This is a genomic window from Mucilaginibacter gotjawali (assembly GCF_002355435.1).
Taxonomy (GTDB): domain Bacteria; phylum Bacteroidota; class Bacteroidia; order Sphingobacteriales; family Sphingobacteriaceae; genus Mucilaginibacter; species Mucilaginibacter gotjawali.
Genome location: NZ_AP017313.1, coordinates 2,646,851 through 2,877,536 on the forward strand (window position 1 = coordinate 2,646,851; position 230,686 = coordinate 2,877,536).

188 protein-coding genes, 2 tRNA genes, 1 other RNA gene and 1 pseudogene (2 of these 192 cut by a window edge) are annotated in these 230,686 nt (G+C 41.7%); 105 read left to right on the forward strand and 87 right to left on the reverse strand.

Features of this window, described 5'->3' with window-relative positions; genetic code table 11:
- From MgSA37_RS11870 to MgSA37_RS11890, 5 genes are all read right to left on the reverse strand, one after another.
- On the reverse strand, window positions 1-259 hold the 5' end (the start) of the coding sequence (locus MgSA37_RS11870; RefSeq protein ID WP_096352162.1) for a hypothetical protein. 656 nt of this gene lie to the left of the window's left edge; 259 of the gene's 915 nt are visible here — the first part of the coding sequence; it begins with the start codon at window positions 257-259; the stop codon falls past the left edge of the window.
- An 8-nt stretch (window positions 260-267) separates the two neighbouring features.
- Window positions 268-1,446: an acetyl-CoA C-acyltransferase gene (locus MgSA37_RS11875; RefSeq protein WP_096352163.1), complete on the reverse strand. Its 1,179-nt coding sequence runs from the start codon at window positions 1,444-1,446 to the stop codon at window positions 268-270.
- Between the two features lie 116 nt (window positions 1,447-1,562).
- Window positions 1,563-1,730, reverse strand: a complete 168-nt coding sequence (locus tag MgSA37_RS11880) for an Arc family DNA binding domain-containing protein (RefSeq protein ID WP_096352165.1) — start codon at window positions 1,728-1,730, stop codon at window positions 1,563-1,565.
- Window positions 1,731-1,732: 2 nt separating this feature from the next.
- Window positions 1,733-2,242 (reverse strand): hypothetical protein, encoded by a 510-nt coding sequence (locus MgSA37_RS11885; protein ID WP_096352166.1) that lies wholly within the window; start codon window positions 2,240-2,242, stop codon window positions 1,733-1,735.
- A gap of 3 nt (window positions 2,243-2,245) precedes the next feature.
- Complete coding sequence (locus MgSA37_RS11890; protein ID WP_096352168.1) at window positions 2,246-3,103, reverse strand: SPFH domain-containing protein; 858 nt, start codon at window positions 3,101-3,103, stop codon at window positions 2,246-2,248.
- 109 nt (window positions 3,104-3,212) lie between these two features.
- Between MgSA37_RS11890 and MgSA37_RS11895 the strand changes: the two genes are divergently transcribed.
- Window positions 3,213-5,279 (forward strand): HD family phosphohydrolase, encoded by a 2,067-nt coding sequence (locus MgSA37_RS11895; protein ID WP_096352169.1) that lies wholly within the window; start codon window positions 3,213-3,215, stop codon window positions 5,277-5,279.
- Between the two features lie 21 nt (window positions 5,280-5,300).
- Here the strand turns inward: MgSA37_RS11895 and MgSA37_RS11900 are convergent, their stop codons facing one another.
- A complete protein-coding gene (locus MgSA37_RS11900) occupies window positions 5,301-6,311 on the reverse strand; it encodes a metal-dependent hydrolase (protein ID WP_096352171.1) in 1,011 nt (336 codons plus the stop codon).
- Window positions 6,312-6,603: 292 nt separating this feature from the next.
- Between MgSA37_RS11900 and MgSA37_RS11905 the strand changes: the two genes are divergently transcribed.
- Window positions 6,604-7,428, forward strand: coding sequence for a phosphatidate cytidylyltransferase (locus MgSA37_RS11905; RefSeq protein ID WP_096352172.1), 825 nt, complete (start codon window positions 6,604-6,606; stop codon window positions 7,426-7,428).
- Window positions 7,421-7,999: a CDP-alcohol phosphatidyltransferase family protein gene (locus tag MgSA37_RS11910; protein ID WP_096352174.1), complete on the forward strand. Its 579-nt coding sequence runs from the start codon at window positions 7,421-7,423 to the stop codon at window positions 7,997-7,999. The genes MgSA37_RS11905 and MgSA37_RS11910 overlap by 8 nt, the downstream gene beginning before the upstream one ends.
- Before the next feature lie 79 nt (window positions 8,000-8,078).
- Here the strand turns inward: MgSA37_RS11910 and glgP are convergent, their stop codons facing one another.
- The gene (glgP, locus tag MgSA37_RS11915; protein WP_096352175.1) at window positions 8,079-9,761 is read right to left on the reverse strand and encodes an alpha-glucan family phosphorylase; all 1,683 of its coding nucleotides are present in this window, start codon (window positions 9,759-9,761) and stop codon (window positions 8,079-8,081) included.
- Between the two features lie 236 nt (window positions 9,762-9,997).
- Between glgP and MgSA37_RS11920 the strand changes: the two genes are divergently transcribed.
- On the forward strand, window positions 9,998-10,480 hold the full coding sequence (locus tag MgSA37_RS11920) for a hypothetical protein (RefSeq protein ID WP_096352177.1): 483 nt from the start codon (window positions 9,998-10,000) through the stop codon (window positions 10,478-10,480).
- Window positions 10,481-10,768: 288 nt separating this feature from the next.
- On the opposite strand, the gene MgSA37_RS11925 is transcribed toward MgSA37_RS11920, so the two are convergent.
- Window positions 10,769-14,437: an ABC transporter permease gene (locus MgSA37_RS11925; protein ID WP_157750545.1), complete on the reverse strand. Its 3,669-nt coding sequence runs from the start codon at window positions 14,435-14,437 to the stop codon at window positions 10,769-10,771.
- 304 nt (window positions 14,438-14,741) lie between these two features.
- Between MgSA37_RS11925 and MgSA37_RS11930 the strand changes: the two genes are divergently transcribed.
- A complete protein-coding gene (locus tag MgSA37_RS11930) occupies window positions 14,742-15,032 on the forward strand; it encodes a hypothetical protein (RefSeq protein ID WP_096352180.1) in 291 nt (96 codons plus the stop codon).
- Window positions 15,033-15,185: 153 nt separating this feature from the next.
- Here the strand turns inward: MgSA37_RS11930 and MgSA37_RS11935 are convergent, their stop codons facing one another.
- Complete coding sequence (locus MgSA37_RS11935; protein WP_096352181.1) at window positions 15,186-15,668, reverse strand: hypothetical protein; 483 nt, start codon at window positions 15,666-15,668, stop codon at window positions 15,186-15,188.
- Window positions 15,669-15,826: 158 nt separating this feature from the next.
- Here MgSA37_RS11935 and MgSA37_RS11940 point away from each other — a divergent pair, with 158 nt between their 5' ends.
- From MgSA37_RS11940 to MgSA37_RS11970, 7 genes are all read left to right on the forward strand, one after another.
- Window positions 15,827-16,348, forward strand: coding sequence for an REP-associated tyrosine transposase (locus MgSA37_RS11940; RefSeq protein ID WP_096352183.1), 522 nt, complete (start codon window positions 15,827-15,829; stop codon window positions 16,346-16,348).
- A gap of 307 nt (window positions 16,349-16,655) precedes the next feature.
- A complete protein-coding gene (locus tag MgSA37_RS11945) occupies window positions 16,656-17,258 on the forward strand; it encodes a peroxiredoxin (protein ID WP_096357429.1) in 603 nt (200 codons plus the stop codon).
- Window positions 17,259-17,663: 405 nt separating this feature from the next.
- Entirely contained in the window at window positions 17,664-18,506 is an 843-nt protein-coding gene (locus MgSA37_RS11950; RefSeq protein ID WP_262497473.1) for an STAS domain-containing protein, read from the forward strand.
- An 11-nt stretch (window positions 18,507-18,517) separates the two neighbouring features.
- On the forward strand, window positions 18,518-18,925 hold the full coding sequence (locus MgSA37_RS11955; protein WP_096352186.1) for an STAS domain-containing protein: 408 nt from the start codon (window positions 18,518-18,520) through the stop codon (window positions 18,923-18,925).
- Window positions 18,879-19,319 (forward strand): anti-sigma regulatory factor, encoded by a 441-nt coding sequence (locus tag MgSA37_RS11960; RefSeq protein ID WP_232010846.1) that lies wholly within the window; start codon window positions 18,879-18,881, stop codon window positions 19,317-19,319. The genes MgSA37_RS11955 and MgSA37_RS11960 overlap by 47 nt, the downstream gene beginning before the upstream one ends.
- Window positions 19,312-20,322, forward strand: coding sequence for an ATP-binding protein (locus MgSA37_RS11965; protein WP_096352188.1), 1,011 nt, complete (start codon window positions 19,312-19,314; stop codon window positions 20,320-20,322). Before MgSA37_RS11960 ends, MgSA37_RS11965 begins: the two co-directional genes overlap by 8 nt.
- The gene (locus tag MgSA37_RS11970) at window positions 20,319-21,521 is read left to right on the forward strand and encodes a sensor histidine kinase (RefSeq protein WP_096352189.1); all 1,203 of its coding nucleotides are present in this window, start codon (window positions 20,319-20,321) and stop codon (window positions 21,519-21,521) included. The genes MgSA37_RS11965 and MgSA37_RS11970 overlap by 4 nt, the downstream gene beginning before the upstream one ends.
- Window positions 21,522-21,781: 260 nt before the next feature.
- On the opposite strand, the gene MgSA37_RS11975 is transcribed toward MgSA37_RS11970, so the two are convergent.
- Complete coding sequence (locus MgSA37_RS11975) at window positions 21,782-24,466, reverse strand: DUF5686 family protein (protein WP_157750546.1); 2,685 nt, start codon at window positions 24,464-24,466, stop codon at window positions 21,782-21,784.
- A 285-nt stretch (window positions 24,467-24,751) separates the two neighbouring features.
- Window positions 24,752-26,161, reverse strand: a complete 1,410-nt coding sequence (locus MgSA37_RS11980) for a DUF3943 domain-containing protein (protein WP_096352192.1) — start codon at window positions 26,159-26,161, stop codon at window positions 24,752-24,754.
- A gap of 172 nt (window positions 26,162-26,333) precedes the next feature.
- Here MgSA37_RS11980 and MgSA37_RS11985 point away from each other — a divergent pair, with 172 nt between their 5' ends.
- Window positions 26,334-27,425 (forward strand): MBL fold metallo-hydrolase, encoded by a 1,092-nt coding sequence (locus tag MgSA37_RS11985; protein WP_157750547.1) that lies wholly within the window; start codon window positions 26,334-26,336, stop codon window positions 27,423-27,425.
- A 339-nt stretch (window positions 27,426-27,764) separates the two neighbouring features.
- Here MgSA37_RS11985 and MgSA37_RS11990 read toward each other — a convergent pair whose 3' ends face one another.
- Both MgSA37_RS11990 and MgSA37_RS11995 read right to left on the reverse strand, forming a co-directional pair.
- A complete protein-coding gene (locus MgSA37_RS11990) occupies window positions 27,765-28,322 on the reverse strand; it encodes a hypothetical protein (protein WP_096352195.1) in 558 nt (185 codons plus the stop codon).
- A gap of 467 nt (window positions 28,323-28,789) precedes the next feature.
- Window positions 28,790-29,710, reverse strand: a complete 921-nt coding sequence (locus MgSA37_RS11995) for an alpha/beta hydrolase (protein WP_096352197.1) — start codon at window positions 29,708-29,710, stop codon at window positions 28,790-28,792.
- Window positions 29,711-29,850: 140 nt separating this feature from the next.
- Here MgSA37_RS11995 and acpS point away from each other — a divergent pair, with 140 nt between their 5' ends.
- From acpS to MgSA37_RS12045, 10 genes are all read left to right on the forward strand, one after another.
- Complete coding sequence (gene acpS, locus MgSA37_RS12000) at window positions 29,851-30,225, forward strand: holo-ACP synthase (protein WP_096352198.1); 375 nt, start codon at window positions 29,851-29,853, stop codon at window positions 30,223-30,225.
- On the forward strand, window positions 30,222-31,520 hold the full coding sequence (locus MgSA37_RS12005) for a phenylacetate--CoA ligase family protein (protein WP_232010847.1): 1,299 nt from the start codon (window positions 30,222-30,224) through the stop codon (window positions 31,518-31,520). The genes acpS and MgSA37_RS12005 overlap by 4 nt, the downstream gene beginning before the upstream one ends.
- A gap of 75 nt (window positions 31,521-31,595) precedes the next feature.
- Window positions 31,596-33,146 (forward strand): HAL/PAL/TAL family ammonia-lyase, encoded by a 1,551-nt coding sequence (locus tag MgSA37_RS12010; protein WP_096352200.1) that lies wholly within the window; start codon window positions 31,596-31,598, stop codon window positions 33,144-33,146.
- On the forward strand, window positions 33,143-33,871 hold the full coding sequence (fabG, locus tag MgSA37_RS12015) for a 3-oxoacyl-ACP reductase FabG (RefSeq protein WP_096352201.1): 729 nt from the start codon (window positions 33,143-33,145) through the stop codon (window positions 33,869-33,871). Before MgSA37_RS12010 ends, fabG begins: the two co-directional genes overlap by 4 nt.
- A gap of 4 nt (window positions 33,872-33,875) precedes the next feature.
- The gene (locus MgSA37_RS12020) at window positions 33,876-34,310 is read left to right on the forward strand and encodes a 3-hydroxyacyl-ACP dehydratase (RefSeq protein ID WP_096357435.1); all 435 of its coding nucleotides are present in this window, start codon (window positions 33,876-33,878) and stop codon (window positions 34,308-34,310) included.
- Between the two features lie 2 nt (window positions 34,311-34,312).
- Window positions 34,313-35,470, forward strand: a complete 1,158-nt coding sequence (locus MgSA37_RS12025) for a beta-ketoacyl-[acyl-carrier-protein] synthase family protein (protein WP_096352203.1) — start codon at window positions 34,313-34,315, stop codon at window positions 35,468-35,470.
- A 186-nt stretch (window positions 35,471-35,656) separates the two neighbouring features.
- Window positions 35,657-36,118 carry a hypothetical protein gene (locus MgSA37_RS12030; protein ID WP_157750548.1) on the forward strand — a complete coding sequence of 154 codons (462 nt, stop codon included), beginning with the start codon at window positions 35,657-35,659 and terminating at the stop codon, window positions 36,116-36,118.
- Window positions 36,119-36,137: 19 nt separating this feature from the next.
- Window positions 36,138-37,337, forward strand: coding sequence for a beta-ketoacyl-[acyl-carrier-protein] synthase family protein (locus MgSA37_RS12035; protein WP_096352206.1), 1,200 nt, complete (start codon window positions 36,138-36,140; stop codon window positions 37,335-37,337).
- 1 nt (window position 37,338) lies between these two features.
- Entirely contained in the window at window positions 37,339-38,403 is a 1,065-nt protein-coding gene (locus MgSA37_RS12040; RefSeq protein ID WP_096352207.1) for a beta-ketoacyl synthase chain length factor, read from the forward strand.
- A gap of 10 nt (window positions 38,404-38,413) precedes the next feature.
- Window positions 38,414-38,788 (forward strand): hotdog family protein, encoded by a 375-nt coding sequence (locus MgSA37_RS12045; protein ID WP_096352209.1) that lies wholly within the window; start codon window positions 38,414-38,416, stop codon window positions 38,786-38,788.
- Between the two features lies 1 nt (window position 38,789).
- Here the strand turns inward: MgSA37_RS12045 and MgSA37_RS12050 are convergent, their stop codons facing one another.
- The 11 genes and pseudogenes from MgSA37_RS12050 to MgSA37_RS12085 all read right to left on the reverse strand — a co-directional run bounded on the left by MgSA37_RS12050 (window position 38,790) and on the right by MgSA37_RS12085 (window position 45,094).
- Entirely contained in the window at window positions 38,790-39,056 is a 267-nt protein-coding gene (locus MgSA37_RS12050; protein ID WP_096352210.1) for a phosphopantetheine-binding protein, read from the reverse strand.
- Window positions 39,057-39,063: 7 nt separating this feature from the next.
- Window positions 39,064-40,341, reverse strand: coding sequence for an ABC transporter permease (locus MgSA37_RS12055; protein ID WP_096352212.1), 1,278 nt, complete (start codon window positions 40,339-40,341; stop codon window positions 39,064-39,066).
- Complete coding sequence (locus tag MgSA37_RS29740; protein WP_394365402.1) at window positions 40,334-40,660, reverse strand: ATP-binding cassette domain-containing protein; 327 nt, start codon at window positions 40,658-40,660, stop codon at window positions 40,334-40,336. Before MgSA37_RS29740 ends, MgSA37_RS12055 begins: the two co-directional genes overlap by 8 nt.
- Window positions 40,649-41,094: pseudogene (locus MgSA37_RS29745) on the reverse strand (ATP-binding cassette domain-containing protein); the annotation flags it as partial. The pseudogene MgSA37_RS29745 and the gene MgSA37_RS29740, both read right to left, overlap by 12 nt.
- Window positions 41,085-41,495 (reverse strand): DUF4872 domain-containing protein, encoded by a 411-nt coding sequence (locus tag MgSA37_RS28800; protein ID WP_197706125.1) that lies wholly within the window; start codon window positions 41,493-41,495, stop codon window positions 41,085-41,087. The gene MgSA37_RS28800 and the pseudogene MgSA37_RS29745, both read right to left, overlap by 10 nt.
- The gene (locus MgSA37_RS28805) at window positions 41,462-42,097 is read right to left on the reverse strand and encodes a BtrH N-terminal domain-containing protein (protein ID WP_197706126.1); all 636 of its coding nucleotides are present in this window, start codon (window positions 42,095-42,097) and stop codon (window positions 41,462-41,464) included. Before MgSA37_RS28805 ends, MgSA37_RS28800 begins: the two co-directional genes overlap by 34 nt.
- Window positions 42,087-42,494, reverse strand: coding sequence for a hypothetical protein (locus tag MgSA37_RS12070; RefSeq protein WP_096352213.1), 408 nt, complete (start codon window positions 42,492-42,494; stop codon window positions 42,087-42,089). Before MgSA37_RS12070 ends, MgSA37_RS28805 begins: the two co-directional genes overlap by 11 nt.
- 22 nt (window positions 42,495-42,516) lie before the next feature.
- Window positions 42,517-43,365: a 3-oxoacyl-[acyl-carrier-protein] synthase III C-terminal domain-containing protein gene (locus MgSA37_RS12075; RefSeq protein WP_232010848.1), complete on the reverse strand. Its 849-nt coding sequence runs from the start codon at window positions 43,363-43,365 to the stop codon at window positions 42,517-42,519.
- Between the two features lie 44 nt (window positions 43,366-43,409).
- Window positions 43,410-43,664, reverse strand: a complete 255-nt coding sequence (locus MgSA37_RS28810) for a hypothetical protein (protein ID WP_197706127.1) — start codon at window positions 43,662-43,664, stop codon at window positions 43,410-43,412.
- A gap of 3 nt (window positions 43,665-43,667) precedes the next feature.
- A complete protein-coding gene (locus MgSA37_RS12080) occupies window positions 43,668-44,573 on the reverse strand; it encodes a hypothetical protein (protein ID WP_096352215.1) in 906 nt (301 codons plus the stop codon).
- Window positions 44,574-44,584: 11 nt separating this feature from the next.
- Window positions 44,585-45,094: a hypothetical protein gene (locus MgSA37_RS12085; RefSeq protein WP_096352216.1), complete on the reverse strand. Its 510-nt coding sequence runs from the start codon at window positions 45,092-45,094 to the stop codon at window positions 44,585-44,587.
- Window positions 45,095-45,324: 230 nt separating this feature from the next.
- Between MgSA37_RS12085 and MgSA37_RS12090 the strand changes: the two genes are divergently transcribed.
- Genes MgSA37_RS12090 through MgSA37_RS12110 form a run of 5 tightly spaced genes read left to right on the forward strand, consistent with a single transcriptional unit; the run spans window position 45,325 to window position 48,835 of the window.
- Window positions 45,325-46,167, forward strand: coding sequence for an SDR family oxidoreductase (locus MgSA37_RS12090; protein ID WP_096352218.1), 843 nt, complete (start codon window positions 45,325-45,327; stop codon window positions 46,165-46,167).
- Between the two features lie 21 nt (window positions 46,168-46,188).
- Window positions 46,189-46,653, forward strand: coding sequence for a 3-hydroxyacyl-ACP dehydratase FabZ family protein (locus tag MgSA37_RS12095; protein ID WP_096352219.1), 465 nt, complete (start codon window positions 46,189-46,191; stop codon window positions 46,651-46,653).
- Window positions 46,646-47,914: a beta-ketoacyl-[acyl-carrier-protein] synthase family protein gene (locus MgSA37_RS12100; protein ID WP_096352221.1), complete on the forward strand. Its 1,269-nt coding sequence runs from the start codon at window positions 46,646-46,648 to the stop codon at window positions 47,912-47,914. The genes MgSA37_RS12095 and MgSA37_RS12100 overlap by 8 nt, the downstream gene beginning before the upstream one ends.
- A gap of 2 nt (window positions 47,915-47,916) precedes the next feature.
- Window positions 47,917-48,186: an acyl carrier protein gene (locus MgSA37_RS12105; protein ID WP_096352222.1), complete on the forward strand. Its 270-nt coding sequence runs from the start codon at window positions 47,917-47,919 to the stop codon at window positions 48,184-48,186.
- Window positions 48,170-48,835: a 4'-phosphopantetheinyl transferase family protein gene (locus tag MgSA37_RS12110; RefSeq protein WP_096352224.1), complete on the forward strand. Its 666-nt coding sequence runs from the start codon at window positions 48,170-48,172 to the stop codon at window positions 48,833-48,835. Before MgSA37_RS12105 ends, MgSA37_RS12110 begins: the two co-directional genes overlap by 17 nt.
- Window positions 48,836-49,075: 240 nt before the next feature.
- On the opposite strand, the gene MgSA37_RS12115 is transcribed toward MgSA37_RS12110, so the two are convergent.
- Window positions 49,076-49,162 (reverse strand) — tRNA-Ser (locus tag MgSA37_RS12115).
- A gap of 365 nt (window positions 49,163-49,527) precedes the next feature.
- Between MgSA37_RS12115 and MgSA37_RS12120 the strand changes: the two genes are divergently transcribed.
- The 6 genes from MgSA37_RS12120 to MgSA37_RS12145 are packed head-to-tail and all read left to right on the forward strand — an operon-like array spanning window position 49,528 to window position 56,828.
- On the forward strand, window positions 49,528-50,373 hold the full coding sequence (locus MgSA37_RS12120; protein ID WP_096352225.1) for an ABC transporter ATP-binding protein: 846 nt from the start codon (window positions 49,528-49,530) through the stop codon (window positions 50,371-50,373).
- Window positions 50,366-51,133, forward strand: a complete 768-nt coding sequence (locus tag MgSA37_RS12125; RefSeq protein WP_096352227.1) for a hypothetical protein — start codon at window positions 50,366-50,368, stop codon at window positions 51,131-51,133. Before MgSA37_RS12120 ends, MgSA37_RS12125 begins: the two co-directional genes overlap by 8 nt.
- Before the next feature lie 15 nt (window positions 51,134-51,148).
- Window positions 51,149-51,547 (forward strand): GntR family transcriptional regulator, encoded by a 399-nt coding sequence (locus MgSA37_RS12130; protein ID WP_096352228.1) that lies wholly within the window; start codon window positions 51,149-51,151, stop codon window positions 51,545-51,547.
- Window positions 51,531-52,283, forward strand: coding sequence for a hypothetical protein (locus MgSA37_RS12135; protein WP_096352230.1), 753 nt, complete (start codon window positions 51,531-51,533; stop codon window positions 52,281-52,283). Before MgSA37_RS12130 ends, MgSA37_RS12135 begins: the two co-directional genes overlap by 17 nt.
- The gene (locus MgSA37_RS12140) at window positions 52,280-53,167 is read left to right on the forward strand and encodes an ABC transporter ATP-binding protein (protein WP_096352231.1); all 888 of its coding nucleotides are present in this window, start codon (window positions 52,280-52,282) and stop codon (window positions 53,165-53,167) included. The genes MgSA37_RS12135 and MgSA37_RS12140 overlap by 4 nt, the downstream gene beginning before the upstream one ends.
- A gap of 22 nt (window positions 53,168-53,189) precedes the next feature.
- Window positions 53,190-56,828: an ABC transporter permease/M1 family aminopeptidase gene (locus tag MgSA37_RS12145; RefSeq protein WP_096352233.1), complete on the forward strand. Its 3,639-nt coding sequence runs from the start codon at window positions 53,190-53,192 to the stop codon at window positions 56,826-56,828.
- Window positions 56,829-57,571: 743 nt separating this feature from the next.
- Here the strand turns inward: MgSA37_RS12145 and MgSA37_RS28225 are convergent.
- On the reverse strand, window positions 57,572-57,862 hold the full coding sequence (locus tag MgSA37_RS28225) for a hypothetical protein (protein ID WP_157750549.1): 291 nt from the start codon (window positions 57,860-57,862) through the stop codon (window positions 57,572-57,574).
- Between the two features lie 376 nt (window positions 57,863-58,238).
- Entirely contained in the window at window positions 58,239-59,486 is a 1,248-nt protein-coding gene (locus MgSA37_RS12160) for a GAF domain-containing sensor histidine kinase (protein WP_096352237.1), read from the reverse strand.
- A 529-nt stretch (window positions 59,487-60,015) separates the two neighbouring features.
- Between MgSA37_RS12160 and MgSA37_RS12165 the strand changes: the two genes are divergently transcribed.
- The 5 genes from MgSA37_RS12165 (at window position 60,016) to MgSA37_RS12185 (ending at window position 69,420) form a co-directional block, all read left to right on the forward strand.
- Window positions 60,016-65,928, forward strand: coding sequence for a PAS domain S-box protein (locus tag MgSA37_RS12165; protein ID WP_096352239.1), 5,913 nt, complete (start codon window positions 60,016-60,018; stop codon window positions 65,926-65,928).
- Complete coding sequence (locus MgSA37_RS12170; RefSeq protein WP_096352240.1) at window positions 65,925-66,347, forward strand: response regulator; 423 nt, start codon at window positions 65,925-65,927, stop codon at window positions 66,345-66,347. The genes MgSA37_RS12165 and MgSA37_RS12170 overlap by 4 nt, the downstream gene beginning before the upstream one ends.
- A gap of 12 nt (window positions 66,348-66,359) precedes the next feature.
- On the forward strand, window positions 66,360-67,442 hold the full coding sequence (locus MgSA37_RS12175; RefSeq protein ID WP_096352242.1) for a hybrid sensor histidine kinase/response regulator: 1,083 nt from the start codon (window positions 66,360-66,362) through the stop codon (window positions 67,440-67,442).
- Entirely contained in the window at window positions 67,417-68,049 is a 633-nt protein-coding gene (locus tag MgSA37_RS12180) for a response regulator transcription factor (RefSeq protein WP_096352243.1), read from the forward strand. The genes MgSA37_RS12175 and MgSA37_RS12180 overlap by 26 nt, the downstream gene beginning before the upstream one ends.
- A gap of 330 nt (window positions 68,050-68,379) precedes the next feature.
- Complete coding sequence (locus MgSA37_RS12185; RefSeq protein ID WP_096352245.1) at window positions 68,380-69,420, forward strand: PAS domain S-box protein; 1,041 nt, start codon at window positions 68,380-68,382, stop codon at window positions 69,418-69,420.
- A 108-nt stretch (window positions 69,421-69,528) separates the two neighbouring features.
- Here MgSA37_RS12185 and MgSA37_RS12190 read toward each other — a convergent pair whose 3' ends face one another.
- The 23 genes from MgSA37_RS12190 to MgSA37_RS12300 all read right to left on the reverse strand — a co-directional run bounded on the left by MgSA37_RS12190 (window position 69,529) and on the right by MgSA37_RS12300 (window position 96,359).
- On the reverse strand, window positions 69,529-70,941 hold the full coding sequence (locus MgSA37_RS12190; protein WP_096352247.1) for an MATE family efflux transporter: 1,413 nt from the start codon (window positions 70,939-70,941) through the stop codon (window positions 69,529-69,531).
- 6 nt (window positions 70,942-70,947) lie between these two features.
- Window positions 70,948-71,337, reverse strand: a complete 390-nt coding sequence (locus MgSA37_RS12195; protein ID WP_096352249.1) for a DoxX family protein — start codon at window positions 71,335-71,337, stop codon at window positions 70,948-70,950.
- A gap of 74 nt (window positions 71,338-71,411) precedes the next feature.
- Window positions 71,412-71,912: a dihydrofolate reductase family protein gene (locus tag MgSA37_RS12200; RefSeq protein ID WP_197706128.1), complete on the reverse strand. Its 501-nt coding sequence runs from the start codon at window positions 71,910-71,912 to the stop codon at window positions 71,412-71,414.
- Between the two features lie 8 nt (window positions 71,913-71,920).
- A complete protein-coding gene (locus MgSA37_RS12205; protein WP_096352250.1) occupies window positions 71,921-73,246 on the reverse strand; it encodes a hypothetical protein in 1,326 nt (441 codons plus the stop codon).
- Between the two features lie 101 nt (window positions 73,247-73,347).
- Window positions 73,348-73,731 (reverse strand): DoxX family protein, encoded by a 384-nt coding sequence (locus tag MgSA37_RS12210; RefSeq protein WP_096352252.1) that lies wholly within the window; start codon window positions 73,729-73,731, stop codon window positions 73,348-73,350.
- 21 nt (window positions 73,732-73,752) lie between these two features.
- The gene (locus tag MgSA37_RS12215) at window positions 73,753-74,178 is read right to left on the reverse strand and encodes a VOC family protein (protein ID WP_096352253.1); all 426 of its coding nucleotides are present in this window, start codon (window positions 74,176-74,178) and stop codon (window positions 73,753-73,755) included.
- Between the two features lie 188 nt (window positions 74,179-74,366).
- On the reverse strand, window positions 74,367-76,004 hold the full coding sequence (locus tag MgSA37_RS12220; RefSeq protein ID WP_232010849.1) for a gliding motility protein RemB: 1,638 nt from the start codon (window positions 76,002-76,004) through the stop codon (window positions 74,367-74,369).
- A 32-nt stretch (window positions 76,005-76,036) separates the two neighbouring features.
- Entirely contained in the window at window positions 76,037-77,587 is a 1,551-nt protein-coding gene (locus MgSA37_RS12225) for a gliding motility protein RemB (RefSeq protein ID WP_157750550.1), read from the reverse strand.
- A gap of 90 nt (window positions 77,588-77,677) precedes the next feature.
- Window positions 77,678-79,474, reverse strand: coding sequence for a polysaccharide biosynthesis protein (locus MgSA37_RS12230; RefSeq protein ID WP_232010850.1), 1,797 nt, complete (start codon window positions 79,472-79,474; stop codon window positions 77,678-77,680).
- 534 nt (window positions 79,475-80,008) lie between these two features.
- On the reverse strand, window positions 80,009-81,157 hold the full coding sequence (locus tag MgSA37_RS12235; protein WP_096352259.1) for a DegT/DnrJ/EryC1/StrS family aminotransferase: 1,149 nt from the start codon (window positions 81,155-81,157) through the stop codon (window positions 80,009-80,011).
- A gap of 12 nt (window positions 81,158-81,169) precedes the next feature.
- A complete protein-coding gene (locus MgSA37_RS12240) occupies window positions 81,170-81,775 on the reverse strand; it encodes an acetyltransferase (protein WP_197706129.1) in 606 nt (201 codons plus the stop codon).
- Window positions 81,772-82,380, reverse strand: a complete 609-nt coding sequence (locus tag MgSA37_RS12245) for a sugar transferase (protein WP_096352260.1) — start codon at window positions 82,378-82,380, stop codon at window positions 81,772-81,774. The genes MgSA37_RS12240 and MgSA37_RS12245 overlap by 4 nt, the downstream gene beginning before the upstream one ends.
- Window positions 82,381-83,523: a glycosyltransferase family 4 protein gene (locus MgSA37_RS12250; protein ID WP_172885318.1), complete on the reverse strand. Its 1,143-nt coding sequence runs from the start codon at window positions 83,521-83,523 to the stop codon at window positions 82,381-82,383.
- 114 nt (window positions 83,524-83,637) lie between these two features.
- Window positions 83,638-84,612 (reverse strand): glycosyltransferase family 2 protein, encoded by a 975-nt coding sequence (locus MgSA37_RS12255; protein WP_096352263.1) that lies wholly within the window; start codon window positions 84,610-84,612, stop codon window positions 83,638-83,640.
- Between the two features lie 65 nt (window positions 84,613-84,677).
- The gene (locus tag MgSA37_RS12260; RefSeq protein WP_096352265.1) at window positions 84,678-85,925 is read right to left on the reverse strand and encodes a right-handed parallel beta-helix repeat-containing protein; all 1,248 of its coding nucleotides are present in this window, start codon (window positions 85,923-85,925) and stop codon (window positions 84,678-84,680) included.
- A gap of 32 nt (window positions 85,926-85,957) precedes the next feature.
- The gene (locus tag MgSA37_RS12265; protein ID WP_096352266.1) at window positions 85,958-87,112 is read right to left on the reverse strand and encodes a glycosyltransferase family 4 protein; all 1,155 of its coding nucleotides are present in this window, start codon (window positions 87,110-87,112) and stop codon (window positions 85,958-85,960) included.
- Complete coding sequence (locus MgSA37_RS12270) at window positions 87,109-88,548, reverse strand: O-antigen polymerase (protein WP_157750551.1); 1,440 nt, start codon at window positions 88,546-88,548, stop codon at window positions 87,109-87,111. Before MgSA37_RS12270 ends, MgSA37_RS12265 begins: the two co-directional genes overlap by 4 nt.
- 78 nt (window positions 88,549-88,626) lie before the next feature.
- Window positions 88,627-90,105 (reverse strand): lipopolysaccharide biosynthesis protein, encoded by a 1,479-nt coding sequence (locus tag MgSA37_RS12275; RefSeq protein ID WP_096352270.1) that lies wholly within the window; start codon window positions 90,103-90,105, stop codon window positions 88,627-88,629.
- 96 nt (window positions 90,106-90,201) lie between these two features.
- Entirely contained in the window at window positions 90,202-91,197 is a 996-nt protein-coding gene (locus MgSA37_RS12280) for an SDR family oxidoreductase (protein ID WP_096357441.1), read from the reverse strand.
- 30 nt (window positions 91,198-91,227) lie between these two features.
- Window positions 91,228-92,532, reverse strand: coding sequence for a nucleotide sugar dehydrogenase (locus MgSA37_RS12285; protein WP_096352271.1), 1,305 nt, complete (start codon window positions 92,530-92,532; stop codon window positions 91,228-91,230).
- A gap of 46 nt (window positions 92,533-92,578) precedes the next feature.
- Window positions 92,579-94,954 (reverse strand): GumC family protein, encoded by a 2,376-nt coding sequence (locus MgSA37_RS12290; protein ID WP_096352273.1) that lies wholly within the window; start codon window positions 94,952-94,954, stop codon window positions 92,579-92,581.
- Window positions 94,955-94,977: 23 nt separating this feature from the next.
- Window positions 94,978-95,823 (reverse strand): polysaccharide biosynthesis/export family protein, encoded by an 846-nt coding sequence (locus MgSA37_RS12295; protein ID WP_096352274.1) that lies wholly within the window; start codon window positions 95,821-95,823, stop codon window positions 94,978-94,980.
- A gap of 462 nt (window positions 95,824-96,285) precedes the next feature.
- Window positions 96,286-96,359, reverse strand: a tRNA-Pro gene (locus tag MgSA37_RS12300).
- Window positions 96,360-97,020: 661 nt separating this feature from the next.
- Between MgSA37_RS12300 and kduI the strand changes: the two genes are divergently transcribed.
- The 4 genes from kduI to MgSA37_RS12320 all read left to right on the forward strand — a co-directional run bounded on the left by kduI (window position 97,021) and on the right by MgSA37_RS12320 (window position 101,538).
- Entirely contained in the window at window positions 97,021-97,851 is an 831-nt protein-coding gene (kduI, locus tag MgSA37_RS12305) for a 5-dehydro-4-deoxy-D-glucuronate isomerase (RefSeq protein ID WP_096352276.1), read from the forward strand.
- 4 nt (window positions 97,852-97,855) lie between these two features.
- Window positions 97,856-98,671: an SDR family oxidoreductase gene (locus MgSA37_RS12310; RefSeq protein WP_096352277.1), complete on the forward strand. Its 816-nt coding sequence runs from the start codon at window positions 97,856-97,858 to the stop codon at window positions 98,669-98,671.
- A gap of 81 nt (window positions 98,672-98,752) precedes the next feature.
- Window positions 98,753-100,081: a Gfo/Idh/MocA family protein gene (locus MgSA37_RS12315; protein ID WP_096352279.1), complete on the forward strand. Its 1,329-nt coding sequence runs from the start codon at window positions 98,753-98,755 to the stop codon at window positions 100,079-100,081.
- 89 nt (window positions 100,082-100,170) lie between these two features.
- Window positions 100,171-101,538 carry a 3-keto-disaccharide hydrolase gene (locus MgSA37_RS12320; RefSeq protein ID WP_096352280.1) on the forward strand — a complete coding sequence of 456 codons (1,368 nt, stop codon included), beginning with the start codon at window positions 100,171-100,173 and terminating at the stop codon, window positions 101,536-101,538.
- A gap of 96 nt (window positions 101,539-101,634) precedes the next feature.
- Here the strand turns inward: MgSA37_RS12320 and MgSA37_RS12325 are convergent, their stop codons facing one another.
- Window positions 101,635-102,648 (reverse strand): cytochrome d ubiquinol oxidase subunit II, encoded by a 1,014-nt coding sequence (locus MgSA37_RS12325; RefSeq protein WP_096352282.1) that lies wholly within the window; start codon window positions 102,646-102,648, stop codon window positions 101,635-101,637.
- Window positions 102,649-102,658: 10 nt separating this feature from the next.
- On the reverse strand, window positions 102,659-103,966 hold the full coding sequence (locus MgSA37_RS12330; RefSeq protein WP_096352283.1) for a cytochrome ubiquinol oxidase subunit I: 1,308 nt from the start codon (window positions 103,964-103,966) through the stop codon (window positions 102,659-102,661).
- 200 nt (window positions 103,967-104,166) lie between these two features.
- Here MgSA37_RS12330 and MgSA37_RS12335 point away from each other — a divergent pair, with 200 nt between their 5' ends.
- From MgSA37_RS12335 to MgSA37_RS12385, 11 genes are all read left to right on the forward strand, one after another.
- Complete coding sequence (locus MgSA37_RS12335) at window positions 104,167-104,715, forward strand: hypothetical protein (RefSeq protein ID WP_157750552.1); 549 nt, start codon at window positions 104,167-104,169, stop codon at window positions 104,713-104,715.
- Between the two features lie 318 nt (window positions 104,716-105,033).
- Window positions 105,034-105,930, forward strand: a complete 897-nt coding sequence (locus MgSA37_RS12340; protein ID WP_096352286.1) for a transporter family protein — start codon at window positions 105,034-105,036, stop codon at window positions 105,928-105,930.
- Window positions 105,931-105,938: 8 nt separating this feature from the next.
- Window positions 105,939-107,498, forward strand: a complete 1,560-nt coding sequence (locus MgSA37_RS12345) for a phosphatase PAP2 family protein (protein ID WP_096352288.1) — start codon at window positions 105,939-105,941, stop codon at window positions 107,496-107,498.
- A 114-nt stretch (window positions 107,499-107,612) separates the two neighbouring features.
- Complete coding sequence (locus MgSA37_RS12350; protein WP_172885319.1) at window positions 107,613-108,713, forward strand: hypothetical protein; 1,101 nt, start codon at window positions 107,613-107,615, stop codon at window positions 108,711-108,713.
- A 150-nt stretch (window positions 108,714-108,863) separates the two neighbouring features.
- Window positions 108,864-109,931, forward strand: a complete 1,068-nt coding sequence (locus MgSA37_RS12355) for a cobalamin-independent methionine synthase II family protein (protein ID WP_096352289.1) — start codon at window positions 108,864-108,866, stop codon at window positions 109,929-109,931.
- Between the two features lie 46 nt (window positions 109,932-109,977).
- Window positions 109,978-110,763, forward strand: a complete 786-nt coding sequence (locus MgSA37_RS12360) for a hypothetical protein (RefSeq protein WP_096352291.1) — start codon at window positions 109,978-109,980, stop codon at window positions 110,761-110,763.
- Between the two features lie 135 nt (window positions 110,764-110,898).
- Window positions 110,899-111,363 carry a RidA family protein gene (locus tag MgSA37_RS12365; RefSeq protein ID WP_096352292.1) on the forward strand — a complete coding sequence of 155 codons (465 nt, stop codon included), beginning with the start codon at window positions 110,899-110,901 and terminating at the stop codon, window positions 111,361-111,363.
- Between the two features lie 84 nt (window positions 111,364-111,447).
- Window positions 111,448-112,563, forward strand: a complete 1,116-nt coding sequence (locus MgSA37_RS12370) for a D-TA family PLP-dependent enzyme (RefSeq protein ID WP_096352294.1) — start codon at window positions 111,448-111,450, stop codon at window positions 112,561-112,563.
- Between the two features lie 77 nt (window positions 112,564-112,640).
- A complete protein-coding gene (locus MgSA37_RS12375; protein WP_096352295.1) occupies window positions 112,641-113,711 on the forward strand; it encodes a dipeptidase in 1,071 nt (356 codons plus the stop codon).
- A 289-nt stretch (window positions 113,712-114,000) separates the two neighbouring features.
- The gene (locus MgSA37_RS12380; RefSeq protein ID WP_157750554.1) at window positions 114,001-114,870 is read left to right on the forward strand and encodes a hypothetical protein; all 870 of its coding nucleotides are present in this window, start codon (window positions 114,001-114,003) and stop codon (window positions 114,868-114,870) included.
- Window positions 114,871-115,009: 139 nt separating this feature from the next.
- Window positions 115,010-117,607 carry an MGH1-like glycoside hydrolase domain-containing protein gene (locus MgSA37_RS12385; protein ID WP_096352298.1) on the forward strand — a complete coding sequence of 866 codons (2,598 nt, stop codon included), beginning with the start codon at window positions 115,010-115,012 and terminating at the stop codon, window positions 117,605-117,607.
- Window positions 117,608-117,780: 173 nt separating this feature from the next.
- Here MgSA37_RS12385 and MgSA37_RS12390 read toward each other — a convergent pair whose 3' ends face one another.
- Together MgSA37_RS12390 and MgSA37_RS12395 are read right to left on the reverse strand one after the other, a co-directional pair.
- Window positions 117,781-118,212, reverse strand: a complete 432-nt coding sequence (locus MgSA37_RS12390) for a c-type cytochrome (RefSeq protein ID WP_096352300.1) — start codon at window positions 118,210-118,212, stop codon at window positions 117,781-117,783.
- Entirely contained in the window at window positions 118,212-119,471 is a 1,260-nt protein-coding gene (locus MgSA37_RS12395) for a PQQ-dependent sugar dehydrogenase (protein WP_096352302.1), read from the reverse strand. Before MgSA37_RS12395 ends, MgSA37_RS12390 begins: the two co-directional genes overlap by 1 nt.
- A gap of 121 nt (window positions 119,472-119,592) precedes the next feature.
- On the opposite strand from MgSA37_RS12395, the gene MgSA37_RS12400 reads away from it, so the two are divergent.
- The 3 genes from MgSA37_RS12400 to MgSA37_RS12410 all read left to right on the forward strand — a co-directional run bounded on the left by MgSA37_RS12400 (window position 119,593) and on the right by MgSA37_RS12410 (window position 121,963).
- On the forward strand, window positions 119,593-120,138 hold the full coding sequence (locus MgSA37_RS12400; protein ID WP_197706130.1) for a Crp/Fnr family transcriptional regulator: 546 nt from the start codon (window positions 119,593-119,595) through the stop codon (window positions 120,136-120,138).
- An 87-nt stretch (window positions 120,139-120,225) separates the two neighbouring features.
- Window positions 120,226-120,819, forward strand: a complete 594-nt coding sequence (locus MgSA37_RS12405) for an NAD(P)H-dependent oxidoreductase (protein WP_096352306.1) — start codon at window positions 120,226-120,228, stop codon at window positions 120,817-120,819.
- A 307-nt stretch (window positions 120,820-121,126) separates the two neighbouring features.
- Entirely contained in the window at window positions 121,127-121,963 is an 837-nt protein-coding gene (locus tag MgSA37_RS12410; RefSeq protein WP_157750555.1) for a hypothetical protein, read from the forward strand.
- Between the two features lie 155 nt (window positions 121,964-122,118).
- Here the strand turns inward: MgSA37_RS12410 and MgSA37_RS12415 are convergent, their stop codons facing one another.
- Together MgSA37_RS12415 and MgSA37_RS12420 are read right to left on the reverse strand one after the other, a co-directional pair.
- On the reverse strand, window positions 122,119-123,072 hold the full coding sequence (locus MgSA37_RS12415; protein ID WP_311732841.1) for an aldo/keto reductase: 954 nt from the start codon (window positions 123,070-123,072) through the stop codon (window positions 122,119-122,121).
- An 11-nt stretch (window positions 123,073-123,083) separates the two neighbouring features.
- Complete coding sequence (locus MgSA37_RS12420; RefSeq protein WP_096352309.1) at window positions 123,084-123,308, reverse strand: hypothetical protein; 225 nt, start codon at window positions 123,306-123,308, stop codon at window positions 123,084-123,086.
- Between the two features lie 84 nt (window positions 123,309-123,392).
- Between MgSA37_RS12420 and MgSA37_RS12425 the strand changes: the two genes are divergently transcribed.
- The 21 genes from MgSA37_RS12425 (at window position 123,393) to MgSA37_RS12525 (ending at window position 163,047) form a co-directional block, all read left to right on the forward strand.
- Window positions 123,393-123,626 (forward strand): DUF3820 family protein, encoded by a 234-nt coding sequence (locus tag MgSA37_RS12425; protein ID WP_096352311.1) that lies wholly within the window; start codon window positions 123,393-123,395, stop codon window positions 123,624-123,626.
- 209 nt (window positions 123,627-123,835) lie between these two features.
- The gene (gene msrA / locus MgSA37_RS12430) at window positions 123,836-124,486 is read left to right on the forward strand and encodes a peptide-methionine (S)-S-oxide reductase MsrA (protein ID WP_096352312.1); all 651 of its coding nucleotides are present in this window, start codon (window positions 123,836-123,838) and stop codon (window positions 124,484-124,486) included.
- Window positions 124,487-124,631: 145 nt separating this feature from the next.
- A complete protein-coding gene (locus MgSA37_RS12435) occupies window positions 124,632-125,672 on the forward strand; it encodes a DUF4097 family beta strand repeat-containing protein (RefSeq protein WP_096352314.1) in 1,041 nt (346 codons plus the stop codon).
- Window positions 125,673-126,272: 600 nt separating this feature from the next.
- Window positions 126,273-128,696: an ABC transporter permease gene (locus tag MgSA37_RS12440; RefSeq protein WP_096357447.1), complete on the forward strand. Its 2,424-nt coding sequence runs from the start codon at window positions 126,273-126,275 to the stop codon at window positions 128,694-128,696.
- A gap of 114 nt (window positions 128,697-128,810) precedes the next feature.
- On the forward strand, window positions 128,811-131,231 hold the full coding sequence (locus MgSA37_RS12445; RefSeq protein ID WP_096352315.1) for an ABC transporter permease: 2,421 nt from the start codon (window positions 128,811-128,813) through the stop codon (window positions 131,229-131,231).
- Between the two features lie 92 nt (window positions 131,232-131,323).
- On the forward strand, window positions 131,324-133,795 hold the full coding sequence (locus MgSA37_RS12450; RefSeq protein WP_096352317.1) for an FtsX-like permease family protein: 2,472 nt from the start codon (window positions 131,324-131,326) through the stop codon (window positions 133,793-133,795).
- 79 nt (window positions 133,796-133,874) lie between these two features.
- Window positions 133,875-136,349, forward strand: a complete 2,475-nt coding sequence (locus tag MgSA37_RS12455) for an ABC transporter permease (protein ID WP_096352318.1) — start codon at window positions 133,875-133,877, stop codon at window positions 136,347-136,349.
- 104 nt (window positions 136,350-136,453) lie between these two features.
- Window positions 136,454-138,850 carry an ABC transporter permease gene (locus MgSA37_RS12460; RefSeq protein WP_096352320.1) on the forward strand — a complete coding sequence of 799 codons (2,397 nt, stop codon included), beginning with the start codon at window positions 136,454-136,456 and terminating at the stop codon, window positions 138,848-138,850.
- A gap of 134 nt (window positions 138,851-138,984) precedes the next feature.
- On the forward strand, window positions 138,985-140,970 hold the full coding sequence (locus MgSA37_RS12465; protein ID WP_096352321.1) for an ABC transporter permease: 1,986 nt from the start codon (window positions 138,985-138,987) through the stop codon (window positions 140,968-140,970).
- Window positions 140,967-141,491 (forward strand): ABC transporter permease, encoded by a 525-nt coding sequence (locus tag MgSA37_RS12470; protein WP_096352323.1) that lies wholly within the window; start codon window positions 140,967-140,969, stop codon window positions 141,489-141,491. The genes MgSA37_RS12465 and MgSA37_RS12470 overlap by 4 nt, the downstream gene beginning before the upstream one ends.
- Window positions 141,492-141,707: 216 nt before the next feature.
- Window positions 141,708-144,134 carry an ABC transporter permease gene (locus MgSA37_RS12475; RefSeq protein WP_096352325.1) on the forward strand — a complete coding sequence of 809 codons (2,427 nt, stop codon included), beginning with the start codon at window positions 141,708-141,710 and terminating at the stop codon, window positions 144,132-144,134.
- 103 nt (window positions 144,135-144,237) lie between these two features.
- Entirely contained in the window at window positions 144,238-146,604 is a 2,367-nt protein-coding gene (locus MgSA37_RS12480) for an ABC transporter permease (RefSeq protein ID WP_096352326.1), read from the forward strand.
- Between the two features lie 125 nt (window positions 146,605-146,729).
- Window positions 146,730-149,177, forward strand: a complete 2,448-nt coding sequence (locus MgSA37_RS12485) for an ABC transporter permease (protein WP_096352327.1) — start codon at window positions 146,730-146,732, stop codon at window positions 149,175-149,177.
- 116 nt (window positions 149,178-149,293) lie between these two features.
- Window positions 149,294-151,678 (forward strand): ABC transporter permease, encoded by a 2,385-nt coding sequence (locus MgSA37_RS12490; protein WP_096352329.1) that lies wholly within the window; start codon window positions 149,294-149,296, stop codon window positions 151,676-151,678.
- A 120-nt stretch (window positions 151,679-151,798) separates the two neighbouring features.
- Window positions 151,799-154,198 carry an ABC transporter permease gene (locus tag MgSA37_RS12495; protein WP_096352330.1) on the forward strand — a complete coding sequence of 800 codons (2,400 nt, stop codon included), beginning with the start codon at window positions 151,799-151,801 and terminating at the stop codon, window positions 154,196-154,198.
- A gap of 411 nt (window positions 154,199-154,609) precedes the next feature.
- Window positions 154,610-155,287, forward strand: coding sequence for an ABC transporter ATP-binding protein (locus MgSA37_RS12500; RefSeq protein ID WP_096352332.1), 678 nt, complete (start codon window positions 154,610-154,612; stop codon window positions 155,285-155,287).
- A gap of 26 nt (window positions 155,288-155,313) precedes the next feature.
- A complete protein-coding gene (locus MgSA37_RS12505) occupies window positions 155,314-156,636 on the forward strand; it encodes a TolC family protein (protein ID WP_096352333.1) in 1,323 nt (440 codons plus the stop codon).
- Window positions 156,637-156,911: 275 nt separating this feature from the next.
- Window positions 156,912-157,445 (forward strand): porin family protein, encoded by a 534-nt coding sequence (locus MgSA37_RS12510; protein ID WP_232010851.1) that lies wholly within the window; start codon window positions 156,912-156,914, stop codon window positions 157,443-157,445.
- Between the two features lie 189 nt (window positions 157,446-157,634).
- Window positions 157,635-159,425, forward strand: a complete 1,791-nt coding sequence (locus tag MgSA37_RS12515) for a glycoside hydrolase family 9 protein (RefSeq protein ID WP_096352336.1) — start codon at window positions 157,635-157,637, stop codon at window positions 159,423-159,425.
- A 60-nt stretch (window positions 159,426-159,485) separates the two neighbouring features.
- Window positions 159,486-161,756, forward strand: a complete 2,271-nt coding sequence (locus MgSA37_RS12520) for a glycoside hydrolase family 3 N-terminal domain-containing protein (protein ID WP_096352338.1) — start codon at window positions 159,486-159,488, stop codon at window positions 161,754-161,756.
- A gap of 244 nt (window positions 161,757-162,000) precedes the next feature.
- Window positions 162,001-163,047 carry a glycoside hydrolase family 53 protein gene (locus MgSA37_RS12525; RefSeq protein ID WP_096352339.1) on the forward strand — a complete coding sequence of 349 codons (1,047 nt, stop codon included), beginning with the start codon at window positions 162,001-162,003 and terminating at the stop codon, window positions 163,045-163,047.
- Between the two features lie 40 nt (window positions 163,048-163,087).
- Here MgSA37_RS12525 and MgSA37_RS12530 read toward each other — a convergent pair whose 3' ends face one another.
- The 7 genes from MgSA37_RS12530 to MgSA37_RS12550 form a co-directional block, all read right to left on the reverse strand.
- A complete protein-coding gene (locus MgSA37_RS12530) occupies window positions 163,088-164,173 on the reverse strand; it encodes a DUF3667 domain-containing protein (protein ID WP_096352341.1) in 1,086 nt (361 codons plus the stop codon).
- Window positions 164,174-164,221: 48 nt separating this feature from the next.
- Window positions 164,222-164,938, reverse strand: coding sequence for an MFS transporter (locus MgSA37_RS29525; RefSeq protein WP_317046639.1), 717 nt, complete (start codon window positions 164,936-164,938; stop codon window positions 164,222-164,224).
- On the reverse strand, window positions 164,881-165,174 hold the full coding sequence (locus MgSA37_RS29530; protein ID WP_394365398.1) for an MFS transporter: 294 nt from the start codon (window positions 165,172-165,174) through the stop codon (window positions 164,881-164,883). Before MgSA37_RS29530 ends, MgSA37_RS29525 begins: the two co-directional genes overlap by 58 nt.
- A complete protein-coding gene (locus MgSA37_RS29535) occupies window positions 165,171-165,479 on the reverse strand; it encodes an MFS transporter (protein WP_317046641.1) in 309 nt (102 codons plus the stop codon). The genes MgSA37_RS29530 and MgSA37_RS29535 overlap by 4 nt, the downstream gene beginning before the upstream one ends.
- Before the next feature lie 153 nt (window positions 165,480-165,632).
- Window positions 165,633-166,232 (reverse strand): bifunctional nuclease family protein, encoded by a 600-nt coding sequence (locus MgSA37_RS12540; protein ID WP_096357449.1) that lies wholly within the window; start codon window positions 166,230-166,232, stop codon window positions 165,633-165,635.
- 28 nt (window positions 166,233-166,260) lie between these two features.
- Entirely contained in the window at window positions 166,261-167,238 is a 978-nt protein-coding gene (locus MgSA37_RS12545; protein WP_096352342.1) for an electron transfer flavoprotein subunit alpha/FixB family protein, read from the reverse strand.
- Between the two features lie 33 nt (window positions 167,239-167,271).
- Entirely contained in the window at window positions 167,272-168,009 is a 738-nt protein-coding gene (locus tag MgSA37_RS12550; RefSeq protein ID WP_096352344.1) for an electron transfer flavoprotein subunit beta/FixA family protein, read from the reverse strand.
- 109 nt (window positions 168,010-168,118) lie between these two features.
- Between MgSA37_RS12550 and MgSA37_RS12555 the strand changes: the two genes are divergently transcribed.
- Complete coding sequence (locus MgSA37_RS12555) at window positions 168,119-168,445, forward strand: tetratricopeptide repeat protein (protein WP_096352345.1); 327 nt, start codon at window positions 168,119-168,121, stop codon at window positions 168,443-168,445.
- Window positions 168,446-168,533: 88 nt separating this feature from the next.
- On the forward strand, window positions 168,534-169,733 hold the full coding sequence (gene chrA, locus MgSA37_RS12560) for a chromate efflux transporter (RefSeq protein WP_096352347.1): 1,200 nt from the start codon (window positions 168,534-168,536) through the stop codon (window positions 169,731-169,733).
- A gap of 49 nt (window positions 169,734-169,782) precedes the next feature.
- Here chrA and MgSA37_RS12565 read toward each other — a convergent pair whose 3' ends face one another.
- Window positions 169,783-171,894, reverse strand: a complete 2,112-nt coding sequence (locus tag MgSA37_RS12565) for a hypothetical protein (protein WP_096352349.1) — start codon at window positions 171,892-171,894, stop codon at window positions 169,783-169,785.
- 150 nt (window positions 171,895-172,044) lie between these two features.
- On the opposite strand from MgSA37_RS12565, the gene MgSA37_RS12570 reads away from it, so the two are divergent.
- Window positions 172,045-173,043 carry a Gfo/Idh/MocA family protein gene (locus MgSA37_RS12570; protein WP_096352350.1) on the forward strand — a complete coding sequence of 333 codons (999 nt, stop codon included), beginning with the start codon at window positions 172,045-172,047 and terminating at the stop codon, window positions 173,041-173,043.
- A 31-nt stretch (window positions 173,044-173,074) separates the two neighbouring features.
- Here the strand turns inward: MgSA37_RS12570 and MgSA37_RS12575 are convergent, their stop codons facing one another.
- The 3 genes from MgSA37_RS12575 to MgSA37_RS12585 form a co-directional block, all read right to left on the reverse strand.
- Window positions 173,075-173,728, reverse strand: coding sequence for a hypothetical protein (locus MgSA37_RS12575; RefSeq protein ID WP_096352352.1), 654 nt, complete (start codon window positions 173,726-173,728; stop codon window positions 173,075-173,077).
- Window positions 173,729-173,771: 43 nt separating this feature from the next.
- The gene (locus tag MgSA37_RS12580) at window positions 173,772-174,554 is read right to left on the reverse strand and encodes a hypothetical protein (RefSeq protein ID WP_096352353.1); all 783 of its coding nucleotides are present in this window, start codon (window positions 174,552-174,554) and stop codon (window positions 173,772-173,774) included.
- Window positions 174,555-174,699: 145 nt separating this feature from the next.
- A complete protein-coding gene (locus MgSA37_RS12585; RefSeq protein ID WP_096352355.1) occupies window positions 174,700-176,268 on the reverse strand; it encodes a carboxylesterase/lipase family protein in 1,569 nt (522 codons plus the stop codon).
- 152 nt (window positions 176,269-176,420) lie between these two features.
- Here MgSA37_RS12585 and MgSA37_RS12590 point away from each other — a divergent pair, with 152 nt between their 5' ends.
- The 8 genes from MgSA37_RS12590 to MgSA37_RS12635 all read left to right on the forward strand — a co-directional run bounded on the left by MgSA37_RS12590 (window position 176,421) and on the right by MgSA37_RS12635 (window position 185,834).
- A complete protein-coding gene (locus MgSA37_RS12590; protein WP_096352356.1) occupies window positions 176,421-177,149 on the forward strand; it encodes an NUDIX hydrolase in 729 nt (242 codons plus the stop codon).
- A gap of 163 nt (window positions 177,150-177,312) precedes the next feature.
- The gene (locus MgSA37_RS12595; protein WP_096352358.1) at window positions 177,313-179,589 is read left to right on the forward strand and encodes a PAS domain S-box protein; all 2,277 of its coding nucleotides are present in this window, start codon (window positions 177,313-177,315) and stop codon (window positions 179,587-179,589) included.
- 46 nt (window positions 179,590-179,635) lie between these two features.
- Window positions 179,636-180,007 carry a response regulator gene (locus tag MgSA37_RS12600; protein ID WP_096352359.1) on the forward strand — a complete coding sequence of 124 codons (372 nt, stop codon included), beginning with the start codon at window positions 179,636-179,638 and terminating at the stop codon, window positions 180,005-180,007.
- Between the two features lie 129 nt (window positions 180,008-180,136).
- Window positions 180,137-180,700 carry a GNAT family N-acetyltransferase gene (locus MgSA37_RS12605; RefSeq protein ID WP_096352361.1) on the forward strand — a complete coding sequence of 188 codons (564 nt, stop codon included), beginning with the start codon at window positions 180,137-180,139 and terminating at the stop codon, window positions 180,698-180,700.
- A gap of 387 nt (window positions 180,701-181,087) precedes the next feature.
- Complete coding sequence (locus MgSA37_RS12610; protein ID WP_096352362.1) at window positions 181,088-181,816, forward strand: (Fe-S)-binding protein; 729 nt, start codon at window positions 181,088-181,090, stop codon at window positions 181,814-181,816.
- A gap of 375 nt (window positions 181,817-182,191) precedes the next feature.
- Window positions 182,192-184,648, forward strand: a complete 2,457-nt coding sequence (locus MgSA37_RS28580) for an ATP-binding protein (RefSeq protein ID WP_172885320.1) — start codon at window positions 182,192-182,194, stop codon at window positions 184,646-184,648.
- A 12-nt stretch (window positions 184,649-184,660) separates the two neighbouring features.
- Window positions 184,661-185,101 (forward strand): response regulator, encoded by a 441-nt coding sequence (locus tag MgSA37_RS12630; RefSeq protein ID WP_096352364.1) that lies wholly within the window; start codon window positions 184,661-184,663, stop codon window positions 185,099-185,101.
- 82 nt (window positions 185,102-185,183) lie between these two features.
- Window positions 185,184-185,834 carry a response regulator gene (locus tag MgSA37_RS12635; protein ID WP_096352365.1) on the forward strand — a complete coding sequence of 217 codons (651 nt, stop codon included), beginning with the start codon at window positions 185,184-185,186 and terminating at the stop codon, window positions 185,832-185,834.
- Window positions 185,835-185,999: 165 nt separating this feature from the next.
- Here MgSA37_RS12635 and MgSA37_RS12640 read toward each other — a convergent pair whose 3' ends face one another.
- Window positions 186,000-186,437, reverse strand: a complete 438-nt coding sequence (locus tag MgSA37_RS12640; RefSeq protein ID WP_096352367.1) for a hypothetical protein — start codon at window positions 186,435-186,437, stop codon at window positions 186,000-186,002.
- 539 nt (window positions 186,438-186,976) lie between these two features.
- Here MgSA37_RS12640 and MgSA37_RS12645 point away from each other — a divergent pair.
- The 3 genes from MgSA37_RS12645 to MgSA37_RS12655 all read left to right on the forward strand — a co-directional run bounded on the left by MgSA37_RS12645 (window position 186,977) and on the right by MgSA37_RS12655 (window position 189,265).
- A complete protein-coding gene (locus MgSA37_RS12645) occupies window positions 186,977-188,278 on the forward strand; it encodes a DEAD/DEAH box helicase (protein ID WP_096357453.1) in 1,302 nt (433 codons plus the stop codon).
- A gap of 180 nt (window positions 188,279-188,458) precedes the next feature.
- Window positions 188,459-188,887, forward strand: a complete 429-nt coding sequence (locus MgSA37_RS29095) for a GIY-YIG nuclease family protein (RefSeq protein ID WP_232010852.1) — start codon at window positions 188,459-188,461, stop codon at window positions 188,885-188,887.
- A 156-nt stretch (window positions 188,888-189,043) separates the two neighbouring features.
- Window positions 189,044-189,265: a DUF1456 family protein gene (locus MgSA37_RS12655; RefSeq protein WP_096352368.1), complete on the forward strand. Its 222-nt coding sequence runs from the start codon at window positions 189,044-189,046 to the stop codon at window positions 189,263-189,265.
- A gap of 97 nt (window positions 189,266-189,362) precedes the next feature.
- On the opposite strand, the gene MgSA37_RS12660 is transcribed toward MgSA37_RS12655, so the two are convergent.
- The 11 genes from MgSA37_RS12660 to spt all read right to left on the reverse strand — a co-directional run bounded on the left by MgSA37_RS12660 (window position 189,363) and on the right by spt (window position 204,251).
- On the reverse strand, window positions 189,363-190,865 hold the full coding sequence (locus MgSA37_RS12660; RefSeq protein ID WP_096352370.1) for a hypothetical protein: 1,503 nt from the start codon (window positions 190,863-190,865) through the stop codon (window positions 189,363-189,365).
- Window positions 190,866-191,205: 340 nt separating this feature from the next.
- Window positions 191,206-191,766, reverse strand: a complete 561-nt coding sequence (locus MgSA37_RS12665; RefSeq protein ID WP_096352371.1) for a CAP domain-containing protein — start codon at window positions 191,764-191,766, stop codon at window positions 191,206-191,208.
- Window positions 191,767-192,039: 273 nt separating this feature from the next.
- Window positions 192,040-193,365 (reverse strand): hypothetical protein, encoded by a 1,326-nt coding sequence (locus tag MgSA37_RS12670; RefSeq protein ID WP_096352373.1) that lies wholly within the window; start codon window positions 193,363-193,365, stop codon window positions 192,040-192,042.
- A gap of 243 nt (window positions 193,366-193,608) precedes the next feature.
- Complete coding sequence (locus tag MgSA37_RS12675) at window positions 193,609-194,547, reverse strand: phosphatase PAP2 family protein (protein ID WP_096352374.1); 939 nt, start codon at window positions 194,545-194,547, stop codon at window positions 193,609-193,611.
- Window position 194,548: 1 nt separating this feature from the next.
- The gene (locus MgSA37_RS12680; protein WP_096352376.1) at window positions 194,549-195,169 is read right to left on the reverse strand and encodes a sterol desaturase family protein; all 621 of its coding nucleotides are present in this window, start codon (window positions 195,167-195,169) and stop codon (window positions 194,549-194,551) included.
- Window positions 195,170-195,371: 202 nt separating this feature from the next.
- On the reverse strand, window positions 195,372-196,094 hold the full coding sequence (locus MgSA37_RS12685; RefSeq protein ID WP_096352379.1) for a CDP-alcohol phosphatidyltransferase family protein: 723 nt from the start codon (window positions 196,092-196,094) through the stop codon (window positions 195,372-195,374).
- 19 nt (window positions 196,095-196,113) lie between these two features.
- Window positions 196,114-198,672: a DUF5686 and carboxypeptidase-like regulatory domain-containing protein gene (locus tag MgSA37_RS12690; RefSeq protein ID WP_096352380.1), complete on the reverse strand. Its 2,559-nt coding sequence runs from the start codon at window positions 198,670-198,672 to the stop codon at window positions 196,114-196,116.
- A gap of 740 nt (window positions 198,673-199,412) precedes the next feature.
- Window positions 199,413-200,735 carry an inositol-3-phosphate synthase gene (locus tag MgSA37_RS12695; RefSeq protein ID WP_096352382.1) on the reverse strand — a complete coding sequence of 441 codons (1,323 nt, stop codon included), beginning with the start codon at window positions 200,733-200,735 and terminating at the stop codon, window positions 199,413-199,415.
- 29 nt (window positions 200,736-200,764) lie between these two features.
- A complete protein-coding gene (locus MgSA37_RS12700) occupies window positions 200,765-201,751 on the reverse strand; it encodes an NAD-dependent epimerase/dehydratase family protein (RefSeq protein WP_096352383.1) in 987 nt (328 codons plus the stop codon).
- Window positions 201,748-202,866, reverse strand: coding sequence for a GNAT family N-acetyltransferase (locus MgSA37_RS12705; protein WP_096352385.1), 1,119 nt, complete (start codon window positions 202,864-202,866; stop codon window positions 201,748-201,750). Before MgSA37_RS12705 ends, MgSA37_RS12700 begins: the two co-directional genes overlap by 4 nt.
- Before the next feature lie 179 nt (window positions 202,867-203,045).
- Complete coding sequence (gene spt, locus MgSA37_RS12710; protein ID WP_096352386.1) at window positions 203,046-204,251, reverse strand: serine palmitoyltransferase; 1,206 nt, start codon at window positions 204,249-204,251, stop codon at window positions 203,046-203,048.
- Between the two features lie 743 nt (window positions 204,252-204,994).
- Between spt and MgSA37_RS12715 the strand changes: the two genes are divergently transcribed.
- Window positions 204,995-205,540: a hypothetical protein gene (locus tag MgSA37_RS12715; protein WP_096352388.1), complete on the forward strand. Its 546-nt coding sequence runs from the start codon at window positions 204,995-204,997 to the stop codon at window positions 205,538-205,540.
- A gap of 100 nt (window positions 205,541-205,640) precedes the next feature.
- Here the strand turns inward: MgSA37_RS12715 and MgSA37_RS12720 are convergent, their stop codons facing one another.
- The gene (locus tag MgSA37_RS12720) at window positions 205,641-206,834 is read right to left on the reverse strand and encodes a pyridoxal phosphate-dependent aminotransferase (protein ID WP_172885321.1); all 1,194 of its coding nucleotides are present in this window, start codon (window positions 206,832-206,834) and stop codon (window positions 205,641-205,643) included.
- Between the two features lie 401 nt (window positions 206,835-207,235).
- On the opposite strand from MgSA37_RS12720, the gene MgSA37_RS12725 reads away from it, so the two are divergent.
- From MgSA37_RS12725 to MgSA37_RS12740, 4 genes are all read left to right on the forward strand, one after another.
- Complete coding sequence (locus tag MgSA37_RS12725) at window positions 207,236-208,207, forward strand: cation diffusion facilitator family transporter (protein WP_096352389.1); 972 nt, start codon at window positions 207,236-207,238, stop codon at window positions 208,205-208,207.
- On the forward strand, window positions 208,207-208,653 hold the full coding sequence (locus MgSA37_RS12730) for an NUDIX domain-containing protein (RefSeq protein WP_096352391.1): 447 nt from the start codon (window positions 208,207-208,209) through the stop codon (window positions 208,651-208,653). The genes MgSA37_RS12725 and MgSA37_RS12730 overlap by 1 nt, the downstream gene beginning before the upstream one ends.
- Window positions 208,644-209,909, forward strand: coding sequence for an adenosylmethionine--8-amino-7-oxononanoate transaminase (gene bioA, locus MgSA37_RS12735; protein WP_096352392.1), 1,266 nt, complete (start codon window positions 208,644-208,646; stop codon window positions 209,907-209,909). Before MgSA37_RS12730 ends, bioA begins: the two co-directional genes overlap by 10 nt.
- A gap of 128 nt (window positions 209,910-210,037) precedes the next feature.
- A complete protein-coding gene (locus tag MgSA37_RS12740) occupies window positions 210,038-210,667 on the forward strand; it encodes a hypothetical protein (protein WP_096352394.1) in 630 nt (209 codons plus the stop codon).
- A gap of 40 nt (window positions 210,668-210,707) precedes the next feature.
- On the opposite strand, the gene MgSA37_RS12745 is transcribed toward MgSA37_RS12740, so the two are convergent.
- The 3 genes from MgSA37_RS12745 to MgSA37_RS12755 form a co-directional block, all read right to left on the reverse strand.
- Entirely contained in the window at window positions 210,708-211,352 is a 645-nt protein-coding gene (locus MgSA37_RS12745; RefSeq protein ID WP_096352395.1) for a DUF4412 domain-containing protein, read from the reverse strand.
- 71 nt (window positions 211,353-211,423) lie between these two features.
- Window positions 211,424-213,565: a ComEC/Rec2 family competence protein gene (locus MgSA37_RS12750; RefSeq protein WP_157750556.1), complete on the reverse strand. Its 2,142-nt coding sequence runs from the start codon at window positions 213,563-213,565 to the stop codon at window positions 211,424-211,426.
- A gap of 7 nt (window positions 213,566-213,572) precedes the next feature.
- Window positions 213,573-213,908 (reverse strand): MerR family transcriptional regulator, encoded by a 336-nt coding sequence (locus MgSA37_RS12755; RefSeq protein ID WP_096352399.1) that lies wholly within the window; start codon window positions 213,906-213,908, stop codon window positions 213,573-213,575.
- A 165-nt stretch (window positions 213,909-214,073) separates the two neighbouring features.
- Here MgSA37_RS12755 and MgSA37_RS12760 point away from each other — a divergent pair, with 165 nt between their 5' ends.
- From MgSA37_RS12760 to MgSA37_RS12785, 6 genes are all read left to right on the forward strand, one after another.
- Window positions 214,074-215,951 carry a transglutaminase-like domain-containing protein gene (locus MgSA37_RS12760; protein ID WP_096352400.1) on the forward strand — a complete coding sequence of 626 codons (1,878 nt, stop codon included), beginning with the start codon at window positions 214,074-214,076 and terminating at the stop codon, window positions 215,949-215,951.
- Complete coding sequence (locus tag MgSA37_RS12765) at window positions 215,948-218,176, forward strand: DUF3857 domain-containing protein (protein WP_096352402.1); 2,229 nt, start codon at window positions 215,948-215,950, stop codon at window positions 218,174-218,176. The genes MgSA37_RS12760 and MgSA37_RS12765 overlap by 4 nt, the downstream gene beginning before the upstream one ends.
- 161 nt (window positions 218,177-218,337) lie before the next feature.
- Window positions 218,338-221,082, forward strand: coding sequence for an alanine--tRNA ligase (gene alaS, locus MgSA37_RS12770; protein WP_096352403.1), 2,745 nt, complete (start codon window positions 218,338-218,340; stop codon window positions 221,080-221,082).
- A gap of 227 nt (window positions 221,083-221,309) precedes the next feature.
- The gene (gene gatB / locus MgSA37_RS12775; RefSeq protein WP_096352405.1) at window positions 221,310-222,779 is read left to right on the forward strand and encodes an Asp-tRNA(Asn)/Glu-tRNA(Gln) amidotransferase subunit GatB; all 1,470 of its coding nucleotides are present in this window, start codon (window positions 221,310-221,312) and stop codon (window positions 222,777-222,779) included.
- 108 nt (window positions 222,780-222,887) lie between these two features.
- Window positions 222,888-224,042, forward strand: a complete 1,155-nt coding sequence (locus MgSA37_RS29540) for a redoxin domain-containing protein (RefSeq protein ID WP_096352406.1) — start codon at window positions 222,888-222,890, stop codon at window positions 224,040-224,042.
- Between the two features lie 95 nt (window positions 224,043-224,137).
- Window positions 224,138-224,827, forward strand: coding sequence for a response regulator transcription factor (locus MgSA37_RS12785; protein WP_096352407.1), 690 nt, complete (start codon window positions 224,138-224,140; stop codon window positions 224,825-224,827).
- 79 nt (window positions 224,828-224,906) lie between these two features.
- Here the strand turns inward: MgSA37_RS12785 and MgSA37_RS12790 are convergent, their stop codons facing one another.
- Window positions 224,907-225,374, reverse strand: coding sequence for a YtxH domain-containing protein (locus MgSA37_RS12790; RefSeq protein ID WP_096352409.1), 468 nt, complete (start codon window positions 225,372-225,374; stop codon window positions 224,907-224,909).
- 217 nt (window positions 225,375-225,591) lie between these two features.
- Here MgSA37_RS12790 and MgSA37_RS12795 point away from each other — a divergent pair, with 217 nt between their 5' ends.
- A complete protein-coding gene (locus MgSA37_RS12795; protein ID WP_096357459.1) occupies window positions 225,592-226,311 on the forward strand; it encodes an RluA family pseudouridine synthase in 720 nt (239 codons plus the stop codon).
- Window positions 226,292-226,993: a DUF4279 domain-containing protein gene (locus tag MgSA37_RS12800; RefSeq protein ID WP_096352411.1), complete on the forward strand. Its 702-nt coding sequence runs from the start codon at window positions 226,292-226,294 to the stop codon at window positions 226,991-226,993. The genes MgSA37_RS12795 and MgSA37_RS12800 overlap by 20 nt, the downstream gene beginning before the upstream one ends.
- A gap of 16 nt (window positions 226,994-227,009) precedes the next feature.
- Here MgSA37_RS12800 and ffs read toward each other — a convergent pair.
- The 3 genes from ffs to MgSA37_RS12815 all read right to left on the reverse strand — a co-directional run.
- Window positions 227,010-227,108: signal recognition particle sRNA small type (gene ffs, locus MgSA37_RS12805), an RNA gene on the reverse strand.
- A 272-nt stretch (window positions 227,109-227,380) separates the two neighbouring features.
- Window positions 227,381-230,431, reverse strand: a complete 3,051-nt coding sequence (locus MgSA37_RS12810; RefSeq protein ID WP_096352412.1) for a GH92 family glycosyl hydrolase — start codon at window positions 230,429-230,431, stop codon at window positions 227,381-227,383.
- Between the two features lie 132 nt (window positions 230,432-230,563).
- A protein-coding gene (locus tag MgSA37_RS12815; protein WP_096352414.1) for an amidohydrolase crosses the window boundary here: on the reverse strand, window positions 230,564-230,686 show its 3' end. It continues 657 nt past the right edge of the window; only the last 123 of its 780 coding nucleotides appear in the window; the start codon falls outside the window, past its right edge; the stop codon is at window positions 230,564-230,566.

Sequence of the window (230,686 nt, forward strand, 5' to 3'; positions counted from 1 at the left end):
TCACCGTTTTTACAGAATCAAAAGGATAAAGAAAGGAATTAGGTACTTTTAAGGCGCTTACCATCGTTTTAATGAACGTATAGTTGGCATTCCGGCGGTCCATTTCCTCTGTATCATTTACAAAATGTTTGCCCAGTGTGATCAGCGTATCTTCATAGGCCCTTAAATGTTTCAAGTTAATGGTCTCGTCAGAATGCTGCGCAAAAATCAAACTGGGTATTGCCGCTAATAATAAAAGGGGTATAAATATTTTTTTCATTGCACTAATTAACGCAAATTTTCAATAACCATTGCACTGGCGCCGCCGCCGCCGTTACAAATTCCTGCCGCGCCGAATTTTCCTTTATTTTGTTGCAGCACGTTCAGTAAAGTTACGATAATCCTGGCGCCGGAGGCACCCAGCGGGTGCCCCAATGCAACCGCGCCTCCATTCACATTTACTTTTGCCGGATCTAGTTCCAGGAGCCGGTTGTTAGCGATAGAAACAACCGAAAATGCCTCGTTGATCTCGAAATAGTCGATTTGGCCCGATGATAAACCCGCCCGGTGCAATGCTAATGGAATAGCTTTTGACGGGGCGGTGGTAAACCACTCAGGCGCCTGCTGGGCGTCGGCATAAGAAACAATTTTAGCCATTGGTTTTATGCCCATTTCTGCAGCTTTCTCCGCACTCATTAATACCAGCGCCACGGCACCATCATTCAGGGTCGAGGCATTGGCAGCGGTTACCGTTCCATCCTTTTTAAAAACTGGTTTTAATGACGGGATCTTATCAAACTTTACGGCCGCAGGCTCTTCATCATCGGCAAATAAAGTTACCCCGCCTTTTTTATCTTTTAGTTCGACAGGAGTGATCTCCTCCTTGAATTTACCCTCTTTTTGCGAAGCCTGCGCTCTTTGGTACGATTCAATAGCGAAGGCATCCTGGTCTTCGCGGCTAATATTGCAATCGGCAGCGCAAAGTTCTGCTGCCGAACCCATATGGTAATCATTATAAACGTCCCACAGCCCGTCTTTTATCAGCCCATCGGTAAGCTGGCCGTTACCCAGCCGGTAGCCGTTGCGGGCTTTATCCAGGTAGTAGGGTACATTGCTCATGCTTTCCATTCCCCCTGCAATTACAATATCATTTTGCCCAAGCGAAATACTTTGCGCAGCCAGCATAATTGCTTTCATGCCCGAAGCGCAAACTTTATTGATAGTTGTTGCGGGTAAATAGCTAAGGCCGGCAAATATAGCCGCCTGGGTTGCCGGCGCCTGGCCAAGGTTGGCAGACAGTACATTACCCATGTAAACCTCTTGTATTTGTTCGGGTTTTAAGCCTGCTTTTTCTACTGCCGATTTTATAACAATAGCGCCTAATTGCGGCGCAGATAAACCGGCCAAACTGCCGCCAAAACTACCAATAGGGGTACGGGTGGCAGCAACGATAACTACGTCTCTCATATATGATGTTAAATTGGTAAGGCAAAGTTAGTTTTTTTATGGTGTACTTGTAGAGGCGCAATATTTTGCGTCTCTGGATTTTTCGAGTGACCAGTGAGACGCAAAGTGTTGCGTCTCTACGAATCTTTTTTCTTGCTTTTGTATTTCTTCCGCGCAAGCAAAGCCTGTTGCAGCAAGTATTCTATCTGGCCGTTAGTGCTCCTGAATTCATCTCCGGCCCAGGTTTCAATCTCCTTTAAAACGTCCGGATTGATACGTAATATAAATGCTTTCTTTTCGGCCATATTTAATGTCGCGACTTTCTTCGCCTTCTCAAAATAATCAAATGTTTACCTAAAAATATCAATAACGGAACCAGATTGGCGGGCGTTGTGCCCGGAGTGATCCGGACGCCGTCTCTCGTACTAAAAAGAGAACTTGTTATTTCAATTATTTTGCCGTTAGTTGACGATTCCCAAATATTTTCGCGTGAAAATATCGGGTGGGCGTAAAAATCAGCCTGAAAACCGCTATTAAGGCTCAAGGTTGATTTACGACTAAACCGTTCCCGCGTTACCTTGCCAATAGCGCGGCCATCTACATCCGTGATCACTAAACTGCGGGTAAAGATGTTTTCCCGTTGAAAAACCCACGTGTCCGTCGCCGATTGAACCACCGTTCCGATTGGGGAAAACCAGTGATAACTCATTTTGCAAAAAATATTAAAACCATCTGTTAATTCATACTCGGGATTGAACCAGCCGTGCCTCATCAGGGATAAATCATTTACAGCTTTTGTATCCAGCACACTGTACATATATTAATGATATAAAGTTCCTGTATTAACAACCGGGTTTACGCTTCTGTCGCCGCATAAAACAACCAGCAGGTTGCTCACCATGGCAGCTTTGCGTTCTTCATCAAGGTTAACAATATTCTTTTCAGACAGGCGTGCCAAAGCCATTTCAACCATACCAACTGCGCCTTCAACAATCAATCTGCGGGCTGATATAATGGCTGAAGCCTGCTGCCTTTGCAACATGGTATGCGCTATTTCGGGCGCGTAGGCAAGGTGCGAGATCCTGGCCTCCAATACTTCTATCCCGGCGCGGTCAAGGCGTTCGTTTAACTCTTTTTCCAGTAAAACACTTACCTGTTCAGCTCCGCCGCGCAGGGTTATGGTCGCATTTTCATCCTCTATATTATCATAAGGGAAGGAGTTGGCCAGGTGCCGAACGGCTGCTTCGCTTTGTATGTTCACATACTGCAAATAATTCTCTACCGCGAAAACCGCGTTGGCTGTATCCTTTATTTGCCATACAATTACGGCGGCTATTTCAATCGGGTTACCAACCTTGTCATTTACCTTTAGCTGCTGGCCATTTAAGTTAAATGCACGCAATGATATTTTCTTTTTTACAGTGAAGGGATTTACCCAGAAAAAGCCATCCTGCTTAACCGTACCCACATATTTTCCAAAAAGTGTCAGCACTTTTGATTCATTTGGGTTTACGATAACCAGGCCGGGCAGTACCAGCACAAAGTCAATAGTGCCGCAAATAACGCCAACCGCAATTTGTTCAAAAGCAAGTGCAGCTATGGTAACCGCCAGTAAAATTAAGAATAACGTAAACGCGGCATAGCCGGATGGTGGGTTGATTGTTTTTTCAGCGTCCATGATAATTGATTTTAAAATGATATCATAAAGATATCTAAATTTTATTTACAAAAGCAATAAAAAAATACTTTAGGTAAAATATCTTATTTTTGACGGGTTAAATACATCGATGGCAAAACTATCTTCATCACGCCAAAAGGCAGTGCTTCGCAAATACTCCCGTAATGTTAAGTTTTTAATGATGCTGGTTAGTATTGGTGTGATTGTTATAACGCTTCCCAAGCAGGCGAAATTTAGTTATGATATTGAAAAAGGAAGGATCTGGAACCAAAAGGAACTCATCTCGCCCTATAATTTTGCCATATTAAAAACGCCCCAGGAAATTCAGAATGATGAAAAGGCTGCACTTTCCAGTGTGACCCCCGTTTATCAGCTGGATGATGAAATGGGCGACCGTGAACTGGAAGGGTTTAACGCCGACCTCTCTGTTAAATGGCATGCCTCCGGTATGAAAGCAAGGCAAAAAGATGAATATCAGTCGGCTGGAGATGAATTGCTGAAGTTTATTTATGAAAAAGGGATATTTAACGCCGAACCGAAATATCAGCAAAATTCGGAGAATTATCCCGTAACCATTCTTGATAAAAATATTGCGGGCGACAAAAACACGGGCGATTTGTTTACCAAAGAATCGGCATTGGCCTATTGTGATAAAGTTCTTGTTCAGAAAAAATACCTGGATAAAGCTTTTTTGATCGATTTACTGAGTAACAGGATACAACCGAATTTAACTTTTGATAATAAGTTAACATCCCGGCTGGAAAAAGAAGCTGTTAACGGCCTTTCAACCACCCGTGGCATGGTTCAAAAGGGGGATGTGATTATTGCCAAAGGCTCGGTGGTAAATGATGAGGCCTACCAGAAATTACAGTCATACAAAAAAGCATTCGAGGACAATGCCAGGATAGACGGCGACCCACGGTTGGTTTTACTTGGGCAGGTGTTGTTGGTCGCCATTGCCATTACCTTGTTAATGGTGTTTTTATACCTTTTCCGAAAAGATATTTATGAGGATAACCGCCTGGTGAGTTTAATATTGCTGGTGGTTACCGCTATGCTGGTCACTTTATCAGCGGCTATAAAATTCGAATTGCCCAATTTGTACTATATCCCATATTGTATAGTGCCAATTATCATCCGCATCCTGTTTGATACCCGCCTTGCGTTGAATATACATTTGCTGGTGGTATTGATAGCCGGCTTTTTTGTACCAAACAGCTTTGAATTTGCCTATTTTGAATTGACAGCCGGCATGGTTTCCATCTACAGTATCAAAAACCTGATCAGGCGCGAACAATTCCTTATTTCAGCACTGATCATCACTTTTACTTACTTTTTGGCATTTATCGGCATTTCCCTTATCCGCGAAGGTAGTTTAAGGAGTATAGAATGGATAAATTTCCTGCCATTTGTGTTTAGCGTACTGCTTACCCTGCTGGCTTACCCGCTTATTTATATTTTCGAAAAGGTTTTCGCGATAACATCAGATATTACCCTGATCGAACTAACCAATACCAATGCGCCATTATTGCGCGAAATGGCATTTTCTGCGCCTGGCACCTTTCAGCATTCGCTGCAGGTGGCCAACCTGGCCGAAAACGCCATTTATACCATCGGCGGCAATGCTTTGCTGGTTAGGGCAGGAGCCCTGTATCATGACATCGGGAAAATGGAAAACCCGCTTTATTTTATTGAGAATCAAAGCTCGGGCTTTAACCCCCATGATAAACTGCAATACCAGGAAAGCGCGCAGATCATTATAGGCCACGTTAGGAAAGGCATTGAGATGGCGCGCAGGGCTAACCTCCCTGAAATTGTGATCGACTTTATACGAACACACCATGGCGATACCCGGGTTGATTATTTTTACCAGTCGTTCCTGAAGAATTTTCCTGAAAAGTTCATCGATGAAAACACGTTCCGTTACCCGGGCCCTATCCCGTTTTCGAAAGAAGGCGGCGTTTTAATGCTCGCCGACTCGGTGGAAGCGGCTTCGCGCTCATTAAAGGAACCTGATGAGAAATCCATCAGCGACCTGGTCGACCGTATTGTAAAATACAAACTCGATCAAAGCCAGTTGAAAGACAGTAATATCACGCTGAAGGATATTGAAACGATCAAAACCATATTTAAACGGATGCTGATGAGCATTTACCATGTGCGGATAGATTATTAGGGCTTTTTATGGTGGCTGATTTTAATTTCCTCTAATCCTTTTCCAGAAAGATTGGACGCTTCGCCAATTCCATCCTTCAAGCCTGCCCCGCTGAACGACCATTTTGTTTGATTGAGGGGATTGTAAAAAATAATGAAATACGAATTTGCCTTTTGGGTTTTCCCATCCCATTACCTGGCCGAAACGCAGGTCGTTAAATACCAAACTATCGCGCCATTTTTCTACCGTATAAAACTGTTTGGAAAAACGGATCAGCTGCTGAACATCACGGTGACTACGTACAGTATTTAGCAAGGAGTCATTTCGGGGGAAGTATTGAAAAGCAATTATTTTTTTACTGTCTAACAGTGAATGAAAGCCAACATAATACCCCTTGTTATTGCCGGCAACTACAAACCAAAGCAAATTTTGCATTGGCGCAGGTGTGGTAAAGTACCTGGTGTAACTGATATGCTGTTTTTGCAGTATGCTTTTTAGGTCTGTATCAGCCTGGTTTTTATTAAATAAGCAATATACCAGGTATAATCCACTCAGGCCAAGCCCCATTTGCCACCATTTTTTCCGTGGCGGCGTACCAGCGCTTATAAATATCAGCGCAATACAGGCAATACCCGGCCAGATAGAGAACAATGGATCGGCCACATAAATAGCGTTGAACGTAATGCGGCAGTGGCTGAAAGGTTCAAACCAACCCACGCCATAATTATTAAAAGCATCAATAAATACATGCAAAAAAATCACCGTTCCGAAAAACAGGGCCCATTTCCAAAACGGGATATTAGTTTGCCGGTGCCAACGCCAGGCGAGCAATGCAAATAATGTTCCTGCTATTGCGCAAAACACAAATGAATGGGTAAAGCCCCTGTGTGCGAGCAAAGCCGACGGGGTAGTCATCCAAAATGACGACACAAAATCAATGTCAGGGATGCTATGCGCTATTGCTCCCCAAAGCATTGCCTTTTTACCCAGCTTCTTCCCGGCAAATGCTTCGCCCATGCAGGCTCCAATGGCAAGGTGAGTAATGGAATCCATGTTTATCCTGGTATGAGGTGTAAGGATTTGTGTTTACTAAAATCTATTGCTCCATTTTGCGGAACGCAATAATTAAATCCAACATTCAACAATTTTAAAAATGTCTCAAATCTCGCTAATTGCCATGAAGCAAAATATAAGTAAAGTCACAAATAGAATTGTTCATCATCATATAAGTACCCAGAAAATATAGACATTTTGCAATAATCCAACAAAACGGTCATTCTTTTTAGTTAAGAATGATTTTGCAGACTTATTTAATTTAAGGCTTGTGTTTTTTTAGTTAATCGAAATGAACAATTTGACTAAGCGGGCATTAACAGGTAGCATATTGGTAATAGTAATTGCCGGGGCAATTATTGGAGGTTGTTATAGTTTTTTTTTACTGATTTTAACTATTAATCTCCTCACTTTGCATGAGTTTTACCATTTATTTAACAATCAGGATATATCGCCGGTTAAACAGGCGGGCGCTGTTTTGTCTGCAGTTATGTTGAGTACCGTTGCCTTAGTAATCAACGGCAACAGCGACTGGAAAATTTTGCTAATTAATATTCCACTGCTCTTTGGTATTTTTTTTATAAAATTATTTATGCGTTCGGGCCATCCTTTTCACGATATTGGCTTTACACTTTTGGGGATAATTTATATAAGCATCCCGTTGTGCTTTTTTATATGCATTGCGTTTTTACCACTTTCAGGTCATACCTATAGCTGGCAAATTCCATTGGGATATTTTTTTATTTTATGGGCAAATGATACGGGTGCCTACCTTACCGGAAAAACATTTGGCAGGCATACGCTGTATTACCGGGTATCGCCCTTTAAGACATGGGAGGGCAGTATAGGCGGGGCAATTTTTGCAGTACTTATTGCCTGCCTGGTTTCATTAACTTTAACTTCATTTGCTACAAGTGAATGGATTATGTTATCACTGTTGATTATTATTACCGGAACATTAGGCGACCTGGTGAAATCAATGATGAAAAGAAGCCTTAACCTGAAAGATTCGGGATCTATTTTACCGGGGCACGGAGGGATGCTTGATCGTTTTGACTCGCTGTTAGGTTCGGCCCCGTTTGCTTTCTGCTATTTAATTTTATTAGGTTATGCATAAGCCAGGTTATTATATTGTAAATGCGATAACGCTTTATCGGTTGTTAGCGGCGTTTGTAATGATTTTATTGGTTATCAACCATGATTTCGACCTTTTTAAATGGATGCTTGTGTTCAGTTTTTTTACTGACGCAATTGACGGTTACCTGGCCCGGGCTTACAAAGTGATCAGTAAATTCGGGGCCTCACTTGATTCGATAGCAGACGATCTGACCGTAGGCGTAGCCATTATTGGCATTGTTATATTCAACCAGGGCTTTCTGATCCACGAAATTATGCTTGTTGTGATATTGATCATGCTTTATGTTTTTCAGGTCATATTTGCATTGGCCAGGTACGGAAAAATAACAGGTTTTCACACCTGGCTCGCAAAAATTGCTGCCGTATTGCAGGGGCTTTTCTTTATTTCCTTTTTCTTTCTGCCCGTACCTCTATATTTCCTATTTTATCTGACTGCTATCGCCACGATATTAGATCTTGTAGAAGAGATTATCCTGGTGTGGATGCTGCCCCGGTGGAGGGCCAACGTTAAAGGGTTGTATTGGGTGCTAAAATCAAAAAGTAGCCGCTAAAAACAGCTGTGTTTATCGCCATTTTGATACAACCCGAAAATCTGATGGCAGTTACAGGTTTAACCGGATAAGGCAACACTTAACTGCCCGTGTTTGGCGTACTATTGCTTCCGGAAATGTCATATAATTGGTCGTAATATTCTTTGGACATCCTGTTGCTGTCGAAATTTGGTAAAATATCTTGCATGCTGTTTTTGATTACGGATAACCATATTTCGGGGTGCAAATAATATAATGGGATAACGGTATCTTCTAATAAGTGATACAGATTGTGTGCATCTGTTTCGTCCTGCTGGAATTTATGCTCCGTAACTTCGGTATTAGGAATAATAAAGCTATTGATACCATCCCTGGCAAATTCCGGAACCCATCCATCCGGGATGGATACGTTAACACAGCCATTCATGGCAGCCGACATCCCGCTTGTTCCCGACGCCTCGCGGGTAACGCGCGGAGTATTCAACCATGCGTCGGCCCCCTGTTTAAGCAGTCTTGATAATTTTAATTCATATCCCACCAGGATTGCACAATTGGGATAAGATTTACACAAGTTCACGATCTTGTCGAAACTGGAGATGGCTTCATAATCCAATGGATAAGGCTTGCCCGCCCAAATCACCTGTACGGGCGTTTCCGTATTGCTCAGCAGCCTGTGCAAACGGTCCATATCATGTAACAATAGTTCCGCTCTTTTATACCCGGCAAATCGCTTTGCAAAAACAATTGTCAGCACACCAGGATCTAAAAGCACGCCGCATTGATCGGCCACTTCTTCAAAAAGCAGGGCTTTGCATACTTTTTTTCTTTCGATAAGTGCGTTATCGTCATTGCTTCTCAGTGCAGCGTACATTTCCTTATCGGCCCAGTAAGCGTAATTTTGGGCATTGGTTACAGAAATGAGGGGGCAAACTCCGGCATAACCCTTCCACATCTCCTGGAGTGTGGCCAGGTGAATTTTTGAAACAGCATTGGCTTTTCCCGCAAACCGCAAAGCCGTTAATGTATGGTCTAAATTATCTCCGTAACATTGCGTTATTTGCCTGAACTCGTCTATCGGTATATCACCCCAAAAACCCATCCTTTGCAAAAGATAAATATCTGACTTTTGGTTTCCGCCGGCTTCCGGCGTGTGGTTGGTGAAAACAAACCTTTTTTTAATTTCGTTTACTGACCGATATTTCCTGTAAAGATAAAAAGCGAGTGGTAACGCATGCGATTCATTCAGATGATAGACATCGGGTTGATAGTTGATCTGCTCCAGTAACCGGGCCCCGCCTTCACCCAGTAAAATAGCGGCGGCAGCCCTGGTTTCGGGGTTACTGTCATATAGTTTATGGGATATGGTTTTTGACAGATAATCATTTTCAGGAAGATCTGTTGTCAGGAAAAATAGGGGGGCAGTTTTAAAAAGATCAGGCTGCAAATAAAAAGCGGTAACCCAAACATCATGCCCGGATATTTTTACGGTAAACTTAATTCCGGTTTCTTCCAGGAAATGGTATACTTTTTCCTGGAACAGTACCTCCATGGTATCGTCGCCTTTACGGCCCTGGTTGTAATAACCATATTTCCATAAAATGCCAATTCCCACAATATTCTGGCGGAGTTCGTACGCACTTCGCATAAAAGAACCCGCCAGGTAACCAAGGCCACCTGAATAGGTTTTAAGTGGCTGGTGAATAGCGTATTCCATACAAAAATAAGCAACGGCTTTTTTGTATTCAGGGTTAATAGGATAGGGTTGCTGAAAAGAAAAGCTCATATAATTAATTAAAAAAATGACGCTTCACTACGTAATCAAATATTGGTGTTTGCCAACCGGTTTCCTATGATCCCCGTCATTTAAATACATGATGTGGGTCATCGCTTTATGATGCTTTACCACCCTGGTTAACCTCCCAGGCTAATTATTTAATAGTGACGTTAATCAAAATATCAATTGATCGCGGTCATTTAAATCTTCAGGACTTTAAGCAACCTTTAATAAATTGAAAAATCATGAGCGAGACACATATACACCTATTGATAACCCATTTGCCCATTTTCGGATCTATATTGGGTGCCTTTGTTTTAATCCATGGAATTTGGAATAAAAGCAATGCAACTTTAGTTGCTGCGTACAATGTTTTGATAGTTTCGGCGATTGGCGCCGGAATAGCCTATGCGACAGGCGAAGGCGCAGAGGAAGCGGTTGAGCATATACAGGGCGTATCTAAAAATGTTGTGGAAGAACATGCAGAGTCAGCGTTAATTTCATTAATAGCCTTGATAGTTGTAGGCTGCATTTCATTAATAGGTTTATTTGTTACGCTTAAACAGTCATCATTGATCAGACCGTTTTCGATAGCCATCTTATTTGCCTCTTTGATAGCGTTCGGGCTGGTTGCCCGTACAGGCTATTTAGGGGGCCAGATCAGGCATACCGAAATCATTACAAATGCCGCTGCACCAAATGAGAAGGGTGGAGGGGATGGTGATTAAGTAATGAAGCATGGGCATTAATTGCTGTAATCTTTATTGTCATAACGTTTTAAGCACATTATCCTGTTTTGTATAAAAAATGCGTTCCGTATCTCAACCCGAAACGCACCACATAATGTGTCAACTAAACCTCAGATCACACGTTTACGACCTAAGTTCTTTTTTAATTATTGAATTAATCATTGGGTCATTGGGACGTTGTTATTTGTTATCGGAAATAATTTTTAGCTTTCCGCTTTGGGCTTTTTGCTTTCAACTCTAACTGCAAACTGCTACTGCTAACTTCTTTTACTCATTCCTCAAACTCTTCACCGGGTTTGCTATTGCTGCTTTTATTGCCTGGAAACTTATGGTTGCCAATGCGATAACTATTGCGGCAAGTCCGCCTGCAGCAAGCAGCCACCAACTGATATTGATGCGGTAAGCATAAGCCTGCAACCATTGGTGCATGTAATACCAGGCAAGGGGCGTAGCAATGACAAAGGCAATTACCACGAGTATGATAAACTCTTTTGAAAACAGGTATACAATATTGCCGGTGGTAGCACCAAGTACTTTACGGATACCTACTTCTTTTATCCGTTGCACTGCCATAAATGAGGCTAAACCATACAAACCCAAGCAACTGAGGAATATGGCTATGGCTGCAAAAATTTTATACAAAGCTGCTAACTGACTTTCCTGTTTGTAAAAATTCCCGATTTTTTCATCCAGAAACTTGTATTCAAAAACAAAATCGGGAAGGGTTTGGTCGAATATTTTTTTAACAGCAGGTAACGTAGCAGCAATGTTTGTCGCTGCCATTTTTATTGTTGCCTGGTTGTACATGGCCACGTCTGTAGTAATAAGCAATGGCGCCAGGTTGTTACGAAATGATCTGTCATTAAAATCTTTCAGCACACCAACAACCGGGCATTTTATCTGCCCGTTCCATATGCTTATTTCTTTGTTCAAAATATCTTCCGGGTTTTTAATTCCGAGACTTTTCAGGAGGGATTCATTCACTAAAAATTCTCCTGTCATATTTGAGGGCTGCAAATTTCTTCCGGCTATTAAGGGCAACTTATATGCAGGCACATAGTTATTGTCGGCAAATTTGGTGATCGCTTTAAAATCTGTTTCTTTTATGGCATGGTTAAATCTGAGTGTGCTCCAGATGTCGTTACCATCTTCAACCGGGGTGTTTGAACTGAAGCTTACTGCCTGCACACCGTTTACCGTTAATAGCTGGTTCTTTAAATACCCCATTTTGCTGATGCGAATACTATCCACGCGGTAAGGAACATTTATAATGGCGTCTTTATCAAAGCCCAGCGGCCGATCCATAAAATAATTCATTTGCTTTACGATGATGAGCGTGCCGATGATGAGCGTCTGGGCAATAATGAATTGAAACACGACCAATCCCCGTCGTAATGAAATTCCGTTTGTGGTATTTGAGGTGAGTTTATTTTTTAACGCGTTAACAGGGTTAAAACGTGATAAAACAATAGCCGGATAAAAACCAGCAAGTGCGGTGACAACAATTGTTACCGTTAAAAGAAATAAAATAATTGCAGGATCGCTGAGCAGGTTGAATGAAAGCGAAAGCTCTAAAAGTTTACTTATATAAGGCAATGCCAGCATGGTAATGCCTGCAGCAAGTATTACAGCGCTTATCACTATCAAAAATGTTTCAACAATGAATTGGATCTGTAACTGGGATTTACTGCTCCCCAAAACTTTCCGTACGCCAACCTCCTTTGCACGGTTAACAGCCTGCGCCGTAGAGAGGTTGATAAAGTTTACGCAGGCAATTAACAGGATAAATGCGGCAATAAGCCACAATACATTGAGCAGCTGATGACTGGTTGTTCTGTTGCTGTAATTGCCCGCCTCTGCATCATAATGCACCGCGCTTAATGGTTGCACAATATGACTGTCCTTATCGGATGGAGATTCCACCTTCCGTGAGTACGCTCGTAATTGCTGATTAAAATTATCAACCGGGATATTGGGCGGCAACAAAATATAGCAGCCAAAATCAGGTACAGTTACATCCCCATCAGTAGATTTTGAAAGATAATCTCCCGTAAAACCTGTTCCAAAGGCCACCACAAGTTTTAGCTGAAAATCGGTATTTGCCGGGATGGGAGCAAGAATTCCCGAAACTTTCAAAACATCGGTACCATGCTCAAATATAAAACCGCCTGCCCGCAGTTTAATGGTTTTGCCTATGGCAGTTTTCCAGTCGCCAAAATATTTTTCAGCAATCTCTTTGGTAAGCAATACATTGTTCGGGTCTTTCAATGAGGCATACGAACCCGATAGCAATGGGAAATCAAATATTTTAAAGAATGAAGGCCCTGCAAAAAATACACCCCGCTGCTCTTTAAATTCCTTCACCGGCCCGCCATTATCGGGTATCAGCAGCTGGTCATCGTGGCTTGCAAAGATAGGGGACACCTGTTCTATTTGGGGGAAAGCCGTTTTCAATCCTAAGGGCATCGGGAAAGAGAGGTCTTTCCCATAAGAAACATCTGCAGCATCAGCATGATGATATTCGGTTAATACCCGATAAATGCGATCTTTCTTCGCGTGAAAATTATCGAAGCTGGTTTGATATTGTATAATGATGAAAATCATCACACAAACGGCAATACCAACCGCCAGGCCGGCAACATTAATAACGGTATAGCTTTTATTGCGCGCCAGGTTGCGCCGTGCTATTTTGAAATAATTTTTAAACATGGAATTGCGATTTAATTTGTACTGAGACCACCGTGGAGTGGTTTCAGGAGACGAAATTACCGTCGCAAACCGGGGATCGCGCCCCAAATTATAAGATGGTCGCTCTTTGTTAAGCTCATTTTTATATTCAGCAGGGCTTTTCCCGGTTATTTGTTTAAAAGTACGGTTAAAAGTAGTTTTGGAATTGAACCCCGATTCATAGGCAATACCCAGCAGGGTGATATGGTCAAAAGAAGGGTCCTGCATTTTCTGAACCACGTCCGCAACGCGATATTCGTTAATGAAATCGTTGAAGCTTTTTTTAAGTGCCGTATTGATAATCCTGGATAATTCATGAGTACCCAGCCCGAGCTTATCAGCCAGTGAGTTTAAACTGAGTTCAGGGTCCTGGTAATACCCTCCGGCTTTCATGGCCCTCTTCAGCCAGGTACCCTTTTGCTTTATTTCCGAAGGAAGCGGCGGCTTTAAAAATGACGGGGCTTCCACCGGCACGCCGGCCTCCTGCCTTAAAAAAGCCACGGCACCCATCCAGATGGTTGTTGCCGCTAAAAGCAGGTATAAAGGATAATAAGCCTGAATGCTTAATTGGTAATGGTAATAAAAATAGTCGGCGGCGGTAAAGGGGATCCACAATAGCCATAACAAGGCAAAAACTTTCAGCAAGTTATGCAGCCAGCGTAGCCCGTACCGGTGCCGGTCGCCCCCGTTAAATTTTTGTCGCCTGTAAAAACGTTCGATCTGCCGGTGCGCCAGGTAAAGGTAAATAACCACCGAAACAAAGGCCATCATTTGCAATACCGGGTCCAGTTGCCGGAATGCCGGTGTTTCATAAGTAGCTGCACCGGTTTTTATACTCTCTCTAACCTCAATTATCCAAACGCCCAATTGCAGCAGCAAGGGACAAAAATGCAGCAGATCCCGATGCCGGAATTTATATTCCGGCCGGGTTATTTTCAGTACATAAAAATAGATGAGGGGGCCGAGCGCCAGCGAAAATCGCAGCGGCAGCCGGCTCCAATCAGCAATGTACGCTGATAGCCCGATGTCGATGCCCAATAGCCGGGCTATCCACAAAACAATGGTAAGCAGGGCCAGGGCCAAAAACCGGTTTGCGGGCTGATTGGCCTTTTTGGTGAATCCTAAAAGCAGGGCAAAAGTGAGCACGATGAACAGCATTGCGAAGAATGCTGCATCATAAAGGCTGATATGGAAAGTATACGATCTCAAGTCAATTTATGCTATCAACTGCTGCACCAAACTTATAAAATGCTAATGGATAAAATGTTAACGCTCAACAAAAATAAATGGTGTATCAAAACCGGACAAAGTAATGCCCGGTGTTGAATTTCGTTTTCGAAACGGCCCGCATTTTGTTGTTGCGTAACACATGCAATAGCCTGCAATCAAGCGAAAAATAGCTTGTAATCAATTAATTAGGTACTGATAAGATGCTGTCAGTGACAAATTCTTGTCAGTACTTTTTGCGTAAACCAGGATGGTTTTTTGTATTTTAGCATAATTGCAACATCCAATGAAAACGTTAGCAGAATTTAAAGAATCGTTGAAATTAGCAGAACCTGTTACCGGGATCTCTGTACAGTTAAAAAGCCTTTGGTACGATGGCAAAGGCGATTGGCATCAAGCGCATGCCCAGGTAGATCAGCTAACAGACCAGGCATCGACATGGGTACATGCCTACCTGCACCGTAAAGAAGGCGACATTTGGAATGCCGACTACTGGTATAAAAAAGCACAAAAAACCCGCCCGGACATTTCTTTGGACGAGGAGTGGGAGGAGTTGGTGGTGGAGTTTCTGGGGTGAGGGTGGTAAGAGAAAATTAGGCAAATAAGTGTAGGCGTCCTGCTTACATTAACTGCTTTACGCAGTTGGAAAAACGGCATGTAATCGTTTGGTAATGTCAACGGGACGCTGACACTGGTTGGGGTTCAAGCGGGACGCTTGAACCAGCGGGTGTTAAAAGTTGTATTTTTTTAACAGTCCCTTCAAAAATGCCCGGAATGCTTTAGTTGGTCCGCCTGCTAAATAACCATCGTTGGCTATTGGATATTTATCTTGTTTTTGAGGATCGAGGGGAATGCTGGAAACTACCACGTTGCAGCTGAGACAGACGGTAATGTATGCAACAATTTTACCTTTCAAATAATAAACGAAACCAAGATGAGGTTCAAAGCAAGCGCCCGTTGTATCGTTGAATGATTCTCTTTCTCCCAACTTCTTAGTGAGGCTAAGCGCACTCTCTTTATTAAGAACGACCTGCTTCGTCATAGACTTGGCTATATGTCCCCTGGCGTCGACTATGCTTTCATCCGAGCCTATCCCACCGTCAAAATCATACATCATTACCTTGTCATACCTTAACTGCAGAGGTGAATTTTTTATAATTTTATGTGTCGTGGGCAGGAAAAAAATCAACGCAACAATTGCAAAAATTTTCATAATGAGCGGACTTTGCCAGCTAAAGTATAAAAGAATTCACAGAATTAAAAATAGCCCCTCCGCCGGTTCAAGCGTCCCGCTTGAACCCCAATAAATGTAAGCGTCCCGCTTACAATACCTCATTGCGATATAAAAAAATATACTGCATATTTATTACCATGCAACGCAACGCCTCAACCGACGAACTTTATTTCGTTACCTTAACCGTAGTAGATTGGATAGACGTGTTTACCCGCCGCTATTACAACGATTTTATCATCGAAAACCTGGCCTGGTGCCAGCAAAAGGCAAACCTTAATATCTATGCCTATGTCATCATGACTAATCACATCCATATGGTAGCCAATGTTACCGATGGTTCATTAGGTGATGTTTTGGGGCGCTTTAAAAGCTACACTTCAAAAGAGCTTTATAAAATGATAGCCAACAACACGCAGGAAAGCCGGCGGGATTGGATGCTAAAAGCTTTTGACCGGGCTGGTAAATTCAACCCTTTAAATGAAAAACATCAGCTTTGGCAGAATGGCAATTACCCCATTGTGCTTTATACCCCCGCGGTTATCGAACAAAAAATCGATTACACGCATGAAAACCCGGTAAGGGCAGGCTTTGTGGGGTCGGCGCACGAGTATTGGTATAGCAGCGCAAACCCTGAAAGCCCATTGAAGATCATTTGGTAATGTCAGCGGGACGCTGACACTGGTTTGGGTTCAAGCGGGACGCTTGAACCGGCGGGGTATAAAAAAGCCCGAAAAACCCGCCCGGATATCTCTTTGGAAAAGGAATGGGAGCAGCTGGTGGTGGCGTTTCTGGGTTGAGGGTAATGGGAGAAAATTACCTAAATAAGTGTGGCCGTCCCGCTTATATTAACCATTTTACGCATCCGGAAAACCACAGTAAAATTTTGATGACATATTGCTTGATTCTCAGCAGACTATTGTAGCTTTGATGGAATCATCATTCATTAACAAGTCAAAACAATCTGCCATGTTCAAAAAATATTATTGCTTATCTATTTTAATTTTCAGCTTGTCACTCCTGGTAACCCGGTCTGGCTTTGCCCAACCGGCAGCGTTGTCAAAAGGGGATGCTGCGCCTGCATTTACAACCCAGGCCAGCCTGGCCGGCACGGCATTTAATTTTTCGCTAAAAGATGCCCTTGCCAAAGGGCCCGTTGTGGTATATTTCTATCCTTCTGCCTATACCGGCGGCTGTGATGCCGAAGCGCATGCTTTTGCCGAACTAAAAGATAAATTTACTGCTGCGGGAGCTACCATTATCGGTGTATCTGCCGACGATATTCAAAGGCTGAATAAATTTTCTTCCGACCCAAATTACTGTGCAGGCAAATTCCCCGTTGCTTCCGACGCTGACGGCAAAATTGCGGCAAGCTACGGCCTCACCATGTCGCCCGGCAAGCTCGGTTTTAAAGATGTGCTCGGCCAGGACCTTAATCATGGCTTTATCCCACGGACCACTTTCGTCATCGGTAAAGACGGTAAAATTGTCGCCGTGTTTTCGTCAAACACCGACCACATTTCACCTACCGACCATGTCGACAAGTCATTGGCTATTGTAAAAGGGCTGTGAAACGCCAAGCGGGGTTCAGTTCCGGCAATCAGCCCTACCGGTTCAAGCGCGACGCCTGAAGCCAAACCATCATGAGCGTCCCGCTTACAATACCTCATTGCATGGTAATAAATATGCTCCATATTTATTACCATGCAGCACTACGCCTCAATTCAACCGGATATTTCAAAAAAAGAGGCCTCTTTTTTATTGTTGAACAAAAAATGTTTTCGGTTTAATTAAAATTTAAGTTTCTATACTTTACTTTAATCAGGCAAATTTTTGAAGTAAATAAGTTAATAATTAAATTAAAAATACCGATCTTATTGTATACCTTTCCATTTTTATTAAATCTTGCCAAGTTTGGATTTTATGGCTTAAAAGTTTAACCTGTATCCTTCATCCCTGTCGCTTAAAACGCATAAAGTGCTACAAAACAAGAAAAAAAACATCCTTGAATTCTGGATGAAGAATCAACTGGCTGATGAAGGTTTACGTGAAGACCTGATTAGTAACGACGAACTACGGAGCCAGTCAGAAGAGTTAATTACTGCTTTAGTAAGTAATTTATCCGGTGATAACTTCACTAACCTGGATGCTGATGAATGGAGCCCGGTCATTGAAATTTTAGGGGGTATCGCCATAACCCGTGCACGCCAGGGTTTTAGCCCGCGCGAAACAGGAAATTTCGTTTTCTCTTTAAAGGAGGCCATATTGGACGTACTTCAACAGGAAATCACCAATGATCCGATGGCGCTTTTTAAAGAAAGTCAAAAAGTTAATCGCCTGATGGACAATCTGAGTGTTGTCACCTTCGAAACTTTTATCAAAGGGCGTGAGGAAGTTATTTTACGTCAAACGGATGAGATTACGGAAATTTCAACCCCGGTTATCCGCGTATGGGATGGTATTTTGGCCCTGCCGATCATTGGAACTTTAGATAGCGCACGTACACAGATAGTTATGGAGAACCTGCTGCAGGAGATCGTAGAAACTGGTTCGAGTATCGCTATCCTTGACATTTCGGGTGTTCCGGCGGTGGATTCACTGGTCGCTCAACACCTGATCAAAACAGTAAGCGCTACCCGTTTGATGGGTGCCGAATGTATCATCAGCGGTATCCGTCCAGAAATTGCGCAAACTGTGGTACACCTGGGTATCGACCTGTCTAATATCATCACAAAGGCAACGTTGGCCAGTGCGCTGGCTTATTCCTTTAAAGTGATGCGACTGGAGGTGAGAAAAATTAATACCGTCACAAAATTTTAAAACGATAAATCATGGATAAAATACCTATTCTAAGGATGGGTGCTTTCCTGCTGGTGACGATACAGGTCGATCTTTATGACCGTTTAGCGCTTAATCTGGAGGCTGATCTTGTGCAAATGGTTAATAAGACAGGCGCAAAAGGAGTTTTAATTGATATCTCTGCAGTCTCAATAGTAGATTCTTTCATGGGAAGGATCATCGGTAACATTGCCAGTATGTCAAAAATATTGGATGCCGAAACTGTGGTAGTAGGTATGCAGCCTGCGGTAGCTATTACTTTAATTGAGCTGGGTTTACCGTTGAAAGGCGTGCATACTGCCCTAGATATGGAAAGGGGCATGAACTTGCTTAAATCCATAATCGAGGTTACTGATGACGAAGATCGCTATCCCGAAACAGATGATCTTATCGCTGAGTAAAGATACTATTCAGATACTCAAAGAGCAGGATGTTGTTTTTTTTAAGAACCGCGTTAAGGAGGTTGCCGTCAAAATTAAGATGGGTTTGGTAAATCAAACCCGTTTATTAACAGCCGCAAGCGAACTTGTTCGTAACATGATGCGCTATGCAAATGGTGGTACTTGTATCATTGAAGTCGTTTCGAGCGGGCGGATAAACGGGGTACGACTGACATTTTCCGACCGCGGCCCCGGTATTCCCGATATCGCTGCTGCCATGCGCGACGGGTTTTCGACCGGAAAAAGTTTAGGATTGGGTCTTCCGGGCACAAAAAGATTAGTCAACGAATTTGATATAAAAAGTAAAGTGGGAGAAGGTACAGTAGTGACTATATTAAAATGGGCCAATGGTTGACGCAACACATATCAGCTTTCCGGCCAGTGACCGCAGTTATTTTTCGCTGATTAAAAAAGAGATTCACCGAATGGCAACTGAAGGTGGCATTAATCCTGCAAGGATCAATGAACTCGACCTGATCGTTGCAGAAATGACCTCGAACCTGTTTAAATACAGTGATGATGGCGAATTGCTGATCGGCATATTCCCTAATGGCGGTAACCCTTATGTCGAACTGATCAGTATTGATAACGGCCCGGGTATGGTCAATCCGGCAAAAATGATGCAGGACGGCATTTCAACCAGTAATACACTCGGGCACGGCCTGGGTAGTATGAAAAGGATGTCAGATAATTTTGAACTTTATTCGCAGATTGGCTGGGGTACTATAGTTTTAAGCCGTGTGTACAGCGTACCCGAAAAAGTTAAGATAACGAATGAATTGATCATGCGCCCGATTGTAGTGTACAAACCGGGTGAAAAAACCAGTGGTGATGGGTTTACTTATAAAATAACCGGAAAATACATAAAAATGATGCTGGCCGATGGCCTTGGTCATGGCCCGGAAGCTAATAAAGCCATAAATGAAGCGGCTAACGCTTTTAAAATTTTTCCCGAATACAGCCCAACCGAAACTATCCGTTTTATTCATAACGCTATAAAAAAAACAAGGGGGGCGGTAGTCAATATTGTAGGTTACGATCTTACGCGCAAAGTATGGACATCGGCAGGCGTAGGTAATATTGCTGCCCGTATGTCCGGCCCCGTTAATTTTAAAAACCATATGTCTTATAACGGCATAGTGGGGTACAATATTCCAAATACGATGAGCGATCAGGATTATCCGGCGGAGGAATTTAACCAGGTTATGTTATGTTCGGACGGCATCAAAACACGGATTGATATGTCCCGTTATCCGATGATGTATAAATATGATTTAACTGTTCTGGCAGCAGCTATATATAAAGACCACGCCCGGCGTAATGATGATATGTCTGTTGTAATTGCAAAAGTAAAATGATTAAAATAGTATCGATTTCATTAGAAAATGAAATGGACCTGGTACTGGCACATAAACGGTCCATGAAGGTTGCCGAACGGCTGGGCCTGACTATTGCCACACAAACCACGTTTGCTACCGCCGTATCAGAAATTGCACGAACCGTGATAGAACATACGGACGACGGATTGCTGGATATCGGGCTGGAACAAAACAAAACGCGCTATAACCTGGTAGCTAAGGTTACCTTTAACAAAGATATCCTGTTTACCAACGCAGATGCCGGATTTTATTATGCGCAGAAACTGGTACCAGAGTTTGAATTGAAAGAAACTGAGACGGGAAACCTTATCACCATGAAGATGAGTTTGCCCCGTTCTCTGAAGCTTGAACCTGTAAAAATAAATCTGCTAAAAAGTGATTTTGCGGAAGAACTGCCCATAAATGCTTATGAGGATATTAAACAACGCCATGCAACGCTAAACAAGATAGCGACTGAACAGGAAGAGGAGCTTCGCCAATCAAAATTGGTTGACGAGAAGAAGACGGAATTTATTTCTATTGCAAGCCACGAACTCAAAACCCCAATGACCATTTTGAAAGCTTATACACAAATGGCAAAAGCAACAGCAGAACCGATGAGTGAACATTTGCTGGGCCTGTTAAATAAAATAGATCTTCAGTCCAATAAATTAATGACGCTTGTGCAGCAACTATTGGATATCTCAAAGATTGAGAACGGCAATCTGCAGTACAATATGAGTGCTGTAAGCGTAAATACCTTTCTTCACGATCAGGTGGCTGTAATGCGGCACATTTTGCCATATCATAAATTTGTTACCAATTTTGGTGAGGATGCTGATGTTTTAATAGATGAATTACGATTAGAGCAGGTACTTGCCAATTTATTAGGTAATGCGGGCAAATACTCGGATAAGTATACCGATATATTAATAAGTACCTCGTTGTTAATTGACAAGGGGGTGATTATGGTAAGTATCACCGATCAGGGTCGCGGTATGACGGCCGAAACCACCGCATCAATTTTTAATAAGTTCTACAGGGCTAAAGATGTGCTAAAAAGCCATACAGGGCTTGGTGTGGGTTTATTTATCACATCAAAAATAATCACCGATCATCAGGGTGAGATATGGGTTGAAAGCGCAGACGGAAATGGATCTACATTTTATTTCACCATACCCTTAGCTACTAAAATATAAACCCGCTGTCCGCAGATACTGACTACGGTTAGCTATACTCCGCAATATCCCCGGGAAGACGCAGGGCCCTCTGCAACCCTGCTGAAACGTGTGAATTTTGCATATGATGAAATTTGCTGATTATCAATTAGTTAAATTTGTTATCTTAAACATCTGATTATTAGTTATTTACACAAATCTAACTACTGTTGATAAATTAAAAATGCTGATAATGAGTGTGTTTCACTCTGTTCCACCTGTTCCGCGTGATAAATGGAACGCTAAAACTCCGGTTGGAAACTAAACTTGATCCCATATACTGCGGCGCCGGGGTGGCTGAGGTAATTGAACCTCCGGATGAGATCGACCCGGAAAAATTTAAAGATGTTGCCTACGCCCGCCCCGGCTTCAATGTAAGGCGTGCTGCCAAGCGCGTAGGTTCCATAGGCGCCATTGGTAGCGGGCGGAAGGCGAAAAAGGCCCTGCGTTAATGCCGGGTTATTTTCGGCACGCAGGCCGCCATATAGTATTTTGGCCGATAGGTATTCGCGCCATTTGAGGTGTTGTATCAGCGGGATCTTGTTCAGCAAAAAACCGTTGAACGTGTGGGTGATGTTGATGCCTGCGTAATGGTCGCTCACAAATTCCAGGTAGTTCATCTCGTTATAGGCATCCCGGTTATAGGCAAAGGTTTGATTGGCCGGGCTGATATTAAGCAGCGGGAAAGGTACCTTGCCCTGTACGTAGCCGCCAATAACAGTAACATCCGAATAGCCCAGCTGCGAAAAATAGAACCGCTTATACATATTGAGGCCGATATCGGTATAGGCGTATGCGCCATGCATAAACCCCCTGAACCCGCGGTTCAGCTGAAGATCGAAAATAGGGTATTTGTTGTGGATGCTGTGCCGTTCCTGTGTGCCCTGTATAATTTGCTCGTTTGGTGCATAGCGCAGGTGCAGGTCGAGTTCGCTGGTAGTTAGTTTGTGCACAAGGGTGCCGGCATCATCGTTCATTTGATAAACCAATTGCGCCGCCGGCGACTGGTTCCAGTTTTTAAAGGTGAAGTTATACGAAAAATGGTTCTCAAAATCCTTTGCATATTGCAGTTCGAAAATGCCGCTGTAAAGCCAGTAGTTTGTTTTTCCGCGTTGGAAGGATGAAAACGCTCCCTGTTTGTTGGTGATGGAAAAGGTATGCCCCGGCACATCAACATCATACAAATAACTCACCCTGAAATAATCATTCGGGAAACGGTAGGGTGCAGTTTTATTCAGCGCGATATAAGCGATTGCGTCAACCTTAATTTTTTTATCCTTTGTGCCGATGGCGCCATAGCCCTGCAGGTAGAGCGTGCTGTCGAATTTTGGCGTAGTGCGTCCCCCGCCCTCAAAACGAATCCCCTCCTGGCTGTTGAATGAAAAAAAGCGTCCTACCGGCCCTATTTGTACCGGCCCCGTATCGGCATAGCCACCGGTAAGTGTTGACAGCCACCACATGGTGCGTTTGTAAGGCGCCATTTGCTCCAGCCTATGCAGGTTGCTGTAAACCTGTGCCTGCTGTTTGCTTAATGTATCGGTACGGTGGGCGGCCCACCAGGTGCTATCCGTGTTGAAGGTACGGGGCGCTACCTGCTCCGGTTTGCCGTTGTAGAATGCCTCCGGCTGTGCCACGGCGGGCTTATAGTTGCTGTATGAGACTGTCCGCTCGCCGATAACGCCCCAGCCTTTAGTCCTGTAAATCCCAAAATCGGCGTTTACATCGCTCTTGCTTAAATAATACCTGCCGTCAGGCTGCCGGACAAAATTGAGTTTGATCTTCATGCTGCGCAAAAAACTCACGTTGATCTGCCCGTTAATGTTCATCTCGCACGCGGTAATGGCGTAGTGCCCATCCAGTGTCACAGTTAATTTTCCGTCAAAAAGCACATCACCTTTAATGCGCGGTGTAAAGGCCACCTCAATTTGTTTACCTGCGGGTGTGCTGATGGTATCGGCGATGAAAAACTTATAAAAGTTTGGCGAATGGTCGGCTATGGGGCTTAAAAACTGGCTGGAAATAATAAAAATGTTGTTTTGGTAAATGTCAAGGTTATTGCCATACAATTGGTTTAAATACACCTGTACCCCGGCGGTATCGATAAACTGAACAATGTTTACCCCTTTTTCAGCATTAAGCACCTGGATGTTTTTTTCGGGCTGCCTGCGGTAATACACGTCATACAACTTTTCGCTTTGCAGCACCGGCAGCAAGGTTTGTTTTTGCCCGTTAACATTGGCCGTTGTGTCCAGCATAAACTTATACTTGCCGAAAAACTTGCTGTTAATAAACTTTTGCGGGAGATTAAAAAACGAAAGGCCAATGCGTTCGTACTGGCTGTATTGCAGGTAAGCAGCGCTTTCCATCCGGTTTTCGTTTTTATGATCAATTATTTGCCGGATGAGCGACACCGCCGGGTTGTCCTTGTTACGGTACCGCTGCTTCCTGGGGGAGGTAATAAACACGCCCTTTAGCTGAGTTTGGCTTCCGGGCATACTGATACGCAACTTATTTACCTGGCCGGGCTTTATCGTCTTTACAACAGCCTGAAAGCCCACATGCGAAAACGTAACTTTTGCAAAAGCGCCAGGCCTGGTCAAACTAAATTTCCCCAGCGAATCGGTGCTGGTAGCATAAGTGCTGCCATTTAAGCTTACGGTAACATACATTAGCGGCTTTCCGGCAGCATCCGTTACCTGCCCGGTAACTGTAGTAAATTGGTTGAGGGTATCTTTTTGTCCTGCAACACCATTCGGGATAGTTTTGGTGGTGTCGGTTTGCTGGCCTGAAGCATTAAGGGTAAGTAATAAGGGGCAAATGCAGCAAACCACTTTTAAAAGAATGTTAGTAAACCCTTTTAAATAATAATGGATGCTGCTGTTGTAAAAAGACGGCGCAACCAGCCAAATGCGGCGAATAAATGACAAAATATTAAGATTATTATCGACAAACAAATATCAAAAAAACACGCATATGTGCAGCAATAAGTATGTATAGCCTGTATTTAATTACCGCGATAATAGGCATTAATCCTGTAGCGATGTTGAAGAAGGTTAAGCATATGTTAAGCCTGCCAAATAGCAGTGGTATAGCTAATAAACATGTATGGAAGAAATATGTTTGTATTAAACTGCGGTAACTTTACAAACTTATAATTTATTTGCAGCGAATGGGGATACTTACAATTCAGAGTATATTAGCGGATTTTACTGTTATAAATTTACCGAATATTTAACGGACCCTTTAAAATAAGGATAGTTTCTAAAAACATCCGGATAATCCCGGTACCTGCCGCTTAATGCGTAATAGCCCGGCTCGGCACACAGTGAAAACCCTTTGATCACCATATAGCTAAATTCGCCTGATACGGTATGCAGAAAATAATGGGCCGGATTGCCATTTATCGTAGCCTGCCAGCCGCCCCTGTAATTTATATTGAAAAATAGTTTGCCCGCAACATTCAGGGCCGCGCTGCCGTTAACCCCCACACCCATGGTATAGTCATAATTTCGGCCGTTTGGGGTAATGTATTTATCGGGTGCGGCCCCGAGTATTATTGGCCCTACGCCGAGGGTGGTGTTGATGACGAATTTTTTTGACAGGTCAAATTCCGATAAAAGGTTGATCCGTATGCTTTGCCCGCTATAAAAAAATGCTACGTTACGGATATAATCGTAATTGGCAGATAATACGGCAAGGTGCTCAACCGATTCTGTAGATTTGATCTCCCAGCCTGCCAATGACCCATAAACGCTTACAACATTGATCCTGGTAGTGTCATCCTGCCCAACTTCGGCATTGATCAGGATATTGCTGAACGGGGTTTGATAATGTTCATAGGGATCGCCATAATAAAGCCTGACATGGCCGTACAGGCCGCTATGCCCCCGGTTATTCAATACAATAGTCCTTATCCCTGCATTGAATTCCGCTATTATTTTTGAGGAATCCCTGAGCGTAGTGTTTTTTGAAACCTTGCCCCATTTGCCATCCAATATCCGCGAAAGCCCGTTCATTGGGTCAACTATAAACCCCAGTACCTCATTTACCTGCCTTTTAAAACCATAACTTTCGTTGTTCACAATCCGGTTAGACAGGCGATAGGTCATCTCCCCTAAAATAGTACCCCCAAAACCGGTGTTGATGAAATCGTTAGGCGCCGGTGCCTGGTTTTCTGCGTATGTTTCCCAAATATAACTACCCGTAAAAGCTGCTGCAGATGATGCCCAGAAATTATAACCGTTTGTCCGGAACGAATTAAAAAAATAGCTGCCATGGTAAGGGTGGCCAAATTGGTTGGTTTGAAGCGGATCATTATCAAACTGCCAGCTGCCAGGGTTTAAATTGTGGCCGATGGTTTTTAAAGAGATCTGGGCATAATCTTTTTTAGTAACAAACTGGTCAAATGATTGCACTAATATCTCTGCCATACCAAACTGGAGCGCGGCATGGCCAAATCTTTTTTTAACCAGCAAAGTATCCGGAACGGGAGGCCTGGTGCTATCTTTTAAGCTCCTGTTAATTATGCTGAATTGGGATAGAGCGATATATGGCCGGGCCAGCAGGCCCACGCAGCTCAGCAGCGTTACAAATAAAGTTCTTTTCAGGTTATATAAGTTCATCTGGTGGATATATCATGATCCGGCCTGCGATTGTAAGTATTTGTTGTAACATTTGCTAATCAATTTGGTTTTCTTTACAGACGAATTGTTGCAGCCCCCAAATATGAGGCTTCTTCCCCGTGGCAGAGAAAATAATCATCGGCTTTTTCCGTTATTACATGCTAAGGATCATATGATTAAAAATTTTTTGTGGGCTGGGATGACTGCGCTGTCGTTGATGGTTATGGCTGGTTGTGGTTTGGTAAAATCAATGGGTGAAGATCCTAAGGGTGATGAACTTGCCCGTTTGGATACACTGCCCAATTACAAAAACGGCAGTTTTGAAAATCTGGCAGAAAAAGCTAATTCATCCGCCAAACATAACCGGTGGCTTTTTCTGCGTCGCCGTCCAGCAAGTATCAGACCGGCTTCCCCGTTGCCATGGATCAAAACTGATCTGCGGACACTGGCGGAGCCTGCACCAACTGTTGTTTGGTTCGGGCATTCGTCGTTACTGATCAAAACCGGGCAGGGTAATATACTGATCGATCCTGTTTTTAGCAACCATGCCGGACCGGTACCCGGATTGGTAACCGCATTTCCGGGCACCGGGCATTATCATGCGAAGGATATGCCGACAATAGACGTGCTGATCATCTCCCATGACCACTATGACCACCTGGATTACCGGACATTAATAAAATTAAAAGACAAAATTAAAATGGCGGTTGTGCCGATGGGGGTCGGCGAAGACCTTATATACTGGGGCTTTGATCCTAAAAGGATCATTGAACTCAACTGGAATCAATCCACTACGTTAAATAGCGGCCTCCGTATTACCGCTACGCCGGCGCAGCACAGAAGCAACCGTACTTATGGGCAGGACAATAAAACACTCTGGGCATCATACGTGATACAGGCAGGCAATTACCGGCTTTTTTACGGTGGCGATGGCGGCTATGGCGCTTATTTTAAAAAGATCGGGCTGCAATATGGCCCCTTCGACCTGGCGCTGCTGGAATGCGGCCAATATAGCCCGAACTGGCCGTGGACACACTTGTGGTTTGGGCAGGCCGCCCAGGCTGCTGTTGACTTGCACGCCAGTTTGCTGCAACCCATTCATTGGGGTAAGTTTGTGGAAGCCGACCAACCCTGGAACGAGCCTATAAAAACATTGCTGCCCGCTGCTGAAAAACTAGGGATCCAGGTAAATGTCCCGCGTATCGGCGAGCCCTATACATTGGGGAATCCTCCTGACAAGGTGGACTGGTGGGATTCAGAGTAAACTATTTTAGCGGGTAACGCTGGCCGCAGTCAAAGCGTTTGAACCGATGGGGGGGAGCCTCAATGGCCGCAGTTGATTTTTTTCTGAGATTGTAATAAGGTCATCGGCAATTTGTTTCTGCGGTTTTGGATGGCCTTTTAAGGTGCAGCACATTTCAATTTATGGTTTAAGTGTTAATATCTCCTGATTGCATGCAGTGAAATGATAGGATAAATTTCTGTTTCTATTTCTATTGAATTTAATATTATATCGTAAGTGAGGAGAACAATGGTTCGTCTCTTGATTATTTGTGCGTACCTGGGGTTAATCAACCAGCATAGCCCCGTGTTTTTTGTCCGGTTAAAAAAAAATCTTCAGGCAGAATGTTTTTTTGTTGAATAAAATAAAACCCCGGCCCTGGATAACAGGAACCTGGGGATTAATCATGATGATGAAAAGCCACGCTTTGTGGACCACTTTCGCACTTACAAAAGTGCCGGCCGAGTTGAAAATGATAATGTAGTTGGTGCTATTGGCCGAAATAAATACGCTATACCCAATGATTGAACCCTTGTCGCTTTCTGAAAAAGCATTCTGGAATACGTAACCTGGGTAAGTAGTTGTTAAGTAAGTGGTAATGCTGGCCGGTAAACTTGCCTGTGCAAACCTGCCGCTTCCGTGCGGCGCTACTTTCATCCGGCTGATAAGCGTGCCGGTAGCGGTAATATTAGTAGCGTAAAGTACAGTATCTTTGCTAATGAGTACATAAGTAGTATCGGGCGTAACAAAAGCACGCAGCAGGGTGTCTGTTGGGTATGTGGTTGTAAAATAGGTTGTTACCGCTGTTTGTAAAGCGGATAGTGCAACGCTGTCGCGTTGTTTGCCATCCCATACCACCATGACCCATATTGGCGCCATCCCGTTGCTCCAACACGTTCACAAAAGTTCCGGTTGTGCCTCTGGGATAGCTCAACCGGTAATTGATGCCCATGTGGTCATTAGCACCAATTTATGGTAACAAACGGTCAGATCAGCACCACGGAGACCAGGTCAGCGCAGGTGGACATTGTTAAAGGTTAAGTCAAAGCTTAATTATTTGAGAAGCGTTATGAGAAAGTCATAACAGACGAATAATATTACAATGGGCGGGGAAAGGCCGAATACTTTAATGCGTATTCATGTTTATTGCCGGGGCAAATCATTGATTCAACCGCTATATTCAAAGAAATCGTAGTGTTAACTTGAAAAAAGTGATTTATTTGCAGATAAAAAAAAGGGGGAGCTACCTATGTGAGGTTACAGGGAACTATTTGTTTAACAAACCGGAAATAAACCCGGAATGTTAAAATAATTTCGCCGGGTCTGATAGATTTTAAATGATTTGATCATTTAAAAAGTGACCGGTATAAAAAATCAGCAGCAAATTGACCAGCCTCCAGCCACCGTTTTTGGGTGTTTTTACCGCCCGGAAACAGGGGATTAAAATGCCTTTGCAATTCGTGCGAGTAGCCATCAAAAACTTTTAAGGCATTTGGAATACCAAGCGCATTTGCCTTTTCATTAATATCAACGCCTCCATAGATGGCCGAATTTTTATGGGTTGGGGATACAATCTTATCCTTGCTCCCAAGTACGCTTACTATAGGAACCCTGGCATTCTTTAACCAGTTCAAATCAAGTATTCCACCCCAAAAATTTATCACGCCTGCAACGCTTGCTATACCCTGGCGTTTTGTGTCAATAGCCGTCATACCTGCTGTTTTTGCCAATTCCGGGTCTGTACTATAAGCAGCTTGCAGTGCAAGTAAACCACCTGCTGAGTTTCCGGCAAGTATAATTTTACCCGGATCGATATGGTATTCCAAATGATGCTGCCTGAAATATTCGACGGCCGTTTTTGCATCCTGAACAGCATAGTAACAGTTCTTTTGTAATTCGCCAAGGTGAAAAATTTGATTCTTTTTGGCTAGTCTATAATTGATCGCCGCGCATACATATCCGCGTTGCGCGAAGGTTTTACTCCATATCCTGATCCCTTTTGCATCTTTTGAACCGAATATAAAGCCTCCACCGTGCATCCAGATGATGAGCGGGCGGGCAGCTGATTGATCATCTTTCGGCTGATAAAGATCGAATAAACTGGATTTCTCTTCTCCCTGAGTAACTACTGATGCATAGCATAAATTTTTGTTGATCGTAACATCCGGAAATATAAGGTCCTTATATCTGAGCGGGTTAGTGGTTTGCGCATTGGAGAATAATGTAATACAGAGTATACCGGATAAAAGCAATGGAGTTTTAAACATAAATATTTATATGAGCTACAATTAATTAAGGCGGATGTTTGGAACGCCAAACATATTTAACATTTATTCGTTGCAGCAGTATAGCTTGTGGTTTTTTATCAGGCGGGAATCCGTTTTAAATAAATAATTGGTTTTATAGAATGATTGCTGGACTTGGTATTGATATGATTGAAGTTGAACGGGTAGCAGCTAAAATAGGTAAGGAAAGCGGGTTCAGGGAATTGGTATTCTCGAAAAATGAGATCCTTTATTGCGAGGCCAAAAAAAACAAGTTTCAGCATTATGCAGCCCGGTTTGCCGCTAAAGAGGCTTTTTTTAAAGCAATAGGTACCGGATGGCTTGAAGGGACTTTGTTTAATGAAATTGAAATAATAAATAACGATGCCGGAAAACCCGAACTGGTATTACTGGGTTCAACCATAAAAACAATCGGCGCACTCGGAATCGTTAAAATTTTAGTGTCGTTGTCGCATATAAAAACAATGGCAACAGCAATAGTAATCATAGAGAAATGATAACAATTTTTCAGGAAACAGATCGCCGGAAAACAGATCAGGCAACGCTGATGCAGGAACAAAAATTACAGAAACTTTTGTTGTATCTCTCCCGGTATTCACCATTCTACAAGGAACTGTTCAAAAAAAACGGAATAGATATTAATGCTATACAAACGCTTGCTGATCTTCAGTTTATACCAACGACAAGTAAGGATGACCTTCAGCAGCGAAACGATGATTTTTTATGTGTACCCCTTGAAAAGGTGGCGGAATATACCTCTACTTCCGGAACGCTGGGCAGCCCGGTAACCATTGCGCTTACCGCAAATGATCTTGATCGTTTAGCATGTAACGAATATAATTCTTTTTTGTGCGCCGATGGGACGGCAAATGATACTTACCAGTTAATGCTCACGCTCGACAGGCAGTTTATGGCCGGAATAGCGTATTATTCCGGTATTCGCCAACTTGGCGCTGGTATAATACGTTTAGGGCCCGGCGTACCTTCCCTTCAATGGGAAACTATTAAGCGGCTAAAGCCAACGGCTATTGTGGCTGTTCCATCCTTTATTCTCAAATTAATTCAGTTCGCTAAGGAAACCGGTATTGATATCCATAGTACTTCGGTAAAAAAAGCAATTTGCATCGGCGAAAATATTCGCAACACCGATTTCTCCCTGAATATTTTAGGAAAAAAAATAACGGAATCATGGGATATTCATTTATACTCAACTTATGCTTCTACCGAGATGCAAACTGCTTTTACGGAATGCTCAGAGGGCCGTGGCGGACATTATCAGCCTGAATTGCTGATTGTTGAATTGCTTGACGAAAATAACAAGCAGGTAGCACCCTATACGCCGGGCGAAGTAACTATTACAACCCTGGGAGTTGAAGGCATGCCTTTGCTGCGTTACAAAACAGGCGATATTTGTATGTATGATGACGAACCTTGTGCCTGCGGGCGCACCAGTTTGCGCTTGTCGCCGGTGATGGGCCGGAAAAAACAAATGATCAAATTTAAAGGGACCACACTTTATCCACCGGCTTTATTTGACCTGCTGAACGAACGGGAAGAGATTCTCGATTTTGTAATCGAGGTTTACTCAAATGAGATCGGGCTCGACCAGGTATTGCTTTACCTGCTTCCTGTTGAAGAGAGCGAGGCCTGTGACCACCGGATAAGGGCCTATTTGCAGGCAAGGTTAAGGGTAAGCCCCCATATTAAATATGTAAACGCCGAAGAAATTCAAAAAAAACAATTTCAGGATACCAGCAGAAAGGCTGTTAAATTCATCGACCTCAGATCGTAAAAACTATTCCTGTCTTTTAGTGTTTAATTATTTTATTACTACTACAATTTACAACCTTATATAATAATTTAGCCCATGATATTTGTTGGACATGGCATGCTCTCTTTGGATGATTTTTCTGAACTCATATACAAACAAAAAGAAATTGCATTAGATAAAACCGCTTTAAACAACGTAGAAGTCAATTTCAAATTCCTCAAAAAATTTTCTTCCAACAAATTGATTTATGGTATAAACACTGGTTTTGGGCCTATGGCTCAATACAAGGTGAGCGAAGAAAACATGTTACAGCTTCAGTACAACCTGATCAGGAGCCACGCTTCCGGAAGCGGTAAACTAATACCTGCGTTTTTGGCAAAGGCATTAATGATAGCGCGTTTGAATTCACTGATGCTGGCACATTCGGGGGTGCACACAGAAGTTGTTGAGCTTTTGAAGGAGCTAATCAATAAAAACATCAATCCCTGTATTTACGAACATGGCGGAGTTGGCGCCAGCGGCGACCTGGTACAATTGGCCCATTTGGGGTTAATGCTAATCGGTGAAGGTGAAGTGCTGTTTGAAGGGGAAGTTCACCCGGCAATTGAAATCTTCAACAGGTTCGGTATAAAACCGCTTTCTATTCATATCCGCGAAGGCCTGGCACTTTTAAACGGTACTTCCGCGATGACCGGTATCGGGATGATCAATATCATACTGGCGAAGAAATTACTGAGCTGGTCTGTTTTGTTTTCAGCAATGGTCAACGAGATCGTGGAGGCCTATGACGATCATTATTCGCTCGAATTGAACAGGGTTAAGCTGCATAAGGGCCAAAATGAAATTGGCGCAATGATGCGCGACATTTTAATAGATAGTAAAATGATCCGGGATCGTTCGGAACATTTGTATGATCCTGCTAACCAGGATCAGGAGTTTTTTGAAGATAAAGTGCAGGAATATTATTCGCTGCGATGTGTTACACAGGTACTTGGCCCCATTTATGACACCATTGAGCAGGCTGAAAATGTGTTGGTAAATGAATTAAACTCAGTAAATGATAACCCGGTGATCGATCATGAAAATCAAAATATCTATCATGGCGGTAATTTTCATGGTGATTATGTTTCATTGGAAATGGATAAGCTTAAGATAGCCATCACCAAATTGTCAATGCTTTCAGAACGGCAGCTGAATTATTTGCTGAATAATAAGCTGAATCAAAAATTGCCTCCATTTGTAAACCTTGGCATACTTGGCCTTAATTTTGGAATGCAGGGGATGCAGTTTACAGCAACTTCAACGGTTGCCGAAAACCAAAGCCTTTCGTTTCCGATGTATGTACATAGCATCCCGAATAATAACGACAACCAGGATATCGTCAGCATGGGCTGTAACGCGGCACTTATGACAAAAAGAGTAATCGACAACTCATTTGAAGTACTTGCCATACAATTAATGACGATTTTGCAATCAATTGATTACCTGGAGTGCCGCGACAGGCTTTCGTCTGTTTCCCGCGCATTGTATGATGAAGCAAGGGAAATATTCCCCAAATTTATTGAAGACCTGCCCAAGTATAAGGATTTGCGCAGCGTTAAAGAGTTCCTTGTCGGTTCAGCTCAAATTGTCGCCGCAACTCAATGAAATGTGCACTAATTACCGGCGGCTCAAGGGGCATAGGCAGGGCTATTTGCATCAGGATGGCCGCTATGGGCTATTATGTGCTGATAAACTATAAAAGCAATACAGAAGAAGCTGATAAAACGCTTTCGTATATAAAACAAGCTAAAGGTGACGGCGAACTCCTCCGGTTTGATGTGGTCGATAAAAACCAGATCCAGCACATATTGGGTAATTGGATAGCCGCTAATGACGAAAAATATATTGAAGTGCTGGTTAACAATGCGGGCATAACCGACGACAGCCTGATGGCCTGGATGGCCGATGAGCAATGGGACAATGTGTTAAAAACCAATCTCGATAGCTTTTTTTATGTTACCAGGCTGGTATTAAACAGCATGCTGGCCAGAAAGTATGGCCGCATCATTAATGTTGTGTCGCTGTCGGGTTTGAAGGGTTTAGCCGGGCAAACCAATTATTCGGCAGCGAAGGCGGGGGTAATTGGCGCCACAAAAGCCCTGGCCCAGGAAGTTGGCCGGCAGGGAATTACCGTTAATGCTTTGGCTCCGGGCTTTATAAAAACTGACATGACTGCAGCTTTGAATGAAAAAGAACTGAAAGCCCTTATACCGGTAAAACGGTTTGGTTTGCCCGGGGAAGTTGCCTACGCGGCAGCTTTCCTGGCATCGCCGGAGGCTGCTTATATCACAGGTCAGGTGCTTTCTATTAATGGAGGTTTATATTCCTGAATTTATGATATTTCCGGTGGACGATATTCTCTCACTTATTCCTCAACAACCACCGTTTGTGATGGTAAGCAAGTTGCTTCAGGCTGATGAGTTAAACGCGCGAAGTAGTTTCCTTATTTGCATGGACAATGTTTTGGTAAAAAATAATACCTTTCAGGAGGCGGGCTTATTGGAAAATATGGCTCAAACGGCGGCGCTATGGGCGGGGTATATGGCAAAAGAGGAAAACAGGCCAGTGTCTGTTGCGTATATCGGGGCCATTAAGAACCTTGAAATATATAAATTGCCAATAATTAATGACGAGCTGATCACCGAGATCACTATCGAAAATCAGATTTTTGGAATGACGGTTTTTTCAGGAAGGGTCTGGCATGATAAAAATTTACTGGCGCAGTGCGAAATGAAAGTGTTTATAAGCAATAAACAGGACACGATGTAACCATGAGCAGTTTAAAGGAAAATAAGGGGCCGGACGTTTTTATCGTCGCTGATAACATATCATCTCCGCTCGGTAAAACAACCGCTCAAAACTTTTCAAAGTTAAAACAAGGGGTATCAGCCTTAAAACAGTACCATGATCCGGATATTTCCGCACAGCCTTTTTATGCTTCATTATTCCGGAAAGATGAAAGTTTTTTAAAGAACGATCCGCACTATTATACAAAATTTGAGCAGTTGCTAATTGCTTCCATTGCCGGCGCTTTGCACGGTAGCGGGATAACTATCTCCGATAAAAAAACGGTACTGATCATCTCCTCTACCAAGGGCAGTATTAGTTTGCTGGAAAACGAAATCATGAGCGAAACGCTAAAAAGAAGGATCGCCTTGCCAACCTCTGCCAGGTTGATTTCGAAGTATTTCGGATTTATTAATCAGCCCATTGTTGTATCAAACGCGTGCATTTCAGGTGTTTTGGCCATTTTAACCGGGATGCGGCTTCTTCGGGCCGGGCAATTTGAAAACGCGGTAATAGCGGGTGCCGATGTAATCTCGAAATTTATCTTCTCGGGTTTTGAGTCGTTTCAGGCGCTTAGCCCGCAAATATGTAAACCTTTTGACCGGCTGAGGGATGGATTGAACTTAGGTGAAGGCGCAGCAACCGTCATCTTATCAACAAATAAAAATTACAGCCAGAATATAAAAATTAAGGGTGGCGCGGTAAGTAATGACGCTAACCATATTTCCGGGCCGTCACGTACTGGCAAAGAACTCGCCGGTGCTATAAAACAAGCAATGCAAGACGCAGCGGTTAGATCTGCCGATATTGATTTTATTTCAGCTCACGGAACGGCCACTGTTTATAATGACGAAATGGAAGCAAACGCCTTTTTTTTGACAGACCTGCAATCTACTCCTGTGAACAGTTTAAAAGCTTACTATGGGCATACCTTAGGTGCAGCAGGGTTGATCGAGTCTATTATATCAATTCAGTCGATGAAAGAAAATTTGGTTTTGCCAACTTTAGGATTTGAGCACAATGGGGTAACCCAGCCTTTAAATGTTTGCAACAGTCTGCTACGGGGAGATTTTAAGATTTGCCTCAAAACAGCATCGGGCTTTGGCGGTTGTAATGGGGCAGTGGTTTTTGGTATGGATTAGATAGCCTGTTATTTAAAAATAAAGATTTTGCCTGAAGAAAATTATATAACAGCCAGTTGCACCATAACGGACGGTATGGTATGCAAAAATAATGTTAAGATACTCGAAAATAACGGCGCCGAACCTGCTGTTTTTTTACTTTCCGTTTACCGGTATTTTCAACTAAATTATCCTAAATATTATAAGATGGATAATTTAAGCAAGCTGGGTTGGCTTGCTTCCGAAATCCTACTTATGGATAATTTTAGTAAAGAAAGCTATAAGCCAGAAGAAATTGGAGTGGTTTTGATGAATTCCAACAGCAGCCTGGATAACGATCTGAAATATTTTGAAACAACAAAGGTAATGGCCAGCCCCTCGCTATTTGTATATACCTTGCCAAATATTGTGATAGGAGAAATATGCATTCGCAATAATTTTAAAGGGGAACAGGCTTTTTTTCTGACTGAACATTTTGATGCTGGTTTTGTTGAACATTATGTGAGTAATTTGTTGAATGGTAATTTAGTCCGGGCCTGCGTTTGTGGCTGGGCGGATGTTTTGGAACAGGAATATAAGACGGTGTTGTATTTGGTGGAAAAGAAAAAAGAAAAACAATCGGTTTTGTTTTCAGCGGAAAGTATGGCTCATATTTTCGGGGAAAGTTAATATATCTAAGCTATTGAATATGGGCTCATCAGTATACGTGGCAGGCGTTGGCGTTATCTCGGCAATTGGTAACAATGTGCAGGAGCACCTATTGGCATTTGAGCAGGAAGATGCCGGTATGAGTGATATCACGATACTTGACACCATATATCGTAAAAAGTTGCCTGTAGCTGAAGTAAAGCTGGACAACCGGCAACTTGCTGCAATAACGGGCCTGCCTGATGATATGAGCCGGACGGCGTTATTGAGCCTGGCCGCAGCACGGGAGGCGTTAAAAGATGCGGCTATACCTCATTTTGATACGCTTCGCACTGGCTTTGTTTCGGCAAATACAGTAGGTGGAATGGACAGGAGTGAGCACTTTTTTATTGATTTTGTGGATAACAACAGTAAGGGTAAATTAAAAAATGTTTATGACCATGAATGCGGCAGTATGACGGAGATTGTGGGGGATCGACTGGGTATTACAGATTTTATAACGACGATAAGCACCGCCTGTTCATCCTCTGCAAACGCTATTTTTTACGCAGCCCGGCTTATAAAAAATGATGTGCTTGATATTGTGATAGCCGGCGGCACCGATGCTTTAACCAAATTTACGCTTAACGGTTTTAACACCCTGATGATATTGGATGCATCGTTTTGCAAGCCATTTGATGAACACCGCGGAGGTTTGAATTTGGGTGAAGGCGCAGGATACCTGGTATTGGTTTCGGAAACGGTTGCAAAAAAATTAAAGAAAAAATTATATGGTAAACTCAGCGGGTATAACAACAGTAACGATGCTTACCATCAAACGGCTTCCTCGCCGGATGGCACGGGTTCCTACCTTGCTATGAAAGGCGCCCTTGAAAAAAGCGGTTTAAAGCCTGCCGACATTGATTATATCAACCTGCACGGTACAGGTACGCCCAATAATGACAGTGCCGAAGGTGCCGCTATCAAACGCCTGTTTGGCCCTGATTATCCACCGATGAGTTCAACCAAGTCATTTACAGGCCATACGCTGGGTGCAAGCGGTGGTATCGAAGCCGTATTCTCTGTTTTGGCTATTGAGCATGGTCTGATTTATCCAAACCTTCGATTTGAAACGCCAATGAGTGGATTACAGCTGGTGCCTGAAAAAAGATTTTTGAAAGATCAAAACATTAATCATGTAATGTCTAACTCGTTCGGTTTCGGAGGTAATTGCACATCACTCATATTTTCAAAAATTTAAAATGAAGGTTTATATCCGGTCAACTGCTTGTATATCGCCGCAAAACACCTTTGGCAGCGAAAGTTTTGTAGGCGAGGTTGTGGAATATCACGGGGGCCGGTTGAAAGCAATTGAGCCAGACTATAAAGCATTTGTTGATCCTAAATCGCTCAGGCGGATGAGCCATGTCATTAAAATGGGCGTTGCCGCAGCGATGGATTGCCTTGTAAAAGGTGACGTAGACATACCGGGCGCTATAATTACAGGGACAGCTTACGGGTGCCTGGAAGACACCGTAACATTTTTAACCCGGATAATTGAACAGGCTGAAGAGATGCTTCCGCCAACGGCGTTTATCCAGTCCACCCATAATACAGTTGGTGCACAGATTGCTTTAGTGCTTAAATGCCATGCTTATAATAATACTTTTGTGCATAAAGGCATTTCATTTGAGAGTGCGCTGCTGGATGCAATAATGCTTTTAAAGGAAAACGAAGCGGATAATATATTGGTTGGGGGAACAGATGAAATGACCGATACCAGCTTTACCATATTAAGCCGCCTCGGCCTTTATAAGCGGATGCCATGTTCTAACTTCAACCTGTACGCAAGCGAAACAAGGGGGACAGTGGGGGGAGAGGGTGCAGCGTTTTTTTTATTGAGCGATAAAACTTCCGAAAAAAATCTTGCAGAACTTATCGCCATCCGAACTATTTATAAACCCGCCAGCATGGAAGATATCGAGAAAAAAGTACTATTATTCCTTGACGAAAATGCTTTAAAAATTAACGATATTGACCTGGTAATAACAGGTAGAAACGGTGATACAGCACATGATAATATCTATAAGCAATTAAACCTGTCGCTTTTTAATCATGTAAATTTAGCTAATTACAAGCATTTATGCGGAGAATATCCAACATCCTCGGCATTTGCATTGTGGCTGGGTGCAAATATAATCAAAGAAGGAATTGTCCCGGAAGCTGTTGTCGAACGGAGCACTAAAAAAGTACGACCCCAAAAAATATTGGTCTATAATCACTATCAAAAGATATACCATTCTTTAATGTTGCTTTCAGCGATATAAATTTATCGGGATGCTAAAAACTAACGATGCGTTATTCGGAATCAGTAAAATTGAACAGCACTACAATGCAATTAGTGCAACTATAGATATAAATAAGGATTGCGACATATTTAACGGGCATTTCCCAGGCCAGCCTGTAATACCTGGCGCCTGTATGTTACAAATAGTGAAAGAAGTATTGGAACAGGCTTTGGGTACCCCTTTGCGCTTAAAAAAAGCAGAACATTTAAAATTTTTAACGATGATTGATCCGGAAACTACGCCTTCAGCGAATTTGGATGTAGCATACAAATCTGTTTCAGAAGGCCATATTTGTATAACAGCCAAATTAGTTAAAGGAGCGGTTGTTTGTTTTAAATTTCAGGGGACATTTATTGCCGGGTGAGTCATAGTTTCACCTGATGCTCCTCGATGTAATCCACCATCGTATTCACATCCACTAATATCTTTCGTCCTTCCCGGGGATCTTTAATGGTGATGCCATACTCTTTTTTTAATAAAACGATCAATTCAAGTGAATCAATGGAATCCAATCCGAGGCCGTCGCCAAATAAAGGCTCGTCATCTTTGATGTCAACAGTAGTAAGGTCTGTAAGGTTAAGGAATTGTATGATCTGGCTTTTTAACTGTTCTTTTAATGCTGCTTTATCCATTAGGTAGTTATATTAAATTCTTTCTCTTGAGCCCCAAAAACGTTGCGGCCTGCAGTAATATAGTAATAATAAACAAAGGTGCAATATTGTTTATTATATCTTTTAGTTTTCCCCCTTCCAGAAATAAGGTATAATATGCTTCGAGGCACCAGTGCATGGGCGAGAAGTTGGCGGAGTTCCTGAAAAAGCCCTGCATAGCAAAGCTTGGTACCATAAGCCCTCCGATAGCGGCCAATATGACGATGGAGATGGCTCCAAAGCCATTCACCTGCTCCTGTGTATCTGAAAATACGCCCACACAAATGGCATAACTTACCGCACACCAGCCGCAAATTATGGTTACCGCAAAAAGGGCCACCAGATCTGATGGTAAATTAAGTGCCGGTAATCCCATAACCGGGAACAGCCATAGGCCTATCGAGAATATCACGGCCGCCTGAAGCATGGTTACGCAGAGATAGGTAATCTGTTTCGACACGATGGCAACCAAATAGCTGGTGGGTAGGGTTTTTAGCCGGATAAAACTGCCACTTACTTTTTCCCTTACTACACTGCCGCCTAATGACATGATGACGAAAAACATGGCAAATATTGTCCATGCGGGCACATTATGCTGGGTTGCATTTGGCGCTATATGCGTACCGCTTTTTGTGACCGGAATTTCATTAATCGCCGTTTTATTATTCAGCATTTCATTTTCGAGATTTTCGGGCATCGGTTTTTCATTGATCGAAAAATAGAGGCTTCTTAATGTCTCCCTGCTCTCCACCAATTGCAAGGCGCTTCTTACGGCCCCTTCAACAGAAAGCCTTAAGGATTCCTGCAACACCGGGATATAATAAAGAGTAAGCGGGTCAACATTGCCCGCCGGTTTAAGCGTACCGCCCTCTAATCCAAAACTTTTTAGTGCCTTACCGGCTACATTATTTGCTTTGGCCGCTACTTTTGACGAGAAGTTTGCCGGGATGATCACCCCAAGCATCGCATCTTTCGCGTGCATGGCATCCGACATTGATTTTTCGTTTTGGTGGCCGGAAATCTGCAATACCTTGAACATGCCTATTTTATTAATGGAGGTTATCAGCCGGCTGCTAATCTGGCCGGTATCCTGGTTGGAGATGAGTATGGGCAATTTATTTTTACTAACCAGTTGGAAAGTGCTGTTTTGTATATTGGTTACCACAATAACCAGCATAACAGGCATAGCAAACATCAAACTAAGGCCAACTTTATCCCTCCAAAGGATTCTTATATCTTTTAATATGGTAGCCCTGAGTTTAAACATCGTTCCGGTAATCCTTTCCTGTTAAGTTTAAAAATAAATGTTCAAGGCTGTCCTCTTTATAATCTTTAAGCAATTCATTAAGGCTGTTATGGGCTATTATTTTGCCATCATCAATCAAGGCAACCTGCTGGCATAAGCCTTCGGCTTCGCTTAATTGGTGCGAGGTATAAATAAGGGTAGTACCGTTTTTATTTAATTCTAAAAGATAGTTGATAATGGCATGCCTGGTTTGAACATCTACGCCAACGGTCGGTTCATCTAAAAACAATATTTCCGGCTCATGGATGACGCCAATGGCCAGGTTAACCCTGCGTTTCATACCGCCAGAGAATTTTGCACTTGTTTATTCCTTACTTCTTCCAGCCCCAATATCTGCAATAATTCATCTGTTCTATTCCTGATCGTCTTCTTGTCCAGGCCCGACCATGCGCCGAAAAATTCCATATTTTCAACCGGGCTGAGTTCCTGGTAAAAAGAAAAATCCTGAGGTACAAAACCAAAGAGGTTATTTACCAAATTACGCTCTCTACCAATCCTGTGACCGAAAAGTTCGATTTGACCTTTGTCCGGAGCGAGTAATCCTGTCATTAAACTTATCAATGTAGTTTTACCTGCTCCGTTAGGACCGAATAAGCCAAACCGTTCGCCTTTAGCCACTTTTAGGTTCAGATCTGAGAAAATAACACCGGAGCCTCCGGGATACCGGAAGCCCATATGCAGGATGTTGATTGCCGGGGAATTATTTATTGCCATTTTATTTTCTTTAAAACAAGGAAAGCCTCTTTCTCCAACTCCGCTATCTCGATCAGGTAGTTGCCCATTAAGTCGAAATCCTGCTGGCTGCTAATCCTCCCTTTGTAAATCCCGGCTGCCTGTACCGCTGCGGTACGCCACAAATCGCCTGCTTGTGTAAACATAACCGATACTGCTGCCAATCCGTTGCCGGGCAACCAGGCATCAGCTTCCTGCAAAAAAGCGGCGTAAATATAACGGAAGCCGCCGCCGCCGGTGCCTATCTCTTCCTGCATCCGCACCATTTGTGCCAGGTATGAACCCGCTTTTTGCAGGCCGAGTTTATCCCGCCATTTTTTTATTTTATTTCCCGTGCTTTTTATCCCTTTTACACCTGCAAAGCCAAAGGGTATGCCCAGCATGTTGCTCGCATTTTTTTGATCCCGCATTTAATGGCTTGTTTTATCTGTTCATCGCTAATATCAGCCCCGCGGTAAGGATAATAGATATGGCCTTTAGGTGCAAGAGCCCCCTTGGCAAAGCGAACCCTTTCCAGCTGATAACGGTCTAAAATATTGGTGCCTTCCATAATGGGGTCGCTCACCAGGTAATTTTCTTCCTCACGGCCATAAACAATTAAGTTATGGGCATTAAAATGGAAGCGATATTCTTTTGGGAAATAAGGGAGATAATATACACCCACCTGGCAACCCACCGCGTGACCATTATCAAGCGATGTGCGTAAAAATGCTTCTGCCTTTTCTGTCGAACGGAATTTTTTCCGGGTCACCGGTATGCCCAATGATTTGCATGTGCGGTTGAAAATATGCCCCGGCAATGTCCGGAAAGCGATAGCCGGACCATTGTTGATCTTCATGAAAGGGATATGGGCAAAAAATAACCCTGCGCCTATGCCAAAGGCAAGCGGTTCGGTGATTTTGCCCTGCGAACTGATTCTTAATAAATTACTGGTAACACCCGATTCACAATGTGCAGCCTGGCGGTGTTCGAACTCAATCTTCATGTATAGTCATATTTTTGAGTTCTTCCACCTTAACATCAAACGCGGTGGCATATTTTTGCAGTTTTTTAGACGATAGCCGGTTAAATACTTTTGGTTTTAAATGGCGCTTGATCTGCCATTTCCAAAAGCCTGTATAATCGGCTAAAATGCCGATGTCCATTAACCTGTATTCCATAAAGAACAACAGAGGGCTGGCATGATTGGTCAGCACTTGTTCCCTGGCTGTTTCAATCCGCTTTTCAATATCGTTCCAGGCCACATCCAGCGCTTTGATCTTTACCTCCCAGCCGCTGCTCAATGCGGTAACATATTTACCGGTATTATCCGTGGCATAACAAACCTCTTTAGTGATCTTGCCGAGCGAACTTAAATCCTGCGGCACTTTATCCTTTTTCATAGCGTTATCAGACTGGTGCTTTTTAGCAAACCGTTAGCATGGCATACATATACGAAAAACGCCCGCTTTCAGGCACGAGCAATAGTATCTTCTCGCCTTTTTTTAATTTCCCGCTTTTAAAAAGCTCGTCAATCATCAGATATACGGATGCAGCGCCCACGTTTCCAACTGTAAATAAATTCATAAACCATTTTTCATAAGGAATGCCGCCGCCATATTCCTCAATCATATCATAGATCTTGCTTTTGAAAAAATTACTGGATATATGTGGTAAAAAATGGTCAATGTCCTTAGCTGTAAGTTCCCGCCTTTCAAAGATCTCCTTGATCTTTATACCACCCAATTTAATAATGTTGTCGCTCAGCAATGTAATATCCTGTTTGATGCTGAAGACCGATTGGGTCATGATTTCTTCCGGCGTATAGTCCATAAAGCCTTTTAACGAGCCATCTTCCAGCTTTTCGGCGCCCATATACATACAGGCATCCATCTGGTTGGCATAGGAAACACCTTCTATCCAGTCAATCCGGAGACTCAGTCCTTCTTCATTCGGTTGGTCTGTCATCAAAAAGGCCGATGCGCCGTCAGATAACATCCATCTTAAAAAGTCTTTTTGAAATGCAATGTAAGGGTTTTCTTCCATCTCTTTCAGTTTCTGTGCCTCTTCCTCAAAAACCTCCGCCACCAGCAGCCCCGAAAATCGTTCAGAACCGGTTGCGACAGCTTTTTTAACATCTCCTGCTTTGATGGCAAGGTAGGCGTATTTGAGGGCATGCATACCGGCACAGCAGACGCCCGATGGAGATACCACTTCGATACTCCCGCTCTCCGGCAACCAGCCATGTGTCATCACGCCGTGGCTCGGCAGCATCTGGTCAGGAGATGATGTACCACATGACAGCAGTTCGATCTCCTTTATTTTTCGGGATCACGGTCAAATAAAGATTTAACAGCCAATGCGGTCATCTGGGCATTGGTATGGGTTGACTTCCGGTCTTTGGTAAGTGCATAATACCTGTTGACAATGCCGTTATTGCGCAACACGATGCTGCGTGATTTGGATGGCCTGTTATCAATATAACCCAGGTACGATTCCATCTCATCATTTGAAACCGGTTCATTCGGAAAAAAAGCAGCAGTTTGATTTATATAAACATTGGAGCCAGGCATATTTTATCTGTTGATTACTTGTAAATAGCTTAATTTTTTTGTTTTTATTTTTTTAGATGAAAATGGTTTTAAAAAGACTGCATCCATCGCAAGAAGAATAGGCGCTCCTAAAAACAAGGCAATAAAAAGATAATATTTAAACACAATCAGCCACGGCATTCTGTTTTTGCGTTTGGCAATAAAACTTGCCCATATTTTAAATATCGGTTTTGCCCTTGCTTCAATAAACATCAATTTGTAGTTAATCTCAACGGCTTTTTGACTCAATAACTCCTCCTGCAGGCCCTCCCATGAAGAATAGTCCAGGTGTTTGGCAATTGTTTTTCCAAATTCGCCGGTATTTGCTATATCCTCGTCCGAAATGCCCGGCTTAGGGAAAATATCAAGGTAACGCTCTTTTTTACCCGATAGCATCCAGTAAAAAATGGTAATAAAGCTTACTGCATTCGGGTGTTTATCAACCAGCGCAACATTGCCGACTAATATTGCCCCGGCATCCTTCAACATATTTCGTACCCTGACAAACGCATTGATCCACATGTTCCTGGCAGCGCTGATAGTGATAACGGGTGTGTTCTTTAATAAAGCCTTAAACCCGGCATCCTGCAATAGGGAACTACTTGGAATACTGGGCGATAAAAACCATGGCTGGTAACCTAAAATGATCAGGTCGTAAGTTTTTTCCTTTATGCCCAATGGTGCCAATGGTTCGGGAATACCCAGCACACAAGCAGGCATTACTGAAAAAAAACGTTTGCCTGTCCACGGGAAACTATAGCCCGTAACCGGCGTAATCACGGTTTTTTCAACGGTTGCGCCTGCTTCAACCAGCGGGGCGGTGAATGCCTCCATGATCTCACCCATCTGACCAGACTGTGTGTAATAGATCGCCAGTATTTTTTTATGCATTGGGGTGAGGGTTAAAAATTAGCTGCATGAAGTACTTTTGAGTTTTTGCAGTAATCAAGAATAGCATGCTGAACAACAGGTGATAAGCCTTTAAAATTCTTTTGAATAATTAATTTATCGCTTTCAATGTCGGCATGATATTTCACTATTTTGGGGGCATGTTCTTCGATGGCCAGGCGGAGAAAATGAAATTCTGTATTCTCATTGTCAGCCAGCAATGCTGTTTCCAGCTTGATCCGCCCTTCTTTAAAAAATTTTAATCTTAGTTTGGGCTTTGCAAGCAAACCAGCCTTTTTCATTAATAAAGCTCCTTCGTATCCTTCTTTATGGCTTGTTTGCTCATCCTGAACAATATTGATTTCGTTATTTACAGCATCAAGATCACCCGACGCCATCACATTATAAAACACTGATTTCTCAAATTTCTGCTGAGCCTCGCATGTTTTTAAAAAGCCGGGACCCATAAGGAGGGTAGCAGCGAGTATAGTTTTCCATTTTATCACAATTTTTATAGCTGTCATCCTAAACATAAAATCTATTTTGGCCTTTATATACCCCGAATTGGCATATGGATTAAAAATGTACTATTTATTATTTATTCTGTAACATATTACTCCGGGAATTGTTACGGCATACAGCAATCATAAGTAAAAATAGATATGAACAGGCACTATGATTTTTTTTGTGCGATTGTAGTGTTAAGGTATCACATCAAATACTGGTCGGACTGCCAGCTTTAAAGGCAATTTAAATGGATAAAAAATTACAATTTTCGGGTTTGTGGGCGGTTATTTTGGGTGGTTCAAGCGGATTTGGCTTCGCCACTGTTGAAAAACTGGCGTTGCATGGGATGAACATAGCTGTTTTGTACCGCGAAACTTCGGCTGCCGAAAAACTGCTGAAAGAAAAGTTTATAAAAATTGCCGCATCAAACGCCACAACCATATTGCCTTATAACATCAATGCGCTAGACGATCCCGGGCGGGCATCATTTATAAAAGATTTTGCCGCGTGCGCCGGTAAACATAGTGTGAAATTGCTGCTCCATAGCATTGCAAGAGGAAATTTAAAGCCACTGGTTGTCAGCCAAACAACAATTTCGGCTGTCGGCGATTTAGTGGAGGCCGATGATGTTTATAATGTGTTGTCTATTGAGGATCTACAATTGACCGCTTATGCGATGAGCACCAGTCTGCTCGATTGGACAAGACTGTTGTTAAATGCTGAGCTTTTTCACGGCGACGGGCGAATCATTGGCCTTACCAGTGAAGGTGCACATAAATATTGGGAGGGGTATGCCGCTGTCTCCATGGCTAAAGCTTCTTTAGAAAGCCTTGCGCAATATATGGCAGTTGAATTTAGCACTTACGGGCTAAAAACAAATATCATACAAGCAGGTGTTACCGAAACTTCATCGTTAAAAAGGATTCCCGGAAGCGAGAAATTAATTGAAATGTGTACTAAAAGGAATCCATTTGGAAGAATGACCAAACCAAACGACGTTGCCGGTGTTATCTACCTGTTATGTACAGAGGAGTCGTTTTGGATAAACGGCTCCATAATTCATGTAGATGGCGGTGAGCATTGCAAATAGAACTATTTTTTAACAGGACACATGAATAATCATATACTTAGCCATTTACCCTATAAATCGTCATTCCGTTTTGTTGACAATATTTCATTACTTAATGAAGATGAGGTTATGGGAGAATATACGCTACGAAATGACGCCTTTTTTTATGAGGACCATTTTGTAGGAAACCCGGTTACACCAGGGGTAATTATAACCGAAATTATGGCGCAGATAGGTCTGGTGGTTTTGGGAATGTTTTTAGTACTTAAGGAGCCCCGTTTGAATTTTATGGAGAACGATTCATTGTTTCCCTTGCTTACTTCAACAGATGTTTCCTTTTATAAGATTGTTTTACCCGGGCAAAAAGTTACGGTTATCTCAAAAAAACAATATTTCCGATTCGGAAAGTTAAAATGTTATGTCGAACTGCTGGATAGTTCGAAAGAACTGGTTGCAAAAGGAATGTTTTCGGGCGTTATAAAAAAAATAAATATTAAAAATGACTAAGCGTGTAGTGGTTACGGGCTTAGGGGTGGTGTCGCCTAATGGAATAGGAGTTCCTTCTTTTTTGCATGCCATAAAAAATGGAATATCAGGCATAAAATTTATGCCGCGGTACGAAGAGCTTAATTTTAGCTGTCGGCTAGCCGGGATGCCTGATTTTGAATGGGTTAAATTGATTAACTATATTTCCGAAGTTACGCTTCATGGTCTAAAAGGTACAAATATTGCTTATGGACTGGCAGCTGCGTTGGATGCCTGGGCCGATTCGGGAATGGATTATGAAACCGACGAACCCCGCTGGGAAACCGGTTGCGTTTTTGGAAATAGCATTGCCGATACGGAAGCTATGAAAAATGTGATCATCCGGGTAGACAATAAAGAAGCAAAAAAATTAGGCTCACGCGTTGTGGAGCAAGCCATGAACAGTGGTGTAACATCGTATATAGCCGGCCGGCTGGGTTTGGGTAATAAGGTAATCACCAACTCAGCAGCCTGTGCTACGGGCTCGCAGGCCATTTTAATGGGCTACGAATACATCAAACACGGCTATGCAAAGCGCATGCTTACCGGTAGTGCCGAACATGTAGACACTTATGTTTATGGCGCCTTTGATTCCATGCGGGTATTGTCTTGGAAGTTTAATGATCATCCTGAACAGGCGTCAAGGCCGATGAGTTCATCGGCCGGTGGATTTGTACCCGGATCGGGTGCTGGAGCATTGGTTTTAGAGGAGCTGGATTTTGCTTTAGCGCGCAATGCCAAAATTTATGCAGAGGTTTTGGGCGGCTCAAGCAATTCGGGCGGACAAAGACAGGGCGGCACCATGACGGCCGCTAATTCAACGGGTGTTATCAGGTGTATTCAGCAGGCGCTCGCCAGTTCACGCGTAGACTCACAACAGATAGACCTGATCAGCGGGCACTTAACGGCGACTAATGCTGATAGCAAGGAGATCCAGAATTGGAGCGACGCACTAAAAAGAGCGGGAGATGATTTTCCACTGATCAACTCTTTAAAATCAATGATAGGCCATTGCCTGAGCGCTGCCGGCTCCATAGAATCTGTAGCAGCGGTGTTGCAAATAGCGCACCAGTTTGTTCATCCTAACATTAACCTGGAAGATCCCAACCCCGAAATTACTAACAAAATAGGTATAGATTGCCTGCCTGTTGATATGATAAAAAAAGAAATTAATATTGTGGCTAAAGCAAATTTTGGTTTTGGCGATGTTAATTCATGTTTAATATTTTCAAAATATAATTAAAAATGACCAGAGCTGAAATTTTAAATGAGCTAAAAAAGGTTTTTGCACCTTATACTACCAACAAAGAATTGCTGAATAGCATTAACGACGATACGGATCTGATAAGGGATTTGAAAATTAACTCTGCTAACCTGGTGGACATTATTATTGACGCGGAAACCAAATATAATATTGAGATCGATTTCGATGCCGCCGATAAAATGATTAATGTGGGTTCCTGCATTGATGTCATAAGCGAAAAAATCAATCAAAAAAATGTTGAGTACAGGTAATGATATTGTATCCTTAACTGCAATCAATAAAACCCGCACAAATCAGCCCGGATTTTATTCAAGAATACTTTCTGATACCGAAAAAACACTTTACGTGGAGTTGGAAGCAGCGGCGATTCCTTTCGAAAACTTTGTTTGGTTATTATGGTCAATAAAAGAATCGGCCTACAAATACCTGTATAGAATTAATCCCGGCCTGGTTTTTTCGCCAACCAAATTTGCTGTACAACAAATTGAACTACCGTTTGGATATACTGAAACCAACTTTGAGGGTACTGAAACCGAAGGTGTCAACTTTGATCATAAGGCTGTTTTGAAAAGCGTAATAACCTTCGGTTGCGATACGCTTTATTCAAGATCGTTAATGTACCGCGAGCTGGTTGTTTCAGTAGTAAATGGCGATAAAGATTTTGAAAACACCAATTGGGGGATCAAATTAATCAATAGCTCCGATCCTGAATACCAATCAAACGCTGTTAGGGCGTTTTTAGTGAATAGACTGAATAAGCTTTTCCATCTGGACGACCTTATTGTAGGCAAAAGTACGCATGGAGTCCCTATCGTATTAAAAGGTGATGTAAAGCTCGGGCTTTCCGTTTCTCTGTCCCATCATGATCAAATGGTTGCTTATTCATTTCAACTTGAGTGAATCTCATTTATATAATTTAAATCACCTGCCTTTTATTTTCTGCGCAAGATGTTCAATTACCAAAAAAAGATAATCAAATAAACAGGCTGATTTGGTGAATAAGGATTTTGAAGTTTCAACTCGTCGATTTATGAACCTTCTTATTGCGTTTTAGTGCATAAAACTGCGAATTAGTCTAAAAACAAAAGCCTGCAATTATTTAATTTGCAGGCTTTTGTCTGTTTTTGATATTGAAATCAGCGGTGAGGGAGGGATTCGAACCCTCGGTACAGTTTCCCGTACGTCAGTTTAGCAAACTGATCCTTTCGGCCTCTCAGGCACCTCACCATTTTGGTCTTTATGACCCTTATTCTTTAAACCCCTTTTTTCGGGACTGCAAATATAGCAATTCGCTTAAGCCATCAAAAAAAAAATTGTTTTATTGGAAAAAAGAGCGATATCCGGCTGTTAATTCAATTTTCCTGATCTGTATCCCATAGATAATCAGGTGGATGCCGGTTATTTGTAAAAAGGAAGTTTTTAACCCCGATACTCCCTAAAAATAAATATTTTGGAAAATAGCTTATGAAAAAGCCTTTCAGGTGTGTGGTTACTGCGCGAATACCCCAAAAAATTATTTTTCCAAATATTTGCTAATTTAAAAAACAACTCTAAATTTGTAGTGTACTATTATACTAATACACTATATAGGTATGATACAAATAGAAAATTTAAGCTTTGGATATAGGAAGAAAACCCTGCTTTTTGAGGGGCTCAACCTGTCATTAAACAAAGGACATATTTATGGGCTGCTTGGTAAAAATGGTGCAGGTAAATCAACGTTGTTAAAGAATATGACCGGGCTTGCGTTTCCTCAAAAGGGAAGTTGTTTATATAATGGTATAAATGTTTCGAATCGGACCGTTTCCGTATTGGAGGATATTTATTTTATTGCGGAGGAGTTATACGTTCCCTCGCTAACGCCGGTGCAGTTTGTTGCCAATACCGCCGGGTTTTATCCAAAATTCAGCCAGAGCGATTTTTACCATTACCTTAAACTGCTGGACGTTGATATGGACGGCAAAATGGATAAACAATCCTTTGGGCAACAAAAAAAGGCAATGATTGCTTTTGGGCTTGCAACCAACACTAACCTTTTAATAATGGACGAACCAACCAACGGCCTGGATATCCCTTCAAAAGTGCAGTTCCGGAAATTGATCGCGTCGGTACTTACTGATGATCGCTGTATGGTGATCTCTACCCACCAGGTAAGGGATCTGGACAGCCTGATCGATACTTTACTTGTTTTGAATGACCGTGAAATTGTAGTTAACCTGCCCATGGATGAAGTGGTGGATAAGTTGATTTTTGGTCTCTATCCTGATACCGGAGGGTTGCCTGTTGTCTACGAAGAAGAAAGCATCCGCGGCAAAAATGCCATCCTTCGCAATATGACAGGCAACTTCAGCAAGGTGGATCTTGAATTGCTTTTCAACGGCATTATCACGGGCAACAAAACCTTATTGGAAATTTTAAAAGCATCGCCAAATGAATAACCTATTTAACTTAAACAGGTTCGGAAGGCTGTTTGTTAAGCATACGGTCGAAAATTATAAGAGCTACCTGATGTCGTTAACCGTATTGATGGGGGTAATGATACTGGGCGGCAGTTTTTTGATTTACATGATTGAGGCGCCAATGGACAAGGGTTTGCAAACTGCTCTTTTTTCCATTATTCTTTTATTGGCCGGCACGATATTTACCAGCACCATTTTTTCCGGGTATGGCGATAAGAAAAAAGCTGTCGCACTGCTTACTTTGCCGGCTTCACATTTTGAGAAATTCCTGGTGGCCTGGATCTATTCTTTTTTACTCTTCATTATACTTTATACTACTGGCTTTTCCCTCGTTGTATCATTCGCGATAAATGTTAAACATTTTCCGGGGCACCAGGATGAGGTGATCAACTTTTTTAAAACACCTGTATGTGAAATGTACGTGTTATATGCACTAATGCATGCGGTTGCTTTTTACGGGGCTATTTTTTTCGATAAGCTACACTTTATAAAAACCGCTTTTTTGTTTTTTATTTCCGTTGGGTTATTAATCAGCGTTAATAAAATTCTGCTGAGTGGGTTTATTCCAAAGCCCGTTGATATCACTGTACCGTTTGGGGATTTAAGGATTCAAAGCAATCAGCGAACTTTCGAGATCAATATTAGTCACCAGGATTATTGGATGATCACTATCATTGCAGTTTTGGCAGTAATATTTTGGATAGCGGCGTATTACCGGTTAAAAGAAAAGCAGGTTTAATTAACAAGTAGAAAAATGGAGTTTAGAGACAACGAAGCTATCTACCTGCAAATTGCCGCTTTTGTAAGCGAAAATATTTTAATGGGGAAATGGCCGGGAGAACAAAAGATACCATCAGTACGGGACCTGGCCGTAGAGCTGGAAGTTAACCCCAACACAGTGATGCGTTCTTACGAATTTTTGCAAAACCAGGGAGTGATCTATAACAAAAGGGGTTTGGGTTTATTTGTTGCGCCCGATGGTTACGATAAAATAAAAGCATACCGAAGAGACCGCTTTATTGAACAGGATCTGCAGGGCATTTTTAGAAATATGTATTTGCTGGATATCAGTTTTGAAGAAATGCAGCAATGGTTTGAGCAGTTTAAAAGGGATAATTACAAATCGGACAATAACAATGAAAACAAGTTATAAATTGGTGGTTGCGGGAATCATCCTTGTGTTAATATCACTGGTATGGTACGATTATTTACTTAAAAGAGCTTATTTTTCAGGGAAATACAAAGATCCATATAACTCTTTTGTTGATTTAAAATTTAAGGACTTTGACACTGTTGACCTGGTTTCTTCAACTGCGGTAAATGTAAAATTTGTGCAAGGTCCGTTTAAGGTGAGGATAGATTCGAATTTTTCACAATATACCCGCATCAAACAAATTGGTAAAAAATTGCGCATCAACGCAGTATTTGAGGACAGCTACCTCTCTGACCCGAGTACGTATACGCTTGTAATTTCATGTCCTCATCTTTCAGCTATAAATACCGATGCCACCTACAAGGCAAACGGCAAACAGGTAACCGATACGATAGTAAGGGATGATTGGCGGATGCGCCAGGTTTTGATAGACGGGTTTAAACAGGATAGCCTAACCATTAACCAGGATTATGGATGTACGGTTATCCTGGCGAACGATCATCTTCAAACGGTTAATGCCAATATTGGTAAAAAAGATAAGAGCGGGTCGAAGCTGGTAATTCTGGAAAATAATCAAATACAAAAAGCGAACCTGGCTATTTTAAATGCCAGCAAATTGATGTTGAATAACGCTCAAATCGGCGAACTGAATTACCACCTGGCCGACAGCGCCAAATTGATATTGACCGGTAAAGCACAAAACTTATTAAAAAAATCTAAATCTGAACAAAAATGAAATTAACGATCAACAACCTATCCAAAACCTATCCAAATGGAGTAAAGGCGATAAAAGACGTTTCATTAACCCTTAACAATGGCATGTTCGGGTTATTGGGCCCTAACGGCGCAGGTAAATCCTCGCTGATGCGTACCATTGCAACCCTGCAGGAGGCTGATTCGGGCAGCGTTTTTCTGGACGGCCTGGATGTGTTAAAAAACAAGACGGAGGTTAGGCAATTACTGGGCTATTTGCCCCAGGAGTTTGGTGTTTATCCAAAAATATCAGCCGAACGGATGCTTGATCATATAGCGCAATTAAAAGGTATCGGCAATAAATCGGAAAGAAAAGACCTCGTAAATTCCCTGCTGGAGAATGTCAACCTATCGAAGGATAAAAAGAAGCATTTAGGCACTTATTCTGGCGGGATGAAACAACGATTTGGCATAGCCCAGGCACTGATTGGTAATCCAAAACTGATTATTGTAGACGAACCAACCGCCGGCCTCGACCCTGCAGAAAGAAACCGCTTTTATAACTTATTAAGCCAGTTAGGCGAGAACACCATCGTGATCCTTTCAACACATATTGTTGAGGACGTGAGCACCCTCTGTTCCAATTTTGCCATCATTTGCATGGGAGAGGTTTTGTATGCCGGCGAACCCGAGAACGCAGTAAACGAAATGGAAGGTAAAATATACAGCAAGGCGATCAATAAAGCGGAGCTTGGCCATTACCAGGATGATTTTAAAGTGATTTCCACGCAGTTAAAAACGGGCAAACTTCATATCCGGATTTTACAGGAAACAGAACCCGGAAACGGCTTTGTTCCGGCCATCCCTAATCTTGAGGATGTGTACTTCAGCAATATTGCCACCCGTGTTGATGTAAATACTATTTAACCACCCATTAAACTTATTGGTTATGTTTTGGAAAATATTTCTGTTCGAAATTCAGAACAGGCTCCGCCGTCCTGCCATCTATTTATATTTTTTAGCAGCTTTGATTTTCACAATCGGCTCATTTGCAACCGGTTCACTTCCGGTTGGCGAAAAAGAAAATATCAATTCACCCTACCTTATTGCTATGTGGTGTTCGGGAATTACCATGATGATGATGCTTGTAAGCTCGTTCATCATGGGTACACCCTTGTACCGCGATATTGAATATAATACCAAGGATTATTATCTCACTTATCCAATAACTAAACCGGGGTATTTCTGGGGAAGGTATCTTGGCTCGTTCATGTGCATGCTTTTTATCGCTACTTCTATTCTGATAGGCATCTTTATTGGTTCAAAGTTAGGCCCCGCAATGGGGTGGAAGGACGCCAGGCAATATGGCCCCAATAACCTTTTTTATTACCTGTATCCGTTCTTCACCATCGCGCTGCCCAACCTGTTTTTTACCTCATCATTGTTTTTCGGCCTGGTTGCCATCATGCGGAATGTAAAGGTGATCTATGCCGGTGGTATTTTGTTGTTTTTGGGGTATTTCGTATCGATATTCTTTTTTCAGCATACCAATAATGCCACGGTGATCAACCTCGCTGACCCGTTTATGCTGAATGGGGTACGGTTGGCGACTAATGACTCATCATCCATCCAGCAAAATACTACTGTAATAGCAATGACCGGGACTATTTTACTCAATCGCATTATCTGGTCGGGTGTTGGCCTGGTGATCCTTTTATACACCTATTTTACCTTCAGCTTCGAAAGATTTTTTAGCGGTAAAAGGGATAAAGCCGCTATTGATAATGAACCTGCTACACCAAAGAAAACATTTGTGCCCAGCGGAGACACCAGCTTTAAAGGATCATACAACCGTAAAACGCTCGTCAACCTCACAAAAATTGAATTGCTCAATATTATTCGCGATAATTATTTCTGGATCATTCTATCGGCAGGTGTTTTTTTCCTTGGTTTTGTATTCTGGATGGGCAACAACGATAATGGCGTGCCCGAATTTCCGCGAACGGTTATGCTGATGGGTATTTTTAACAGTGTTTTTCCGTTCTTTATCTTTTTTATCATCATCTTTTATACCGGCGAAACGCTTCACCGCGACCGGATAACGCGTTACGCTTATATCAACGATTCATTGCCGCCGCCAAACTGGGTGTTAAACGGATCAAAGCTGATAACTTTGTTGATTCTCGGTTTTGGTTTAACGTTAATTCCATTAGTAACCGGTTTTGTTGTACAAACAGCCAAGGGGTTCCATAACTACAACTTCCCGGTTTATTTGATCTATATGTTCATCGTTACCTTGCCATCACTGTTAGAAATGGTAGTGTTTTCATATGCGGTACATGTACTCATTAATAATAAATTCGTGGCCCATGGCATTGGCGTTTTCTTTTGGGTAGGTGTTTTCTTTTTGCGCTCATCCGGTATTTTTAACTATAATTTACTGCTTTACTCTTATACGCCATGGTTCGGCGTTTCAGATATGGACGGAATGGGCCACATGATGGCGGCTGTCAATTGGTTTAACCTGTACTGGCTGCTTTTTGGAGGGCTATTGATCATCCTTTCGACCCTGTTTTATTACAGGGGGGTAATATCTTCTTTTAAGGAAAGGCTGCAATTGGTTTCGGAGCGTTTTGATAAAAAAACAAAACTTTTTACAACCGTTTTGCTGCTTTGTTTCCTGCCTGTTGCCGCTTATATCTATTATAATGTGAGTTACCTGAATAACTACACAATGAAGACAGAGGACGATGACCGTGCAATCATTTATGAAAAAAAACTAAAACATTTTGCCAGCCTGCCTTTGCCAAAGATTACCAGCGTAAAAATGTATGCGGATATTTATCCCGATAAACAGGCGCAGTATGTAAAAGCTCTTTTGACAGTCGTTAATAAAAATAACAAGCCGATTTCGCAAATGCTGCTGGACGGCGATCAACTGACAGATTACGATATCAAACTTAACGGCCAGGCAATGCCGTTCACAAGCCCCTTAGTTTATCACAGGGCATTTTTCAGTTGGTTCCGTTCAAAAAACGACACGGCAGCGTATCGCCTGTACCAGTTTAAAAAGCCACTGGCACCCGGTGATTCGGTTGAACTGGAGATCAATTCGCGGGTAACTTACAAAGGCTTTGCCAATGGATTATATGGCGAAAGATTGCTGTATAACGGGACCATCTTTACTGGTGGCTTGCCCGAACTGGGTTACGATGATGACGATGAGATCAACAGCCCCTACGTGCGCAAGAAAGCAGGCCTGCCTCCCAAAGAGGAGGAAGAGATTGCGCAAAACGATCCGGAGGGGGTAAATAACCTTAAATCCGGCAAAGCATCAGATCTTTTCAGTTTCGATCTTACCATCAGCACCTCCGGCGATCAAACCATGATCTCATCTGGTGAATTGGTGAAGCAATGGAAACAAAATGGACGCAACTATTTTCATTTTGTGCAAAATCAGCCAGGCATGTATGCCCCGCTTGCAGCTGTTGGCGCAAAGTATGTTATTGCAAAAGACACCGTACAGTTAGCGCACCCTGTAAACATCAGTATTTACTATGATCCGCAACATAGCTGGAATGTAAGCCGGTTTATGTCAGCGTATCAGGATGGTCTGCATTATTTCAATACAGCCTACGGCCCGTATCCTTTTAAAGATATCCGGTTGGCCGAAACATCGCCGTATGGGCCGCGTACCGGATCATTTTCAAGTCTTGATACTTATGCAGAGTATTACGCATGGTGTGCCCATTTTGATGACCCTAATGAAACAGACTATTGTTATTATAATACAACCCAGCAACTGGCGCAGCAATGGTGGCGTTACCAGGTAGCGCCCAATAATACTGTTGGGTCATTAAATATTGCAGAAGGATTAGCCCAATATAGCGCGCTTGTAATGATGGAAAAGAAATACGGCAAGGACAATATGAAATGGATCACCATGGATCAGCTATGGTTTTACCTTTTCGTGAGGCGCAGGCTTGAAGAACCCGAGCATCCTTTAATCCGCTCAAATACCTGGTTTGAGTGGGGCGGCAAAGCTGCGGTAGCGTTATATGGACTGAGGGATATGATAGGGGAGGACAGCATCAACGCAGCACTCCGCGAATTTAAAAATGCCTATGCGTTTAAAAGCAAACCGCCATTTGCGGGAAGCAATAACCTGTATGCTTACCTGCAAAAGCATACACCCGATTCATTGAAGTATTTTTTAGAAGACACCTGGCAGAAAATAACGCTATATGATAACAAGTTATTGGATGTTAAGGCAGTGCCAACCGGTAAAAACAATGAGTATAAAGTAACTTTAAATACTGAAGTAGCCAAAGTTTATATTGACAGCAAAGGAAACGATGTCCCGGCCCTGAAAATGAATGACTACATTACCATCGGTATATTTGCCGCTGATAGCAAAAATAAGGAGGGACGGACGCAGGTACACCCATTGTGTTTAAAAAGATACAAGCTTGCACATGGAAGGCACGCTTTTACCTTAATTGTTAAGGGTAAGCCTGTACGGGCGGGTATCGATCCATACAGCAAACTAATTGACCGTAACCCTAACGACAATATGAAAGACTTTTAATCTCAGCTTCAATAAGCGTATGCTCAATTAAAACGTCCATGTACGATGCAAGTGGCTGATGGCAATTGCAGCAAATATGAGATGCGGTAATATTTTCCAGATTAAATACCTTTATAACCTTGATGTTTTTATGAAAAACAGAGTTAACACAAGGCTGATTTAAGCAGTATAAACTGTAATCATTTGTAGGTTGGTTCATGTTTCTATGTAATAATAAGGCTAAGTTGTAAAATCTGCCGGATACGGTTTATAGAATTAAATATGAATTATTTGTAGTTGTTTCGTTGATATAGCAGCAGGGTAATTGCCTTTTGAAATAAAATATTTCACTGGAGTTTCAAAATTAACTGATAGTCTCATTCCGCATGCGTTGCGGTGATACGCTTTTTGCCATCAAAAAATAATCCCCGGGCAAATCTTTTTTATTTTGATTTAAACCGGGGATTTTTTTTTGCAAAAAATCACAACAAACATGCTATACCGGCAGATGCCCCGCCGTTGATGGGTGGCTATACAAGTATTGTATCAGGCAATCACATAATACTTATGCATGCAACGGGAACAAAGGTATCTTTTTAAAGTATTGGGAAACAGTGCCTTTATCAATACTCCCCGGCGAACACGGAGATTAAGCTCAACTTTACATTTCGGACAGGTATGTTTTTTCTTTATTGAATTTTGTTCAATATCTATTGACGGTGACGTGAAGGTTTTTGATGTCATGATTTTATATTTTAAAATGGTTAATTTCCCTGTAAAACCAGCAGTATAATTACCAGGCCGAATGAACTGTAAACGATATAATTATTAAACTTTATTAATAAAAGTGTTTTGGTTGATATGGCTGCCGCTTCAAAACCGCTTGGTAATAGGCACATATGTCTTATGTCAGTCAGGCTAACTTTACCACCAACAGATAATGAATTGTACATTTTTCGGTCAATCTGTCGCGAGAGGGTTTGAATACTGCTTAACGTTAAGATATAGGCGATGAAAAGAGTTAATAGTAAAAAGAGATCTAAAGTTGAATTCATAATTGCAGATAAGTGGAGTTAATAATATTTATGCTGACTTTTTGCATGCTTACACCACAGCTAATGGAGCTATGGCGCGCTAACTGCATGCGCAGGAGCAATGTTGTCAAATGTTCAGTATTGAAAATGTTAACTGTTCAAGTCTTTTCCCGGCGAAAGAGTGTTTAAACTGACAGGTAGAACGAAGAATAGAATTGTGGGTTTTTTGCGTGTTCATATAGCTACATATTTACAGAGGCTAAATTGTAAAACCTCGCGATTAGGCTATATAGAAGGAATTATTAATTATATGTAGTGGTTTGGTCTATATAAGCCACTCATTTTTTCGTTTCGTAAAAATAAAATACATGAATAGATTACACCGGTAAAACGGAATTTATTGGATTGGGATGGTAAAAAAAAATTCGCTGCCCATTCCGGGTATTGATCTTACACTAATTTTTCCACCCAAATTGTTTACTATTTTTTTTGAAATTGCCAGGCCCAGTCCCTCTCCGGCGTACTCGTCTGGCAGGTGCAAGCGCTGGAAAATGAAAAATATTTTTTCAAAATCAGCTGAGTTTATACCTATGCCATTATCTTTAACAGAAAATATCCAACATCTTTTTGTTTTTCTGAAGCTTATTATTATTTCCGGGCTTGCTCCCGGCGGGTGGAATTTAATAGCGTTGCTGATCAGGTTTTGAAGCACTTGGGTCAACGGTTCTTTCTCAATATTTATTACAGGTAAATCTTCAACTAACACCTTAGCCCGGGCTACTTGAATTTTTACACGGTTTTGCTGTATGATTTTTTGTAAGAGAACTTTCAGGTCAACGTCAGCCCTGGAATGATCGTTTTTGCCAACCGTTGAGAACTCCAGCAGGTAAAGAATTAGCTGCCGCATTCTTTTTGCGCCCCCTAACGCAAATTCAATGTATTTTTTGCCCCTCTCATCCATAATATCCGCGTATTTTTTTTCGATCTGGGTCATAAAACTGATTACCATTCTCAACGGTTCCTGCAGGTCGTGGGAAGCAGCAAAAGCAAATTCCTCTAACTCTGCGTTGGAAGTGGCAAGGTCCTTATTGCTTTTTTTTAGTCTCGTGTTTAATAAATTTTGTTTTTCAGCCAATAAGGTAATTTCAATTTTGCTCTTTTTTAATTCCAACAAATGCATAACCTGTCGCGAGAGTACTGTTAAAGCATAAATTTGATCGTTACTGAGTGTTTTTGGGGCATTATCTATCACACAGATGGTGCCCAGTGGGTAACCGTCGGCGCTTTTTAACAAAACGCCGGCATAAAATACAATATAAGGATCGTCAATAACCAGTGGATTTTTTGCAAAGCGTTCGTCTTCCCTTGCGTCAGGTACAACAAATAAATCATTATCCTGCAAAATAGCATGCGCACAAAATGAAAATTCTCTGGGTGTCTCAACCGGATTCATTCCAACGCGGGCTTTAAACCATTGTCGCTTTTCGTCAATCAGCGAGATCAGCGCAATTGGAGTGCCGCAAAGTACACTCGCCAGGTGTGCAAGGTCATCTAAATCCGAACTCGGCATAGTATCTAAAATGCCATAGGAATTTAAAGCTGCCAGTCTCGATGCCTCTTCTTTGTGATTAGCTGGGTTTAGCATTTAAAAAAGGTTTATGAATTAAATGATTAAAAAGCGTATGGATAATTCACCGGATGACTTGGTAAAGTCATAATACTATTATGAATAAGTAAATAATATGAAAATGCGGGGCCAAACAATCATCGTTCCGTCGTCATATCAGATATAATGCTAAATTCCATTCGAATCGATATTGCCCATATAGTACAATTTATGAATCTATTGTAGTGATTTGTACTACAAATTATAAATATAATACCAATTACTGAAGAAAGATAATTATTTGATAAATATTATTTCGTTTTAAATAATTACAATCAAAATATAGTCGTTGTATTTGCGTAAAAGGAAAGATTTTAAATTCGAACGGCAACAATTGAATAGGTAAAAGAAACCATCAGGTTGTTTATTCGGTTTTTTTTTTCAAACTTTACTTACCCGCTGTTAATTTATAACTTATACCTATCCGCCATAAATTGGTCTTTAGTTAAAGGTATTTGAATTGATGCCGGAATATTAATTATTTGCCGGTTACATAAACCCCATCGATATGATACCTTATTCTGACCCTGATCAAAATATTGATACCGGGAACGATACCAACAAAAGCGTTAAATCATACATGCGCTTTAGAAAGTTAATTGAAAACAGCTACGAGGGCATTTCTCTTTTGGATGAGGATCTTAATATTATTTACCGGAGCCCTGCGGCCGCCCGCATTGGCGGATGGGAAAATGATACCCGGGAGAAAGTACCTGTTTTTGAAACTGTACACCCCGAAGAAAAGGAGTACTTTACCGCACTGCTGGCTAAAGTATTGTTAAGTGACAGTGTCCCCATCTCCTCTAAACATCGCACCAAACATATTCAGGGGCATTATATCTGGATAAACATTGTGTTTACAAATTATCTTAATGATCCTGATATAAGGGCTATTGTGGTAAACTGGCGGGATATTACAAAGGAAAAGGAGGCCGAAGACAAACTGCTGGCAAGCCAAAAACGGTTTAAAGCATTGCTTGAAAATAGTATAGAGGGAATTATTTTATTTGATGCCGACCGTAAACCCGTTTACATATCACCTGCCTTTAAAAATATAATGGGCTATGACGAAACTGAGTCGTACCAGTTAAATACCAATAAAACGGTACACCCGGATGACGTTGAATATGTAATGGCGAAATTTAAAGATAGTTTAAATGCCCCGGGATTACCCATTAAGGATATTATTTACCGGATACTTCACAAAGACGGGCACTGGATTTACGTAAATGTTACCGTCACTAATTTTTTAAATGATCCCGATATCAATGGTATTGTTTATAATTATACCGATGTCTCTGAAGGGAAAAAGCTTCAAAATGAACAAATAATAGTATTGAAGAAGCTGAAGGAAAGAAACCAGTTTATTGAAAAAATCCTCCAAAATCTACCGGTGGGTATAGTGGTAAACAGGATGGACAAGCAAGAAGTTACCTTTATAAACCAAAGATTCGGCGAAATTTTCGATTACGATGTCAGCAATGTTGAAGATTATTCGGGTGTATTTAAAAACCTTTACCCTGATGATAACTATCGTAAAGAGGCCGGCGCCAAAATATTTGCTGCTTTGGAAAGTGGCGACCCGTCACAAATGGAGTTTAAGAATATTGAGATCGTAACGGCAAAAAAAAATAAAAAGATCATTGATTTTAAAATGATTCCCCTTTACGAGCAGCATCTGTTCATCACCACGATAGTTGATGTAACCACCCAGGCTATGCAGGAAGCGGAGTTGTTAAGAACAAAAGCTAACCAGGACGCCATAATCAATGGTACGAATGATTTGGTTTGGTCGGTCGACAGTGACTTTAAAATAATTATCGCAAATAACCGATACCGGGAATTTGTTAAAGCCAACCTGGGTATCGATTTGAAAGAAGGCGATGATGCGTTGATGGAGGGCTATGGCGGCGAAATTACGCAACGCTGGAGGGTAGTTTGCCAACGGGCGTTAAAAGGTGAACGGATTTCGTTTACCGATCAGATGTTTGATAAAAGAGTAAACAAACTGCAATATGGTTTAGTATCTGTAAACCCCATGTATAATGAGAGCGGAATTTTATTCGGTGTTTCCTGCAATATTAAAAACGTCACTGATGAAACTATAAACCTTATTGATTTACAGCGTACAAAAGACAATCTTCAAAAGATTTTGGAGTCTTCGTTGGATATGATCTGTACCGTTAGCAGCGATGGCTATTTCCTTAGTGTAAGCCCCGCTTCAAAACAAATCCTTGGTTATACGCCGGAGGAAATGATTGGTAAGCCGGTGTTGGGGTTTATTGCGCATGAAGACCGTGCGATGACCGAAAAAAGGATAATCCTGCTTAAAGAAGGTAAAGACCTGGTAAATTTTGAAAATCATTACGTCCGCAAAGATGGTTCGGTTGTCAACCTTGCCTGGACATCCAAATGGGACCCTATTGAGAAAATAAGATTTGGTTCGGCGAGGGATGTTACTGAGAAGAAAAAAATTGAAGATGAACTGATAGAGTCTGAGAAAAAATACAAGTCGCTGTTTGAAAACAATCCGTTGCCTTTGTTTTTCTGGGACGTAGACTCCCGACAGATACTTGAGTGTAATAATGCCGCCATAGAAAAATACGGATACACGCGAGAGGAATTTTATCATTTAAAAACAAGTGACCTTAGGGCAAAAGGAGATGCACCGGCCAACGGTTTGCAAGACAATGCTATGTCTGCAGGAGCGCTTAAATTTAAAAGGCTGCGGAACCATCAAACAAAAAATGGCACAGTAATTTATGCTGAGATTACTGGGCAGGTTTTGGATTACGGTGGCCAGAAAGCAGTACTGTCAATGATCAATGACGTTACAGAAACCTATTATTATAACGAACTTGATAAGCTGGAAAAAACTGTGCTTGAAATGAATGCAAGGAGCGGCAGGAGTTTAACCAATTTGCTTACCATTTATTTAAAGGGGATTGAACAATTACATCCCGGGTTATATTGCTCTATCCTGGAAAAACGGGGCAATCAACTTTTTAACAAGGTTTCGCCGGGTTTACCTGAAGAATATACGGATTTTGTGAACGGAATTGAGGTTGGGGAGCATATGGGTGTTTGCGGCAGGGCTGCATTTTTAAAACAAATAGTTGTGGCGCCCGATTTAAGTGCGGAACAGTTTTCGGCACGTTATAAAGCAATTACTAAAAAACACGGATTAAAAGCGTGCTGGTCATGCCCCGTTTTAAATAGCGAAGGAGAAGTGGCAGCCACGTTCGCGTGTTATTATAAACAAATAAAATATCCTTCGGAGTTAGAACAAAAAACTATTCAACGGGCGGTAAATATTTTACAGATTATTTTAGAAAGTTACCAGCACGAACAGGCGCTTAAAATTAGTAATGAAAGATATGAACTGGCAACCGAGGCTACTTCGGACGTGATATGGGATTGGGACCTGGAGACCGGCGGCGTTATTTTTTCAGGTAACCTGGATAAATTATTCGGACATAAAAAAATAAATGACGCCAATGATCTCATTCAATTGGGCGCACATGTTCACCCGGACGACAGGGAAAGGGTGGTGATTGATTTGAAGCGGGTGAAATATGGAAACATAACGAACTGGGAAGAGGAGTATCGTTTCAGGCGTGCGAACGGCGAATATGCCTACGTGCTCGAAAAAGCCGTGGTAATGAGAGACGCAAATGGCGTAGGCAAACGGATGGTTGGCGCTATACAGGATATTACTAGGCAAAAGTTGGAAGAACGCCAGTTAAAATTATTGGAGTCTGTAGTTACCAATACAACAGATTCCGTGATAATTACTGAAGCTGAACCGGTTGATTTAAATGGCCCGCGCATTTTATATGTAAATGAGGCTTTTACAAAAATGACCGGTTTTACAGCAGCCGAAGTTATTGGTAGGCAAACATCTTTGCTGCACGGGGCCAAAACCAATAAGCAGCAATTGATGCGGATGGAGCAAACCTTAAAATTCCGCGAAATTTGCGAGTTTACAGTCATTAACTATAAAAAGAACGGTGAAAAGTTTTGGATAAATTTTTCCGTCATTCCGGTATACGATGAAACCGGCAAATTAACGCATCGCGTTGAAATTGGCCGCGATATCAGCGAAAAGAAAAATGCGGAATTACAGGACGGTTTGCTGGCAGAGATCAGGCACATTTTTATTCATAACCAGGGCTTGAAAGACTCCATGCTAAAAACCCTTGAAATGCTTGTTTTTTATGGCAATATAAGCCTGGCGGAAGTTTGGCTGATAGACGAGTATAAAAACAAAATATTTTTAGAGGCGCAGTTTTTTCAAAATAAAAAATATAAAGATTTCGCTCAGCAAACCGTTAAAATTTCAGGACTTGCCCGGGGCGAGGGGTTACCTGGTATAACCTGGGATACCCAAACTTTGCAATCCTGGCATCATAAAAAAATAAGCACAAATGTAAGGCGATACAAAGAAACCGCTGATGTCGGTTTTAAACGAGTTTATTCATTGCCATTATTCTACAACGAAAAGGTAATAGGCACGCTTGCGCTATTAATGGACAAGGATGAATTGCCGGCATTTGGCCTCACCGCCAATTTTGAAAACTTCAGTAAGGGTTTCGGTGCAGAAATAAAAAGAAAACAGCTGGAAGATGAGTTAAATCAAATTTTTCAATTTACGCCCGATGTGCTATGCATTGCCAATACCGACGGCTATTTCCTTAAGGTAAACCCTGCAATGTGCGCCATGCTTGAATATACCGAACATGATTTGCTAAGCTGGCCTTTAATGGAAACCGTGCATCCCCTTGATAGAGAAAAAGTGCAAACCGGCATTTGTGAAGTGGTTGAAACCAGAGTCTCCAGTTTTGTTGAGTGCAGGCATGTAACCCGGACGGGGAAATTAAAATGGCTGGCATGGACAGCCTCGCAGGCCGATGAAAAGGGAATTATCTTTTGTTCAGCAAAAGACATTACCGGAAAGAAGGAAGTTGAAGAACTGCTTGAAAAGGCGAATAATCTGGCCAGGATAGGGGCATGGGAAGTTGATCTGATAAATAATATCATTCACTGGTCTGATATTACTAGGGAAATTCACGAAACTGATGCGCTGTTTGAACCGGACCTGGAGTCAGCTGCATTGTTTTATGTTGAAGGATATGACAGGCGAAAAATTAATGAAATAATGAAGGCTGCTGTTATACAAGGTAAATCAGCAGATGAGGAATTGAAAATTACTACCGCCAAAGGAAAACGTAAATGGGTACGCGTAATTATTGAAGCAGAGTTTTCCGGCGGGGTTTGTACGAGGCTTTATGGAAGTTTTCAGGACATAGACGACAGAAAGAAAGCTGAAATAGCAGCGAAATTAGCCCTGGAAGAAAGAAACACTATCCTTGAAAGTATAGGGGACGCTTTTTTTGCAGTTAATAAAAACTGGATGGTAACTTACTGGAATAATACCGCTGAAAAAGTTTTGGGGAAATCAAAAAAGGAAACGTTAAATATGGACCTGTGGGAGGTTTTCGCCGATTCAATCGATTCAATATCCTATAAAATGTATCATGAGGCCATTGAAACAAACAGACCTGTACATTTTGAAGATTATTACTCCCCTTTATTAAAATGGTATGAGATTAGTGCCTATCCATCCATCGCCGGTTTATCGGTTTATTTTAAAGATATTACTGAAAGGAAACTGGCTGAACAGTCTATTTTGGAGCTGAATGAAAATCTTAAAACGCAGGCCAGGGAACTTTCTGTTTCAAATGCCGAACTTGAACAGTTTGCTTATGTTGCTTCGCATGATCTGCAGGAACCGCTAAGGATGGTAACGAGTTTTTTAACTCAATTGGAAAAAAAATACGGAGATGTAATAGACGATAAGGGCAAACGATATATCAATTTCGCGGTTGACGGCGCCAAAAGGATGCGCCAGATCATTCTTGATTTGCTTGAGTTTTCGAGGGTTGGCAATACGGAAGATGACCTTGAAGAAATTGACCTGGATAAGTTTATTACAGACATGAAAATTTTGTTTAAGCGACAGATACAGGAAGAAAAGGCAACGATTGTTTTCAATAATCTTCCGGCTATTGAATTCTTTAAGACCCCGCTACGGCAGGTTTTGCAAAATCTAATAGGAAACAGCCTAAAATACCACAAAAAAGATGTGTCCCCTATTATTCATATCTCCTGCGAGGAATTCCCTACGCTTTGGAAATTCTCGGTAAAAGACAATGGAATTGGCATAAGCCAGGACTATTTTGAAAAAATATTTATCATCTTTCAGCGGTTACATAATAGAGAAGAGTATTCAGGTACCGGCATGGGGCTGGCAATTGCAAAAAAAATAGTGGAAAGCGCTGGAGGGAAAATTTGGCTTACTTCAGTTTTAGACCAGGGCTCAACGTTTAATTTTACCATTTTAAAACGAAGTAAAATATGAAACCAATAAAAATACTTTTGGTAGAAGATAACGAAGGTGATATTGTACTCACATGCGATGCATTGGAAGATTGCAGGATAGTAAATGAGGTAACTGTTATCAGGGACGGGGAATCGGCAATTAATTTTTTTAAAAATCTGAAAGACAAAGATAGCAGGCCTGACCTCGTGTTGCTCGATATCAATCTCCCCAAAAAAAACGGGATAGAAGTATTGATTTTTTTAAAAAATAATGAAACTTACAAACAGATGCCGGTAATAATGCTAACCACATCTTCATCCGAAAAAGATATTACACTTTCGTATAAAAATTACGCGAATTGTTATATAACCAAGCCGATCGAAGTCGCTGAGTTTATGGAGGCGATAACCAAGATAGAAGAATTTTGGTTTAACATTGTTACCATACCGCAGAGATAGCAAGTTATCATAATGGAAAAAAAGCAATTCAACATATTGGTTATTGAAGACAACGAGGGTGATTTTTTACTCGTAGAAGAGTTCTTATACGAGAAATTTGAAGAAGTAAATCTAAATCATGCAAAAAATTCAAGGCAGGCAATTGATGTTTTATCCGCTAAATCTGTACCTTTCGATGTAATTCTGCTTGATCTTTCCTTGCCCGACAGAACCGGGATCTCCCTTATTTACCAGGTTATTTCCGTTTGTGCTGATGTGCCGGTGATTGTTTTAACAGGTTATGACGATTTTGATTTTGGCATAAAATCTTTATCACTCGGCGTTTCAGACTATCTGTTAAAAGATGAATTAACGTCCTTAACCCTTTATAAAAGCATAGTTTACAGCTCGGAACGGAAAAAAATTACCTCTGCGCTTGAAGCATCCGAAAAAAGGGCCCGCAATTACGCCAAACAGCTAAATGACGCCCTGGAGGATGAACGTTTAAGAATTGCAAGAGAAATACATGATGACCTTGGGCAGCAGTTTTCTGGTTTGAAAATGTCACTCTCAGCTTTGAAAAGATTAAATGGCTCAAAAAGCGAAATGGAGGAGATTATTGACAGTATGATTGGCGATGTTAATACAAGCATTCATTCTTTGCGGCAGATTGCTAATGAGCTGCGCCCCGTTATACTTGATAAACTGGGGTTATTTGCAGCAATTGAATGGCTGGTAAGCGGGTTTGAAAAAAAAAATGCGATAGAATGCCATATTCAAATAACCGACTTAATGATTACGCTTGACAAGGTGCAGGAAATAAATGTTTTTAGAATTTGCCAGGAAGCATTTACAAATATTTCAAAACACTCCGGTGCATCAGAAGTAGAGGTTTTGATAGAAAAACGTTACGGTGAACTAGTACTGCGAATAGCCGACAACGGCAAGGGAATTGATGAAACTAACGTTCAAAAGTCTTTATCAATGGGATTGATCAATATGCAGGAAAGGGCAAACTTCATTGGTGCAACTTTGAATATTGATTCTACGCCGGGTACCGGATCCAACATTATACTTACTATACCATTAAATGATAACAAAAATATTAATAGCTGATGATCATACAGCGATCAGGATAGGGGTAAAACATATTTGTTCCGCTGAATTTCCGTTTTTACATTTTGGGGAAGCGATTAGCTACGCAGAAGTATTTCAAAAGTTAAAAGAAGCCGACTGGGATATTTTAATACTTGATATTGATATGCCGGGAAGAAACGGACTAGACATATTGCAGCAAATAAAGGCCGAAAAAATTAAAGTCCCGGTGCTGATGTTTAGTTTTCACATAGAAGACCAGATTGCCTTAAGAGCCTTAAAATTGGGCGCTGCCGGTTATCTTTCAAAGGACGCAGCTGATAAGGAACTCATTAAAGCCATAAATCAAATCATTAACGGCAGGAAATATGTTTCGGAGCTTCTTTCTGAAAAGTTGCTTTCTTTATATGAAAAAGATTCCGAAAAAGAATCTCATGAACTTTTATCAACCCGGGAATATCAAACCATGTTATTAATCGCTTCAGGAAAAACCGTCAGCGAAATTGCTGAGATTCTTTCGCTAAGCACCCCAACCATCAGCACGTACCGCGCGCGTATTCTTGAAAAAATGAAAATGAAAAATAACGCGGAGCTTACCACTTATGTGATCAGCCGTAAATTACTTTAAATGTCGAACTAATTACTACAAAACATTCATAGTTGCTTCTATTATTTTTTAGCTGTTTAATGGTCAATTTTAAGCATTAAATAAACAGCACATGAACTGTTCAAACTCAACATTGCATTTGTACTGCGTAAACATCGAATGTTTTGCGTCAGTTTTTAAAAACACGATGCATATAAGGATTCCCTTAACTGAAGAAAATCTTTTAGCGCCGCATATTTGCTTTTGTTGTGGTCACAATTTGGTTTCTTCAATTGACCTTGAAATTGAACAGGTAACGGCTGGATATATACTCAATTGATACATAACTGACCAGGGGTAATTCAAAATAAAATGAAAATAGATAAAAGGCCATATACTATTTTAGTTATCGAAGATAATCCTGGCGATGTTACGTTGGTTGAAGATTTCTTATTGGAACATATTGAATACTTAAAGCTCAACAATGCGCGTAATTTTAAAACCGCAAAGGAAATTCTATCATTTCAAAATGGACTGATCGATGCGGTTTTGTTGGACCTATCACTCCCGGATAAGTCAGGTGTCGAGCTAATTTTAGATATTGTAGCACTTTGCCGGAAAACTCCGGTAATTGTATTAACGGGGAATTCCGATTTCTGCTTCGGTGCGAAATCCCTTTCGCTGGGCGTTTCCGATTATTTGTTAAAGGATGAGTTAACCTCATTGACTCTTTATAAAAGCATTGTTTACGGCATAGAAAGAAAAAAAGCAACCAGTGCCCTGGAAGAATCAGAAAAGAAATACAGTGAATTGTTTCATTTAAGCCCGATGCCCATGTATGTGGTTGATTTGGAAACCCTGGAGTTCCTGAATGTTAACAGGGCGGCCATACGGCATTATGGATATAGCCGCGATGAATTTTTAAGAATGACCATACGGGATATCCGGCCTGCTGAAGATATTCCCGTTTTGGAGGAAGGTTTGTTGAGCACGCAATACGAGGATCAATTAAACCTGAAAGGATCTTTCCGCCATAAATTAAAAAATGGCAATATCATCTACGTTGAAGTACAGGGCAGCACTATCATGCATAAAGGCAGAAAAGCCAAACTCGTTTTAGTGATAGATGTTACTGAAAAGCTGAGGTATACTAAAGCCATTGAAGAGCAAAATGAAAAACTACGGGAGATATCATGGATACAATCACATATGGTTAGGGCTCCGGTAGCCCGGATACTGGGGTTGATAGCCGTTTTAAAAGTGATAAAAGATAACAATAATGAAATGGAAAGGGTATTGAATTACCTGGAAATATCGGCTGATGAACTCGACCTGATCATAAGGGAAATTACCGATAAAGTAGCACTTCCTGATGATTTTGAATTTGCGAAAATAGAGGCTTTGGCTTTTTAGGGCAGGGATATGTGGTTTGGGTTAGAACAGGAGATGTGTGGTTTAGGTTGAAAGTGGAGATGTGTGGTTTGGGTTGAAAGGGTCGCTAAAGTCGCGACCTTTTTTTATTTACACCTTTATCGTTTTCCATTTGCCTTTTTTGAAAAGGTAAAAACTTAATAGTGCAGTTACAAATTGTGCAATTACAATTGCGATAAAAATAGCTTTTGGTTCTTTGATGTAGTACTGGCTTAAGAACCAGGCTAAGGGGATTTGAAAAAGCCACGAGCCCACAAAATAGACCAGGGTTGGGGTACGGGTATCGCCGGCGCCGTTATAGGCATTTAACATAACCATCTCGACGCCGAAGAAGATATAGCTTAAGCTGACGATTCGTAGCGTCTGTATCGCAAAATGCCGCGCCTGCGGGTCGGTATTTATAAAGTTTACTACAGGCGTGCCAAAAAGAAAGAAAAACAAACTGACGAGCACCATGTAAACTGTAACATAGCCGGTAGTTATCCATACGCTTTTTTCGGCTCTTTCCGGGTGGCCTGCCCCCAAATTTTGACCGGTTAAAGTTGCTGCGGCATTGCTCATGCCCCATGCCGGCAGCAGGAAAAATATCAGCAAACGGATGGCGATCTGGTAACCGGCCACTGCCGCCACTTGAAAACTTGCCATCAAACGCGTCAGAAATATCCACCCGCCCGAACTTACCAAAAACTGTACGGCGGCGCTACTGCCAATATTTATAATTTGCAGCATGAGGTGCTTTTGAGGCTTTAGCTGATGCAGGTAAAAAGTCAGCAAACCCTGTTTGATAAATAACCGGTACAATTGATACAAAACGCCCATGCCACGCCCTATGGTAGTGGCAATAGCCGCGCCTTGCAGGCCCATGCCCGGGATTGGCCCCAATCCGTAAATCAGCAATGGGCACAATATAATGTTGCAGCCATTACTGATCCACAGACTTCGCATAGCGATACTTGCATCCCCGGCGCCACGAAATATGCCGTTAATTAAAAATAATAACATAATAACCAGGTTGCCGCCATACATGATCTGGGTATAGCGGATATTTTCAGTTATCATTTTATCTTTGGCGCCCATCAGGTGCAAAATGTCTCTGGCGAACGCCACGCCAACAAACGACATGATCACTGATAATACGACTGCAAATACGATCACTTGCATACCGGCATGAGCCGCTTCTTCGTATTTTTTCTCGCCAACGCGCCGTGCCACCAGGGCCGTAGCCGCCATGCTTAAACCCATGGCTATGGAATACACAATACTGAGTACCGATTCGGTCAGACCTACGGTTGCTACCGCCGCATCTCCCAGTTTGCCGACAAAAAAGATATCAACGACCGCAAAAATCGATTCCAGTGACATCTCCAGGATCATAGGAATGGCCAGCAGCAATACCGCCCTGCGGATGCTGCCCGTCGTGTAATCCTGTTCGCTCCCTGCTAGGGCCTCGCCGAATAACTTAAAAAAGCGTTTTAATTTTGCCGTAGCCGTAAGTTCCGTCATTTGTTTTTATACCGTAGCATCTTTAACTCCGGCAGCTACTAATTTTTTATGATAGAAGATATAGGAAACCGCCAATAGCGCCAGGAATATGAACATCATCGCCCATTGACTTACCGGAAAACCTGTGGCATACATGGAATAGGTAGCGCCAAGCAGATCAAAAGTAAAGCCTGCATACGCCCATTCCTTTAACCTTGGAAAGCCAGGAGTAAGTATGGCGATTATTCCCAGGATTTTAGCAATAGCCAGAAAATGCATCACATAGGGAAGGTAATGCAATTGGTTCATCATTGCTGCGCCCTGTGGATTTTCCATGAAGCTACCGATCGCCGACCATAGCATTAAAAGTAGGATCAGCGTTGTTGAAATCCAATAAATGATGTTGATTTTTTTCATTTTTTTAATTGTTTATGCTTGTTGAATTAATTGATAGTAAAGTATAACGACGCCCGACTTAAGAATCTTAATATTTACCAGGTCCAGCTTTTTTTGTCTTCCAGCCCCGTAAATTGAGGTTTTCCTGCCCCTAATATAACAGGATTTATAATTATAGCGTATTCATTAATCAATCCCTGTTGAGTAAAAGCTGAAACAATGCTGCCACTACCCAGAATCAATATATCTTTTCCGGTTTGTTCTTTTAATTTCTTTATCGTCGTCACAATATCATCCTTTACTATGCCCGTATTGTTCCAGCAAACTTTATCAAGCGATCTTGAAAAAACGATTTTAGGCAGGCTATTCATTTTTCTGGCAATTATCGGGTCTGTTGCTATTGCTGCTTCCGAAGGCCAGTAGGAGGCCATCATCTGGTAGGTTTTTCGCCCTAATAAAATAACGTCTGCCGCGTTTAACATTTCTTCTGCGTACTGATGGAATTCGTCGTCTACAACATGCCAGCTCAGGTCGCCGTTTGCGCCTTCAAAGTATCCGTCTAAAGAAACCATGTTTGACACGATTAATTTTCTCATAAAAATATTTACAGCGCGAACCTTAGTTTATATTCTGAAAAATAATAGCTTGAATCTTTAAATTGATCTTTTAAAAATAATCGTGCTTCCCTGCCTAATTTAACACACGTATTTTTATTTGATATGTCTTCAGCAGATTGGGTCGGCTGCAATGAAGGGTACCAGATGATGTGCCCGGGCTTGTTCAATAATAGTTTCGGGATCGACCATTGCTGCGAATTATTGCCCTGGCCGGGATCCTGATTCTTATTAAAAGAAATATAAACGCTACTCCCTTTCCACGAGGGACCCTCGGCTTTTGCCATCAGCATTACCCAGCAACGGAGATAGGTGTTCCAACTTACCGATGGCCCCCAGTAAAATTTGGAAGCGGGATGTGAGGCCGGGCCGCCGCCCATCGCGGGAGATATCTGTAGCTTTGCAATCGGGTTTCCTATGCCATCATAGGGAATGTCAAATTTTTTTCCGCCCCAGCGCTTGGCTTTGCCTGCCGGCTGATCCAGATCGGTTAGTTTAATACGCGCCACACTGATGCATTGCCCTTTTCTTTCTGTTTCATTGTCGTACGTACTGGCAGCGTAAGTGCCGGCGTAGCCATATTCCCCGTAAAATAAATAAAGGTAGCCTTTTGATGCTACGGCTGATGGGTCACCAACGCCACCGGCAAAAGTTACAGACGTATTGTTCGGACGGAGGATCATCCTTGGCTGTTTGTCTTCAATAAAAATGCCCTTGTCCACCCAGCTTCGCCCGCCGTTTGTTGATTTCATGATACCTATCCTGCAAACGGCTGCAGGGGTAGCCGCGCCTGTTAATCCCTGTGGCCAGTCTTTGTCAATATAGCCATTACCCGAAGCGGGGTCGTATGGTAAAGTGGCAGGATAGTTTTCGTTGTGGTAAACAGCGTACAATGTTTTTCCACTTCGGTCCCCGCTATCCTGGTAAACGGTCTCAAACCACACTGCGCCATGAAGGCCGGTGCTTCCGGGTTTGGTATTTGGAGGCAATGCAGGCTCCTTAAATCCCGCAGGCAGGGTTTTAAAAACCTCATCCGGGCTGCGCCCGTCGGCGAATTTAAGATTGCGTGAATCGCCCCATAGCGGATCTTCACCGTATTTGCCCGGGAAAATACGTAATGTATCGCCAATCCAGGCTTCGGCCATATTACAGTCAACAAAGGAGTTTACAAAAAACTTGTCTGAAGGTATTAATGTTACGCCCGGCCCTGAACCGTTACTGCTTTTGATAGACGCGGGCTGGGTAAAAGCTAATGCTAATACAAGCAGGCATATGGTACCGGTGAGTTTTAAAAACAATTTAAGGTTATGTTCCATCTGGTTTAAAATAGGAAATTGGTTTAAACATAAACAAAAATTATCTTTAGTAACCCAGCTTTTTTAACGCTTTTTTTGTTGCCGCTATTATTAAATAGCAATCAGCTACTGGTTTTTAACCGGGTGAATTTCTTCCACACAAAGTAGTAAACAAACAATATTACCAACATAACAACAGGAGGGAGCAACAAGCCGATGCCATCGCCTGTATAGGCCCTTGACCAAAATGCACCGACAAATGATATAGTAAAACCCGAGAAGGCCCACTCCTTTAGGGTGTTGAACCTGGTTTGAAGTATAGCCAATACGCCAAGTAGTTTTGCCGAACCAATTATTGTCATCACATATAATGGATACCCGAGGTGTTGCATGCCCTCCACACCTCTTTTTTCGTGGTTTATTCCGCCTATGCCGTCCATTAGCATGGCTAATGAAAATAAACTTGTTAATATCCAGTAGGAAGTCTTTATTGTTTTAGATGTCATTTCAAAATTATTAATAGCCGGTTATTGTTGATTTGCAGTACCTTTATCGTAATTCAGCATCCACATAATGCCAAATTTGTCGGTAAAACAGCCGAATAATGATCCCCAAAAGGAATCTTTTAGCGGCTCAAGTATTTTTCCGCCTGCTGAGAGTTTTGAATAGAAAGTATTGATCTCATCTTCACTGCTACAATTAAGGGAAAGGGCAATATTATTGCCTTTTATAAAGCCATCAGGGCCAGTCATGTCTGTCGCCATTAAAAGCAGGGCGTCTTTTGTTAATGAAGAATGCAAAATACTGTCCTTCATGGAAGGGGCGCATTGATTTGCAATGGGAGATTCAGCAACGGTTTGGAAAGTTAACTCCCCGCCGATGCAATCCCGGTAAAATTCCATGGCCCTGCGGCAATCGCCGTTAAAGCCAACATAGGCATTAATTTGTGTCATGACTTGTTGATTTAGCTGGTTAATAATTATGCGAAGAGATTTGCCTGATCGCTTCACAAAACTACAATCATTCAAAAGATCACAAAGGTGCCTGGCATGACATAAAAAGGGGGGAATGGTGACAAATAAATATTGACGATATCCAGACGAACTACCGGTAAGATTAAAAAGACTTCAGGTTAGGCAAATCAATGCATTTTATAGCTGGCCAGGTCGGTGTACAATTCACGGAATGAACTTCGCAATCCAATTATGATCATAGATGCCTTGTTATTAAACTGACTGTTTTTTTCAACCCTCAATGTCCCCCCAAGTTCAAATCTTAAATTATACCGCGGATTGAGTACATAGGCAACCTTTCCTTCTACGTAAATCATGTTGGTTGTGAGTCCCTGCACGGTATAATTTCCGTATTGACGGGCTGCATTGGTATATATCTCAAAAATATTTTTTCCATAATCCAGCGTGTTCAAATCAAAGCCATACCTGCCAAAGTCGGTTTCCCCGCTAAAATCAAACCTTTTATAACTATAATTTAATAGCCCCAGGATTTCCCTGAAATTAGCTCCCCATGGATGCGCGAGAGGTTCGCCGTTTTCCGAATAATTCTCAATAGCCGACCTCGCCGAATAGGTATATGGCTTCGCATTATTGGTTTCGAGCAATAGGTTAAGATGATCAACCTCAAACAGATTGGTTGCCCTGAACCCTAATTGCCAGCCGTATTTATTAACTGATGAACCGTTGCTGGAAAAGAAATCGGCGGAATGAAATTCATTAAGGGCGAATTGACCGTAAACAGTTAAACCATTGCTAACCTTATATTTTCCTGTAAAACCCAGTAATGATTTATCCGGATCATCACTTGAATTGTTAACGGGTTTTGTAAATATAATTGGGTTTATATAATTGAAATCAAAAGGACGCTTTACGCCGTTGTCATCTGTGAAGAACCCTATAACATTATCAAAAAAACCGAAGGATAGCCGTTTACTGATGTTCCAGTCTAGATAATGAAAGACACCAAATTTTTTCCGGTTGATACCATATGGTGAGGTTGTAGCCGGATCGTTCATATATGCCCACATCACCATGTATCTCAAACTGCCTAGTGTTCCGGTAAGTTTAAAAAATGGATTCGGCGAAGCAAAGTCTGATAATAGCATGGACCGGTACCCATCCCCAATAAATGTTTTATCCCGTCCGGCGGCGATATTCAAAAATTTACTAGGCGTATACGAAGCGATGGCCGTAAAATAATACCACGCAGGGTTTTGTGGTAAAGTACGGTCATAAGCTTGCCCTGTAACAATGCCGGTTTGCCTGGTGTAAATGGCCATATATTCGGGTTGGATGGCTGTTGCTGCATAGCCGCTAATGTTGTAATAAAATTTATTGCCATGTGAACCGCCCATCTGAAAGCCTAACGAGGTAATGCTGATTGTTTTATGCCCTGAGAAATCCCTGCCAACAGTAAAGTCCGGTAACAGGTCGGCATAAAAAGATGATTTGCCGGATTTTATGTCAACCAGGTGTTCAGTATAGAGCTTTTTGTATCCCCAATCATTTTTTTGTCCCTTAGTGTTATAACGAATCATTGATTGCAGCGGAATTTTTAGCAGTGAATCACCGGCAAAGAATGGTTTCATCGAAGTATGTTCGCGTGTGCCTGTTGAATATAAGTCAACATTGGCTTTCTGGTAAAATTGGTAGGAGTAAGGCATATAATCGCTTTGCGCAAAAATCGGCGTACAAAAAACCGTATTAAACGCTATCAGCGTACAGCAAAAGCTATATTTTTTTAAAGTGTAGTTTTTTTTCATCATTGCTGTAAATTATAAACTTCAAAAAAACAGGGTTAAAAATCATGATAGAGATCCCGGAATGAACTTCTTAACCCGACTGTAAATAATATTGTTTTTGTGTTGCTTAGCGCATTGCTTTCCTGGCGGACGAGTACCCCAATTTCCATTCGTAAGTTGTATTTGGGGTTTAGAATATAAGCTACAGTACCCTCAGCATATTTCAAGGTGGTTGCCAGGCCCTGCCCTGTAACACTGTACCCTGGCGCAATATTTACATCGTTTGCAAGGGTAATATCTTTCCCATAATTGATGTCGCCCATATTTAAACCGTATTTTGCCCATAACAATTCTCCCTGGAAGTCAAATTTTCCGAGGCTGTAATTCAAGATACCAATACACTCTTTAAAGTTTGCACCAAGTGGATCGGCCAGTGGCTCATTCAACTCAGCATAATTTACAATAGGGTATTTATTCGAATAGGTAAATGGAGAGGCCGTGTTGTACTCAAACAAATAGTTTAAATTGCTAACCTTAAACAAATCCCAGCCTTTTAATCCGGCTTGCCAGGCGTTATTGTTCCCTTTTACCGCAGATGACAGGGACTGGTCAAAAAGCAGTTGACCATAAATTATGGTTTTAGTCAATATTTTATATTTGCCGTTAAACCCGATCAGTGTATGATCGGCTGCCTGGCTTGCGGGCCCCAAAGCCGGCGAAAAATATACCGGGTTAATGTAATTCATGTCAAAGCCACGTAATTTCCCCTCGTCGTTGGCCTCTTCACTGATAACCGCATTAAAAAAGCCAAGGGAAGCCCGGTTTGTAATGCTCCAGTCAATGTAGTGAAATACCCCCCATTTTCTCCTGTTGTTTGAAAATGAGTTAAACTGAACCGCATTCTGATCTTCCATATACGTCCACATGGCCATATATCGAAACTTTTTACCGAGGTTAACAGTCAGCCGTAATAAGGGGCAGGCCGATGCGTAATCCGATAACAACATTGAACGGTAGCCTTCGCCGATGAACGTTTTGTCTTCACCTAAAGCGATGGATATATTTTTACCGGCCTGGTAGCCAATCAATGCAGTCACATAAGCCCAATCTTTAGATCCTGCCGGTAAACTTCTGTTGTAGCCTTGGCCCGGCACCATATGCGTTTTGTTGATGTAATCTGTTTCGTAATTAGCAAACTTCCCCTGGTTTTCGTAACCACTGGTATAAAAAAAGAAATTTGATCCAACCGTGCCTGACACCTGGTACCCGCGTGTGTTTAGCCATATGGTCCGTCCGCCTTCAAGCTGTTTCCCTAATACCAGGTCTGGTAAATAGTCGGCATTTAAAGTATATCCACCGTTTTTAACATCCACAGCGTGCCCGCTGAAAACAATCCGGTGCAGCCAGCTTTTGTGGGAGTTATCTGCGCCTGCCATTACTATCGAGTCATAAAGTCTCCTTACAGCGCTGGAATCAGAAATGAAGTATGGCTTTACAGCGGTATGTGCGTTCGTATTTATAGTGTACTCCGCCTTATTCAATTTTTGATAAAATTGATATGAGTAAGGCTGATAGATCAATTGGGCATTGGTTTCCTTGGTTGTCAAAAAAAGAACAAAAAACGATATGAATACGAAAGAAGCTTTTTTAAAATAGTAACCGGGTTCCATCAGCACATATTTTGGGTTAGCAATTAACTAAGCAGAGCGAACTGTTTTACGTTTGGGTGGATCCAAAGACGCCTGTAAACCGCTCAGGATATTATCACAGGGCGCTCCATCCAACTCACCAAATGTTGAATTGTTACTTATATATTCAGGCACAATTGATTTCATTTTTTTTACCACGCCCAATATATCATTTCGGTTATTTAAAGCAATTAGTTCCTTTATATCAATGAGCACATCATTATAATTATTTGTAATCACTTTTGAAATCCTGATCTTTTCATGATAAGTTGGTAAAGTGCTTTCACCATCGTTTAGCAATTCTTCATACAGTTTTTCGCCGGGGCGTAAGCCGGTATAAACAATTTTTATATCCTTGTCAGGTTGCAGGCCGGCAAGTTTTATCATATTCCTCGCCAGGTCTGCAATTTTAACCGGTTCGCCCATATCAAAAATGAATATCTCTCCGCCTTTTCCTATGGTAGCAGCTTCCAAAACCAGCTGAACCGCCTCGGGTATGGTCATGAAATACCGGGTAATTTCAGGATGAGTAACGGTTAAAGGGCCACCTTTTTCAATTTGTTCCGCAAAACGTGGTACAACGGACCCATTAGATCCCAAAACATTACCAAACCGGGTTGTAATAAACCTGGTCTTCACCTGGTTGTTCCCCGGTATTCTTTTTATCGACTGAATATAGATTTCAGCTATGCGTTTGCTTGCGCCCATTATGTTGGTTGGGTTAACGGCCTTATCGGTAGAGATCATGACAAATTTTTCGCAATCAAAAGAAACAGCGAGGTCGGCGACGTTTTTTGTTCCCAATACATTGTTATGTACGGCTTCAGTGGGATTTTCCTCCATCATCGGGACATGTTTATATGCAGCTGCATGAAAGATTATTTCAGGACGATAATCAAGAAAAAGTTTACTCATGCGGTCGTAGTTGGTAACGTCAGCTATAAAAATATTTGCCACTACATTTGGAAAGGTTTCTGCCACTTGTAGGCTTAAATAATGTAAAGGGGTTTCCGCCTGATCGCAGAGGATGACCATTGATGGTTTGTACCTGATTACCTGGTTGACAATTTCCGAACCGATTGAGCCGGCTGCCCCGGTGATCAATATGCGTTTTCCAAGCAGATCCCTTGAAATATGGTCCAATTCCACTTGAATAGGCTTGCGTTGTAGCAGATCCTCAATTTTGAGATTTTTTATTTGGTTAAAGTTTAATTTTCCAAATAACCATTGATCCGTGGGGGGGATAGTAAGGACTTGAATGCCAAACGCAAGACATTTTTCTATAGCTATTTTTTTACTTTTTTCGTCCAGGTCCTGATTCAGGATGATCAATTTTTCAACGTTATATTTTCGCTTAAGCTTTTCAAGCGATTTTAAGTCGTAAACCTTTGTTCCCTGCAGTTCCAGGTTTTTTTTGCCATAATCATCATCTATAAAACCAATAATTGTAAATTTAGCTTGTACACTTCGTTGAAGTCCATGCTTTATAAACAGCGCTTCTGCGTCTGATCCGTATATCAAAACCCTGGTTTTTTTAGCGCCAGAGTCGTTTTTGATAAAGACAAATAACCCTTTAACAGCAAACCTGAAAATGAACAATGTCATGCTTGATATGGAAACATTTACCATTACAATAAAATTGATGGTAGTTTCATTACCGGGCATTAACCATAGGTTTACACATATTAAATAAATCACTGAACTTAGTAATACCGATCCGAATACACGCACCAGGTCAGTCATGTTTGAATAACGGAGAAAGCCGGTATGTATATGCATGATAAACATCACGATAAAAGCTATCATACAATATAAGCCTGTGTAAATAAAGAAATAACCTCTTAGTATATCTACGAATTCAAAACGGTAAACAATAAAATAAGAAAATGTAAACGACCAGATAACAATTAATAAATCTGATATCAAAATTATCCATTTTGGTATTACTCTTTTAAGTGCTGAAGTAAGGTTCATCTTTCTCAATATTTAGGTTATTGAAGCAACTACACCTTAAAATTATACCTTATTATACTTATTAATAATGATGATGATCACAAGTGATAACGATCATAATCTAAAAGATAATTACGTATTATTTTAATTAATAAGCAATAATGTATAAGTAATTAAGCCTTTTTTTAGACACTTTAGATTTGATCAGCCAGCGATGAGTCGTCTGAGGGTAGGGTAAAAGATAAAAAAGAATTTTTGCAACCATGCAAACAGCAGCTTTTTAAGATTGAAGAGAAGATATTATGTTCCCTGTTTCACAGGGTTAGCAGAACTCTAACCGATCCCACTATAAACGATGCCTTGAGGGACCGTAGCCTTTTTGAAAATTTAAGCAAAGGCGGACTTTTTTTTATAAGCGGATGTTATGATTCTTATTACCCTCTCAAGAGATTCCTGAGTGAGGTTTGAACCTGATGGCAGGCATAATCCATTGTTAAAGAGTTTTTCGCTTATCCCATTTATATACGAAGGGTGATTTTTAAAAACCGGTTGCAAATGCATGGGTTTCCACAAGGGCCTTGATTCAATGTTCTCTTCTTCTAATAAAAGGCGCAGGGTTTCCCTTGTAATATTATCTGCTTTGTCTGGGTCAATAGTTATGGCCGTTAACCAACGGTTACTAAAATGGCCCTCTGGCTCCCGCAGAAAATCAATACCAGGTAAGCCTGCAAGATTTTTCAGATAAAATTCGAAGATGCTTCTCCGCTGCTTTATCCGATCGGTTAAAACCTGCATTTGCCCCCTGCCGATACCAGCTGAAACGTTGCTTAAACGATAATTATAGCCTATTTGCGAATGCTGGTAATGGGGGGCCTTATCACGGGCCTGTGTTGCTAAATACCGAGCCTGTAAGATGAATTTTTCTTGATCTGATATTAATGCACCACCACCGCTTGTTGTGATAATTTTGTTCCCATTGAACGACAAAACACCCATAGCTCCAAAAGTTCCCGCTTTTTTACCATTAATGGTCGACCCTAAAGCCTCTGCGGCGTCTTCCAAAACGGGTATGTTATATCTTTGGGCTATTTTTATTATTTGTTCCATTTTAGCAGGCATTCCATAAAGGTGAACCGGCATAATCGCTTTTGGCTTTTTGCCTTTGGCTATCCTGTCTTTTATAGCCAATTCCAACAATTCAGGGCACATATTCCATGTTTGAGACTCGCTGTCAACAAACACGGGCGTAGCCCCTAAATAAACAATTGGATTGGCAGTAGCTGAAAAAGTAAAACTTTGGCAAATAACTTCGTCGCCCGGGCCAACACCTAACAAAATTAAACCAAGGTGTAATGCAGCGGTTCCTGAGCTTAATGCTGCTGCATATTTTGATCCTGTAAAGGCTTCCAGGTCGTGTTCAAATCCATTTACGTGAGGGCCCAATGGCGCTATCCAGTTTGTATCAAAAGCCTCTTTCACAAAACTAAATTCCTCACCACCCATGTGCGGACTTGAGAGCCATATTTTTGGTTTCATGTTAATTTGTTTTTAATAATTGTATTTAATGATTTTACCCGGATTACCGACTACAACTGCGTAATCGGGTACATCATCAATGATTACAGCACCGGCGCCTATAGTTGCCCATTTACCGATTTTGATATCTTGTATTACACATGCTCCTATACCAACATGGGCACCTTCGCCAACCATCGTTTTTCCAGCCAAAGCGGCATTTGGCGATATATGTGCATAATCTTCAATAATACAATCATGATCAATAGTGCAGTTGGTGTTTAAAATTACATGCCTGCCAACGACTGCGTTGCAATTAACAGTAACAGCGGCCATTATTACCGTTCCTTCTCCAATTGAAGCCCGTGGTGATAAATTGGCTGACGGATGTATAGCCTGGCCGTAATTTACTTTGATTTCGCCAGCACGTTTTTTGCGGATTTCGTTTTTGCCGATGCATATAATCATCTTAAAATCTGTAGCTGATTCATTGGCGGGAATAAACTGAGAAACAGGATAGCCAAGCAAACTTTTTATTTCGGTGTTTACATCCAACAGCCCGGCAATTTCTTTTTTCTGTCGTTCCAGTATTTCAATAACCACTTTTGCATGTCCGCCTGCGCCGTATAGGTAAATCATATATTATCTCCTTTAAATTTATGCATCGTTACGTGGCCCTTATGGCTGATTCCTTCGCGTTTAAATACCTTCGCAAAGGTCATCCAAACGATTTTTACGTCAAGCCAAAAAGTTAAATGGCTTGTATACCAAACATCATATTCAAATTTCTGGCCCCAATTTATCAAATTGCGCCCGTTTACCTGGGCCCAACCCGTAATTCCGGGACGCACATCGTGCCTCTTTTTTTGATTTGCATTGTATAGTGGCATGTACTCTGTTAAAAGCGGGCGCGGTCCAACCAGGCTCATATCTCCTTTAATAACATTCAGTAACTGCGGTATTTCATCTAAGGAAGTATTCCGTATAATACGGCCCAGATGTGTTATTCTGCCTGCATCTGGTAAGAGATTCCCCTCCTTATCTTTTGTATCATTCATGGTTTTGAATTTTATCAATTTAAAGGGTTTACCACCTTTTCCCGGGCGCAGCTGGAAAAAAAACGGGGTGCCGGCATTTGTTAAGAATAAGATAACAATTAATATAAGTATAAAAGGAAACAGGATCAATACAGCAAATATTGAAAGCCAGACGTCAATTAATCGCTTAAAAAAATTCTTATACATTCAATTTCTAAAAAGTCCTTTATAAAATTCTAACCATTCCCCGGAAATATTAGCCGCCGAAAAATTACCGGTGACGAATCTCGCCCCATTTTCGCCTAAATATTTCCGCAGTTCGGGTGATTGAATTAGTTTTCTCATTTGATCGGATAAAGAGCGGATATTTCCCGCCTCGTGCCTTAACCCCGTCTCATTTTCAATAATAGTATCCATTAATCCATAAGTGTCACTGCAAATAACAGGAAGCCCCAGCAATGACGCCTCTAGCACACTTGTACCAAAACCTTCCCTGTAACTTGGCATGCAAAATATGTCAACCGCTTGCAAAATAATTTCGGGCTTGGGCGTTGGGCCATAAAAAATTACCGAATTGCTGTCGTTTATTATTTGTTGTACCTGTGGAATGAGATTTTCTTCATCGTTCCCGATAAGTAAAAGTTTAGGATCGGGATAATCATCCTTTAAAGCCTTAAAGGCACTCGCCAAATCCAAAATCCCTTTGTCCTTGTTTAGCCTTCCTAAAAAACCAAATACGATATCTGTGTCTTTTAACGATAACTCGTTTCTTATGTTTTTCCTGGTTGAAGCTCTCGGGTTAAATCGATTTGTATCTACGCCACTAATTGACCCTTTACCCAAAACTTGCGAGTTTGAATCCATGATAATATGCTTACTGATCAGAAAAGATCTCTGGGCCTCACCGTCTACCAGAATATGGGTTGACCATCTGACAATTAGCTTGTCCAGATAAATTAAAAGCTTTTTCATGGTGCCTTTTTTATTATACCAAACCTGCCCGGTAAAAATATGCACACGGTTTTTAACTCCAGCCATATACGCGGCTGTCATGGCAAGTAACCCTGCTTTTGGGGTTACAGCGTGTACGGCATCAAATTTGTTCGCTCTAAAATACTTTTGTAAAGAGATCAGCGCTTTCAAATCGCTCACAGGATTAATGGCTCTTAATATTTTTATATTGCAAACAGTAAAATCGGCTAATTGGGATAAAATTAAAGTGTCATGTTGATGGTCAAAATTGGCAACAACGTATATATCAAATTCCGCTTTTAGTACTTTAAAATGGTTTAATAAAAAAGCTTGTATAGTTAGGGGAGAAGAAACCACAAAACAAATTTTCTTTCTCACAATCATAAGTATTAATTATATGATTACCACCCATTCAATTATAGCCGATAAGGGCCTCTAAGCGGTATCTAATAAAGGTCTGCAAAGTTGTGCGCAAAAAAATGATCAACCTCATTATATATACCGGCATATTCTAAATAAATAAAAGTGTTTTAAAAAAAGGTTTCTGAACAGTTCTTTTTTTAAGTCATATATCCGATGATTAATAAAAAAAATATCATTTTTTATCAATTCACTTTTTAAATTTTCAAATGCAATATAGCGTGCCCGACTTTTAAATAACTGAAAAAACAAAGTAGCAGTCAAATAGCTTAACCGTTGTTCGAAATATTCCGATACCTGTTTGGTTTCTTTATTGGGTTGTTTTTTAAAAAAATCGAGCACCAGCTTCATCACCTTTGCAATGTCGTCCCTCATCTTTGCACTTCTGCGATTATCAACATTCCTGGTAATGGAATCCGGTGATTGGTAAAACTGTGCTGCAATTAATTTAATACCAAATACCTTTTGAGCGACATAAAATACCCGGGTATTAAATTCATAATCCTCTATATACAATCGTTCAACAAAAAGAAGTCCATTTTGCAATAAAAAACTTCTGTTATATAATTTGTTGCAGGCTGAATCCATATAGCGATATTTTTTGTAATAGTCGATCCCATTATAAATTTTATCGGACGACAAAGATTCGGTGTACACAATTTTATTTTTTTCGCCAATGCCCTGGGCGCCAAATTCCAAAACATCTACCGCATATTTTTCTGCTACATCAAATAACTGTGCCAGCATGCCGGGTAAAAACCAATCATCGGCATCCCAAAAAACCAGGTACTTGCCTGAAGCGTTCAAAATACCAGTATTCCTGGCGCCGCCTAAGCCTTTGTTTACCGGATGGCTTATAATTCTTGCATTCGAATGGTTTTGAATAAGATTTGCGGCGATAGTTTTGCTGTCGTCGGGCGATTGATCATCTACCAAAATAACTTCGAATGAATCTTCCTCCAGGTTTTGCTGATAAACAGATGCTATGCACTTATTTAAAAATTGCGCTACGTTGTACATCGGTATGATGACGCTGATCTGAATCATGATTTAATTAATAATAATGCAGTAAGGGAATTTTGATTATTCGACATATTAATTACTCCTTCAAATTACTCCACGAAGATCCTCCTATCGTAATTTAGTTGGGTTTTCATATCAGATATCCCGTCATTATCTATGTTATTGTTTTTAAAGATAGATGTGTTTTTAAACTTAACATCTATCATGCTCACATTATTTGGCACTTTGTAAACTTGAAATCCTTTCTTTTTACTGTTTTTCCAAATGGGGTTTAACACGTTGATTTGACCGGTTATAGGAGGTCCGGTATTCTTATCTGCCAAATTAATTGCCAAGCCAAAGCCAATAGCGGAGCCTTCATCAAGGTGATTGTTTATACTGATGCTAACCTGTTGGGGTGCATCACCTCTAAGTCCATGTAAAGAGACTACGATACCATGCATAGCACTATTAAAAGTAAACGCGTTATCAATTCTTATATTTTTTATCACATCGGCATTCGTATTCGGCTCAATGTCAATACCGCTCATTGGCATCTGACCAGCGGTATTAGATATAATTGGTCTTATTAAGTGTACTCCATCGGCGCATGTTATTGAAAGGCCGTTGCGCCTGTTATTATCTAACTCGGCGTAAAATATGGTTATATTTCTATCCACTGCATTATTCTGTCTTCCAAGATAGATGCCATCACCCCAACATTTTGATACTTTAGGATTAACTACCAATATTTTTGTTGAACCGGAAATTGAAATCCCCATTCCCCACTGTCCGTTGCCTGAATGTAAATCCCTGTCACCCTGCACTACCGGAAAATACAAGTTAACATTGGTGGCATTATAAATACGTAGTATCTGGTATGCAGGTAAGCCATTTGCCTGTAAAACCAGTTTAGAGTATTTTCTGAATATAACTGTGCTATTGCTTATTAGTGATAATCCTAAATGATTTACAAGAACTGGAAAATTTGGAAACATAACAATACTGTTGGCATTGATACCCTTTTGTAATTGTTCAGTATAATCAACTGATCCATCTTTTACATAGTTTGGAGGTAAACTACTTGTCAGATCGTAAGCGCGACTTGATAGAAAGTCCGCTTTTTTGCGATAGGGTAATAAGGCATTGGATTCTTTAATTTCATCTTTAGGGACGTTTTTATATATCCAATTTGCTTCCTGACCTTTGCAATTGGATGTGACAATAAGCAGGGAGAACAAAATTTGCATAATTGATATGCACAGTTTGTAAGAATTTTTCATAGGACTCATTTTTTGAGGAAAAAGATTTTTGCTTTTTTTCCACGTCGTTAAAAAATTAAGCGGCTCGATTTGCATTTAGCTGATAAAGTGCAAGATGTTTATCCTCATTATTTTGTTTTGAAAATATTATTAAAACTATCCTTCTGTATATCTTCATTAAAAGAGCTTTTAATTAATTTAAAAGCATTATCCGTCAAAAAATTGTACAGTTCTTTATCTTTTGCTAATAATTCAATATAGTTTACATATTCATCTACGCTATTAAAATTTGTGATTAAACCAGTGAATTTATGTAATATATAATCGGTAACGCCTCCTACTGCGTTTGCAATAACCGGTTTCTTAAGCGCCATACTTTCCATAATCACCCGCGGTAGCCCTTCGGTAGACGATGGATGAATCAGGATATCACAGGCTCTGAAATAGGGTATCACGTTGGGGTTGTTTTCAATAATCAGCACCTGGTCGTCTAATGCATATTCTTTAATTAAATTTAAAATATGTTTGTAATAATTTGACGAGGCTGCACCTTTATAGATTAAACCGGTGATAATCAGCTTAAATCTAAACCCCTTTAATTTTAAAACTTTTGCTACTTCAATTGAAATGTGAATCCCTTTATCAGGTAAAAACCCTCCCGAATGTAATATTTTTAGGGAGCCGTCTGCATTGTCTATTTCTTCGACAGCGTGAGGAAGCTCGTCCGGGTTTATTGCATTGTGCACCACATAAATATTTTCCAGCGCAGCTAATTTTCCGGCAAAAATGGCCTGTCGCGTAGCTTCAGCAACGCAAACGTATTTATCAACTAGCAGTTTATATAAAAAACGATCTTTGAAATTAATCTGATCAGGAAGAAACCAGCCCCGGGCAAATAAGATAGTCTTAAATTTTTTATTTCTGAACAGGAATAGAAGTGATAGTACTTTAGAGTTATTTATGATAACCTGGTCTGCATCAAACTCACTAATGATTTTTTGAACTTTTGAGCGTAATTTAATCCAGTGAGGGAAGAATTTTACCAGGTTTAAAAGGTTATTTAATTTGTTTGCAGATCCGTTAATTATAAACGGCGCCTGTCTCGGCATAGCAATGTTCAAATTTATTTTTTTGTCATTTACAGTATTAACAAATGGTTTACAGGAGCCATAAGTATCTAAGATCAAAACTTCGTGATCGGAGGAAAGACGTTCGGCTAATTCGACGGTACTGATTCGGGCCCCACCAAAATCTTGCACCATTTCTAAAAAAATAATTTTCATCTTATTGATCTTTTTTTATATCCCTTTAAAATAAATGGTAAATAGGTAAATAACCATACATAAGTATATTTACTTAATGAATATAAAATGGTACTGCGGGATATGTAAATACTGAATGAAAACACAAGGAAAACAAGGATCACCAAGTAAATTGGAGGAAATACTTTTGAAAAAGCCACGAGTTCAAGTTTTCTTGATAGGTATCCAAAAGTAAAAAACACAATAATTATCCCTGTATATCCAAAATCGAGGAAAGTATCAGCTATACAACTTGAACCAACACCCCAGGTTGGAAACCGGCCCAAATCAGCCCATGTTAAAAATTGTGGGGAATCAGTAAATTGCTTTGGAATATTAAAAAGAGATATAAATGCTCCTTTTAGCATAGGTACTAGCAACATTGCATCTTGTATGAAAAAAAGACCATAAAAATGAGGCAAAGTAGCTGGCACTTTTTCAACAGCTAAATGAACAGTCCTTACTGAACCAGCGAGTTCTTTAGTACCGACGGAAAAAGAGCTGGGATAATAACTGTCAAGGCTATTACTTGAAACGTTGGTAATTTTATCAAATAGCTCAATATTATTGTCCTGTTGCCTTATTAACCCCAAAACAGTAATGAAAAACATCCCGGAAAACAAAAGAACTAGCAAACTAGGTATTGCAATTTTGTATTTGGTTACATAAATATAACCAAATACAAATGCTAACGAGCAATACATGATAGGCCCTCTATCACCACTAAATATTACTGCTGTTAAATAAATAATCAGAAGAAATGCCGTATGTCTTAGATGTATAAAATATTGCAAAAATGATATATTAGTCTGTTTTGTCAGAATAAGGTTCCTGCAATTAATTATTATTATAGCATAGATATTGGCTTCAAAAATAAACGCAAAAAGTTGCGCGCTGCTTCCGATATCTGCAGCACCATAATTGCCGGTTAAATATTCTTTATTGACAGTTGCGAAAAAGAGTATTAATAAAATAAAAGCCAAAATATTTAACCCCATTGTTTTTAAATAGACAGGTTTAATATCTTTCATGACATTTACAGCTTTCAAATTCACACTATAGCCCAAGAGGTAACAAACAAAGCCTGTAGAGGATACTACTAAAGCTTTGCAAACTGTTGTTGGGTCGATCCAGAGGAAAATGTTGTTTGGGGTTAGGTTGCCAAGCAATAAATCAATGTAAGCCTGAAAATGTACAATGATGAAGCCGATTAAAAATAAATAAGATATCCGTATATATTGTTTTTTGATTATGCGGTTGTTTTCCTTTCTTAAAAAGAAAAAAGAAAGTAATGAAACCAGATCAATGATTAATACTTCCATCATAAAAGATTCATCCATATTTTTAGGGATGAGATCAAACAAATAAACTATCACCATGACAAAAATGCATATTGATAGAATGATCTTATTTTTCATAAATCGGGTTCAACCATAAGGATAATTATCAAATTGGTAATCATAGATAAATTCTTAGAAACTGATCATTCACAATAATTAATTTGTATTATAATTCTTGCTAAACTGTTTAAAGTTTACCCCTTTGATAATATGCCGGATTTCATTTAAAACGGATAATCGTAATAAAAAGCTAATGCCAGTATAAAAGAAAAGATAGATTATTGAAGTCAATAAAATGGTAAGACTATCAGAGCTGATGTAATAATGAATAACGAGTAAAAATAAGCCTTTACATGCTGCTGCTGCGAAACCACCAACTAAAATAATCGGCATAATATTTAACAACTGATCTTTTAAAGGATAACTAATAAGTTTACCGGCATAAAAACCATTTACCAACCCGTGAAAAATCATACTAAAAACTGATGCACTTATTATTCCCCATAAACCGAAGTAAATTAAAGGGATAAGCACCAGGGTAGAAACGCCTTTCTTAATTAACTCCGCTTTAAAATGAATATCACTCCTGCCTTTTGCCGGAATAATAGTAATGTTAAACATGCTATAAGGGTAAATTATGGCACTAATACAAAGCACCTGGAAGTAAGGGGTCGCCGGCGACCATTTATTTGTGAGGAGAATACGAAATAAAGGATCGGCAGCAAGGGCCAGTATTATCATTATAGGGGTAACGCCAAAAAATACAAGTAAAGTCAGCCTTTTATAAACAAGCTTAAGTTTTTCATTATTGTTTTGCAAGGCCGAAAACATTGGATAAGTAACCTTTAATAACGCGGTTGACAAATTTGCCGTAGGAAACATACTTAATGTATTTGCCTGGTTATAAAATCCTAATTGTGTAACTGAAAATAACTTACCTATTACCACTGTATATAAATTATAATATAAACTTGTAACTAATCCGGATAAAGTAAGTTTATAGCCAAAGGAAAAATGATATTTTAACTTTTCCTTATTAAGCCGTGGGGAAGGAAACCAATTTGAACGAAACCAATGCTGGATCATAAAAAGAAAAGAACGCACTAAATTCATCCAAACGAGGCTCCAAACACCATACCCCTGCATTGCAAGTGCGATCCCAACAATCCCACCTACTAAAACAGATGGTATTTGCATATACATTTGCAATTTAAAATTCATTTCCTTCGTAAGCTTTGTAGTTTGCACAGCTACTAAGGCCTGAATAATAAAACTTAGTGTATATATGCGAACAATGGGGCTTAGAATTGGCTGGCTATAAAAATGACCAATACCAGGAGCCAATAAAAATACTAGGCCATAAATACCTATACTACAAAACAGGTTTATGAAAAACACGGTAGAATAGTCATCTTGGTCGGGGTTTTCAGTACGAATAAGCGATGAGGCCATTCCGCCGTCTAATAAAGTATTGCCGACAGATAAAAAAATTTGAAGCATAGCAATAAGGCCGAACATTTGAGGAAGCAAAATTCTTGCTAAAAGAATTTGTACTCCCAAATTAATCGCCTGAACGCTTAACTGCTGGCTAAAAGTCCAAAATACACCTAAAAAAGCTTGCCTTTTAAGACTCATTTATTATTATAAGTAATTATTGATATTTACATTTTTGCACAATCAAAAAATTTGGTTAAGTATAAAGGGCGAGGCATGGTTTATTGTTTACCATAATCAGCCAGAAATATTGATCTTATCATTATACCATTTTATTGCTGAATTAAGTCCCTCTAAAACACAAACTTGAGGCTTATAGCCAATTAAAAGTAGCGCTTTGCTTATATCGGCAAGGCTATGTTTAACATCACCTTTTCGCTCTTCTCTATATTTTGGCTTGATATCGTTTCCGGTAATGCTGGCTATCCTGTCCCACAATTGGTTTAAGGTTGTACGTTCACCAAATGCAATATTCATCACTTCATGCTTGTCAATACGTCCAAGCAGCATTGCCTTTATATTTGCCTGTACTACATTTTCAACAAAAGTAAAATCGCGGCTGGTTTCCCCGTCACCGTTAATAAAGGGAGACTCGCCCTTTAAAGCCGTTTCAATAAAAAGAGGTATTACAGCAGCATACGGGCCGTTAGGGTTTTGGCGGGGGCCAAATACATTAAAGTATCTTAAACCTATGGTATGAAAATTATAGTTTTTTGAAAATACTGATGCATACAACTCATTAACATACTTGGTTACAGCATAAGGAGAGAGCGGGCTGCCAATTTTATCTTCAACTTTAGGCAAGCCGGGATGATCACCGTAAGTGCTTGAACTGGCAGCGTACACAAAGCGTTTAACTTCAGCATCGCGTGCAGCGACTAACATATTTAAGAAACCTGATATATTAACCTCATTTGTGGTGATCGGATCATTTATAGACCGGGGCACCGATCCTAACGCGGCCTGCTGCGAAACAAAATCAATTCCCTTAACTGCTTTTTTACAGGTTTCAAGGTCACGTATATCTCCTTCCAGCAATTCAAAGGACGGGTTTGATTTAAATTCTTCAATATTAGCGTGTGAACCGGTAGAGAAGTTGTCAAGTATTCTAACCTTTGCGGCGCCGTATTTTAATAAATACTCCACCAGGTTCGAACCGATAAACCCTGCTCCACCAGTAACCAAAAAGCTGTATTGGCTCAAATCTTCACTATGATAACGTGTTTCGTACATTTTAATTTGCATTTATTGCGTTAAATAAAATTACAAACGGCCATCTATTATATTTTTGGGCAATATGCCTTTTACGTCATAAATCACCCTTTTTTCTTTGCATAATTTTCGCACATCTAAATTTTTAAATTCTTTGTGTGCAACAGCTAATATGACCGCATCAAAATCAGCAGCATATCCAAGCTCCCTAACTGAGTCGCATCCATATTCATGTTTTACTTCGGCCGGGTCCGCCCAGGGATCAAAAACAGTAATATTGACTTCGTATTGCTTCAATGTTCGCAAAATATCAACCACTTTGGTGTTACGCACATCAGGACAGTTCTCTTTAAAAGTGATGCCTAAAATAAGAATCTTTGCCCCCCTTATCGGCATGTCCTTCTTAACCATGAGCTTAATTACTTCCTGTGCAATATATTCGCCTATTCCATCATTTAAACGGCGGCCGGCTAAAATAATCTCAGGATGATACCCAGCTTCCTGCGCTTTTTGTGCTAAGTAATAGGGGTCTACACCAATGCAATGCCCGCCCACCAATCCTGGCCTGAAATTCATGAAATTCCATTTTGTCCCGGCGGCCTGTAAAACGTCCTCGGTATCAATCCCCAGGCGGTTAAATATCTTTGCCAGTTCATTTACAAATGCGATATTGATATCCCGCTGCGAGTTTTCTATCACTTTAGCTGCTTCAGCTACTTTTATTGATGTTGCCTTAAAAGTTCCGGCGGTAATAACAGACTTATAAATTTGATCAATTATTTCGGCCGCTTCCGGTGTTGAACCGGATGTCACCTTTAAAATCTTTGAAACCGTATGTTCTTTATCACCAGGGTTAATACGTTCGGGCGAATAACCTGCAAAAAAATCAATATTGAATTTTAAGCCTGAAGATTTTTCAAGGATAGGAACACATTCATCTTCAGTAACGCCGGGGTAAACAGTTGATTCGTATACAACAATACTTCCTTTTTTTAATACTTTTCCTACGGTCTCACTGGCTTTATACAAAGGTGTCAGGTCAGGACGGTTATTCTTATCTACAGGCGTTGGCACGGTTACTATATATATATCGCAATCTCTAATGTCATCTAAAACATTACTGCAGTATAGTCCAATTTTTGGGGAATTTTCTGTTTTTATTACTTCTTTTAACAGTTCATCGCTAACTTCTAAAGTCCGGTCAAACCCATTGTTAAGTTCTGTTATTCTTAATAGCTTCAGGTCAAATCCAATAACCCGGTATTTTTTTGCAAACTCAGCGGCCAGCGGTAAGCCGACATATCCAAGTCCAATAACACCAATTTTAAACTGCTGGTAATTAATTTTATCTTCCATTTTGCTATATAATTAAAAAATGTTCGTTTAAGGCAGTGCGATAAGCTCAATCATGTGATTTTTTCTTTATTAACTTCTTAAAAAAAGATTGCTTTTTAGGATCGTCCTGGTAATAACCACCGCCACCATAACCATAACCATAGCCATATCCGTAACCATAGCCATAACTATAGCCATAAGCGCTTTGCATGTCAATAGCGTTCAGAATAATATTCATGTTATTGAACTTCCTGGTGCGGTAGAGCTTATCAATTGTATTTATCTGGCTTTTAGCGGTGTAGTTATGGCGCACAATAAATAGTGTGAGATCAGCATAGGCACCCAATATCTGTGCATCTGTAACCAAACCAACAGGTGGGGTATCCAAAATGATATAGTCAAAATCCCGTTTAAGCTCCTCAATGAGCTTTGAAACCCGGCCATTAACCAGCAGTTCGGCCGGGTTGGGGGGGATGGCACCGCTGGTTATGATATAATAATTTTCCTGTAAAGCTATTGGTTTCAGTATATCCTTGTAATTTACTTTACCAATTAAGTAGTTTGATAAGCCCTGGATATTATCAATACCCAAGCCACTGTGTAATTTAGGCTTACGTAAGTCCATTTCCAAAATCACCACTTTTTTACCTGACATGGCTAAACTGGCGCCAAGGTTTAGTGAAACAAATGATTTTCCTTCACCGCTGATGCTGGATGTGACCAAAATTATTTTTTGATTTTCCAGAGGAATAACAAATTGCAGGTTAGTACGTAACGCTCTGATCTGTTCGGCAACAATAGAACGAGACTTGTTAACTATCAATAAAGCATCCTTGCCGTCTGAACGCGAGATTTCAGCGATTACCGGGATATTTGTAGCCTGCTCAATATCAAGCTTACGGTTGACCCTGAAATTTAATAATGCCTTAAAGTAAATAATACCTCCGGGCAAAATAATTCCCGCGATTAAAAAGGCAATATAAATCAGATTTTTTATTGGTTTTACAGGGTACTTACTGCTCGTTGCCGGATCAATAGTTCTGCTATCTGCCACGCCCGAAGCAAGTTGCATGGCAGTTTCTTCGCGCTTTTGTAATAAATAAGTGAATAAGGCATTTTTAATATCCTGCTGACGCATTACATCCAGTAATCCCCGCTCAATGGTTGGAACCTTTCTAATAACAGATTCGAATTGGTTATTTTTACCCTGCAGTTGCTGCCTGGTTATTTCCAATCCTTTTTTTAAGTTTTGAACCGATACCTGTATGGCGCTTTTTAATGAATTAATCTGGTCGGTAAATGTAGTAACCAATGGGTTTGTTTCGGGCACCGTTTGCAGTAAACTGAGTTTTTTGAGTTGAGTTTCTCCAAGCTGAGAAACCAATCCTAATAAGGTAGGGTCCGCAATCCCCAAAAGGGAGGGTAATGCTGACGGCTGGTCATCATTTTTTCGTAAATAGTTTTCAAGGTTTTTCAGCACGCTGAGCTGGATCAAAACCTTGTTTAGCTCTGTATCGTTATCCTGCACCCCTTGCAGGAATATTTTCGATTCTGCGCTAATATCAGTTATACGATTTGTTGATTTATACTGCTCGACGCTTTTTTCGACTGTACTGAGCTCTGCTGCTATTCCATCAAGCCGGTCGGTAATAAAGGTTAGGGTTTTTGAAGTTTCCTTATTCTTATCTTCCAAAGCGGCCATATTATATTCTTCAACCAGCCTGTTCAAAAAATCCTGTCCCCTTTGTGGAATGGCGTCCTCCATGGTAATAATTAAGGAAGTGGCCTCCTTGCTAACCGGATTTATTTTTAGATTATTGGCATATTGTTCAATGATATCAGCCATATCATTAAATTTAACACTAAGCGTTTGGGAAAATAAACCTTTCCCGGTTGGCTCAATCAAAATCATTCCGGCCTCCGTTTTGACCGGTATATTTACAGCATATTTTTTACCACTAACCTTAACTTCCGCTGCATTTAATAATTGTATTGTTAAAATAGTTTTGTAAGCGTTGCCACTCGGTTGCAATAATTCGACATCGAATGGCTTATCTTCATAAACTTCCCTTTCCGGTATACTTTCTGTGTTGATATACGAAGTTTGTAATTTTAGTGCGCTTACCACTTTTTTCAAAATGGTTTTGGATTTTAAGATCTGTATTTCATTATCGATAATCTTACCGGACGAAAAAATGTCAAGGTCTTTAAGCAGATCGCTTTGCCCGCTCATTTTATTCTTATTGTCTTTAATCAGCAGATCAGTTTCGATTTTATATAATGGCGTTGAAAGCTTTGCATAAATATATCCCAGTATTAGAAAAAGGATGACAGAGGTAACAAACCATTTCCAGTGCCTTAGGTATTTGAAAAGTGTTTCCCGTAAATCAGGCCCATTATTATCCTGTTCTATATTTCCATCAGTATCATCAATAGTATCCATTTGTAACAATACAAGTAATTGGTTTAAAGCTTTATGTGACTATAACTAAAAATAATAGCAATGAATGATAGTGCGCTCAATATTATAGGTAAAATCTGGTAGGTTTTATCCGTTTGGGCAATTCTGCCTTTTCCGGGTTCAACATAAATAACATCATTTGAGTGCAGATAATAATAAGGCGAACTGTAAAGCTCCCTGCTATTTAAGTTAACGTGGCCGAACTCTTTTTTGCCGTCATGCTCGCGGATAACGAGCACATTATCTCTTTTTCCGAAAATAGTAAGGTCGCCGGCCATGCTCAGGGCTTCCGGTAGAGTGATTTGTTCATTCGGTATCACATAGACGGAGGGACGGGCAACCTCGCCCATAATTGATATTTTATAATTCAGGAACCTTACATTTACCGTAGGCTCTTTTAAATATGTCACCAGGCGTTTTTTTAATATTACCCTTAATTGTGACGTACTAAGGCCCGACACTTTTATTGAACCGATAAGCGGGATTTCAATGATGCCCGCTGAGTCTACCAGGAACCCGGGCGCTGCGGGTTGTGAGATGGCAGCAGGAGCTCCTCCGCCTCCGGTATTTCCTCCAGTCGGATTGTCTGAAGCTACAGGCATCGTAGAATATGGATTGAAAAAGCTGCTCGCCATTGGGTTCAATGACCCCACTGAAATGGATAGTATGTCGCCTGTTTGAATCTTGGGTACAAAGGCCTGTGCAACAGTAATGGTATCATGATCCTGGCTTCCCTTTTGGAAATAAGCAATTTGCTTTTGATCCACACAGGACGACATCATAAAAGCGATAGCGGTAAAAATTAAAATGGCAGGGTAAATTGCTTTTAAGTGCTTAGTGCTGTAAAACATTATCATTGTGGTTAAGTATCGCTAGATCAAAAGTAAACCCATTAAACTGCCTTAAAAATGATAGGAGTGGTGTATTAAAGATGACTTCCGTCATATTTGATAAGCGGAAGGTTTAATTAATGAAGGGATATTATGATGGGGATGCGGGGCGTAAAATTAGGAATAAGGCAGGGGGGTAGTAGTTGTTGTCGCCTGATTAGGGGCTACTATTTGAGTGAGGACCTATGCTAGGGGGTATACAGAAAAATGTTTTTTTCATGTCAGCCGGTTACAGATTTTAGTGCTCCGGGCCGGGGAGCAGGGTTTTCAGGTTAATTCTTTCTTCCTCTTTAGACTAGCAAATATATATGCTTAATTTTTTATTCCCCCAACTTTTCGTCATGACCCATCCTTATTCTGCTTGATCCAGTACTTCTGGAAAACAAGAAAGGCCCTTATAATTAAATAAGAGCCTTTTTGCAGTCGGGGTGGCAGGATTCGAACCTGCGGCCTCCACATCCCAAATGTGGCGCGATACCGGGCTACGCTACACCCCGTCGGGGCTGCAAAAGTAAGATTTTAATCTTTCTCCGCAAATCTTTTTTTAATAAAGTTTTAATTGGACGTTTTTTCAGGCAGAAATGTGAATAAACAGCCAATTGTTAAAAAAAGCAAGGCATTTTTTAGCATGATTAAGGTTAGGTGTGTTAGATAATTTTAAATACGCGTTGTTACACTCCATTTAATTATCATCATTGCAACGGCAACGGTAATAACCAACCCGAGAAAAACAAGTATCCAATATAAAAATGTTCTCATTAGCATACAGGAAATTTATCAAATCTCACCAAAGTTAATAAAATATTAACGGATAATATTGACCACGATCACTTTGATGAAAAATATTAAAACGCTTTTTGGGGTAAAATCAGCACATGTCAAAATATTTACCAATACTATTTATCTGCAGCGCCTTATAAAGTAACAATATAATTATTTATTAATTCTTTCGTCAAGATCCTGTTTATCCATTTTTTTTGATTTGTAAGTGTTTTAATACGTTAATATCAACAAAAAATTAACCTATTGTAAAAACTATTTTACCGGATTTTGTAATGGTAAATGATACCTTTGATTTATGGTTAAGGAATTTGATTTATTAACTATCTTATTAAATCAACCGCAACCTTTACAAAAACTATAACCAATACATAAAAATTGAAAGTTCTGCATAGCGTTCATGCCGCTGATTTTAAAAGTTACGATACTGCCTTGATCAGGGAGCGGTTTTTGATCGATCAAATCGTCTCAAAAGATACCGTCAATTGCGTTTATACCCACTACGACCGGATGATAGTGGGTGCAGCCAACCCCGTAACCGAACAACTTGAGCTCGGTAATTATTTTAACCTTAAAGCTGAATATTTTTTAGAGCGGAGGGAGATCGGGATTATTAATGTGGCTGGTGATGGGTTAGTTACTGCCGATGACAAGTCTTTCAACCTGAAAAAATTTGATTGTATTTACATCGGTAAAGGTGTAAAACGGGTTGCATTTACCAGTAAAAAAAGCGAAACACCAGCGGTGTTTTATTTCCTTTCTGCCCCGGCGCATACCAGTTATCCGGTAAGGCTCATGACAATGGAAGAGGCCGCGAAAGTAGATGCAGGAAGCCTAGCTACCGCAAATTTACGTACAATTAACAAATATATCCATGAAGATGGTATTAAAAGCTGCCAGTTGGTGATGGGACTTACCACTTTGCAACCTGGTAGTGTATGGAATACTATGCCGGCGCATACCCACGACAGGAGGATGGAGGCCTATTTTTATTTCGACCTGCCGGCCGGGCAAAAAATAATGCATTTTATGGGCGAAGGGCATGAAACAAGGCTCATCACCCTAAATAATTACGAGGCGGTGGTTTCGCCGCCATGGAGTATTCATTCGGGTTGTGGTACGCACAATTATAACTTTATTTGGGGCATGGCTGGAGAGAACATGGATTATACGGATATGGACCCGATTTCAATAACAGATTTAAGATAAAAATATGTCCAACCAATTTTCATTAGAAGGAAAAGTAATTGTAGTTACCGGCGGTACCGGTATTTTAGGTAATGCCTTTGTAAACGGCATTGTTGCAGCAGGTGGCACTGTTGGGATATTAGGCAGAAAAAAAGAAGTTGCCGAAGAACGGGCAGATCACATCAATGCAAATGGCGGTAAAGCAATTGCTTTGGTAGCCGATGTTTTAAATGCAAATGAACTTATCGCCGCAAAAAATAAAATCCTGGATGCTTTTGGCAGGTTGGATGGTTTGGTTAATGGCGCCGGTGGTAATATGCCTCAAGGAGTTTTACAGCCTGATGAAGACATTTTCAGCATGAACCTGGAAGGAATGAAACAAGTGCTTGAGCTGAATTTATGGGGCACACTTTATCCAACTCAAGTATTTGGTGAGGCCATTGCCAAAACAGGTAAGGGGAGTATCGTAAATATTTCCTCGATGAACTCAAAAAGGGCCATCACCAAAGTACTTGGCTATAATATGGGCAAAGCGGCAGTTGACTGTTATAACCAATGGTTTGCCGTTGAACTGGCTAACCGTTATGGTGATGCTATCCGGATGAACGCACTGGCCCCGGGCTTTTTCCTCACCGAGCAAAACAGGAATTTATTAACCACACCTGAAGGCGGTTATACCGAAAGAGGCGAAAAGGTGATCCGCAATACTCCGTTTAAACGCTTTGGCCACCCTGATGAGTTAATAGGTGCATTGGTTTGGCTGTTAAGCGATGCCTCGGCATTTGTAACCGGGTCAATGATTTGTGTGGATGGCGGGTTTTCAGCGTTCGCCGGGGTCTAATTGGTTCACTTGTTCATTAGTTTATTGGTTGAACCTTTCTAACCTTTACAACGAGTACAACTATTCTAACTAAACATAAACATGGATCGTCGTAAATTTATTCAAAGCACATCGGTAGCCGGAACAAGTTTCCTGCTTGCGCCGCAATTTGGTAAGGCCGCAGGGTTTTTCAAAGGGTCTCCTAATGAAAAAGTGGTGATCGGTATGATGGGTACCCATAGCAGGGGAGCCTACCTTGCTCAAAACTTCGCCAAAATTCCCAATGTGGAGATAGGCTATATCTGCGACGTGGATTCGAATGTGGTGGATAAAACCACAAATGATCTTTATAAGCAAACCGGCAAAAAACCGCAGGGTATAACGGATATTCGCCGTCTCCTTGAGAAAAAAGACGTAGATGCTATTGTGATAGCGGCGCCCGACCACTGGCATGCCCCGGCAACCATAATGGCTTGCCAGGCAGGTAAGCATGTTTATGTAGAGAAGCCCTGCAGCCATAACCCGCATGAAGGGGAAATGGCCGTAGCAGCTGCTAAAAAGTATAATAAACTGGTGCAGATGGGCAGCCAGCGCCGTTCGTTCTCTAACGTACAGGGCATGATAAAGGAATTGCACGATGGCATTATCGGTCGCGCTTATTATGCGAAAGGATGGTATACCAATCACCGGGCAAGCATTGGTATTGGTAAAGTGGTACCTGTGCCGGCAAATCTGGATTATGAGCTTTGGCAGGGTCCGGCGCCACGCAAGCCTTATCAAGATAATCTGATCCACTATAACTGGCACTGGTTCTGGAACTGGGGCACAGGCGAAGCTTTAAATAACGGCACCCACGAGCTGGACGTGATCCGCTGGGGCCTGGGTGTTGATTTTCCGAATAAAGTGGTTTCAACCGGCGGCCGTTTTCATTTTAAAGATGACTGGCAAACGCCTGATACACAAAATATCCTTTATAATTTCCCAAATGACACTGCAGCCGAATGGGAGGGAAGAAGCTGCAATGGCTTTAATATAGAAGGCCTTGGCCGCGGGGTGATTTTTTACGGCGATAAAGGAACCATATTTTACCAGGGCGGCAACGGCTACACGGTTTATGATGGCGATAATAAACTGGTAAAAGAAGTTAAAGACGACGTAGTGGTTGATGCCACCAATAAGGTGAGCCCTACAGAAGCGCTCGACGGCATGCACATGAAAAACTTTGTGGATTCGGTTCGTGGCGTTGCACAATTAAATTGCCCGATTGAAACAGGCTTTAAATCTACCTTGCTGCCTCAACTGGGTAATATTTCTTACCGGGTTGACAGGGTGTTGCATATCGACCCTACTAACGGCCATATTTTGAACGACCCTGAAGCGATGAAACTTTGGCACAGGGAATATGAAAAAGGGTGGGAAGTGAAAGTGTAGATAAAAAGTTGCGAGGCACGAAGCAATCGCGAACTATGCATAAAAGTGATTTTATATAAGACAATAATATCAATGCTGAATAGAACATTATGAGAAGATCAGGATCAATTGCTTTAATTATACTGTTTATTGCTGCCACCACATCGATCTGCCTGGCGCAAAGCACCCCATCCTTGTTTGACGGGAAAACCCTAAAGGGCTGGAAACGCCTCGCAGGTACAGCGGACTATAAAGTAGAGGATGGCAACATCGTAGGTACAACAGTTCTTAACTCCGGCAATACTTTTTTGGTGACTGAAAAGGAATATGGCGATTTTATCCTTGAGCTGGATACAAAAATTGAAAGCCCGTTAAGCAATTCGGGCGTACAGGTGCGTAGCCATTTTGACCCTGCGGGAAATAACGGGAAAGGCAAAGTTTATGGCAGGCAGTTTGAGATTGACCCTTCGGACAGGAAATGGTCGGGGGGCATATATGATGAGGGCCGCAGGGACTGGATTTACCCGCTCGATCTTAATGCTAAAGCAAAAGATGCTTTTAAGGTGGGTATTTATAACCATATCCGCATTGAATGTATTGGCAATGAGATGCGCACCTGGGTAAATGGCACTGCCGTTGCTGATGTGATTGATACAGTTGACAATAAGGGCATTATCGGTTTGCAGGTTCACGCGGTAACCACGCCGGATCAGGCGGGCAAAAAAGTGTATTTTAAAAATCTGCGCATTCAAACTAAAAATTTAAAGTTTAAAGCGTTCCCTAAAGATATTTATACTGTAAATTATCAAACAAATACCCTTTCGCCGCATGAGCAGCAAAGCGGATGGAGATTGTTGTACGATGGCCATACATCCAATGGCTGGCGCGGAGCAACGCTAAAAACTTTCCCGCCAAAGGGCTGGCTTTATGCGGACGGTACCTTGCATGTGTTGCCCTCCGAAGGAAAAGAAGAATCAGGCGGCGGCGACATTGTTACGGATAGCCTCTATGGCGCTTTTGATCTTTCTTTTGAATTTAAAATTACACCGGGCGCCAACAGCGGGGTAAAATACTTTGTGACTTTATCCGAAGTAACCAAAGGCTCAGCAATCGGCCTGGAATACCAGGTATTGGATGATGCGCTGCACCCCGATGCTAAGCTGGGCCGCAATGGTGACCGTACACTGGCGTCACTATATGATTTGATCCCCGCAAACAAACCTGCCCGTTTTGTAAGGCCTGTAGGCGCATGGAATACAGGGAGAATCGTTGTTTATCCCAACAATCATGTAGAACATTACCTTAATGGCATCAAAGTATTGGAATATGAACGCGGCTCAAAAGAGTTTGAGGACCTGGTTAAAATAAGCAAGTATGTGATCTGGAAAAACTTCGGCGAAGCTAAAGAAGGACATTTATTATTGCAGGATCATGGTAACGAGGCCTGGTTCAGAAGTATAAAAGTGAAGCGGCTATAGTCTGAACTCGAATTTTTGGAATTGCCGGAATTTTTAGAATTGCTAACCCGTATATTTTGAAAATTCCGGTAATTCTTTAATTCGAAAAATTCGAGTTCAGACAACGTCATTCTTCTTCTGAAAACTATAGTACAGGTAAAACAGGGAGGGTAATATCAAAAAGCTGCCGATAAAAAGCGCCCAGCCCAGGTCGTCAATAGTTTTATTGGGGGCATGGAGTGACATCAGCGATAGGTTTTGCCCGCCTTTTATCATGATAAAATAGGGATAGTGCATATAGCCAACAGCTAAAAGTATCATAGTGACCTGAAAACCGGCGAATATCCGGATGATCTTTTTTTTGCCGCGACTGATCAAAACCCACAGTAAAATAAGGGAAATAGTGGCGGCAATTACGGCAGTAAGGCTTACGGAGTTGCCGAAAATCCAGTGTGCCAGCCGTACATTTTCAAATCCGGCAGCAATGAATACCATACCGCCAAAAATCACCGCGATGATATTCATGTATTTTGCTTTTTTGATAAAACGTTTGGCGTCTTTATCATCGTCAGCTTCACCAATCAGGTAAATGGCGGCAAGGTATCCGCTTAATGCTACGGTAAACAGGCCTACCGCAACAGAAAAATAGTTGAGCCAGCTGAATATATACCCGGCAACAAAACTTGCAGGATGCAGGTCGATTTGCCTTGAAATGGCGCTGCCGGCAATTATCCCTAAAAACAATGGCGTAATGAAACTGGAGTAAACGAAGATATGGTTATAAAGATTTTGAGTTCGTTCGCCCTTTACCGCATCATAACTCCTGAAAGCGAATGCTGTGCCCCGCGCGGTAATCTCCATCAGCATCACCAGTAAAGGAATATGCAGGTAAGTGCACATCTGGCTGTATATTACAGGGAAGCCCACAAAAAGGATCACAACAGCAATAATGAGCCACATATGGTTGGCTTCCCATATAGGGCCGATGGCCTGGTACATGGTTTTACGGGTTTGCTGCCGGTTTTTTTCTGACGTGAACAGTTCAATTATCCCCGCCCCAAAATCAGCCCCGCCAAGCAGAAAATAAAGCACGATGGCTAAAAACAGGAAGGCAATTACAACATACAGCATAAATATCAAATTAACGGTCGTACAATTCGGGTACCATTTTTATCTGGCGGCTTAATAAAACGATCACCGCGATACTTAAAGTAAAATAGACCGCGGTAAAAAGGTAAAATGAATAATGAATGCCCGGCATAGGAGTAACGGCCTGGCTGGTACGCATAATGCCCTGGATAATCCACGGCTGGCGGCCAACTTCAGTAACTGTCCAGCCGGCTTCAACAGCAATAAAACCAAATGGCGTGGCCCATATAAAAAGATTAAGAAACCATTTTTTGGACAACCAGCTTCTTTTCTTCCATAATGCCGTAAAATAAATCAAGCCCAAAAGCATCATTGCAGAGCCTATGGCGATCATTAATTCAAAAGCAAGATGGGTAATGGTAACAGGGGGCTGGTTTTGAACCGGGATTTTATCCAGCCCATTAACAGGTTCTTTAAAATTATCATGTACTAAAAAGCTTAACAAACCAGGAATCTCGATACCATAATTAACCTTTTTAGCGGCCGTATCCGGAATTCCGCCAATAACCAGCGGAGAATAGGGTACGGTGTGATAGTAAGCTTCCATTGCACCCAGCTTGGCTGGTTGGGTTTTATAGGCATTCTTCGCAGACAAATCGCCGCTAAATGGTTGCAAAATAGCGGCAACCGCACCAAATATGATAGCAATTTTAAATGCTTTTGTATGGAAGAGAATGTTCTTTTTCATGGCAATCATTAGCGCGTGGATACCTGCAACCGCAAAGCCGGTAGCCGAAAATGCAGCCAGGCTCATGTGCAGCGCTTCGGTAAACCACGAACCATTGAACATAGCTTTAATAGGATCGATATTTAAGTATTGGCCGTTTACAAAATCAAAACCCGTTGGATTGTTCATCCAGGAGTTGGCAGAAACTACCAGTATACCCGAAATGATCCCGCTTATGCCAACAATCAGGCCCGTAAATAAATGGAACCATTTATTGAACCGGTTCCATCCGTAAAGGAAAAATCCAAGCGCTATCGCTTCAATAAAAAAGGCTACACCTTCAAGGGAAAATGGCATGCCAAAAATAGGCCCGGCGTGTTCCATGAATTTTGGCCACAAAAGGCCAAGCTCAAACGAAAGGATAGTCCCGGATACCGCGCCGGTAGCAAAAAAAATAGCTACGCCTTTGCTCCATGCCTGTGTAATGTTTTTATATACGGGGTCTCCCGTCTTTATCCATTTATAATGAGATACTGCCATAAAAAGTGGCATAACCATGCCTACACATGAATAAATAATGTGAAATCCCAGCGAAATAGCCATTTGCGAACGCGCCGCTAAAAAATCATTCATATTTAATTTGTAATGAGCCGCTAAATAACATGTTGCAAATATAACCCCCACTAAATTAAACGGTTGCTAAAAACAACAACTATTGCTATATAGAATAGTTCTAAAATATTATATGGAATTATTCTAAAATATTTTACAATTCAGAAAATTATTATTTAATTTACAGCAAACTATTATAAACTCAGGATAATCAGGTTTACTTGAAACGATTATTTGCCATCATATTATTGAGTGTTCACCTGTTTAACTTAGGTGGGTACGCTTTGTTTTACCAATATTTTATCCACCAGGCGGATGCCCAGATGGTTAAAGAGGTATACAATGATAAAATAAATGATTCAAGGTTTATAGAGCTAAAGGTCCCCGTTCATATGCCAACAATAACCGATTGGACAGAATACGAAGTTGTAGCAGGCCAGGTTCAATTGAAGAATGCCTATTACAACTATGTAAAGCTGAAAATGACAAGAGACACCATGTATTTTATTTGCTTGCCAAATACTGCCAAAACACGGTTAGTGGCTGCAAATATTATTACTGCCAAAGAAATAAGTGATGTCCCTATGAGCAAGAAAGGCGAACAGGGAATGAAGAAGTTAAGCACTTCCGACGAATACAGCCTGCCTGTTTTCAAATATCATTATGCAGCGTTTGAAACGCTGGTTAAACCTTGTTGCAAAAGTGTTGCCGTTGGTTTACACAATCCTTATATCGAATCTCCGGGCAAACCGCCCAATTTCATCAGCTAATATTGCTGTTTTTTTGACCCTTTGTACCTGCCTGAATATTGACTATCGCGGCTGGTAAATGCAATTTATTTTTAGCAAAAAGCTTGTTTGAGGCCATTTGATATGCGCTTAATACTGGTTTTACCTGTCCGCCTGCGGATCAGAGGGTTTTTTTTAACAGCTGATCTCTGGCTTGTGATCATCAATTAAATCACCGAGGCTGCGAACTACTATTTCGCTGGCATCGAAACAACATGCATTAACCCTTTTATTTTAACCTTTTATAATTATCAAATGATGAAACCTTTACGTCTATATTTTTATAGATCCTGTTTAACGGTGTTTTTATTAACGTCGCTGGGCCAAATTACCCAAGCTCAAACTGATGCGGATGCATTGATGATCCCCAAAAATATGTTTTGCGCAGTGGCTAGTTTCGACCACAGCAGCTGGACCAATTATTGGGAAGGTACCTTTAAGCGTAACAACTTAAATATCGGCACCTTGTCTGCCAATTCGTATATGGCGATGGGCAATTATGGCATCACCAACAAGCTGGACCTTTTATTTACTGTTCCTTATGTTACCACTAATGCTACTTCCGGAACGCTTAAGGGCCAAAGCGGTTTCCAGGATCTTACACTTACGCTAAAATACCTGGCTTTTCAAACAGAAATAGGAAAAGGGATTTTTAGTGTACACGCAATTCTTTCGGGTACACTACCTCTTAGTAATTATGAACCTAATTTTTTACCGGTATCTATCGGTCTTCATTCACAAACAGCGTCTCTCCGCGGATTGGTTAATTACCAAACAGGCAGGTTTTTTGTTGCCGGAGCGGCTCAATATGTTCAACGCAGTGACATTACTATAGACCAGAATGCATACTACACCACTCAAATGATTTACAGCAACAGGGTGTACATGCCAAATGTTAATAACCTTTTGTTTAGTGCAGGCTACCGAAGCCTTAAATTAAATATCGAGGGTATTGTTTCACAAACCACCACTTTAGGCGGATTTGACATCCGTAAAAACGATATGCCTTTTCCAAGCAACAGGATGAATTTTACCACAGCAGGTGGCCTGGTAAAATATAGCTTCGATGGCGTTACCGGCCTGGAACTGACTGCCGGTGGAAACTACGTTTTAAAAGGCCGCAATGTTGGCCAAAGCACCGATTTTTTCGGCGCGGTGCAATATGTATTTGACTTTAACAAAAAACACGCTAAATAAATTTAACCATGAAAAGACGATTACTTAATTTTTTACCGCTGATAATAATTGCAGCCGTAGTTTTTTTAGGGTCATGCAGTAAAGAGATTATTGACCGTACAAGTACCTTCCAGGCCCTTAAACCATCAAATGAGGACGTGAACGCGGATACCTGGAAAACTGTTTTAATAGCAAATCCAGGTGCATTTACTGTAGCGGCGCCAGATGCTATTAATTCGGCGGCCTATACTGCCGATGTTAATGAGGTAAAATCCTATCAGAATAATTTAAGCGATGATCAAAAGGCCATCATCGCCTATTGGAGCGCCGGCGCCGTTTTGCGCTGGAATGAAATTTTACGCGAACTGGTGGCGAAATACAATTTACCGCCATACCAGAACCCGGACGGTACCTATCCATTCCCGAGTTCAGCAAACCCTTTTGCTTATCCGGAATTTCCATTTTCAAACCCGCCCTATGCCGCCCGCGCTTATGCTTACGTAAGCGCAGCACAATATGATGCCTTGGTAACCGCATACCATTTTAAAAACCTTTATAAACGGGCTGCGGTATATAAAAATGTTCCGTCAATTGTTCCGGTTACCCCTAAATCATCCTTGTATTCTTATCCGAGTGAAGATGCTGTTATAGCAGGCGCAACAGTAGAAATGTTAAAGTTTTTATTCCCGACAGAGGTTAATTATATACAGCAAAAGGCAAATGAAGAAATGCAGTACCGGATTATGGCCGGTGCGAACGTTCGCGGAGAACTTACTGCCGGACAAACTTTAGGTTCGCAGGTGGCTGATGTGTTTGTTGCCCGCGGCAAAACCGACCGTGCAGGCAAGGCCATTGGTTCGGCACCCGAATGGCTATCGTTACAAACCAATGCAACTTCAAGGGGTGACCAATATTGGACGAGCCTTGAAACACCAGCAAGGCCGCCTATGCTGCCCCTATTTGGTAAAGTGCTTCCGTTTTTGTTTGATACTTTAACTGTTGTATCGTTGCGCCCGGCTCCGCCGTTTCTGGCAGGTTCTGATGCCTTTAAGGCAGAAGCAGCAGAAGTGCTTTCCTATAGCAAGAACCCCACCCGGGAACACCAGGCCCAGGTGGAATTTTGGGCAGATGGTGCCGGTACCTATACGCCGCCCGGCCATTGGAACGCCATCGCTGAAACTGAATTCGTTCAGCAACATTATAGTGAAGTACGTTGGGCGCGCAATTACGCTTTATTAAATATAGCCGAAATGGATGCAGCTATATGTTGCTGGGATACCAAATACTTTTACTTTAATATGAGGCCAAGCCAGGCTAACCCGCAAATTAAAACATTAACAGGGATACCAAACTTCCCGTCGTACACCTCGGGGCACTCCAATTTCAGTGGTGCTGCTGCTGCGGTTTTAACTTATCTGCTGCCTGACAGGGGAAGCAAGTTTACCGACCTGGCACAGCAGGCCTCAATGTCGAGACTGTATGGTGCAATACATTACCGCAGCGATTGCCAGGTTGGCCTGGTAACCGGTGCAAAAGTTGGCCAATACGCTGTTCAATGGGCGCAGTCGGATGGTGCAGGTGTAAAATAATAAGATATAGTTGATTAATAAACCCTTTTGAAGGTGGGTTAAGGCTCCGGTAAAACGGAGCCTTTTAAAAACTTTAACATTTAAGCTTAAAAAAAATAATATCAGAAAAACCAAATGAAAATAACTATAAAAATACTTTTCGGAATTTGCTTATACTTTTTATTTACGCAAAACAACATTTTTGCACAGGGTTGCGTGGCCATCAGGAGTACGGGTGGGCTTTGTACAATGGCTGAACACCCGGATAGCCTTGCCCCGCAAGGCAGTTGGTTGTTTAATGCAAATACACGCTATTTCAGGTCATTCAGGCATTTTGTTGGTAAACAAGAGCAATTCCAGCGTATTGCACAGGGCACAAACGTAATCAATCATGCTTTTACTGAGGATTTTTCATTAACACGCAATTTTAATAATCGCTGGTCTATGGCGTTTGATATTCCGATTATTTCAAATAGCAGATCATCACTTTATGAGCATGGCGGATCACAGCGCCACAATACCTATGCCTCGGGTGTCGGCGACATTACCCTTGTAGGTTTCGGATGGTTGTTGAACCCTGCCAAAGCACATAAAGGCAATATCCAATTAGGCCTGGGTATTAAATTACCAACCGGAAATGATAACGCGCAAAGTTATTTTTATAACGTTGGGCCAAATGGGTCAAAACGTTTAGGCCCTGTCGATCAGTCTATCCAGCCGGGTGATGGCGGAACAGGATTAATAACTGAGGTGAACGCATTTTACAATTTTACCCACAGCTTTGGTTTTTACGGAACATTTTTCTACCTGATGAATCCGCAGGATGTCAATGGCGTATCTACCGCGCGCGGCGGTACACCAAGTGCCAATTCAATGCTTGTAACGAGTGATGTAATGAGTATTCCGGACCAAATAATGGCTAGAACGGGATTTAGCCTGGGTGTAAACCATTTTGATTTTTCAGCAGGTGCACGTTATGAATGCCTGCCTTCTCATGACCTGATTGGTGGCAGCGACGGTTTCAGAAGGCCGGGATGGATTTTGTCAGCTGAACCAGGCGTTAATTACCGGATGAAAAACGTATCGGTATATGCCTATTTGCCTATTGCTATTTTAAGGGATCGCACACAAAGCGTAGCTGATATCAGAACAACAGAGTTAACAGGAAATTATACGCATGGCGATGCTGCTTTTGCCGATTACGTTGTTAACGTAGGGATTAGTGTGAAATTTTAATTGAATCTTTTTAATAAAGCCCCATAAAACGGGGCTTTATTAAATATAATGAAGCCAGGTACTATAAGAAACGAATAATTTTAAATATCGGATCCCGAACAAGATTAAGGAGTTTACATTAATTAACACCATATCAAATTTAAAGATCTTATGAAAATACCTACCGAACCCATTGGAAGCATCCCCCGGCCTGCCGGGTTAATAGCTGCAATTACAGCCCCGGCTGACGGCGCGGACTTAACAGCACTGTATGCCAATGCTATTAGTGATACATTAACAGAGTTAGAAAAAACAGGATCGCCTGTAATAACTGATGGAGAGCAAACAAAATCGAGTTTCGCAACTTACCCGCTTGAGGGGCTCACAAATTTAGCTGCGGAGGGCATGGTGATCAATTTTGAGGATGGTCATTCCCGGCAGTTGCCGTTATTAACAAGCGGGCCGTTCAAATACGGAAAGTATGCTGTGGAGTATCTTAAAGCTGCGCAAAAACAAACAAATTTACCTGTTAAACAGGCTGTTATCTCGGCATCGGCGCTCAGCCTGATTTATCCTCAAAATGGTATAGCTGGTTATACCCAGGCCGAATTTATGGCCGACCTGTTGAACGAATGTGAAAAAGATATCAGGCAGTGCCTGGAACAAGGCGCTTATAAAGTTCAGATGGACTTTACCGAGGGCAGGCTATCCCTTAAACTTGATCCGTCGGGCGGCGTGTTAAAGCATTTTATAGATGTTAATAACCAGGTATTCGACCGGTTTACCAAAGAAGAACAGCAAAAGTTGGGCGTGCATGTTTGCCCCGGTGGCGATCATGACTCTACCCATAGCGCTGATATAGATTATGCGGATTTTTTGCCGGATCTTTTTGAATTGCATGTTGGCAGCTTTTATTTACAGCTGGCAAGCGAACCGGATAGAGTGAAAGTTTTAAAAATAATTAAGCAGTATCTCAAGCCTGGGCAGACAGCGTTTATTGGTGTGATAGATGTGCTTAATCCCACAATTGAAACAAGTGAAACAGTGAAAGAAAGGGTACTGGAAGCGGCAGAATATATCCCCTTAAACCAATTGGGGACTACCGACGATTGCGGCTTTTCGCCATTTTGCGATGATGTATCCACGACGCGTGAAATAGCTTTTGCTAAAATAAAAGCCCGTGTTGAAGGAACGAAGCTTGCAGAAGAAAAATTGTTTGCGGAGATAGTGAAGGTTTAATTAGCACATTTAATTTAGAAAGCGACCAACAAAATATTTTAACAGCATGTTGACGAACGAGAAGAATATATATTATACCCTCCGTATTGCGGCGGCTATGTGTTTTATTGGGCATGGCGCGTTTGGGATAATTACCAAGGAGATTTGGTGCAATTATTTCGGGGTATTTGGCATAGGCCATGCTATGGCATACAAATTAATGCCCTGGTTGGGCTCTTTCGATATTTTGTGTGGGTTATCTTTATTAATATATCCTACATGGGCGATTGTCGGCTGGCTGGTTATATGGGGAGCTATAACCGCTTTTTTAAGGCCCATGTCAGGCGAACCATTCGCTGAATTTATCGAACGGGCGGGCAATTTTGGCGCGCCATTGATTCTTTTAATTTTATACAACCGCAGCGGTGATAACGTAAGCTGGTTTGCTAAAATTGATCCTGTTAAAGAATACAACAGCGATAACCTCGGTATGTCTGTTAAATGCTTAAAGGTTATTGTCTTCCTTTTAATCATAGGGCATGGCTGGCTCAATTTGATAGAAAAGAAAGGTCTTATCGGGCAATATTCATCGTTGGGATTTTCTAATCCGGCACTTACGGCGCAAATAGTTGGCGTTTTTGAGGCTTTATTGGCTATTACAATATTAATAAAGCCCATACGCCCGGTTGTTCTTGCGCTATTGGCTTGGAAAATGGCTACCGAACTTTTTTATCCGCATTGGGAATTGTTTGAGTGGATTGAGCGGGGCGGTAGCTACGGTACTATACTGGCTTTGTGGTTTGCATTACCCCGGTTCTCGTTAAACCTAAGAAATAAGTTAATTACTACATGATTATGTTTAGCGTTAATTGGGATTTAACGCAGGCATAATCGTTCCATTTTATCGAGTTGATTGTTTTGATTTAAAGAAAAGCCGGGCGTGAGATACCCGGCTTTTTATTTATGTTTGCTTTTAAATTAACTAAAAATGAATACTCCCGAAGAAAATTTCAACAGTCTTGGCCTTAACTTACCGCCCGCCCCAAAACCTCTTGGCGTTTATAAACCGTGTTTAGTTGATGGGAAATACTTATACGTTTCGGGCCATGGCACGGTGAAGGATGATGGCACGTTAATTATCGGTCGTATAGGTGATACAATTACACCAGAAGAAGGGAAACTGGCGGCCCGCCAGGTCGGCCTTGCCATACTGGCCACTATAAAAGCTAATTTGGGAAGCCTTGATAAGGTGAAACGCGTGATAAAAGTATTGGGTATGGTGAATTGTACGCCTGATTTTGAAAAACATCCATTTATTATAAATGGCTGCAGTGAGCTTTTTGCGAAAGTTTGGGGCGAAGATAATGGTATCGGTGTTCGCAGCGCAGTGGGGATGGGTTCGTTACCCGACAACATTCCAGTGGAAATTGAGGCTTTATTTGAGTTGTTTTAGGAAGTCCGAAAGTCCGAAAAGACCGGAAGTCCGAAAGAAAGAGTTTAAAAGTTAGAAATTTACTTCCCCGGCTATAATTCAATCATGACAGAAAAAGAATGGTATATCATCGGTGACGTTGACCAACTGGATACCCCGGCATTGGTTGTTTATCCCGGCAGGGTAAAACATAATATTGCTTTGGTTAAAAGTATGATAGATGACGTTGGGCGTTTGCGCCCCCATGTTAAAACCTATAAAAACATGGAGGTTACAAGGCTGATGCTGGACGCCGGGATTACCAAATTTAAATGCGCCACCATTGCCGAAGCAGAAATGCTGGGTATGTGCAAAGCGCCGGATGTTTTGCTGGCTTATCAGCCGGTAGGGCCAAAGCTTAAACGTTTTGTAAAGCTGATATTAACTTACCCGGACACGAAATATGCCTGCGTAATTGACAATATTCATGCGGCAACTGAAATATCTTTAATCGCTGTAAACAACAACATTGTCATCCCGGTTTATATTGATTTGAATGTGGGGATGAACCGAACAGGGATTTCGCCGGGAAATGACGCCAGGTTGCTTTATATGGAGTGTGCACACCTGCCCGGTATAATACCTGTAGGTTTGCATGCTTATGACGGCCATATTCATGATGAGGATATCAATACCCGTACCCGGAAATGCAACGAATGTTTTGAACCAATAGCCCGGTTACAAGCCGACCTGAAACATAAAGGCTATCCTGAACCTGTGATTGTTGCAGGCGGATCGCCGACATTTCCTATCCACGCAAAAAGAGAAAATATAGAATGCAGCCCCGGAACGTTTGTTTACTGGGATAAAGGATACCTGTCTGAATCAGCCGAACAAGAATTTTTAACTGCAGCATTGGTTGTTTCGAGGGTAATCTCCTTGCCTGATGAAACTAAGATATGTTTAGACCTCGGCCATAAGTCTGTCGCGGCAGAAAAAGAACTGGCAAAAAGGGTGTTATTCCTGAATGCACCTGAACTGATTATGCTGGGCCAGAGTGAAGAGCATTTGGTAGCAGAAGCAGGCAAAGGGCATAATTACATGGTAGGAGATGTTTTGTATGGTTTGCCGTACCATGTTTGCCCCAGCGTGGCTTTATACGAACGGGCTATCACTATAGAAAATCAGCAAATTACCGGCGAATGGAAAAATATTGCCAGGGATAGAAAGATAACCATTTAAAGTGAAAGCCGAAAGGCCACAGGTTTATAACTTAATCAACTCAATCCAATTTAATCAACCCAATCAACCGAAACACAATGTTCACCATTGATGCCCATTTAGACCTCAGCATGAACGCCCTTGAATGGAACAGGGACTTAAGAAAACCCGTTGCTGAAATTAACCGGCGCGAAGCTGGCATGACAGATAAACCCGACCGGGCCAGGGCGACGGTCTCGTTACCCGAATTACGCAAAGGCAACATTGGCCTGGTGGTAGCCACCCAGATAGCCCGTTACGTAGCGCCCGATAATCATTTACCAGGCTGGCATTCGCCTGAACAGGCCTGGGCGCAAACCAAGGGGCAGGTATCATGGTATAACGCCATGGAAGATGATGGCGAAATGGTGCAGATAAATGATTTGCAAAGCCTGGAAAAACATGTTGCTTTATGGAATGATGGTCAACCGAATGAAAATAAAGCGGTCGGCTATATTTTAAGCCTTGAGGGTGCAGATTCGATAGTAACGGTCGGTCATTTGGAGCGCGCCTATAACTACGGATTACGTGCTGTTGGTCCTGCTCATTATGGCCCGGGCCGTTATGCCAACGGGACGGACGCAACCGGGCACCTGGGGCAGAAAGGCTTTGAACTGTTAAAGGAAATGGAACGCCTGAACATCATACTGGATGCAACCCATTTGTGCGATGATGCTTTTTGGGATGCGTTGGATCTTTTTAGCGGACCTGTTTGGGCGAGTCATAACCTTTGCCGCGCTTTAGTGAACCACAACCGGCAATATAGTGATGAAATGATAAAAGCCCTGGTTGAACGGGGTGCGGTTATAGGCGCAGCGCTGGACGCGTGGATGATGGTGCCAAACTGGGTTAGGGGAGTATCCACACCGGAAGGAATGAACTGTAACATGGAAGTGATGGTTGACCATATCGATCGTATTTGCCAGGTTGCCGGAAATGCCTTGCATGTAGGTATGGGCACTGATCTTGATGGCGCTTTCGGACGCGAACAATGCCCTTATGACCTTGAAACAATTGCTGATCTGCAAAAAGTGCCTTCATTGTTAAAAAAACGTGGGTATTCGGATATAGACATCGAAAATATGATGCACGGTAACTGGCTTCGGTTTTTACGAAATGCCTGGAAATAAAACTGTAAAGATACCCCCCGAATTAATATTCGGGGGGTATCTTTTTTATACTAAATGTTTAAATTAAAAGTTAAATAGTTAGTATATTTAATTCCCTGTTTAATTTAAAGCAAAATTACCTCTTGTTACTTGCAATGGGTATACTTCTATTCAAAAATCAGCCCGAAAATAAACCGCCCCGGGCTGTGTATTCATCTTGATATTTTAATCAAGTCACCCTGATGAGTTTAGGCGATTTAATTGAGCTAAATAAAGCATATTTCTGTAACCGACTATTAATTCAATTGATATGAGAAACATTATGCTGTTTATTGATGATGTTGCCGGGGCAGAGGCCCTTGCAAAAAAGGCCTTAAAAATTGCATGTCAATGTAAGGCAAACCTGCAGCTTTGCAATGTTGCGGCAAACATGGCTCACAAAAAAGAGTTGGTAGGTCATAACGGGGATGATGATGAGTTTTTGGAGACAGATAAATTTGGATTGAAAGCGGATGAATTGGGGCAACAGCTTCAAGCAATTTATTATCCTGAAGGTACATTTATTCCGGCGGTTGAATACTGTGAGATAAGCAATTTTAACCCAGTAATCATAAAGGAAATGGTGGTTAAACATAACATCTGGCTGATCATTATGGATGAAAAGCAGCTTAGGCATATTAAAAACCAGGATACGGGTAATTATGCATTAAAAGAGATCAGTAGCTTAAATTGCCCGGTGCTGATAATGCCGGTAAAATTTGAGGTGAGTAACTTTAATAAAATTGCCTATGTTACCGACCTGAGGTATTGCGACTTTGGCGTAATAAGGTTTTTAAAGGTTTTTAATGCCGCTTTATTTGTTACCCATGTTTCAGCCCCCGGCCTGCCTGATATGGACGAGCGCTATGCACAGGAAATATTGGCCGAAGAGGTCTCCCTCAAAACCAATTACCTCAAAATGTTTCTGAGAAACATAAAAAACAGCATCAATATCAAAGCGCCGATCAATAAGGTTTTGGACTCCCTTGAAATAAAAATGTTTGCAATTGTAAATAAAAAACACCGCACATTTGAACGCCTTTTTGACAGTTTTCCAAAAAAAACGCAGGTATATCATAAATTACCCACGCTGATCTTCCCTTATTTAAACTGGTTTAACCAGTCGTCGTTTTATTCTTAAATAAATGATATCATTTGTTCACTCACGCTTTAATGATCCTTTAACGCAATTCGTTAAAGGGTTTTTTATTTTTCTTAGTTATTAATCAATTTGTCCTCAACAAAAGCGTGTATCTTGCCGTTACCTGTTACAATAAGATATGAATGCAGAACAAGCCAGATTAAAAGATCCTTTATGGAAAAAATGGGGACCTTATGTTAGTGACCGCCAATGGGGCACAGTACGCGAGGATTACAGCGCGGATGGCGACGCATGGAACAATATTACCCATGATATGGCCCGCAGCAAAGCGTACCGCTGGGGTGAGGAAGGGATTGGAGGGATCAGCGACAACGAACAGTTGCTTTGTTTTTCGGTTGCCCTTTGGAATAAAAAGGACCCTGTGCTTAAAGAACGTTATTTTGGCTTAAGCAATCCTGAAGGCAATCATGGCGAGGATGTAAAGGAATTATACTACTACCTGGATAATACCCCTACGCATTCGTACCAGAAAATGCTGTATAAGTATCCTCAAAATGAATACCCTTACGCCTGGCTGGTTGACGAAAATAAAAGGCGCGGCCGTAATGATCCGGAGTTTGAGCTGCTTGATACCGGCTTGTTTGACCAGGATGCCTATTTTGATGTTTTTATTGAATACGCTAAAAATACGCCTGATGACATCCTCATAAAAATAACCGTCCATAACAGGGGCAGCCAGGATGCGATGCTTAATGTGTTGCCAACCATATGGTTCCGTAATACCTGGGACTGGGGTTATTCTGACTATGTGCCGGAGCTTACCGCTGATTCACACGGGGTAATCGAAATTTACCACAAAGACCTTAAACAATACTGGTTAAATGCTGAAGGTTCGCCGGAAATGTTGTTTTGCAATAATGAAACAAATACCCGGCGATTATATAATTATGACGATGGCAAAGCATTTTATAAAGATGGCATCAATGACCATATTGTAAAAGGCGCGGATACCATTAACCCCAAAAAAACGGGTACAAAAGCCTGCGTTAATTATGAAGTAAATGTATTAGCAGAACAAAGTATTACGCTACGCTTAAGGTTATCAAAAGATGCTACCCTTGGTTTTGGGGATTTTGATGCATTATTTGATGCGCGCAAAGCGGAAGCCGATGAGTTCTATAAAGATATCCAGCTGGAGAATAAGGATGACGATCGCCGCATGGTGCAGCGCCAGGCTTTTGCTGGTATGTTATGGAGCAAGCAGTTTTATTATTACAATGTGCGCGAATGGGTAAACGGCGACCCCGGTCAGCCGAAACCACCCATGGAAAGAGCTGAACACCGCAACAGCAAATGGATGCATTTAAATACGCAGGATATTATTTCTATGCCTGATAAATGGGAGTACCCATGGTTCGCGTCGTGGGATCTGGCCTTTCACTGCCTGCCGCTGTCTACGCTGGATATGAACTTTGCCAAGCACCAGCTTACCCTGCTTATCCGCGACTGGTATATGCACCCTAACGGGCAGCTGCCTGCCTACGAATGGGATTTCGGCGACGCCAATCCGCCGGTACATGCTATGGTTACCTGGAGGATTTACCTGAAAGATAAAGCAGCTAACAACGGCAAAGGCGATACGCCCTTTTTGGAGCGCATCTTCCATAAACTGATGCTCAACTTTACATGGTGGGTAAACCGCAAGGATGCTATGGGGAATAATATTTTTGAAGGCGGATTTTTAGGCCTTGACAATATTGGCGTTTTTGACCGTAATGCACAGCTTTCTCCGGGTGAAACCCTTGAACAGGCAGATGGCAGCAGCTGGATGGCCACCTACTCGCTAAACCTGCTGCGTATTGCTGCTGAACTGGCCATAACCAACCCCGTTTACCGCGACATCGCCTCAAAGTTTTTTGAACACTTTATCTATATTGCCGGGGCCATTGCCAACCTTGGCCAAAACAATGAAGGTTTATGGGACGATACAGATGGCTTTTTTTATGATCAGCTGAGGTTGAACGATAACAGCATCCAAAAAATGCGCCTAAGGAGTATCGTGGGATTGATCCCATTGTTTGCCGCAGAGATTTTGGATGAAACTGATATTACCGAAAATCCGATCTTCCGCGACAGGTTGAATTGGTTTGCTGAAAACCGGCCCGACCTGGCTTCGCTGGTCTCACGCTGGGCCGAAACTAAAAGCCCGGGCAAACACCTGATCAGTTTGCTGCGCGGTTACCGTATGAAGTCGCTTTTGCGCTATTTGCTGGATGAAAATGAGTTTTTAAGTCCTTATGGCATCCGGTCACTCTCCAAACATTATTTAGATAATCCCTATTATATTAAAGTAGATGGAACCGGCTTTACCGTAAAATATACCCCTGCCGAAAGCGACAGCAGCCTGTTTGGCGGAAACAGCAACTGGCGGGGCCCCATATGGATGCCGATAAATTTTTTACTGATCGAAAGTCTGCATACTTTTTACCAGTATTATGGCGACGATTATAAAATTGAGTGCCCCACCAACTCAGGCAATTTTATGACGCTGCAGCAAGTAGCCAACGAGTTGTACAGGCGGATTAATAACTTGTTTTTGGTGGATAAAGACGGCAGGCGCGCCGTGTTCGGTCATTATACCAAAATGCAGACGGACCCCAACTTTAAAGATTATATCCTTTTTTACGAATACTTTGATGGCGATAATGGCAGGGGAGCAGGCGCCCCCCACCAAACCGGGTGGACGGGGCTGATCGCGGAATGTTTGTATAAGTAGTCCGAAAAGCCGGAAGCCGTCCTGCCAAAATATGGTGGTAAAACAGGTCAAACTAGGAACCCGCCTGGATAGTTTATCGCTATGAACTTACGTGATAAATATAATTTCGCAGATCATTTTTAATTACACCGACTTTTAATAAATCGGTGTAATCTTATTTAAAATCGGTTTAGTCACTTAGCAGAGTCCCTCACTTTTTTTACTTCCGACGTCTTCACCGAACTGGCCTTATTACCAAAGCTTTTACGCACATACGTTAGCACATCAGCAATTTGCTGATCGGTCAAATCTTTATGCGGGGTCATCACATTCGAATAAGTTTGCCCGTTTATTTCTACATCTTCCTTAAACCCGTTCAAAACGATGGTGATGAGTTTCGTTTTGTCGCCAAGTACATAAGTGGTATTAATGAGCGGAGGATTCATCATCGGCACACCATTTCCATCAGCCATGTGGCAGGCAATGCAAATCTTTCCGTAAACTATTTTCCCCCGGGCCATTGATGTAACGCTGCCTGTATGATGAATGGGTTTCTTAGCCTGGGCCTGCACCCCGGCCGTAAATATGGAAACAAGTATTATGATAGATAGAAAACTGTACTTCATTATTTTTTATAAGTGATTTTATAAATAGTGCCATGCTGATCATCGCTTACATAAAGTGAACCGTCAGGGCCCTGCGCCAGGCCGCACGGGCGGTGAGCGGCACCACCGGGTGATTTATTCGCGCCGGCAAATCCATCGGCAAAAACCTCCCATTTGCCATCCGGTTTGCCATCCTTAAACGGTTGAAATACCACACAGTACCCGGCCTGTGGCAATGGAGCCCTGTTCCATGAACCATGAAAGGCAATAAAAGCGCCGTTTTTATATTTTTCGGGAAATTGGCTGCCGGTATAAAATAGCAAACCGTCTGGTGCATAGTGGCCGGGGTAAGCTGCCACCGGGTTGATGTACTTCGGATCAGCAGGCTTTTTACCATCGCCGCCATATTCAGGGCCGAGCATGTTTTTATTTTGCATCCAGTCGTAATAAACATACGGCCAGCCGGCATTGTCGCCTTTTTTTATAGCAAACATACATTCAGATGGTAGCTCTGCCGACTGTTTTTCAGTATAAAGGTTCGGATAAAGATCGTGCAGCGCGTCGCGTCCATGCTGCATCACAAACAGTTGGTTATCCTGTTGGTTCCACGAGATACCAACAACGTTTCTTAAACCCCAAGCATAATGAACGCCATCGCCATAGTGCTGGTCGGGTTGATTAACTTTAAATTGCCAGATTCCGGCTGCCGAATCCAATATTGGACAGCCGGTTGCCTTAGGATCATAGTCGCTGCATATATTTGAGTATGCGCCGATATTAACGTAAATATTCCCATCATTATCCAGGCATATGGCTTTCGGTTCGTGCATCCTCCTGCCAATTAAGCCCGTAACTATTCGTTCCGGCTGGGCCTGGGGAACCACCTCATTTTTATCGTTTAATTTAAAACGAAAGACATCTGTATTATTGGAGGCATATAAATACCCATCTTTAATAGCGATTCCAGTGCCGCCGAAATCGCCAAAGGTCGATTTCAAGGTAGCCTTATCGCCGTCAATATGATATACCAATATACTTTTCCCTTTTCTGTTATTGGCCAGGTGTACATACAGATCATTTTCCGGGGTAACCACCATGTGCCTTGGACTGCCGGTGTTTTCGGCAATTGCCACAGCATTAAAACCTGCAGGAACAGTTAGTCCGGTACTGGCAGTGGTATTTGAACCTGCATTTGGGGCATCTTTACAGGCATTAAAAACAATAAGCCCAATTACTGCGAATACCGGCAATAACGGAAGTATCAATTTTTTTATTTTCATAAGTCAATTTCTATTTGGTATCCAAAGTTAATTTAAAGTGCGGTAAATTAGAAACCACATTTTGTAGTATTCATGTGACAGCATTTAATATTTGATTTATTAAATTAACAATTACCAAAATATGACAATGTACCGCGACCACGCAATAAATATCAATTCAGAAAAATACAGGCATTTGCTGATAGAAAAAACTATCCCCGCGAAGACGATATTGCTGAACGAAGGCGAGGTTTCAAGGAACGCTTATTTTATAAAGAATGGTTGTTTGCGGTTATGGTTTAATAATAAGGGCAAGGATATCACATTTCAGTTCTTTTTTGAAAATGAAGCAGTCTCGTCTGCTGAAAGTTTTCGGAGCGGTGAGCCAAGTTTATTCAGCATCGAAAGTATCGAACCCTCAACTATTTGCATAATCAGCAAAAAGAACTTTGAAAATATATTGATGAACGACCCGGAATATGCTGCATTAATACAGGGGACAATTGTGAAACGGATGTCGCATTATTCCAGGCTTTTTATGTCATATATCAAAAATACCCCCGAGGAGAGGTATCGGGAACTGTTAAAAAACAGCCCGCATATTATCAAAAGAATTCCGCAGCATTATATAGCTTCCTATTTAGGGATCACTTCAGTTTCTTTAAGCAGGATTAGGAACAGGTTATAAATTACGCAGCCTGCCCGGGCATTTATTAACAAATGTTATCGCCGTCCTTCAGCTGCCTCGCCAAATTTGTGTTAAATACATAGCACAATGAAAACAGCAATCATTTTCAATCATCCCTATGCGGGCAGTTATTGCACTGCACTGCTGAATGCGGTTACCAGCGGTTTACAAAAAGCCGGGCACGAAGTCGACCTGATCCACCTTGATAACGATAAATTTAACCCGGTAATGAGTGCACAAGACCTGAAAGGATTTAAGGCGGGGCAACCCTGCGATCCAATGGTTTTGAATTATCGCAGCCGTTTAAATACCGCCGACCACCTGGTGATGTTGTTCCCTATCTGGTGGGAACTGATGCCTGCAATGACTAAGGGGTTTATTGATAAAGTGATTTTTCCTGGTGTTGCCTATGATTATGATAACACCGGCCGTTTTCCTAAAATGATCAAAAGATGGCATGGCCTTAAAAGCATAACTGTTATTACCACGATGAATACTCCATCACTGTTCTACAGGCTGGTTTTTGGGAATGCCATTAAAAAGGCAATTTTAACCGGCACATTCAGGAAATTGGGTTTTAGTAATTGCAAATGGATCAGTTTTAATATGGTGAAATTTGTATCCGGTGTAAAGCGGGAAAAATGGCTGGTTCGATTAGAAGAAAGCTTTGCAAAGTATTAATAATAAGCAAGATATAACCCTGGTGTATTATTTAAATATATTCTGTATTTATGACATTTAACAGAATATAATTTTGTTTAATGTTTAATTTATAAAATATAAGTTATAGCACATTAAACTATTGTCGTTTTCCATCGTCCTAGATGTATAAAAATTAACAGGAAGAAACTTAAGTAGAAGCAACAAATAAACTATAAAACTACGATATGTTTCATCACAACTAAACAATAAAGAAAATATCATTAACAATAAAAATCAAACAACGTTAATGATAGTTTCATCGCAACTTAAAAAAAAATCGAACAAGATGAAAAAGTTAGCATTATTATCAGCAATAGCAATAAGCGGTTTTATGATTAACACTGCAAATGCGCAAATCGGTGTACGTGTAGGTATTGGTTTTGCTCCTCAGAGGGCTATATATGCCACTTACCCTGCTGCAGTACAAACCCCTGTTAATGAAGACGGGGACGACTATTATTACCTGCCTGATTTAGGTGTATATTACAACGTTACTGACCAGTATTATGTTTATTTTGACGGCAACGAATGGATTACTGCCGAATACCTGCCGGGTGCTTACCGCGACTACGACTGGAGAAACGCCCGCAGGTTTGAAGTAAGAGCTAATCGCCCGTACATGCACGACGACGTTTACAGGTCAAGATACGAAGGTGTACGCTTTGAAGGATGGGCACATCGTGATGGTGATCATTTCGACGGGGGATATGCCAACAGGGGCGACAGGGATGGTTACCGGGATTTTGACAGGGATCATTACAGGTATACCCAGCCTGCCCCATATAACCGGGATAACGATCATCGTTTTGACGGAGACCGCAGGGCCTTTAGCCAACCAGTTCAGGAGCGCAGGGATCACAGGGGGTTTGACAACCGCGACCAGGGTTTCAACAGGCAGCCTGTGCAACAAAACAGGGATAATAACCACGGGTTTGACAACAGGGGCCAGGGATTTGATAACTATCAGAATGACCGGAATCGTGGAAATGATAACAGGGGCCAGGGTGCAGATAATCGTCAGAACGACCGGAACCGTGGCAATGATAACAGGGGCGTGGATGCCCATTATGGCCAGAACGATCATCAAAATGGGGATGCCAACCGCAGAATGGCAAAATTTTAATCTGGGATTGTCGAATAGTTTGAATATGTTGAAAAGGGCTGCCGTAAGGCGGCCTTTTTTATTTTTCTGAACCAGGATTACACTGATTTTTTTGATTTATCAGATAAAAAGTCCTGAAAATCATTTAAATCAGTGTAATCCAGGTTCAGAAATACTCAATACTTACTTGCGCTATTCAGCAGATCAATAGCATCGCTGGTTAAATTAAGCTTGGTTGATTTGACCAGTTCTTCCAATTGTTTCAGGGCGGTGGCGCTGGCGATAGGGGCGGTAATACCTGGCCGCGCCATGATCCATGCCAGGGCGACGGCAGCCTGGCTGGCATTCACGTCAGCGGCAACCTTATCAAGGGCCGCCAAAATTTTATACCCGCGCGGGCTAAGCATGCTTTTTACGCCGGCGCCGCGGCTACTTTGCGACAAATCATTCTCTGAACGGTATTTGCCGGTCAAAAATCCGCTGGCAAGCGAATAGTAACTGATCACGCCGATATTTCTTTCCCTGCAAACCGGCTCATACTCATTTTCATAACCCTCCCTTGCGTACAGGTTATACTCGGGCTGCAGGCACTGGTAAGCGGCAAGGTTATTGTCCTTACTCACCTGCAGGGCCTCTTTTAGTCTTTCTGCCGAAATGTTTGACGCCCCGATTGCCTTTACTTTTCCTTGTTTTACCAGGCTGTCAAACGTCTCCAATGTTTCAAAAAGCGTGGTATCAGGGTCATCTTCGTGCGACTGATAAAGATCAATATAGTCTGTTTGCAGCCTTTTCAATGATGCTTCAACAGCTGCTGTAATGTATTTTCGCGACAATCCTTTTTTATCACCGCCCATAGGTTTACCAACTTTGGTTGCAATGACCACTCTATCCCGATTACCCGATTTTTTTATCCAGTTGCCAATTATTGTCTCCGATTCTCCACCCTTATTGCCCACACCCCACGTTGAATAGACATCAGCAGTGTCAATCAGGTCCAGGCCTGCATCAACAAAGCCATCAAGGATGGTAAATGAATCTTTCTCATCTATCGTCCAGCCAAACACATTGCCGCCCAATGCGAATGGCGCTATTTTTATTCCGGAGCTTCCTATTTCGCGTTTTTCCATCATCGTTTTATTATTTACTCGCCTATTTTTTCTGCTAGTTCATCAATCCACGAACTTAAATAGGGCTCGGTGCCTTCAATTCGCTGCCAGTTACCATCTTCGTCTTTTGCGATCACCAGGTGCAGGCTCCCGTCTATCGATTTAAATTCCCAGGCGCTGCCATCATCATTCAGTTGGTCTGCTATTCCGTCAATCGGTGAATCAGGGCCGGTAAGTGTTGTTTCAAATTGCTTTTTCATGTTTAGATTTTCATTTAATAACAGCTATTGTTGTTTAGTGTTTGATTGTTACGCATCTAAATAAATTGATTCTATCTTTACTTCGTGGAAAATGTAAAACCTGATTCGAAGATATTGATTGAAGTGGTACAAACCAAAATGCCCTATGGCAAATATAAAGGAACCCCCATTTGTGATCTGCCTGTTTATTACCTTGAGTGGTTGCATAGCCGTGGCCTTCCACCTGGTAAATTGGGTATGTTGCTTGCAACAGCTTTCGAAATTAAAACCAATGGTTTACAGGTTATATTAAATAAGATTAAGCAGTCGCTAAGGTAGTTGGGAGAGGTTTTAAGTGTTGGGAAGGTTTGATGATTTTTTTAACTTTTTCCGACGTTTACAACTTTTCCAACGATTTTAACTAAATATGTTGTAAGGGTTGCACGATCATTGCGACTAACCATCAAAAATTAACAAACAATTACGCGCGCATGACCATCCGTTACCACGGCAGTCAGCGTATATTCAATTATCAAATTTAGAATGATATGAAACGAATTATTTTGTATGTAGCCTGCAGCTTATTCTTTGCAGGATGCGCTTTGGGACAAGCCGGCAACGACTTTGCAACTCTGCCAAAACCAAAACCCGGTGAAGAGGTTGCCACTTTTGGAGGCGGCTGTTTCTGGAGCATGAGCGAAGCGATGTCTGAACTGAAAGGGGTTAACAAAGTTGTCTCCGGCTATGCGGGCGGTACCACCCGAAACCCAAGCTATGAAGATGTAAGCTCACGCACAACAGGCCATGCCGAATGCGTGCAGGTATACTATGACCCCAAAGTGATCAGTTATGCAACGCTGGCACATGCTTTCTTTTTTGCCCATGATCCAACGGAACTTAACCGCCAGGGCCCTGATGAAGGGACAGATTACCGGTCTATTGCTTTTTATCGTACCCCCTTAGAAAAAGAGATCTTGCTAAATACGATAAAACAGGTCAATGCTTCAAAGCATTATCCTGATCCGATAGTAACCCAGGTAGTATCCTTCAGTGTGTTTTATCCAGCTGAAAAATATCACCAGGGATACTATAGACTGCATGGCGACAACCCCTATATTGGCGCTGTATCAGAACCAAAGGTGATGAAATTCAGGAAAGCAGAAAAAGCTGAATTAAAGCCGGAGTTTCAGCAAAATTAAATATCCGGAATATTAATGATGAAGGGCAATAAGTTCAATACACGAACTTATTGCCCTTTTTTATTATTAACGATAATTATATTTTTAGTTTGATGCAACTTAATATTGGGAAACTTAGTCTATTAGCTAAACTTAATTAAAGGAGATGAAAACTTACTTACTACTATTGTTTATTGCCTGCCAAAGTTGTGTAGCTTTAGGGCAGGATTGGAATAAATCGCCTTACGAAACAAAGTCATTGGCAAATGATGCCATCAAAAATGTTTATGTAAAAACATCAGGCGGCAGCATTACCGTTAGCGGAACCCCCGGTGAAACGCCAAGGGTTGAAATTTACGTTCATGGTAATAATAATAGTGACCTTACCAGGGAAGAGATCAAAAAACGCCTTGAAGCCGATTATCAGCTTGAGGTTTCAGTTAGCAACAACGAAGTGCATGCCTTTGCAAAAAGAAAACATGAAGGCGGTTTTAACTGGGATTGGAGAAAGCAGCTCAGTATCAGCTTTAAGATCTATGTACCAAAAGCAGTAAATACTCACCTGGAAACCAGCGGTGGCAATATTCATTTGGATAATTTATCCGGCAATGAAAATTTCAGCACCAGCGGCGGCAGCTTACATCTTAACGCACTTGCAGGTATAATTAAAGGCGAAACATCAGGTGGAAGTATTGAAGTTTCAAACTCAGCCGATGACATTAACCTGGAAACCAGCGGCGGGAGTATTAAAGCAATGGATTGCCATGGAAAAATAAGGCTCGAAACCTCCGGTGGCTCATTACACCTCCAGGATTTAAAGGGAGAGATCCATGCTGAAACCAGCGGTGGCAGCATCCATGCAGATAATATAGAAGGTGAATTGATCACAGGTACCAGCGGCGGCAGTGTCGACCTTACCCGCATGGCCTGTAGCCTGCAAGCCGAAACAAGCGGCGGCAGCATGAATGTGGATATGGCCCGCATAGGCAAATATGTAAAACTGGATGTGAGCGGAGGCCACGTAACCCTGCGATTACCGGCAAAACAAGGCCTTGATCTAAATCTGTCTGCCAATAGGATCAGCAAACCTGACCTGAGCGGATTTAGTGGTGAATGGGAAAAAGATCATGTACGAGGTAAGCTAAACGGCGGCGGTGTCCCGGTTAATGTGGATGCAAGCGGGCACCTCGACATTAGTTTTAACTAGTGTCATATCGATCATAACATAAATTGGCTGATCGCCAATCGACAAGTTCGTTGAACGCAAAACAGGGTTTACAAAGGGTTAACACAATTCGGGATTTAAATTTTATAAATAGCTAATAGTAAGTTGTTTATATGTTTACACATCAAAATAAGGTTTACACTATTTTACGTAACCACGACCCGGTATTTAAGCTGTTCTGATCAAGCCTGAACGTCAATTTATTCGCGACAAGACACTAATTTAAAGAGTATAACCCAAAAATGGGGTTAAGGATTTCAAGTTTTCTTAACCCCATTTTTTATGGAACGTTCTTACGTTCGCAAATAATCAACCCCCCACCCGGGCTAAAAACCGCAAACCGCAGCTTCTTTCGGACTTTCGGTCTTTCCCGACTTTCGGTCTCCCACAACTGTATCATAACCGTACACCAGTGTTACACCTTCGAACAGTTCTATTCGTAAACAAAAATATATACTATTGATTTTCAGCGTAGTAAGTGTTTGGTATGTATTTTAAACTAAGATGTTCGGAGGAGACAGAAAATTGCGCTTTACATTGTCTGAAACATAGGGAAATAGATGATTGAATATATTAAATACCATGATTAAAAACTTCATTATAACAGCCTGGCGTAGCCTTAAAACAAACAGGGTTTTCTCATTTATTAATGTATTTGGTTTGTCGGTTGGGCTTGCCTGTTGTATGCTGATAGGGGCCTATTTATACCAGGAATTGACATATGACAGGTATGCGGTAAATGCAAACCAGCTTTACAGGGTTGAGCTTCATTCAAACGGCAACAACTCAGCGGCCGATTTTCCAAGCGTGGATGTCGCGGTGGGGCAGGGAATTAAAAATGCGTTTCCGGAAGTATTAGATTTTACAAGGTTAACGCGCAGAGGGCCGGTATTTGTAAAATACGCGCAAAATGAGTTTAAAGAAAATGCTATTTCGATTGCCGATCCTAATTTCTTTCGCCTGTTCTCTATTCCGGTAATTGAGGGCGATGGCAAAACAGCACTTACCGAACCCAAAAGTGTTGTCATCACAAAGGCTTTTGAGAAGAAGTATTTCGGGAGTTCAAGCGGGCTTGGAAAAGCAATTATTATTGGAAACGACCTGGTAAAAGTTACCGGGATAATTAATGAGCTTCCGGCTACTTCTCATTTCCATGCAGACGCATTCATCAGTATGGCAACTTACGTTACGCCAAATTCCAGGCAAACCTGGAGTAATGTTGGCTATTTTACCTACCTGTTACTGAATAAAAACGCCGATCCGAAAAAATTGGAGGCGGGTTTTCCGCAATTGGTTGCAAAGTTTGTGGTGCCCGAAATTCAGCACGACATGGGCGTGAGCCTTTCCGAAGCACAAAAATCAGTAAACTCGTTTATCTTCTTTTTACAGCCCCTTACCTATATTCATTTGCATTCGGCAACAAAATATGAATTTGAAGCCAACGGCGACATTCATTACGTTTATATATTTGGTGCCCTGGCAATATTTATTTTGCTGCTGGCCTGCATCAATTTCACCAACTTATCTACCGCAAGCGCTACCCGGCGATCCAAAGAGATCGGGATCCGTAAGGTACTCGGTTCCGCAAAAAACAGCATTGTTTCCCAGTTCCTGGTGGAATCGGTTATGCTTACTTTTTTGGCTATGCTTATTGCCATAGGCTTAGTTTACCTGCTGTTGCCTTATTTTAATAATTTGTCGGGCAAGCAAATTTACATCGGCTTCTTTCTTACTTTAAAAGCACTAATCGTTGAAATTGTGCTGACATTAACGGTAGGTATAGTTGCGGGTACTTACCCGGCTTTCTTTTTGTCATCATTTCAAATTATATCCATATTAAAGGGTAATAGTGGCGCACAGCCTGCAAACCGCGCCGGGCTGCGCAGCAGTTTAATCGTCTTGCAATTTGCGATATCAACCGCATTGATCATCGCGACATTCGTAGTGTACCAGCAGCTGCATTTTATGCAGGATAAAAAGCTTGGGTACGATAAAAACCAGGTACTGGTCATAAATGACACGTATACACTCGGCAATAACATTAACGCATTTAAACAGCAATTGTTAAATGATAACCGCATTGTTAGTGCTACTATATCGGGCAATGTGCCGGGGTATAATAACCAGGGCGGTACCGAAATATATGTTAAAGACCTTGCTGAAAAAGGTACAAGGAACGAAATTCAATGTGGTATATACTGGATTCAAAATTCTTATATCCCCACCCTCGGTATGCATCTTGCAAAAGGCCGTAATTTCTATCCGTCAGGGCCTGCGGATTCAGCTTCAGTTATCATCAACGAAGCAGCAGTGCGCGACCTTGGCTTTGGTAAATCCGATCCGATAGGCAAAACGATCATTCGCTCGGGCCAACGGCATTTTACGATCGTTGGTGTTGTTAAAGACTTTAATTATACCTCCGCGAAACAAAAAATTGCGCCGCTGATGATGCTGTCGTCAAATAACAGCAACGGTGCGATAATCGTGAGGATAAAAACAGCGGATGTTCACCAGCTCATCAATGACATTAAAAAACAGTGGAGCAGCTATAACGCCGGTGCACCGTTTAGCTATTCATTCCTTGACGACCAGTTTGCATCACTATACAAATCTGAAGAGAGTACCGGGCGGATTTTTACATCTTTTGCAATTTTAGCGTTGATCATCGCCAGCCTCGGCCTGTTTGGTCTGGCTGCATTTATGATCCGTCAGCGGGTAAAGGAAATAGGCATCCGCAAAGTATTGGGCGCATCAACAGTTACCATTATTGCAATGCTGTCAAAGGAGTTTTTAAAACTGATTGTGATAGCGTCTCTGATCGCATTTCCATTAACGTGGTATGCCATGCACAAATGGCTGGAGGACTTTGCCTACAGGGTAACCGTACAATGGTGGGTGTTTTTAGTAGCCGGCGCGGTTGCCTTATTGGTTGCAGCAATAACCATAAGTTTTCAATCAATAAAAGCTGCATTGGCAAACCCGGTGAAGAGCCTGAGGTCCGAGTAATTACAGGTTAGCGAAGAGATCAAAAAAAATAATGGCCCAATGAGAGCGCAGCGAAATGACCGATTACGCGAAGCTAAAAACACCAATGAACAATTGAACCAATGAACTAACAACATGATAAAAAACTATTTAAGGAGCGCTTTTCGAAATATCAAAAGGCACCCGTTTATCTCGTTTATCAATATCTTTGGGTTAACCATAGGTTTAACCTGTTGCTTGCTTATTTTAACGTATGTCATCAACGAAAAAAGTTATGACAGGTACGATAAGAATGCCGATAATATCTACCGCGTTACGCGGATTTTTTATTCAGCGCCGAATGTAGAGAGCCTGCATTTAAGCTCGATAGCCCCCGCATTTGGGCCGGGGTTGAAGCTGGCATTTTCAGATATGAAGGAAATGACGCGTACGCTGCCCGGCGGTGTAACTTCTTTCCGGTATAAGGAAAAAATGTTTAATGAGCGGAATGCTTTTTTTGCCGATGAAAATTTCTTCGACTTTTTTACCGTGCCGGTATTGAAGGGAGATGGGCGTAAAGCATTAACCGAGCCGTATGCTGCCATGCTTACTCCGGATATCGCAAAAAAATATTTCGGCGATGAGGACCCAATGAATAAGCAAATTATCCTCGACGGCAATAAACACGCGTTTACGGTTAAAGGTATCTATAATCCGTTTCCTTTCAATTCGCACATGCATCCGGATATTTTGGTATCATTCAGCACATTAAACGATTCAACTATTTACGGCCAAAAGCAGTTGGCAACCAGTTATGGCAATAACGCTTTTTATACCTACCTGATGTTCCCAAAGGGTTATACAACTGAACGTATTGAAGCACGGTTTCCTGATTTTTTAGACAAATACTGCGCTGCCCTGGGAGCGCCTCCTAAGCTTAAAGTGCACAATACCACTAAACTTACAGCACAGAAGCTGACCGACATCCACCTCACCTCGCACCTGGATGATGAGATCGAACATAACGGCAGTTCGAGACTCGTGTATGTTTTTTCAGCAATAGCTTTGTTTATCCTTCTGATTGCCTGTATCAATTACATGAACCTTTCTACCGCCCGGTCCGCATTGCGCGCCAGGGAAATCGGCATTCGCAAAGTGGTGGGCGCACAGCGCAGGGAAATTATCACCCAGTTTTTAAGCGAGTCGGTCATCGTAACTTATGTGTCGCTCCTGCTGGCATTTGGTATAACCGTGCTGGTGTTGCCGGCGGTTAATAACATGTCGGGCTTGCAGCTTAGCATAGGCAGCCTTCTTAAGTGGTATTTTTTAATCCCCATACTGTTGTTACCCTGTGTTGTAGGCTTGATCAGTGGCGTTTACCCGGCGCTGTTTATGTCGTCGTTTATCCCGGTAAAGGTGCTCAAGGGCTTGTTTAAGGTGCAAACCAGCACATTTTCATTCCGGAAGGTGCTGGTGGTATTGCAGTTTTCTATTTCAATTATTCTGATTGTTGCCACAAGCGTCGTTTTTAAACAATTAAAATTTATCCAGGATAAGGACCTCGGTTTTAATAAGGAGCATGTTTTAACCCTGGTAGGCGCTGGCGCAATGGGCGCCAAATTTGAATCCTTCAGAAATGAGCTGCTGCAAAACCAAAATATTGAAGCAATGGGGCGCTCGTCGCGCATCCCGTCAGGGCGTTTACTGGACGACCAGGGTGCATCTGTTTTGGAGGGGGGCACGTTCCAACCGCTCAAAGTTGATTTGAAGCAGGTTGCAGTTGATGATGGCTTTGTCCCAACCTTCGGCATCCGTATGGCAGCCGGCCGTAATTTTTCACGCGGCATTAAGACCGACTCCAATAAGTTCATCGTCAACGAGACAACCGTTAAAATTTTGGGATGGGGGACCCCGGAAAAAGCCATCAACAAAGAAATAACATATGGTAACGTAAGAGGCAATGTAATTGGGGTGATGAAGGATTTTCATTTCGAGGATCTGCATCAGCCTATCATACCCATGATCCTGATCTGGCAGCCGGTCGGCAGGGTCTCCGTTAAAATCAGCGGGCATAATGTGCCGGCGACAGTAGATTTTATTCAGGACAAATGGAAACATTACCTGCCCGAAACGCCGTTCGATTTTACTTTTCTCGATCAGAAATTCGACCAGCTGTACCGCAGCGAGCAGCAGCAGGGAACCCTGTTCACCATATTTGCCTGTATTGCTATATTTATAGCATGCCTCGGCTTGTTTGGCCTGTCGGCATTTACCATCAGCCAGCGGGTAAAAGAGATCGGTGTTCGAAAAGTTTTGGGCGCCAGCGTACCGCAAATTGTACAGGAACTATCTAAGGAGTTTTTGCTGCTGGTGCTTATAGCGGCGGTACCCGGGCTGGTGGTTGCGGGTGTTTTGATGAATAAATGGCTGCAGGATTTCGCCACACGCACCGATTTAAGCTGGTGGATTTTCGCTTTAGCGGTCATTGTTTCAGGGCTGATAGCGTTTGGAACGGTGAGTTACCAATCAGTTAAAGCAGCGTTGGCCAACCCGGTAAAGAGCCTGCGTTCCGAGTGATCAGAGGTTAGAGATAAGAGGTTAGGAAAAAATCGATAGTTTATAACATTTTCACCAATGAACTAATGAACAATTGAACTAATGAACCCATCATGATAAAAAACTATTTTAAGATCGCACTCCGTGGCTTTTGGAAACACAAGTTGTTTACGCTGATAAATATTATCGGCTTATCCATAGGTATTAGCACATCACTGGTAATTTACCTTATTGTACACTACGATCTCACGTTTGATAAATTTCATCGGGACAGTGATCGTATTTATAGGGTGGTAAGTAATTTTTCATTTCAGGGCCAGCCGGGTTATACACGCGGCGTTTGCGGTCCGCTGCCAGGCGCTATTAAAAGCCAGGCAACCGGCGTCGGTTTTACTTCGCATATTTTTTGTTTAAGCCCTGACGTATTTATTGCGGGAAAAAAAGGGGGCCCCACTAAATTTAAATCACAGGACAGGGTAGTGCTGGCCGATGATGCTTATTTTAAAATATTTGATTATGTATGGCTGGCCGGCTCATCAAAAACTGCCCTTGAAGCCCCCAACCAGGTAGTGTTAACCTCCGAACGGGCAAGGCTTTATTTCCCAGCCTTATCTTACGACCAGATGATAGGAAAAGTGGTTACTTACGACACGCTGAAGGCTACCATTACAGGTATTGTACAAACGATTAAGGAGAATACTGATCTTACTTTTCATGATTTTATCTCTTATAGTTCAGCTACCGCAACCAATGCACTGGGCGATTTGCTGCAGTTAAAAAGTTGGGGCAGTACAAGTTCATCTTCCATTGTTTTTGTCAAACTATCGCCACAAGCCTCTGCAGCCAACGTTCAGCAGCAACTAAACGATATTTTTAAAAAGAACAATCCGCCGCATAAAGGAGTTCCCGCCAATAGTTCCACCAGCTTTGCTTTGCAACCTCTGAATGATCTGCACTTTAACGAAAAATACGGTGCTTTTGACTTTAGCGACACAGCCAGCAAAAATACCTTGTATGGGTTGTTAGTGATTGCGGCCTTCCTTTTACTGTTAGGCTGTATAAACTTTGTTAATTTAACCACCGCCCAGGCAGCGCAAAGGGCAAAGGAAATCGGCATTCGCAAGACCATGGGCAGTAGCCGGGCACAATTGGTTATCCAGTTTTTGAGCGAAACATTCTTCATAACCCTGTTTGCAGTTATTATCTCGATAGTATCAGCGCCGCTAATCTTAAAACTGTTCGCTGATTTTATCTCACCCGCTATTAAGGCAGATTTTATCCACCAGCCGGATATTATCCTGTTCCTCGTTGTCTTAGTGATTACAGTAAGCCTTTTATCCGGCTTTTACCCGGCAATCGTGCTGTCTGGCTATAAGCCAGTGCTTGTTCTTAAAAACCAGGCGCAAAGCAATGGCAGCAAAACAAGAAATGCATGGCTGCGCAAGTCGTTAACGGTTTCGCAATTCGTCATCGCTCAGTTTTTTATTATGGCCACGGTACTGGTGAGTAAACAGATTTATTACGCACTGCATAAGGATTTGGGTTTTAAAAAAGATGCCATTATCGTTATAAACAGTCCATGGAAGGCCAGAACAGTTGAGCATAATCTCGTGCTATTGAACAAACTGCGCGCCATACCGGAAATTGAACTGGTAAGTATAGGGAACGCCGCGCCTTTTTCAGGTTCGACAACTTCTACCCGCGTTAGTTATAAAGATGGCAAAAAAGAAATACAGACGGAGGTTGAAATGAAGTTTGGCGATGAAAATTATCTGAAGCTGTACCAGATAAAACTGCTTGCCGGGCGGACTTTACAGGCCAGCGATACTTCGACATCTTTTTTGATCAATAACACCTATGCCAGGGTGCTGGGATTCCGCGATCCGCATGATGCCATTGGGAAACAGATAGATAACATTAACGAGAGAAAAAGAATGACAATAGTGGGCGTTATGGCAGATTTTTATGAAAGATCGATACACTCACCAATTAAGCCTTTGGCTTTCCTGATCAGTAAAAAGGATGTTAACCAGTTGGGCGGGTTTCATATTGCGTTAAAACCGCAAACACCAGGTGGCGATGAATGGAAAACGGCCATTGCGGCCATTGGAAAAGCCTGGAAGGAGATTTACCCGGATGATGATTTTGATTATCACTTTTATGATGATACGATCGCTCAATTTTACAGCAACGAACAGCATACATCCACACTGCTTACCTGGGCCTCAGGTTTATCAATTTTTATCAGCTGTTTAGGTTTGCTTGGCCTGGCAATTTATACCACCAACCAGCGGACAAAAGAGATCGGCGTGCGGAAAGTATTAGGTGCTACCGTGGTGCAAATTGTCAGGATGCTGTCGACCGAGTTGGTATTGCTTATTCTGCTGGCTTTCGCCATTGTGTGCCCGATAGCATGGTACGCCATGAACAAATGGATGGAATCATTTACCGATAAAACCTCCATCAGTTGGTGGATTTTTGCCGCAAGCGCCATTGGGATGCTGCTGGCAGCTGTCATAACATCCAGTTTTCAAACCGTTAAAGCGGCAATAGCAAACCCGGTGAAGAGCCTCCGTTCCGAGTGATCTGAGCTTAGACATCAGGAAAAAAATGGATAGTTTATAATACTTTCAACCAATGAACAATTGAACTAACGAACCAATCATGATAAAAAACTATTTTAAAATCGCTTTCAGAGGCTTTTGGAAACACAAGTTATTTACGCTTATAAATATCGTTGGCTTATCAATTGGTATCAGCGCAGCGCTGGTAATCTATTTGATTGTGAATTTTGATTTTACGTTCGATAAGTTCCATAAAGACAGTGATCGTATTTACCGGGTGTCAAGTACCTTTTCATTCCAGGGCGAAAAGGGTTTTAATGGTGGTGTTTGCGGGCCCCTGGCCGGCGCTGTTAAAAGCCAGGTAGCAGGCGTTGAATTTACCGCGCCATTTTTTTGCATGTCTTCGCCTAATGTATTTATTCCGGGTAAAAAGGGTGTCCCCGTTAGATTTAAAGACCAGGATAATGTGGTTTTGGCAGATGGTGCGTACTTTAAAATATTTAACTACAAGTGGTTGGCCGGTAATCCGGCAACCGCATTAATTGCTCCTAATCAATGCGTGTTGACATCAGAGCAGGCCCAAAAATATTTCGCCGGGTTGCCTTACAGCCAGGTAATAGGTAAGGTGGTTAACTACGATACCATTAAAACAACCGTTACCGGCGTGGTGCAAACATTATCCGCTAACAGCGACCTTACTTTTCATGATTTCATCTCCTATAGTACCGGAACCCTCACCGCAAACAAAAGCCTGTCAGACCAATTACAGCTTAACGAATGGGAAAGCACTAATTCAGCATCCCAACTGTTTATAAAATTATCAGCAACCGCATCACCTGCACGGATCGGGAAGCAATTGAATGATATTTTAAAGAAAGCCAGCCCTCCACGCCCCGACAGTAAGGGTACCACACATAACTTTGTGTTACAGCCGTTGAGTGAGCTCCATTTTAATGAACAATTGGGAATATTTGACTTTACGGCCCGCGTTGCCAATAAAAAAACGTTGTATTTCCTGCTGGGCATCGCTGCATTTCTATTGATTTTAGGCTGCATTAATTTTATAAATTTAACAACAGCACAGGCAACACAACGCGCGAAGGAGATAGGGATCCGAAAGACCATGGGCAGTAACCGACGGCAACTGATCTTCCAGTTTTTAAGCGAAACCTTCCTGATCACACTTTTTGCCGTTATAATTTCTATTGTTGCTACCCCTTTAATATTGAAGTTGTTTACAGGTTTTATCCCCAAGGGGCTAAAGGCCGACCTTCTTCAGACTAATATTTTGCTATTTTTGATATTATTAACAGCTGTAGTGAGCCTCGCTTCCGGCTTTTATCCGGCTATTATGCTGTCAGGCTACAAACCTGCTCTTGTGCTAAAAAATCAAACAAGTACCAATAGCAGCAAAACACGCAATGCATGGCTGCGCAAGTCGTTAACAGTAACGCAATTTATTATTGCACAGTTTTTTATAATGGCGACGATTTTAGTGAGCAAACAAATTTATTTTGCGCTTCACAAAGATCTCGGCTTTAAAAAAGAAGCTATCATTGTTGTCAACTCACCATGGAAGAACCGGACTGCAGGCAAAAACCAGGTGTTTTTAAATGCTTTACGCTCCATACCACAGGTAGAAATGGTAAGTACGGGAGGCGCTCCGCCTTCTTCCGGAAACACCAACTCAACATTGGTTACCTATAAAGACGGAAAAAAGGAAATTAAAACAGAGGTTCAATTAAAGTTCGGCGACCCCGATTACCTGAAAATTTATAAACTTAAGCTCCTCGCGGGTCGCGGTTTGCAGGCGGGCGACAGTTCCAAATCCGTAATTATAAACGCAAATTACGCCAAGGTGCTTGGTTTCAGGAATCCCGGCCAGGCTATAGGCAAAACGCTTGACCATTTTAACGGTGTTAAATCCCTTCAAATTGTGGGTGTAGTAGCCGACTTTCATCAAAAATCATTGCATGAGCCCATCAAACCGCTGGCTTATTATTACGGAACCAACCGCTGGCAAACAGGTACTTTTCATATTGCGTTAAAACCGGAATCCCCGGGTGGCAATGAGTGGAAAGCGGCTATTGCCACGATGGGAAAATCGTGGAAGCAAATCTATCCGGATGACGACTTTGAATATAATTTCTTTGATGAGTCCATAGCCAAATTTTATGAAGAGGAGCAACATACTTCAAAACTGCTTACCTGGGCCACCGGATTATCAATTTTTATCAGCTGCCTCGGTTTACTGGGTTTGGCTATTTACACAACTAACCAGCGTACAAAAGAAATTGGTGTACGGAAAGTATTGGGTGCTTCTGTATTTCAAATAGTAAGGTTACTTTCAACAGAGCTGGTTCTTCTGATCTTGTTGGCATTCGTAATAGTAACGCCTGTGGCGTGGCTGGCGATGAATAAATGGATGGAAAGCTTTGCCGAAAGAACATCAATAAGTTGGTGGATTTTTGCTGCAAGTGGGATAGGAATGCTGATGGCAGCAGTCATCACATCAAGTTTTCAAACAGTTAAAGCCGGAATTGCCAACCCGGTGAAGAGTTTGAGGAGTGAGTAGGGGAAAGTCATCAGTCATTGTGTCATTAGTCATTAATGGCTGGTATTATTGACGCGAAGCAAATGATCAATTCAATAAATCACTAAATCAATAATTAGTTTATCATGATAAAAAGCTATTTTAAAATTGCCTGGCGTAACTTATGGCGCCACAAGCGAATGACCGCTATTAATGTGGCTGGGCTTGGTATAGGGATGGCTGCCACGGTGCTGATTGCGCTATGGGTGCAGAATGAACTTAGTTTTGATAAATTTCAGCCGGATGCAAAAAACATTTACCGCATAAAAGTGAGGCTATCCATATCAAAAACCGAAACCTGGGTTTGGGAAATGTCGCAATATATTTTGGGCGATTTTGCGCAGAGACAAATACCCGAAATAGCTGATATTACGCGCCTCAAATCGCATTACGGCGATTTAAATATGCATTATGGTGATCAGATAATCACTGAAAAAAAATCGGCCTATGTTGATGATCATTGGTTTAAAATGTTTCATTACGACGTGGTCGACGGTTCGATAGACGGATTTGTAAAAAACCCGTTCAGCCTGATCCTTACGGAGTCAACTGCAAAAAAATATTTTGGCGACAGGGAAGCTGTAGGGAAAATATTGCGCCTGGATACGGTTAATTACCAGGTGCAGGCCGTGGTTAAAGATAACCCTGCCAATTCAAGCTTTCAATACAATTTGCTGATGCCGGTTGCCGCACAATTGTCGGATCCCAAGCAAAAGAAGAATGCTTTGGAGTGGGGTAACTACAATTATCTTACCTTTTTAAAACTAAAGCCAGGCGCCAGCTCCGCCAAAGTCGCCGCCAAAATAAAAAGTATTGTACACGCAAATAAAAAGGGTGATAAAGGCACTCAAAAATTTGAGTTGATCAGCCTGCCGGATATCCACTTTGAAAACGACTTGCAAAGTTCCTCTATCCTGCATGGTAACCGCACTATAGTAAATGTGTTTATGGTGCTGGGCGCTTTGTTGCTTATCACCGCCTGTATTAATTACGTCAACCTTACCACCGCACGCGCCAGCCTTCGCTCAAAGGAGATAAGCGTCCGCAAAATTGTCGGGGCTGATCGTTTACACTTATTCGGGCAGTTTATGTCTGAGTCGTTACTGGTAAGCTTCCTGGCGCTGGTACTGGCTTTATTGTTGGTACAGGTTGCAATGCCATGGTTTAAAGCCTTTACCGACAAGCCGTTTGAAAGTCCGTTTACCTCGCCCGTCATCCTGCTTATTTTAGGGCTTACTTTGCTGATCTCATTTTTATTGAACGGGCTCTATCCGGCCGTTTTGCTTTCATCCTTCCAGCCCTTAAATGTATTCAGGGGCAAAGCAGTGCTCAATTTTAAGGATATAGCACTGCGGAGGGTATTGGTTGTAGCGCAATTCACTATATCAGTAGTGCTTATTGTAGGTACATTAGTCATCTACGGACAATTGCGCTTTATGCAAACGATGGATCCGGGTTACAACAGGTCACAGGTTTTCAGCTTTTCATTTCCGTACTGGACGATTCCGCATTTCGACTTTAAGAAATCCGATGAGTTGCTAAAAACAATAAAGCAACAGTTAAAAGAACAAAATGCTACGTCAAATGTTTCCATGGCAGGTAGCGGGCTGGTTGATTTTGGCAATGCAAGCGCGGGCGGCTTTGATTGGGCAGGACGGCCGAAAGATTTCGACCCGTCGTTTGCGCCGCTAAGTGCAGATGTTGATTTCCAAAACCTGATGCAGGTCCGGATCAAGGAGGGGAGATGGTTTAGGGATGATATTGCAGACAAAAAAAATGTACTGCTTAACGAAACCGCTGTTAAACTCACCGGGTTGCGTGAACCGGTTATTGGCCAGCGTTTTATCCACCAGGGCGATACCGGCGTAATTGTTGGTGTTGTAAAAGATTTTCATTACAAAAGCCTTCATGATAAAATAGGCCCGATGGTAATTTCGGACAACCCCGGCGAAGGCTTCTACATAAGAACCACTCGCGGAAACACTGCTGCAGCGATAGCTGCCGCCGGTAAGATCTGGCAACAGTATTTTCCAAATACACCATTTGTTTACGACTTTTTAGACGAAACATACAACAACCTTTACAAACAGGAGCAGCAATCATCAGTGCTGGTTACCTTGTTTGCGCTGATAGCGATTTTTATCTCCGCGCTCGGTTTACTCGGCCTGGCCGCTTTCGCCGCCGAGCAAAAGGTAAAAGAAATAGGTATAAGGAAGGTGCTTGGCGCCAGCATGCAGCATATTGTGCGACTGCTTTCTGTTGATTTTATAAAGATGGTTTGTATTGCCAGTATTATCGCCTTCCCGCTGGCATGGTGGGCTATGAACAAGTGGTTGCAGGGTTTTGCGTACCGCATAGCGCTTTCCTGGTGGATATTTCTTGGCGCGGCGGCAATTGCGCTGCTTATTGCATTGATAACAGTTAGTTTCCAGGCGGTAAAAGCTGCAATTGCTAATCCGGTGAAGAGTTTAAGGAGTGAGTAGAAGGGTATTGCGTAATTAGTCATTGAACGCGGAACAACTCAGTTCGTTAGTCAATGACCCAACACACGCAGCAAATGACCAATGACCCAATGACGCGCAGCAAATGACTTAATGACTATACTAAGCTAAACTAAATGATAAAAATTAACCTAAAACTTGCTATCCGGAATATCTTCCGCAACAAACTGTATTCCGCAATTAACCTGGTTGGACTAAGTGTGGCCAGTGCATTTTGTATTCTCGTTTACCTTTACGTAAAAAACGAGCAATCTTTTGACCGGTTCCATCACGACCAGGACAGGCTTTACAGGGTAGAAGAATCTGATATCTATAGTTCCTTGCGTGCGAAATCGCAAAAAAGCTTCTTCTCTGATTTAATGAAAGATGCAGAACAAAAAAATATGATCCAAACCCCAACAGCGCTGGCGGTTGATTTGAAAAGGAATTTCCCGGAGATAGAAAATGCAGTGAGGTTAAGCGGTATAGACGATGAAACGATAAAAGTTGGCAAAAAAAGTTTTAAGGAAAAAGGGGAAAAGTTAACTTATGCTGACGCTGATTTTTTTAAGGTATTTAATTTTCCTTTAATAAGTGGTAACCCGGAAACTGTAATGTCGGGCCGTAACCAGGTGGTGATCGGTGAGCGGCTTGCCGAAAAATATTTTGGTAAAGACAACGCAGTTGGTAAAATACTTTTAATGCCGAATGAAACGAATCAGCCGCCGCTAACGGTTAGCGGGGTGTATAAAAACTTCCCGGCAAACTCAAGCTTCCAGTTTGATATGATCCTGCCGATGGAATCAAATCCCGATTATCAAAATGACTACAACAGGGGCGTAAATTCTTTTAGCGATCCACTTATTTTAAAGATAAAAAAGGGTACCGACGTCGCTAAATTCCAGGCGAAACTTGACGTTTTTGCAAAACAATATTTCAAACCACTGATTTTGTCGATGAAGAAATATAACCCAAAATCGAATACCCGGGATATGCATATCATTTTACGACCTTTTGCCGATGCCCATTATAACCAGGCAACAGGATGGTATCATTATACCGACTTAAAAAACATTTATCAGTTGGTTTGCCTTACGGTGGTTATTTTGTTTATTGCTTGTTTAAATTATATCCTGCTTACCCTTACCAGCGCTATTTCCCGTTCACAGGACGTGGGGGTCCGTAAAACCATTGGTGCAGGCCGTGTGCAGATCGTTACACAATATTATACCGAAACACAATTGCTGGCATTTATTGCGGTGATAGCCGGATTCCTGTTGTCAGTTTTATGCCTGCCATTTTTCGGAAGCCTTACCGGTACTCAAATTGTACTGGCCAATTTTTCAGTTGGCACAATTGCTTTGTTTTTGTTTGTACTGGCTTTGATTTTGGGTTTATTGGCCGGTATTTATCCGGCATTGGCTATGTCCGGCTTAAAGCCGCTAAATATTATGCGCGGGTTTTCGGCGTATCGCATCAACCCGGTTTTATCAAAAAGCCTTATTGTTTTGCAATTTACGGTTTGTGTCATTATGGTGATCTCCACCATGGCCATCAATAAACAAATTCATTTTTTAAATGAAACCGATATGGGTTTTGATAAAGACCAGGTATTAATGATCAGGTCGCCATATAGCTGGCAGGATAAGCAGCATACCAATACGTTAAGGGACGAATTATTTCATTATGCGGCAACCGAACCCGCAATTGCTGATGTGACAAGCGGCTCATACTATTACGGCGGCATTAATTTTAATGGCTACATCATAAACGGCGAAAAAGTAATGCTGCAGGCATTAAATGTAGATTATAATTATTTTTCATTTTTAAAGATCCCCATTGTTAAAGGGCGTACTTTTTCGAGGAACATAACAACAGATAGTGCAAAGTTAGATTATCCTGACCTGAAAAAATCTCAGAAAGCCAGCCTTGCGTTTCGTTCCGTTGTGGTGAACGAAACACTATACAAAATGCTTGGTAAGCCACCCGTTGGCGAGCTTGACCGCCAGATGGGCGGTATAATCATTGGCGTTTGCAAAGATTATCATATCCAGGACCTTACAAAAAAATTGAACCGGCCTATCATACCATCAACGCGCAGGGTAATAATAGTTACTGGTTGAAAATTAAAGCAGGGCAGAGCGTCCCCCGAACATTAGAAAAGATAAAAGGCAACTGGAACAAACTGACTGGCAACTTACCTTTTGATTATACCTTTATGGACCAGGAAGTTGCACAATCTTACGATGCTTATTTACGCTGGATGACTACGATCAATACCGCATGTATCCTTGCAATAATTATTTCGTGCCTGGGGCTATTTGGTTTATCAGGCTTAAACACCCTTAACCGCACAAAGGAAATCGGCATCCGCAAGGTATTGGGAGCGTCTGTATCAAACCTGTTTATTTTACTTAACCGTGGGACGCTGGTGCTGGCAACGGGCTCATTTATTATAGCAGCCCCCATCGCGTTTTATTTAATACACCAATGGCTGGATAATTTTGCCTATCGCATAAAACCTGATTGGTTACTATTTACTTCGGCCGGCGCTATTGCGATGCTTACTGCATTGCTTGCAGTAAGTTATCACACCATAAAGGCGGCCAGATGCAACCCGGTTGAGAGCTTGAGGAACGAGTAGGAGATAGTTCATGGTTCTTAGTTGCTAGTTCATAGCAGGAAACCTTTTCGCTATGAACTATGATCCATTACCCATGAACCAAACTGTATCATAACCGTACATGTACTGTTACACTTACGAACATATTCGTATATTATAACTATTGTTATCTTGTTGATTATTAATTTGTTAATAATTTGGTATGTATTTTAAGTATCATTATTTACTTGCAAGCTTATGATAAAAAACTATTTTAAAATCGCCTGGCGAAACATTATCCGTCACAAAAGTTATTCGGCCATTAATGTTGCCGGCTTAAGTGTTGGCATTGCTTCGTGCCTGCTCATATTTATAGTGATACAATACGAATTAAGTTTCGATACGTCTCAACCCAATTATAAAAACATTTACAGGATTATAACCCAGGAGGTCCATAAGGACGGTATCAATAATAACCCGGGCATAGCAGCCCCTGCTGTTGATGCATTCCGCTTAAGTTTTCCGCAAGCCAAAGTTGCCGGTTTACAATCAAGCTATGGCAGCCAGGTTACCGTTCCGGGTAGTTCCGGCAACCCTGCTACCGACAAAAAGTTTATCGAAAACATGGGGGTTATGTTTATTGAGCCCCAATACTTTGATATTTTCAAATCCAGCTGGCTTGCCGGGCAGCCATCTGCCTTAAAGGCTCCAAATATGGTTGTAATTGATAAAAGCAGCGCAGTTAAATACTTTGGCGATTGGAAAAATGCAATGGGCAAAACGCTGAAAATGGATAACGTTTTAACCCTTAAAGTGGCCGGGATTATTGAAGATGCCCCTTCAAATAGCGATTTTCCGTTAAAAGTACTTATTTCCTATCTTACATGGAAGCAACACCCAAAAGATTACGGCTACCAAAATACCTGGAACTCAGTAAGCAGCAACCACCAGGTGTTTATGCTGTTTCCGTCTAATGTTACTTTAAGTACCATCAACAGACAATTCAGAACATTTTCGGACAAGCAATTTGACAACAATAAAAACGCAGGCAAGAAATACCAGGTTGCGCAGCCCTTGTCGACACTTCATTTCGATACACAGCTTGGCGGCAGCACTCTTGGCGATCATGTAACCAGTATGTCAACGTTGCGCACCTTATCCTTTATTGCCGTGCTGATCATCATCATGGCATCCATTAATTTTATCAACCTGTCAACTGCCCAATCGGTAGGCCGGTCGAAAGAGGTGGGCATCCGAAAAGTATTGGGCAGCAGCAGGCCGCAATTAATTATCCAGGTGATCAGCGAAACCGCCATAATTGTTTTAGTGGCTGTCGTACTGGCGCTTATAATAGCCAAAGTAAGCCTCCCTTTTCTCAAAAACATAGCCAGTGTGCCTGATGATATGGGTTTAATCAATACAGGCACCCTGTTATTTTTAGTGGGGATAACCCTTGTCGTTGTTTTATTATCAGGCCTTTATCCGGCTTTAATTGTTTCGGGCTTTAAACCTGTTTTGGCTTTAAAAAATAAGATCACGGCTGCATCGGTTGGCGGTGTTCCATTGCGCAGAGCCCTGGTGGTGTTGCAATTCGGCATATCGCAATTGCTCATCATCGGTACTGTCGTCGCCATAAATCAAATGGACTTTGTCAATAAAGCGGACCTGGGCTTTGATAAAAGCGCGGTTTTAATTATTCCGGGATATACAGACAGTGTAAGCCAGCGTAAAATAGATGGGTTTAAACAGCAGTTATTGCAAAATCCGGCGGTGCTTTCGGCGAGCTTTACTTCTGATGCGCCGTCATCAGATAATAACAGCTCCACCAACTTTTATTTTAACCATTCAAAAAAAGATCCCGGTTTTCACTTATATCTTAAAATTGGAGATGCCGACTATTTTAAAACATTCGGACTTCATTTTATTGCAGGTAAAGGTTTCGAAGCCGCAGACACCATGCGCCAGGTGGTGATTAATGAAACCCTGATGGCAAAACTCGGTATCCGGCATCCGGAGGATGCACTGGGAAAAACCATAAGTTTAGGTAATGCTACCTGGGCATCCATCACAGGCGTGGTTAAGGATTTTAAAACCAACTCTCTTCGCGAAGTGGTAAAACCAACCATCATCTATCCGCAAAAAATATATGAATCAGAAGTAGCCGTCAAGATTCAAACAAAAGACCTTGCCAAAACAGTAGCCTCCGTTCAAAAACTGTGGGAAGATACTTATCCTGAATATGCTTACAATGGCTTTTTCCTGGATGATAACATCGCCAAATTTTATAAACAGGAAAACCAGTTAGCTTTGGTATACAAAATATTCGCTTGCATAGCCATTTTTATTTCCTGCCTGGGATTATATGGACTGGTGTCCTTCATGGCCGTACAACGCACCAAAGAAGTAGGCATCCGCAAGGTATTGGGCGCATCGGTAAGCAGTATCGTTTTTCTTTTTTCAAAAGAGTTTATGGTGTTGATCACCATATCCTTTGTAATAGCTGTACCCGCCGCATGGTACATTATGACGGGCTGGCTGCAAAACTTCGCCTACCGGATAACAATGAACGCCTGGATATTTATAGCTGCAATTGCGGTTTCGGCTGTAATAGCCTGGGTGACTGTTGGCTATAAAGCCGTAAAAGCGGCTTTGGTTAACCCGGTGAGAAGCCTTAAATCGGAGTAGGCAGTTTGCAGCGGGGAGTTTTTGATTACATGGTGACAAAGCGGCAAATTTTAACCACGAACACCAATGAACTAATGAACAACTGAACCAATGAACTAAAACGATGATAAAGAACTACATTAAAACTACGCTGCGCAGCCTGTTAAAGAACAGGAGCTATAGCTTTTTGAATATTGCCGGGCTGGCAATCGGGATTGCATGTGCTTCGCTGATATTTTTGTGGGTACAGGATGAGATAACGTATAACCACAATTACCCCAAACGCGATGTATTGTACAAGGTTTATGAAAATCAAACCTATAATGGCAAAATCAGCACGTTTTTCGGCACACCTGGACCGATGTGGAAGGCGATGAAAGCGGAGATCCCCGGCATCGAAAATGCAGCGCGTATGACCGGCGATGGAGACAATGCATTATTTGCACTGGGCGAGAAAGCGATTACAGAAAAAGGCAACTGGGCCGACCCTGAAATATTTCAGATGCTGCAATTGCCGTTTGCAAAAGGATCGCCAACAAATGCATTTGCACAGCTAAAATCGGTGGTGATCAGCGAAAGGATGGCTAAAACGTTTTTTGGCACTACCGACCCGATGGGCAAACTAATAAAGCTGAATAATACGGAAAATTATACGGTTACCGGCGTTTTTAAAGATTTGCCTCAAAACTCCACTTATCAGTTTCAATGGCTTATCCCAATGGCAAATATCGACCATAAACAAACCTGGATGAATATCTGGGGCGCCAACTGGTGCCGCACCCTTGTTGAGCTGGAACCCAATGCCAATTTGGCCGTTATCAACCAAAAATTAAGCCGCTATATCGCCTCAAAAACGAAGGCCACCAACACAACCCAATGTTTCCTTTTCGCGATGAACGACTGGAACCTGCATAACAATTTTACCGATGGCAAAATGGATGGCGGCAGAATCCAGTATGTTAAAACATTTTCTTTCATTGCCTGGATCATTTTATTGATCGCCTGCATCAATTTCATGAACCTGTCGACAGCACGCTCTGAGCAACGCGCCAAAGAGGTCGGCGTTCGTAAAGTGATGGGAGCAGGCAAGGGCAAACTGATTGGCCAGTTTGTTGGCGAAGCGCTTATCATGTCGTTTATCTCTGTTTTGGTTGCTGTAGGGTTAATTTATTTGGCATTGTCACCCTTTAATAACCTGGTACAAAAGGAGTTGTCTGTCGATATTTTCGATCCGTCGCATTTAATGTATTTAATTACCATAAGCATTGTAACTGGTTTACTGGCAGGTAGTTATCCCGCATTTTACTTATCTTCGTTTAACCCTGTGTCGGTACTTAAAAACATAAAGATCAAATCAAATGCAGCTTCAGGTTTTATCAGGCAAAGTTTGGTGGTGATACAGTTTTCAGTATCCATCATTTTGATCATCGGTACCGTGATCATCTATCAGCAAATTCAGCATGTTAAGAACCGCAGTATTGGTTACAATAAAGATAACCTGGTTTACATTGAGCTCCAGGGTAAACAGGCAGACGGTTTTATACCTGTTTATAATGATCTGATGCGGTCGGGGATCGTTGCAAACGCAGCATTGAGCGATAATAAAGTGCTTGAGATTGGCAGCAATAATGATAACTACGCATGGGATGGAAAGGATGCAACCAAAAATCCGCTCATCTCATGGCAAAACGTGAGTTCGCAGTTTATTTCCACCATGGGCTTTAAACTGGTAGCGGGTCATGATTTTAATAATGATGCGCATATTGACAGCAATAACGTGATCATTAACCAGGCTTTTGCCAAACAAATGGGCAAAGAAGGAAGGGTAGGTGGCATCCTTCGTGAAGGCGGCACGAAGCCTTTACAAGTGATCGGCATCCTTAAAGACTATTTGTATAACGACATATATGGCGCGGCGGCCCCGCTGGTTTTGTATAATCATCCTACCGGTACCAGTATTTTAAGCATTCGTTTTAAACCAGGTGTGGATATACAGGACGCTATTACCAAAGCCGGCGCCATTGTAAAGGCCGGTTACCCCGGCTATCCTTTTGAATACAAATTTGTCGACAGCGATTTTGAGCAACTGTTTAAAACAGAAACTTTAACCGGCAAATTATCAGGTGTTTTTGCATCGCTGGCTATATTTATCTCATGCCTGGGTTTATTCGGACTGGCAGCTTATACCGCTGAACGGCGGATCAAAGAGATCGGGATCCGCAAGGTGCTTGGAGCATCGGTTACGGGCCTGGCCGGTTTGTTATCAAAAGACTTTTTAAAGCTGGTTGGCCTATCTTGTTTTATAGCATTCCCTTTTGCCTTGTGGGGCGTAAACAAATGGCTACAAGCCTACCAATACCGGGTAGACATCGAATGGTGGGTATTTGCGGTTGCCGGAATGGCCGCGCTGTTGATTGCTTTAGTTACAGTAAGTTTCCAGGCGATAAAAGCAGCGCTAATGAACCCGGTGAAGAGTTTAAGGAGTGAGTAATATTGTCGGAACTCTAATTTATCGAATTAAAGAATTTATGGTATTGGATTATTCTTGGAATTCCTAAAATTCGAGTTCAGACAGCGATCAAATGACGCGCAGCAAATGAGTAATGAACTAACATCATGATACGAAACTACCTAATCACCGCGTGGCGTAACATCAGCAGGAACAAGTTGTACACGCTGATTAATGTACTCGGGCTTTCTCTTGGAGTTAGCGCCTGTCTGATCATTTACCTGATCACCAGCTTTGAATTAAACTATGACACGTTTCATCCCGACAAAGAGCGCATTTATAGGATAGTTACACACCTTCAATTTAAAGAAGGCGACGCCAGCGACATAGCAGGCGGGATAACTATACTTCCCTCACGGTTGCGAACCGAACTTAGCGGATTTGAAAATGTTGCAACTTTTTGCAACTATTTTCCAAAAGTGTCTGTGCCTTCCGGAGGCCATATTGCTAAAAAATTTGATGCGCCAAAGGAGGGAGGGGAAGCCTCGCCGGTAATAATTGCCGAACCGCAATATTTTTCTATTTTCAAATACAAGTGGCTTAAAGGCGAACCGTCGACGGCGTTGAATGGGCCATTTAAAGTTGTACTGTCTGAACAGGAAGCGCATAAATACTTCGGTTCAATTCCATTGGACGATATTATGGGGCGCGAAATAATTTATAATGATTCGTTACGGGTAGCGGTTTCAGGAATTGTAAAGGATTGGAACAAAAATACCGATTTTGCTTTTAAAGATTTCATCTCGTTTGCTACCATACCAAACAGTTTTGTTAAAAACGACATCGACCTGAAAAATTGGGGTATGTGGGAGTTTAACTCGCAAGGATTTGTAAAACTGGCCAAAAACGTAACAGCCGCTCAGGTCGAAAAACAATTCCCTGCTTTTGTCAAAGCACATATGACGCAGGATTCAAAGGCTAAACTGTCATTACAACCAATAAACGACATCCATTTCAATAATTTGTACCAGGATAGTTACTCCCGGCAAACTCATCTGCCTACCCTTTATGCACTGATGGCAATTGCTGCGTTCATATTGATTATCGCTGCTATTAATTTTATCAATCTGTCCACAGCCCAATCGTTACGCAGGGCCAAAGAAGTGGGTGTGAGAAAAGCATTGGGCGGCAGTAAAGCAAGTTTAACCTTTCAATTTTTGATAGAAACATTCGCTGTAACGGTATTGGCTGTTATTTTAGCGATTGTTGTTACCAACCCAATAATTGCATCTTTTCATTCCCTCATACCAAAGGGAGTTAAACTTCATTTATTAACCCCGCAAGTGTTGCTTTTTTTGTTTTTGCTTATATTCATAACTTCTTTGTTAGCAGGCTTTTACCCGGCCAGGGTTTTATCTTCTTATTTACCGGGGTTAAGTTTAAAAGGACAGGGATCGCCAAACCTTAATCGCAAAAGCTACCTGCGTAAAACGCTTATTATTTTTCAATTTACCGTTTCGCTGATTTTTATTATCGGCACTATGGTAATTGGCAGCCAATTACATTTTATTTTAAACAAGGATCTCGGTTTTAACAGAGACGCGATAGTTACCATACCCACAGATTATAATAATAAAGCCGAACGGGTACTTGTTTTTGCAAATAAACTCAAAGAAATACCGGGGATAACCCTCATCAGCAGGCATCAGCAAACACCAGCATCGCAGCGTCACTCAGGTACCATTATTAATGTAAAAGGGGCGGGTGGCGCAAAAATTAATGCATCGTTTGATCTTTGCGACGAAAATTACTTACCCCTTTTTGGCTTGAGACTATTAGCCGGGCGAAATATTGCCCACTCTGATACATTGAAGGAGTTTTTGATAAATGAAACCTGTGCTAAAGCGTTGGGTTTTATAAAACCGGAGGATGCCGTTGGTAAGCTGTTAACAACAGGTATCGGTGGCTACACCTGCCCTGTTTCAGGGGTAGTAAAGGATTTTCATTCACAATCATTACATGATCCGATTGTTCCTTTTTTTATGGGCTCATTGTCCAGAAATGAACGGAGCATTAGTTTGAAATTGGCAACACAGGGAAAACAGGCAGTCGATTTTAAGAAAACGATATCCAGGGTAGAAATCGCCTGGAAACAAGTTTACCCGGAGGATAAATTTGAATATCACTTTTTTGACGATACAATAGCTGCAATGTATGATAAAGAACAAAAAACAAGTCAATTAATGAATACAGCGATGCTGATAGCCATTTTTATCTCCTGCATGGGGCTATTTGGGTTGGCTACTTTTACTGCACAGCAACGTTTAAAGGAAATCAGCATCCGTAAGGTTTTAGGTGCCAGCGTTTCCGGAATAGTTACGATGCTTAGCCGCGACTTTTTAATACTGGTGGTAATTGCATTACTGATTGCTTCACCTATAGCGTATTACTTTATGCACCAATGGTTGCAGAATTTTGCTTATCGCGTGGATATCAGTTGGTGGATTTTCGTTTTATCAGGCTCGGGTGCTATTTTAATCGCTTTGCTCACTATCAGTTTTCAATCCATCAAAGCAGCGTTATGCAACCCCGTGAAGAGTTTAAAAAGTGAATAAGCCACCTGCCATAGGCGGTTTTAAATTAAGTAAAATTAAGGCGCAATAAACACACAATCAATTCAATAATTCACTCACCCGCCTTCCGGCAGGCAGGTTCAATAATTGATTTAATCATGATAAAGAACTATTTAAAAATTGCATGGCGTAACCTGGTAAACAATAGGGTTTACAGTGCGCTAAACATTTTAGGGCTGGCTGCAGGTATGGCCGTAGCGTTATTGATAGGCCTGTGGGTAGCAAATGAATTTTCGTACGATAAATTCCTGCCGGATTATAAATCCCTTTACCAGGTCGAGTTAAATTTCACTGATCCGCACGAAGGCGAACATACTCAACAGGCGGTTTCGCTGCCAATAGCCGATGTATTAAGGAAGGAATATCCTGAGGTGAAATATGTTGCTGAAACTGATTGGATGGGTCAGCATGATTTGTTAGTCGGCACCAAAAAGCTTTATATGAACGGCGCTGCCATTGGGTCTGATTTTTTAAAAATGTTTCAATACCCCCTGATAAAAGGAAATAAGAATGATGTTTTGAAAGATCCCTTTTCTATCGTATTAACCGAATCAACCGCAAAAGCGTTATTCGGAAATACCGACCCGATGGGGAAGTTGGTTAAGGTTGACAATAAATATAATTTAAAGGTAACGGGTATTATGAACGATATACCGAAGAACTCTACGCTGCAATTTAATTACCTGATGCCTTTCAGCTTTAACGAGGCGACCCAGGATTGGATGAAAAATGCGAGAAGCACGTACTACAATAACTCCTTCCAGATATTTGTACAGCTTAAACCCGGCGTAGATTATGCAACGCTGGCGCCAAAAATCAGGAATATTGTTTATAACGGCGGTCCAAAGATGCGTCCTGTTAAACCAGTGGTGCTTTTGCACCCGGTGGCCGACTGGCATTTATATGCTGATTTTAAGAACGGAAAGGAAGTTGGCGGATTTATAGACTATGTACGCATGTTCAGCATTATCGGGATATTGGTATTGCTTATTGCCTGCATCAACTTTATGAACCTGTCAACCGCCAGGTCCGAAAAACGTGCGCGAGAAGTAGGCGTAAGAAAAGCTATAGGTTCGCAGCGTAAAGACCTGATATTCCAGTTTTTAACAGAGTCTGTACTGATTACCTTTATTGCTTTCCTATTCTCTGTGCTTTTTACCCAATTGGCACTGCCATCATTTAATTCGCTTACAGGTAGTGAGGTAAGAATAGCCTATTCGAGCCCATTATTCTGGATTGTGATGATCCTGTATGTACTAATCACAGGTTTGTTAGCAGGCAGCCGGCCTGCATTCTATCTTTCGTCATTCAATCCCGTTAAAGTATTAAAAGGAACTATACAAATCGGCAAAGCAGCCGCGCTGCCACGAAAGATTTTGGTAGTACTTCAGTTTAGCTGCTCCATAGCTTTAATTATCAGCACCATTATTGTTTACCAGCAAATACAGTATGCTAAAGACCGGCCAACCGGATATAGCGCGGACAGGTTGGTTACAACGGACATGAGCGATGATTTAAATAATCATTACGATGCATTGAAAAATGACCTGCTTGCAACGGGAATCGTTGAAAGCGTGGCCAGGGCATCAAGCCCCATAACCGGCGTATACTGGCATACAGGTATCGAAAAATGGCCGGGCCAGGGTGTTGGCGAACTCGGTATAAATGTAGGCGCGGTATCGGTATCCGACAGTTATTTTAAAACGGTAGGGATGAAACTAGCTAAAGGTCGTGATTTTTTGACTAACTGGAGCGCTGATACTTCGAATATTATTATAAACGAAGCCGCAGTAAGGCGCATGGGTTTGAAAGAGCCGCTTAATCAGTTAGTCACTTTTGATGGCATAAACGGCCAGGCGAAAATAGTGGGTGTTGTGAAAGACGCTTTGATGGAATCGCCATTCACCCCCGTTGAGCCAACCGTCTTTGTTCACGGACGTGGCAGTAATTTCGCCTTGTACCGCCTATCGCAGCGCACAAACACCCACGACGCTATTGAAAAGATCGGTAAAATATTCGACAAGTATAACCCGGCTTATCCCTTTAGCTACCGGTTTGTTGACGACGAATACAATGGCAAATTTAACCTGGAAGTGCTTGTGGGTAAGCTCGCCGGTATTTTTGCCGGATTGGCTATTTTTATTTCGTGCCTGGGTTTATTTGGCCTGGCCGCATACGTTGCTGAGCAACGTACCAAAGAAATTGGTATCCGCAAAGTGCTGGGTGCGTCCATCACCCAGGTTTGGTTGCTACTGTCAAGAGATTTTATTTTATTGGTGATGATCAGCTGCGTAATTGCATGCCCGGTGGCCCTGTACTTTTTAGGCAACTGGCTACGCAAATACGATTACCGCATTACCATAGGCCCCGGCGTATTTATGCTGGCAGCCGTTGTAGCCCTGGTGATAACAATATTAACCATAAGTTTCCAGGCTATAAAAGCAGCGCTAAGTAACCCGGTAAAGAGCCTTAGAAGTGAGTAGGCAGTTGAGCTGTAGTAGTTGGCAATTAAGACTATCTTAATGACTAACGACGCGAAGGAAACGACCAATTCACTAAATCACTAAACCGCCTGCCGGCAGGCAGGCTCAATAATTAGTCCCATGATAAAGAACTATTTAAAAATCGCCTGGCGCAACATCTGGAAAAACAAGGTTTTTTCGGGCATTAATATTATCGGCCTTTCTGTTGGAATGGCAGCCTGTATTGTGATCATGTTATTTGTTTCGTACGAAAAGAGTTTCGATAATTTTCATACAAAAAACATTTACCGCTTAAACGAGGTGCAAACCATAGGAGCGCAGGGAGCCACACAAAAGGTAGCCTTGTCCATGTTCCCGATGGGACCCACAATAAAACAGGAATTTCCTGAAATAAAAAACTTTACCCGGGTGCATTGGGTGAATAAATACCAGCTGACTCAAAACACTAAAAAGATCTTCCTGCCACAGGCTTTTTTTGTTGATTCTACCTTCCTTAATATGTTTGATTTTAAAGTGATAAAAGGTGAGGGCAAAACGGCGTTGTTAAAGCCCCATAGCGCATTAATTACTGAAGAAACTGCCAGAAAGTTGTTCGGCGATGCCGACCCGACAGGCAAGATCATTACCCATTACGGTGATGACACCACCACTTTTGCCGTAACCGGTGTATTGGCCAACGTGCCGAGGAACTCACAACTGCAATTCGATGCGTTGTTTTCATTCAGCAGTATTTATCAACCATGGATGTTTACCAATTGGGGTGGTAACTGGCTCGACACCTTCTTCGAACTGGCTCCCGGAACAAATGCTGCAGCCCTGGATGCCAAATTCCCGGCCTATTTAAAAAGACACCTTAAAGGCGATGGCTGGAAATATTATAAACTATTTACCCTGCCTTTAAAAGATGTACACGCCAGCTCCGCCGATATCGGCCTTGATTATATTAATTACCAAAAATTCGACAAAAAATCTACCAACCTGTTTGCCGTTATCGCGCTGATTGTTTTGGTAATAGCCTGCGTTAATTTCATTAATCTCTCGACGGCGCGTTCTGCTGAAAGGGCTAAAGAAGTAGGCATTCGCAAATCAATTGGAGCCTATCGCTTCCAGCTTGCCCTTCAGTTCCTTGGTGAAACGGTTTTAATTGCTTTGCTGGCGCTCATATTCGCTGTTATTTTAGTTGAACTGGCATTGCCATATATCAATAGCCTGAGCGATAGGCATATCTCGTTTCATTTGTTCAGCAGTATTGAGGTTTTGCTGACCGTTCTTAGCGGAACAATTTTTATTGGAATAGTCTCAGGCATTTACCCGGCTATTTACTTGTCATCATTCCAGGCATCAAGAGTTTTAAAAGGCTCGGTTCAGGTGGGTAAAAACAAAGGTTTATTGCGGAGTATCCTGGTTGTTACTCAATTTGCCAGTGCAATTTTCCTGATGATAGCTACGGTATTTGTATTAAAACAGCTGAGGTTTATGCAGGAACAGGATCCGGGTTATAACCGCGATCAAATTGTAAACATCCCGCTGGACGGGATCACTACAAAGAAATACGATTTGTTTAAGAGTGAATTATCGGGTAACACGCTGGTTACTGGAGTAACTGCTTCGCAGGATATTTTAGGCAGTCATCTGGACCAGACCGGGGTTACCTTCAGGCCCTCCTTCGGGCCAAAACAAGATTTAGGTACAACCCTGTTGGTGGTTGACACCAACTACCTTAACCTTTATAAAATTAAATTGGCGGCGGGTAAAGATTTCTCGCGCGACAAAATGCCTGACTACCGGCAATATATTGTTAATGAAGCATTGGCGAAAGAATTGCTAAAAGATTTTCCTAAAAAGCCTTTGTCGTCATTAGTCGGCCAGAAGTTTGGATTTGATTCCTTAGGGACAATTACCGGGATCGTAAAAAATTTCAATTTTAATTCGCTGCAATATAAAATTGAGCCAATGTTTTTAGTGAGCGCAACGCATTCCGGATTCAGGGATATCTCCGTTAAGATAAACGGCCATAACACCACAGCAGCGCTGGCCTTCATTAAATCAAAATGGGACAACGTTTACCCGGATTATCCTTTTGAATACCAATTCCTGGATGATCATTTTAATGAAGTTTACAGAGCCGACAACCAGGTGAGCCAGATAGTGGGCATTCTGGCCGGGCTGGCTATTTTTATTTCTTGTTTGGGTTTGTTTGGCCTGGCTTCTCATTCTGCTGAAAAAAGGGTAAAGGAGATAGGGGTGCGGAAGGTTTTGGGAGCTTCGGTCCAAAATATAACCCTATTGCTGTCCGGAAATTTTCTCGCATTGGTTTTAATTGCAAACTTGTTTGCATGGCCAGCGGCTTGGTTTGCTGTGCATCATTGGCTGCAGGATTACGCTTATCGCATAAACATTCAATGGTGGGTGTTTTTGATAGCAGGCACAGTCTCCTTACTCATTGCTTTTGGCACTGTTAGTTTCCAATCCATTAAGGCCGCAGTTGCCAACCCGGTTAAAAGTTTGAGGAGCGAGTAGGTTAGTCAATCAGGATTTACAGAATTATTGGATTATAAGAATTAAACTGTTTAAGATTCTGTAAATTCAATAATTCAATAATTCAATAATTCTATAAATTCTGATTCAGGCAAATTGTATCATTACCGTACGCTTCCTGTCACGTTAGCGAACAGTAATTAACAGGGCTTTTGTTTGTAAGTAATTGATAATTAGAAATATAATAGTTTGGTATGTTATTGATACATCTGTGTTATAATGATGGGGCGACTGATCATAGTTAAATACTTATTAATAAATTAGCAATTCAAAGAACTTCGGATATTGCCTGCCTGCCGAAGGCAGGGATGTTCGGTGTCGGATTAATTTAAAGAAAGTATCAGACTGAAAATCAATAATTCAATCATTCACTCATTTAATAATTAAAAACACATGTTATCATTACAGCACGTATCAAAATATTACCAGGTTGGCGGAAATAAAAACTTCGTACTAAACGATATTAACCTTGAGGTTGATGAAGGCGAATTTATATCGATCATGGGCCCTTCGGGCTCGGGAAAATCAACACTTTTAAATGTTATCGGGATGCTGGATGAGCCCAGTGACGGTTACCATTATTTTGTTGGTAATGCAGTTCATCAACTTAAAGAGAAACAGCGGTCAGCTTTATATAAACAGTATATCGGCTTTGTTTTCCAGGCATATCACTTAATTGATGAGCTTACTGTTTACGAAAACATTGAAACCCCGCTAATTTACCAGGATTATAAAAGCAGCGAACGTAAAGCGATGGTTGCTGATATCCTCGATCGTTTCCAAATCGTCGGCAAAAAGGACCTTTTTCCGGCACAATTATCCGGCGGTCAGCAACAACTGGTAGGGATTGCCCGCGCATTGATAGCAAAACCCAAATTATTACTGGCCGATGAACCGACGGGCAACCTGAACTCCAAACAGGGTGAGGAGATCATGACGCTTTTCCGTAAACTGAACAAGGAAGACGGCGTAACAATTATACAAGTAACCCATTCTGAGAAAAATGCAGAATATGGGTCGCGTATCATTGATCTGCTTGACGGTAAAGTATCATCCTCAAGAAAATTCTGAACTACAAATTAATAGAACACGATAAAATGCGATTTAGTAAATATTATTTAACACTACTTTTTTTAGCCGGCGGTGTTTTGGCGCATGCACAACAGGATACCGTAATAACATTGCAGCAATGTCTTGAAATTGCCATAAAGAATAATTTAAGCGTGAAACAGGCATCGGTTACTGCTGAACAGGCACATATTGGTCTCAACCAGGCCAAGGAAAATCTGATCCCGTACATTAGTGGAGGCGCCAACCGTAACCTTACCTCCGGCCGTGCCCTAAACCCGGTAACCAATGCCTACATTACACAATCAGTAACTTCTGACAATTATAATTTAAGCGGCAATGTTACCGTGTTTAACGGGCTTGCGCTTCAAAATGCGATCAAACAAGCTTCTTTAGCCTATCAATCAGGAAAAATGGCTTACCAGGCCGCAAAGGACCTGGTTACCGTAAATGTGATAACCAATTACCTGATGGTATTGGATGCGAAAGAATTATTAAAACAGAATGAAAGCCAGCTGGCCGTTGCAAAGGAAAATCTTGACATTGCCGCCACCAAAGAAAATTATGGTGCAAATACAACGGCATCAACCTTTTCTGATTTAAAAGGCGCCTATGCCGGTAGCAAAGTAAACGTTGTACAGGGCCAAAATTCATTGGATGCTGCCAAATTAAGTTTGTACCAGTTAATGAATATTCCATATAATAAAAATGTGCAGTTACAGCCCCTAACGGCGGAGGACCTGGTAGGTGATAAGGACGTGAATGCAGAACAGGTTTATGAAACTGCATTGCAGCAGCTTGCTACAGTAAAAGCCGCCACTTTGATGCGCCAAAGCGCCGAAAAAGGAGTGCAATATGCCAGGGGGCTTTTATACCCTTCGTTATTTTTGGCCGGCGGAATAGGTACAAATTATTCAAACTTAAATACGCAGAGTTACTATAGCCAGTTCAGGAATAATTACGGAACTGATATTGAAATAGGCTTGAATATCCCGATTTTTACTAACCATGTGAAAAAGAATGCAGTAGCCCTTGCCAAACTTAATTTGTTGAACTATGAATATATTGAAGAGGGTACGAAGGTACAGGTGAAACAAAGTGTGGAGACCGCCTGGAGCAATATGCTGGCCGCGTATAATCGTTACAGCGCATTGCAGGATGAAGCAAATGCGTATGCCGAAAGTTACCGCGTTCAGAAAATACGGTTTGACGCAGGGGTGATCACATCAGATCTGTTTTTGATAGCAAAAGGCAATATGGACGCCGCTGAATTAAACTTAATTGCCGCACGCTATGACTACATTATTTACAGCAAAATATTGGACTACTACCAGGGCAAATTAACCCAATAAAATATTTTCAACATTGATTTGGATTATTAAATAATTATTTAATTTTATCACAGAAAATAAGATGTCCGGCCCACCATTAAGCTTGCTTTTTGCCTGGGCCGGATTCCTAATTTTTAGGGGTGGCGAACACATTAAATACTACAAAATATAATATTCCCCCGGGTGTTTAGTTATTAGTATTATCTTCTTACGCTATTAAAATAACCTCCTATGAAAAAATTATCCTTTCGCTCATTGTTTTTGGGGCAACTATCAGCCTTGCATCGGCCCAAATTTTGCCGGCATTCCAAATCGGCTTAAAAGCCGGGACAAATCTTTCAAGCCTTAATTCAACCGCATCCGAAACGTTTAGCGGCAGCAACCGTGCTGGCTATTTAGTTGGCGTTTGGACCCGTTTTGGCGCCGTGGGTTTTAATTTTCAACCCGAAATGTACCTCACTTCAAAAAATGTTGATGTTACTTCCTCAAGCGGCGGTGTTACCAGGGCGAAGTTTACCAGTATTGATGTGCCTTTGCTGTTTGGCGGTAAATTCGGTGCATTAGGCCTTGGGGGCAGGTTTTATACCGGGCCGGTAGTTTCTTTTGCCATTGATAAAAATCAAAGCTTCGATTCAGCAGCCGGTAAGGTTTTCTCGCTTAACTACCAGGATCAGAATTTTGCATGGCAGTTTGGCACCGGTTTGGATATTAAAAGGATTTCGGTTGATTTGCGGTATGAAGCCGGGATCACCAAGCAAACTTACGACGGCCGGCAAACAAGGATCAGTTTGTTTAACCTGAGTTTGGCTTATAGTTTAGTGAAGCTGTAAAGAGAGTTGTCTGGTTATCTTTGATACTCTACAGCCTGCCGCAAAGCAGGCTTTTTGCATTATTAAGCTGGCTTTCGTTCTGATTATTTTGTATTATATTTTACAGGCAAAGTGTCAATTTAGTATTATACTTATTGTAAAGGATACACATATATTTATCGGCAGGTTTCTGTTTGCCTGCTTTTGTATATGAGTAGTACCTGTTCGCCGAAATACCGTATAAATCCTTGCCTCTTAATTTTACTGGCAATACTCAGTTTTTTTCAGAGATCATCAGCCCAGCAAGTCGCTCAAAATGGCGCATCGTCTATCAGGCTTAACCAAATTGGTTTTTACCCCGATGCCCCCAAAATTGCTATTGTTTTAGGTGGCCGGGACAGCGTTTTTTATATCCAGACTCCGGAAAAGAAAACTGTTTTTAGTGGAGAATTAAAGCAGTCGGTAAAGCCTGACTTTGCCGGGAATAAAACGTTGATTGCTGATTTTAGCAGTTATCAAATACCGGGCAAATACGTGCTATTTGTACCTGGTATCGGCTATTCTTATCCGTTCGAAATAAACAAATCAGTATTAAAAAGCGTCGCCTATGCCTCCATTAAGGCGTATTATTATATGAGGGCCTCTATTCCGCTTAAAGAAAAATATGCCGGTAAATGGCACAGGGCAGAAGGTCACCCGGATACCAATGTTATTGTTCATCCGTCAGCCGCAACGGGTAAACGCCTTGCAGGAACTGTCATTTCATCGCCGCGCGGCTGGTATGACGCAGGCGACTATAATAAATACATCGTAAACAGCGGGATAAGCACCAGTACGTTACTTTCATTGTATGAGGATTTTCCAGCGTATATAAAAACTGTTAAACTGAATATCCCGGAAAGCGGTAATCATATACCGGATGTGTTGAATGAGGTTTTGTGGAACCTGCGCTGGATGCTAACCATGCAGGACCCAAACGATGGTGGTGTTTACCACAAGTTAACCAATGCTGCATTTGATAAATTTGAAATGCCTGATAAAGCTATAGCTCCCCGATACGTGGTGCAAAAAGGTACGGCGGCCACGCTGGATTTTGCGGCCGTAATGGCGCAGGCAAGCAGGATATTCGTAAAATTTCCGGGAGAATTGCCTGGGCTTTCCGACTCATGCATAAGCGCAGCTAATAAGGCCTGGGAGTGGGCAGTAGCAAACCCTAACGTGATTTATAATCAGGACGCAATGAACCAAAAGTTCGGCCCGCAAATTACAACGGGCGGTTATGGCGACTGGAATTTTAGTGATGAATTTATATGGGCGGCTTCGGAATTGTATGTTACAACCCGCGAAGCACGCTTTATAAAGGATATTAATTTGATGCCCGATGCGAAAATGCCTCTTCCCGCATGGAACCAGGTAAGATTATTGGGTTATTATGCTTTGCTAAAAAATACCCGTACAGCCAGCGCCGGTGTCAGAAAAGAATTGCCCGGATTGAAAAAAAGATTACTGGCTTTTGCCGATAGTTTGATTAAAGGTGCAGATGAAACTGCTTATGAAACAGTGATGGATAAATCAACCCGTAACTTTATTTGGGGCAGCAATTCAGTAGCGGCTAACCAGGGTGTGGCGTTAATACAGGCCTATATGGTTTCGAATGATCCTAAGTATCTCCGTTTTGCATTAGCTAATCTGGATTATATTTTAGGCCGGAACGGTACCGGCTACGCTTATGTAACCGGCTATGGGAGTAAAACACCTATGCATCCCCACCATAGGCCATCATCATCAGATGGAATTGCCGAACCGATTCCCGGTTTGCTGGCAGGCGGACCAAATCCCGGCATGCAGGATCATATTAAAGTACCGTCAATTGTTCCGGATGAAGCTTATATTGATGATGAACAGGCTTATGCAGTAAATGAAATCGCTATTAACTGGAATGCGCCGCTGGCCTACCTTGCCAATGCCTTGGAAGCATTGCAAAGTAAACTGAAACCATAATTAAAAATCAACCAATTTATATATAACAAATTTTTATTGCTCAATCCAAACCAACCAATTATGAAACGGATATTTATGATCGCCGCTTTCCTTTTTTTGAATTTGCTTATCCTTTCGGCACAAGCGCAAAAAACAGGTAGCGAAACAGACAAAAAGGTAGATGCCCTGATTGCCAAAATGACCCTTGAAGAAAAAGTAGGGCAAATGACCGAAGTGACCTCTGATGTGGTTTCAACCACCACCAACGGTGTGCATGAGATCGATCCTGCAAAAATAAAAGAGGCTATTTTAAAATATCATGTGGGGTCTATATTGAATGTGAGTGGCCATGCTTACGAACGTAAACATTGGTACGAAGTGATTTCGGCTATCCAGGCAGAAGCAGGTAAAGATCGGTTGAAGATCCCGGTTATTTATGGGATTGATGCCATCCACGGGGTAACCTACACGGTTGGCAGCACGCTTTTCCCGCAGGAAATTGCGATGGCCGCTACATTTAACAAAGATATCGCCTATAAAGCGGGCACCATCACCGCTTATGAAACCCGTGCAAGCTATATTCCCTGGAACTACTCCCCAGTATTAGATCTGGGTAAAAGCCCGCTTTGGCCGCGTATTTATGAAACCTTTGGCGAAGACCCTTATCTGATAAAAACTATGGGCGCTTCCATCATTAAGGGCTACCAGGGCAATGATATTAGCGATAAATTCCATGTAGCGGCTTGTATGAAGCATTATTTAGGTTACGGCGATCCGGTAAGCGGCAAAGACCGTACCCCGGCCTGGATCCCCGACCGTTATATGCGCGAATACTTTTTACCGCCATTTGCCGAAGCAGTTAAGGCTGGAGCGAGGACCCTGATGATCAATTCGGGCGAGATCAATGGCGTTCCGATCCATGCCAGCCATTATATGCTGACGGATGTTTTACGCGGAGAGTTACATTTTGACGGCATCGCGGTTACCGACTGGAGAGATATTGAATACCTGCACGACCGCCACCACATTGCTGCAACCCAGAAAGACGCGGTAAGGATTGCGGTAAACGCCGGCGTGGATATGAGCATGGTGCCTTATGAATATAGCTTTTATAACTACCTTATTGAACTTGTGCATGAAGGTAAAGTGCCCATGAGCCGGATTAATGAGGCTGTTCACCGTATCCTGAAGGTTAAATATGAACTGGGGTTATTTGAGCGCCCGGTTGGCATCCCGGATGATTATCCAAAGTTTGGTTCTGACGAGTTTAAAAACGTGAGCCTGCAGGCAGCAACGGAAGCCATTACTTTGTTGAAGAACAAAAATAATATCCTTCCGCTAAAAAAAGATATGAAAGTGCTGGTAACCGGCCCGACGGCCAATACCATGCGATCCCTGGACGGCGGCTGGAGTTATACCTGGCAGGGCGACCAGGCAGATGTTTTTGCAGCAAACAAAAACACTGTTTTAAAAGCTATCCGGCAAAAAATAGGGCAAGAAAATGTAAGCTATGAGCCCGGCGCCACTTTTGACAGCTTGCTGAACGTAAACGCTGTAGTAAATGCTGCGAAAAATGCAGACGTGATTGTACTTTGCCTGGGTGAGCTATCCTATACCGAAAACGTTGGTAATATTGACGACCTGAACCTGCCCCGGGCACAAACCGACCTGGCCAATGAACTGGCGAAAACCGGCAAGCCTGTTATCCTGGTTTTGGCAGAAGGCCGCCCCCGTGTTGTAACAGAAGCTGAAAGCCATTCAAATGCAACGTTAATGACTTATTTTAACGGCAATGAAGGTGGGGATGCCCTGGCTAATATCCTGTTTGGCGATGCCAACCCTTCGGGCAGGCTGCCTGTAACCTATCCGCGTTTTGCAAATGCTTTGGTTAACTACTACCGTAAAAACTTAGAGAACGGCAATTCTGACGATAGTCACGGTTATAACCCTTTATATGAATTTGGTTTTGGTTTAAGTTATACCACTTTCGCCTACAGCAACCTGCACCTCAGCAAGCCTGAATTGACAGAAAATGAAACATTAACGGTTACCGTAGATGTAAAAAACACTGGGCAACGCGAAGGTAAAGAATCAGTTTTATTGTACTCAAGCCAATCCTACGCAAGTATCGCCCCTGATTTTAAACGCTTAAGAGCTTTTGATAAAGTTAGCCTTCAACCTGGTGAGACCAAAACAGTAACCTTTAAAATCACCGCTAAGGACCTGGCTTTTGTAAACGATTTAAGCAAAACCGTAACCGAACCGGGCGAGTTTAAAATAATGATAGGCGACCAGGTACAAACGTTTAATTATAAATCTGATTTGGTGCCTGATAGGGCAGGAAAACTCTAAGATGCTTGATTGTAGCGCTACACATGCTATACCCTGCTACAAAGCGCTACATGGTTGATAGTTAACAAATTGAGTGCTGTCAATATTTTGTCACTTACAAAATATTGATAGCACTTTTTTCTATTTCCGGGCACCTTCCTACGAAATGGGCCTAAATAAAAAATGTCAAACAAACATTTTATTTTAAAAAAACTCTTTATATTTGTTAAAGCCCTTAGGGTTATACCAATTATAAATTTCTGATATGAAAAAAGTGCTGTCGGCTTATTGTCTTGTTTTGTTGCTGTCTGTTTTATCCTGTTCAAATAAAAGCGAGCCCCCTACGCCCACACCAACCCCCGCTTATACACCACCTGTGGTATCTGCTTCATTTGCAAAAGGCGCCGATATCAGCTGGGTTACGCAGTTTGAATCGACAGGGGTTAAATTCTATGATAAAAACGGCAATCAGCAGGAGCTTTTTGCCTTAATGAAAAGCCTTGGCTTTAACTCCATCAGGCTCCGTGCCTGGGTAAACCCCTCCGACGGCTGGTGCAATACCGCCGATGTAGTGGCCAAAGCAATCCGTGCTAAAAATGCAGGGATGAAAATAATGATCGACTTTCATTATAGCGATGTTTGGGCCGATCCGGGCCACCAGGCAAAACCTGCTGCCTGGGCTTCATTGGATTTTCCAACTTTGGTAACCACCTTATCTACCTACACTACAAGCGTGATGACAACATTAAAAAATAACGGCATTACGCCTGATTGGGTACAAATTGGTAACGAAACCAATGACGGCATGCTTTGGGAAGATGGCAGGGCATCAACCCATATGACAAATTTTGCCGCATTGATAAAAAGCGGGTACCAGGCAGTTAAATCAGTAAGTGCTGCAACCAAAGTAATCGTACATATATCAAACGGGTACGATAATACCATGTTTCGCTGGATGTTTGACGGGCTGAAAGCCAACGGGGCCACATGGGATATTATAGGTATGTCGCTTTATCCCTCAACAACAAACTATACCACCCTGGATACCCAGTGCCTGGCAAACATAAACGATATGGTAACCAGGTATTCAACACCCTGTATGGTGGTTGAAGTGGGTATGCAGGCTTCGGACGCATCAGACTGCAGGGCGTTTTTAACAGATATCATCACCAAAGTAAACGCTGTATCCGGTGGAAACGGCCTGGGGGTATTTTACTGGGAACCGGAAGCTTACAACAATGGTTACGGCTTAGGCGCTTTTGACAGCACCGGGAAACCTACCGAAGCATTGGATGCCTTTGGTGGAAATTAAGGTTTGTACCGGGGATTATAAATATTTAATTGGGATAATCTTATACCGCAGTAGCGATCGTTAATATGAGAAATATGGTAAAACATACAAAAAACACAAACGAGTAACTTAATGACATCCCGATCATCTTTGTGATTGTTCTCCATCTGCTGCGATGGTATACTACCCTTAATGATTTATAAATATACCAGGTAATTGCTATTACAGCGCCGAATGCCAGCCAGCCTGATACCACATCCCAGCTTTCGGGAATGATAAACTTCAGTATCATTAATATAGTAAGGAACAGGAAAATAAAACAATGCAGATGGAAGCTATAGATCAGGTGTTCTACATAAAACTTCTTATTGCGGTAAAAAGTTATTCTTAAAATAAGCGCAAACAGCGGCAGGAGTAAAAACATCACTTTCGGGAAGTTATGCTTTAAGCCCTCTTCAACAACCTCCTTTATATTTATTTTTTGCTTGTTGATAGCGTAAGCTTTTTGGTTATAATATCTTTCAAACCAGCCATCGCGTTTTGCTGCAGGCATTTTATGCTGATTTAATGTGTATTGCTCAAAGCTCGTATCAATTGCTGTGGGAGCAAACATATGGGGATCGGCTTTCTCCTTTTTGATCCGGTCACGCGCCATCTTTGAAGTGTCTTTAACAACCTTATTATTTATCACTTTATAGCCATTGTCTTTATAAAGGTCGTCGATGGCTTCCTTTTTTGCTTTTGCCGGAATGTACTGGTTTTGTTGAATTTGCTTTACAGCGGCGTTCATTTGCTCCGTTGTCATCTCTTTAAAATCAACTTTAATTACATCACCTCCCTTTTGCTGAAAAAATAACAAAAAATAAACCAGGCTGATGAAAATGTACATCTTAACCGGGTGCAGGTATTGCACCCGTCGGCCGGCCATATATTCATTAGTTAGAAAGCCGGGCTTAAAGAGCAGCGGTTTCAGCGTATGAAAAAACTGGTGGTCGAAATGAAAATAATCACTGATGGCGTGGTTCATCATGTGGCCGAAACTTTCCTTTATCTCCAGGTTTTCCTGCCCGCAGTTATGGCAATATTTTCCTTCGAGCGTGGTGCCGCAATTCAAACAGTTATTTTCGTGCCGGTAATGTTTTTTCATTGGGATTAACTATTCACTCAATTGTTTAAGGTCGATTTTGTAGTAAATTTAAGCTAAATCAGCCGCATGCTTAACTTCAATACCGTGCTTATCTCTGAACACAAACGGAAATATGATGGCTATAACTAAAGCATAAGCCGCAAAGGTGAGCCATATGCCATGCCAATCTTTACTTTTATCAGCATGGGTAAAAAATTTATCAATAATTAGCCCGCTGCTGAGGCTTCCAAAGAGCGCACCAAACCCGTTTACCATCATCATAAAAAGGCCTTGTGCGCTTGCCCTTATTTCAGGCGATATTTGTGTTTCAACAAATAAAGAGCCGGAAATATTAAAGAAATCAAAGGCCATCCCATACACGATACATGACAGAACGATCATCCATAACCCGTCCGCCGGGTCTCCAAAAGCAAAAAAGCCAAAACGTAACACCCAGGCCAGCATGCTAAACAACATTACATACCGGATCCCGAATTTACGCAGAAAGAAAGGTATGGCTAAAATGAAAAGCGTTTCAGAGATCTGCGATATAGACATGATGATAGCAGGGTATTTAACCGCCGTAAGATCTTTGTATGATGGTATATTTTTAAAATCCTGGATAAACGTGTCGCCGTAAGCATTGGTTAATTGCAATGCTGCACCTAAAAGCAGGGAGAATGCAAAGAAAATAGCAAATTTTGGCGTTTTAAAAAGAATAAAGGCATCTAACCCCAGTAAATTAACCAATGATTTATCACCTGTCTTTTTATAAAGGGGGGGCATTTTGGAAGTGTAAATGAAAATATACCGAGCGTTAAAGCTATTGCTGATGCGATATAAAACTGGTTGGAGGAAGTTTCGTTATGGGTGATGCTAACTGTCCACAGGGCAATAATGAAGCCTACAGTACCCCAAAAACGTATTGGCGGGTACGCTTTTACAACGTTAATGTTTTTACTTTTTAAAGCGGTGTATGCAACTGTAATGGATAACGACAGCGTTGGCATATAGAAGATCATATTAAGCAATATGACCCAAAAAAAGTAGTAGGATTGGTAACCAGCGGTATACAAAATAAGGTTAATGCACCTAAAATATGCATAGTGCCATACAGTTTCTCGGCGTTAATATACCGGTCGGCAATAATACCGGTAAGGGCAGGCATAAATATTGCGGAAATGCCCATCGTTGAGAAGATTGCGCCAAATTGCGCTCCTGACCAGTGTTTGTTTTGAAACCAATAGGCACCAATAGTGATCAGCCACGCTCCCCAGATAAAAAATTGCATAAAATTCATCAGTATTAAGCGGAACTTAATATTCATATGGGGCCAATTTTTTTAAAAAGATGGTCAGTAATATATTTAAAGCCGGAAAATAATGATTTTTCGGGATAAAATAGAGATTGGAGGCTGGAGATTAGAGATTAGTTTTAAAAAGTTCAAAAAAAGCATTTACAAGTCAATCTTTGTCCTCTGTTACGATGCTTTCCTCCGGTTTAATTCATCCCTGATCTTCGCCGCTTTTTCGTATGATTCTTCAGAAAGCGCTTCCTGGAGCCTGGTTTTTAGTTCATCAACGCTAAGCGAGTTGTAGCTGCCCGCAGGGCCGACGGTTGTTTTTTCTTCCGGCGGTTCGTTGATATTTTCCAGGTAAACAAAATCATTGCCTTCAATTACAATACCTGCGGTTGAAAGGATGAATTCGTAGGTGTAAATAGGGCAATCAAACCTTACTGCCACAGCAATGGCATCTGAGGTGCGCGCATCTATTTCCACTACCTTTTTACCGTCAGAACAGATCAGTTTTGAATAGAATATACCATCAACAAGGTTGTAAATAATGATTTCCTGTACGGTAATATGATAAGCTTTCGCAAAACTTTTAAACAGGTCGTGTGTGAGGGGCCTGCTGGGGGTCATTTTTTCAATTTCTATCGCAATAGCCTGTGCTTCAAAACTACCGATGATGATTGGCAGTCTTCTGCGGCCGCTTATTTCGCCTAAAACCAAAGCATAGGCACCGGATTGTGTCTGGCTGTATGATAAGCCAACTATATCCAGTTTTATTTTTTTCATGTCGTTACCCATCACTACTATTCCTGTTTTATGCTAATGCTTTATATTCTTTAATCGCCCCAATTAACTTCGGCACTATGTCAAACGCATCGCCAACAATGCCATAATCTGCCACTTTAAAAAATGGGGCATCAGCGTCCTTATTGATCACTACAATTACCTTGGACGAACTTACACCGGCAAGGTGCTGTATGGCGCCAGAAATTCCAATTGCAATATACAAATTTGGACTGACAGCAATACCAGTTTGTCCAACATGTTCGCTATGGGGCCGCCATCCCGAGTCGGATACCGGTTTTGAGCAGGCGAGTGCCGCGCCGAGCAAACCGGCCAGTTCTTCTATCATGCCCCAATTTTCGGGCCCTTTAAGCCCTCTTCCGCCCGAAACAACAATATCTGCATCCGGTAAAGATACTTTGTCGGTTGAGCGTACAATTTCTTTGATTATGGTAGTTAAATCAGATGCTTTAACCTCAGGATTAAAATCCTCCACCACAGCGGTCGACCCGGTTTCAACAACTTTATATGAATTGGGGCTGAGCGAAATTACTTTATTGGTGGATGTTAATTCAACCAAAGCATATGCCTTACCTGAAAATGCTAACCTTTTGATAATGAATTTTCCGTTGGACTGATCGGGCAGCGAAACCGCGCCGTCTGCTACGCCAGCTTCCAGTTTAACGCCAATTCGCGGCGCCAGTCCACGGCCCGAAAAAGAGTTGGATAATACCACAATTTCGGCGCCTTCTTTTTTTGCAGCTTCAGCAACAACAGCAGCATAGGCCTGGTTTACAAAGTTTTTTAATTTATCGTTGGAAACATTCAGCACCTTTTCAGCGCCGTATTTACCAAGACCGGCCAATTCCGCAGCATCTGCATTACCGATGGAAATTGCAGTAAGTGTAGTATTATTTTGGTTGGCGATGGCCCGGGCATAAGAAATCGCCTCAAAAGTTGATTTTTTGAATTTTCCCTCGGCGTTCTCGGCATAAACTAAAACCGGCATATATATCAGATAAGAATGTATTAATTAAATGTTTTAAATTACCCTTGCTTCTTCATGCAATAACCCCACCAATTTGGCAACTTCATCTGCAGGTACAAGTTTTACCTGCCCGCGCGGTGCAGGCGTTTCATAGCTGATCACTTCCGAATGTGTTTTTATCTCAACAGGCTCAACAACTGTAAGCGGCTTGGTGCGTGCCGACATAATTCCCCGCATATTGGGTATTTTGGGCTCAGCAACACCTTCGGCACAGCCAGCAACAATCGGCAGAGGCATGGTCAATACTTCTTTACCGCCCTCAATTTCGCGTTCAACCGTCACATTAGTTCCTTCAATTTCCAATTTTTTGATGATCGAAACAGAAGGGAGATCTAAAAGCTCAGCAATCATTCCGCCAACTTTTGCGCCGTTATAGTCTATCGATTCGCGACCGGTTAATATCAAATCAAAAGGGTTAGCCTTAACATATTGGGCTACCTGGTAAGCCACAAACCATGCGTCGTGCGGTTTTGCGTTGATCCGGACAGCATCAGTTGCACCAATGGCCAGCGCTTTGCGGACGGTGGGTTCGGTATTCACTTCGCCCACATTGATCACTGTCACTGATCCATTGCCGCCCTCAGTTAACTCAATAGCCCTTGCCAGTGCAATCTCATCGTATGGATTTAATATAAATTGCACGCCCGTAGTATTAAATTGCGTGTTATTCTCGCTAAAAGTTATTTTTGTCGTGGTATCAGGGACGTTACTTATGCAAACCAGTATCTTCATCGCGTTATTCAGTTTCTAAAAAGTATGACGGGCCTTGATCTGTAACCAAATATAAATATGAAGTACAATCAGGTTTGTGCAAATTTAGTTAAAAAAGATAGAGTTTAAAATGCAGACGAACAGATTAGAAAAGTTGCTTGAATTTATAAAGAACGAACCGGAAGATCCGTTTTTAAAATATGCGCTGGCAACAGAATATTTACGCCTGAATGAAACGGATAAAGCCCTGGCATTTTATGAGGACCTTGTTAAAAATCATGCGGGCTATACAGGTACTTATTACCATTTAGGTAAACTTTACGAAGCGCTGGGCCGAAAACAAGAAGCGATAAGCATATATGAAACGGGCATGAAGATAACCCGTGAAAAAAATGATAACCATGCCTTCTCAGAATTAAGAGCGGTTTATGATGAATTGATGGACTTTGACGATTAGTTCATTGGTTCATTAGTTCATTGGTGCCTTGATGTAAGGTAATGGACTTTGCACTAATGAACCAGTGAACAAATGAACTAATGAACCAATGAAGAAACGCCAGCTACTATTTATTCGTGATGTAATCATTTATACGTTTACGGCTTTTGGCGGTCCGCAGGCACATATTGCAGTTTTGCTGCGAGAATTTGTGGAAAGGCGGCGTTATATTACCGAACAGGAACTTATAGAACTAAATGCATTGGCACAATTGCTCCCCGGCCCTGCATCAACCCAAACCCTGGTGGGTATAGCATGGAAAGTAGGAGGGCTGCGGCTGGCCATTATTACGTTTTTGATATGGATCTTCCCGTCGGCTACGGTGATGTGCCTGGCAGCCATCAGCTATAAAATGTTTGCCGGGCAGGCTAAATTTACCGAAGTTTTGCGCTTTGTACAGCCGGTAGCGGTAGGCATTGTGGCTTATGCAACTTATACTTTTGCCCATAAATTTTTAAAAAGCCGCACGAGCGCCACCCTGGCTATTGGCTCGCTGATCGTGACGCTGATTTTGCAAAATGCTTACGCTTTTCCGATACTGATCTTACTGGGAGGTATCGTGTCTTCGGCGCTGGAGACGCCACGGGAGGAAAGTGAATTACGTGTTAAATTGTTTGCCAATGTAAACCCCAATAAAGTAACCTATTTTATCGGCATCTTATTATTGTTTGCTGCGTTGGGTGCTATTGTAAAGCAAACATCTGCCATCAGTTTACCGATACGTTTATTTGAAAATTTTTACCGCAACGGCATTCTGGTATTTGGCGGCGGGCAGGTGTTGGTGCCGCTGATGTATACCGAGTTTGTGCAGGCTAAACACTACCTCAGTAACTCCGAATTCCTTTCGGGCTTTGCGCTGCAGCAGGTTTTACCGGGGCCCACCTTTTCATTTTCCTCATTTTTAGGAGGTATGACCATGGGTAATAAAGGTCACGGAATTGTAGGGCAGGTAATAGGTAGCCTGGTAGCGGTTATTGGTTTAAATATGCCCGGGTTAATCCTGATCTTATTTATAGTTCCTTTTTGGGATGACCTGAAAAAGATCACCCGCATCCGAAACTCCTTAAGCGGCATTAACGCGGTTGCGGTTGGCTTTATGGCAACAGCTTTAATATTGCTGACTAAACCCTTTGGATTGAACTGGCTGGCCTATTTAATTATGGCGGGCACTTTTCTTTTACTCAATTACACTAAAATTAAAGCGCCGGTGGTCATCATCATCGGGATTGCTTTGGGCTTGATATTTTAACGTAGTTGTAAAGTGTTTTAGTTGTTGTAAGGGTTGTAAAAAGAGCAGATTACCATCCTACCTTCACCCCAAGCCCGTAAAACCTCCTGTTGTCAGTAATATCCCCTGAATTATTTTGCGCGATGTTGCGGAAACTGGCGAAGGCTTCCGCGTATTTTACCTTGTTTATTTTTACCTGTGAGCCAAAATAAAGGCTTTGAAGGGATACGGAATTAACATGCGGAGATGTTACACCGGCCCCCGGAACAAACCCAACCAGGGTAACAGGGCGCTGACCCAACTGGTATAACAGATCGAGGCCGGCAAATAGGTTTTTACAGGTAAGGCGATTCGTAAAACCGCCACTATAACGGTGCCCCGTGTTTAAATAGGAAGCATATGCAGCGGCATTAACGTTGGGGTCGGAGATTTGAAATTTTTCCTGGGCAATATTTAGTCCTGTTCTCCAGCTAAAATCACTTGCACGTAAAGTATAATTTAGTCCTATGCGGTTAGTAACCTCTTTTGCATAATAATAAATATAAACAAGTTCGTAACCATTGATACCAAAAGGGATATATTCCGGCAAAAGGCCCGGGCTGTAGCTCTGCTGGAAGTTGTAGCTGAATGAGATATTTTTGGATAATCCTAATATTAACCCTGCCTGGTAATTATTCAGTTCTTTTAAAGGATCAAAATTAGCTGTTGGATAAATGGGCAGGTTCCCAAAGCCGATATAACTTAAATTGTTCCCCTGGTTTAATGAAACACTTGAGGCGGATTGCCCCAATGTGGCGTAAGGGTCATCAAGTAAACTATTTTGGCGCGAAAAGGAGCCAAATACCATCAGGCTGATATCCTTCAGCCCTGCCAGTTTAAAAACATCTACTGAGGTTGACAAAAACGGGAATAGCCTCGATAGTTTATAACCAGGATTAAAATCTTTAGCAGAATTTAACAGGCTAACGAACCCGCCCTGCAAATTAAATACGTCTTTATAACTGATATTTAACGACGGCGTGAGTAAGTATAATTTAACCGTGTATTGTTCGCTTTGCTTGCTTAAGTTATAAGTGGGGATACCGCCCTGGCCGTAAGTTTGCAAATAGGATGCTGAATCAACAGCTTTATTATCATATTTCCTGTATGAAAAATTAAGTGCCGGTTCAAAATCAAAGCTGCCAGCTTTTTTATGATAAATCAGATTATCCTTCAGTAAAAAATTAGAAATTTTGTTATATGAACCCTGGAATGATTTTACATTTTCAGTAGGGTTGCCTGAAGAAACGACTAACAAGTTTATGGAGTCGGCTTCAAAATAATTGTAGTGTGAATAGGCTCCGGACAACGTGTTGGTTAAGCCCGGAATAATTTTACTATCAACAGAAATGTTGGAGCCGGCCATGTGTTCAGCAGCGCCTCCTTTTATGACGTTATTTTCCAGCGCTGATGTATTTGCATAATTATAATCGGCAGCGTAGGTGTCGGTGTGCGGCACATAATTTATTCCGAAATTTATACTAGTGCCTTTCCATAGAGTGGCATTTAAATACCCGTTAAATTTAAACCGGTCAAAATGAAAAGGATCGACTGAATTATAATAGTTCGATTTTAAAACCGGCATCACATCGTGCTGGTAGTCGGCAGAAATACCCATCTGTACCGAATTAAAATTTTTATAGCCGGACAGGTAATATTGATGATATAAATTTGAGGTGGATTTTGCACCTGCGGAGTGCGGGTGGTTAGCCATATTCACCAAACTGCTTTGCCCGGCAGCTTCAATGCCCTGTTTGCCGGGCCGGTTGGTTTTTAATTTAATAAACACCAGTTGCTGGGCCGGGCCGGCTCCGCTTACCTGTGCAATTGCGTTTTGCACCAGCGTTATTTCGTCCACGTCAAAAATACTGTAGGCGTTAACATCGGTGATGATGTTGCCGTCAACTACATACACCAGCGTCGATCCGTTTGAATAAGTGCCATACAGCCAAACGTTTATGGCTTCGGCCAGGTTGCTAAACTGCATTCTTTCGAGGTCGCTGCCTTTTATAGTAATACTTTGGGTGAATTGTTTTTTTACATCAATGCGGCCAAGGTTATACGATGAGGTATCCGTTTGGGCCTTGGCGGTAAAAAAGAAACATACAAATATCGCGGATGAAATGAGTATCGGTTTAAACATAATTGGAGGTTAAGATGAAGCTAAGGTAATATTTATATGGATACGCAAACAATGATAATTTGTAACAAATATTCAAGAATAAATTTATCTGAAGGCTGTTAATGACATTTAACTTCTTAGTATTGTATCTCAATTGTATCAACTTTAAGAATGAAAACCATCCGCTGGGGTATTTTGGGTGCCGGGCGCATCGCGCGAAAATTCGCCTCTGATCTTAAATTGGTTGAAGGGGCAGAATTAATAGCCGTTGGCTCGCGATCAAAGGCATCTGCTGAAGATTTCAGTAAAGACTTCCCTGTTAAATACACACATGACAGCTACCAGGAACTTGCCGGAAACGCTGAAGTGGACGTGATCTACATTGCTACGCCGCATAACCTGCATTATGAAAACACTTTGCTTTGTATAAACAATGGCAAGGCGGTGTTATGCGAAAAACCTTTTGCCATGAATGCCCGGCAGGCTGAACTGATGATGAGCCTGGCGAAAGAAAAGAAGGTGTTTTTAATGGAAGCTTTGTGGACAAAGTTTCATCCGCATTTCTTAAAAATGCAGGAAATGATAGGGCAGGGGCTGCTTGGCGAGATCAGATCGGTATTGATCAACTTTGGGTTTAAACCTACGCCGCCAGTCCCACTCAGGTTGTTTGATCCTGAATTGGGCGGTGGTACCGTAATGGATATCGGCATTTACAATGTTTTTATGGCGATGAGCATATTGGGTATGCCTGATCATGTAGACGCTGTAATGACACCCGCTTCAACCGGCGTTGATGAACAATGCGCCATTCTTTTTCGCTATCATAATGGGGCGATGGCGCAATTATTCTCAACTTTTTCGTCCAACCTTGCAACAGAAGCAGATATATGCGGCAGCGAGGGGAGGATCAGGCTTACTTCAAGGTTTTATGAACCATCATCCACTATTGAGTTTTATAAAGAACGGGCAGACAGTGTTGAAGTTATCCCTGTGCACAAAGAACCGGGTTTTGGTTACCAGTATGAAGCCAGGCATGTAAATGATTGTTTGCGGATCGGTTTAACCGAAAGCCCGGTAATACCTTTTGCCGATACGCTGTTGCTAATGCAAACGCTGGATAAAATAAGGGCGATTGCTGGAATCGGGTATGCAGCGGATGATGCAAAGTGACGATTGCTGCCAGGCGTTTAATGCCGGTTTTTTATTTTGGAAAAATAGATATGGCAGTAAACATTATAACTGTGATCAGCATTAGCAAAAAGAGAAAGCTTTTGATGCCATTTATTTCCATCCCGGGTTTTAGGATAAGGTTTCTTACCGGAACGCTAATTAATAACAGAAGGGAAATCAGGAAAACAAAGGCCAGGGCTAATTGGGCGCCAATACCCAGCGGAAATCTTTTATGCTCTCCGTTAAAGAATCTTATTATATCGTACAAAAACAAAATATTCCAAATCAAAAGGACCGCGATTGCAGCTGATTTCTTCACGGGGAAACTGCCGCCGGTCTGAGCAGTTACTACTTTAACAGCTACGTCGGCAGGAATGGGATTTGCATTTACTAAAAAACCAGTTTGCTCTATTTTCCTGATCAACGTTTCAGGGCTTCCAAAAGTCCAGAAAATCACTTTGGCGTTATATCCCGGTACCGTATGATTGATTTTTATACCCTGCCCTAAAACCGGGATTAATGTATAAGGTTCAATACTAGTGATGTCTGAAGGTCTAAAAACAAGGTCTCCGATAATAGATGCCTTTAGTTGTAAAGTTTGCCGGTTAACAATTAATGTTGCCATAGGCCAGGTGGCATTTGCCATTCCAATCCTTGCCCCGCCTGTCTCCCTGATCTCCTCCATTTGAATGTTTCGTTTTTGATTATCGTATATATAACTATACCTCTTAATGCGCGAAACGCCGCAGCTTCCACATACCAAAAGGATTATTAAACAGCTTGTTGTCGCTGTAAAACTGATTAATTTCTTCGGTAATCAAATACCGGGCAGATTGAAGACCGGGCTGGAAAAATTCATTTTGATGGATGACGGGCTTATCAAAAACCTGGTAATACCCAAACACATTGATCAGGTCCACCGCCTTTTGAAGTTCTTCGCCGCAAACCAGTATGTCTTTCAGGCCCAGGTTATGCATCCCGCGGGAGAAGACAATATTTCTTTCGTCAATGAATGAATTCGTTACAAACATTTCAAACAAGTCAGCCTCAACAAAATTGATGAGGTATTTAAGCCATTTTTGCTGCTCAAACGCTTTACCTGTAGTATCTATCCGAATCCCAAGGCCGCCTGCTTTAAGTATCGCGGCACCGGCAAGCGCTATTTGGTGTGCCTCGTTAAAGCTACCGGTTTTGCCGGTAATGTAGATGACATAATTATGGTTCCTGATTTTACTTAACCCGACGGTCGTGATGCCCGTAGTCTTCCCCAATCTTTCGAATGATTCGGCCATGTTTTCATCCTGCTCTTTTATTTCAAATTTGTAAAATTGCGCGGCCTGCGGGTGGATGAGCAGATCTCCAACTACCATGTAAGTGCCTTCGTTTACAGAGAAAACGGTATTGGCAATATCCTCAACATCTTTCCAGATACCGGGAATACACAAAACGGTATCGCAGGCAACAACAGGCGGGCATACCGCTTGCCTGATTTTTTTAGTAAAGGGCCACATAATTAATTAGGGTAAAACATATCAAACCTGGGTTTGAATTTATTGTTAAATCCTAAATAATAAATAGTTAACCGGATGAATTTTATCCACAAAAAAACCGCCAGCAAAAGGCGGTTCTTCAATTACCAGGTAATTGTTAACAATCTTATCTGGTATTTAATTTATCCAGAAACAAAAACCGGTCGGCATCTGTCTCCGGTTCAAGCTGAGTATTTACATCTATGTTCATATAGTAAACAGGGCTTCCCTTGCTATTTGGTTTCCATTTCGGTACGATCTTTCCGTTAGGGTTGCCGGTTTTTATAAAATTGGCGAAGTATTCCTCCATGGTTGCCGAAACTTTATAATCGTCCGGGGTCCAGGCATAAGTTTTATTGGAGCTTAAGTTTCCCAGGGCAAACTCAATTTCGGAAGCATGTGAGGCGCCAACCATAGGCGCAGGCAACTTCCCTGTGTTTTCAGTAGTCTTACCCACTTCCGGCGGCCGCGGGCACGAGAAAATATAACGGTACACAGGTTTGCCACTTGTTTTAGCTTGCATATCGGCCCATTTCCAGGTACCATAAACTATAAAATTATCACTGGCCAGCGCAGTAGCTGATTTGATCACCTCATCCTGGGTATTACCCGGAAAAAGTTTTAATACCATAGTGGAATCGGCCCCATACCGCTCTTTAATCTTTTTCGCATAGTTCTCAGGTGTGGGCATATCACCACCGGTAAATGCCTGGTACGGCACTTCTGCAGAATTCCAGCCAACCATCACCGGTACGTGCATTTCTTCACCGGCTTCCAAAGTTTCAATAGGTTGTTTAGTGAAAAAATAGCCGTCAATCAGGTTGGGGAATCTCCATGCACCAGGCTTGGATGCCAAATCGAGTAATTGCGAAGCGGTCAGTGCGCGGAGCTCTGCCAGCGATCCCGCGCCGGCGGTTTTAGCAAATGCAGCGCCGCTGCTTTCGCCATTGGTTAAAGTGCTCATCTTTCCAAAACCACCACTTTCACCAATTGCTCCGGAAAACAATCCTTTTGATAAAGGTGAGAGCACCTGGGCACAAACCGAAAATGAGCCTGCCGATTCGCCGGCAATAGTGACCTTTTCAGGATCACCCCCAAATGCGGCAATATTGGCTTTTACCCAAAGCAGCGCTGCATGCTGGTCGAGCAATCCATAGTTTCCCGATGCATTGTGCGGGGATTCCTTAGTAAGTTCGGGATGCGCGAAGAATCCAAAAATGCCCAAACGATAGCTTATGGTAACGGTAACTATTCCTTTTTGTGCCAAGCTCTCTCCGTCGTATCGTGATTCGGAGCCATCCCCGGCAACAAATCCGCCACCATAAAAATATACCAATACCGGCCGCTTGGTTTCAGACGGAGTTGCAGGCGCCCAAACATTCAGGTAGAGGCAGTCTTCGCTCATGGTATCGGCACGAAAGATCATATCACTGAAGATGTGTTTCTGCATTGGCATATGGCTAAAATGATCGGCTTTTAATACGCCATTCCAATTGGCCGGTGGCTGCGGTTCTTTCCAGCGCAGGTTTCCAACCGGCGGCAGCGCGTAAGGAATGCCTTTGTAACTGTTAATACCGGTAGAAGGATTATAAATACCCGTTAGTTGCCCATTGCTGATGGTAACCTGCGAATTTTGCTGGGCAAAGGCCGGCGCGAAAAATACCAGAGCAGTGAGGAATGCAATTATTGATTTCATGTTGTTTATAATGGTTTAAAGAAGTGTTTTTGGATGGATATGTTATAAAATCCGATAGCTGATAAAATCTCATTATTGCTATTGTAACATAATGATACAATAATAATTGCTAATTTTGATATTAGCAATACAATTACCGAAAAAACTTTACAATGAGCAATAAACCGGCTGATGAAATAAATGAGAACGGAACTGGATTTATAAAAAATGTAGCCATTGACACTGTTATATTTGGATTTCATGATAACCTGCTTAGGGTTTTATTATCGGCATATAAAAACACGAACTATTTTGCACTGCCGGGTGGTTTCATCAGAGAAAAGGAAAATCTGCACGATGCTGCACGAAGAGTTGCATCCGAAAGAACGGGCCTTGATGATATTTACCTGGAGCAATTTTATGTGTTTGGTGATTATTCACGTTATGACCCTCAACCATTTAAAGTCATAATGGAAGCAAATGGAAATAGGCCCTCTGAAAGCCATTGGCTTTTGCAAAGGTTTATCTCTATTGGTTATTACGCCCTGGTTGATTTTACCAGGGCCACACCCACGCCGGCTGCAATTTTTGATAGCTGTAATTGGTACGACCTGAACAATATGCCGGAATTGATACAGGATCATTCAAAAATTATTACCAAAGCGCTTGAAGTGCTCAGGGCAAACCTTGATCATAAAGTTGTGGGGTATAATTTGCTGCCGGAAAGTTTTACCATGGGTGAATTGCAGAAATTATACGAAACCATTTTATCAAAAAAACTGCTGCGCCCTGCTTTTCAGCGTAAAATGTTAAGTTTGTGTATATTAGAGCGGGTTGCAAAAAAATATTCAGGCGGGGCTCATAAGGCGCCTTATTTATATAGGTTTGTTACTGGAGAATAATTTTTAACGTTTGAAATGATAACGCCGCAGGTATTATAAGTCATCTGCGCAAAAAGTACGTGCTGCAGTTTATATTTAAACTTATTTATATGCAAAACATATTAACAACAGCACTGTTTACTCATTTAAAAAAAATCATTTTTACAAAGTTGTATTAAAGAGTATGGTTAAAAAAGTACCTGAAGGCGGATATAAGGATATTTTTAACTGCAGCCCGGCAACCATACTTGTAATGGACATAGATGCTCCATTTTATACCATTCTTGATGTTAATGAGGCTTATCTTAATGCCACAAACAGTACCCGCGAAGAATTGGTTGGTAAATCAGTGTTTGGGGCATTTCCTGCAAATCCAACAGATGAGGTATCCAAAAACATAGAAAGAACCATTTTTTCGTTTGAGCAGGCCATCCAAACCAAAAAATCGCATACCATGTACAATTACAGGTATGATATTCCGATACGGGGAACAGATAAATTTGAAGAGCGCTGGTGGACAACAACCAATACCCCCATATTGGATGAGCGGGGAGACGTAGTTTACTTTATTCACTCACCGGCAAATGTAACCGAACTGATTAAGTTGGGAGAGAGGGAGAAGGCGGGGGTTGAGGCGCTTAAAAATCAACGCAAACAGTTGTATTCAACGTTTATGCAGGCTCCGGTAGGGATAGCAATTTTCAAAGGGCCAGACTACGTTGTTGAACTGATAAACCCGCCGCTATGCGAGCTTTATGGGCAAACGCCGGAAGGGATGATTGGGAAGCCTGTTTTTGAGGTGCTTACCCACGCAAAAGGCTTGGGGTTTGAAGAATTACTTGATGATGTTCGCCTTACCGGCAAACCGTTCAGGGGGCACGACCTGCCGGCGCCAATATACCGAAACGGCAAATTAGAAACTGTTTACCTCGATTTCGTTTATGAGCCATTCAGGGAAGATGACGGTTCTATCAGCGGTGTAATAGCTGTTGCTACAGAAGTTACCGAACAGGTTTATGCCAGGCAACAGTTAGAAGAAGCCGAAGAACGCGCTAGGCTGGCGGTTGACGCGGTTGGCCTGGGAACATTTGACCTGAATCTGTTGACAGGCGAAATGATCACATCCAAACAATTTGCCAATATTTTTGGCTATGACGAACCTGTTTCACGGCATGAATATGTAAAGGTTTTTCATCCGGCTGATTTAGAATCGAGAAAAAAAGCTCATGAGGCCGCGCTGGATGCGGGCAAGCTGCTTTATGAAGCCCGTGTAATATGGCCTGATAAAAGTACCCATTGGGTTAAGGTTGAAGGTAAAGTGTATTATGATACTGCGGGAAAAGCGCTTCGCATTTTAGGCACATTATTAGACATAACCGGGCAAAAAAAGGCGAAGGAGGCATTGGCAGAAAGTGAACAATTGTTAAGAAGCATCACATCAGCAGCACCAACTACCTTATGGATGTCTGATGAGTATGGTTTGATTACCTACGTAAATCAAACCTGGATTGACTGGACGGGTATGCCATTTGAAGCACATATCGGCACAAAGTGGACCGGCCATATCGTTGAAGAAGATAAGGAAAATGCAGCTGAGAAGTTTGAAAACGCACTTTTAAACAGGAGTATGTACGAAGTGGAATTTCGCATTAACCATATTGACGGAACCACGCACTGGTGTGTAGCTAACGGGAGGCCCCAGTACCGGAGGGATGGGAGTTTTTCGGGTTATATAGGCGCTTGTGTGGATATCACCGAGCAAAAATACATGCAACAGCAAAAGGATGATTTTATAGGCATTGCCAGCCATGAATTAAAGACGCCCGTAACAAGCCTGAAAGCGTATACGCAGGTGCTGGAAAGGATGCTGCAAAAAAAAGGCGACGTCAGGGAAGCGGAAATGATAGGCAGAATGGACGGACAACTTAACCGCTTAACCAGCCTGATAGGTGATTTGCTGGATGTAACTAAAATTAACAGCGGCAAGCTCCAGTTTAATAACCAGGAATTTGATTTTAACACGGCCCTGGAAGATCTGCTGGAAGATTTGCAGCGTACCACAACCAAACATACTATTGTTAAAAAACTGGTGCCGGCAGGCCTTATTCATGGCGATAAAGAGCGTATTGGCCAGGTGATTACAAACCTTGTAACCAATGCTATTAAATATTCGCCGCATTCGGATAAGATAATTGTATACACTACTATTAACGATAATGAGCTAACACTTTGTGTACAGGATTTTGGAATAGGGATTGCTAAGAAAAACCTTAATAAGGTTTTTGAACAGTTTTACCGTGTGAGCGGCGAAATGCAACACACTTTTCCGGGTTTAGGCCTGGGTTTATACATTTCTTCGGAAATAATAAAACGGGAAGGCGGAAGAATATGGGTTACCAGCGAGGAAGGGAAAGGATCAACTTTTTGTTTCGCATTGCCAATAGCAAACAGGAACAAATAGAATTACGAGCTTTAACCAAATCAGATGAAAATATTTGCCGATAAAAATGACAAAGACTAAAAGAATAATGATAGCGGATGACGACCCCGGCATATTGGACGCGGTCGGTCTTATACTGGAATTTGAAGGCTATGAAGTGCATAGTACACTTAACGGCTCGGCAATATTAAGTATGGCTTCTGAATTTCCGGACCTTTTGTTGCTGGATATATGGATGTCCGGCGCGGATGGGAGAGATATTTGCAAAAAGCTTAAACAGGATCCGGCAACTTGCAATATACCGGTCGTATTGATCTCTGCCAGTAAGGATATTGAGCGTTCAGCATTAGATGCCGGTGCCGATGATTTTTTGGAAAAACCATTTGAAATGGATGTTTTATTGCAGAAAATTGAGAACCAATTAAAAAAGACTGGGTAATCAAGTTGTCGATAGCTCTGTCTTATAATAAAGACGCCATTTCAACAATAATAAACAATGCGGTGATCTTTTTCTGCCCTGTGTCATAAACCGTATTATTTTCGATAAATATTTTAAGGGTTAATTACAATGGGGGGCGATGAAATTATACTTGAAACCGAACGGTTAATATTCCGGCAGACAACGATTGAAGACCTTGACGCTTATTGTGATATGGAAGCTGACCCTGATGTACGCAGGTTTGTTGGCGGCAAGCCGCGCTCGCGGGAAGAAGCGGAGAAACGGTTTTTACCCTCGCTGCAGCCGGCAACAAACGGATTGCATATGTGGGCCGCAGTTTTGAAGCGCGGGAACAAGTACGTCGGTCGCTGTGGGATTTACCCTCATTTTGATGGGAACGGCGAACCCATCCCCGGCGAAGCATCATTTGGCGTTTACCTGGCTAAAGCGTGGTGGGGCATGGGCCTGGCTACCGAGGCGGGCCGCGCATTTTTGAAATATGGCTTTGAACAACTCAATCTCGACCGTATTGTGACCATGATACAAGTAGGCAATGATGCCTCGGTGAGGGTAGTTGAAAAAATTGGATTTGAGCTGATGATGATTGAAAAAGGAGAGTGGCGGGATTTTTATCATTTTGCGATAAACAGGCATAGGTTTGATAACTTTACCAATATTGTCAAATCATTATAGGCCAGGTAATTGCACGTGGTTAGCCATGGCTTTCTTGACAGAAAAGCGTTTCCAGTTATAAACAACGTTAGCCTTATAAACCGGTTTGTATGAAAAGAGCCCCAATTACTTTAACCGCAACGATCCAGTGCCATACAATACATATTATCCAAGAAGATACTTAAAGAATCCTATGAACCTGATGTGTCTGTCATCAATAATAAAAACTTTAAAAGTATTACTATTATCACTAAAGCACAGTTGGCAAAAGTATACGGGATTTTGGATAAGGATTAAGGCGTAATTATCCTGGCTGATACGCATGTAAATAGAAAAACAGATATTCCATTTTAATTTCAAGGCAGCAAATGACTCAATAGTCGCAACTTTTTCTGAAATTAGCAGCCGATGAATATTGAACTGTTTATTCCGTGTTTTATTGACCAGCTATTTCCGGAAACTGCTTTTAATACGATAAAAGTGCTCGAGAAAGCGGGCTGTACGGTAAAATATAATCCTGCACAAACCTGCTGCGGACAGCCGGCTTTTAACGCAGGTTTCTGGGATGATGCCAAAGCGGTGGGCAGTAAGTTTTTAAATGATTTTTCGGAAGACAGTGTGATCGTTTCTCCATCTGCTTCCTGCACCGGAATGGTGAAAAACTATTATAACGATTTGTTTACCAATACTGCTGCACACAATAAATGCCGGGCCATACAGGGCAATATTTATGAGCTTTCTGATTTTTTGGTGAATATCCTCCAGTTTGATTATTTCGGTGCTGAGCTTGACGGCAAAGCGGTTTATCACGACAGCTGCGCCGGCCTGCGTGAATGCAAGATAAAAGACGAGCCCCGCCAGCTTTTATCAAAAGTACTCGGACTCGAGCTGATCGACATGAAGGACGAAGAAACCTGCTGTGGTTTCGGCGGTACCTTTGCCGTTAAATTCGATGCTATTTCAACAGCTATGGCGCAGCAAAAGGTGGATAATGCTATTGCCGCCGATGCTGATTATATTATATCAACCGATGCATCCTGCCTGATGCACCTGCAAAGCTATATCGATAAAAACGAACTCCCGTTAAAAACCTACCACCTTGCCGATGTATTGGCAAAAGGGTGGGGGAACATATGATCCGGATGAAGTTGATTTTTGTAACGGACACTGCAAAAATCAATTTAACTGTTCCAATCAGGTAAAACAGCCGTTAACACAATGATTTGTTTCAGAAACCGTAAGGCTGGCTACTGCCCGGGTTTGATTCGTTAATAACTTTCTCATTGCTGAAATTTAACAATTCCATTAATAAGGCCGGCCACCCGCCGGGCAATTGTTGCGCCTCACCATTTTAATTCCATAAATGGTTTCCTTTAAAGTCATATTCTTTAATAAAATATTTATTAAAACAATATTTCATTAATAGTGTTTTAATCAAAATAATATTTTGCAATTAATGAAATATTGGAACTTATATTTGACTTATATCGCAACCGCCAGATATCACATGATATGGAAAAAAGAACAACTACGGATGACTTAATTATTGCCAATCTTGAACTTGCTTTTCAAAAGAAAGAGAAAGGGAAACGTGCCAAAGAACTGATAGTTGCCAATAAAGAACTTGCTTTTCAGAATAAGGAAAAAGGAAAACGCGCTGAAGAATTAATTGTTGCCAACAAGGAACTTGCTTTTCAGAATAAGGAAAAAGATAAAAGGGCTGAAGAGTTAATTATTGCCAACAAGGAACTTGCTTTTCAAAACAAAGAAAAAGGAAAACGCGCGAAAGAGCTGGTGATTGCCAACAAAGAGCTGGCTTACCAGAATAAAGAGAAAGGAGAGCGCGCTAAAGAACTGGTAATAGCCGATAAGGAGCTGGCTTTTCAAACCAAGGAGAAAGGCAAGCGCGCCGAAGAACTGGTGATAGCCGATAAGGAATTGGCTTTTCAAACCAAGGAGAAAGGCAAGAGGGCCGAAGAGCTGGTGATAGCCAATGAAGAGCTTGCTTTTCAGAATGAAGAAAAAGGCAAACGGGCTGAAGAGCTGGTTATTGCCAATAAGGAACTTGCTTTTCAAAATAAAGAAAAGGGCCAGCGTGCTAAAGAATTGATCATCGCTAACGAAGAACTTGTTTTTCAAAATGAAGAAAAGGAGAAACGTGCGGATGAACTGATTGTTGCTAATAATGAACTGGCTTTTCAAAACAGGGAAAAAGAAAGGCGCGCTGATGAACTGATCATTGCTAACAAAGAGCTTGCCTTTCAGAACACAGAAAAAGAAAAGCTCGCCAATGAACTGGTCATTGCCAATAAGGAGCTGGCCTATCAAAATAAAGAAAAAGAAAAGCGTGCGGATGAACTTGGCATTGCGAATAAGGAACTTGCATTTCAGAACCTGGAAAAAGAAATGAGGGCTGAGGAATTAAGTATTGCCAATAAGGAACTTGCCTTTCAAAATCATGAGAAAGAAAAACGTGCGGACGAACTGATCATCGCTAACAAGGAACTTGCTTTTCAAAACACAGAAAAAGGGAAACGCGCCGAAGAACTGATCATCGCCAATAAGGAGCTGGCGTTTCAAAACAAGGAGAAAGAAAAAATTGCAAATGAGCTGATCATCGCTAATGATGAGCTGGCGTTTCAGAATAACGAGAAAGAAAAACGCGCAAATGAACTCGTTATAGCAAATAACGAACTTTTCTTTCAAAATCATGAGAAAGAGAAAAGGGCCGACGAACTAATTATCGCCAACAAAGAACTTGCTTTTCAAAACAAAGAAAAAGAAAAAAGGGCTGCGGAACTGATTGTTGCAAACAAAGAACTGGATCTAAGCATTAAGCAGCTGACCGAGAGTGAGGACCTGGTGAGGCTGATAGTTGAGAACGTGAGGGACTACTCGATCATTATGCTTGATGCGGATGGAATTATTAAAAATTGGAATAAAGGATCTGAACGGATCAATGGATACCTGGCGGGCGAGATCATAGGAAAACATGACGCCGTTTTTTATACCAGCGAGGAAAATAAGCAAAAGATACCCGAGCTGAATTTAAAACGGGCTCAAAAAAATGGATGGTACCGCACCGAAGGCTGGAGGGTTAGGAAAGACGGATCACAATTTTTTGCTGACATCGTTTTTACGGCCCTGCATGATAAAAACGGGGTTTTGCGGGGTTATTCAAAGATTAGCCACGATATCACAGAGCAAAAAAAGGCCGAAAGTGATATTCTTAAATTCAGTGAAGAACTTGAGCAAAAAGTTATAGAACGTACAGCACAGCTTGAGTTGGCCAATAAAGAACTTGGTTCATTTTCCTATTCTGTATCACACGATTTAAGGGCGCCCATAAGGGCCATTAACGGGTATGCGAAAATACTGGAGGAGGATTACGGCAAAAAGCTCGATCCGGACGGGGCCATGGCGTTAAACTCTATCATCCGTAACTCAAAAAAAATGGGGCAGCTGATTGATGATCTGTTAGCATTTTCAAAATTAGGAAGAAAGGAAGTAACAGTATCAAATATCAATATGAAGATACTCGTTAAATCCATACAGGACGAGTTGTTGTTTGATGACAAGGACAACAATATTGTTTTCAATATAAAAACGCTCCTTCCCGCAAAGGGAGATCAATCGCTGATCAAGCAGGTTTGGATCAACCTGATCACCAACGCCATTAAGTATTCAAAATACAAACCCAAAACCTATATTGAAATAGGGGCCCATGAAAAAAACCATCAGGTTGTTTATTATGTAAAAGACCATGGTGCCGGATTTGACATGAAATACTATGATAAACTTTTTGGCGTTTTCCAGCGCCTTCATTCACAAGAAGAATTTGAAGGCACAGGTATAGGCCTGGCGATTGTTCAAAAAGTAGTTAGCCGGCACAAAGGAAACGTGTGGGCCGAGTCTGTACTAAATGAAGGCGCAACCTTTTATTTCAGCTTACCTGATATTAATTCTTAAACCCCGAAAAACATGCCTTTTAACGAAGTTGAAATTTTATTTGCCGAAGACAGTTCGGACGACGCGATGCTTACCATACGGGCGCTAAAAAAGAGCGGCTTTGCGAATAAGCTCCATCATGTAATCAATGGCGCCGAGGCGCTTGATTTTCTTTACCGCAGGGGGATTTACGCCGAGCGGAATTTAAATGGAAACCCAAAACTCATCCTCCTTGACCTTAAAATGCCGAAAATGTCAGGAATGGAAGTGCTGGAAAAGATAAAAGCAGACCCGGTACTTAAAGGTATCCCTGTGGTAATTCTTACCTCATCCAAAGAAGACCCGGACATTCAAAGATGTTACGCACTCGGGGCAAACAGCTATATCGCGAAACCCGTTGAAAGTGAAAATTTTTTTAACGTGATTAAAGAGATTGGTTTGTATTGGATGGTTTTGAGCCAATTGCCACTTTAATTTAAACTAAATCAAATATCGTAAGTCAGACCTATATTATTTACATTTCCGTAGCTGACAAGCCGTTGATAATAAAAATGTTATGATAGCCGAAACATTTAAAGTACTGATTGTTGAAGATGACCCTTATGACGCCGATCTTTTATTACGTGAATTAAAGAAAAGCCATTTTAATTTTACCAGCAAAATAGTTGAAACAAAAGAGTCATTTGAAAATGCTCTTGAAAATTTCTTGCCTGATATAATCTTGTCCGATTACTCGCTGCCAAAGTTTGACGGTGTTAGCGCTTTTATTATCAAACAAGTTAGCTGGCCGGATATTCCTTTTATTATTGTCTCCGGAACTATTGGGGAGGAACGGTCAATTGAACTGATCAAAAACGGGGTGACAGATTATGCGCTAAAAGACAAGTTATTCTCCTTATCGCCTAAAATACACCGTGCTTTAAAAGACGCCGAAGAAAAAAAAGAAAAAAGAAATACCGACGAAGAATTGAAAGCACAATATGAAAAACTGCTCGAAATTGCTTTTATGCAGTCGCACCAGGTTCGGGTGCCTATTGCCAATATCCTTGGATTATTTGAACTTTTTGAATTTGACAATCCCAGCGCCGCCATTAATGCTACGGTATTGTACAAATTAAAGTTGGTAGCAGAATCACTTGATCAAACCATACACGAGATTACCCAAAATACGAGCGATATCAGGAAAATGATAAAAGCAGCAAAATAAGAATAATGGTGCCGCCTGGCGCGTAAGGCCTAAAAAACAGGCATGCTGCGCTTTTATAACCCGTGTCACGCGGTGGCTAAGGGCTGAGCGAATTGACAATGTGTTCCATTTATACACGCGGTGTGTAAACCTAATGCGAGACAGTATTTATTATCGCCTGCAGTCCTAATCGACGGCCATTATGAGTTCCGTTTCCAGTTTGGTTTCGTCGCTTGTCCAATGCCCGTATATTTCAATATATGGCAAAACCGGCTTTAACCCCATCTTTCGTAATTCATTATGCATATTGTCGCCCTTTTGTTTTAGCCGGCTATACGGGCCGATATGTTTATAGTAAGCATATTTGGCAAGCAAAACTGTTTTTTGTTCCAGCCCTGTATCACTTGTAACAGGATCCTCCAGTTCAACACCCGCAAAAACTTTTTCATTGGCCTCATAAACCCAAATGTTTAAGCCTTTATGTTTTAAACCTTTCAATTTAATCACAGGCCACATCTTGTCCATTAAGGCAAAAGCAGTTCCTGCATAATTTTTATTTGCGGCAACACCCGAGAACCCCGAAATTTCCAATTTGAGTTTGCGATTAATTATTTCGATATTCATTAGTCATAAATTATTGAACAACAGAAAGATGAGACTATCTCAAATGTAAAATTGCGAAATAAAAAAACAAAATATTATTGCGAACAATTAAGACGCCACTCTGTAGGTTAATACCTGTAAAGGCCGGATGTACGAGAGCCCTTTAAAAATTCTTTGTTAATTGTTGATTTAAGCGAGACGCTTAAGTTGCTATGTGTCCAGGCAGCATGCCTGAACAGGCGGTTTTTTAAACCAGGGACGCCGGGCCTTCTGTCGTTAGTGTTCCATTTTTCCTCACGGAACACCCGGAACATTGTGAAACGCGCTCATTATCAGTGTTTTTGATGTTTTAACAAAATGTCAAATTTAACTAAGTTGCTGATAATCAATTGATATCAAAATTACTTTTTCAACAGCATCGATGTAATTATCTGGTGGTCAATTATTTAGTGTTTTAAGACACGGCATAATGTGTAAACCTAATGCAGGACGACACGCAACAAATTTCCATTCCCGCTCCCGATAATTCCCGTATCTTTGCGCATACTCCAAATTTTCCCATGCTCAAACAATCCCTCACCAACTTAAAAATTACCGCCCTTAACGAAATGCAGAATGCCGCTTTGGCCGCAGCCAAAAAGGGGGATGTAATTTTACTTGCGCCAACAGGTTCGGGTAAAACGCTGGGCTTTTTGCTGCCGCTGTTAAATTTGCTGGATAGCAAAATTGCTACCGTACAGGTGCTGATCCTGGTGCCCTCGCGCGAGCTGGCTTTGCAGATTGAGCAGGTGTTTAAAACAATGGGCACGGGCTTTAAGGTAAACTGCTGCTACGGCGGCCACCCGGTAAAAATTGAGCGGAACAACCTGTCGCAGCCGCCCGCGGTGCTGATAGGTACGCCCGGCAGGCTGGCCCATCACCTGCGCCGCGAGAGTTTTAGTACCGAAACTATCCAAACATTGATACTGGATGAATTTGATAAGTCGCTGGAGTTTGGTTTCCAGGAGGACATGACGTATATCATCAGGCAATTGCCCGCCTTAAAAAAGCGGATCCTTACCTCGGCCACCAAAATGCAGGAGATCCCGGCCTTTACGGGCATCAGCCGCCCCACTGAAGTTGATTTCCTCGAAAATAAAACCAATACGCCCGATCTGCAGTTAAAAGCCGTGATCTCGCCGGCGGCAGATAAACTGGACACGTTGTTTTCGCTCATCTGCAAAATAGGGGATAAGGCCACGCTGATTTTCTGCAACCACCGCGAGGCCGTCGACCGCATCAGCGACCTGCTATGGGACCGCGGCCTGGCACATGATATTTTCCACGGCGGCATGGAGCAGGAGGACCGCGAACGTGCCTTGTTAAAGTTTCGCAACGGCAGTCACCGCCTGTTGATCACTACTGACCTGGCCTCGCGCGGGCTGGATATCCCCGAGATTGAGTATGTGGTACATTACCAGCTGCCCCATACCGAAGAAGCTTTTTTGCACCGCAACGGCCGCACGGCACGTATGCATGCCAAAGGCACCTCGTACCTCATCCTCACCGAAGATGAAAAGCTAGCCTACGTAAAACAAAACCCCGAAATTGAACTACTACCCGAAAAACCGGTAGTGCCTAAGCCATCGCCCTGGGCAACGCTGTATATTGCCGCCGGGAAAAAGGATAAGATCAATAAAGTAGATATCGTCGGTTTGCTGCTGCAAAAAGGCGGCCTCGCCAAAGAGGACCTGGGATTGATAGAGGTACTTGACCATTCCTCCTACGCCGCTGTAAAACGCAACCGAATTGAGCATACCGTGGAGCTGATTAGCAAGGAAAAGATAAAAGGGAAGAAGGTGAAGATGGAGGTTTCCAGGTAAGTCACTCATCATCCACGCACATCCCCCCATCCACGCCCCCGCTGCGCTCATTGCGAGGAACGAAGCAATCTCTACAACAGACAGTCAGCGAGACGTAATGTACAGGTGTCCGGCGTTCGGCTGATAGGTAACCCATCCTGCCCACCGCGCGCTCATTGCGAGTCTGCCGACAGGCTCGCAATGAGCGCAGTGAAAAAGGTTAAACGGTTGGATGGTCACCCGGAGATTGTGGTGGGTGGATTAGCATGTGTAGAGATTGCTTCGTTCCTCGCAATGAGCGCAGGTATTTTTTTACTATTTTGCATGATGTTTCCTAAAGGCGGCTGTGTCTATATCATGACCAATAAAATGCATACGGTTTTTTATACGGGTGTTAGCTCAGATATAACGGGGCGTGTTTGGCAGCATAAAAATAAGTTCTACCCCAATAGCTATACAGCCAGGTACAATTGCGATAAATTGGTTTATTACGCTTTTTACCCACGTATAGAAGAAGCGATTGCTGTGGAAAATGCGCTTAAAGGCGGAAACCGGAAAAATAAAATAAAGCTTGTTAATTCAATGAATCCGCAGTGGCGGGATTTGTATGATGATCTAATCAGGGAGTAACTGAGCACGCAATGGTTTATAGGGCCCTAGTGCAAGTGGCGCCGGTAGCTCATAGATTGTGGTCTATTGATTAGCATATGTAGAGATTGCTTCGTTCCTCGCAATTAGCGCGCGGGGGAGGGTGCGCATAATGGCATATTTTCTTAAATTTGCATTATGAGCAACAACGATATCATGAAAAAGCTCCGCGTGGCGCTGAAATTTACCGATGACGACATCATCAAAGTACTCGATCTCGCCAATTTCCGTATCACCAAAACGGAACTCGGCGCCATATTCCGCAAGGAAGACCACCCCAACTTTAAACCCTGCGGCGACCAGATCCTCCGCAACTTTTTAAACGGGCTTATTATTCATATGAGAGGGCCGAAGGAGTAGGGTTCATTAGTTCACTGGTTTATTAGTTTATTGGTCTGCTTCATTAGTTTTAGCCAGACCGGTATCGAACTACCCACTAATGAACTAATGAACTAACTCATTCCTTCCTGATGATCTTATTGCTTACCTCTATCTCGCTCAGCATCCCGGCTGAGCTTTTGGCATAGTTCTTATATTGGTTCCGGCTTACTGATTCAGACATTTTTACAATATCCGTATTGGTTTGATTCAGTTGTTTGATCAGGCTGTTGATCTGTTTCAAATGTGAATTGAAAATCCTCACCCTGTTATTAAAGCCGTCAATTTTATCATTAACAGCCATTGCTGCGGCTGTTTTGGCCGTGTCGGTACTTTTGTATTGGTAAGGCGATAAGTTGCCTACCGTGGTAATTACAGGCGTTAACGCAGCCGTGGTATCTTTAGGGTTCAGCTTCACCAGGTTCAATTGGTCGGGATTGGGGTTATAGTCTACCAGTCCCTCATATTCGCCCAATATCGCTGCCGCAAGGCGGTGCTGTGTGCGGTACGATTCTTCTACCAGTTTCTCTTTTACGCTGTTTTGAAAGCCGTTAAAAAGCAATTGGGTAAAGTCATAGGCCTTTGTTTTTAAAACAGAATTCTGCACCGAATAATAGTTGCTCAACGTTTTGTTTTTGGTATACATCGTACCCAAATTAGTGCTGAATAGGGAGAAACCCGCAGTACCCGCTTGTATGCCGGCATCAGCTTCATTACCGTAGGTATAAAATTGCTTGCCCGATATTTCAAGATCATCTACCCGCTCGTACGAGGATAAAAAGTACAGGCGGTAATGCTGGTATTGCTGGTCGGGGTTGTCAATTTGGTCATAACAATTTTGTAAAAAAGCCTCAAAGGCCTTGTCCGTAATGATCTGGTATATATTGGCATTAGCGCTTGGTTTCCATCGCAGTAAGGATAGTTTGGCTTTAAACTGCAGTTCCTGGGCATTATCCACCTTCAGGGAGTCAAACAGTTTGGCTATATAGGACACGGATACGCCCACCTGCGCTCTGTGGTTATTATCAACCAGGGCGTAAACGCTGTCCTGTATAGTGAAATAATTTTCGGTATTGTTCCAGAAAGAGGGTTCCAGCGGTGGCAGCAGCAGGCGGTTTGTTTTTGTATCGACAAAAATAAAGGTACCCAGCGGGTACACATTCTGGAAATTATTTTCAAGCAAAGAAAGGCTGCTCATGGAGGAAGAATCCATCTTCATCAAAAAATTCAGCACTTTATTATGTTCCAGCTGCAAACTCAATCCCTCCATCGACTCAAAGTTTGAGCTTTCCTTTTCGGGGATAATGATGGGAATGTAATAAACCATTTCCTTTTGCCTGCTCAAAAAAGCAAAGTTCCGGCTCACGATCACAGATGTTTCATTTTCGGCGTCCTGCCCGTAAAAGCCTATGGTATCGCCTTTGTCTACCGAAACCTCTTTAACCCTTTCCTCGCCGGGGGCGAGTTTGATCAACGATTTAAGCTTATAGTCACCTGATTTTTTGTTGATCTTATAAAATACTGTTACTACATTTTTAGTAGTGTTTTTCACCCTGAATTTAAAGCCTTCGGCACTCACCATAAGGGGTGTTAATAAGATCAAAAGCGCTATAACTTTTAATGATCGGGCTGTTAAAATTGTTCGGTTTGACTTGTTTTGAGATCGAATCTGAGAGGTAGATAAAAACATAGTAATGATTTTAATTTTGTCCCGTTTTACCGTAGCGTGTGGATAAACTATGTGTAAAAGACATCGGGAATTAAAGGTTGTTTTAATTAATAACAGTTAGTTTGATATTTTAGTGCTTTATAACCAGTTTGTGACAAAGGATTTGACGCAATTTGTCATGTTAACGAGCCTGCCTGGCGTTAGGCAGGGAACGAGTGAAGCAATCGCAAACTATGCAGGACCGCGTTACTTATTATTCCTTCTCGATTAAATGATACCTGCCGCTCTTGATCATTTTTTGTTCGTATGCCGAAAACTCGTCCCTGCCGCCAAAATCCTGCACCCAATACGCGTTGTTAAAAGCAACCCCAACTTCTTTAAACTGCGGGCTCATCAGGTTTCTGCAATGCCCGGGGCTATGAAACCAGCCCTTCATTACCTCGGTAATACTTTCAGGGCCCTCGGCTATATTTTCGCCGATGGCATAACTCTTATAGCCTTTATAGCCGTAACCTGCTGCACGGATCCTGTCCTGCATGGTGCGCCCGTCTAAGCTGGTATGGCTAAAATAATTGTGGTAGGCCATATCAGCGGCGTGCCCCATAGACGATATTTCCAGTTGATCGTTCCATACCAGTGGCGGTACCGGAGGCATGTAATTAACGCCGCAGTTGCAGCCGGTTTCCCTTACCCGGTTAATTTCTTTTAAAAACGCACGCCTGAATTGCGGCGTGCTTACTGTTTCCTGGCCGTAGCCCCGGGGCAATATGAAGGTAATATTTAATATAATGATGATGCTGACAATCCATTTCATATCTGTAAGACAATTAAACGACGCTCAAGTTTAAAAAGAAAACAAATTATATGAACTGTTAAATCCCCATGTGGTAAAAAAAAACGCAAAGTTCAGGGAGAAGGACGCAAAGAACGCTTCGGCCTGTCGGTTTTAAATCAATTTAAAGCAATACGAAAGGGATTTATTATTATTTTATGTTTGGATCGATAGGGGTAGACATCTACTGCCGCCGTCTAATGCGGTTAACTGTAAACACAGCAATCACAATCAATAAAATAGCAGCCAGTAAAATTATAATGAGGCTATTTTTACCGGAGAGCTGTTTTTGGAGGGTTTCCTGGTAGCGGCTGATAAAAGTTTTTTTTTGGCCTGCTGCAATTCCTGCTTCTTTTTCAGCGCAGCGATTTTTGCCAGTAAGGCTTCATCGCTTTTGTGGATACTGTCAAGCAATGCGTCGCGTTTCTTTAACACCGCAGCTTCTTTAGGATAATTTTGCAACAGGTTATACAACTGGGCATAATTTTTTAATACTTCTATCTGCGTTTTTGGTGCATGAGTACTAATGGAAAGCTTCAGGGCCTCGTCAAGATCGCCCATAGCAAGGGTATAATCTTTTATATCGCTCTTAATAGCTGCAAGTGTCAATAAAGATATGATGATATTGGGCGTATCGTTTTTGGTACGCGAAAGTGTGTTGGATTGTAAAATGAACCATTTTGCCTGTGCGAATTTCTTCTGGGCGTGATAAACTTTTGCCAGGTTATCATAACATATCCGCAAACCAATGCTGTCGTTATAAATGGAGTATTGCCTGATGGCCTGTAAAGTATATTCAATTGCCAGGTTTTGGTGTTCGTACCTTTTGGTTTTACTGGCGATGGTGTCGTAATCCAAATACTTTAAAGCAATCCGCGTGTTTAGGACGGCCTTAAGGGTATCGCTTTTGGTGATACTTAACTCCTGCTTCAGGCTGTCAAGGTTATTGATCTTTAATAGTTCGGCAATTTTAAGCTGTTCATTCCGCAGCATGATTTTCTGCAGCCGTGCCTGCCTGGCCTGTTCTACCAAAATGGTGGCCCTCAGGCTGTCTAATTGAATCAATGAAGTAACCCGCCGTAGGTTTTCGTAGGGAAAGAGTGCATCATTAACATTCGCTTCGGGTGCCGGCGCCTGCAATTCCGGGTTTTCCGGAGTTTTTAATTTACGCTCTTCTGATCCGGGTGAATTTACCGGTGGCAACGATGCGGAAAGTTTCAGCCTTTCGTTCTTATTAATTCCTGTTATTGTCTTGCTACTGTCTGAAGAGTGCTGTGCCATTACGGTGATCAGGCTGTCTACTGTACCGGTAAATACATTTGACTGTAAACTGTCTGCCACACTGCTCGCAGGTATAGTTTTAACCGGATCAGCTTTATGATCTGTTGGTATTTTTGCTGAATCCTGTTTTTGGGTAGCCGGCGCCGTTTTAACCGAATCCGACTCAGCTTTTGCCGGCGCTTTTTTTATGGAGTCGGCACTGTGCGCTGTTCCCGATGTTTTCAACGTATCAGGTTGAAAAGCAGCAGCAGACAGTCTCAGCGCGGTAAGTAAAAAGATCAGCGTAAAAACTTTTCTCATAAGCTGTTAAGCATTAGGGCTTTAAAGATAGCTATATCAATTCAAATAACATGCCTAATATTGATAAATGATGCTGATTTTTTAATTTTAAAAACAAAAAGGCGATAAAATGACTGGTTTTGATGATTTTTTAACATTATAGCCCCATCAATATATTTCAACAGATGTTATAATGGATGCTGTGACTGCAGTAGCAGCATAAATGTAGCGTAAAACAAGCAACCTGGCTTTTATAAAGGAATATTATTGGATGGATTTTTGGTAACGTTTTAAAAATGCTCCAAAAAAAGTTACCCTTTTCAGTAGTATGTTGAAGATGATGATGCCGGTAATGGCGCAAATAATACCGGCGATAACATCCGCAATATAATGGTGACTGGCATAAACGGCTGTAAACCAAATCCCCAGCATTACTATAACGAAAAAAATATTGGCAAATCCCATCCGGTTCTTGAAGCTGTAATATAAAACAATAACTGGGTATGATGAATGCAGGGACGGCATGGCTGCAAAAACATTGGATCCTTTTGAATAGATGGATTTAAAAATACCTGCATTAAAGTATTGGTCGAATTTTACCAGGCCTGCTGTATTGCCATGGGTGCCGGGGATAAAAGTAAACCCATGGTACTCCACATACCATGGTGGGGCGGCCGGGTAAAGGTAATAAATAATAAACCCTAAAAAATTCACCAAAACAAAGGTGAAAGAAAAATGAAGAAACTGTTCACTGTCTTTAAAAAACAAATAAGCAGCAAATGCCAGCGGTACCGGTATCCAGCACAGGTAAAATATGCCGCCCATAATATCTAGAAATGTATTGCCGTTTAGCCTCCAGTATTCGTTCGGGGTTATCAACTTCCCGTTATAATTTATGCCGAAAAGATGCTTTTCAAAGTTATACAGGTCAGCAATATGAACCGTATTATAATTATAGTTGGGGAACGCCTTCATGTAATCAAAGATGATCCAGTAAACTATAAAAATAGAAAAGCCAAGAATGAATTTCCGTGTTACGGGTGACAGGTAAAACAGCAGGTTAAATAACCCGATCAGGAATAATTGATCAGTTTTAAAGCCTACCAGCCAATAGGAAATCAATAAATAAGCTACTGAAATGGCAAAAACAACAAGGCCCTGTCGTATGGTGGTTTTAACCCCAATACTAAAAGCAGTACCCATCTTATTTTTTTACGAAATCAGACCCGAAAACCTTATCCCACAAAGGTGAGCTAACGCCGTAACCTTTATCAGGATCCTGGTAATGATGCAGCATATGGTGCTGTTTTATTTTCTTCCACACATTGCCTTTAAAATTAAAATGATGTATAGCGTAATGAGTGATGTCATAAAATAAATAACCCAGGATAAAACCAGGGAAAAATCCCCATATATCGTTTACGGGCAATATCGCATTAAATAAAAAGTAAAACAACGCTGCCAGCGGAATGCTTACCGAAGGGGGTAATACCAGGCGCATGGCATCGCTGGGATAATCATGATGAACACCATGGAAAATAAAATGGATCCTTTGCGCCCAGGGTTTATCTGCAGGCGCGTAGTGAAACACAAAACGGTGCATTATATATTCAACCAGTGTCCACACAAACAAGCCTAATGCAAACAGCTCAATAAATGTAAGTATGCCTATTGCACTCTCAAAACTTTTATAAATGCAAAAACCTATTACAGGGATAAAAATAAACAGGGGAACAGTCCAGTGTACTTTTGATAAACTTTCTAAAAAGCTGCTTTTAAACATTCTCACAGAGTCCTGTGAATTTGAAACATAGTTTTTTTTCATAGCCGGGGCAGGTTAAAAATGTTTAATGATTTCTATTCCTGTAATGAATTTGTTAATAAAACCCGATATCCTTTTTACAGATGATGGATTTCGTTCAATTTTAATAAAGATTTGTTAAAATTAAAATGATTTTAATCATTTGTTACGAAGATATGATATTTCCGTTTGATGTTGCAATTTTAAGGGGAATAACTTACTTAACCTATCTGAAAGTTCTGTCCTTTTCTAAAAGGGCTTTTTTAGCATCAAGCAACCTTTTAAAAGCGGTTATATTGGTCAAAATAGCTACGCCTACAATTGGAATAGTAAAAATTGACATGGTTTCGAAAATATGAAACTTAATACCAGGGACATAAAGTTTATAATCGCCGCCAATGTAAAAGGAAGTAATTCCACACAAAATAGCGCATAAGCCGATAGTGACCACACGCTCGGGGCGCTGCATCAGGCCGCCTTTGCATTCAATGCCCAAACCTTCGGCCCTGGCCCTTACATAGCTCACCATCATCGACCCCATTAATGCAATAAAAGCAAAAATGGAACTCAAAAAATAATGATGCCCGACAAGGTAATAGCAGATTCCTAAAAACATGATCAGTTCGCTGTACCGGTCAAGCACCGAGTCATAAAGGGCGCCAAAAGTAGATTTCATATTGCCCAGCCGCGCCACCTGCCCGTCAAGCATATCAAATAAGCCGGCAAACAAAATCAGCGCGCCGGCCCAGCCAACATACGACAGATCGCCGCGGTTTCCTTCCTCAGCTCCTAAAATAAAGATGATAGCCACGCCTACATTTAAAATAAAACCGATGGACGTAACAATATTGGGGGTAAGGCCCAGTTTAATAAAAACTTTTACCACCGGGTCTATAACCCTGTAGATGCTCAATTGCAGATGGGTTCGTAATGATGTTTGTTGTTCCATTTATGCTGTATGCTGCAATTTAAAAATTAAACTGAACTAATGTACGGATACCCCACCTGGCAACGCCCGGATCATTTAAATAGGAGAACCTGCGTACCAGATCAATACGTACAAATTTAAAAATGTTTTCAATACCAACACTACCCTCCATATATGGGGTATGCCCCAGGCCGTTGGTTATGGGTTGCCCTGTTGCCGTTACCGGGAACTGGTATAAGTTTGGATGTAACGATGGATTGTTCTCGTTACTCAATCCGCCCCAAATAGATTTAAATGATGCTGTTTCCCGCCAGTGCAATTTATTGAACAATGGTATTTTATTGAAGAAAAAGCCATTGAAATGCTGGTCAAGCGTAATGCTTTCGTAGTGATCTGCCACAAACTCTAAAAAGTTCATTAAGTTATAGGAGTAGATCTGGTACGAATATGTTTGATTGGCGTGAAAAATATCAAGCAGGGGATATGGCACCTGGCCAAAAAGATGACCAGCCTGCCCTGTAAAATCCAGCCAGCCAAGTTGCGACAAATAGAACCTTTTATCAATCTGCGCACTCACTTTTTGATAACCGTACTGTCCGTTGAGCACATTTTTCAATCCCGCGTCGTAATTAAATGTAAAAACCGGGTTTTTACTTGGTACCTGTATCCTGTAAATTTTGCCCTGGTAAAATTGTTCATCAGGAGCATACCTTAGGGTTGCTGTTATATCGGTTGTATATAAATTGTGTACACTTTCCAGTTGCCCAGTGCTGTTTTGTTGGGTAAAATAGAGGGATCCCGCCGGAGATTGGTTTTGCCTGTTCAGCCCAAAAGCATACGAAAAGTGATTTGCATATTCATGAACATAGTCCAACCGGTAACTTAAATCATAAAGATATTTTGTATTGTTACCCCTTTTGATGGATAGCAATACGTTATCCTCCTGTACAAACTGCAAACTTTCTCCTGGTATGTAAGTATCGTATTGAACACTTGCACGTATATAGTTTTGAGGGAATTTATATATTGATTTGTTATTGAGCGAATAGGTGGCGCTTAAAAAACCTTTCCATTTTTGATCATGAAAACCATAGGCAGCGTAAGTTTCAAAATAATACCGCTTACTTAAATTAGGGGTGGTGCGCCCTCCGAAACGGAGTTTAACCCCTTCAATTGGATTGTAGCTGTAAAATGCATTTGCAGGGCCTATTTCAAATGTGTTATAGTCTTTATAGCCTGCAATTAGCAAGGTTGCCAGGTCAACGGTCCGTTTAAATGAAGGCATATTCCGCAGGCTGTCTGTGTTTTTGTATATTTTTGATTCAGCGGTAGTCAGCGTATCTATCCTGTTTTTTTGCCAAAATTCATCTGTCTTGTTTTTGGCGGCTTCGGGTACTGCGTCCTCCTGGTTGCGGTATGTCGAATCCGGTTCCTGTTTGTTCACCACATAATTACCATACGCAATTTCCCTTACCCCAAAAAGGCCCCCTTTCCAGTTTTGTGATAACCCGAAATCGGCAATGGTAGTACTTTTACTTAAATGGTATTTACCATCCGGGTTTTGTTCAAACTCCAGGTTAACACTCATGCCGTTTACAAAATTCAGGTTGATGTTTTTATTGATAGTAAGGTTTGCTTTTTGTACCGCGTAATTGCCATCAAGGGTTACATATAACTTTCCCACAAAAAGTACATCGGTTAAGTTTCTGGGCGTAAAACTAAGTTCGACCAGCTTCTGGTTATTCACAACCACCGTATCCGTGATAAAATATTTATAAAAGGTAGGGGCGGAGTTAGCGATAGGGCTCAAAAAATTCGTGGTCATCAAAAAAATAACGTTTGAATAAATGTCAACCTTGTAATACATGTGTTTCATGTAAACGGTTAATCCTTCACTATCAATGCCGGGCCCAAAGTTGGCAGCGCGTTGTGCGAGCGTAATTGTTTTTTCCTTTTCCGGGTCTTTACGATAATAATATTGCGTCAATTTTTCATCCAGGTAGATCGGCGTCAGGTAAGTGCCGGGTACAGTAGTGCTATCGCGGTTTTGTAAAACGAAATTGTATTTTTGTAGCCATTTTTTGTCCATGATGGACTTTTTCAGATTCGCAAAAGAAAATTGCATCTTATCGTATTCCTTGTATTCTACATATGGATAGCTTTCAGGACGGTTTTTTTCACGGTTCTCAATAACTTTACGGATCAGCTCAACTGCCGGGTTGTCCTTATTGCGATATTTTGGTTTCTTACCCGAACGCACCGTAACTTCCTGCAATTGGTTCGCCATAGGTGCAAGCTTCACATTTATTATCTGCTCTACACCTGGTTTAATAGTAAACAGCGCTTCTTTATAACCCAAAAAAGAAACCTTGAGCTTGGTTACAGCTAACGTTGTGCTCAGTGCATACTTCCCATTATTATCAGTATTTACGCCATAGGAGGTTCCGGGGAAGGACACCACCACAAATGGTAAGGGTTTTTTGGTGGCGGCATCAATTACGGTACCGCTAACATCAGTGTTTTGCGCATGTAATATCGTGGCGGAAAGTATTAAGAAGCAAAATAGCAGCAGCTTCCAACAATTATATTTAAAATCCATTTAGTCGTTTAAATGTGCAAATACCAATTTTTTAATAGACTACTTAAATATGTTTGGTAAAGTTTGCCTCTTTATTTAAAATTCAATTTACGGAATGTCATAGCAATAAGTACTCCAAAACCTGTATTTAACCTATTTATTTTAGCAAACTGTTATTTGCTCAGTTTTTTTAGCTTTTCTATCTTCCTGTCGCCCAAAAGCATTATTTCCCAATGACGAAACTGTATCAGGATTTGTTATTTACGAAGGGCCAAAGGTAAAAAATGCCTTATGGACTATTGTGGTCAAAAAGTCAAATAACCACCAGATAACTGCATCAACGCATCATAGCTGCATTTACTGCCCTAAAACAAATCAAAAATATAGAACGGCCTGCAGAAGTATATTAGTATAGATGCCTGCACAATCCTCATCCTTCATTTTTGTCTCCCAAAGGTTAAATTCTTCACTTTTACAGAGAAAAGGGTTTTACATGTCAAAAAACATGGATAATATAAACGCACATAACAAATATTTTACGTTACAGGCAAAAAGCGCAAGCCATTGAGCATGCCCGCTGCTTTATCAAAAAGCAATAAAATTTGTAAAAAGGCATTGGGCGGTTGAGTGTTTTGATTTTAAGATAACGGGGTGGCGCTCAGTTACAAAAGATCGGGTTAATTAAGGTAATTGATATTTATTTGTGGGCAAATGTTTGCCGCCAAAAACTCAATCAACTTAATCAACCCGATTAACGGTTTTTATAATACATCTACTAATTCCTGGTAGTAATCTAACCCCAGGTGAGTGATGAGGTCTTCGCCCATCAAATGGCGAAGGGTGTTTTGTAGTTTTATCAGCTGTTTAAAGATGTCATTTTCAGGGTGTAATCCTTCCGCGGTTTGCGGCGACTTTAAATAAAATGAGAGCCATTCCTGTATCCCGCTCATACCGGCCCGTTTTGCAAGGTCGCTGAATAAGGCGAGATCCAAAGCGATGGGTGCTGCCAGGATGGAATCACGGCAAAGGAAATTTATTTTTATCTGCATTTTATATCCAAGCCAGCCAAAAATATCAATATTGTCCCAGCTCTCTTTATTATCGCCATGCGGCGGATAATAGTCGATCCTGATCTTGTGATACAGGTCCCCATATAATTCTGGGTTGGCATCGGGCCTTAATATGTCCTCAAGTACGCCCAGCTTTGAAACTTCTTTTGTTTTAAAGTTATCCGGGTCATCCAGCACCAAACCATCGCGGTTGCCCAATATATTGGTCGAAAACCAACCTCTTACACCCAATGAGCGGGCGGCCAGGCCTGGCGCTAATATGGTCTTCATCAGGGTTTGCCCGGTTTTAAAATCCTTACCTGCAATAGGGGTATCCGTCAATTTAGCCAGCTCAATCATCGCCGGAATGTCTACTGTTAAATTCGGCGCACCATTGGCGAAAGGAATACCCAATTTTAATGCGGAGTAGGCATAGATCATACTTGGCGAGATACGTTTATCATCAAGGATTAATGCCTGCTCAAATTTCTCCAAACTTTGGTGAATATCGGATGCCTCATAATAAATTTCAGTTGATCCGCACCAAACAAGCACTATCCTGTCACAGCCATGGCGTTCTTTAAATGCTAAAATATCTTCCATCACCTGCTGCGCAAGTTCATACCTTGTTCCGGTTTTTATATTGGTACCAATTAGGTTTTTAGCATAGTTTTTATCAAATGCCGCTTTCATCGGCACTACAACTTCCAGTTCGGCTTTAACCTGGTTCAAAAGGCCGGGTTCAAGTACTTTAGCCTTCATGGCGGCTTCATAAACATTGTCCGAGTAAACATCCCATCCGCCAAAAACAATGTCGTTCAGGTTTGCCAGCGGCACAAAATCTTTTACTTTGGGGAAACGATTTTCGGTTCTTTTGCCTAAACGGATGTTCCCCATTTGGGTTAACGAGCCAATTGGCTGCGATATTCCTTTTTTTACGGCTTCAACACCGGCAATTAATGTAGTTGCTACGGCACCCAAACCAGGGATCAGTATCCCAAGTTTACCCTCAGCAGGTTTGATATTTGTTTTCATAGTAATTTGTTATAGTGTTTAATAAATAGCTAAAGCCACTTATTTGTTTTGTACCACTTTATTGACTCTGCAACCCCGGCTTTTAAATCATACTCGGGTTCAAAGCCTAAATCTTTCCGGGCATTTCCGATATCGCAATGCCAGCTTACCGCCATCAACTCGTTTAATTTCTCGACGTTCAAAGTTGATGCTTTTTTATTTAAAGCACAGTATTTTTCGGATAGATATGCTATTATTTTTACAAACTTTACAGGCAAATGAAACTTTATTGCTTTTACCCCCATGGAGTCCTTTATAAAGCCGGCTAACTGGTAACGATCGTACGATTTTCCGTCGGATAAAATAAAAGTACCCTTATTACCATTAAACAGGGCTTTTATAGTTGCTTTTGCCAGGTCGGTAACGTAAAGGAAGCTGAATTTTTGCTCGGTATGGCCAATATAAGGTTCAAGTCCCCTGGCAATCTGTTTGAAAAAGATAAATATATCTTTATCTCTCGGGCCATAAACGCCGGTAGGTTTTAATATGGTAAAGTTTAGCGTTGCAAATGCCTTTAATTTTTCTTCGCCCAATAGTTTGCTTTTACCGTATGCCGTAACAGGGTTAGGTATCGAATTTTCCGTTAATACTTCCTTCAAATTGTTAAGCGGGCCTACCGCAGCCAGGCTGCCCAGTAACACGAATTTTTTTAATTGGATGCCGCTTTCAAGCGCTGCGGTGGCCAGGTTTTGTGTATACCCGGCATTAATGGTGTTGTATTCTTCCTGCGACCTGGCCTTGGTTGCCCCGGCAGCATGGATAATATAGTCGTATTTGTTTTCGGCAAGCTCCTTTTTTAGCGACGAAACATCCCCAAAATCGGGATAGGTATATTTTATATCAAGATCCTTTAGATGGGCGATATTGCTGCTTTTTCTGATTGCAGCGTAAACTTCAAGATTGTTTTTAAGTGCTTCCTGTATGATATGATAACCAATAAACCCGCTTGCCCCGGTTATCAGCACGCGTTCTTTCATATCGCTTTCTCGTATAACCTGTAAGTTTTGTAGGGGTCGCCTTTAATAGCTTTTATAGCTTCGTTTATCATGGTGTTGTTTTCAAGCGTCCAGCCTGCTTCGGCATGTGTAAAACCTTTTCTCTTGTATTCTTTAATGATGGTGCCATATAAACAAGCCTCGATACCCATCTTGCGGTACCCATCAACTATACCAAGTGCATAAATGCGGATGCTTTGTATTTTACTTTTATTAAGGAGAAGTTTGAAAAGACCGGTCGGCAATAAACGCCCTCTTTTTATGGTCTTGAAGATCTCGTTATAATTTGGAAGCGCCAATCCGAAACCAACAATTTTTCCATCTTGTTCGGCCACTAAAGCAAAGTCTGGGTCTAAAATTAATTTAAGGTCTTTAGCCAGGTAGTTAAATTCCTCGTCAGATAAGGGGACAAACCCGCTATTTTTATCCCATGCTGAGTTATAAACCTCGCGGAGCTTAACCGTTTCTTCTTTAAAGTTTTTTAAATTGACATTACGGATAGTAATATTGTTGCGTTTAAGCCTTTCTTTTAAGGCCTCCAGCAGTTTTACTGAACGGTCGTCATAATTCTGTCCGTCCCAATGCCAGGCTATCAAATCAATCTGTTTGGCAAATCCTGCTTTTTCAACCAGTGTTTCGTAATAAGGCGCATTGTACGTCATCATCAGCATTGGCGGGCTATCAAAGCCTTTAATCAACAGGCCGCAGGCTTCGTTGGTAGAAAAGTTTACCGGGCCGATAAATTTTTGGGTTACGCCTTTGCCTTTTAACCAGTTTGCGGCTGTACTAAACAAAAGATCAGCTGTTTCCTGGTCGTCAATACAGTCAAAAAAGCCCCAAAAACCATCGTTAACGTGGTTAAATTCATTGCTGGTATTATTCAGTATGGCGGCAATCCGGCCAATTACTTTGTCATTATCAAACGCGAGGAAAGCCTGCAGTTGGTTGTGCTTATGGAAGGGGTGGGTAGTTAAAAGATCCCTTTGAGCTATAAATAATTCAGGAACGTAGTTCGGATCATTTTTGTAAAGATCATGAGGGAAGTCAATAAATATGGAAAGTTCTTTTTTTGAACTCACCGGAACGATCTTTTTCATTTTGATGTGTTTCGATCTTTAAATTTATGCAAATTAAACAAAACACGCAGCCGAAATCGCTGCGTGCAGTGTCTAAATACCTGTATAATCGCCTCACCTAAATCGTCTCCAAAGGAGAGGACCTTGAACTCTGCCTAATTTTAGGCCCTCTCCTTTGAGCGGGTTGGGTGAGGCAGATTTTATATTTTTTCTTTAACAGATGTTACGCCAACTTCTTTAAATGCCTTTGCAATTTTTTCAATGGATTCGTCTATCTGTTCGAAGGTATGGGTGGCCATGAGCGAGTACCTTAGCAATGACGAATCAGATGGTACCGCCGGTGATACAACCGGGTTAACAAAAATACCGTCATCCTGCAATTGTTTGGTAACCAGGAATGTTTTGTAATTGTCGCGAACGTAGATCGGCAGTATCGGGCTTTCTGTAGGGCCGAGGTCAAACCCTTCTTCTGTCAGCAATTTCATTGCATAATTGGTGTTATCCCAAAGTTTTTGAATCCGCTCAGGTTCTGATTCAATGATATCCAGGGCAGCAATGACACTGGCTACGGAAGCAGGGGTCATACTCGCACTAAACATTAATGCCCGGGCACGATGCTTAAGGTAATCAATGGTATCATGGTCGGCTGCAATAAAGCCGCCTAGCGATGCCAGCGATTTACTGAATGTACCCATGATAAGGTCAACATCCTTTGTTAAATTAAAGTGCGAGGCGGTACCTGCACCATTATGTCCTATCACACCCAAACTGTGTGCATCGTCAACCATGATATTGGCGCCATATTCTTCAGCAACCTTAACAATTTCCGGAAGCTTAACAATATCACCCTCCATGCTGAAGATCCCATCAACAGCTATTAGTTTTACCGCCTCTTCGGGAAGAATGCTCAGCTTGCGCTTCAGATCTTCCATATCATTATGGGCGTATTTAATAACTTTCGAAAATGACAAACGGCTTCCGTCTATCAACGAAGCATGATCGTATTCATCTAAAATAAGGTAATCATTACGGCCGGTAATGCTTGATAAAACACCAAGATTTACCTGGAAACCTGTGCTGAATAAAACAGCAGCATCCTTACCTACATATTTTGCAAGCCGGGTCTCTAATTCAATATGTATATCAAGTGTTCCGTTTAAAAACCTCGAACCCGCGCAGCCCGTTCCATATTTATCGATCGCTTTTTTTGAGGCTTCTTTAATCTTAGGATGGCTTGTCAATCCTAAGTAAGAATTGGAACCAAACATTAACACACGTTTGCCATCGATCATAACTTCAGTATCCTGTCCAGACTCAATAGGCCTGAAATAAGGATATAGCCCCATTTCACGGATGTTATTTGCATCCTGAAACTGAGCGATTTTCTCCTTTAATCTTTTAACCATGTATTAACGCAGCTTAAATTTTTTGTAAAAATACCATGAATTAGGTTATAACTTATTATTTAATGTGTAATTTTTTTTAAACAGCTTCAAAAGCAGATCAATTCCCATAAGGCAAATTAATTAAATTTTTTGTTTATTTAATTATAGATTTTTCAATTTTTTTCTAAAATGCCTAAAAATCAGCTTTATTAGTTGTTTTGGACGTGATGTGTGAAAATTTTTATTTCCGGTTTAATTTGAAATTTAAAGATAAGATAATAGCTGTTGTTTATAAATTATTTTTGTTAAATGTTATCTTCTCCGCAAACAAATGCAGCTGGCAAAATCTTCGCGACTCCAAGTATAAGGAAAAAAAATGGATTCGACTCCGTTTCTTAATTTAACACAGTGTTTACTTTGGGTTGTTTTTGGCGCCGCTTCAGTTTTTTAATCGCCTGCCGCGCTTAGATAATCTCAATTGACATGCGCTTTTAAAATTGGCTTGTTGTTTGAAAAGCGGGGTTTTGCCCTTTTTTAAGGTCAATATTGTTCACTAATGAGAAAATGTCCGGAAATTTTCTATTTTTTTGGTCGATGCACGTTTTGCTGACCTCAAGTTCCCTGATCGTCAGTAATTAAACACCCTGCAAGCTTTCCGTTAATAGCCTCGGATCCGTTGAATTATCACCATTAGCGGTCTGTGGTAAAATATTTGTTAAGCATGGGTAATACAATTTAACCATTGTTTAATAAAAAACACAACTATGAAAAAAGTATCAAAACTGTTAGCGCTGGCATTTACTGGTGCTGCTTTATTCCTTACCAGTAGCGTTAAGGCCCAAACTACACCGGCAAACGCATGGCGCTTAGGTATTGGAATTGAAGGTGGAATCCCAACGGGAAACCTTAAAGATTTTTCTAAATTCGACCTGGGCGGAACAGCCCGGTTGCAATATGGATTAAGTAAAGACGTTGCCCTTACCCTTACCTCCGGCTATTATAATTTTTTTGCCAGGGGCTCATCAGCAACTATCGATGGTATTACTTATACCGCAAAGCCAAATGATCTGGGCGTTGTTCCGGTAAAATTGGGTATTAAAGCATTTTTAGACGGAGGCTTGTACGTGGGGGCTGAGGCCGGTGCGGGATTTGAAACCGATTATGCTAAAAATACCAAACTTATCCTTTCGCCGGGACTTGGATATGCAACAAAAAATTTAGACATTGGCGTACGGTATGAAAATTTCTCGGGTTCGGGTGATAGCTACGGCCTGGTTGGTTTACGCATCGCCTACGGTTTTAGTTTATAACTGTAGTTTGCAAAACAAACATAACAAGAAAGCCGCGAAAATTATTTTCGCGGCTTTCTTTATTTTTTGAAATTATTTACCTCTGATCGCTAAGTAAAAATTACACCAATTTGCCTAAAGCAGCCTTTAATCTGTTCATCGCTTCAATCAGCTTGTCCTCGGCAGCAGCATAAGAAATACGGATACATTTGGTGTCCCCGAATGAATCGCCGCCGACGGTAGCTACATGTGCTTCTTCCAGCAGGTATATACTCAGTTCATCGGCATCATTAATTACTTTTCCGTTATAGCTTTTCCCAAAGAATGAAGTTACGTCCGGGAAGAAGTAAAATGCACCTTCAGGCAGATTTACTTTTACACCTTCAATATTTTTCAACAGGCCGTAAACCAGGTCGCGGCGTTTCTTGAATTCTCCGCGCATCTGCAAAACGGAATCTAATCCACCTTCCAGCGCAGCAACACCGGCTTTCTGGGTGATAGAACAAGTTCCCGAAGTGATCTGGCCCTGCATCTTATCGCATGCGTTAGCGATTTCTTTATTTGATGCCGTATAACCGATGCGCCACCCTGTCATTGCAAATGCTTTCGAAAAGCCATTAATGATAATTACGCGGTCTTTAATGGCCTCAAACTGGGCTATAGACTCGTGCTTGTCAACAAAATTAATGTGCTCATATATCTCGTCCGACAGGATGTAAACCTGAGGGTGTTTTTCAAATACTTTGGCAAGTCCCTCCAACTCGCTTTTACTGTATACACTGCCGGTAGGGTTACAAGGCGATGAAAACATAAACAGCTTGGTTTTCGGGGTAATAGCAGCCTCTAATTGGGCAGGGGTAATTTTGAAATCCTGTTCAACAGGTGCTTCAATAAATACACTCACACCATCTGCCAGTTTAACCACTTCGGAGTAGGATACCCAATAAGGAGTAGGGATGATCACTTCTTCGCCCGGGTTAACCAAACAAAGCACGGCATTGGCAATTGCCTGTTTGGCGCCGGTTGACACCACTATCTGGCTGAAATCATAATCCAGGTTATTTTCAGTTTTTAATTTATTGGCGATTGCTTTTCTGAGATCGGGATAGCCGGATACGGGTGTGTAATAGGTGAAATTCTTATCCATCGCCAGCTTGGCTGCTTCCTTAATATGTTCAGGGGTATGAAAATCAGGTTCGCCGAAACTAAGGCTTATTACGTCTACGCCTTTTGCGGCCAGCTCGCGGCCAAGTTTGGCCATTTTGATCGTTGCCGACTCAGACAGGTTATTTATCCTGTTACTTAATGCACTCATTTTATGTTTATTTTATTGCGGCCCAAATATAGAAAAGTCTGGGCTGAGGTGGAGGTGTTCATAGTAAATTTTGATTTTTTTAGCATTTTATTAACAAATCCGTTGCGCTATTTCGTAAAGGCTTAAAATTAAGCCCTTTTTAGAGACCATTTTATGAATTTGGAAATATCGGGAGCCCTGTTTTGGTTGCAGATAACGTATTATATATTATATGTAACAGGTTAAATTGTCCAATTAACGCTTTGCGATACAGTAGTTTTGCCGGGTAACAGCATACCCGGATCTGCCAAAGGGGAGCACTATCGGTCACTTGTTTGTTCGCCCGTAATAACTAACATAGTTAGGAACTTGCCTGCTGTTTTCGGGAAACAATTCCTAAATTTGGCCGAAAATTCAACATTTTGAAACAACAAAAACGGATCATTCTTCTTGCCCTAATTACCAGTTCCATACTGATGATAGCTAAATTCGGCGCATACTTTTTAACAGAATCCAATTTTGTGCTTACTGATGCGGCTGAAAGTATTGTAAATGTGCTGGCAAGCTCATTTGCGTTTTTCAGCATCTATCTGGCGGCCCAGCCCAGGGACGAAAATCATCCTTATGGCCATGGAAAAGTGGAATATTTTTCGGTTTTCGTTGAAGGTTTTTTGATAGGTATCGCGGCAATTACCATCATTATTAAATCGGTATACGGTTTAATTTATCCCAATGCCATTCACGACCTCATCACGGGCGCTTCGATTATAGGTGCAACAGGCATCGTAAACGGCGTCTTGGGCTGGTACATGACCCGTAAAGGTAAAACGTTGCCATCTGTTACCATTGAAGCAGATGGAAGGCACCTGTTAACCGATATGGTTACCAGTATTGGCCTGGTTACCGGTTTATTGCTCATTCATTTTACTCATATTTTATGGCTGGATAGCGCCTTGTCTATCGTTGTAGGCTTGTATATTTTATATAATGCTTACCAACTGGTACGAAAATCAGTAGCCGTATTAATGGATGAAGCTGATTTTACAGTGGTAAAGGAGGTAATAGAGGTGCTGAATGAAAACAGAAATGTGTCGTGGATAGACATCCATAATTTCAGGGCCCAAAAATATGGTAATGAGCTGCATATTGATTGCCATTTAACTTTACCCAACTATTTTAATTTGAATGAAGTTCATGAACAGGTTAAGTCGATAGATACGATCACCAATTCGGAAGTAACAAAAACAGAGTGGTTTATCCATACTGACCCATGCCTGCCCGAGTGTTGCTATTATTGTAATATGCCGGCATGCCCCATCAGATCGGAACCAAAAACTGCGGACATCGCCTGGACGTTGGACAAAATTATCCGTAACAGAAAACACTTTGAATAATGTATCCTTTTAATGTACGTGTTTATGGCCTGCTGATCAATGATCACAACGAGGTACTGATCAGCGATGAACAGGAATATGGTATGCGCTTTACTAAATTCCCCGGTGGCGGCCTTGAACCCGGCGAAGGTTTGATTGATGGCCTGAAACGTGAGTTTTTGGAGGAATGCAATGCGATAGTAGAAGTGATCAGCCATTTTTATACCACTGATTTTTATGTAAAATCTGCTTTTAATGATTCGCAGGTGATCAGCGTTTATTACAGCGTTAAAAACCTGGAAGAGTTGAATTTGAATTTTAAAACCCTGGTTTTTGATTTTGACGGTGAAGGGGAAGTGTTGCAAGCTTTCAGGTGGGTAAAATTGGCAAACCTTGCGAATGAAGATTTTCTTTTCCCAACCGATCAGCATGTAGCTAAACTTTTAACAGGCAGCATATGGATTTAACAGACAGGGATTTAAAAGTAATTTGGCACCCATATACGCAAATGAAAACGGCAAAGCCGCCAATTCCGATTGTTAGGGGCGAGGGGGCTTTATTGTTTGATGAGAACGGCAAAAAATATATTGACGCAGTTTCTTCCTGGTGGGTAAATATCCACGGGCATGCGCATCCATACATCGCAAAAAAAGTATCTGAACAATTATATAAGCTGGAGCATGTTATTTTCGCAGGTTTCACCCATGAAGGTGCGGTTGAACTGGCCGAACGCCTGCTTCAGATACTGCCAAAAAATCAACAAAAAGTTTTTTACTCCGACAATGGATCAACTGCTGTGGAAGTTGCCATAAAAATGTGCCTCCAATACTGGCATAACAAGGGTGAAAACCGCACGAAGATCATCGCATTTAAGAATGCATACCACGGCGACACGTTCGGCGCTATGGCGGTAAGCGGCCGCAGTGCATTTACAGCCGCTTTTGACCGGTTATTGTTTGAGGTTGAGTTTATTGATCTTCCAAACGAAGATAATATCCAAAATCTCACATCTTATATCTCACATCTCAAATCTAAAACCGCTTGTTTCATATTTGAGCCGCTGGTACAGGGCGCGGGAGGTATGCTGATGTACGACGCCGCGTATTTGAATGAGCTGATGGCACATTGCCGCAAAGAAGGTATGTTATTGATCGCCGACGAGGTTTTTACAGGCTTCGGGCGTACCGGGAAAAATTTTGCCTGTAATCACGTGCAGGAACAACCGGATATTATGTGTTTTTCGAAAGGATTAACAGGCGGTACCATGGCCCTGGGCCTTACAACGTGCACGCAAACTATTTATGATGCTTTTTTGTCGGATGATAAACTAAAAACACTGTTTCACGGACATTCGTTTACGGCTAACCCGGTGGCAATAGCTGCGGCACTTGCCAGTTTGGATTTGTTCCTTGATCCATCAACCCTAAAAAACATCAAAAGAATTGCCGCAAAACACATGGCGTTTGGCAAAAAAATAACAAACCATCCAAAAGTTAAAACCATCAGGCAAACAGGCACAATTTTCGCCATGGAATGGGAAACAGGCAGCAATACTTCCTATTTCAATTCCCTGCGGGACATACTTTACCAGTACTTTTTAGATGCCGGCATTATTTTAAGGCCACTTGGCAATACCATCTATATTTTACCTCCGTATTGCATTACTGATGACGAACTGAATTACATTTACGCCAAAATTGAACAAGCATTGGAGGCACTTTGATTACACCGATTTTAGGAGTGATTTCACCGATTAGCGTATGATTTCACTGATTAGAAATTTAATCGGTGTAATCAAATAAAAATCAGTGTAATCACAAAAAACAATCAGGGAAATCACAAAATAATAATATGGAATTAAACGAACTATTACCTTTAATAATTGCAGATAAACAATTGCATGCCAAATGGTTAAATACTTTATCCTTGATGGAAAATACGGGCGCCCGTAAGATCTCCGCCAGTGAGGATATGGAAACGGTTACGTACATTATTTTAAAACACGCTGCCGAAGAACATCGCCATGCTTTTTACCTGAAGAAGCAAATTGAAAAAACCGGCATCGATACATGCCAGACTTATGCAAGCCAATATTTGTTAGCGCCTGCCTATAGCCGCTATTATTTAAACCAACTGGATATTGATGTTTGCAGATATCTGAAAAACGAACTTAAGCTCACGGGAAAAGAACTCAGGTTTGCAGCTTACCTGCTGGTAACTTATGCCATTGAAGTAAGGGCAGATGAACTGTACCCCATTTACCAGGAAGCTTTAGAGAATGCAGGCAGCAAGGTAAATGTAAAATCGATCATTTTAGAAGAAGAAGGGCATCTGGAAGAGATGATCAATCAGCTTAAATCTTTTTCGCCTGATTGGGAAACTCACGCCGCGAAAGCAGTGGCGTTTGAAAGTAGCTTGTTCAATAAATGGGTATCAGCGTTAGCCGAAAGTTTGCAGTTTTCAGTGGGCAGCTTGCAATAAAAGAATTCTTACTGCCCACTGAAAACTACTAACTGCAAACTTAATTTCCTCCGCTCATCGCTTTCAGATCATCCATGGTGATCTTATCGTAATCAGCAGAGAATCCGAATGTGCCGGCAGGTGCTTTTTCGTCACTAATAGCAGTAACAGTTATAACAGACGCCTGTCCGCGGTTAAATGAGGTGTATTGGATAGGTACACCGCCGGCTCCGGCATACAGGTCAGAACCGGCACTTGGCGGAAGTGTTATATCATTGGTAACCCAAACATCATAGGTCTTATTGTCCTTAGCGTCGGTTGCTACCACTTTTTTGCAGTTAAAGCCCGAGATCTGCTTGGTCTCGGTAGTTGGCGCAAAAGTGAACTTAGGCAAGGCGGCTTTCATCTGGTCAACTTCGTCAGGGTTGGCGATAGCTGCTTTTTTTACCGAAAATGACGGCACGTCAACAACAACTGCAAAATATGTTTTTGCAGCATTACTTAATATTTTTATGGCCGCCGGGCCCGCCTGGAATGTAAGGGCAGCTGAATCAGGGCTAAAATAAGCCTTCATGGTTGTTGGCTGACCATTCATGTCTCCAATCATGGTAATTAATCCCTGCGTATAGGCTTTTTGTGCATTTGCACTAATAGTGGTTGCTGTAAGCGCTATGCCCAGGGCAACGAAAAAAAGTTTGATCTTCATAAATTCAGATTTGTTTAATTCAATTTAGTTTTTGATAGTTTAAGTACAAATTTTACTATTTTTTTTAACTTTTATTTAGATATTGAAATAATAGAATTGTTACGTTTTAATATATTAAAGTTAACATGTTCTGTGTTAAGTTGTTTAGTCCATTCATTTATTTTTGCATCGGAATTGGAGCCATCAATAATCACGGCAGCGCATTCGAAATTGCGGTGAATGCCATTTAACGCATTATCAGGGTTGCCCGTTATATAAATATAGTTGGTTTTTATTTTTTGGCGAAAATCATTTGCATAAAGTTCTTTGCCTGGCATTAAAACTGTGGTATTTAAAAACTGAACCAGGCCATATTTCTTCCTGATCCAATCAGTATTGATGTCCTGGTCTAAATTATACAGCTTTATATCGCTTACCTGGCAGCTATCCAAATAAGGTTGAACGGAATACGCATAAGTTTTGTCGGTGCTTTTCAAGTCTGATAAAACGATGGCTTTGTTCCCATCTTTAAATATGATCCCCTGGTGCTTTTTAAGGTTTAGCCAAACAATTTCTTTTGAATCGGATTGCCGGATACTTTTTATACTAAAACTAATGCACAGCGTGAGCGTACAGATCAGGCTGAATTTAAGCAGCCAAAGTTTTCTGTCGTATAAAAAATAAAACAGGCTGATAATGATAGCATATAGTATGAAGTATTCAGGTATAGTGAGCCAGATTTTACTGATAACCGAATAGGGGGCATGTTCGATATAAGCAAGTCCCTTATTCATTATAACAATGGTTTTTTCGAGGACAAAGGCTATAGATGCCGATACAACCGGGATCTTCGGCAGCAATAAAAAAAGTATACCGCCGTACATCACCAACGCCGCCGGGACTGCCACAAAAAGGTTGCTGATTAAAAAATAAACCGGGAACTGGTGAAAATACAAAGCACTGATTGGAAAAATTACCATCTGCGCCGCTATTGATACCGAACAAAGCGCCCACGCTTTATCAACCCATTTATTTTTAAACTTTTGCCATTGATAAACTACCGGCTGCAGCACAATTAACCCGGATACCGCTATAAAGGATAGTTGAAACCCCGCCTCCGTAATAAAAAAAGGATCGTAGATTAGCAGCACAAAAGCCGAAACGGCCAGCAGGTTTAAGGTATTGATATACCGCCTGGATGATTTCCCGATAATAACCAGGCTTACCATTACATCAACCCGGCAAACCGCCAACGAAAACCCGGTGAGCATGGCGTAATACCAGATGACTGCCAGGATGATGGCCGCCCGGATCAGCTTGCCGTACTTATATGGGTTTAAAAACTGAAGGAGAAAGGACAACAGCAGGTACAGGATGGCCACCTGCGAACCTGAAACCGTGAGTACATATACGGTTCCCGTGTTTTTGTAGGCTTGCAAAATATCTTCACTTAAATCAGCCTTGTAACCTAATAATAGGGTAGATGCTACAGCTATGGCGCCGGTATCCCGCATATTAAGTTTGATCTCCTCCACCAGGTGTTGCCTTAATCTTAATGAATGCGCAATCAGCGGGTTGCCCGTATGGGCTGCTATCACTTTGTATTGTTTTGGAAAAAGAAATGCCTGGTAATAGATGTTTTTATAGGCCAGGTATTTTTTATAATTAAATTCCGCCGGGTTAAAAGGCGGATCAATGGGTTTATATTTTGCGGGGATCAGCAGTTCGTCGCCATAATACAGGTGATTGGCCGCGCTGTCTTTGATGGTAACCAGCAAAGTGCCGCTTGTTTGTTTGGGTATTCCATTGTTTTCAGATGCTTCTACTTTGGCGGAGAAGCGCAATAGCCCGTTTTTTAATAGAGGTTCATTATTGATGCTTATAACAAGATATTGAGCTGTGTTTTTTGAAAAATGATCTTTCGCGTCGCGCTCGCTGTTTTTAAAAACAATGATACAGCCAAATAAAAACAAGATAACAGCAATAAGTGAACCGCCTAACCAGCGGTGTTTATAAAGCTTTAGCCGGGTATAATTTAGGTTGAGAAGAATAAACGCGATGCTAAAAAAAGCGAAAATGGTTACTAACCAATTGAGTTCTACTCCTGCAAAAAGGCTAAGTCCTGCAATAATACCCAATAAAAAAGGCAGCAGGAGGACAACGACAGGAATTTCGCCTTTGTGATTCGGGATCATGGTTCCGTAAACTATCGAAAAATAAAGATAGCTTTTCAAAAAGAAATTACAACTGTTCGCTAACTTCGATGAGGAATTTTTTCAGGTTTTCAAGAGAGGTGATCACCTTGATATTGTCCTTACTGGTAGCCATGTTATTTTTTAGATATTCCTTTGCGCCATTCAGCGTATATCCTTTTTCCCTTATCAGGTGAAAAATAAGTTTCAGGTTTTCCAGGTCTTCGGGAGTAAAGTAACGGTTACCCTTTTTGTTCTTTTTAGGCTGAAGGATATCAAACTCTTTTTCGTAAAATCTTATGAGTGATTGATTTACATCAAACAGGATGGCCACCTCACCCATGGTGTAGTACATCTTACTGATTTCCCGTTCTTTATATGGCATATGCAAATGTAATTGTTTAAGTTGAAGTCCGAAAGATAGAAACACAAAAGTTTTTATCTTTTAAAAAACTAATGGCAACGGGTAACTTAAAATTAGTTATTCAACTACTATCATACTATGCTGTTTGAAAATTTATTTTATATTTAGGCTTCCCCAATAATTGACATGATTAAACTTTTAGTTATTTATTTTTTGTGCCTGTTTATTTGTTTTTCAGCGATTGCTGAACCTGCGGATTCCTCAGCCACTATCACCTCATCAAAAAATAGTTATGAATTTGTTTTTAACAAAAAAGCAGGCAGGGTTGAAGTTAAAGAAATTTTAAGCACTAATTACACCGCTAACAACTATACCGTGAAGCTGCCGATCGCCGAGGTTTACAATAACAACGTAACGATTGAAAATGTAGAGGCCCGCATTGACAATCACGCTATACGTAACCTTAACCCAACCTATGCCTACTATTCTGCTGACGATGTTTTTTTTTCAGATGAGAAAATCTGCTACTTCCCCTTATACCTTTCAAAAAAAGGTTCAAACGGTAACGTGGTTTTTACAGAATCGGTAGCTGACCCCCGATATTTTACCTCCATTTATTTCACCAGTGAATTTGAAGTAAAACAACGCGAAGTATCCATCAGGATCCCGCGTTGGATGAATGCCGAAATAAAAGAAATGAATTTCGGTAATTATCATATCATGCGTTCTAAAACTTATGATAGCGGCAATGATGAAGACATTATCACTTATTATGTCCAGAACCTGCCCGCCATGCACCGCGAAGAGAATAGCCCGGGCCCAACCTATATTTATCCGCATTTACTGGTGATGTGCAAATCGGCAACTGTGGGCGGTCAAAGCTTTAAATATTTCGGTTCTACAGCCGACCAGTACGACTGGTATCGGAGCCTGGTAAAAAATATGGACAACAATAACGCTGCTATCAGCGCCAAAGCTAAAGAGATAACTGCCGGTTTAAATAATGACATGGATAAAATTAAAGCCGTTTTTTATTACGTGCAGGACAATATCCGCTATATCGCTTTTGAAGACGGCCTGGCCGGATTCAGGCCTGAAAAGGCTGATGAAGTGCTCCGAAAAAAGTACGGCGATTGCAAAGGGATGGCAAATTTAACAAAGGCCTTGCTTACCTCTGTCGGTTTTGATGCCCGGTTATGCTGGCTGGGAACCGATCATATTGCCTATGATTATAATACGCCTTCACTGGCGGTGGATAACCACATGATCTGCGCCTTAATTTATAAAGGTAAAACCATATACCTGGATGCAACACAAACTTACCTGGGCATTAATGATTATGCTGAAAGGATCCAGGGCAGGCAGGTGATGATGGAAGACGGGGATAAGTTTATTTTAAACCGTGTGCCCGTACAAAGCGCGGCCCAGAATTATGATTTTGAAACAGCTAAACTCAGCATTAGCGGCAACGATTTAAAGGGCAGCATATCGCATTTGTGGAAGGGCGAGGATAAGGAAGACGTTTTAATGGGAGTGAACAGCATTAAAAAGGAAAATACAGATGAAGCGATCAACAGGTTCTTATCAAATAACAATACCGATTATGTGATCAGTAACCTAAAGGTTTCCAGCACTACCAATCCTGACAAGGATTTTACGGCTAACTATGATGTGGAAGTAAAAAATGGTGTTTCAGTATTCAGCAAGGCTTATTATATTGACTTTGATCAGCAAAAGGAACTTTTAAACGCTGCGATAAAACTTAACGAACGTAAGCTTGATTTTTGGTTCCCGCATAAAGTTAATATATGCAGAGAGACAGAGCTAACGTTACCTGCTAACTATAAAACGTCTGGCTTGCCGGAAACATTGAATATTGTTAACCCGGATTATGAGTTTCACATCCAGTATGTACCTTCGCCCGGCAAGTTAACCTATAAAAAAAGCTTGCTGATTAAAAACACCCATTTAACAGTTGCCAAATTTGCACAATGGAACAAGGATATTGAACAGCTTGCAAAAACCTATAACGAAACTATCACTTTAAAACCTGTCAGCGAATGAAACCTTTTTTATTTTTAACTTTTGCCTTACTAACCGCTATCAACCTTTTTGCGCAGGATAATATCCCTTATGCTGAAAAGGCGATGCAAATACAAAAAGACGTTTGGGGTACTACCGTCCCTGAATTTAAATCAACTACCGTACCGGCTAATCTTGCCAATGAAAGCGCCGTTGTGCTTGCCCGGTCGTTCAGCCTGCAGCGAACATCCAAACCCCGGATCAAATTTATGATCATTACCGCCGGCGTAACTACCCGCACCATCAAATTAACAACGTATCACGAACGCGTTAAGATCAACGATAAAAGCGCTCTCGAAAATTTCTCGACGATTGAATATCAAAAAAAACTGGATAATTCCACTTCTTTCCTGTTTAATAAGTTTGGGAATGTTAAGGACACCTACATCGGCGCCAAGATCATTAAACCCGACGGCAAAGAAACCATTGTTAATACAGGGGAAGAGGTGTTGTTGAAAAACGAACAAAAAGACCAAAAAGGCAAACTGGCCATCCCTGGCCTGCAAGCTGGTGACATCCTGGATTATTATATCAGCAATTCCGATTTTTCGGAAACGGCTGCCGGAAATTCATTTAAAGACAACGATAACCTGTTTGTATTGGCCGACGAATACCCTGTTTTATACTACAGTATTGATTTTCAATATAATAAGAAAATCAAGGTCCAATATATCAATGCAAATGGCGCGCCTAAGTTTGTAGAGAGCAACAACGAAAATGATGATTTGCTGTTAAGCCTTAAATTGAGAAACCTGCCAAAATACCAAAGCGCATTGTGGACATCGCCCTTAAGGCAATATCCATATATCGAGATCGGCAGCACTTACGGTGCAAAGATCAATACCATGATGGGTTACGATTATGAGAAAGACCCGAACGCTTCCAGGTTTGAAAATAACGAATTAGGGTTTGAAAGTGCATTTAAGGAATACCCCGGCTTTAACGAGATAGAAGGAAAACTTAAAGATTATTTCGGCAGCCATAAAAATTTAAAAAATGCGCCGCTGGACAGTATCCTGAAGGTTATTTATGACGAATGGAAGTTTAATGTTTTTTGCAATTATTCAGGAAAGGAACTGGAGAGCATTAATGATATGAATTACCGTAAGGCCAGGAGCGAATACGCAGCCATCATCATGAGTATGATGCTGACCGACCTGGATATAGACAACGAAGTGCTGCTGGTGGCTTCGCGTAACAGCAACACACTGGAGAATGTTTATAACATGGACGATATGGATGCGATGATTGAAATTAATACCACCAGGCCTATGTACCTGTGCTTTGATGATATCGTGACTCATTTTAACGAGATTCCGGTGCGCTACCAGGGCGAAAAAGCCGTTGAATTGTTCCCAAAACGGCACAATGCACAACGGTATACTTTCACATCAAGTACCACCACATTGCCTGTAACCACCAGCGATAAAAACCAGGTAGAAGAAAGCTTACAGGTGAGCTTGCTGCCGTCGAATCCGCAAAAACTAAAAATAACAAGGTTGGTAAAGGAGCAGGGCGAATCACGCCATTCGGATCAGAAACTCTTGTTGCCCGTACAAGATATTGACGATGGCTACCGTGATATAGTTAAAGGCGACGAGTTGGCCAAACGGCTCAAAAAGAATGATGAAACCAAAAAAATGGTAGCAGATTACACCTACGCGTTTACTAAGGAAAAAATGGATATGGTAAAAAACTTCACGTCCGAAATTAAAAGCCAGTATGACCAGGACCCTGAACAGGTGACAGAAACGAAGATTATTAACCCGGCGCTTGAAAACAATAGCCCTGTTTTTCAGTTCAGTTCGTCATTTGTGTTGAACAACCTGGTGAAGAAGGCAGGTAACAATTATATCATAGACGCAGGGAAACTCACCGGAGGTTTTTATAAACTGGAAGATAAATACCGCAAACGGACAATTGATATTTATATGCCCTGTGCCCGCAGTTTTAAATATTCCATTTCAATAACTATACCACCGGGCTACAGTGCCAAAGGGATGGAAGAACTGGCAGTAAAAAAAGTTAATAAAACCGGGCTTTTTACTTCTTCTGCTGTTGTAGATGGCAACAACCTGATCATTACGGTAAACCGTGTTTACAACAACAATTTTGAAAAAGCTTCAGACTGGCCGCTGGTAATGGAACTGATTGACGCAGCATCTAATTTTAACTCCCAAAAAATATTGTTGGAAAAGAAGGGGTAAAGAAGTCCGAAAGTCAGTAAAGACCGAAAGTCCGGAAGAAATAGTTTGATAGGAGAATTGTTCTGTTAAACGAAGGCGCTGTAAACGCGCGTCAAAACTTCTCATAACTTTCGGACTTCCGGTCTTTCCGACTTCCGGACTTTCCTCTATCTTTGCACCTTATGACAGCTTCAGAGATACGCCAGGCTTTTTTGGATTTTTTTGCTTCGAAGGGACATGTAATCGTTCCATCGGCGCCTATTGTTATTAAAAACGACCCTACGCTGATGTTCACCAACGCGGGGATGAACCAGTTTAAATCGCTTTTTTTAGGTGAAGAAACGCCGAAATATTCCCGTGTGGCGGATACCCAGCGCTGTTTACGGGTTTCAGGCAAGCATAACGACCTGGAGGAAGTAGGGATAGATACCTATCACCATACCATGTTCGAGATGCTGGGCAACTGGAGCTTTGGCGACTATTTTAAAAAAGAAGCCATCGACTGGAGCTGGGAACTGCTGACTGAAGTATATAAAATTGATAAAGACCGCTTGTACGTTACCTACTTTGAGGGTGACGAAAAAGAAGGCCTGGAAAAGGATTTGGAAACCTACAACCTGTGGAAACAATATGTTGACGAAAGCCACATCCTCCCGGGTAATAAGAAAGATAATTTTTGGGAAATGGGTGAAACCGGCCCCTGCGGCCCATGCTCCGAAGTTCATTACGATAACCGCCCGGATAGTGAACGCGCTAAAGTAAGTGGCGCTACGCTGGTGAATGCCGACCACGACCAGGTGATTGAGATCTGGAACAACGTATTCATGCAGTTTAACCGCCTCAGGGATGGCTCACTACAGCCGTTACCTGCCAAACATGTGGATACCGGTATGGGCTTTGAACGGTTGGTGAGGGTATTGCAGGGAAAGACATCCAACTATGATACGGATGTTTTTCAGCCACTGATCCAGTTTATTGCGGAGAAAAGTGGGATACCGTATTATTTGTCTGAATCAGATTCTTTAAATATGAATGTTAACCAAGGTGTTTACAAAGAAGAAGAACAAGAAGAAGAAGAAGAAGAACAAGAAGGAAAAAACACCGATATAGCGATGCGTGTAATTGCTGATCATATTCGTGCAATAAGCTTCGCAATAGCCGATAGTCAGTTGCCATCCAATAACAAAGCCGGATATGTTATACGCCGGATTCTACGTCGTGCGGTTAGGTATTCATATCAATATTTAGGCTTTAAAGAACCCTTTTTAAACCAATTGGTGCCTTTGCTGGCTGATCAGTTTAAAGGGGTGTTTGATGAGCTGTATAAACAGAAGGATTTTGTACAGAAGGTGATTTTGGAGGAAGAGGCCTCGTTTTTAAGGACGTTGGACAAGGGTATCTATATATTTGATGATTATCTTCAAGATTCCAAACATGCAGTTGGTAATTCTATGACTGATTTAGAGATAGTCGACGAAAATATAATACCCGGGAGTTTTGCATTTTTACTTTATGATACATTTGGGTTTCCGATAGATTTAACAGAACTTATGGCCCGCGAAAATGGAAAAATTGTCGATATAGAAGGTTTTGAAAAAGCGCTCCAAGCCCAAAAAACACGTTCCCGTGCTGCCACCGCAATTGACACCGGCGATTGGGTAGTTTTAAAAGATGACGACACCGTGGAGTTTACCGGCTACGATGAAACAGAAAGTATTGCTCACGTTATAAAATACCGAAAGGTAACCGCAAAAGGTAAGGAGCAATACCAGATCGTGCTGGATAAAACACCTTTTTATGCCGAAAGCGGTGGCCAGGTAGGTGATAAAGGCGAACTGGTTTTCCCGGATGGGCAGGTAATTGAAGTAACGGATACCAAAAAAGAGAACGGCCTGATCGTTCATTTCACGGATAGTTTACCGGATATGGCCGATGATGCGCTTACTGCCATTGTTAACCCAAGCCTGCGTACCAGTACCGAAAACAACCACAGCGCCACGCATTTGCTGCACGCCGCTATGAAACAGGTTTTAGGCACACACGTTAATCAAAAAGGTTCATTGGTGAATGCCGATTACCTGCGTTTCGACTTTTCGCATTTTGCCAAAGTAACCGATGATGAACTGGCGCAGATAGAAGCCATCGTTAACGAAAAAATAAGGGAAAACATCGCCCTGAAAGAAGAACGCATGGTAGCTTACCAGGAAGCCATCAGCAGCGGCGTAACCGCCCTGTTTGGTGAAAAGTATGGTGAGTATGTCCGTGTAATCACTTTTGATGACGAGTTCAGCAAAGAGCTTTGCGGCGGTACGCATGTAAAAGCTACCGGGCAGATCGGTTTCTTTAAGATCATTGCCGAGAGCGCCGTAGCTGCCGGGGTCCGCCGGATTGAGGCCATTACCGGTATTGCTGCCGAGAATTTCATCAATGCACAAGTTAAACTGGTACACCAGCTAAGGGAATTGCTTAAAAATCCGAAGGACCTTTCAAAAAGCGTTGAAAGTTTGGTTGAAGAAAACAACAGGCTGAAAAAAGAGATCGAAAAATCCATCCTCGAAAAATCATCCGGCTTAAAAAATGAGCTGGCGGAAAAAGCCGAAGTTATTAACGGCATCAATTTTATCGCCCAAAAAGTACAATTACCCAATGCTGATGCCATCAAAAACCTGGCTTACCAGCTAAAGGATATTGTAGCTGACCTCTTCCTGGTATTGGCTGCCGACATTGACGGCAAACCATCGCTAACCGTAATGATAGCCGAAAACCTGGTAAAAGATAAGGGCTTAAATGCAGGAACGATTGTTCGCGAGTTAGCCAAAGAGATAAAAGGAGGCGGCGGCGGCCAGCCATTCTTTGCCACTGCCGGCGGCAGCGATGTAAGCGGGTTGGATAAAGCATTGGAAAAAGCGAAGACTTTCATTTCATAACCTCATTGTCATTTTGACGAAGGGAGAAATCTATACATCGTACATTACCGCTGTGCAGGTGGGAATGGTAGAAGCATAGATTTCTCCTCGTTCCTCGTCGAAATGACAACCTGTAATATTTTTTTATTGAAAAATAATAGCTGATCTTCAATCTCTAAACACAATTTATATTAATAACTTTATATTTGGCCTGCTAAAATGGCTTTTATATCAGCCTGATATTATATATGACAAATATTGCAGACGGGATAAGTGACAAATACGAATTGGTTGTAGGGTTAGAGGTACACGTGCAGTTATCTACTTTAAGTAAATCCTTTTCCTCCGATTCGGCAGCATTTGGCGGCGGGCCCAATGAACATATCAGCCCGGTTTCCTTGGGTCACCCCGGCACTTTGCCACGCATCAACAAAAAAATGGTTGAATACGCTGTTAAAATGGGCCTGGCCTGCAACTGCACCATCAATTTAAATAACACCTTCGCGCGTAAAAATTATTTTTATGCCGACCTGCCCAAAGGCTACCAGATCACCCAGGATCATTTCCCGGTTTGTATCGGCGGTTTTGTGCCGGTTCGCCTGGCGGGCGGTATAACCAAAAATGTAGCTATCCACCATATCCACATGGAAGAGGATGCGGGCAAAAGCATGCACGACCAGCTTCATGAAGATTCGATGATCGATTTGAACAGGGCAGGAGTGCCGCTGATTGAAATTGTAAGCCAGCCAGATATGCGCAGCGCCGAAGAAGCAGGCCAGTTTTTAACTGAATTGCGGAAACTGGTTCGCTACCTGGAAATTTGCGATGGGAATATGGAAGAAGGCAGTATGCGCTGCGATGCTAATATTTCGGTACGGCTAAAAGGGGAAACTACTTACAATAACCGTTGTGAGGTGAAAAACCTCAACTCTATCCGTAACGTGCAGCGCGCCATTGAGCATGAGTTTGAACGCCAGGTTAACCTGGTTGAAAACGGCGAATACATTGATCAGAATACACTGAATTTTAATGCAGACACCGGCGAAACTTCGGTTTTAAGATCGAAAGAAATGGCAAATGATTACCGCTATTTCCCTGAACCAGACCTTACCCCGCTGGTTTTAACGCACGAGTATCTTGACAGAATACGTTCCGGTATGCCTGCTCTGCCAAATGAGTTGTACAATAAATATATTGCTCAATTAGGCCTATCAGATTACGATGCCGGGGTGATTACCGCCGACAAGGACTTTGCCTTGTATTTTGAAGAGCTGGTGAAATGCACCGATAACTATAAAGCCGCAGTTAACTGGTTAATGGGTCCCGTTAAATCGTATATCAACGAATCTGGTAAATCGATGGCTGATTTTGTAATCAGTCCACTGCACTTAGCAGAAATGATCAAATTGATCGATTCAGGCAAGACCAATTATTCGCTGGCCACGCAAAAGCTTTTCCCGGCCATGTTAAAGGGAGGCGACAAAACGCCCGAACAGCTTGCCGTCGAATTGAATTTATTGATCAGCCAGGATAATAATGATGTAAGCGGGTTTATTAAAGCAGCCCTCGCCAAATACCCGGATAAGGTAATTGAATATCAAAATGGTAAAAAAGGCGTTTTGGGTTTGTTTATGGGCGAGATTATGAAAAGTTCGAAAGGAAAAATCGACCCGCAGGCAACAAACAAATTATTGATCAAAGAACTGGAGTCGAGGTAAATTATAGTCCGAAAGTCAGAAAAGTCCGGAAAGTCCGAAAGATATTGCAGAATTGTATTAAAATACCAACTTTGCATCAACTCAACAAACCTGTTGTACCCAAAAAAGATGAAGAAGCATATCCTATATTACGCTGTTATTTTATCGGCGTTGACCTTGTTTTCGTGTAACAAGAATTCATTTACTATTTCCGGTACTATAAACAATCCGGGAAGCTTAAAAAAGATCGTTTTGATCCAGCAGGATGTAAACGGCATTTCTGTTGTTGATTCTGCCAACCTTAATGAGAACGGTAAATTTGAATTTAAACACAGCACGCCTTATCCTAATATTTATGGGTTACGTGTAGGCGGTAACTTGTTTGAGTTTATTGCCAGGAACGGTGAATCCATTGATTTCAGCACCAGTATCACTGATAACACGCATTCATACACTATTTCGGGCTCTGACGAATCTGAAAAATTGAAGGATTTTAATCAGATCAATAACCTGTATGTTGACCGGACGAATAAGATAGTAGGGGAGTATCAAAATAAACTGGGAGATATCGGCAGCAAAAACCACGATTCGGTATCCAGGGCTAGAGTGCAGGATTCATTAATGAGTGTTTACAAACCCGCGTTTATGAAGGTGTTTAATGAAGGCAGTGCCGCTATCCTTAAATTTGTCAGCGAAAATAAAAAATCACTTGCGGGTTTCTACGCAGCAACTTCCCTGGATTCTATTAAATATGAATCGCAATTGATAGCCTATGCCGACACGATAAAAACTGCCGATTTTAAAGATAACCCTGCCGTACAGCGATTTATTAAAGATAAAATGGCCGCAAAGCCGGTTTCAGTGGGTCAAAAGGCACCTGATTTTACTGTTGGGGGTGTTGATGGCAAGCCGGTAAAATTATCTGATTATAAAGGCAAATATGTGATGCTTGATTTTTGGGCATCATGGTGTGGGCCCTGCAGGCGCGAGAACCCAAACGTGGTTAAGCAATATGCTATATTTAAACCACTTGGATTAAACATCCTGGGCATTTCCCTGGATACGGATAAAGGCGCCTGGCTAAAGGCAATAGGTGCCGATAAGTTATCCTGGCAACATGGGTCCGACCTCAAAAACTTTGAAGGACCGACTGAACAACTTTACCACATCTACCAGATCCCGTCAAATTTCATTATTGATCCGCAGGGAATTATCGTGGCGAAAAACATTACCGGAGCCGACCTTGAAGAATTTTTAAACAAAACGTTTCATAAGTCTCAATAAATCGTTAAAATAAAGTAACATTTAACAATTTCTTAATATTAACTTTACCATATTGTTCTTTTTTGCGCATACTTTTACGCAAAAAATCAACCTTCATGAGTAACGCAACGAAACAAAAGATCCTTATTGTTGATGATGAACCGGATATCCTGGAGCTCATTGAGTATAATTTAAAGAAAGAAGGCTACCAGGTATTTTTAGCCCGTAACGGGCAGGAAGCAGTTGCCGAAGCAAAGCGTTCCCTTCCGGACCTGATTGTGCTTGACATTATGATGCCTAAAATGGACGGTATCGAGGCTTGCCGTATTATGCGCACCATGCCCGAGTTTAAGAATACCTTTATGGTGTTTTTAACTGCGCGCAGCGAAGAATATTCAGAAATCGCGGGTTTTAATGTAGGCGCAGATGATTACATCGCCAAACCTATAAAGCCACGTGCATTGGTTAGCCGTATCAATGCGATACTGCGCCGCAATGCACCGGCCGAAGATGTTACTGAGAACAAACTGGAGATTGGCGACCTGGTGATCGACAGGGAAGCTTACCTGGTATATAAACGTGGTGTTAAAATAGTTTTAGCAAAAAAAGAATTTGAACTGCTTTACCTGCTGGCCTCAAAGCCGGGCAAAGTTTACACCCGCGAGGTAATATTAAAAAATATTTGGGAAGATTCTGTCGTAGTAACTAACCGGACTATCGACGTACATATCCGCAAACTCCGTGAAAAACTCGGTGACGATGTTGTAGCGACTGTAAAAGGCGTGGGGTATAAATTTGATGGTTAATTTACAAAGGAATTCATGATAAAGGCGGCAGGATTAACACCCTGCCGCCTTTTTTATTTTGCCGTGACGTGGGCTATATTTAGTGAGCCGCTACAGTTTTTTTTGTTTTGGCAGCGGTGGTTTTTGCTGCTGCTTTTGCCTTTGTTGTTTCAGCTTTGGCTTTACTTGTTATCGCTTTGGCTTTATCGCCAGCTTTTGCTTTCAGGCCGGCAACTTCTTCCTTAGCCTTTACCGACTCTTGTTTAGCTTTAGCAGTAATTGCTTTTGCTTTAGTTTCTGCCTTTGCTTTAATTTCAGTCGCGGCTGTTTTTGCTTTGGCAGCAACTTCAGTTGTTTTCGTTGAAACAGCTTTTTTTACAGCCGTGGCTTTTTTCTTTGCCGCTGATTTTTCTGAAACAATTTTATCTTTTAAGTGCTCATAGGTGTCTTCGGCAGCATCCTTTACGTCCTCTGCTTTTTCTTTGGTGCCATCCCAAAACTCCTCAATAGTTTCTTTTACCTTTTCGAAAAATCCCTTTTCTTCAGGTTTGGTTGAATTTGTGCTCATTGCTTTTTAGTTAGATGAATATGTTTTTATCCATCTTATCAAATTCTGTTCCACTGGTTTTAGTCATCATATTACAGCATATAAGCCTTCGGCCTGGTTGAATTGAGCAGGCTGCAGCAATAAAAACCGTATATTTTTTTGGTCATTGATCCATACACCGTTCTAAATTTAAGCTATGGTTATTTTATCCGTATTAATAACCGTATTTTTGCAGGCTATGAAGTTTCCGAAATTTGCCGACCTGATTTTATTTGAAGATGATGATATTATTGTGGTGAACAAACCGCCGTTTATCAGTTCGCTGGATGAACGCGAGGGCGGGGATGTCAATATGCTGCGGCTGGCCAAAGCGTATTCAGATGACGCGCAGATCTGTCACCGGCTGGACAAAGAGACCTCGGGGGCGCTTATTATCGCTAAAAACCCGGAAGCATACCGTTTTGTATCCATGCAGTTTGAAAAACGCCAGGTAAAAAAAGTATATCATGCCATTATTGATGGTACCCACGTTTTTGAAGACCTGCTGGTTGACCTCCCGATACTCAACGTAGGCAAGGGAAATGTAACTATCAGCCGCCAGGAAGGCAAACGGGCCGAGACCTGGTTTAAATCGTTAAAATATTTTAAACACTATACCCTGGTAGAATGCCGCCCGGTAACAGGCCGCATGCACCAGATCCGTATCCACCTGGCTACCCAAAGGGCCTCCATCGCCGGGGATGAAATGTATAAAGGACAGCCGGTTTTCCTTTCAAAGATCAAACGTAAATACCATTTAGGAAAAGATCAGGAAGAACAGCCTATTATGAAACGTTTTGCCCTGCATGCTTACGAAGTAACTTTTAAATTGCTGAATGGTGAACCGGTAACGATTCATGCGCCATATCCAAAAGATTTTGAAACATTGCTGAAGCAACTTGAAAAATTCGACGCTTAGTGAGGAAAACATCAGCCAGGAACTGGTTGATAAATTTCTCGAAATATCAATTAGGGAGTTCGAAGAGAGAACATGGGGTAGCACCCAACAATTTCTTGAAGTTTTAGAAATTGCTATAGAGGATGGCAAGCCTTTGATAACGAGGGTACAATATATTGACAGCGGTTATGCTGTTTATTTTAAAATAAAGGGAAGTAAATTTTATTATACGCATTACTTCGAAGTTGATTCAGCCATTGAATTAATTGGAATCGACATTACACCGTCGAGTATTGTTTTACTCAGAGTGCTTTCAAATAATCTGGATCTACAGGAAATTCTTTCAAAAACCTCATTACCTGCAACATCTACATGGCAAAAGGGAGATATGCGGCCACCAAAAAAACTCGCATCATTTGTTTATAAAACCAGTGGCTTTGAAATTGAATTAGATAAAAATCATGCGGGGCAGTTTGAAAGGAAAATACTCGAACTACTCAATTACCTCAAACCATATCAAAAAGACCTGGCCTTGCTAAAAAAGGCAGGTTGTGAATTGTTTGTCGATACCTATTGGGAAGCTTATATCAGCAACACGCTTATTGGCGGTTTTTCCCTCAATCAAAAAATCATCAGGCAGCTCGATAAATTGGGATTAGAGATCAGTTTTGATATCCAGGTAAACGGTAATCCTCTGAAATAAAAAAAAGAAAATAAAAAAAGGGTAAGCTACTTTTATCGCGCCGCTCAACTCTCTACCCTTGCTGCGTTCCCACCCTGGGGGAGTTCAAGAGGAGCTGGCCGTAAAAGACTTACCCCGGCGCAAAGATAGAAAAAGGTTTGTTTTTGGTTAATAAATTGTTAAAAAAGGCTTTTTTGTTGGAAAGTTGTAAAGTTGCAAAGTTGGAAGGTTGTTTTTCAGTTAGTTAACTTGTTGTTTATAAATGTAAATTCACGTTATTGTCGAAACATTCAGAAAGATGACCAATTACTAAATAGAATTTGTTCAATAAATCTGCGTAAAAACCCAACATTTCAACTTTTCAACGTTCCAACCTTCCAACAAAAATCAGCTTTACAACCTCTCACATTACTCCACCGTAATTTCGTCAGCAAAAATGTAGGACGGCTGCCCTTTGCTTTCGTGCCAGGCTGGTAAAGGGCCATATTGTTTGGCTACCAGTTTAATATAACGGGCATTTACATTTAGCGGCGTGGTAAATTCCTGGGTTTGCACATTAAGGTCTTTTATATCAATTTTGGTATTCACAGTTGCCGCCAGTTTATAATTAACCCCGTCATCCGAAGCCCAATATTCAACTGCGGGCGGGAATACGATCCACGAGCGGGTATCCTGTAAGGTGCCCAAACTAACTTGCTTAATGGGTTTCACTTGCCCCATATCTATTATGGCGACCAGGTCGTTCCCCTGGTAGCCCTGCCAGTTACCCAAACGCCAGTTAGCTTTTCCGCGGATGCCATTAATCAGCGCATTGTCCCCTTCATCAGCATAATTTGCCAGGTATTTATTTACAAGCGTTAACTTTATGTCGCTCCTGATCTTAAAAAATGTGCCTTCATCCACAAAACTGCTTTTTCCATTTTCAATGGCGATAGCTTTTACGGTGGTATTGCTTGAAATATGGATCGGTGACAAATACAGTATCGAACTTGAAGAAGGTACAGAACCATCTAACGTATAATAGATCTTCGCCGCGGTATCGGCACATTTTATCTGAATATCAAAAGGTTCTTTAAAAGCTTTGGCCGGGGCAATTAGATAGGGGTTTGGTATAATAAGCTCATCGGTTATCCTTGAGGTTGGTTTTTCAAGGTCCTGCACAAATAACTTATTGGGTAGCCTGCCGGTAAACACCTCAAAAGTGCCGCCGTTGGCTATATCGGCATAATCAAGGTATATTTTATTGTACGATCTTTTGTTCAGGTTCATCCCCTGTAAGTAAATGTTATTGCTACTGATGTTTGCGCCTGAATTTAAGATGGTAAACTTTTTCCCATTCTCCAGGTTAATCACGGCTTTATCAAACTGCGGCATACCTATCTGAAATTGCTGCTGGCCCGGGGCTATATTGTAGATCCCCAAAGAACTGATGACATACCAGGCCGACATCTGCCCGCAATCTTCATTGCCCGAAAGGCCATCGGGCTTATCACTGTATTCTTCTCTTAAAATCTTATTTATATAATATTGGGTCTTTTCGGGCGAGTTGGTAAAATTGTACAGGTAGGCCATATGATGGCTTGGCTCATTTCCATGAGCATACTGCCCGATCAATCCAGAAACATCATCCTGCTGGCGGCCTGTAAGTTTTGAACCGGTGGTAAACAATTCATCCAGCTTAGCTTCAAATGCGGCTTTCCCGCCCATGCGATCGGCCAGCGTTTCAATATCCTGTGGTGCTAAAAACGAGTACTGCCACGAATTACCTTCGGTATAATTATTATTGATCTCGGTGGGTTCAAAAGGTGTGTACCAGCCACCATTTGTGCGGGCCTGCATAAAACCATTCTGGTTGTTATAGTTGTTTTTCCAGTATTGTGCCCGCTGGATAAACGCCTTGTAGTCATCCGGCTTATTCAGCATTTTGGCCATTTGGGCAATGCACCAGTCGTCAATGGCGTATTCCAATGTTTTCGATACCGATTCCGGCTCATCGTCGGCCAAAACCACGCCATTTTTTCTGTACGAATCCAAACCGAACTGGTTGCGGTTTACAGCTGCTTTCATCGCGGTAAAGGCTTCTTCTGCATCAAAACCGCGGATACCTTTTGCATAGGCGTCCACAATAACCGGGATGGAATGGTTGCCCACCATACAATAGGTTTCGTTGGATGCCAGCGGCCAGATGGGTAACAAGCCGCCCTGCTCATACATCGCTAAAAATGATTTTATAAAATCGAGCGTCCGTTTACGGTCTATCAGGTTAAGCAAAGGGTCTTCTGCACGGTACGTATCCCATAATGAAAACACCGTGTAATAACTAAAGCCATTAGCAGTATGCACTTTTTGATCCATTCCACGGTACTGGCCGTCTACATCACTATAAACATTGGGGGCCAGCATAGCGTGATATAGGGCAGTATAAAAAATGGCTTGTTTTTTCTTCGCATAGTCAATCACCTGTTCCTTTTTTTGTTTAGGGGGATGGTAATAGCCGGTTTGTGTGTTGTAGCCGGTGGTTGGGTTCATGTTCTGGCCTTCGCGCTGGTCAGAAGCGCTGGGGCCGCCGCCTTCTACCTCAATCTTACTCAATTCGTTCTCCCAAAGTATCTTGGCAGCCTTTTCAACTTTTTTAAAGTCGAAATGGGGCACCTCGGCATCCAGGTTCTTTAGTGCGCCATCGGTACTAACCGATGAAATTCCAACTTTGGCAATTACTTCGCCCGGATTATCAAACCGGATATACATTTTAATGTTTTTACCCTGCAATTTGCTTTTGCCCGGCTGCAGGGTATCATTTAGTGCAATTCCATAAGTTTTAAACGGTTTTGAAAATTTTGCATAAAAGTAAACCGACTGATCCGCGGCCCATGATCTCGACTCCCGGAACCCACGAATCTCATGGTCATTCACCACTTCAATCCAGGAGTCAAGCACCTGGTCGCGGTGCAGCAGGTCGATAATGATATTGGCTTCGTTTATTTTAGGGAAAGTATACCGGTGAACACCAACGCGGGTGCTGGCTGTAAGTTCCGCATCAATATTATACTTATCGAGGTGAGTTTTATAATATCCCGGGCTGGCTATTTCGTTTTTCTTTTTAAATCCTGAAATGTATTCGGTGTTTTTCAACTTGGGTTCGCCGGTAGTAGGCATAAACAGCACATCACAGTAATCTTCGATACCTGTTCCGCTTAAATGTGTGTGCGAGAAGCCGTAGACCAATGTGTCTGTATAATAATAGCCCGAACAGCCATCCCAACCATCCAATCGGGTGTCAGGGCTTAGCTGAACCATCCCAAAGGGAACAACCGCACCCGGGTAAGTATGCCCGTGACCACCCGTGCCGACAAAAGGGTTAACAAATTGCGTGTAATCTTTTTTTCTTTGGGCTGAGGATGATAGCGCAAAAAACAAAATAAAAAAAGGTGTAACAATACCCCGGGCGATAGGCTTCATTGAGATCAGTTAAATAATTAAGGGTAAAAATAAGGTCTGAACTCGAATTTATCGAATTATACAGAATTTAAGAATAGAATCTTTTTTAATTCTAATAATTCCCTAATTCTATAAATTCGAGTTCAGACTATTTCAGACAATGATATTAAACTCATCCTCATCTTTCAAAAAAGGCATGATGCGTCTTGTCTTTTTTACTTCTTCGGCGTTAATAGTGAAGGTATACAGATCCTCTTCATCGCGTTTGTAGTAAAT

Coding starts and splice junctions, on each gene's coding strand:
- MgSA37_RS12630 (WP_096352364.1), top strand. CDS start 184,661: ATGCCTTTTAACGAAGTTGAAATTTTATTTGCCGAAGACAGTTCGGAC.
- MgSA37_RS12230 (WP_232010850.1), bottom strand. CDS start 79,474: ATGATAGCTTTTATCGTGATGTTTATCATGCATATACATACCGGCTTT.
- MgSA37_RS12440 (WP_096357447.1), top strand. CDS start 126,273: ATGATTAAAAACTTCATTATAACAGCCTGGCGTAGCCTTAAAACAAAC.
- MgSA37_RS11945 (WP_096357429.1), top strand. CDS start 16,656: ATGTTCAAAAAATATTATTGCTTATCTATTTTAATTTTCAGCTTGTCA.
- bioA (WP_096352392.1), top strand. CDS start 208,644: ATGGATTTAACAGACAGGGATTTAAAAGTAATTTGGCACCCATATACG.
- MgSA37_RS11895 (WP_096352169.1), top strand. CDS start 3,213: ATGGCAAAACTATCTTCATCACGCCAAAAGGCAGTGCTTCGCAAATAC.
- MgSA37_RS11875 (WP_096352163.1), bottom strand. CDS start 1,446: ATGAGAGACGTAGTTATCGTTGCTGCCACCCGTACCCCTATTGGTAGT.
- MgSA37_RS28580 (WP_172885320.1), top strand. CDS start 182,192: ATGGAAAAAAGAACAACTACGGATGACTTAATTATTGCCAATCTTGAA.
- MgSA37_RS12085 (WP_096352216.1), bottom strand. CDS start 45,094: ATGACAGCTATAAAAATTGTGATAAAATGGAAAACTATACTCGCTGCT.
- MgSA37_RS12325 (WP_096352282.1), bottom strand. CDS start 102,648: ATGCTGTATGTTGTAATTGCCTTCCTGTTTTTAGCCATCGTGCTTTAT.
- MgSA37_RS29095 (WP_232010852.1), top strand. CDS start 188,459: ATGAGCGCAGTGAAAAAGGTTAAACGGTTGGATGGTCACCCGGAGATT.
- MgSA37_RS12475 (WP_096352325.1), top strand. CDS start 141,708: ATGATAAAAAACTATTTTAAAATCGCCTGGCGAAACATTATCCGTCAC.
- MgSA37_RS12120 (WP_096352225.1), top strand. CDS start 49,528: ATGATACAAATAGAAAATTTAAGCTTTGGATATAGGAAGAAAACCCTG.
- MgSA37_RS12135 (WP_096352230.1), top strand. CDS start 51,531: ATGAAAACAAGTTATAAATTGGTGGTTGCGGGAATCATCCTTGTGTTA.
- MgSA37_RS12295 (WP_096352274.1), bottom strand. CDS start 95,823: ATGTTTTACAGCACTAAGCACTTAAAAGCAATTTACCCTGCCATTTTA.
- MgSA37_RS11960 (WP_232010846.1), top strand. CDS start 18,879: ATGACGAAGATCGCTATCCCGAAACAGATGATCTTATCGCTGAGTAAA.
- MgSA37_RS12690 (WP_096352380.1), bottom strand. CDS start 198,672: ATGGATTTTAAATATAATTGTTGGAAGCTGCTGCTATTTTGCTTCTTA.
- MgSA37_RS11955 (WP_096352186.1), top strand. CDS start 18,518: ATGGATAAAATACCTATTCTAAGGATGGGTGCTTTCCTGCTGGTGACG.
- MgSA37_RS12760 (WP_096352400.1), top strand. CDS start 214,074: ATGATTAAACTTTTAGTTATTTATTTTTTGTGCCTGTTTATTTGTTTT.
- MgSA37_RS12700 (WP_096352383.1), bottom strand. CDS start 201,751: ATGAAAGAACGCGTGCTGATAACCGGGGCAAGCGGGTTTATTGGTTAT.
- MgSA37_RS12500 (WP_096352332.1), top strand. CDS start 154,610: ATGTTATCATTACAGCACGTATCAAAATATTACCAGGTTGGCGGAAAT.
- MgSA37_RS12010 (WP_096352200.1), top strand. CDS start 31,596: ATGATATTTGTTGGACATGGCATGCTCTCTTTGGATGATTTTTCTGAA.
- MgSA37_RS12460 (WP_096352320.1), top strand. CDS start 136,454: ATGATAAAAAGCTATTTTAAAATTGCCTGGCGTAACTTATGGCGCCAC.
- MgSA37_RS12240 (WP_197706129.1), bottom strand. CDS start 81,775: ATGATTTACCTATACGGCGCAGGCGGACATGCAAAAGTGGTTATTGAA.
- MgSA37_RS12170 (WP_096352240.1), top strand. CDS start 65,925: ATGAAACCAATAAAAATACTTTTGGTAGAAGATAACGAAGGTGATATT.
- MgSA37_RS12280 (WP_096357441.1), bottom strand. CDS start 91,197: ATGTACGAAACACGTTATCATAGTGAAGATTTGAGCCAATACAGCTTT.
- MgSA37_RS12415 (WP_311732841.1), bottom strand. CDS start 123,072: ATGATGGAAAAACGCGAAATAGGAAGCTCCGGAATAAAAATAGCGCCA.
- MgSA37_RS12580 (WP_096352353.1), bottom strand. CDS start 174,554: ATGTGGCCCTTTACTAAAAAAATCAGGCAAGCGGTATGCCCGCCTGTT.
- MgSA37_RS12175 (WP_096352242.1), top strand. CDS start 66,360: ATGGAAAAAAAGCAATTCAACATATTGGTTATTGAAGACAACGAGGGT.
- MgSA37_RS12405 (WP_096352306.1), top strand. CDS start 120,226: ATGAAAACAGCAATCATTTTCAATCATCCCTATGCGGGCAGTTATTGC.
- MgSA37_RS28810 (WP_197706127.1), bottom strand. CDS start 43,664: ATGCCTGGCTCCAATGTTTATATAAATCAAACTGCTGCTTTTTTTCCG.
- MgSA37_RS12145 (WP_096352233.1), top strand. CDS start 53,190: ATGTTTTGGAAAATATTTCTGTTCGAAATTCAGAACAGGCTCCGCCGT.
- MgSA37_RS12680 (WP_096352376.1), bottom strand. CDS start 195,169: ATGAAAAAAAACTATGTTTCAAATTCACAGGACTCTGTGAGAATGTTT.
- MgSA37_RS11940 (WP_096352183.1), top strand. CDS start 15,827: ATGCAACGCAACGCCTCAACCGACGAACTTTATTTCGTTACCTTAACC.
- MgSA37_RS12285 (WP_096352271.1), bottom strand. CDS start 92,532: ATGGAAGATAAAATTAATTACCAGCAGTTTAAAATTGGTGTTATTGGA.
- MgSA37_RS12795 (WP_096357459.1), top strand. CDS start 225,592: ATGAAGTTTCCGAAATTTGCCGACCTGATTTTATTTGAAGATGATGAT.
- MgSA37_RS12055 (WP_096352212.1), bottom strand. CDS start 40,341: ATGTTTAAACTCAGGGCTACCATATTAAAAGATATAAGAATCCTTTGG.
- MgSA37_RS12185 (WP_096352245.1), top strand. CDS start 68,380: ATGAAAATAGATAAAAGGCCATATACTATTTTAGTTATCGAAGATAAT.
- MgSA37_RS12385 (WP_096352298.1), top strand. CDS start 115,010: ATGAATGCAGAACAAGCCAGATTAAAAGATCCTTTATGGAAAAAATGG.
- MgSA37_RS12790 (WP_096352409.1), bottom strand. CDS start 225,374: ATGAGCACAAATTCAACCAAACCTGAAGAAAAGGGATTTTTCGAAAAG.
- MgSA37_RS12400 (WP_197706130.1), top strand. CDS start 119,593: ATGACAATGTACCGCGACCACGCAATAAATATCAATTCAGAAAAATAC.
- MgSA37_RS12785 (WP_096352407.1), top strand. CDS start 224,138: ATGAGTAACGCAACGAAACAAAAGATCCTTATTGTTGATGATGAACCG.
- MgSA37_RS12595 (WP_096352358.1), top strand. CDS start 177,313: ATGGTTAAAAAAGTACCTGAAGGCGGATATAAGGATATTTTTAACTGC.
- MgSA37_RS12290 (WP_096352273.1), bottom strand. CDS start 94,954: ATGGATACTATTGATGATACTGATGGAAATATAGAACAGGATAATAAT.
- MgSA37_RS12715 (WP_096352388.1), top strand. CDS start 204,995: ATGAAAAAAGTATCAAAACTGTTAGCGCTGGCATTTACTGGTGCTGCT.
- MgSA37_RS12555 (WP_096352345.1), top strand. CDS start 168,119: ATGCAGACGAACAGATTAGAAAAGTTGCTTGAATTTATAAAGAACGAA.
- MgSA37_RS12465 (WP_096352321.1), top strand. CDS start 138,985: ATGATAAAAATTAACCTAAAACTTGCTATCCGGAATATCTTCCGCAAC.
- MgSA37_RS12215 (WP_096352253.1), bottom strand. CDS start 74,178: ATGACACAAATTAATGCCTATGTTGGCTTTAACGGCGATTGCCGCAGG.
- MgSA37_RS12695 (WP_096352382.1), bottom strand. CDS start 200,735: ATGAAAACAAATATCAAACCTGCTGAGGGTAAACTTGGGATACTGATC.
- MgSA37_RS12370 (WP_096352294.1), top strand. CDS start 111,448: ATGACAGAAAAAGAATGGTATATCATCGGTGACGTTGACCAACTGGAT.
- MgSA37_RS28800 (WP_197706125.1), bottom strand. CDS start 41,495: ATGCTGGGCATACCCTTTGGCTTTGCAGGTGTAAAAGGGATAAAAAGC.
- MgSA37_RS12200 (WP_197706128.1), bottom strand. CDS start 71,912: ATGAGAAAATTAATCGTGTCAAACATGGTTTCTTTAGACGGATACTTT.
- MgSA37_RS12270 (WP_157750551.1), bottom strand. CDS start 88,548: ATGAAAAATAAGATCATTCTATCAATATGCATTTTTGTCATGGTGATA.
- MgSA37_RS28805 (WP_197706126.1), bottom strand. CDS start 42,097: ATGAAGATTGAGTTCGAACACCGCCAGGCTGCACATTGTGAATCGGGT.
- MgSA37_RS12610 (WP_096352362.1), top strand. CDS start 181,088: ATGAATATTGAACTGTTTATTCCGTGTTTTATTGACCAGCTATTTCCG.
- chrA (WP_096352347.1), top strand. CDS start 168,534: ATGAAGAAACGCCAGCTACTATTTATTCGTGATGTAATCATTTATACG.
- MgSA37_RS12675 (WP_096352374.1), bottom strand. CDS start 194,547: ATGGGTACTGCTTTTAGTATTGGGGTTAAAACCACCATACGACAGGGC.
- MgSA37_RS12160 (WP_096352237.1), bottom strand. CDS start 59,486: ATGCTAAACCCAGCTAATCACAAAGAAGAGGCATCGAGACTGGCAGCT.
- MgSA37_RS11935 (WP_096352181.1), bottom strand. CDS start 15,668: ATGAAAATTTTTGCAATTGTTGCGTTGATTTTTTTCCTGCCCACGACA.
- MgSA37_RS12645 (WP_096357453.1), top strand. CDS start 186,977: ATGCTCAAACAATCCCTCACCAACTTAAAAATTACCGCCCTTAACGAA.
- MgSA37_RS12020 (WP_096357435.1), top strand. CDS start 33,876: ATGATATTTCCGGTGGACGATATTCTCTCACTTATTCCTCAACAACCA.
- MgSA37_RS12005 (WP_232010847.1), top strand. CDS start 30,222: ATGATAACAATTTTTCAGGAAACAGATCGCCGGAAAACAGATCAGGCA.
- MgSA37_RS12090 (WP_096352218.1), top strand. CDS start 45,325: ATGGATAAAAAATTACAATTTTCGGGTTTGTGGGCGGTTATTTTGGGT.
- MgSA37_RS12395 (WP_096352302.1), bottom strand. CDS start 119,471: ATGAAAATAAAAAAATTGATACTTCCGTTATTGCCGGTATTCGCAGTA.
- MgSA37_RS12275 (WP_096352270.1), bottom strand. CDS start 90,105: ATGAGTCTTAAAAGGCAAGCTTTTTTAGGTGTATTTTGGACTTTTAGC.
- MgSA37_RS12605 (WP_096352361.1), top strand. CDS start 180,137: ATGGGGGGCGATGAAATTATACTTGAAACCGAACGGTTAATATTCCGG.
- MgSA37_RS12125 (WP_096352227.1), top strand. CDS start 50,366: ATGAATAACCTATTTAACTTAAACAGGTTCGGAAGGCTGTTTGTTAAG.
- MgSA37_RS12540 (WP_096357449.1), bottom strand. CDS start 166,232: ATGAAAAAAATAAAACTGGATATAGTTGGCTTATCATACAGCCAGACA.
- MgSA37_RS12140 (WP_096352231.1), top strand. CDS start 52,280: ATGAAATTAACGATCAACAACCTATCCAAAACCTATCCAAATGGAGTA.
- MgSA37_RS11990 (WP_096352195.1), bottom strand. CDS start 28,322: ATGGCGCCAATATGGGTCATGGTGGTATGGGATGGCAAACAACGCGAC.
- MgSA37_RS12635 (WP_096352365.1), top strand. CDS start 185,184: ATGATAGCCGAAACATTTAAAGTACTGATTGTTGAAGATGACCCTTAT.
- MgSA37_RS12450 (WP_096352317.1), top strand. CDS start 131,324: ATGATAAAAAACTATTTTAAGATCGCACTCCGTGGCTTTTGGAAACAC.
- MgSA37_RS12235 (WP_096352259.1), bottom strand. CDS start 81,157: ATGAAACCAAAAATATGGCTCTCAAGTCCGCACATGGGTGGTGAGGAA.
- MgSA37_RS11890 (WP_096352168.1), bottom strand. CDS start 3,103: ATGGACGCTGAAAAAACAATCAACCCACCATCCGGCTATGCCGCGTTT.
- MgSA37_RS12495 (WP_096352330.1), top strand. CDS start 151,799: ATGATAAAGAACTATTTAAAAATCGCCTGGCGCAACATCTGGAAAAAC.
- MgSA37_RS12105 (WP_096352222.1), top strand. CDS start 47,917: ATGACCAGAGCTGAAATTTTAAATGAGCTAAAAAAGGTTTTTGCACCT.
- MgSA37_RS12590 (WP_096352356.1), top strand. CDS start 176,421: ATGAGCAATAAACCGGCTGATGAAATAAATGAGAACGGAACTGGATTT.
- MgSA37_RS12670 (WP_096352373.1), bottom strand. CDS start 193,365: ATGAGAAAAGTTTTTACGCTGATCTTTTTACTTACCGCGCTGAGACTG.
- MgSA37_RS12455 (WP_096352318.1), top strand. CDS start 133,875: ATGATAAAAAACTATTTTAAAATCGCTTTCAGAGGCTTTTGGAAACAC.
- MgSA37_RS12345 (WP_096352288.1), top strand. CDS start 105,939: ATGAAAAGACGATTACTTAATTTTTTACCGCTGATAATAATTGCAGCC.
- MgSA37_RS11900 (WP_096352171.1), bottom strand. CDS start 6,311: ATGGATTCCATTACTCACCTTGCCATTGGAGCCTGCATGGGCGAAGCA.
- MgSA37_RS12480 (WP_096352326.1), top strand. CDS start 144,238: ATGATAAAGAACTACATTAAAACTACGCTGCGCAGCCTGTTAAAGAAC.
- MgSA37_RS12310 (WP_096352277.1), top strand. CDS start 97,856: ATGTCCAACCAATTTTCATTAGAAGGAAAAGTAATTGTAGTTACCGGC.
- MgSA37_RS12075 (WP_232010848.1), bottom strand. CDS start 43,365: ATGCTGCCGAGCCACGGCGTGATGACACATGGCTGGTTGCCGGAGAGC.
- MgSA37_RS12435 (WP_096352314.1), top strand. CDS start 124,632: ATGAAAACTTACTTACTACTATTGTTTATTGCCTGCCAAAGTTGTGTA.
- MgSA37_RS11910 (WP_096352174.1), top strand. CDS start 7,421: ATGCATAAGCCAGGTTATTATATTGTAAATGCGATAACGCTTTATCGG.
- MgSA37_RS12685 (WP_096352379.1), bottom strand. CDS start 196,094: ATGGAACAACAAACATCATTACGAACCCATCTGCAATTGAGCATCTAC.
- MgSA37_RS12025 (WP_096352203.1), top strand. CDS start 34,313: ATGAGCAGTTTAAAGGAAAATAAGGGGCCGGACGTTTTTATCGTCGCT.
- MgSA37_RS12490 (WP_096352329.1), top strand. CDS start 149,294: ATGATAAAGAACTATTTAAAAATTGCATGGCGTAACCTGGTAAACAAT.
- MgSA37_RS12180 (WP_096352243.1), top strand. CDS start 67,417: ATGATAACAAAAATATTAATAGCTGATGATCATACAGCGATCAGGATA.
- MgSA37_RS12730 (WP_096352391.1), top strand. CDS start 208,207: ATGTATCCTTTTAATGTACGTGTTTATGGCCTGCTGATCAATGATCAC.
- MgSA37_RS12660 (WP_096352370.1), bottom strand. CDS start 190,865: ATGGTGAGTGCCGAAGGCTTTAAATTCAGGGTGAAAAACACTACTAAA.
- gatB (WP_096352405.1), top strand. CDS start 221,310: ATGACAAATATTGCAGACGGGATAAGTGACAAATACGAATTGGTTGTA.
- MgSA37_RS12205 (WP_096352250.1), bottom strand. CDS start 73,246: ATGGAACATAACCTTAAATTGTTTTTAAAACTCACCGGTACCATATGC.
- MgSA37_RS12360 (WP_096352291.1), top strand. CDS start 109,978: ATGTTGACGAACGAGAAGAATATATATTATACCCTCCGTATTGCGGCG.
- MgSA37_RS29535 (WP_317046641.1), bottom strand. CDS start 165,479: ATGAATATTAAGTTCCGCTTAATACTGATGAATTTTATGCAATTTTTT.
- MgSA37_RS12040 (WP_096352207.1), top strand. CDS start 37,339: ATGAAGGTTTATATCCGGTCAACTGCTTGTATATCGCCGCAAAACACC.
- MgSA37_RS12130 (WP_096352228.1), top strand. CDS start 51,149: ATGGAGTTTAGAGACAACGAAGCTATCTACCTGCAAATTGCCGCTTTT.
- MgSA37_RS11920 (WP_096352177.1), top strand. CDS start 9,998: ATGAGCGAGACACATATACACCTATTGATAACCCATTTGCCCATTTTC.
- MgSA37_RS12255 (WP_096352263.1), bottom strand. CDS start 84,612: ATGATTCAGATCAGCGTCATCATACCGATGTACAACGTAGCGCAATTT.
- MgSA37_RS12245 (WP_096352260.1), bottom strand. CDS start 82,380: ATGTATAAGAATTTTTTTAAGCGATTAATTGACGTCTGGCTTTCAATA.
- MgSA37_RS12550 (WP_096352344.1), bottom strand. CDS start 168,009: ATGAAGATACTGGTTTGCATAAGTAACGTCCCTGATACCACGACAAAA.
- MgSA37_RS11980 (WP_096352192.1), bottom strand. CDS start 26,161: ATGAACTTATATAACCTGAAAAGAACTTTATTTGTAACGCTGCTGAGC.
- MgSA37_RS11995 (WP_096352197.1), bottom strand. CDS start 29,710: ATGTTTAAAACTCCATTGCTTTTATCCGGTATACTCTGTATTACATTA.
- MgSA37_RS11970 (WP_096352189.1), top strand. CDS start 20,319: ATGATTAAAATAGTATCGATTTCATTAGAAAATGAAATGGACCTGGTA.
- MgSA37_RS12330 (WP_096352283.1), bottom strand. CDS start 103,966: ATGAATGATTTTTTAGCGGCGCGTTCGCAAATGGCTATTTCGCTGGGA.
- acpS (WP_096352198.1), top strand. CDS start 29,851: ATGATTGCTGGACTTGGTATTGATATGATTGAAGTTGAACGGGTAGCA.
- MgSA37_RS12030 (WP_157750548.1), top strand. CDS start 35,657: ATGGATAATTTAAGCAAGCTGGGTTGGCTTGCTTCCGAAATCCTACTT.
- MgSA37_RS12570 (WP_096352350.1), top strand. CDS start 172,045: ATGAAAACCATCCGCTGGGGTATTTTGGGTGCCGGGCGCATCGCGCGA.
- MgSA37_RS12420 (WP_096352309.1), bottom strand. CDS start 123,308: ATGAAAAAGCAATTTGAAACAACACTTACCGGCCCTGATTCACCGATT.
- MgSA37_RS12705 (WP_096352385.1), bottom strand. CDS start 202,866: ATGAAAAAGATCGTTCCGGTGAGTTCAAAAAAAGAACTTTCCATATTT.
- MgSA37_RS12260 (WP_096352265.1), bottom strand. CDS start 85,925: ATGCAAATCGAGCCGCTTAATTTTTTAACGACGTGGAAAAAAAGCAAA.
- MgSA37_RS12745 (WP_096352395.1), bottom strand. CDS start 211,352: ATGAAGATCAAACTTTTTTTCGTTGCCCTGGGCATAGCGCTTACAGCA.
- MgSA37_RS12375 (WP_096352295.1), top strand. CDS start 112,641: ATGTTCACCATTGATGCCCATTTAGACCTCAGCATGAACGCCCTTGAA.
- MgSA37_RS12070 (WP_096352213.1), bottom strand. CDS start 42,494: ATGAAAAAGGATAAAGTGCCGCAGGATTTAAGTTCGCTCGGCAAGATC.
- MgSA37_RS29540 (WP_096352406.1), top strand. CDS start 222,888: ATGAAGAAGCATATCCTATATTACGCTGTTATTTTATCGGCGTTGACC.
- MgSA37_RS12315 (WP_096352279.1), top strand. CDS start 98,753: ATGGATCGTCGTAAATTTATTCAAAGCACATCGGTAGCCGGAACAAGT.
- MgSA37_RS12755 (WP_096352399.1), bottom strand. CDS start 213,908: ATGCCATATAAAGAACGGGAAATCAGTAAGATGTACTACACCATGGGT.
- MgSA37_RS12520 (WP_096352338.1), top strand. CDS start 159,486: ATGAAACGGATATTTATGATCGCCGCTTTCCTTTTTTTGAATTTGCTT.
- MgSA37_RS29525 (WP_317046639.1), bottom strand. CDS start 164,938: ATGCCCCCCCTTTATAAAAAGACAGGTGATAAATCATTGGTTAATTTA.
- fabG (WP_096352201.1), top strand. CDS start 33,143: ATGAAATGTGCACTAATTACCGGCGGCTCAAGGGGCATAGGCAGGGCT.
- msrA (WP_096352312.1), top strand. CDS start 123,836: ATGAAACGAATTATTTTGTATGTAGCCTGCAGCTTATTCTTTGCAGGA.
- alaS (WP_096352403.1), top strand. CDS start 218,338: ATGACAGCTTCAGAGATACGCCAGGCTTTTTTGGATTTTTTTGCTTCG.
- MgSA37_RS29530 (WP_394365398.1), bottom strand. CDS start 165,174: ATGATCTTCTATATGCCAACGCTGTCGTTATCCATTACAGTTGCATAC.
- MgSA37_RS12110 (WP_096352224.1), top strand. CDS start 48,170: ATGTTGAGTACAGGTAATGATATTGTATCCTTAACTGCAATCAATAAA.
- MgSA37_RS12320 (WP_096352280.1), top strand. CDS start 100,171: ATGAGAAGATCAGGATCAATTGCTTTAATTATACTGTTTATTGCTGCC.
- MgSA37_RS12445 (WP_096352315.1), top strand. CDS start 128,811: ATGATAAAAAACTATTTAAGGAGCGCTTTTCGAAATATCAAAAGGCAC.
- glgP (WP_096352175.1), bottom strand. CDS start 9,761: ATGAGCTTTTCTTTTCAGCAACCCTATCCTATTAACCCTGAATACAAA.
- MgSA37_RS12740 (WP_096352394.1), top strand. CDS start 210,038: ATGGAATTAAACGAACTATTACCTTTAATAATTGCAGATAAACAATTG.
- MgSA37_RS12585 (WP_096352355.1), bottom strand. CDS start 176,268: ATGAAATCAATAATTGCATTCCTCACTGCTCTGGTATTTTTCGCGCCG.
- MgSA37_RS12390 (WP_096352300.1), bottom strand. CDS start 118,212: ATGAAGTACAGTTTTCTATCTATCATAATACTTGTTTCCATATTTACG.
- MgSA37_RS12565 (WP_096352349.1), bottom strand. CDS start 171,894: ATGTTTAAACCGATACTCATTTCATCCGCGATATTTGTATGTTTCTTT.
- MgSA37_RS12210 (WP_096352252.1), bottom strand. CDS start 73,731: ATGACATCTAAAACAATAAAGACTTCCTACTGGATATTAACAAGTTTA.
- MgSA37_RS12810 (WP_096352412.1), bottom strand. CDS start 230,431: ATGAAGCCTATCGCCCGGGGTATTGTTACACCTTTTTTTATTTTGTTT.
- MgSA37_RS12765 (WP_096352402.1), top strand. CDS start 215,948: ATGAAACCTTTTTTATTTTTAACTTTTGCCTTACTAACCGCTATCAAC.
- MgSA37_RS12485 (WP_096352327.1), top strand. CDS start 146,730: ATGATACGAAACTACCTAATCACCGCGTGGCGTAACATCAGCAGGAAC.
- MgSA37_RS11905 (WP_096352172.1), top strand. CDS start 6,604: ATGAACAATTTGACTAAGCGGGCATTAACAGGTAGCATATTGGTAATA.
- MgSA37_RS12380 (WP_157750554.1), top strand. CDS start 114,001: ATGAGAAACATTATGCTGTTTATTGATGATGTTGCCGGGGCAGAGGCC.
- MgSA37_RS29740 (WP_394365402.1), bottom strand. CDS start 40,660: ATGAAACGCAGGGTTAACCTGGCCATTGGCGTCATCCATGAGCCGGAA.
- MgSA37_RS28225 (WP_157750549.1), bottom strand. CDS start 57,862: ATGAATTCAACTTTAGATCTCTTTTTACTATTAACTCTTTTCATCGCC.
- MgSA37_RS12095 (WP_096352219.1), top strand. CDS start 46,189: ATGAATAATCATATACTTAGCCATTTACCCTATAAATCGTCATTCCGT.
- MgSA37_RS12720 (WP_172885321.1), bottom strand. CDS start 206,834: ATGAGTGCATTAAGTAACAGGATAAATAACCTGTCTGAGTCGGCAACG.
- MgSA37_RS12410 (WP_157750555.1), top strand. CDS start 121,127: ATGAAAAAGTTAGCATTATTATCAGCAATAGCAATAAGCGGTTTTATG.
- MgSA37_RS12045 (WP_096352209.1), top strand. CDS start 38,414: ATGCTAAAAACTAACGATGCGTTATTCGGAATCAGTAAAATTGAACAG.
- MgSA37_RS12365 (WP_096352292.1), top strand. CDS start 110,899: ATGAATACTCCCGAAGAAAATTTCAACAGTCTTGGCCTTAACTTACCG.
- MgSA37_RS11930 (WP_096352180.1), top strand. CDS start 14,742: ATGAAAACGTTAGCAGAATTTAAAGAATCGTTGAAATTAGCAGAACCT.
- MgSA37_RS12035 (WP_096352206.1), top strand. CDS start 36,138: ATGGGCTCATCAGTATACGTGGCAGGCGTTGGCGTTATCTCGGCAATT.
- MgSA37_RS12190 (WP_096352247.1), bottom strand. CDS start 70,941: ATGACGGAACTTACGGCTACGGCAAAATTAAAACGCTTTTTTAAGTTA.
- MgSA37_RS12600 (WP_096352359.1), top strand. CDS start 179,636: ATGACAAAGACTAAAAGAATAATGATAGCGGATGACGACCCCGGCATA.
- MgSA37_RS12220 (WP_232010849.1), bottom strand. CDS start 76,004: ATGATGAAAAAAAACTACACTTTAAAAAAATATAGCTTTTGCTGTACG.
- MgSA37_RS12100 (WP_096352221.1), top strand. CDS start 46,646: ATGACTAAGCGTGTAGTGGTTACGGGCTTAGGGGTGGTGTCGCCTAAT.
- MgSA37_RS12195 (WP_096352249.1), bottom strand. CDS start 71,337: ATGAAAAAAATCAACATCATTTATTGGATTTCAACAACGCTGATCCTA.
- MgSA37_RS12350 (WP_172885319.1), top strand. CDS start 107,613: ATGAAAATAACTATAAAAATACTTTTCGGAATTTGCTTATACTTTTTA.
- MgSA37_RS12655 (WP_096352368.1), top strand. CDS start 189,044: ATGAGCAACAACGATATCATGAAAAAGCTCCGCGTGGCGCTGAAATTT.
- MgSA37_RS12080 (WP_096352215.1), bottom strand. CDS start 44,573: ATGCATAAAAAAATACTGGCGATCTATTACACACAGTCTGGTCAGATG.
- MgSA37_RS12050 (WP_096352210.1), bottom strand. CDS start 39,056: ATGGATAAAGCAGCATTAAAAGAACAGTTAAAAAGCCAGATCATACAA.
- MgSA37_RS12575 (WP_096352352.1), bottom strand. CDS start 173,728: ATGGAGGAGATCAGGGAGACAGGCGGGGCAAGGATTGGAATGGCAAAT.
- MgSA37_RS12525 (WP_096352339.1), top strand. CDS start 162,001: ATGAAAAAAGTGCTGTCGGCTTATTGTCTTGTTTTGTTGCTGTCTGTT.
- MgSA37_RS11880 (WP_096352165.1), bottom strand. CDS start 1,730: ATGGCCGAAAAGAAAGCATTTATATTACGTATCAATCCGGACGTTTTA.
- MgSA37_RS12505 (WP_096352333.1), top strand. CDS start 155,314: ATGCGATTTAGTAAATATTATTTAACACTACTTTTTTTAGCCGGCGGT.
- MgSA37_RS12515 (WP_096352336.1), top strand. CDS start 157,635: ATGAGTAGTACCTGTTCGCCGAAATACCGTATAAATCCTTGCCTCTTA.
- MgSA37_RS12265 (WP_096352266.1), bottom strand. CDS start 87,112: ATGAAAATTATTTTTTTAGAAATGGTGCAAGATTTTGGTGGGGCCCGA.
- MgSA37_RS11985 (WP_157750547.1), top strand. CDS start 26,334: ATGATTAAAAATTTTTTGTGGGCTGGGATGACTGCGCTGTCGTTGATG.
- spt (WP_096352386.1), bottom strand. CDS start 204,251: ATGGTTAAAAGATTAAAGGAGAAAATCGCTCAGTTTCAGGATGCAAAT.
- MgSA37_RS11885 (WP_096352166.1), bottom strand. CDS start 2,242: ATGTACAGTGTGCTGGATACAAAAGCTGTAAATGATTTATCCCTGATG.
- MgSA37_RS12640 (WP_096352367.1), bottom strand. CDS start 186,437: ATGAATATCGAAATAATTAATCGCAAACTCAAATTGGAAATTTCGGGG.
- MgSA37_RS12355 (WP_096352289.1), top strand. CDS start 108,864: ATGAAAATACCTACCGAACCCATTGGAAGCATCCCCCGGCCTGCCGGG.
- MgSA37_RS12165 (WP_096352239.1), top strand. CDS start 60,016: ATGATACCTTATTCTGACCCTGATCAAAATATTGATACCGGGAACGAT.
- MgSA37_RS12665 (WP_096352371.1), bottom strand. CDS start 191,766: ATGAAATGGATTGTCAGCATCATCATTATATTAAATATTACCTTCATA.
- MgSA37_RS11965 (WP_096352188.1), top strand. CDS start 19,312: ATGGTTGACGCAACACATATCAGCTTTCCGGCCAGTGACCGCAGTTAT.
- MgSA37_RS12545 (WP_096352342.1), bottom strand. CDS start 167,238: ATGCCGGTTTTAGTTTATGCCGAGAACGCCGAGGGAAAATTCAAAAAA.
- MgSA37_RS12530 (WP_096352341.1), bottom strand. CDS start 164,173: ATGAAAAAACATTACCGGCACGAAAATAACTGTTTGAATTGCGGCACC.